The organism is Caballeronia sp. NCF2 (genome assembly GCF_023631205.1).
In the GTDB taxonomy this organism is placed as follows: domain Bacteria; phylum Pseudomonadota; class Gammaproteobacteria; order Burkholderiales; family Burkholderiaceae; genus Caballeronia; species Caballeronia zhejiangensis.
In genome coordinates this window covers 1-163,227 of the sequence record NZ_JALQDN010000018.1, presented here as the reverse complement: position 1 = coordinate 163,227, position 163,227 = coordinate 1, and the positions used below count along the sequence as shown (strand labels likewise).

Sequence of the window (163,227 nt, the reverse complement as noted above, 5' to 3'; positions counted from 1 at the left end):
GGACCGTGAAACGACTCCACGCCGATGATAGTGCGGATACCCGTGTGAAAGTAGGTAATCGTCAGGCTCCTCATGCTCCAAACAAAAACCCCACCCCAAAGGTGGGGTTTTTGCGTTTGAAGCGCGGTATCCGTGAATCCGGATAACCCGCGCTGCGACTCGCCTCGCGCCCCATCGGCGCATCCTTCTATCCGCCAGCTGTTTACCCTCGCCCGCAAAAATACTGTATAAATATACAGTAAACCGGAGGCCCACCGAGCGCTTGCGCCATGAGCAGGCCCCTGTATTCGCGTCGGACGGGGAAAACTCATGGGTGCAGCACTTTCATTGCTCGACATCGGGCTGACATCGCATCTGCAGCGTCAGGTCTGGCAGGGCAGTCCGGTCAACGATCCCGATTCGAACATCATCTCGAGCGGCTTTCGAGCGCTCGACTTGGCCTTGCCCGGCGCAGGCTGGATGCCCGGCTCAGTCACCGAGTTGCTGATCGAAGAGAGTGGCGTAGGCGAAATCAGACTGCTCGCGCACTCGATCCGCGAACTGACAGCAAGCAAAGGCCGCTCCGTCATCTTCGTCGCGCCACCGTGGAAGCCCAATCTGGCCGCGCTTCGGACGATGAACATCGCGGTGAACAAGCTGGTCTGGGTCAAAGCGGCCGAGGATCAGGTGCTCTGGGCCGCGGAGCAGTCGTTGAAGCAGGAAGGCATCGGCGCAGTGCTGATCTGGCTACCACAAGTCGATGCCAAAGCCTTGCGAAGACTGCAGGTGGCGGCTCAGGAAGCGCAGTCGCTGGCATTTCTGTTCCGCCCGCTCAAAGCGGCGAAGCAATCCTCCGCTGCGCCGCTGCGCATGGTCTGCAAGCCGATACTTCCCGCCAACGCGCAGACGATGAACCGTCGCGAATGGATGCAGGCCGTCATGCTCGAAATCGACATCATCAAGCGGCGCGGCCCATTGCTCGGCAAGCCCTTGCAGTTGAATTTGCCGCTGCAGATGCCTGCGCTGCCCGAACATATTCGTCAGGCGCATCAGGCAAGGAAAGCACGAGAGGTCAAACATGTTGTGGATAGCGGTGACATTGCCGCTTTTATCGCTCGAAGCCGTCAGGCCGCCTTCGATGCCCTCAGCGCCGGCGAACTCGACATCGCCTGGAGCGAGCTCGACGGCGAATGACAATATCGATCAGTCATGCTTCGCGCTAGCCGATCACGCGCGCGTCCTGATGCCCGATCTCGTCGCGTTTCGGCTCGGCGTGCGGCCCGGCAGCACGCGCTCGCATGCGTTCGCGCTCGCGCCCCAACTGACGTTGCTTGCCGTCGACATTCGCGAGGAGCAGAACGCGCTCGAAGCCGTTGCGCTGGCGCTGCTCGCGTTCACGCCCAAAGTCGTGCTCGCGCATGCGAATACGGTACTGCTCGAAGTCGGCGCCAGCATGCGGCTCTTCGGCGGATTGCGCGCGTTGCTGTCCAGCGTGACATCGACGGTTAAAGGATGTGGCTTCACGTCCCGCATGGGCTGCGCGCCGACAGCGTGGGGCGCGTGGCTGCTGGCGCACGCGCGCACGCGCCGGGTCGCGCGGCGCGTACGCATCGTGAAAGAGACGACGCTCGTGCACGTACTCGATGAGTTGCCCGTATCGCTCATCCCATCGGCGCATTCGCACGGCAACGTGTTCGAGCAGATCGGTTGCGCGACGCTCGCCGATTTGCGTCGTCTGCCGCGCAAGGGCGTCGCGCGCCGCTTCGGGCAAGGCGTTGTGCAATGGCTCGCGCAAGCGTACGGACAGGCGCCCGACCCGCGTGAGGCATTTTGTGCGCCGGCGTCGTTCGAAGCGCGGCTCGAATTGCAGGCGCGCGTGGAAAGCGCCGAGGCGCTGCTGTTCGCCGCGCGCCGGCTCGTGCTGCAACTCGCCGGCTGGCTCTCTGCGCATCATGCGGCGGTCAGCGAATTTTCGCTCTTGCTCGAACACGAACTGGCCGCCCGTCACGCGCCGAAAACGTCGACATTCAAGGTGGCGTGGGCCGTGCCGACGCGCGACGCCGACCACATCCTGTGGCTCTTGCGCGAGAAGCTGAATCAGACGACGCTCGCCGCGCCCGTCATCGAGATGAAACTCCTGGCCGACAAGGTCAGCGAGTATGCGCCGCCGCCCGACACCTTGTTTCCGATGCCTGGTTCCGACAGCGAATCGATGGCGCAACTGCTCGAACGCCTGAGCGCGCGGCTGGGCGCGGAGAACGTGGTGCAACTGGTCGCGCGCGACGATCATCGGCCCGAGGCGGCGATGACCGTCGAACCTTATAAGCCCGCAAGCGAAACGAAATCCAAGCGCGGAAAAAAGTCGCCGAAGACGCAAACGGCAAGGGCAGAAGCAGAACCCGAAGTGCAAACGGAGTCAGACGAACCGCTCGAACTTCCCGATCTCGCCGTGCCTCAGCAGCCGCGTCCGTCGTGGATACTCGAAACGCCGCAAAAGCTGATGCTGCGCAACGAGCGGCCGTTCTATCGGCGTCCGTTGAAGCTGATCAGCCGGACCGAGCGTATCGAGGCGGGATGGTGGGACGGCAACGGCGTCCAGCGCGATTACTACGTCGCCGCCGACGATCGCGGGCGCATGTTCTGGCTCTATCGCGAACGTCTTACGGGCGACTGGTTCCTGCACGGTTTTTTCGGATGATGCGCGATGGATGATCTGAACGACATCATCGGTCTGGATGGAGACAACGCGTTTCCCGGCTCGATGTCGGCGTCGGCGTTGTTGCCCGGTTATGCCGAACTGCATTGCCTGAGTAACTTTTCGTTTCTGCGCGGCGCATCGCATCCGCAGGAACTGGCGGCGGCCGCGCTCGAACACGGCTACACCGCGCTCGCGATTACGGATGAATGCTCGCTCGCGGGCGTCGTGCGCGCGCATGCCGCGATCAAGGACATCGAGGCGAAGGCGCAAGCCGACGCCGAAGCCGCGCGGCTTGCCGGCGAGCCGCCGCCCAAGAGGCAGGATCTGAAGCTGATCATCGGCAGCGAACTGCATCTCACGGACGCCGATGGCGAGCCGTTCTGCACGCTTATCGCGCTCGCGACAAATCGGGCGGGCTACGGCAACCTGTCCGAGCTGATTTCGCACGCGCGCGCGCGTTCGCCGAAGGGCAGCTATCGGATCGGTCCGGAAGACTTCACCGATCCCGCCGCTTCATCCGATACATCGGACTTGCGCGGCGATATCGCGCATCTGAAGCACTTGCCCGATTGCCTGCTGATTCTCGTGCCGCAGCGCGCAGCGACGCTCGCCGATACGCTCGATCGCGCGCACTGGCTGGCCGGTTTCGCCGCGGGCCGCGCGTGGCTCGCGCTGGAGCTCTGGCAGGACGGCAGCGACGACGAGCGTCTCGCTTCGTGCCGCGTGATCGCGCAGGCGAGCGGATTGCCGCTCATCGCGGCAAGCGGTGCGCTGATGCACGCGCGCTCGCGCAAGCCCTTGCAGGACACGCTCACCGCGATTCGCCTGAACCGGCCGCTCGCCGAATGCGGCTATGCGCTCGAAGCGAACGCGGAGCGGCATCTGCGCACGCGGTTGCGCATCGGCGCGCTTTATCCGAAAGAGGCGATCCGGGAAACGTTGAAGGTGGCCGCGCGCTGCACCTTCTCGCTCGACGAACTCAAGTACGAATATCCAGAGGAACTGGTGCCGCCCGGCGAGACGCCCGCGAGCTATCTGCGCAAGCGGGTGATGGCGGGCGCGCTGCAGCGCTGGCCGAACGGCATGGACGCCGAGACGATCGGTCTCATCGACAAGGAACTGGCGCTCGTCGCGAAGCTGGAATACGAGAAGTACTTTCTGACGGTCTACGACATCGTCGCGTTCGCGCGCAGCAAAGGGATTTTGTGTCAGGGACGCGGCTCGGCGGCGAATTCGATCATTTGTTATTGCCTCTTCATCACCGAGCTCGATCCGGTGCGGATGGGTCTTCTGATCGAGCGCTTCATCTCGCAAGCGCGCAACGAGCCGCCCGACATCGATGTCGATTTCGAGCATCAGCGGCGCGAGGAAGTCATCCAGTACATCTATCAGAAGTACGGGCGGCATCGCGCGTCGCTGGCGGCGTCGCTCATCACGTATCACACGCGCAGCGCGCTGAAGGATGTCGGCAAGGCGCTCGGGCTCGATGCATCGCTGATCGAGCGCATCGGCAAATCGCAGCAATGGTGGGACGGGCCGTCGGCGGTGGCGGGTTATCTCCGGGAAGCCGGCTTCAGCGACGATTCGCACGTCACGAAGCATCTGATCCGGCTCACGCGCGAGTTGCGCGGCTTTCCGCGGCATTTGTCGCAGCATGTCGGCGGCTTCGTGATCGCGCGGGAACGTCTGTCGCGGCTCGTGCCGATCGAAAACGCCGCGATGAAGGACCGCTGCGTGATTCAATGGGACAAGGACGACATCGATCAGCTGAAGCTCCTGAAAGTCGACGTGCTCGCGCTCGGCATGCTTTCGGCGATCCGGCGCGCGCTCGAATTCGTCGCGCTGCGGCGCGGCGTGCCGGGCTTCGGGCTGTCGCATATTCGTCGCGAGGACAAGGCCGTCTACGAAATGTGCTGCCGCGCGGACACCATCGGCGTGTTTCAGATCGAATCGCGTGCGCAGCAGAGCATGCTGCCGCGCTTGCGGCCTCAGAAGTATTACGACCTCGTCATCGAAGTGGCGATCGTGCGGCCCGGCCCGATCCAGGGCGGCATGGTGCATCCGTATTTGCGCCGCAAGCAGGGCCTGGAAGAGGAGGATTATCCGAAAGAGGAACTGCGGCCGGTGCTCGGCCGCACGCTCGGCGTGCCGATCTTTCAGGAGCAGGTGATGAAGCTCGCGATGGTCGCGGCGGGCTACACGGCGGAACAGGCCGATCAGTTGCGCCGCGCGATGGCCGCGTGGCGCCGCGGCAGTCATCTGGAAAAGTATCAAGCCGATCTCATGCAGAAGATGCTCGCGCGCGGCTACGAGCACGATTTCGCCGCGCGCGTGTGCAAGCAGATCGAGGGTTTCGGCGAATACGGCTTTCCTGAGAGTCACTCGGCGAGCTTCGCGCTGCTCGTCTATTTCAGCGCGTGGATCAAGCGTTACGAGCCCGCGGCGTTTCTGGCCGGCCTGCTGAACAGCCAGCCGCTCGGCTTTTATTCGCCGTCGCAACTCGTGCAGGACGCGCGGCGTCACGGCGTGCCGGTGTTCGCGCCCGATGTTTCGCTGAGTGATTGGGAGTCGGTGCTGGAAGCGCGCGCCGGCGATGGCGAGCGCATCGGGTTCGATGCCGGCAAGGAGCGGCGGCGTCAACAGTTTTACGGCGCGGCAGAGTCGGATCGCGTGTTCCGGAAGACCGTGCAGCGAGCGGCGCGCAGGCTCAGAAAGCGCGTCGAGCTGGATGGACGGCAATACGGCGCGAAAGGGCCAGGCGTGCGGATCGGCCTGCAACTGATCAAAGGTCTGCCGCAAGCGGCGGCCGAGCGGATCATGGCCGCGCGCGCAGAAGCGCCGTTCATCGATGTCGACGATCTCACGCGCCGTGCCGCGTTGTCGCGCCGCGAACTCGAAGCGCTCGCGGCGGGCAATGCGCTCGCGAGCATTGCAGGACACCGGCGTCAGGCGTGGTGGGCGGTCACCGCACAGCAGCGCGCGCCGGAATTGCTGCGCGACGCGCCGATGAGCGAGGCGCCGCTGCTGCTGCCGGAAGCATCGGAAGGTCGCGAAATCGTCGACGATTACGCGAGTCTCGGGCTCACGCTCAATCGGCATCCGCTCGCGCTTTTGCGCGCGAAGCTCGCGCGTATGCGCTTCAAGACCGCGGCCGAACTCGCGGATATCAGAAACGGGCGCTTCGTGCGGGCGTGCGGCATCGTGACGGTGCGGCAGCGGCCGGGCACGGCCAACGGCACGATTTTCGTATCGATCGAGGACGAAACGGGCGCAATCAACGTGATCGTCTGGCCGGGGCTCGTCGAGAAACAGCGCAAGGTGCTGCTAGGCGCGTCGCTGCTCGGCGTGCACGGCGTCTGGCAAATGGAAGGCGAGGTGCGCCATCTGGTGGCGCAGCGGCTCGAAGACCATAGTGCTTTGCTCGGCCGCCTGGCCGCGCCGAGCCGCGATTTTCACTGAGATGAGACGTCCGGATACTTCGCGAGCAGTCTGCCGATCGCGATGTCGAACGGCGTGCGCCGGCCGATGCCCAGCGCTTCCAGCCGGCCGGAATCGAGATGACAGTCGCGCGGGCGCGGCGTCGCGTCCGCGGGCGTGCGCTGCGCAACGAGCTTCGCGTCCACTTTCAGTGCTCGCGCGATGCGTTCGGCGATATCGAACTTCGTCATCGGCTCGTCGCCGGACCATTGCGTGATCCCGGAGATCGTCGCGCCTTTCGCGTGATGTTCGAGCATGCCGCGAATCACCACGGCGACATCGGGCGTGTATGTCGGATAACGCGTCGCCCAGGCGTCCATCGAGGCGGGCGCGCCGGCCGCCTCGGACGATTTCACGATCGCGGGCGTGAGGCTCGTCACCGCAGATTCGCTCCAGTCGGTGAACGGCCCGTAAAGCAGCGGCAGACGCAGCACGCAGGACATCGGATCGCTCGCGAGCAGCGCGCGTTCGCCGTCGAGCTTGCTCTGGCCGTAGGCGTTGAGCGGCGCGGGCGCGTCGTCGGGCAAATAGGGCGGCGACGCGCCGTCGAAGACGTAGTCGGTCGAAATCGACAATACCCATGTGCCGAGCGCGCGCGCTTCGGTGGCGATCACGCTCAACGCCTCGACATTCAACGCGCGCGCGAGCGCCGGATCGTTTTCGCAGATGTCCGGACGCCGCTCCGCTGCCGCGACCACGATCGCATCCGGCGCGAGATCGCGCACGAACGCGCGTACCGCGTCATGGTCGAGCAGGTCGAGCTTCACGCTCGCGGCGTCGGCGCGCCGGTGAGCCGTATGCACGACGCGCCACGTCTGCGTGCTGGCCGCGCTCGCCAGTTCCGTGGCAACCGCCCGGCCCAGCAACCCCGACGCCCCGATCAGCGCGACGGTAAAGCGCTCGTTTTGCCTCATGCCGAAGCGACGCCGACGACCGTATAGCCGGCCTCGTCGATGGCTTCCTTGAGCGCATCGTTCGATTTTGCGGATTCGACGGCGACCTTGCCTCGCTCCAGATCGACGCGAACTTGCGCTTGCGGATCGATTTCCTGAATCGAGCGCGTCACAGCGGCGACGCAGTGCTGGCAACTCATGCCCTGAACTTCGAATTCGGTCATTGCTGTTTCCCCTTGAAAAAGTCCGGATCAACGACATCGTATACCTTGCCATCATGGGAAGGTGTAGAGTCGGAATGACATTTTTCAGGAGCAGACGATGAATATCGGCGAAGCGGCCCGCGCCTCGGGCGTGACCGCGAAAATGATCCGCTACTACGAGAGCGTCGGATTGCTCAATCCGGTCGGACGGACGTCATCGGGATATCGCGTGTATGGCGATCACGAGGTCCACGCGCTGCGTTTTGTGCGGCAGGCACGCCGGCTCGGCTTTCTCGTCGACGATATCCGCAAGCTGCTCGCCTTGTGGCAGGACCGGTCGCGGGCGAGCGCGGAGGTGAAGTCGATTGCGCTGGAACACGTTGCGGAACTTGACCGGCGGATCGCCGAATTAACCGAGATGCGCGACACGCTGTCGCATCTGGCTAACCATTGTCACGGCGACGCGCGGCCGGATTGCCCAATATTGGACAAGCTGGCGCAGTAATGCACGAAAATGGTGCGTGTGCAACGAACCAGTTGTTGACAATGAGCGAATTGATACGAGAAATCAGTGGTTTAAGCAAGAATGCGGCCTGCACCATTCCGAATCCGAATGCACACTATTCAAGCATTTCACTACCCCGGCACGGACGTTCTCCCCTATAATCCGGGTATTCCCTAACGCGGGTAATCCCTGACCCGAACCGCCAGGGATCTTTCGAAGACCTTGGAGAACACCATGTTTGCATTCCTCATCGAAAAACTGAGCATCTGGTTTGAAGCCGCCGAGCAGCGCCGCCGCGAAGCCTATCTTGCGCAATCGACGGACATCGTCCAGCTTGAACAGCGCATCCGCTCGCTGGAAACGAACGGCTACAACGCTTAAGCGTTTCGTTCCTGGCGTCGAACACGCCCGATGTGAAAGCAAAAGCCCCGCAATTGCGGGGCTTTTGCTTTTTGCTCGTCACGTGAGCGGAGCGTTTTACTGCTTGCGCGGATGCTGCTCCAGCCACTGTTTCATGAATGCGATTTCCTTGTTCTGCGCGGCGATGATGTCCTTCGCCAGCTTGCGCAGCTTGGCGTCCTTGCCGTACTTCAGTTCGACCTTCGCCATTTCCACCGCGCCCTGATGATGCGGAATCATGTGCGCGACGAAATCCCGGTCGGCGTCCCCCGTGTACTCGATGCTCGACATGCCCGACATCATTTTCTGATCGGCGGCCTGGAACGCGGCGGTGGACGAGACGTCCGTCGGCTTCGGCGCGCGCTGTTCCATGTTCATGCCTGGCATTGCATCGCTCGCCGGCGCGGCGATCTGGGCATTCACGCTTGCGCTGCAGAGGATGGTGAAGATGGCAAGTGCGATTCTTGTTGATTTCATCGTATCTCCTGTGGAAGGGGCGGTTGCAAGGCTGCTTATGTGTCGAACCACCTAGCCTAAAGCTTGCCACCGGGGTAAGGTAAAGCGGTTTCGTCTACACAAAAGAGCGCGCGATGCCAGGCCATATCAATGACACGACGAATATCGGGTTCCGCCATCGAATCACGAAAGTCACGCAGGTTTGCATCGCGCTCGCCGCAGTCTTGCCCGGCTCGCAACCGGCGCTCGCCAAGCCGGGCGGCGAACCGCTCGTACTCGATACGCAAACCGGTATCCACAGCGGCGTGAGCGGCACGGTGCTCCAGAGCGGCCCGCTCGGCGGCCCGGGCATGGTGCCGATGGCGACATTGCCCGGCATCCCGCAGGAGGCTCAACCGCCCATCGTCGTTTCACCATACGTCGAATATTCAAGCGGACAGAACACGGTGCCCGTTCAGCCTGGCGGCGGCGTGCGCCCCAGAACTCCGCGCGCGCCTCATCCCTGACCGCGAAACCGTGCTCAGTCGGCGCGATGTTCAAGCTTGAACGAAGCGTTGCCGTCCTCGCCGAGCGCGTCGACGAGGTAGGGCAGTGATTCCTTCAGTTCCTTCGCCAGCGTGTAGGGCGGGTTGATTACGAACATGCCGCTGCCGAACAACCCGAAGCCGTCCGTCGGCGGTTTCCTCACCGTGAGGGCCGCATGCAGCCAGCCGTTCGGCTGGATGGCCTTCAGCTGATCGGCGAAACGCTGCGACTCCTGGCGCGTGACGATGGGGTACCAGACCGCATACGTTCCGGTCGAGAAGCGCTTGATACTTTCTTCGAGGCACGTAATCGTGCGGGCGTAGTCGCGCTTGTCCTCGTACGACGGATCGATCAGCACGAGCGCACGCCTCGGCGGCGGCGGAAGAATCGCCTTGATGCCGTCGAAGCCGTCGCCTTCGTAGATCATCGCGCGCCGGCCGGCATCGCGGAAATTGTGGCGCAGCACGTCGATTTCCGTGCTGTGCAACTCGAAAAGCCGCATGCGATCCTGCTCGCGCATCGTGCGCCAGGCCAGATAGGGCGAGCCGGGATAGAAACGCAGACCGCCATCGGGATTCAACGCCTTCACTTCGTCGACATAGTCGGCGAGCAGCGCAGGCAGGTCGCCGCGATCCCAAAGCTTGCCGATGCCCGTCTCGAACTCGGCGTTCTTCGTCGCGAAGCCTTCGGTGAGCGAATACACTCCGGCGCCGGCGTGCGTGTCGACATACCAATACGATTTGTCCTTCTGGCCGAGATAGCGAAGCATCTGAATGACGATCGCGTGTTTCAGCACATCGGCGTGGTTGCCCGCATGAAAGGCGTGACGGTAACTGAGCATGACAGGAGGCCCGCGTCGGGCGCGAGAAGCAAAATGAAAAGGTGCGGCGGAAGGGCGCCTATTCTAGCCGACCCCGTGCGCTGCATGACTCACGACGCCCAGCGCGTGCTGCGGCGCATTGCGTCCTTCATGCACAATAACCGCTCCCGGACTTTCATGAACAGTCGGCCGAATGGCCTAAGCGTTCTGAGTTTCGCCCGACTTTTCCTATGCCGAACGGCCAGCTTGATAGCCGTGCCGACGGATGTTGTCATACACCCGATGTCTTCCCACTGGATAGGAGGTTCGCATGTCATCAAACGGTAAGCTCGACGGCAAGACCGCGATCGTGACGGGCGCGGCGAGCGGTATCGGCAAGGCTATCGCGTCCACGCTCGCCGGCGCGGGCGCGGCGGTCGCCATCGCCGATCTGAATCAGGCGGGCGCGGACGCGGTCGCCGAAGAGATCCGCGGCAAGGGCGGCAAGGCTATCGGCATCGCGATGGACGTGACGAACGAAGACGCCGTCAATCAGGGCATCGATCGCGTCGCTGCGGAACTGGGCTTTGTGGACATCCTCGTGTCGAACGCGGGCATTCAGATCGTCAATCCCATCGAAAACTACGCGTACGCCGACTGGAAGAAGATGATGGCGATCCACGTCGACGGCGCGTTTCTCACCACCAAAGCCGCGCTCAAGCATATGTACAAGGACGATCGCGGCGGGGTAGTGATCTATATGGGTTCGGTGCATTCGCACGAGGCGTCGCCGCTGAAGTCCGCCTATGTGACAGCGAAACACGGCCTGCTCGGCCTCGCGCGCGTGCTGGCGAAGGAAGGCGCGAAGCACAACGTGCGCTCGCACGTCGTCTGTCCGGGCTTCGTGCGTACGCCGCTCGTCGATAAGCAAATTCCCGAGCAGGCCAAGGAGTTGAAAATCAGCGAGGAAGAAGTCGTCAGGCGCGTGATGCTCGGTGGCACGGTCGATGGCGTATTCACGACCGTCGAGGACGTCGCTCAGACCGTGCTCTTCCTTTCCGCGTTCGAAACGGCGGCGCTGACGGGGCAATCGTTCGTCGTGAGTCACGGCTGGTTCATGCAATAAGGAGAACGCGCGGGATGTCGGAAATCGAGAACGAAGAAGTCATAGGACGGGAAAGCGCGCGGACTCGGGCGTCCGCCGGGCAGCAAACCCGCGTGCACCTGCCGCCCTACGAGACGATCGCGCTCATGCTCCAGGGCGGGGGCGCGCTCGGCGCCTATCAGGCGGGCGTCTATCAAGGGTTGCACGAGGCGGACATCCATCCGAACTGGATCGCCGGCATCTCGATCGGCGCGCTCAACACGGCGATCATCGCGGGCAACGCGCCCGAGCATCGCGTGACGCGTCTGCTTGAATTCTGGCAGACGATCTGCCGGCCCGCGTTCGGTTTCCCGTTGCCCGCGTTCCTCGAGCGCGCGCTATTCGATTCCGCCGACGAAATTCGCAAGGCGTTCACCGCGATGCAGGCTTTCGGCGCGATCGTCGAAGGGCAGAAGGGATTTTTCATCCCGCGCTTTCCGCCGCCGTCGCCGATCGCGTCGAGCTCGCCGCAGACCGCGAGCTATTACGACACCACGCCGCTCAAGGCCACGCTCGAGCGGCTTTGCGATTTCGACCGCATCAATTCCGGCGAAACGCGCGTGTCGGTAGGCGCGGTGAACGTCGCGACCGGCAACTTCGCGTATTTCGACAACACGCAGATCCGCTTGCGCGCCGAGCATTTCATTGCCTCGGGCGCCTTGCCGCCGGGCTTCGCCGCAGTCGAGATCGACGGCCAGTTCTATTGGGACGGCGGTCTCATGTCGAACACGCCGCTCTACGAAATCGCGCAGGCGACGCCGCGCCGCGACACGCTCGCCTTCCAGGTCGATCTGTGGAGCGCGCGCGGGCCGGTGCCCGACAGCATCGTCGACGTGATGGGGCGCGTGAAGGACGTGCAGTATTCGAGCCGCACGCGTCTCGTCACGGATCAGATGCAGCGCGCGCAGCGCTACCGTAACGTGTTGCAGCACGTTCTCGATCTCGTGCCCGAAGACGTCCGCGAGGGCGACGAATGGTGCAGGCTCGCCGCCGAACTGGCATGTTCGAAGCGTTACAACATCATCCACCTGATATACCGGCAAAAAGAGTACGAGGGGCATTTCAAGGACTACCAGTTCGGCTTTTCGACAATGCGCGAACACTGGGAAAGCGGTCTCTCCGATATGCGCCGCACGCTTGCGCATCGCGACTGGCTCGACATGCCCAACGGCGAGTCGCGCTTCATCACGCATGACATCCATCGGGACGAGCGATGAAAGCGTTGCGCAAGATGGAATGAGCCGTGTGGGCGAGAATTTGTGCCCCTTTGTATAATTCGGGACGCATTCCGGTGCTGTTTCTATCGACGCCGGACATCACGACTTTTCCCGGCTTTAGATGAACTCGATCGCGGTCTGCTTCGTCTGTCTCGGCAATATCTGCCGCTCGCCCAGCGCGGAAGCGGTGATGCGCGATCTCGTCGAGCGCGCGAAACTGGCTGAGCGCATCGTGATCGATTCGGCGGGCACCGGCGACTGGCACATCGGCGAGCCGCCGGACGAACGCGCGCAAAAGGCAGCGAAGAAGCGCGGCTACGATCTGTCGAACTTGCGCGGCCGTCAGGTCGCCGCGGCCGATTTCGCGCGCTTCGATCTGTTCATCGTCATGGACGACGCCAACGCCGCCGCCTTGGCGGAAGTCTGCCCGTCCGAGCACCGCGACAAGATTCGCCTGCTGATGGAGTTCGCGACGCGCGACGACAGCCGCGTGGTGGTCGATCCCTATTTCGGTGGCGAAGAGGGCTTCGAAAAAGTGCTCGACCAATGCGAGGACGCATGTGAAGGCTTGCTGAAAGCCTTACGCGCTCAGTTGACTGCCTGAGCGGCGGCGCGGCCGCGCGATCCAAAAAAACGCGTTAAAAGACTACTTATCTCGCCCCGGATACTTGACTAAAAACGTGGGCTATTTATACTTGACGAAAACCATCGAGTATTAGCGTTAGCCCCCAATTATGAGACTCACCACGAAAGGCCGTTTCGCCGTCACGGCGATGATCGACCTGGCGCTGCGCCAGGAGCAGGGCCCGGTGACGCTGGCAGGCATCAGTCAGCGCCAGCGCATCTCGCTTTCCTACCTCGAACAGCTCTTCGGCAAGCTGCGGCGGCATGAGATCGTCGAATCGGTTCGCGGACCGGGCGGCGGCTACAACCTCGCGCGCCGCGCGGAGAACGTCACGGTTGCCGACATCATCATCGCGGTCGACGAGCCGATCGACGCCACGCAGTGCGGCGGCAAGGGCACGTGCGAAGGCACGAAGCAGCACGACGGCCACTGCATGACGCACGAGCTCTGGGCGACACTGAACCAGAAGATGGTCGAGTATCTCGATTCCGTCTCGTTGAAGGATCTGGTCGACCAGCAGCGTGCGCGCGAAGGTTCGTCGGCGGTGCTGCGCGACCGGCGCGCGGAATCGGCTGGCGTCGAGGCCGCGCGTGTCGTGCCCAAGGGGCCGAATTCCATTTTCAATCTGGCCGGATGACATAAACCGCGCCGGCGCGAGCCGCGCGCGCAGACGAAAGCGTCCCAGCCAAGAGCTTTGACCGATTTTCCCGGAGCGACTGATGAACAACGATATTCCCCACCTGCCCATTTACATGGACTACAGCGCGACGACCCCCGTCGATCCGCGCGTGGTGGACAAGATGATTCCGTATCTTCGCGAGCAGTTCGGCAATCCCGCCTCGCGCAGCCACCAGTACGGCTGGGATGCGGAGCGTGCGGTCGAGGAAGCGCGCGAGAACGTCGCGGCGCTCGTGAATTGCGATCCGCGCGAGATCATCTGGACGTCGGGTGCGACGGAATCGGACAACCTCGCCATCAAGGGCGCGGCGCACTTCTACAAGAGCAAGGGCAAGCACATCATCACCGTGAAGACCGAGCACAAGGCCGTGCTCGACACCACGCGTGAGCTGGAGCGCGAAGGCTACGAAGTCACGTATCTCGACGTGAAGGACGACGGTCTCATCGATCTGGAAAAGTTCAAGGCGGCGATCCGTCCGGACACGATCCTCGTCTCCGTGATGAGCGTGAACAACGAAATCGGCGTGATTCAGGACATCGAGGCGATCGGCCAGATCACGCGCGAGAAGGGCATCATTTTCCACGTCGATGCGGCGCAAGCCACCGGCAAGATCGAAATCGATCTGCAAAAGCTCAAGGTCGATCTGATGTCGTTTTCGGCTCACAAGACGTACGGTCCGAAGGGCATCGGCGCGCTGTACGTGCGTCGCAAGCCGCGCGTGCGCATCGAAGCGCAGATGCACGGCGGCGGTCACGAGCGCGGCATGCGTTCGGGCACGCTCGCGACGCATCAGATCGTCGGCATGGGCGAAGCGTTCCGCATCGCGCGTGAGGAAATGGCGACGGAGAACGAGCGCATCCGCATGCTGCGCGACCGTCTGCTGAAGGGGCTGCAGGACATCGAAGAGGTGTACGTCAACGGCGACATGGAACGCCGCGTGCCGCACAACCTCAACATCAGCTTCAACTTCGTCGAAGGCGAATCGCTGATCATGGCGGTGAAGGACGTCGCGGTGTCGTCGGGTTCGGCGTGCACGTCGGCGTCGCTCGAGCCCTCTTATGTGCTGCGCGCGCTCGGCCGTAACGACGAACTCGCGCACAGCTCGATCCGCTTCACGGTCGGCCGCTTCACCACCGAGCAGGACGTCGACTATGTGATCAACCTGCTGAAGAACAAGATCGCGAAACTGCGCGATCTGTCGCCGCTCTGGGAAATGCACAAGGACGGCATCGACATCTCGACCATCCAGTGGGCTGCGCACTAAGCGACCACTGAGCGCCACGCGACACCGAATATTAGGAGAGTTTGAATCATGGCTTATAGCGACAAGGTTCTGGACCACTACGAAAACCCGCGTAACGTCGGCTCGTTCTCGAAGGACGACGACACCGTCGGCACCGGCATGGTCGGCGCGCCGGCGTGCGGCGACGTGATGAAGCTGCAGATCCGCGTGGGCGCGGATGGCGTGATCGAGGACGCGAAGTTCAAGACCTACGGCTGCGGCTCGGCGATCGCATCGAGCTCGCTCGTCACCGAATGGGTGAAGGGCAAGACGCTGGATCAGGCGCTCACCATCAAGAACACGCAGATCGCCGAAGAACTGGCGCTGCCGCCGGTGAAGATCCACTGCTCGATCCTCGCGGAAGACGCGATCAAGGCGGCGGTTGCGGACTACAAGCAGCGTCATGGCGTCGCGGCGCCGGAAGCGGCAGCGGCTGAATCGAAGCAGGCAGCGGCGTAATTGTGACGACGGGCGTCCGGGGCGGCGCCCCGAAGAGAGAAGCGAAGACTATGGCAATCACGTTGACGGATAAAGCGGCACAACACGTGCAGAAGTATCTGACGCGGCGCGGCAAGGGCGTCGGCTTGCGGCTGGGCGTGCGGACGACGGGCTGTTCGGGCCTCGCGTACAAGCTCGAGTATGTCGACGAGCTCGCACCGGAAGACACCGTGTTCGAGTCGTCGGGCGTGAAGATCGTGATCGATCCGAAGAGTCTTCCGTATCTCGACGGCACCGAGCTGGACTTCGCCCGCGAAGGCCTGAACGAAGGCTTCAAGTTCAACAATCCGAACGCGAAGGACGAATGCGGCTGCGGCGAATCGTTCCGCGTCTGACGGGAATGACGCCGGCGGTATCGGCAAAAGAGGCGGCGCGTGCCGCCTTTTTCATTCGCGCACTGAATTCACAGACATAGCATGGCCACGCTCACCGACAGTCACTTCGATCTCTTCGATCTGCCGCAGACCTTCGCCGTCGACCAGCAGAAGCTCGACGACGCTTATCGCACCGTGCAGGCGCAAGTGCATCCGGACCGTTTCGCCGCGGCCGGCGATGCGCAGAAGCGTCTCGCGATGCAGTGGGCCACGCACGCGAACGAGGCGTATCAGACGCTGCGCGATCCGCTGAAGCGCGCGCGCTATATGCTCGCGCAGCGCGGCATCGACGTCGGCGCGGAGAACAACACCGCGATGGAGCCGGCGTTCCTGATGCAGCAGATGGAATGGCGCGAAAATATCGAGGATGCGGCGAACGCGAAGAACATCGGTGCGCTCGAAGCGCTGCTCGACGAACTGCGCGACGAAGAGCGCATTCGCTTCACCAAGCTCGAGGCGCTGATCGACAGCAAGTCGGATCAGGCGGCGGGCGAGGCCGTGCGTCAGTTGATGTTCATCGAACGCGTGGCGCATGAAATCGGCGCGCAGATCGAACGGCTCGAACACTAAAGGCAAACGCGCCGCATACAACCTCATAAGACCAACGATGGCTTTACTGCAAATCTCAGAACCCGGCATGGCGCCGGCGCCGCATCAAAGGCGCGTGGCGGTCGGCATCGATCTCGGCACGACGAACTCGCTCGTCGCGGCCGTGCGCAGCAGCGTGCCCGAAGCGCTGCCCGACGAGGACGGCCACGTGCTGCTGCCGTCGGTCGTGCGCTATCTGGAGAACGGCGGACGGCGCATCGGCCGCGCCGCGAAGGAAGAAGCGGTCATCGATCCGCGCAATACGATCGTCTCGGTCAAGCGTTTCATGGGCCGCGGCAAGAGCGAGGTCGAGGGCGCGGAGAACGCGCCGTACGATTTCATCGACGCGCCGGGCATGGTGCAGATTCGCACCGTCGACGGCGTGAAAAGCCCGGTCGAAGTATCGGCGGAAATTCTCGCGACGCTGCGTTATCGCGCGGAAGACACGCTCGGCGAGGATCTCGTCGGCGCGGTGATCACGGTGCCCGCCTATTTCGACGAAGCCCAGCGTCAGGCGACGAAGGACGCGGCGAAGCTCGCCGGCCTGAACGTGCTGCGCCTGCTCAACGAGCCGACCGCAGCCGCGATCGCTTACGGTCTCGATAACGGCGCGGAAGGCCTCTACGCCGTCTACGACCTCGGCGGCGGCACATTCGATCTGTCGATTCTCAAGCTCACGAAAGGCGTCTTCGAAGTGCTCGCGGCGGGCGGCGATTCCGCGCTCGGCGGCGACGATTTCGATCACGCGCTGTATCGGCACGTCTTGACGGCGGCGGGCGTGTCGGTCGATGCGCCGGAAGACGTGCGCCTGCTGCTCGATCTCGTTCGCAACGCGAAGGAAGCGCTGTCGTCGACGAACGAAACGCGCGTCCAGGCGACGCTCTCGACCGGCCAGCAGATCGATGTCGCCGTGACCGAAGCCGAGTTCGCCGCGCTGACCGAGGCGCTCGTCGCGCGCACGCTCACGCCGACGAAAAAGGCGCTGCGCGATGCGAAGGTCGCCGCGAAGGACATCAAGGGCGTCGTACTGGTTGGCGGCGCCACGCGCATGCCGGTGATCCGCCGCGCGGTCGAAACGTTCTTCGGCCAGCCGCCGCTCATCAATCTCGATCCAGATCAGGTCGTCGCGCTGGGCGCTGCGATTCAGGCCGATCTGCTCGCGGGCAACCGTCGCGGCGAAGGCGACGACTGGCTGCTGCTCGACGTGATTCCGCTGTCGCTCGGCGTCGAAACGATGGGCGGCCTCACCGAGAAAATCATCCCACGCAATTCGACGATCCCGACCGCGCGCGCGCAGGATTTCACGACCTTCAAGGACGGCCAGACCGCGATGGCGATCCACGTCGTTCAGGGCGAGCGTGAACTCGTGTCCGATTGCCGGTCGCTCGCGCGCTTCGAGTTGCGCGGCATTCCGCCGATGGCGGCGGGCGCGGCGCGCATTCGTGTGACCTATCAGGTCGACGCGGACGGTCTCTTGTCCGTGTTCGCGCGCGAGCAGATGTCGGGCGTGGAGGCGTCGGTGGTCGTGAAGCCGTCGTACGGACTCGCCGACGACGAAGTCGCCCGCATGCTCGAAGAGAGCTTCAAGACCGCCGAGACGGACATGCGCGCGCGTGCGTTGCGCGAGGCGCAGGTGGAAGCGGAGCGTCTCATCGAAGCGACGCACGTTGCGCTCGAAACCGACGGCGAACTGCTCGACGACGATGAACGCGCGCAAATCGTCGCGCTCGTGACCGAACTGGCGGCGCTCGCGAACGGCGATTCGGTCGAGAAGATCGAAGATGCGACGAAGACGCTCGCCACCGGCACCGATGAATTCGCCGCGCGCCGCATGAACAAGAGCATCCGCCGCGCGCTCGCGGGCCGCAAGCTCGACGACGTCTAAATCATCCTATTCGAGAAATACGAAACATGCCTCAAATCGTTGTGCTGCCTCACGTGGAGCTTTGCCCGGACGGCGCGGTGATCGACGCCGACACCGGCAAGAGCATCTGCGACAATCTGCTGGATCACGGCATCGAGATCGAGCACGCCTGCGAGAAATCGTGCGCGTGCACGACGTGCCACGTCATCATTCGCGAGGGCTTCAACGCGCTCGAGCCGTCCGAGGAAGACGAGGACGATCTGCTCGATAAAGCGTGGGGTCTCGAACCGACATCGCGGTTATCATGTCAGGCAATGGTGCCTGCCGACGAGGATCTGGTGGTCGAGATCCCGCGGTACTCCATCAATCACGCCAAAGAAAATCACTGACAGGAGGCTCGCCCATGAAGTGGACAGATACCCAGGAGATCGCGATGGCACTCACCGACGCGCATCAGGATGTCGATCCCCAATATGTGCGTTTCACTGACCTGCATCGCTGGATCACCGAACTCGACGGTTTCGACGACGATCCCGAAAAGTCCAACGAGAAGATTCTCGAGGCAATCCAGGCGGCCTGGATCGAGGACGCGGACTACTGACCGGTTCTAATTCGCCATGACGGCGGCTTCGTGAGAAGCCGCCGTTTTGTTTTGCGGGCATTCTTTTGCGCCGATGCTTCGCATTGCAGAAGTTCAGACCTTCGCGCCGCGCTCCGCGAGCTGTCGCTGCAACGTCGGCCACATCTTGGCGACGGCTTCCTCGCCCGCGAGAATCGATGCATTGCGCTGGCTGAAATCGCTGCTGCTCATCGCGTTGAGGTTGGGGCGGACGACCGCGTTCGCGTATTTGTCGAGCTCGTAGGCCTTGATGGTCTGGCCCATGATCGTGAAGGTCTGCATCAGCACGTCGAACGAGCTCGATGTCAGCCCGCTTTCCGGCCGCGCCGAAATATCGACGGCGATCACGAAATCCGCGCCCATCTTGTGCGCGAACGCCGCTGGCACCGGACTCACGAGCCCGCCGTCGACATACTCGCGATCGCCGATCTTCACCGGCTCGAAAATCGACGGCACGCTGCACGACGCCCGCACAGCGACGCCCGTGTTGCCGCGCTGAAAGAGAATCGGCTGGCCGCTCTTCAGATCCGTGGCGACGATGCCGAGCGGCTTCGCCATCTTTTCGATCGGACGGTTGTCGAGCGTCCTGTTCAGGTAGTTCTGCAGCGCGACGCCTTGCAGGATGCCGCGCGCGCGAAAGGGCATCGCCCAGTCGCTGATCGAGGCTTCGTCCATCGTGAGGGCGAGCTTGTTGATCGCGATGCCGCTCATCCCCGATGCGTACAGCGCCGCGATGACCGAGCCGGCGCTCGTGCCCGCGACGAGATCCACGCGCACGTTGCGCGCCTCGAGCGCCTTGATCACGCCGATATGCGCGAAGCCTCGCGCGGCGCCGCCGCCGAGCGCGAGCCCGATACGCATCGGTTGTTGCGGTTCTGCCTTCGGCGGCGCCGGCGGCGTGACGATCGCCGTTTCGCCTGAATTGCCGCCGCTCGTGGTAGTGCAGGCGGCGAGAACGGACGACGCGGCCGCGAGCGAAAACGCGCGGCGCGAAAGACGGGGTGACGATGAACTCAAAGTGTGCTCCAGCGGTGCGGCGGGTTCCGGCAGGCCCGTCGATGCGGGCGTTCGGGGAGATCTTGAAAAGCGCGCACATCATAAAACAAAAGGCGCGCGGACCGGCGCGAAGCGGGCGGCGAGTATAATTTCGTCTCATTTTGCGCGGCATTTCAGCGCCTGGCGCACTGCCATTCATCGAGTACACAGCAATGACCACCCAAGTCCGCACACGCTTCGCTCCGAGTCCGACCGGCTTCATCCATCTCGGCAACATCCGCTCCGCGCTCTATCCGTGGGCGTTCGCGCGCAAGATGAAGGGCACTTTCGTGCTGCGCATCGAGGACACCGATCTCGAGCGCTCCACCGATGCGTCGGTCGATGCGATTCTCGAAGGCATGGCGTGGCTCGGGCTCGATTTCGACGAAGGCCCGTTCTATCAGATGCAGCGCATGGACCGTTATCGCGAGGTCATCGCGCAGATGATGGAAAAGGGGCTCGCGTATCACTGCTACATGTCGACGGAAGAGCTCGACGCGCTGCGCGAGCGTCAGCGCGCCGCGGGCGAGAAGCCGCGCTACGACGGTACGTGGCGCCCCGAGCCGGGCAAGGTGCTGCCGCCGGTTCCGGAAGGCGTGAAGCCTGTCGTGCGCTTTCGCAATCCGCTCTCGGGCACGGTCGCATGGGACGACGCGGTGAAAGGCCACATCGAAATTTCGAACGAGGAACTCGACGACCTCGTGATCGCGCGCCCCGACGGCACGCCGACGTATAACTTCTGCGTGGTCGTCGACGATCTCGACATGAAGATCACGCATGTGATTCGCGGCGACGATCACGTCAACAACACGCCGCGCCAGATCAACATTCTGCGCGCGCTCGGCGGCGAGGTGCCGGTGTACGCGCATCTGCCGACCGTGCTGAACGAGCAGGGCGAGAAGATGAGCAAGCGCCACGGCGCGATGAGCGTGACGGGCTATCGCGACAATGGCTATCTGCCGGAAGCGGTGGTCAACTATCTGGCGCGCCTCGGCTGGTCGCATGGCGATGCGGAGATTTTCTCGCGCGAGCAGTTCGTCGAATGGTTCGATCTCGAGCATCTCGGCAAGTCGCCCGCGCAGTACGACCACGACAAGCTGAACTGGCTCAACGCGCACTACATCAAGGAAGCGGACAACGCGCGTCTCGCCGAGCTGACGAAGCCGTTCCTGCTGCAGGCCGGTATCGATGCCGCGGCGATCGACGGCGGCGCGCCGCTCGATCAGGTGATCGGGCTCTTGAAGGACCGCGCATCGACGGTGAAGGAAATCGCCGATAACGCCGCCATGTTCTATCGTGAGCCGGTGATCGATGCGGACGCCTTCGCGCAGCACGTCACCGATGCGGTGCGTCCGGCTATCGCGGACCTGCGTGCGGCGCTCGCGAACGTCGAGTGGACCAAGGAAGCGATCGCGGCCGCGCTCAAGGCGACGCTCGCCGCGCACAAGCTGAAAATGCCGCAACTCGCGATGCCGGTGCGCCTGCTGGTCGCGGGCACGACCCACACGCCGTCGATCGATGCCGTCCTGATGCTCTTCGGACGCGATGTCGTGTTGGCGCGTCTGGAAAAGGCGGCGGGTTGAGGTCCGCGCAATGGTTCGCGGGGCGTGATCCATTGCGCGCATCGGCGTCTGTCGAGGCAAAAAAGTTTCACTGAAGTCGTCAGAGGGTATTTACAACTTCGAAAACGCCCTATACAATCTCGTTTCTGTTCTGCAAGGGGGTATAGCTCAGCTGGGAGAGCGCTTGCATGGCATGCAAGAGGTCAGCGGTTCGATCCCGCTTACCTCCACCAAGAACAGCAGAAAGCAGTTGAAGTAGTGCGAAGCTTGTTCTCCGGAAACGGAAGTCGCAAAAAATACTTCACAAGTAACACGAAGTTGTATAGAATTTCGGTCTTCGCTGATCGGCGGCAAGTAGATCAGCGGAGCAGTAGTAAAGACAGAATCACAAGTTTCTGTCCCCTTCGTCTAGAGGCCTAGGACATCACCCTTTCACGGTGAGTACAGGGGTTCGAATCCCCTAGGGGACGCCAGAACATCGGTGGCTGCTAGTAGAAAGCGCTGCAAGTTCGCAGGTGACACTGTGAACGGATGAAAAGAAGTGGAGCGGTAGTTCAGTTGGTTAGAATACCGGCCTGTCACGCCGGGGGTCGCGGGTTCGAGCCCCGTCCGCTCCGCCAACACTTGCGAGCAGAAACACTCCGGCTAATGAGAGCCGGTTTTTTTTCGCCGCAGGGTGTGCAGAAGTTGAAGTCCCCTTCGTCTAGAGGCCTAGGACATCACCCTTTCACGGTGAGTACAGGGGTTCGAATCCCCTAGGGGACGCCAGAACATCGGCGGCTGCTAGTCAAAAGCGCTGCAAGTTCACAAGTGACACTGTGAACGATGAAAAGAAGTGGAGCGGTAGTTCAGTTGGTTAGAATACCGGCCTGTCACGCCGGGGGTCGCGGGTTCGAGCCCCGTCCGCTCCGCCAAGTTGTTTTAAGGAAATCCAGCCTTCGGGCTGGATTTTTTTTGCCCGCTTTCCGCCGCTCGCCATATCCGATTCCCTTTCGTACGCGTTCCCTGCGCATTCGACCGTGATAATGGCCATTGCCAGCCCGCGCACACTGTCTTAGTGTTTAGGCACCTGTTTCTCGTGCCCGTGCGATGCTCGACCCGACCGAAGACCTCTCGCTCTATCAACTGCGCCAGGCGAACATGGCGGACTTCGCCTTCGCCGAAGCGCTCACGCACGACAACATGGTGGGCTACTATCGGCGTCACAATCTCGTGTGGCGCGGCGATCTTTTCCTTTCCAGCTGGCGCGAGTCCGAAAATTTCATCCTGCAGGCAGATGGCGTTCCCATTGGCGTCATGCGTGTCACCGAGGAAGACAATTCGCTGCATATTCGCGACGTGCAGATCGCGAAGGGCTATCGTGGACACGGCGCCGGGACCTTTCTGCTTAACACGGCGCATCGATGGGCGAGGGCGCGCGGGCTCGCCGAATGTCAGTTGCGCGTGTTCGTCGATAACCCCGCGGCGCGTCTTTACATTCGGCTCGGATACCGGCCGGCTGGACCGCGGCTCGCGCAGCTCGGCGCAATCCGGCACATGGTGCGGCGCGTCTGAAGAGAGCGCGCACACGCGCTAAGAGCCGTCGATGTCGCGCTCGTCGCGGCCATCGCGGGCGAAAAATGCGCGCGGGCTTTCGCCGAACGCACGGCGAAACATCGCGGAGAATGCGCTCTGGCTCTGATAGCCCAGTTCACGCGCAACTTGCGCGAGCGGACGGCCCTGGCTGAGCAGCGGAATGGCGCGCGCAAGAACGGCCTGCTGACGCCACTGGGAAAAACTCACGCCGAGTTCGCGTCTGAAAAGCCGCGCGATGGTGCGCGAACTCGCGCCGGCCTCCGATGACCACCGCTCCAGATCGGAATGCGACGGATCGGCGAGCACGGCGTTGCACAGGGCGCGCAGGCGCTTCTCGTTCGGCATCGGCACGGAGAGCGGCAGCGGCTGCGAGCGGATGATTTCATCGAGCGCGAGCGTGCCCAGCAGTCGCTCGCGCTGACGCGAGATCGGTTCTTCATCGAGCGCCGCGATGACTTCGCGCAAAAGCGGCGACACCTCGACGACCCGACACGCGCCGAGACCCGCCGGCACGACGCTCGCGTCGACGTAAAGCGTCCGCAGATAAGCGTCCTCGACGATCACGACCTCGTGCGTGACATTGGGCGGCACCCAGATCGCGCGCGAAGGCGGCACCATCCAAGTCGAATCCGCTGTCGCGACACGCAAGACCCCGCGCGACGTATAGGCGACCTGCGCCCACGGATGCGTATGCAGCGCGATCCGCACGCCGTAGGGAACGGGCCGCGAGCGCACGCGAATCGGATGATCGAGCGTCGGCGAATGCTCGACGGGAATGTCGAGATGCTCGACTTCTTCGCCCGACGAGTTCGATTCGACAAAGGTGGCCATGTTCGCTCGAGTTGATGGTTGCAGGCGGCCGGATTCATCGACCGCCACGCGCCGATGGTAGCCGAAAGCGCTCGCCCCGGCGCACCGCGAATATTGCCCGGCGCATAATGCCCGTCGTCACCTTTTGCGACAACAGGAGCGTTTTTCCCAATGCAATACGTTTTTGTCTACGGCACGCTGCGCGCGGGCGAGGCCAACGATATCAACCACGCAGCCGCGCGAAACGGCATCGCTACGCCCGAATGGATCGGTGCCGCCCACGTTCGGGGTCAGCTTTTCGACTTCGGCAACTATCCGGGCCTCGTGATCGATGAGAAGGGCGCGCCGATTCGCGGCGATGTCTACCGGATCGAGGACGCGCTCGTGCCCGTGCTCGACGAGATCGAACATGTGTATCCGGGCGTGGAAGGCTTATTCCGCTCGCATCGCCTGCATGTGGAGGTGGAAATCGAGGGGAGAAAGGATCGGGTCGATTGCCTGATCTATCCCGTCGGGGCTGCGTCCGCTGCCGGGCAGCCGTGCATCGAAGGCGGCGACTGGGTGACGCATCGCGCCGAACGCGCCTGAATGCGCGAAGCAGGGAAACTGATTTTGCTCGCGCCGCGGTGAGCCGATGCGTCGACTCACCGCGGCGTGAATGGCCCCGCGCCTTGCAGCGGGAACCGGCTTACTGGCTCGGGGCCGCCGGCTTGCTGTGCGATTTCTTGTGATGCATCGACTTGTGCGAAGAAGGCGTCTGCTCGGTCATCTTTTGGCTTTCCTGACGCGACTGCAGAGCCTGCGCGCGCGACTCGACATCAGCAATTTTGGCGGGATCGGTGCTCATGGTCACGCCTTGATCGCTCTGGGCATACGCGGCCGATGCGACCGCGCTGAGGGACAACAGAACAGCCAGGGACACTTTCTTCATTGTTACCTCCGAGTGGCAGTTGGAACCTGGGAATCGTCTGTCCGATCCGTTGGAACGACACTTGTGTCTGAGCAAAAATCGCTCCCGCTGTGCGGGAAGTCAGCCGCTAACCTCGCGCGTCTGACCATCAGACAACCTGAATCATAAGCCTTGAATCGGGCAAGGGTGTGTCGTGCGTCTGTCCGAAAAGCGGACGCGCATGATCGAGCACAAGCGTCGAATTATTTTCCAGTGCTTATCAATGCCTTCGCTCCCGAATCACGAGGCGCTAATAGAGATGCAGCCAGCGATACACGTCGAAGCGCGCGAGCCCGACGAGTTCGTGCATCGCGAGCTCGCTGTTCGTGAAGCCCCGCACACGGGGAAAGAACGTCGGGCGAGTGGGCCATACATCCGACACGTACGGCACCGGCGCATAGCCGAAAGCCTCGAAAGCACGCAACGCGCGGCGCATGTGATACGCGGATGTGACGACGATCAAACGGTTGTCATGTGCGTGGCCGAGAATACCGGCCACGTTTCGCGCGTTCTGGTAAGTATTGAGGCTTTGATTCTCGCGCACGAGGTCGTCCGCAGCGACGCCTTGCGCAAGCACGTATGGCGCGTAATTGTCGGCTTCGGCCTGCCCGTGATGTTCCGGATCGCCGCCGCTCAGAATAACCTTGCACGACGCGCCGGTTTCGCGGCATTCGCGATACAGCGTTGCCACGGCGTCGATGCGCCGCACCGCGTTGGACTTCGGAACGAGCCCCGCTTCGCTGCGATGCGTGCCGCCGCCCATCAGCACGATCGTCGTCTTCGGTGCGAACGAAGGCACGTCCGTGTGACGATAGCCGTGCTGGGCGAGATCGAGCAAAGGCGTTGCGAACCATCCCGCGCCGATCGCCCACGCGAGCGCCGCCACGATGATCGCAATCTGGATGCGGCGGCGTCGCCATAGTGCGAATAACGCAAAAAAAAGCAGCAATAAAGTGAATAGAACCAATTTGATTGGGGTAACGTATTGGTTTAAGGGCAATTCGTTCCGTCATCGCGTGCTTCGGAACGCATCGGCGGATGTCGCAGCAGAGCGCGTGATTAGCGCGCTGTCAACGGGGGCTTGTAATAGAAAGCAGCACCTAACGCAAGCGGTGGCCAAACATTCGGCTGCGAGTCGTTCGTCGCAATCGGAATTCGGCGCGCCGCGTTTAGTCGACGTCGCGGACCGTCTTGCGACCGTCACGAGCGTCGTCATGGCTGCACAGGAAGAAACAACGAGATGACCACGTATTCCAACGAAGTTGTACTCGAAGCACTTCGCCGCGCGCAGTATCGTCAGGTTCCTTGGGCGAAACGCCCCAACGTTTTCGATCTCTTGCGCGCGCTCGGTTTGCTCGAACTCGCCCGGCAGCGCACCGTGGCGCCCGCGCCCGGATTTCACGCACCGGTCGATATCGCGGTCGTGACCGAACGCGGCAAGCACGAATTCACGCGTCTTTCGCGCGACGAACGTGGCAGCGACTGGGACTTGCGCCGCATGGAACCTTATACGTTCGGTGGTCAGGAAGCGGTCCTGGAGGCGCGAGTCTAGCACTGCCGGACACGTCGGCAGCGAGGCCGGCAGCGGTCGACAGTCGACGCATGGGTCGAGGGAGCGTTGTCGTCGGATGAAAGAGCCGACAATCTGCCTGCAGCCAACGGCAATACCCCAAAAAAGTGCCCGTATCGCGAACGACACGGGCATACCGGATCTCACTGTCGCCATGCTGTGCTCATGGCACGAGGTGTGACTGCCGCGCGCCGGAGTGGTTCCGTCAAACGCGCATCGTTCAGACGAACTCAATGATGTTGTGAACGCGCATCGCGTTCGGTATCGGGACGCGCGCGCACGTTGCTCGCGATATCGCCGCGCAGGTCGCCGCGTGGCGCGGGCGGCGTCGCATCGCGATTGCGGCCGGCATTCTGCGGCGCGGCCATCGAAGCCTTCGTGCTGACGTGAAAGTCGGATGCGGGAGGTGGCGGCTGCGCCTGGCTCATCGCCGCAGTGCTCGTCAGCGCGACGAAGGCGCCATGAGCGAGCAGAGTCGATGCCTTCATGGTGAAATCCTCGAAGCCTTCGTGGGGCTTGTTCGATTAATCACCAAGCTATGCTGCGATCCGCCGGGGCGCTGTAAGGAATCGTAAAGAGTTGTTTCGTCGACGACGCAGTGCGCGCGACTGTGCTACGACATCCGAATGCGGCAACGCAAAGGAGAGAAAGATTCGCGCAGGCCGCGGCCCGCGCGAGAGGTGAAATGTCTGGGTGAAGCCAGCGAGCGCCGGCTTCGGTCGATGCAAAGAACCGTTCAGGCCATCTTGGCCGGAGCGCGCCACGATTCCGGGTTCGTCCAGAACGCGCCACGCAGGCGATCGCGGCTCGGCGGCGCGGGCGGTTTGGCGGCGCTGGAACCGATGCGTCCGCGCAGCGACACTTCACGGCCGTTGCTGGACAGGCGCTTCACGATCTCGGCCAGCGTGCCGTCTGCCTGCCACTCGTCGAAGCGGCGGCGGCAGGTCGGCGGGGACGGGTAGCGTCCGGGCAGCTTCGACCAGCCTTCGCCCGTCGACAGCACCCACAAAACCGCGTTGACCACGGCCCGCGCTTCGACGCGCGGACGGCCGCGCCGTTCGCTGCGCGCCGGCTCCGAACAGAACAACGCCTCAACCAGCGCCCACTCGTTATCTCTCAAATCGTCGAACAGCACCATATCTCACCTCAGCGAAGCTAACCCCGGTGCGCTGCCCCGCGCCGCGCACTCTGGTCGGAATCCGATGAACGAATACCTGGGAAGGCCAGAGCGATTGCGGCGGACGATGTTCGATGTAACCGCGAATGGCTCCAACCTCTGTGCGCAATGAAATGCGAGAACCGTGCCATGCATGTTGCTAAATCCGGGAAACCCGCATGGCAGTAGGCTGACGCGATGCCAGCATGGCCCGTATCAGACCCGAAACACACTGATTAAGAAATCGGGACAATCACCAATCAAGTGCAATAGGCCCATCCGGCGTGCGTCGTGAGGATTTGCTGCACCGCAGCGAAACGCGCGTTCGGGCATGAGTTCAGACCAATGCTCGCTATAATCCGTGCATGAATTGTGGATATTGATGAGCATTCTGAATGAACGCGCCATTGAACGTGACGTTGCGGCAACTGCGCGTCTTCATCGAAGTATCGAGGCTGCGCAGCTTCAGCCGCGCAGGCGATGAAATCGGCCTCACGCAGTCGGCGGTCAGCCGGTGCGTGCGCGAGCTGGAAGGGGAGATTGGTCTCAAGCTGATCGACCGGACGACGCGCGAAGTTCAGCTGACCGATGTCGGCGTGAATCTCGTCGGCACGGTGTCGCGCCTGCTGGCCGACCTGGACGAAGCGCTGCGCGAGGTCCGCGATCTCGGCCAGCAGCGCCGCGGACGCGTGATCGTCGCGGCGAGTCCGACGGTCGCCTGCCGGCTGATGCCGCGCGTGATCGCGTCGTGCTTGCGGCAGTTTCCGCTCATCACGCTGAGTCTGCGCGACGACGTCCAGTCCGATGTCCTGCGCAAGGTGAAGTCGGGCGAGGTCGATTTCGGCGTGGTGATCGGCCCGTTTTCCTCCGACGAACTCCATGGCGAACCCGTGATGACCGATTCGTTCTGTCTCGTCGCGCGGCGCGATCATCCGCTCGGGCGCGAGACGGCGGTGCCGTGGGAAGCGCTCGCGGGCGAGCGGCTCGTGATGCTCGACTACGCGTCGGGCAGCCGGCCGATCATCGATGCCGTCATGCAGGAGCACGGCGTCGAGGCGCAAGTGGTGCAGGAACTCGGACACTCGGCGACGGTGTTCGGGCTCGTGGAAGCGGGCGTCGGCGTGAGCGTGCTGCCGTGGCTCGCGCTGCCGCTGCCGGCGGATTCGTCGCTGGTCGCGTTGCCGCTCGAACCGCGCGCCGAACGGACCGTGGAGCTCGTGCGGCGGCGCGATCGCTCGCTGTCGCCCGCGGCGGAATCGGTGTGGTCGCTGATCGCCTCGCTGCCGCCGCGTGCGGAAGACCTCGGATAAGCCTCCGTTCATCGCGAAAATCACGGCGCGCGCGTTAGACTTCTTTTTTAAGACAAGACGACGGGGCGAGCGATGAGTGAATCGGAAGGCGCGGTGGTCAGCGAACTGAGTCAATTGGCGGGCGCGCACGCATCGGGTGCGCCGAATGCGCGCGACGCCGTGCGGGCGTTGAGGCCGTCGCAGATCCGCGAGGTCGCAAACGCGGGTTTCGGCGTCGCCGATGTGCTGCCGTTCTGGTTCGGCGAATCGGATCGCGTGACGCCGCAATTCATCCGCGATGCCGCAAGCCGCGCGCTTGCCGATGGCGCCACGTTCTACACGCACAATCTCGGCATCGCCCCGCTGCGCGAATCGCTCAGCCGCTACGTGAGCGCGCTGCACGGCGCGACGACGCCGGCGCACATCGCCGTGACGAGCGCCGGCGTGAACGCGCTGATGCTCGCGGCGCAACTCGTGGTCGGTGCGGGCGATCGCGTCGTCGCCGTGACGCCGCTATGGCCGAATCTCGTCGAGATTCCGAAAATCCTCGGCGCGAGCGTCGATACCGTTTCGCTGACTTACGGCCCGCGTGGCTGGACGCTCGATCTCGACCGCCTGCTCGCGGCGCTCACGCCCAACACGCGCATGCTGATGATCAACTCGCCGAACAACCCGACCGGCTGGACGATGACGCGCGATCAGCAGCGCGCCGTGCTCGCGCATTGCCGCCGTCACGGAATCTGGATCGTCGCGGACGAAGTCTACGAACGCCTGTACTACGGCGATGACGCTCGCGTCGCGCCGTCCTTTCTCGATCTCGCCGCGCGCGACGAGCGCGTGATCGCGGTGAATTCGTTTTCGAAGGCGTGGCTGATGACCGGCTGGCGCCTCGGCTGGCTCGTCGCCCCGACGCAACTGATGGACGATCTCGGCAAGCTGGTCGAGTACAACACGTCGTGCGCGCCGTCGTTCGTGCAGCAGGCGGGCGTCGTCGCGGTGGAAGAGGGCGAGCGCTTTACTCAGGCGCTCGTCGCGGATCTGCGTGCAAGCCGCGATCATCTCGTGCAGGCGCTTCAGGCGATCGAGGGCGTCGACGTGCGCACGCCCGACGGCGCGATGTACCTGTTTTTCTCGCTACCGGGCGCGCAAAACAGCCTCGAACTGTGCAAATCGCTGGTGCGCGAAGCCCGTCTCGGACTTGCGCCGGGCAGCGCGTTTGGCCCGGAAGGCGAAGGCTTCGTGCGCTGGTGCTACGCGTGCGATCCCGCACGGCTGGACGCGGGCGTCGAACGCCTGCAGCGATTCCTGACGGCGCGCGGCGTCGCCTGAGCCGTGCCGATCGACGTCGGCCGCGCACGACCGGCGTCGAGTGAGTCCGGGCGCCGATCAATCGATCACCTTTACGCCCCGGTTGTTTTTGCGTAATATGGCGCTCAGTCACGCGCTTTCGCCTAGGAAAGCGCCACCTCGTCCGGCTGGATGGCCCGGCGTTCGCTCACCGATCGCCCTTTACGCCTCTCCCCGGTGCGTGCTCCCAATCAATATGACCGATTACAATCGGGCGAGCGCGTCTTGAAACTCCGCGTCCAGCTTTATCGTTCGCACCATTTTGGTGGCGTTCGGTCCTGCGCAAGCTCGATTTGAATTGAATCATTGACCATATAGGGTTGACCCAAGCTGCATGAATACCCAAGAGGCGAAGATCGTCCTCGAGACTGCTTTGATTTGCGCGCAGGAACCGCTGAGGCTGAATGAATTGCGCAAGCTGTTCGCCGACGACATTTCGGCGGATACCGTTCGCACGTTGCTCGAAGCGCTCAAGGCCGACTGGTCGGGACGCGGCGTGGAACTGGTCGCGCTTGCCTCGGGCTGGCGTTTTCAGAGCAAGCCCGCGATGCGGGCCTATCTCGACAGGCTGCACCCGGAAAAGCCGCCCAAGTATTCGCGGGCCGTACTCGAAACGCTGGCGATCATTGCCTATCGGCAACCAGTGACGCGGGGCGATATCGAAGAGATCCGCGGCGTGACGGTGAACACGCAGGTCGTGAAGCAACTGGAGGACCGTGGCTGGATCGAGGTGATCGGTCATCGCGACGTGCCGGGCCGCCCGGCGCTGTACGCGACGACCAAGCAGTTTCTCGACGATCTCGGCCTGACCGCGCTCGACGAGTTGCCCGCGCTGGACAATCCGTCGGCGCAGCTCGAAGCATCGCTGCTCGCGCAGCATTCGATCGAATTTCCCGACAGCATCGCCGGGAATGCGCCGCCGGCGGGCATCGAGCCGCCGGCCACGCCACAAGCGTCGAATGACGGGGAACCTGACGCCCCGGCGCAGGTCTTCGCCGTTGAAGCGCTGGAATCGGCGGAATCCGCCGATCCCGCCGAACCCGACGCTTCCGCCGATGAGCGCGCGGCCGCCGGGCCGGCGGAGCAAGAACAGACAGAAGAACAGCAGGAAAGACTCGGAACGGAACGTGCGGATGCGCTGGACGAGCGCGCCGCGTCGACAGCCGGGATTCACGCACAGCCTTTGGGCACCGCGCACGATGCGCCCGTTCCGATGCCGCGTGAAGACGAAAGAGATGCGAGTCCATCGAACGAAGCCGAACTGGACGACGACTCCGAAGAACCGAAGGCGCGCCGCGCCTGACGCAATTTGCATGGCCCCTGATCTGGCAATCCGGCTCTCCATAAAGATTATTTCGAGACGACCAGCCGGACCGGTCAGCGGATTTTTTGACGCGCCCGCGACGGGCGCGCGATTCGACATTTGAGGTTGTTTTGACACACTCCCACGACAGCGATTCGCCTGAATCCGCGCGCCCCGTGCACGCCGCGGACGCACCTGAGTCGGCCGATGCCGGCGACAGCACGCGCACCGACCGCGCCGATGAAGGCGGCGAGGGCGATGACCGTCCGCGCCGCGGATTGCGCCGCGGGCCGCGTAGCCTGATCGCACGGCGTCGCGCTGTCGCGAAGACCAAGGGCGCGGACGCTGCGCCAGGCGCGCCGGGCGCCGTCAACGAGACGCCGCCCGACGGCGTCGTGGCGGCACAAGTGCGTACCCCGCGCAAGGATCCGGGCGCGAAGCTGCGCAAGGGCGAAGGGGCGAGTCCGCGCGGCCGCAAGAGCGCGCGCGCGGAAGCGGGCGAAACCGGCGTCGAAGCAGCGGACGAGGCCGGCGTACAGGCCGCCGCGCCCGCGCCGCGCGAAGGCGGCCGGCGCAAGCATCCGCCGCAGCAAAAGCGCGGCAAGCGCAGCGACGCGGGACCGGCGACCGTCGAGAGCGCGGCTGCTGCAGCCGTCGACGACGTGTTCGCCTACGTGACCTCGCCGGCCTTCGACGCCGACAACGGTTCGGCCGGCGTGCGCGCCCCGATGCTGCGACGCGGCCGCAATGCACCGCAAAAGCGCGTGCTGGAACCGGACGAAGACGCGCCGAAGCTGCACAAGGTGCTCGCGGATGCGGGCATGGGTTCGCGGCGCGACATGGAAGAGTTGATCATCGCCGGGCGCGTATCGGTGAACGGCGAGCCGGCGCATATCGGCCAGCGCATCATGCCGACCGATCAGGTGCGCATCAACGGCAAGCCGCTCAAGCGCAAGCTCGCGAGCAAGCCGCCGCGCATCCTGCTGTATCACAAGCCGACGGGCGAGATCGTCAGCCATGCCGACCCGGAAGGGCGTCCGTCCGTGTTCGACAAGCTGCCGTCGATGAAAACCGCCAAATGGCTCGCGGTCGGGCGTCTCGACTTCAATACGGAAGGCCTGCTGTTGCTCACGACGTCCGGCGATCTGGCGAACCGCTTCATGCATCCGCGCTACAGCGTCGAGCGTGAGTACGCGGTGCGCGTGGTCGGACAACTGTCCGAGGCGATGAAGCAGAAGCTGCTGAAAGGCGTCGAGCTCGACGACGGTCCCGCCAACTTCTTGCGCATCCAGGACGGCGGCGGCGAAGGCACGAATCACTGGTATCACGTCGCGCTGGCGGAAGGCCGGAATCGCGAAGTGCGTCGTATGTTCGAGGCGGCCGGCTTGATGGTGAGCCGCCTGATCCGCACGCGTCATGGTCCGATCGCGCTGCCGCGCGGCCTGAAGCGCGGCCGCTGGGAAGAGCTCGAGGACAATCAGGTGCGCAGCCTGATGGCGTCGGTCGGGCTGAAATTGCCGACGGCCGAGAAGGGCGGACGCAGCGCCGCGCCGCGTGTGCAACCCGATCCGATGCAGACGTCGATGGGCTTCATCACGCGCGAGCCGGTGCTGAGCTCGCACTCGCGCATGACGCAGCAGCAGACGCCGGGACGCGGCGGCCGGCGCGGCCAGCCGGGCGGTGTGTCGGGCAGCTTCGGGCTCGGCGGCATGGGCGGATTCGGCGGCAACACGGGCAATGCAGGCAACGGGGGCGGCATGGGCCGTCGCGGCGGCGGGGAGCCGAACGGCAACCGCATCGCAAACGAGCCCAACGGCAATCGCGCAACCGCCCCACGGCCGGGTCCGCGCGGCGCGCGTCCGCAAGGCGGCGGTCCGCAGGGCGCGGGCGGCGCCGGCAAGCGTGCCGCCGGTGGCAACGCACCGCGGGGCAATCGCCAGGGCGGCGGACAGCAGGGCGCTGGCCAGAACAAAGCCGGCGGCGCGGGCCGGGGCGCGCGTAATCGCTCGCGCGGCCGCTGAGCGCGATACGTAAAAAATCGCAAAGACGTCGCCGGGGGAAGTCCAAAAGCGGGATGCGAAGCATCGGTCCGCCCCCGGCGACGAAAATCTCGCGTTTCGCTCGTTCTGATCGTTAGGACAAACCGGCGTGAAACCGGGTCCAACAGGGGCGAAAGTGCGCGTTACGTTTGCGTTTATCCTGAAAAATGGCTAAAATCATGAAGTCGCTGGGCACGTAGTTTTCTTTCGCTGCCCTGAGTGCGACCTCGGTTGAAAAATGTGGGCGTTGCGCCCATTTTTTTTTGGCTATTCGGTTCGGCATCTCGGGAGCAGGGGTGCGCGCCCGCATGAAGGCGCTCGCCCGCAGGTGTTTCGGCGTGGAGCGCGCGAACACCTTGGAGTTACTGTGCAACTGACGGAATTGATTGAAACCACGGTCTCGAGCCTTGGCTACGAGCTTGTCGATCTCGAGCGTTCGGGAGGCGGCATGCTGCGTGTCTACATCGACCAGCCGGCTGGTATCGCGATCGAAGACTGCGAGAAGGTCACCCGTCAGCTCCAATATTTGTTTGAAGTCGAGAACATCGACTACGACCGGCTCGAAGTATCGTCGCCGGGGCTCGACCGCCCGCTCAAGAAACTGGCGGATTTCGAGCGCTTCGCGGGGAGCGAAGTCGCCATTACATTGAAGAAGCCGCTGGACGGGCGCAAGTCGTTCCGCGGCATCCTGCACGCCCCTGACGGCGAAACGATCGGATTGGAATTTGAAGGGAAGGACGGCGCTGCGATGCTCGATTTCACGCTCGCGGACCTCGATAAGGCACGTCTCGTCCCCAAGGTTGACTTTAGGAGCCGCAAACAATGAGTCGCGAAGTATTGATGCTGGCGGATGCGCTGGCACGCGAAAAGAACGTCAACAAGGACGTCGTGTACGCAGCGCTGGAAGCTGCGCTTGCTTCGGCAACGAAGAAGCTCTTCGAGGAAGACGTGGATATTCGTGTCGCCATCGACCGTGAGAGCGGCGAACACGAGACTTTCCGCCGCTGGCGCGTCGTGCCGGACGAGGCCGGCCTGCAAGAGCCGGATCAGGAAATCCTGCTGTTCGAAGCGAAGGAGCAAAAGCCCGACGCGCAGGTGGACGAATTCATCGAGGAGCCGATTCCGTCGATCGAATTCGGCCGTATCGGCGCGCAGGCCGCCAAGCAGGTGATCCTGCAGAAGGTGCGCGACGCCGAGCGCGAACAGATTCTGAACGACTTCCTCGAGCGCGGCGAAAAGATCATGACCGGCTCGGTGAAGCGCCTGGACAAGGGTAATTTCATTGTCGAGTCGGGCCGTGTCGAAGCGCTGCTGCGCCGCGACCAGCTGATTCCGAAGGAAAACCTGCGCGTGGGCGACCGCGTGCGCGCGTACATCGCGAAGGTCGATCGCACCGCGCGCGGCCCGCAGATCGAACTCTCGCGCACCGCGCCCGAGTTCCTGATGAAGCTGTTCGAACTCGAAGTGCCGGAAATCGAGCAAGGTCTGCTGGAAATCAAGGCCGCCGCGCGCGATCCCGGCGTGCGTGCGAAAATCGGCGTGATCGCCTACGACAAGCGGATCGATCCTATCGGCACTTGCGTCGGCATCCGCGGTTCGCGCGTGCAGGCCGTGCGTAACGAGCTCGGTGGCGAGAACGTCGACATCGTGCTATGGTCGGAAGATCCCGCGCAGTTCGTGATCGGCGCTCTCGCGCCGGCAGCCGTCCAGTCGATCGTCGTCGATGAAGAAAAGCATTCGATGGACGTCGTGGTGGACGAAAACGAGCTCGCCGTCGCCATCGGCCGCGCCGGCCAGAACGTGAGGCTCGCAAGCGAACTCACCGGCTGGCAAATCAATATCATGACGCCGGACGAGTCCGCGCTGAAGCAGAACGAAGAGCGTGGCAAGTTGCGCGACCTCTTCATGGCGCGTCTGGATGTGGACGAGGAAGTCGCCGACATCCTGATCGACGAAGGCTTCACGAGTCTCGAAGAAATCGCCTACGTGCCGCTCAACGAAATGCTCGAAATCGAAGCGTTCGACGAAGACACCGTGCACGAGCTGCGCAATCGCTCGCGCGACGCGCTCCTCACGATGGCGATCGCCAACGAAGAGAAGGTGGAAGGTGTCGCCCTCGATTTGAAGAGCCTCGACGGCATGGACAACGAGCTTCTCGCAAAGCTCGCCGAGCACCAGATTCAGACCCGCGACGATCTCGCGGAGCTGGCAGTAGATGAACTGGTCGAAATGACCGGAATGCAAGAGGATGCCGCTAAGGCGTTGATCATGAAAGCACGTGAACACTGGTTCCAGTGAGAAATGACCATGGCGCACTGATATTTGGCGGCCTGTCTGGCCGCGTGACCCCGATCTAACCGCAAGGATTGGTCCTTGCATCAAGAGGAATGAATGGCGAGTAACAACGTAGCCCAATTTGCCGCGGAACTCAAAATGCCTGCGGGCGTCCTGCTCGAGCAGTTGCAGGCGGCTGGCGTCCAGAAAGCGAGCGCGAACGACGACCTGTCCGAGACGGACAAGGCGCGTCTGCTCGATCATTTGCGCAAGTCGCACGGTTCCGCCGACGCCGACAAGCGCAAGATCACTTTGACCCGCCGGCATACGTCGGAAATCAAGCAATCCGACGCAACGGGTAAAGCTCGCACCATTCAGGTCGAGGTGCGCAAGAAGCGTGTTTTCGTGAAACGCGACGAAACCGGTGTGGAGCAGGCCGAGGCCGCGCCGAATCACGTCGAAGAGCCGGAAGTCGACGAAGCCGAACTGCAGCGTCGCGAGGAAGAAGCGCGCCGTGCCGCCGAGCAGCTCGAGCGCGAAGAGCGCGAGCTGAAGGAACAGCAGGCGAAGCTGGAGCGCGAAGAAGCCGAGCGCCGCGCTCGCGAGGAAGCGGCGGAAGCCGAGCGCAAGAAGCAGGAAGAGGAAGCGGCGCGCCGCGCGGCGGCTGCGGCTCAGGCTGCCGAAATCTCGCGTGCGGCGCAGGCTGCGCGTCAGGAAGCGCGCACGCAACCGGCCGTCGAAGCGAAGCCGGAACCGAAGCAGGACGACACCGCGCAGCGCGAAGCCGCCGAAAAGGCAGCGGAAGAGAAGGCTGCGAGCGAGCGTGCCGCGCAGCGTGAAGCCGCGAAGAAGGCGGAAGAAGACGCGAAGGCGAAGGCCGAAAAGGCTCGCCTCGAGCAGGAAGCCATCGCGAAGCGCCGTGCGGCGGCGGAAGCCGAAGCCCGCGCGATCCGCGAAATGATGAACACCCCGCGCAAGGCGCAAGTAAAGGCGCCGGAACCCGCGCCCGCACCGAAGCCCGCCGAAGCGGCGAAGGCCGCCGAAGCGAAGGGCACGCTGCACAAGCCCGCGAAGCCGGAAGGCGCGCAGGCGGCACGTCCCGCAGCGGCGAAGAAGCCGGCTGCAGGCGCGCCGGCACCCGCATCGACGGCTCCCGCAGGCGCCGGCGACAAGAAGAAGGCTGGCAAGGGCGGCTGGCAGCAGGACGACGCATCGAAGCGTCGCGGCATGAAGACGCGTGGCGATTCGAGCGGTGGTGTCGATCGCGGCTGGCGCGGCGGTCCGAAGGGTCGCGGCAAGCATCAGGAACAGACGTCATTCCAGGCGCCGACCGAGCCGATCGTCCGTGAAGTGCACGTGCCGGAAACCATTTCCGTCGCGGACCTCGCGCACAAGATGTCGGTGAAGGCTTCGGAAGTCATCAAGGTGATGATGAAGCTCGGCCAGATGGTCACGATCAACCAGGTGCTGGACCAGGAAACGGCGATGATCGTCGTCGAGGAACTGGGCCATCGCGCGGTCGCGGCGAAGCTGGACGACCCGGAAGCGTTGCTGATCGAAGGCGAAACCACCGAGGAAACGGCAGAGAAGCTGCCGCGTCCGCCGGTTGTCACCGTCATGGGTCACGTCGACCACGGCAAGACCTCGCTGCTGGACTACATCCGTCGCGCGAAAGTGGCGGCGGGCGAAGCGGGCGGCATCACGCAGCATATCGGCGCATATCACGTCGATACGCCGCGCGGCGTCATCACCTTCCTCGACACGCCGGGTCACGAGGCCTTCACGGCCATGCGTGCGCGCGGCGCGAAAGCGACCGACATCGTCATTCTGGTGGTCGCAGCCGACGACGGCGTGATGCCGCAGACGAAGGAAGCGATCGCTCACGCGAAGGCGGGCGGCGTGCCGATCGTCGTTGCGATCAACAAGATCGACAAGCCGGAAGCGAACCCCGACCGCGTGAAGCAGGAACTCGTCGCGGAAGGCGTGGTGCCGGAAGAGTACGGCGGCGATTCGCCGTTCATCGAAGTGTCGGCGAAGACCGGCCGGGGCATCGACGATCTGCTCGAAAACGTGTCGCTGCAAGCCGAAGTGCTGGAACTCACCGCGCCGGTGGAAGCCGCTGCGAAGGGTCTCGTCATCGAAGCGAAGCTGGACAAGGGCAAGGGCCCGGTCGCGACCATTCTGGTGCAGTCGGGCACGCTGAACCGCGGCGACGTGGTTCTCGCGGGCAGCGCCTACGGTCGCGTGCGAGCCATGCTCGACGAAACCGGCAAGCCGACGAAGACGGCGGGTCCGTCGATCCCGGTGGAAATCCAGGGTCTGTCGGAAGTGCCGGCGGCGGGCGAGGAAGTCATCGTGCTGCCGGACGAGCGCAAGGCGCGCGAAATCGCGCTGTTCCGTCAGGGCAAGTTCCGCGACGTCAAGCTTGCGAAGCAACAGGCCGCCAAGCTCGAGAACATGCTCGAGCAGATGGGCGAAGGCGAAGTGCAGAACCTGCCGCTCATCGTCAAGGCGGACGTGCAGGGCTCACAGGAAGCGCTGGTCCAGTCGCTGCAGAAGCTGTCGACCAACGAGGTGCGCGTGCAGATCGTGCACAGCGCGGTCGGCGCGATCAGCGAATCGGACGTCAACCTGGCGACGGCATCGAAGGCGGTCATCATCGGCTTCAACACGCGTGCGGATGCTCAGGCGCGCAAGGTGGCCGAGGCGAACGGCATCGACATCCGCTACTACAACATCATCTATGACGCAGTGGATGAGGTGAAGGCGGCGATGTCCGGCATGCTCGCGCCGGAGAAGCGCGAAACGGTGACGGGCATGGTCGAGGTGCGCCAGGTCATCCGCGTGCCGAAGGTCGGCCTGATCGCGGGTTGTATGGTCACGGACGGCGTGGTCAAGCGTTCCTCGTCGGTGCGCGTGATCCGCAACAACGTCGTGATTCACACCGGCGAGCTCGATTCGCTCAAGCGCTTCAAGGACGACGTCAAGGAAGTGCGTCAGGGCTTCGAGTGCGGTATGTCGATCAAGAACTTCAGCGATATCGTCGAAGGCGATCAGTTCGAAGTCTTCGAAGTGACGGAAGTGGCTCGCACGCTGTAATGCGCTAGCCGCTGAAAAAAGGGCGGGGTGAGCCTTGCGGCTCGCTCCGCCCTTTTTGCTTCAGGCGGCGCGACAAGAATACGGAAACGAAATCATGGCTAAAAAACGGACATCCGCGAACCGCAACGTGCAGATTGCGGATCAGATCCAGCGCGATCTTTCGGAACTGATGCGCGAGGTGAAAGACCCGCGCGTCGGACTCGTGACGATTCAGAGCGTCGAGCTCACGCCTGACTACGCGCACGCGAAGGTCTACTTCACGACGCTGACGGGCGATCCGAAGCAGACGCAGGAAGGGCTCAATCATGCGGCGGGACATCTGCACAATATGCTGTTCAAGCGCCTGCACATCCACACGGTGCCGACGCTGCATTTCCACTATGACCAGACGATCGAGAAGGCCGTCGAGATGTCGCGCCTGATCGACGAGGCAAACGCGACGCGCGCAAAAGATGACGAAGAAGGTGCGTGAGTGAAGGGCGGTCCGAAGATTCCCCGCCGCGCGCTCGACGGCGTGCTCTTGCTGGACAAGCCGCTCGGGCTGTCGAGCAACGATGCGCTCATCAAGGCAAAGCGGATTTATCTGGCGAAGAAGGCGGGCCACACGGGTACGCTCGATCCGCTCGCAACCGGTCTGCTGCCGTTGTGCTTCGGCGAAGCGACGAAGTTCTCGCAAGACCTGCTCGATGCCGACAAGACCTACGAAGCGACGATGCGCCTCGGTATCCGCACGACGACCGGCGATGCCGAAGGCGAGGCGGTGGATACCCGCGACGTGACGTGCGACGAAGCTGCCGTCGTCGAAGCGATGACGCGGTTCATCGGCGAAATCGTGCAAGTCCCGCCGATGTACTCGGCGCTCAAGCGCGACGGCAAGCCGCTCTACGAATACGCGCGCGCCGGTCAGACGGTCGAGCGTGAGGGCAGGCAAGTGACGATTCACGCGCTGCAGTTGATCGCGTGCGCGCTGCCCCTCGTGACGTTTCGCGTGACGTGCAGCAAGGGCACTTACGTACGGACGCTGGCCGAGGACATCGGCGAAGTGCTCGGCTGCGGCGCGCATCTGACGGCGTTGCGGCGCACCGGTGTCGGCGCGCTGACGCTCGAACACGCGGTCACGCTCGATCAGCTCGCGAGCCTGAGCGAAGCGGAGCGCGACGAGCGGCTTCAGCCCGTCGATGCACTGCTATCCACGTTTCCCGCGGTTCAGTTGAACGACGAAGCGACGCAGCGCTTCCTGCACGGCCAACGTCTGAAGCTCGCGGACGTCGTGAAAACGCGTCTCGAAGCAGGCCGCGTGCGCGTTTATGCGCAAGAAGGCGGCCGTCTGCTGGGCGTGGCGCGCGCGGGCGAGGGTGTGCTCGCGCCGGAACGGCTCATCGTCACGGCGCAATGAAAAAGAGCCCGGTCGATGTCGACCGGGCTCTGTTCTTTTGGGAGCAGTCAGGCGATCAGTGCGCCGCCGATGCCGCCGCCGCCGAATCTCCACCGCCCGAACGCTCGGGCCGCGTGATCCAGATCAGCACGATCAGCGCGACGAAAATCCCCGCCGAAATATAGAACATGTCGTTCACGCCGAGCTGCGCGGCCTGCTGCGTCGCCATGCTGTTATAGAGGCCGACGGTCTGCTCGTGCGTCAGGCCGAGCGCGCCCATCTGCTGCATCGAATTCGCGAACACCGGGTTGTACGAATTGGCGCTTTCGACGAGTTGCGCGTGATGCACGATCGAACGATGCTCCCACGCCGTCGAGAAGATCGACGTGCCGATGCCGCCGCACATGATCCGCACGAAGTTCGACAGCCCCGACGCCGCCGGAATTCGATGTCCCGGCAAGCCCGACAGCGTGATCGACACGAGCGGAATGAAGAAGCCCGCCATGCCGATGCCCTGAATCAGCGTCGGTATCGTGAGCGCCCAAGTGTCGACGCCGGTCGTGTAGCGTGAACGCATCCAGAAACACAGCGCGAAGACGAGGAACGCGGCGGTCGCGATGTAACGCGGATCGGTGCGCGGCAGGAATTTGCCGGTGATCGGAGAAAGCAGGATCGCGAACACGCCGACGGGCGCCATCACGAGACCGGCGTTCGTCGCCGTGTAGCCGATATCCGTCTGCAGCCACAGCGGGAGCAGAACGAGATTGCCGAAGTAGAGCCCGTATCCGATCGACAGCGCGATCGTTCCGCCGGTGAAGTTGCGCAGCTCGAAGAGCGACAAATCCACGACCGGATGCTCCGCCGTCAGCTCCCACACGATGAAGAACGCGAACGCGATCACGGCGATGAGCGCGAGCACGACGATCGTCGTCGAGTTGAACCAGTCGAGATCCTTGCCTTTGTCGAGCATGATCTGCAGCGAGCCGACCCAGACGACGAGCAGCCCGAGCCCGACCGTGTCGATCGGCGCCTTGCGGATCGCGGAATCGCGGTCGCGGAAGATCGCGAACGTAGCGAGCGCCGCCGCGATGCCGACCGGAATGTTCACATAGAAGATCCACGGCCACGAGATGTTGTCCGAGATCCATCCGCCGAGGACCGGCCCCGCGACCGGCGCGATCAGCGTGGTCATCGACCACATCGATAGCGCCATCGGCGCTTTTTCGCGCGGATAGCTCGCGAGCAGCAGCGTTTGCGACAGCGGGATCATCGGGCCGGCGACCGCGCCCTGGAATACGCGCGCGGCGAGCAGGAAGGGGAGCGTCGGCGCGAGACCGCAGAGCCACGACGCGATCACGAACAGGATGATCGAGCCGAGAAAGAGCCGCACCTGCCCGAGACGCTGCGTGAGCCAGCCGGTCAACGGCACCGAGATCGCGTTGGCGACCGCGAACGACGTGATGACCCACGTGCCCTGATCCGACGACACGCCGAGATCGCCGGAGATCGACGGAATCGAGACGTTCGCGATCGACGTGTCGAGCACGTTCATGAACACCGCGAGCGATACGGCGATCGTGCCGATGACGAGCTTTCCGCCCGACAGCGGCGGATGTACGACGTTTTGCGAAGACATGTGGCGAGTCCGCTTACATCAGCTTGGCGGCCGACGCCGACTTCGTCGCGCGCCCGTGCGCCGGCGACGCGCTCTGCGCCGACGACCCTGCGCCCGCACCCGTACCCGCGTTCTGCTGGATGATGCGCGCGATTTCCTGATCGGCCTGCGCGCCGTAGTTGTCGAACACATTCGTCTGGTAGACCGTGTTCTGCGCGTTGCCGAGCTGGCCGCCTTGCTCGTCCTTGATGGTGACGTCGACGTTCATCGACAGGCCGATACGCAGCGGATGCGCGTCCAGTTCCTTCGGATCGAGCTGGATGCGCACCGGCAGGCGCTGCACGACCTTGATCCAGTTGCCGGTCGCATTCTGCGCGGGCAGCAGCGAGAAAGCCGAGCCCGTGCCGGCCGAGAAACCGACCACCTTGCCGTGATACACGACGCCCGAACCGTACAGATCGGCCGTCAGCTCGACCGGCTGGCCGATCCGCATGTGCTTGAGCTGCACTTCCTTGAAGTTCGCATCGACCCATACGGCGTTGAGCGGCACGATCGCCATCAGCGGATTGCCCGGCGACACGCGCTGGCCGACTTGCACCGAGCGCTTGGCGACATAGCCCGTGACCGGCGCGGGCAGCGTGTTGCGCGCGTAGTTGATGTAGGAATCGCGGACCTTCGCGGCGGCGGCGAGCACGTTCGGGTGATCGGCGATCGTCGTGTTGGCCGTGAGCGAGCGGTTCGACGCGAGCTCCTGCTCGGCGGCGTCGAGCGCGGCCTGCGCGCTGCGTACCGCGTCGCGGGCGTGCGAGATTTCTTCCTGCGACACCGCACCCGTCTGCGCGACCTGCATGCGGCGCTTCAAATCGTCCTGCGCGCGCGACAGATCGGACCGGCGCAACGCGATCTGCGCTTCGTACTGGTTGTTGTTGACGAAGAACGTGCGTACCTGGCGCACCGTCTGCGCGAGATTTGCCTCGGCCTGATCGAGCGCGACCTTGGAGTCGGCCGGATCGAGCGCGACGAGCGGATCGCCGATCTTCACGGTCTGCGTGTCGTCGGCGTTCACCGAGATCACCGTGCCCACGACCTGCGGCGTGATCTGCACGACGTTGCCATTCACGTAGGCGTCGTCGGTGGCTTCGTGGAAGCGCGCGACGAGGAAGTAGTACAGCCCGTACGCGATAGCCGCGATGATGATGACGAGCACGATCAGCGTCATCAGCGCTCGGCGTTTGCCGTTGCTCTGTTTCGGCGCGGGCGCGGCGGCCGCGGCTGCGTTTTGTTGAGGGTCGCTCATGAAAGACTCCGAAAATTCCGTTTTTGGTCCGATGCGTGTTCTTGTGGGCGCTTAGTTCGACGGCGTGGCCTGATTGGCCGCCTGCGTCGTCGTCTGACTTTGTCCGCTGCCGCCGATCGCGAGATTGCTGCTCGTCGCGTCGAATCCGCCGCCGAGCGACTTGATCAGCGCGATCTGCAGATCGGTGCGCTTCAGGCGCAGATTCGTCACGGTCTGCTCGTTGGCGAGGCGGTTTTCGTCGGCGTTGAGCACCTGCAATTGCGGCGACAGGCCGGCCTTGTAGCGGATCACGGCGAGCTGATACGCGCTCGACGCCGCCGCGAGCGCGCGCTGGGCGTCGGCCATTTGCTTGTCGAGCGAGCGGATTGCGGAGATGTTGGTCGCGACATCGTTCATCGCGTTGATGAGCGTCTGGTTGTAGTTCGCGACGTCGCCTTCGAAGTCCGCGTAACGGCCCTTCAACTGCGCGCGCAAGGCGCCGGCGTCGAAGATCGGCAGATGGATCGCCGGACCGGCCTGGATCTGGCGGCTGCTCGCCTGCAGGAAGCGGCTCCAGCCGAACGCGTCGAAACCGAAGGCCGCCGCGAGGTTGATGTCCGGGAAGAACTCGGCCTTCGCTTCCTTGATGTTGTGGGTCGCGGCTTCGACCTGCCAGCGCGCGGCGACGATATCCGGGCGGCGCGCGACGAGATCGGCGGGCACGTTGTCGGGCAGCGTCACGTTGACGTTCGGGTCGATCACGGGTTTCGCGATCTTGAGGCCGCGATCCGGGCCTTTGCCGAGCAGCGCCGCGAGCTGATAGCGGACGGTTTCGATCTGGCCGTCGAGTTCCGTCGAGTTCGTCTGGCTCGTCGCGACGTTGCCTTCCGCCGTTCGGCGCTCGACGTTGGTGTCGAGCCCGGCCGCGACGCGCCCGTTCGTGATGCGTCCGACGTCCTGACGGTTCGCGATTTCGCGTTGCGCCACGTCACGCAGCGCGTAGAGCAGCGCGAGCTGGTTGTACGTGCGCGCGACCGACGCCGCAAGCGTCACGCGCGCCTGCTGCATGTCGGCTTCGGCGGCTTTCTGCTGCGATACTGCCATGTTGAGGCGCGAGCGGTTCTTGCCCCACAGATCCAGTTCCCACGACGCGCTCGCGAGCACGTTGTTCTCGCTGAACCACGTCCCGCCATAAGGCGGCGGGAAGAGGGCGTTGGCGGAATAGAGTTCGCGCGTCCACGAATAAGAGCCGGTGACCTTCGGATAAAGCGCCGAGCGCGACGTCTCGATATACGACGACGCCTTCGCGATGCGCGCTTGCGCCTGCGCGATGCTCGGATTGTCGGCGAGCGCTTCGTCGATCAGTTGCGGCAGTTGCGGATCGCCGAACTGCTTCGCCCAGTCGAGCGTGGGCCATTGGCCGCCTTGGCCCGGCACGCTTTGCGTGGCCTCGAAGTTTTCCGGCGCGGCGATCTGCTTGTCGCTCGAAATGCCCGAATAGTTCGCGCAGCCGGCGAGCGCAAGCGCGGCCACCGCGGCGGCGACGGCGCGCTTCGCACGGCTTTCGCCGCGCATAGCGGACAGGAAGTGCTGGTTCATATCTCGTCTCTCGAGATGCAAATTAAAGGTGGACGTTGCAATCTTTTTGTAGGGTTGCGATGACGAATTTGCTTGTCATCGCAATGACGTACCAGGCTTATCGTTGCCGCCCAGCAGTGGTGCGACGGATGGATCGCACGAGTTCGCGAGAATCCGCCGCAGCATGCTTTTCAGGAAGCCGACTTCCTCCGGCGTGAAACCGGCAAGCAGGTTGTCCAGTACGCGCGTGAAGATGGCGGGTATCTTTTCCGCGGTCGCGTGACCTTCGTCCGTCAGCGCGAGGCGCACGACGCGCCGGTCTTCCTCGCTGCGCACGCGCGAAAGCAGGCCGCGCTTTTCCAGTCTGTCGATGAGACGCGTGACCGCGCTCGCATCGATGCCGTATTCGCGGGCAATATCCGCCGCCGTCAGGCATTTGCCGACCGCCAGCATGAACAGGATGCTTGCCTGCGTGCTCGTGATGCCCAGTTCGGACGTCGTGTGTTGCGTGACCATGTTCCACATGGTCGAGCGGACCCGGCTGATCAGATAGCCGACGCTCTCGGCGAGCACGTAGTCGCCGATCGCCGCGGATTTCGGAGCGTCGCTCATAGAATATTTGTGCGATTGCAATAGTTGACTAGGCAGGATTATAGGGAGGCGTTTCGCACCGTGCAAGGATCTTTTCTGAATATGCTTAACAATCCGCCCACGCCCGGCCTGCGGTTCGTCGCGACCCGACGCCGCGGACATGCTGCGGTTGCTGGCCCGATTTACGGGTTGAGTCCTATTGCCAGGTTTAGACATCCGTGCGTGCTATACTCTTCGGTTCTCACCGCGCCGGGCCCGCGTAGTCATGCTTGCATGACGCTTTCCAGAGGGGGCTTGCCGAGCCACGGAGTCTCGCAACAGAAGGGACTCGCTCTTACGGCGCACAACCAAGACACTTTCTATGACTCGCGCCCTCCGCAATATCGCCATCATTGCCCACGTCGACCACGGCAAGACCACGCTCGTCGACCAGTTGCTCCGCCAGTCGGGCACCTTCCGGGAAAACCAACAGGTCGCCGAGCGGGTCATGGACTCGAACGACATCGAAAAGGAACGTGGCATCACGATCCTGGCGAAGAACTGCGCCGTCGAATACGAAGGCACGCACATCAACATCGTCGATACGCCGGGACACGCGGACTTCGGCGGTGAAGTGGAGCGCGTGCTGTCGATGGTCGATTCCGTGCTGCTGCTCGTCGACGCCGTCGAAGGCCCGATGCCGCAAACGCGCTTCGTCACGAAGAAGGCGCTCGCGCTCGGCCTGAAGCCGATCGTCGTCGTCAACAAGGTGGACCGTCCGGGCGCGCGTATCGACTGGGTGATCAACCAGACCTTCGATCTGTTCGACAAGCTCGGCGCGACCGAAGAGCAGCTCGACTTCCCGATCGTCTACGCGTCGGGTCTCAACGGCTTCGCCGGCCTCGAACCCGATGTCCGCGAAGGCACGATGCGCCCGCTGTTCGAAGCCATTCTCGAACACGTTCCCGTGCGTCCGGCCGATCCGGACGGTCCTTTGCAGCTTCAGATCACGTCGCTCGACTACAACTCGTACGTCGGCCGTATCGGCGTGGGCCGTGTCGCGCGTGGCCGTATCCGCCCGGGCATGCAGGTGGCCGTGCGCTCGGGTCCGGACGGCGCGATCCTGAATCGCAAGATCAATCAGGTGCTGTCGTTCCACGGCCTCGAGCGCGTGCAGGTGGAAGAGGCGCAGGCCGGCGATATCGTGCTCATCAACGGTATCGAGGAAATCGGCATCGGCGTGACCATCTGCTCGCCGGACAATCCCGAAGCGCTGCCGATGATCACCGTTGACGAGCCGACGCTCACGATGAACTTCCTCGTGAACTCGTCGCCGCTCGCAGGCAAGGAAGGCAAGTTCGTGACGAGCCGCCAGATCCGCGATCGTCTGACGAAGGAACTGAATCACAACGTCGCGCTGCGCGTGAAAGACACCGGCGACGAAACGACGTTCGAAGTGTCGGGCCGCGGCGAACTGCATCTGACGATTCTCGTCGAGAACATGCGCCGTGAAGGTTACGAGTTGGCCGTGTCGCGTCCGCGCGTGGTGCTGCAGGAAATCGACGGCGTGAAGTGCGAGCCGTATGAAAACCTGACGGTCGATATCGAAGACCAGCATCAGGGCGGCGTGATGGAAGAGCTCGGCCGCCGCAAGGGGGAAATGCTCGACATGACCTCGGATGGCCGTGGCCGCACGCGTCTCGAGTACAAGATTTCGGCGCGCGGGCTGATCGGCTTCCAGAGCGAGTTCCTGACGCTCACGCGCGGCACGGGCCTGATGAGCCACACCTTCGATTCGTACGCGCCGGTGAAGGAAGGTTCGGTCGGCGAGCGCCGTAACGGCGTGCTGATCTCGCAGGACGATGGCGCTGCCGTCGCCTATGCGCTGTGGAAGCTGCAGGATCGCGGCCGCATGTTCGTGTCGCCGGGCGATGCGCTCTATGAAGGCATGATCATCGGCATTCACAGCCGCGACAACGACCTCGTCGTGAATCCGATCAAAGGCAAGCAGCTGACCAACGTGCGCGCATCGGGCACTGACGAAGCCGTGCGTCTTGTTCCGCCGATCCAGCTTTCGCTCGAATACGCGGTCGAGTTCATCGACGACGATGAGCTCGTCGAAGTCACGCCGCAGTCGATTCGTCTGCGCAAGCGTCATCTGAAAGAACACGAGCGTCGCCGCGCAAGCCGCGAAGCCAACGCCGAATAAGCTGCGCATGCATCTGTGAGCAACGTCGGAACAAAAGCCGCCTTCGGGCGGCTTTTGTCATTCTTCGATGCCTCGCAACGCACCCTTGCTTATCTCAGAAACGCCCGCACATCCTTGTTGCGTAAAGGATGGCGAGGCGACGACGAGGCGAGGGCACATGCGGCGATACGTCATATGACTATTCGTTCTGTGCTATGCTTCTCGGATTAGCTGTCGCTTTTTAGGTCCTTCCAAGCAGACTTGATTCGCGCAATCCGCTAAACGGTCAGGCCGTGGCGCGGAAGGTTTCGTAACCCGCACTTCCTCGAGAAACTCGAAGAAAGGTGAGCGTAAAATGATGAAGCAATTCCAGTCGAACTCTTATCTGTTCGGCGGTAATGCTCCGTACGTCGAAGAGTTGTACGAGCAATATCTCGATAATCCCGCGTCAGTGCCCGAGACCTGGCGCGCCTACTTCGACGCGTTGCAGAACGTGCCCGCTTCGGACGGCACGGCTCACAACGACGTGGCTCACGGCCCCATCGTCGAATCTTTCGCTCAGCGCGCGAAGGCCAACGCCTTTCTGCCGCGCGAAAGCACCGGTGATCTGACCACCGCGCGAAAGCAAGTCTACGTCCAATCGCTGATCGGCGCGTATCGCTTCCTTGGCACGCAATGGGCCAATCTCGATCCGCTCAAGCGCCGCGAGCGTCCCCCCATTCCCGAACTCGAACCCGGCTTCTACGATTTCACCGAAGCCGACATGGATCAGGTGTTCAACGCGAACAACCTGTACTTCGGTTTCGAGCAGGCATCGCTGCGCGACATCGTCAAGGCGCTGCGCGACACGTACTGCGGCACGATCGGCGCCGAGTTCATGTACATCAGCGATCCGGAACAGAAGCGCTGGTGGAAGGAGCAGCTCGAGTCGATTCGCTCGACGCCGAATTTCTCGAACGACAAGAAGAAGCACATCCTGAATCGCCTGACGGCTGCCGAAGGCCTCGAGCGTTTCCTGCACACCAAGTATGTCGGCCAGAAGCGCTTCTCACTGGAAGGCGGCGAGAGCTTCATCGCGTCGATGGACGAAGTCGTGCGTCACGCGGGCAAGAACGGCGTGCAGGAAATCGTCATCGGCATGGCGCACCGCGGGCGTCTAAACGTGCTGGTCAATACGCTCGGCAAGATGCCGGCGGACCTTTTCGCCGAATTCGAAGGCAAGCACGTCGATGACCTGCCGGCCGGCGACGTGAAGTACCACAAGGGCTTCTCGTCGGACGTCGCCACGGAAGGCGGCCCGGTTCACCTGTCGCTCGCATTCAACCCGTCGCACCTCGAAATCGTGAATCCGGTGGTCGAAGGCTCGGCCAAGGCGCGTATGGATCGTCGCGGCGACGAAGAAGGCCTGCAAGTGCTGCCGGTGCAAGTGCACGGCGACGCGGCCTTCGCGGGCCAGGGCGTCGTGATGGAAACGCTGAACCTCGCGCAGACGCGCGGTTACGGCACGCACGGCACGCTGCACATCGTCATCAACAACCAGATCGGCTTCACGACGTCGGATCCGCGCGATGCGCGCTCGACGCTGTATTGCTCGGACGTCGTCAAGATGATCGAGGCGCCGGTGCTGCACGTGAACGGCGACGATCCCGAAGCCGTCGTGCTGGCGACGCAGCTCGCCATCGACTTCCGCATGAAGTTCCACAAGGACGTGGTCGTCGACATCATCTGCTTCCGCAAGCTCGGTCACAACGAGCAGGACACGCCGGCGGTCACGCAGCCGCTGATGTACAAGACGATTGCGAAGCATCCGGGCACGCGCGCCGTCTACGCCGAAAAGCTGGTGCAACAGGGCGTCATCACGGCCGAGGAAGCGGACAACTTCGTCAAGGAATATCGTCAGGCGATGGACGAAGGCCATCACACGATCGATCCGGTGCTCTCGAACTACAAGAGCAAGTACGCGGTCGACTGGGTGCCGTTCCTGAACCGCAAGTGGACCGATGCGGCCGACACGGCGGTGCCGCTCGCGGAACTCAAGCGTCTGGCCGAGCGCATCACGACCATTCCGGAAAACTTCAAGGTTCACCCGCTCGTCGAGCGCGTCATCAACGACCGCCGCGCGATGGGTCTCGGCGAAGCCAAGCTCGACTGGGGCATGGGCGAGCACCTCGCGTTCGCATCGCTGGTCGCATCGGGCTATGCCGTGCGTCTGACGGGCCAGGACTCGGGCCGCGGCACGTTCACGCACCGCCACGCCGTTCTGCACGATCAGAACCGCGAGCGCTGGAACGACGGCACGTACATTCCGCTGCAGAACATCGCGGAAGGCCAGGCCAAGTTCACGGTGATCGACTCGGTGCTGTCGGAAGAAGCGGTGCTCGGTTTCGAGTACGGTTATTCGACCGCTGAACCGAACACGTTCGTCGCGTGGGAAGCGCAGTTCGGCGACTTCGTGAACGGCGCGCAGGTCGTGATCGACCAGTTCATCTCGTCGGGCGAAGTGAAGTGGGGCCGTGTCTCCGGTCTCACGATGTTGCTCCCGCACGGCTACGAAGGTCAGGGTCCGGAGCACTCGTCGGCGCGTATCGAGCGTTTCCTGCAACTGTGCGCGGATCACAACATGCAAGTGGTCCAGCCGACGACGCCGGCGCAGGTTTTCCACCTGCTGCGCCGTCAGATGATCCGCCTGTTCCGCAAGCCGCTCATCATCTTCACGCCGAAGTCGCTGCTGCGTCACAAGGAAGCCGTGTCCGATCTGTCGGAACTGGCGAAGGGCTCGTTCCAGCCGGTCATCGGCGAAACGGACGAAGCCATCGAGGCGAAGAAGGTCAAGCGCGTGATCGTGTGCTCGGGCCGTGTCTATTACGACCTCATCGCGCATCGCCGCGAAGCGAAGAGCAACGATGTCGCGATCGTGCGTATCGAGCAGCTGTACCCGTTCGCGCACAAGCAGTTCGACGCGGAACTCAAGAAGTACGAGAACGCGACCGAAGTCGTGTGGGTGCAGGACGAGCCGCAGAACCAGGGCGCCTGGTTCTACGTCGAGCACCATCTGCGCGAAGGCATGCGCGAAGGCATGAAGCTGGCCTACAGCGGCCGTCCTGCATCGGCATCGCCGGCGGTCGGCTACTACGCGAAGCACTACGAGCAGCAGAAGGTGCTCGTGGAAGGCGCGTTCGGCCGCCTCAAGGGCGCGCAGGTCATCGCCAAGTAAGCATTGCTTGATCGAAACCGGGCGAACGGACGTTCCCCGGTTTCGCTGCTCGTACACACAGACACGCATCAGGAAAATACAGAAATGGCTATCGTAGAAGTCAAGGTTCCCCAGCTTTCCGAGTCGGTCTCGGAAGCGACCATGCTGCAGTGGAAGAAGAAGCCGGGTGAGGCTGTCGCCCAGGACGAAATCCTCATCGAAATCGAGACCGACAAGGTCGTGCTCGAAGTGCCGGCTCCGTCGGCCGGCGTGCTGGCGCAAGTCATCAAGCACGACGGCGATATCGTCACCGCCGACGAACTCATCGCCAAGATCGACACCGAAGCGAAAGCGGGCGAAGCGCCTGCCGCCGTCGCCGCTGCCGGCGACGCCGAAGTGAAGCCCGCGCCGGTCGCGGAAACCGCCGCTGCCACGTCGGCTCCGGCTGCTGCGCAAGCATCGACGGGTGGCGCCGCATCGCCGGCCGCGACGAAGATCTTGGCCGAGAAGGGCGTGTCGGCGGATCAGGTGTCGGGCTCGGGCCGCGACGGCCGCATCACGAAGGGCGACGCGCTCGCCGCTCAAGCCGGCGCACCGGCTGCCGCACCGGCCAAGCCCGCCGCCGCACCGGCTCCGGCCGCCGCGCGCGCCGCGAAGCCGTCGCTGCCGCAAGTCAACACACCGGCATCGGCCGATCAGTGGCTGAAGGACCGCCCGGAACAGCGCGTGCCGATGTCGCGTCTGCGTGCGCGTATCGCCGAACGTCTGCTCGAATCGCAGCAAACCAACGCCATCCTGACGACGTTCAACGAAGTCAACATGGCGCCGGTCATGGATCTGCGCAACAAGTACAAGGACCGCTTCGAGAAGGAACACGGCGTGAAGCTCGGCTTCATGTCGTTCTTCGTGAAGGCCGCCGTCCACGCGCTGAAGAAGTTCCCGCTCGTGAACGCATCGATCGACGGTAACGACATCGTCTATCACGGCTACTTCGACATCGGTATCGCGGTCGGTTCGCCGCGCGGTCTCGTCGTGCCGATCCTGCGCAATGCGGATCAGATGAGCCTCGCCGACATCGAGAAGAAGATCGCCGAATTCGGCCAGAAGGCGAAGGACGGCAAGCTGTCGATCGAAGAAATGACCGGCGGCACGTTCTCGATCTCGAACGGCGGCGTGTTCGGCTCGATGCTCTCGACGCCGATCATCAACCCGCCGCAATCCGCGATTCTCGGCGTGCACGCGACGAAGGAACGCGCGGTCGTCGAAAACGGCCAGATCGTGATCCGTCCGATGAACTACCTCGCGCTGTCGTACGACCACCGCATCATCGACGGCCGCGAAGCCGTGCTGTCGCTGGGCGCGATGAAGGACGCGCTGGAAGATCCGGCTCGTCTGCTGCTGGACCTGTAATACAAGCTTAGTTGCCTCGATGCGCGCGATAGGCTCGCGCGCATCGCAAGAGGCTGCTCCGCAAAAGCGGAGACACACCAAGGAAAGTCATGTCCAAAGAATTTGATGTCGTCGTGATCGGCGCGGGCCCTGGCGGCTATATCGCGGCGATTCGCGCAGCGCAGCTCGGCAAGTCGGTTGCGTGTATCGAGAAGTGGAAGAACCCGGCAGGCGCATTGAAGCTCGGCGGCACGTGCCTGAATGTAGGCTGCATTCCGTCGAAGGCGCTGCTGGCGTCGTCGGAAGAATTCGAGAATGCGTCGAAGCATCTGGCCGATCACGGCATCAGCGTGTCGGACGTGAAGCTCGATGTGTCGAAGATGCTCGCGCGCAAAGACGGCATCGTCGAAAAGATGACGAAGGGCATCGAGTTCCTGTTCCGCAAGAACAAGATCACGTGGCTCAAGGGTCATGGCAAGTTCACCGGGAAGAACGCGGCCGGCGTGCAGATCGAAGTGTCGGGCGAAGGCGAGACGGAAGTCGTCACGGCGAAGAACGTGATCATCGCGACGGGTTCGAAGGCGCGCCATCTGCCGAACATTCCGGTCGACAACAAGCTGATCGCCGACAACGAAGGCGCGCTGTCGTTCGATTCCGTGCCGAAGAAGCTCGCCGTGATCGGCGCGGGCGTGATCGGTCTGGAGCTCGGCTCGGTGTGGCGTCGTCTCGGCGCGGAAGTGACCGTGCTCGAAGCGCTGCCGCAATTCCTCGGCGCGGCGGACGAGTCGCTCGCGAAGGAAGCCGCGAAGCAGTTCAAGAAGCAGGGTCTCGACATTCACCTCGGCGTGAAGATCGGCGAAGTGAAGACGAGCGCCAACGGCGTTTCGATCGCTTACACGGACAACGCAGGCAACGCGCAGACGCTGGAAGCGGATCGTTTGATCGTGTCGATCGGCCGCGTGCCGAACACCGATAACCTCGGTCTGGAAAGCATCGGCCTGAAGGCGAACGAGCGCGGTTTCATCGACGTGGACGATCATTGCGCGACGAGCGTGCCGGGCGTGTACGCGATCGGCGACGTGGTGCGCGGCCCGATGCTCGCGCACAAGGCGGAAGACGAAGGCGTGGCGGTGGCGGAGATCATCGACGGTCAGAAGCCGCACATCGATTACAACTGCGTGCCGTGGGTCATCTACACGGAACCGGAAATCGCGTGGGTCGGCAAGACCGAGCAGCAGCTCAAGGCCGAAGGCCGCGAGATCAAGACCGGCCAGTTCCCGATGATGGCCAACGGCCGCGCGCTCGGCATCGGCCGTGCCGAAGGCTTCGTCAAGATGATCGCGGACGCGAAGACCGACGAAATCCTCGGCGTGCACGTCATTGCTGCGGACGCGTCGGATCTGATCGCGGAAGCGGTCGTGGCAATGGAGTTCAAGGCGGCGTCGGAAGATATCGGCCGCATCTGCCATCCGCATCCGTCGCTGTCTGAAGTGATGCGCGAAGCGGCGCTCGCCGTCGACAAGCGCGCGTTGAACATGTAATACCGTTTGCCTTGGCAGTAAGGCAGCACAACAAAGGCGAGCGGGTTGATCCGCTCGCCTTTGTCACATCGAACGGCCGAAGATGAACGTCACCGAATACTACGAAAACGAACTGCGCACGCGGGGTTATCAATCGGACGAGGCGCAGCTCGCGGCGGTCGCGCGTCTTCAACAGTGCTATGAAGAGTGGGTCGCGTACAAGGCGCGCCGCTCGAACGCGCTCAAGAAGTTTCTCGTGCGTCCCGAGTTGCCGCGCGGCGTCTACATGTGGGGCGGCGTCGGGCGCGGCAAGAGCTTCCTGATGGACAGCTTCTATGCGGTCGTGCCGGTGCAGCGCAAGACGCGTCTGCATTTTCACGAATTCATGCGCGAGGTGCATCGCGAGCTGGAGGAACTGAAAGGGCAGTCGGATCCGCTGGACGAACTCGCCAAACGCATCGCGAAGCGTTATCGGCTGATCTGTTTCGACGAGTTTCACGTCTCCGATATCGCCGACGCGATGATCCTGTATCGCCTGCTCGACCGTCTTTTCAAGGCCGGCGTGCAGTTCGTGATGACGTCCAATTACCAGCCCGACACGCTGTATCCGGAAGGGCTGCATCGCGATCGTCTTCTGCCCGCGATCGAGCTCATCAAAGAGCATCTCGACGTGCTCAACGTCGATGCCGGCACCGATTACCGCAGGCAAACGCTCTCGACGGTGAAGGCGTATCACACGCCGCTTGGTGCGTCGGCGAGCGAGGCGTTGCGTGCGGATTTCGCGAAACTCGCGGCCGTGCCCGACGAAAGCCCGATCCTGCACATCGAGAAGCGCGAGATCAAGGCATTGCGCAAAGCCGACGGTGTCGTTTGGTTCGACTTTGCGACGCTATGCGGCGGCCCGCGCTCGCAGAACGACTATCTCGAACTGGCGAACCGCTTTCACGCGGTCATCTTGTCGGACGTGCCGCAAATGACGCCGCGCATGGCATCGGAAGCGCGCCGCTTCACCTGGCTCATCGACGTGTTCTACGACCACAAGGTCAAGCTGCTGATGTCGGCGGCCGTGCCCGCGGAAGAACTGTACGTCGAAGGGCCGATGGCCAACGAGTTCACGCGCACGGTGTCGCGTATCGTCGAGATGCAGTCGAAGGAATATCTGGAGGCGCCGCGCCGCGTCACCGATATTTCGCTGACCTAATACGAGTATCAAAAATCTGCGGTAGGCCAATCGGCATAAGGTTTTGCGAGCAATTTCAAGATTCGGACCACTCCGATTTGCTGGCTTTCAGGTACTCGGTATCGTCGATACCGGTTATCAGTCAGTAAATTGGAGAAACTACCGTGAAGCCCTATCGCGACATGTCCGACGAAGAATGGCAGATGGTTGCACCGCTGCTTCCCGAACTGCGTCCGCGTTCGGAGTTGCGGGGCCGGCCGCTCGCCAATACCCGCGCCGTGCTCAACGGTGTGCTCTGGGTCATGTACAGCGGGGCGTCATGGTCCACGCTGCCGCGCAAATATCCGTCGTATCAGACGTGCCATCGGCGCTTCAAGGCGTGGCACGAATCGGGCGTCCTGCTGCGCGTCATGACGCAGTTGTTCGGGCCGGCCGGCGAATCGCTCTATGCGTTGATGACATCGCGCATGCGTGTGCCGGGGGAATTCAAGCCGGAAGAGCCGAACCTGCCCGCCGAAGCACAAGCGGAAGAGGCGCAACATCGTCACGCCGCATGATTGCTCGAAGCGTGCTCGCGAGATGAGCAAAGCCGGTCGAAGATCGACGTCTTCGACCGGCTTTGTCTTTGTATAAAGCTATTGCTGGCGCACCCAGGTTTGCGAGCGCCCCAGCAGCGAAACGCCGATATACCCGCGCACGACGAGCTTCTTGCCACCGTCTTCAAGTTTCATCTTGCACTTGTAGAGCTTGCCGCTGTCCGGGTCGAGAATCTGGCCGCCTTGCCACTCGTCGCCGTCCTGACGCATGCCGGTGATGATCGTCATGCCCTTGATCAACTGATCCTTGCGTTCGTCCGTGCAGGCCGTGCAGCGCCGTTCCGGATGATCGAATTCGCCGATGCCACGCGCGACCTTGCCCGACAACTGCCCGTTGCCGTCGTCGGCGATCTGGATGATCGCTTTCGCTTTGCCGGTCTGATCGTCGATGGTCTGCCAGGTGCCGACGGGCGTCGCCTGCGCGAAAACGCTCGCGGCGAAAGTGGCGCACAGCGCGCCGAGCGTCACGCGTGCACCGCGCGAGCCGATGAAACGGGTCATGTCGTCTCCTTGTCGTGAACGGCCGAGCATACGAGAAAGCGACCGTTCCCGTCTGAGAAGAATCGTTCTAGACGCGCGCGGACCGAAAACTCAGACGGCGCGTTCAAGACCCGCTTCGAGCGTGGCGAACGTGCGCTCGTCGGTGCGATCGAAATGGAGCGGCGTGACCGACACGCTGCCTGCCGCCACCACCGCCGTTTCGCTATCGGGCGAATTCGGGCGCGGGCCACGCTGAAAGCGCTGCCAGTGATAGTCGATGCCGCGCGGATCGACGAGCGGCAACACGTCGATGCCTTCCACGAGCCCGATGCCTTGCCGCGTCACGGTGAGCGGACCCGCGGCAGACGCGTCGCAATCGGGGAAGTTGACGTTCAGGCACGTCGGCGCCTCGTGGGAAATCGAGAGCAATTGGCGGATCACGCCCGGCGCCAGCGCGCGCGCCGTGTCCCAGCGCACGTTCTCGCGGTCCGTGAAAGCCTGACTGAGCGCGATCGACGGCAAGCCGAGCAAGAGGCCCGTCATCGCCGCGCCGACGGTGCCGGAGAACATCGTTTCGACGCCGAGATTCGCCCCGCGGTTGATGCCGGACAGGACAAGTGTGGGCGGCGCGTCTTTCATGATGTGGCGCACGCCCATCACGACGCAGTCGCCTGGCGTGCCCTGTACGCCGAAGCGCCGTTCGCCCTGACGCGAGATGCGCAGCGGCGAATGCAGGCTGATGGAATGCGAAGTGCCGCTCTGATCGTGCTCGGGCGCGATGACCCAAACTTCGTGCGCGAGTTCGGCGGCGACCGCTTCGAGCACGGCGAGGCCGGGCGCGTCGATGCCGTCGTCGTTGGTGATGAGCACACGCTGCACGATGGGTGAGAGGGCGGACATCGCGAATCACTCCTTGGTCGGTGATGAAAAAGTATCGACCGATTATTACAGAGTTCGCGTTCCCGGGCGTCCGCGGCCCGTATCGAAATGAAGCCTTACTTGACGCCGAGTCCGCGCAGCACGGCGTTGCCGTCTTCGGTCAGGCGCACTTTCGGGGTGCCGGCGTCCGGCGACACGATCTCGACATAGCCGTATTCCTGCAGCGAGGCGACATCGGGCGTGGCGGCCATCACATCGATCGGCGCGTGCATCAGCAGGAGCAGCGTGGCGATTTCGTGATGGCTCAGAAGCTTTTTGATGGCTCGCACGGGTGCGGAAGCCGGACGGCGGAGGTTCATGAACGATGTCCTCAGGTTTGCATGACGATGTGCGGCGCTTTCGGCTTGACGCTTCGCGCGGACCTTGATGTCGATGGAGTGCGGGCAGGTTATCGGCCGACTCTTAGGCGAAACTTAAAACGCGCGCCGCGCGGTGCGACGAGTTGTTACACGGGATGTCACGAAGTCAGCGCGCGCTTCAAATCAGAAGGAAATCAGAAGCGATAGTCGGGATTTTTCGGGTCGAACGTCAGGTCGTCGAAGGGTTTCGTCTCGATGCGCTCGAACACGACGCTTTCGAAAATCTCGCCGTCGTTGTCGTACGACTCCAGCGTGCGGAAAAGCGGCCGTTCGAGGTCGAGTCCGAGCACTTCCTTTTTCGCATAGAAGGTGGGTTGGCCTTCGACCGTTTCGTAGGTGAGCGCGATCACGCGCAGTCCGTCGACGTTCTTCACTTCGATGTTCGTTGGTTTCGTGATGCCCGCTTCGGCGAACTTGCGCCCTTCGTCGATGAAGCGTTGCGTGATCGCGTCGATGCCGAGCTCGCGGATCGAATGATTCGACTGCGCGCGGGCGAGCGCGCCGTTCACCGATGCCCACATCGGCACGACGCCCAGAAAGCCGCCGAGATGACCGTAAAGCTGATCGGGACGCTTCGAATCGTCGTAGATGACTTCCTGGCCCGCGTGCCCGCCATCCGGCAGCCATTTCGCATAGATGCGCAGCGGCTCGCGCGTGACGCGCACGAGCATGTGATCCGCGCGCTTCGGCCATTTGCCTTTGATGCGCTCGCGGCGGCGCATCGTGAACTCGCACGAATCGAAATCGCGTAAGCCGTCTTGCAGATAGCGCGGCAGCGTGCGCGCGTCGAGCGAGCGGAAGAGGGCGACGAGTTGCGCATCGTCGAGACTGGCGAGCGCGCCGCTTCCCGCCGATCGCGACAGCCATTGCACCTGCTGCTCGACGCCGAGATCGCCGATGCGCGCAACGTCATCGGATGGATCGGCGCGTGCCGCGAAAGACGCGAGCGCGAGACACAACAGGCTCGCGCAAGCGAACCGCAAGCCGGAAGCCGAGCGCGGCATGGGTATCTCCGTGAGGGCTAGCCCTGCGATGTGGATCCGGCGTCGCGCAGTTCGCGCCTGAGCACCTTGCCGATCGGCGTGAGCGGCAGCGCGTCGCGGAACTCGACATAAGCAGGCACCTTGTAGCCGGTCAGGTGTAAACGGGCGAACTTCAGCAGTTCTTCCACCGTGAGCGTGTCGTCGCGACGCACGACGAATGCCTTCACGCGCTCGCCCGTCACCGGATCGGGCACGCCGACGGCCGCGACCGCGCGCACTTTCGGATGCGCCGCGAGCACGTCCTCGATTTCGTTCGGATACACGTTGAAGCCCGACACGATCATCATGTCCTTCTTGCGGTCGATGAGCCGGATGATGCCGCGCGCATCCATCACGCCGATGTCCCCGGTCGCGAGCCAGCCGTTCGCGTCGATGGCTTTCGCCGTGTCTTCCGGACGGTTCCAGTAGCCCTTCATCACTTGCGGACCCTGGACGCAAAGCTCGCCCGGTTCGCCGACGTTCGCCCACGCGCCATCTTCGCGGCGCAGGCGCACGAGCGTGGACGGCACCGGCACGCCGATGGTTCCATCGAAAGCGCTGTCGCCGTGCGTATCGAGCGGCGTCGCGGCGACGAGCGGCGAACACTCGGTCAGGCCGTAACCTTCGACGAGCGTTTTGCCCGTCAGCGCCCTGAAGCGCTCGGCGATCACCCGCTGGGTCGCCATGCCGCCCGCCATCGCGAGCTTGAGCGACGAGAAGTCGCGCTGACGGAAGGCTTCGTTGTCCATCAGCGCGCTGTAAAGCGTGTTGAGCGCGGTGATCGCCGTGAAATTCTCGTGACGCAGCGCGCGCACGAGGCTGCCGATATCGCGCGGATTGACGATCAGCACGTTGCGCGCGCCGATCGCAAGAAACGCGAGCGCATTCACCGTGAGCGAATAGATGTGATACAGCGGCAACGGCGTGACGACGGTCTCTTCGCCCTCGACGAGCCGCGCGCCCGCCCATGCAAGCGCCTGCATCAGATTGGCGATCACGTTGCGATGCGTGAGCATCGCGCCCTTGGCGATGCCTGTGGTGCCGCCGGTGTACTGAATGAACGCGATATCGCCGTGACCGACGCGCACCGGCTCGAACTTGCGCCGCGCGCCGAGCGCGAGCGCTTGCGGCAGGCGCACGGCATCGGGCAGCGCGTAGGCGGGCACCTGCTTTTTCACATAGCGCAGGATCAGATCGATCGCGCGGCCTTTCACGTTGAGACCGCTGCCGAGCAGATCGCCGAGCCCGGTCACGACGATGTTCCTTACGCGCGATCCCGGCCGCGCGTCCTGCACGGTCTTGGCGAAGTTCTCGAATACGACGATCGTCTGCGCGCCGCTGTCCTTCAACTGAAGGCCGAGCTCGCGCACCGTATAGAGCGGATTCACGTTGACGACGATCGCGCCCGCGAGCAGCGTGCCGAAGAGCGTCACCGGATAGACGAGCGTGTTCGGCATCATCAGCGCGACGCGATCGCCGGGCTTCACGCCGATGCCCTGCAGATACGCCGCGAACGCATGCGCCTTCTCGCCGAGCGTCGCGAACTTCAGTTCCGAGCCGAGGCTCACGAACGCGACATGACCGGCAAAACGCGCGACGCATTCGTCGAAGAAATGCGCGAGCGAGCGATAGCGCGAAGGATCGATCTCATGCGCGACATCCGGCGGATACGACGCATACCAGATGCCGTCCGTCGCGTGCGGCTCGGAAGTCCCGCGCGGCGCTGCCTGTCCCGGGCTCATGTGGTGTCTCCGTCGGCTTGTATTTTTTTGGCCGATATTTCCGGCTACCGCTCCAGTATCGCGACGACGCCTTGTCCGCCCGCCGCGCAGATCGAGATCAGTCCGCGCAACGGCTTGCCGTCGCTGCGCGCGGGCGCGTTCGCGAGCATCTTTGCCAGCGTGCCGATCATGCGCCCGCCCGTCGCCGCGAACGGATGCCCCGTCGCGAGCGAGCTGCCGTTCACGTTCAGACGCGCGCGGTCGATCGAACCGGGCGGCGCGTCGAGTCCGAGCGCGGTGCGGCAGTATTCGTCGTCTTCCCACGCGGCGAGCGTGCACAGCACCTGCGCCGCGAATGCTTCGTGGATCTCGTAGAAATCGAAGTCCTGCAATGCGATTCCGGCGCGCGCGAGCATCGGCGGGACCGCGTAGACGGGCGCCATCAGGAGGCCTTCGCGCTTGTCGAAGAAATCGACGGCGGCGGTCGCGGAAAACGTCAAGAACGCCTGCACCGGCAAGCCACGCTCGGCGGCCCATTGCTCGGACGCGAGCAGCACCGCCGATGCGCCGTCGGTGAGCGGCGTCGAGTTGCCCGCGGTGAGCGTGCCCGCGTCGCGATCGAAGACGGGCTTGAGCGCCGACAACTGATCGAGCGATACGTCGGGCCGCAGCGTGTTGTCGCGCGCGAGGCCTTTGTACGGCGTCATCAGATCGTTGAAAAAGCCGCGCCCGTACGCCGCCGCGAGCTTGCGATGACTCTCCTGCGCGAGCGCATCCTGCGCCTCGCGCGAAATCTTCCAGCGCTTGGCCATCAGTTCGCAGTGCTCGCCCATCGAAAGGCCCGTGCGCGGTTCCGCATTGCGCGGCAGGAGCGGCCTGAAGAACATGCCGGGCCGCAGTTTAGCGAGCGCGCCCACGCGCTGTCTCGCCGAGCGCGAGCGATTCGCTTCGAGCAGGATTCTGCGCATGCGCTCGTTCACCGCGATGGGCGCGTCCGACGCCGTATCGACGCCGCCCGCGATGCCCACGTCGATCTGTCCGAGCGCGATCTTGTTCGCGACCAGAATCGCCGTTTCAAGGCCGGTGCCGCAGGCTTGCTGCACGTCGTAGGCGGGCGTTTCCTTCGCGAGCGTCGTCGACAATGCGGCTTCGCGCGTCAGATTGAAATCGCGCGAATGCTTGACGACCGCGCCCGCCGCCACTTCGCCGAGGCGCATGCCGTGCAGGTCGAAGCGATCGACGAGTCCTTGCAGCGTGAAGCTCAGCATGTCCTGATTCGACGCGCTCGCGTACGCCGTGTTCGAGCGCGCGAACGGAATGCGATTGCTGCCGATTACCGCGACACGACGCGCTTCGCTCATGGCAGCTCCCATTCGAAATGGCCACGCAGATGCGGCCGGTCGCCGGCGAGATCGCGCACTTCGAAATCGCGCGCGACGGGCGAGGGCGCGGCGGTCCACAGCGTCGCATCGCCGGGAATGTATAGCGGCGTCTTGAAATCGCCGTGCGCGTAACCGGAAGCCAGCGCCTTGACCGGATGCAACGCGGCGAGCGTGCGCGCGAGCGTCCACATGCCATGCGCGATGGCGCGTGGAAAACCGAACGCTTTCGCGCTCAGCATGTGCAGATGGATCGGATTGAAGTCGCCCGACGCCTTCGCGTAGTCGCGTCCGAGTTGCGGCGGAAGCTGCCAGCGCGCTTCGCGCGCGAGCAGCGGCACGCGTACGTCGGCGGCATCGGCGATCTCGATCGACGGCGCCGCGCGCTCGCTGCGCGCGCCGCGCTTCAGATACACGCTGTCGCCGTCCCACACCGCCTCGCCGCGCCGATAGATGCGCGTATGCAGCGTGAACGCCTGGCCCTTCTGATGCGGCACGAGCGGCCCGCATTCCACTTCGATGCGCAACGCCTGACCGGCCGCGAGCGGACGCCGCAGCCGCACGCTGTTCGACAGATGCACGACGCCGAGCGCGGACCACGGAAACGACGGATCGGTGAGCATCATCAGATGCAAGGGAAAAGCGAGAACGTGCGGAAACGTGAGCGGCACGCCGTGCTCCGGAATGAAGCCGCACACGCGCGCGTATCGGCCGACCTGTTCGGCGTCGATCCTCACATTCGGGCGCACGAGCCGCAACGCGGGCAGCTCCGGCGCACGCGCGCGCCGGAAAAGCGCGGGCAGCGCGCGGCCGTAGAGCTTCGCGGGCGGCGGCAGCGTTTCGACGACGACGGTGCGGGCGCGCGGCATGGTCGGTGCGTGCATCGCGTTCTGCCTCCTCACGCGCCGATCAGGCTCTGGCCGCACACGCGCACCACGTTGCCCGTGATGCCCGCGCTGCCCGGACTCGCGAGCCACGCGACGGTCTCGGCGACATCGACGGGCAAGCCGCCTTGTCCCATCGAATTGAGGCGTCTGCCGGCCTCGCGCACGCCAAAGGGCATACGCGCGGTCATATGCGTTTCGATGAAGCCCGGCGCGACCGCGTTGATCGTGATGCCGCGCTCGCGCAGCAACGGCGCCATCGCGTGCACGCGGCCGATCACGCCGGCTTTCGACGTCGCGTAATTGGTCTGCCCGCGATTGCCCGCGATGCCGCTGATCGACGACACCGCGACGATGCGCCCGCCCGCGCGCAACACGTTCTGCGCGAGCAGCACGTCGTCGATGCGTTCCTGCGCGAGCAGATTGATGTCGATGACGCTGTCCCACATGTCGGCGGTCATGCGCGCGATGGTCTTGTCGCGCGTGATGCCCGCGTTATGCACGACGATATCGATGCCGCCCGACGCAGCCAGCGCCGCCGCGATTTCGGCGGGCGCTTCGGGCGCGGCGATATCCGCGACGAGCGCCGCGTGCGCGCCCGATGCCGGCGACGCGTCTTCGATCGCGAGCATGGTCTGATCGAGCGCATCGCGGGCGGCGTCGATATCGAGCCCGGTGACGATCGCGCCGTGCTCGGCCAGCACCGCCGCGATCGACGCGCCGATGCCGCGCGCCGCGCCCGTCACGAGCGCGCGTTTGCCGGCGAGCGGCTTGGCCCAGCTTGGCGGCGCGTCGGCGGGCGCATCGATGGTCACGACTTGGCCCGAGACATACGCCGAGCGTGGCGAAAGGAAAAAGCGCAGCGCCGACTCGACATCCGCGCCATCGGCTGCGCGCAGCAGATTCGACGTAATGCCGTTGCGCGCTTCCTTGCCGAGCGAGCGGACCATGCCTTCGAGCGCATGCTGCGCGGTCGCGGCGCGGACGCTCGAGCGCGTGGCGTGCGGACGCCCGAGCACGACGATGCGCCCGTTCTTCGCGAGCGAACGCAGCGCATCGTGGAAGAACGCGTAGAGCGAATGGAGTTGCGCGCTGTCGCCGATGCCGGTCGCATCGAAAATCAGCGCCTCGACGCGGTCGGTCGCGGAAGCGTCGCGCGAGCGCGGCTCGAAGCGGCCGCTCATCGCGCCGTGCCGCGCGGCGACCGGCAGCCAGCCGGACGCGCTTTCGTGCGCGATGCCCGTCATGCCGATCGCCGACAGCACGGCCATCAGATCGTCGAAGAGCGCGGGCGACGGCCCCGCGCCGATGGCGGCCATGCCGCCGAATTCGGCCTGATCCGCGCGATGGCGGCGCAAAACCTCGGGACGCGGAAGGCCGAGCGAGCGTGCAATGCTCGTGCCGAAGGGCGAATTGACGAAGTCGAGATAGCGGTCTTTCATCGATTGTCGATCGGTCGTCGGGCGCGCGGGGCGGTGCCTTTGGTCCTGAATGCTTCAGGCAATGGCTTCGGGCAAGTGCCGCTCGAGCGCCGCGCTGCGCTTTTGCAATGCTTCGAGGATACCGAAGTCTGCGGAAAAATCATCGACTTTCACCGCTTCCTTCGCATGAGCGGCCCATTCGGCGAGCAGCGCGCGTTCGTTTTCGTCGATGAGACCGCGCGCCGCCGCCGTCTGCGACCAGGCTTCGATGTCGTGCGGGCTTTGCGGCAGCGGGGCGGCGGCGCCCGCCTTGACGGCGTCGCGCAGACGCGCCTCTAGCGCCGCGACGGCAGGCGTGAGCGCGAGCAGCTTTTCGCCGCGCGCGATCGGATCGTCTTCGAGCGCCGAAACGTGCGAGCCTGCGACGAGGCGCTCGCGCGCGTCGCCGGGTGCTTGCATCAGCATCGCGATGTCGTTGCCGAGCGCATCGACGCTAGGGGCGTGCGGCAAGCCGAACGGGAACGCGACGATGCGCAGAAACGCCGCCGCCGCGCGGTTCGGATAGTTCGCGAGCAAGCCCTCGAACGCGGCGCGCGCCTGATAAAGCGCGTCTTCGGCGCCCCAGCGCACGAGCGGCAGATCGCTTTCAGGGCGGCCATCGTCCTCGAAACGCTTGAGCGTCGCGGAGAGCAGATACAACTGCGAGAGGATGTCGCCGAGACGCGCCGAAAGACGTTCGCGGCGTTTCAGCTCGCCGCCGAGCGTGAGCATCGACACATCGGCGAACAACGCGAACGCGCTCGACAGACGCGTGGCCGCGCGATAGTACGGCACGAGACGCGCATCGGCGCGCGCGGGCTTCGCGACGGACACGCCGCCGCCGCATGCGTACACGAAGGCGCGCATCGCGTTCGATGCCAGAAACGCCGCGTGTCCGAAGAACGCGGCGTCGAACGCGCGCAGATCGTTGTCGCGCGTCGCTGCCATTTCCTTCAGCACGTAGGGGTGACACCGGATCGCGCCCTGTCCGAAGATGATGAGACAGCGCGTCAGGATATTCGCGCCTTCGACGGTGATCGAGATCGGCATCTGCTGATACGCCCGCGCCAGAAAATTCGACGGTCCCATGCAGATGCCCTTGCCCGCGACGACATCCATGCCGTCGTTGATGACCTTGCGCGCGCGTTCGGTGATGTGATACTTCGCGATCGCCGAGATGACGGACGGCTTCTCGCCGAGATCGACGGCCTGCGCGGAAAGACGCCGCGCCGCGTCCATCACATAGAGATTGCCGCCCATGCGCCCGAGCGCTTCCTGTATGCCTTCGAAGCGGCCGATCGGCGTGCGGAACTGACGGCGCGCGGCGGCATACGCGCCGGTGCCGCGCACCGCGAGCTTCGCCATGCCGACGTTCGACGAAGGCAGCGAGATCGCGCGGCCGGCGGCGAGGCATTCCATCAGCATGCGCCAGCCGTTACCCACTTGCGCGCGTCCGCCGATGACCCAGTCCATCGGGATGAACACGTCCTTACCCCAGTTCGGGCCGTTCTGGAACACGGCGTTGAGCGGCCAGTGCCGCCGTCCGATGTTCACGCCGGGATGGTTCGTCGGAATGAGCGCGCAGGTGATGCCGGGCGCGTCGTCGTCGCCGAGCAGGTGATCGGGATCGAGCGCGCGAAAGGCGAGGCCGAGCACGGTCGCGATCGGACCGAGCGTGATGTAGCGCTTTTCCCACGTGACGCGAAATCCGAGCGTCTCGCGGCCCTCATGCACGCCGCGACACACGATGCCGATATCCGGGATCGCCGCGGCATCCGATCCGGCGTATGGGCTGGTCAGCGCGAAGCACGGAATTTCATCGCCGCGCGCGAGCCGCGGCAGATAGTGATCTTTTTGTTCCTCGGTGCCGTAGTGCAGAAGCAGCTCGGCGGGACCGAGCGAATTGGGCACCATCACCGATACGGCCGCCGCCGACGAATGCGTCGCGAGCTTCATGATGACCTGCGAGTGCGCGTACGCGGAGAAAGCCTTTCCGCCATAGCGCTTCGGAATGATCATGCCCAGAAAGCCCTGTTCCTTGAGGTAAGCCCACGCTTCTGGCGACAAGTCTTGCCAGATGGCGGTCGTATCCCAGTCGTTCGACAGGTCGCACAGACGCGCGCATTCGTTGTCGATGAAGCTTTGCTCTTCCTGCGTGAGCTTCGGCGTGCCGTGTACGAGCAGGCGGTCCCATCGCGGGCGGCCCGAGAAAAGCTCGGCGTCCCACCAGACCGTGCCGGCTTCGATGGCGTCACGCTCCGTCGACGACATCTCCGGCAGGATCTTGCGAAACACGGCGATTACACGGCGGCTGACGAGCGCGCGACGCAGCGGTGTCAGCGTGAGCGCGAGCGCGGGAAGCACGAAGACGATCGCGAGCAGCGTCGCGCCGAGCGGGCCCGTCAAACCGGTCAGCGCGCCGGCGGCGACCCAGACCGCGAACCCGGCGAGCCATGCGAGCGCCGGCGCTTGCAGGAAGGCGAGCGTGCCGGCGAGCAGGAGGAAAGCGATGACATACAGGGCAGGCATCACGAATCTCCGGTATTTGAACACTCGGAGCACACACCATGCCACAGAATAAACAAGAGCATAACGACCGATTAGAACTCTAATTCGGAAGTCTCATTCTTTAGGATGTGTCCACTTCAAGGATTCGAGACTCGGGCGTTATGCTTTTGTTTCGCATTAGCACCGACAAAATCGAATGATTAGTTCGATTTACTAAACAAAATTAAAGCGATTGGATTCTTGACACCCCGCAGTACGCGGGGCGTCAAAGGGGCTGTGGGTCGTTCTTCGCGGGATGCGCCACAGCAGGTCACATCGGAGGGCTTCTAGTGTGACCACCTGCCACGCGTACGGTGGCCATAGGAGCATATTTGGAAATGGAGACGAGAGATCACTTAGTCAGGCTAAGCATGGGCGCCGTTCCTGATGACATCGGTGTTTCTGACTGGATGCTGCTTACGGGGGATGTGCTGTATTTGCTGGCCCGTTGCAGTGGCGAGGTCAGTTATCTGCGTGTGCCGCTGGATCTGGAACTGCTCAATAACGTGCGGAAGTCGACCATGCGAAAGGGAGATGGCGTGTATCGGAATAGTCGAGGTGAGCCGACACTGCTTGCCACGTATCTGGCCTTCGTTTTTCTGCAGCGGGACGTGCCGATTCAGGCTATCAGGCGCGAACTCGGTCTGTCCGAAGCAATGATGAATCTATTGCTCGTTGTCTGGCATTTTGCCGTCGGCGTCATCGATTGCGGTAGCCGATTGCAACTGATTCCCCCGCTGCCGTTCGAGGGAAACGGAGATGTCTAGCTCGTGGGAACGTCGGCAGCGCCAATTCGGAAACATCTGGTGGGGATGGCGGTGAAACGAGCTAAAAATATCGAGAACTCGCACCGCGATTGCCCTGGTCGAGGGGTGCGAGCGAGTATCGGTCCTGACTCCGCTCAGGCGAAGCCAGGACGCGTAGGAATGCCGTGATCGGGTTTGCAGACCCGCGCACGACGATCGCAAACTACAGTCGTCTCCTGTAGGCAGCAATCACCTGCCGTTAACAATCGGCAACAGGAGAGTAAGTGTTCCTAAATAAATGTGTTTACCGAGTCGAGCTAAAAATAAACTCGCTGTACAGAGAGACCGCGCCGATCGATCGGAGCTACGTTTTCGACAGCAAGCTCTATCTCTTCAGCAACGGCACGGACGGCTATAGCTATCGGTCCATATCGCTGGACTGCTCTGCGCCCAGGAAATTGCGCAAGGAGTTTCGGGTCGTCGAGGCGTCGCCGGGCGGCGGCGTCCGAGGACGCGTCGACTTCAAGAGGAAATTCCAGGCGCTGGCATTGCTGCACGATGGCGCGCCGGTCGTCGAGGTTTCGCGCGAGGTCAACTTGTCGGTGACGACGGCTTATCGCTATCGCAGGGAACTGCACGGCCTCGTCGCATTGCGCCCGCAGAACACGAATTCGCTGCTGCGGATGCTTGCCTTTCGGGGCGACGAAGCGCGATAAGCGAGGCGCGTCGGACGCGAGCCGGGTGGCGGAGAAGCGCAGCTATCCGTCGCGCCGGCTTCTTGCGCAAAGCGGGTCATATCGACGCCCCTGCGCTCGCGGCTGAAGAAAGTGAACGCCGCGAGCACTGGCGCGTCGCAGTGTTCGCACGAATATGAATCGGCGAACGCAGATTCGTTTCGATTTCAATTCGACATCCGGGGACCGAATCGGAAACGGAATTGCGAACGGAAAGTGAAGGCGGAAAGCGAAGGCGGAAAACAAAAAACCCCGCGACGATGCGCGGGGTTTTTGCGTGCGATGCGCTCGAACGAGCGTCTCGCGAAAGAGGGACCTTGGTGCCCAGGAGAGGACTCGAACCTCCACGGTGTTGCCACCGCTAGGACCTGAACCTAGTGCGTCTACCAATTCCGCCACCTGGGCCAAGGGGTACAGCAAGCCCGCTATTCTAGCGGGAACGGGCGCCGTGTCAATCGAAAAGTCATACGACTCGTCTACGACAAAAACACGGTCTCCGCATAAAAAGAAAAAGCCACCCGAAGGTGGCTTTTTCAAACATCTGGTGCCCAAGAGAGGACTCGAACCTCCACGGTGTTGCCACCGCTAGGACCTGAACCTAGTGCGTCTACCAATTCCGCCACCTGGGCAAGGGTGCGTGTTACTTCAAATCTGCTGCGCTTTACTGATCGTTCGACTGATTGTTCGAATGAGTGTTCAGCAGCAGAGAACGCAATTATAGCGAGCCTGACGCATCTGTCAAGCGTTTCGATGCGATGCCTGTAACGAGCCGCGAAGCGCGCCGCGTCGGCGTCTCGCGCCCGTGGCGCTTAGAAGACGGGTGTTAGAATGACCCGCAACGATGACCGCATTATTGGTTGCAAAGCACCGCAAAAGTCCCGTCCAACGAGAAAAAACACGACTACGCCCTTGAGCAAATATCCGTATCCGATTCCGAGCCGCGAAGAAATTCTCGGCGTGCTGCGCACGAGCGAGACACCGCATGCCGCGAACGACATCGCCGAAGCGTTGTCGATCAAGCGCCAGGAGCGCGAAGGATTTTTCAAGCGACTGGCGGCCATGGAACGCGACGGGCAAATCCGCCTCGACAAGCGCGGCCACTATCAACTCACGCATCCGTCGAATTTTGTTGCGGGGCGCGTGCAGGGGCATCGCGACGGCTTCGGCTTTCTGATCCGCGATGACGGCCAGGACGATCTCTTCCTCCCCAATGGCGAAATGCAGAAGGTCATGCACAACGATCGCGTGCTCGCGCGCATCGTCGGTTATGACCGGCGCGGACGGCCGGAAGGGCACATCGTCGAGGTCACGGATCGCGCCAACAAGCGCGTCATCGGGCGCCTCGTCAACGAGAACGGCGCGCTGATTCTCGTGCCCGAAGACAAGCGCATCGGGCATGACATCCTCATCACGCAAAATCCGAAGAAGGCGAAGGTCGGGCAGGTCGTGTCCGTCGATCTGACGGATTTCCCGAGCCGCCATTCGCAGCCGCTCGGACGCGTGGTCGAAGTGATCGGCGATATCGACGATCCCGGCATGGAAATCGAAATCGCGGTGCGCAAGTACGGCGTGCCGCACGAATTCAGCGACGCCGCGCTCGCCGCCGCCGCCAAGCTGCCCGACGAAGTGCGCGCGGCGGATATCCGTCATCGCGTCGATCTGCGCGACGTGCCGCTCGTCACCATCGACGGCGAAGATGCGCGCGATTTCGACGACGCCGTGTATTGCGAGCCGGTCGCCGTCGGACGTGGTCAGGGTTTTCGTCTGCTGGTCGCGATCGCGGACGTATCGCATTACGTGCGTCCGAACGAAGCGCTCGATATCGATGCGCTCGATCGCAGCACGTCGGTGTATTTCCCGCGCCGCGTGATTCCGATGCTGCCGGAGAAGCTGTCGAACGGCCTGTGCTCGCTAAACCCCGATGTCGATCGCTGCGTGCTCGTGTGCGACATGGTCATTACCGCGCGCGGCGAGATCAAGGCGTATCAGTTTTATCCCGGCGTGATGCACTCGGCGGCGCGCCTGACATACACCGAAGTCGCGGCCGTGCTCACCAACACGAAGGGTCCGGAAGCGGCGAAGCGCGCCGATATCCTGCCGCAGCTGCAGAACCTCTACGGCGTCTACAAGTCGCTGCATGCCGCGCGCCAGAAGCGCGGCGCCATCGACTTCGATACGACCGAGACGTATATCGTCGTGAACTCGCAGGGCAAGATCGAGCAGATCGTGCCGCGTCATCGCAACGACGCGCATCGGCTGATCGAGGAATGCATGCTGGCCGCGAACGTCTGCGCGGCCGACTTTCTGAAGCGCAACAAGCATCCCGGTTTGTATCGCGTGCACGCGGGGCCGACGGAAGAGAAGCTCGAAAACCTGCGCGCGTTCCTGCGCGGCGTCGGCTTGACGCTCACCGGCGGCGACAAGCCGCACGCGAGCGATTACGCCGCCCTCATCGCGCAGATTCGCGACCGGCCCGACGCGCAGATGCTGCAATCGATGGTGCTGCGTTCGATGCAGCAGGCCGTCTATAGCCCGGACAACATCGGCCATTTCGGCCTCGCTTATGAGGCGTACGCGCACTTCACGAGTCCGATCCGGCGCTATCCCGACTTGCTCACGCATCGCGCGATCTACGCGATCTTGCAGGGCAAGAAGTATCTGCCGGACGTCGGTCACGATGTTTTCCTGAGCACGGGCCTCACGAAAGCCGCGCGCGAACTGCAGAAGGCCGACGACTCCGCGCGTGGCCGCGCTCGCAACAGCGTCGCGATCTGGGAAGAGCTCGGGCTGCATTGCTCGTCGAACGAGCGTCGCGCCGACGAAGCCTCGCGCGACGTCGAAGCGTGGCTCAAGTGCTACTTCATGCGCGACAAGCTCGGCGAGGAATACGGCGGCATGGTGAACGGCGTGACGTCGTTCGGCATTTTCGTGCAACTGGATTCGCTCTTCATCGAAGGACTCGTGCATGTGACCGAGCTCGGCTCGGACTATTTCCAGTACGACGAGATCAAGAACGAACTGCGCGGCGAGCGCACGGGCATTCGCTACCGGATGTCCGATCGCGTGCGCGTGCAGGTGAGCCGCGTCGATCTCGATGCGCGCAAGATCGATTTCCGGCTGGTTCGCGATACGCCGGTGAAGCCGCCGTCGCCGCGTCCGTCGACCGGTGCGAGCGATGCAGCGGCTGCCGGCATCGGCGCGGGACCGCGTATCCGTCCGTTCGGCGACGACGACGCCCCGAGCACGCGCGCGCGCGGCGGCACGAAGAAGGGCGCGTCGCTTGCGGCGAGTCCGCGCGGCGGCGCGGCGAAGAAGCGCGGAGCGGCGTCAAAGTCGGCATCGCAGGGACGGCCGGCGCGCAAGAAACGTTAGGGCGGCGCGTCAATACAGCCGCCATCGAATACGCGCGGTCCGATGCTTCGTGCTTCGGACCGCGTCGTGCTTTTCAAGTTTTCACCGAAGGTTCGGATCAGTCATGTCACGTCTCAAGGTTCTATACGGATTTCACGCAGTGACCGCACGTTTGCGCGCGGATGCATCGTCGATCGAGGAGGTGCTGTACGACCCCACGCGCAAGGATCGGCGCATGCAGGACTTTCTGCGGACCGCGAAGGAAGCGGGCGTGCGGCTGATCGCGGCCGATGAAGCGCGTCTCTGGGGGCTGTCGGGCAACGTCCAGCATCAGGGCGTGGTGGCGCGCGCGCACGATCTGCCGCTCGCGCAGAATCTGGCCGAACTGCTCGATGGCATTTCGGGCACGCCTTTGCTGCTGGTGCTCGACGGCGTCACCGATCCGCATAATCTCGGCGCGTGTCTGCGCGTCGCGGATGCGGCCGGCGCGCATGCGGTGATCGCGCCGCGCGATCGCTCGGCGGGCCTGAACGCGACGGCGGCGAAGGTGGCGAGCGGCGCGGCGGAGAGCGTGCCGTATATCACCGTGACGAATCTGGCGCGCGCGCTGCGCGAACTCAAGGAGGCGGGCGTCTGGGTGATCGGCACGGCGGGCGAGGCGACGGCATCGCTTTACGAGACCAAGCTGGATGGTCCGGTGGCGATCGTCGTCGGTGCGGAGGGCGAGGGCATGCGTCGCCTGACCCGCGAGACGTGCGACGAAATCATGAATATCCCGATGGCGGGGACGGTCGAGAGTTTGAATGTGTCGGTGGCGTCGGGGGTTTGTTTGTTTGAGGCGGTGAGGCAGCGGGCGGTGAAGAAGTAAGGGTCAGCGTCCAACGTCATTCATGGCTTTGAAGCGACTTAGTGATCTGATCGCGGTCGGAAGCGTGTACACCCGCGAGCAGTTGAAGGGCATCCTCGATACGCAGGACGCGACGATCAACACAGGCGTATTTCGTCCTGCAGGCTTCGATTCGGTTCTGCTGTTCGTCACGGGATCCAAAACGCCGGACCGAGTTCAATATGTCGATGCACTCGAGGGCGACATCTTGCACTGGCAAGGACAGAACGCCGGGCGCACCGACGCTTTGATCGCTGAACATCGAGCGCGCGATTTGGAACTGCTGGTGTTCTATCGCACAAAAAAGTACGAGTTCGCGGGCGCCGGGTTCAAATTCGAAGGCTTGTTCGACTACGTCTCGCATGAGGGCGCGTTGCCGGCGAGTTTCACGCTTCGACGCGCGGACCGAACTCAGGTTCAAGCCGAACTGGAAGCCGAATCCGAAGCGGAAGCGCGACTCGAAGCAAGCGGTGTTTTCGATCCCGCGAGCATCGAAGATGCGCGCAAGAAGACGTTCGCCGCCATTGTCATGCGCCAGGGCCAACCTGCGTTCCGTAGGAGACTGCTTGAAGCATATGAACGCCGTTGTGTACTGAGCGGCTGTCCGGTCGAGGAAGTTCTCGAGGCCGCCCACATCTGCCGCTATATGGGCGAAGACACGAACGTCGTGGAAAACGGGCTGCTGCTGCGCGCCGATCTGCACACGCTCTATGACCGTGCGCTGATCGCGATCCATCCCGCGACTCATGCCGTGTCAGTTGCACCGGAACTCGCGGATAGCGAGTATGGCTGGTTGGCGGGACGTGTGCTTCGCCTGCCGAAGGATCCCAAACACCGGCCGAGTAGCGAAGCGCTTCACACGCACTGGATGTTAGTGCGCTCCCTATGGGAAAAGCGATCATGACGAGCACGAAGTTTTTGGGCATGGTCGCAGCAATCTCCGCATGCCTGCTCACCGCCTGCACCGCGATGCAAGACCGCACCACCTACATCGCCGACACGCAGTACCACGCGAAGAACGCCGATTCCCGCATCCGTTTCCTCGTGATGCACTACACGGAGATCGACGAAGCGGGATCGCTCGCCGTCCTGACCGGCGATGAAGTCAGCGTGCACTACGTCGTCCCCGACGCCCCGCGCATCGAGAAAGGCGAGCCGGTCGTCTATCAACTGGTGCCGGAAGACAAGCGCGCCTGGCACGCCGGCGTGAGCTCGTGGCAGGGCGCGACGGAGCTGAACGCGTCGTCTATCGGCATCGAGAACGTGAATCTGGGTCCGATCGGCCCGCTGAGCGATGGAAAATGGCAGCCGTATCCGCCCGCGCAAGTCGATGCGCTCATCAAGCTCTCCCGCGATATCGTCGCGCGCTACCACATGCCGCCGACGCGCGTCGTCGGCCATAGCGACATCGCGCCGCAACGCAAGGTCGATCCGGGTCCGCTTTTCCCGTGGCATGCGCTATACGACGCCGGCGTGGGCGCATGGCCCGACGACGCGGCTGTTGCCACGCATCTCGCGGGCCGCGATCCGAAGGCGCCATCGGACGTGCGCGCGCTGCAGGAAAAGCTGAAGCGCTACGGCTACGAAGTCGCGACCGACGGCGTGCTCGACGCCAAAACCCGCCGCGTCTTCAGCGCGTTTCAGATGCACTTTCGCCCGTCGGATCACGCGGGCAACGCGGATGCAGAAAGCGACGCGATCGCCCAGGCCCTGCTCGATAAATACTTCCCACAATGAACGACTGGTTTCCGACACTGCGCGCGATCCACATGACATGCGCCGGCCTTTCCATCGCCGGATTCGTGCTGCGCTGGATCTGGATGCTGACGAATTCGCGCCTCCTCGCCGCGCGCGCGACGAAAATCCTGCCGCATATCGTCGATACGCTTTTGCTCGCGAGCGCCATCGCGCTGGTCGCGATCATCGGCTTTTCGGCGAACGCTGCGTGGCTCGGCGCGAAAATCGCGGGGCTCGTCGTCTATATCGTGCTCGGCACGTTCGCGCTCAAGCGCGGCCGCACGAAGGGCGCGCGCGCCGTTTATGGCGTGCTGGCGATCGTCGCGTTCGCGTTCATCGCGTCGGTGGCGCGCACGCACGATCCGCTCGGCTTCCTGCACGCGTTGGCATGATCCGCGAGGCCGTCGCCCGCGCTCCGATAAAATCTCAGTTTTCACCGATACAGCAGCACCGCTCCCATGACTCAAGACGAACTCAAGCAACTGGTCGGTCAGGCCGCCGCCGACTACGTGAACGCGAACGTGCCGGAAGGCGCGATCATCGGCGTCGGCACCGGATCGACGGCGAACTGCTTCATCGACGCCATCGCGAAGTCCAAGGCGCGTTATCGCGGCGCGGTGTCGAGTTCGCTCGCGACCACGGCGCGGCTCGAATCGCACGGTTTCAAGGTGTTCGATCTGAACGACATCGAGACGCTCTCCATTTACGTCGACGGCGCCGATGAAATCGACGCGAGCGGCGCGATGATCAAGGGCGGCGGCGGCGCGCTCACGCGCGAGAAAATCGTCGCGTCGGTGGCGGACGTGTTCGTGTGCATCGCCGACGCGAGCAAGCGCGTCCCGGTGATGGGCACGTTCCCGCTGCCCGTCGAAGTCGTGCCGATGGCGCGCACGGCGATCGGCCGCAAGCTCGCGGCGCTCGGCGGCGTGCCGATCGTGCGCGTGACGAAGGACGGCTCGCCGTTCATCACGGACAACGGCAACGAAATCCTCGACGTGAAGGGCCTGTCGATCACCGATCCGCGTGCGCTCGAAGCGCAGATCAACGCCTGGCCGGGCGTCGTGACGGTCGGTCTGTTCGCGGCGCGCGGCGCGAATATCTGTCTGCTCGGCACGGAGAACGGCGTCGAGCGCATCGACTACAAGTAAGTCACGCGCGCACCAAGCGAAAGGCCCGGCGATCCGAAAATCGCCGGGCCTTTCGCGTTTTTACGCCGTTCAATACGCGTTGCGTCCGATGAATCCCTTGAACATCGTCATCGCGACGATCTTGATGTCGAACCAGAACGACCAGTTGTGAATGTAGAAGAGGTCGAACTTCACGCGGCTTTGCATCTTCTCGACCTTTTCCGTCGCGCCGCGATAGCCGTTCACCTGCGCCCAGCCGGTAATGCCGGGCTTGATGCGGTAGCGGAACATGTAGCCGTAGACGAGATCCTTGTACAGATCGTCGTGCTCGATCGCGTGCGGGCGCGGACCGACCACCGACATATGCCCGAACAGCACGTTCAGGAACTGCGGCAGCTCGTCGAGGCTCGTGCGCCGCAGGAACGCGCCGACCTTCGTCACGCGCGGATCGTTGCGCGTCGCCTGCGTCACTCGACCGTGCTCGCGATGCACGCCCATCGAACGGAACTTGTAGATGCGAAACGGCCGTCCGTCCGCGCCCTTGCGATGCTGTGTGAAGAACACCGGACCCTTCGAGGTCGTCTTCACGGCGATCGCGATCGCGATCATCAGCGGCGAGAGCGCGAGCAGCGCGGCCGCCGCGAACAGTCGGTCGAAGAGCATCTTCGGCCACATCTGCAGCGTGCTGATCGGAGACGTCGTCAGGTTGATGGTCGCGAGCCCGGCGACATCCGTCATCGAATGATTGAAGAGCGAAATGCTGCGCGTGTCCGGAATCAGCCGCAGATTCACGAAATCGTGCCGCAGCGCATGCACGAAGCGGTAGATCGTGTGCTCCTGCGACAGCGGCAGCGCGAGCCACACTTCGTTGATTTCCTCGGCGCGCACCTTTTCGACGAGTTCGTCGAAATCGTTCAGCACCGGCAAACGATTGCCGCCCATGCCGATCGCGGTCGTCGGCGTGGGCATGCCGCTGATGCCGCTCGCGTGCAGTTCCTCGTCGCCGGTCGTATCGAGAATGCACACCGGAGTAAAGCCCTGTTCGGGCGTGCTGCACAGGTGCGCGAGCAAGGTCCGCGAGAAACCCTGCGCGCCGACGATCGCCACGGTGCGCTGATTCAGGCCGCGGCCGCGCATCAGGCGCAAGGCCGAGTACACGATCAGCTTCGAAGCGATGATGAGCGCGCCGGAAATGAGCGTCGAATACGCGAACCAGAGTCGCGACACCGTATCCATGCGATGTAGCGTGAAGGCGAGCAGCAGGGCGCCCGCGACGACCGCCATCCACGCCAAAGTGACGCGCGCCAGCATCATGGCGAACGGCTTGCCGCGCCAGGTTTCATACACGCCGAAAGCAGGGAAGAGCAGGAGGGCGAGTGCGGAGTTGAACGCGATCAGAAGCCTTTCGATATCGCTGACGAAATCCAGCGACGAAAAGCGTACGTCATGCGCGATCAATCCGCCCGCGATGATGAGACAGACATCCAGAACACGCGCCAGCCATGAGAACAGATCGAGGTTTTTTTCTTGCATTAATCCTAGCCGTTAGACACTTGAGGCCGATATCGCCTCGGTTGCACGAAGACGCGGAAGTAGTCGGTCGAACTCCCGCTTGACGAGCCCGTAGCACTCGCATGCGCGTGCTTCCAGACCCTCGCGATCCACGACCTTGATGCAGCCGCGGCTGTGATGAATGAGACCCGCGTCGTGAAGCTTGCCCGCCGCTTCGGTCACGCCTTCGCGGCGCACGCCCAGCATGTCCGCGATCAGTTGCTGCGTGACCTGCAATTCGTTCGACGCCGTGCGATCGATTTCGATCAGCAGCCAGCGGCAAAGTTGCTTGTTCAGCGAGTGATGCCGGTTGCATGCCGCCGTCTGCGCGACCTGCGTGAGCAGCGCCTGCATATAGAGCAGCATCAGGCGGCGCAGGAAGTCCGAGCGGCCGAACTGCTCGCGCAACGCTTGCGCGCTCATGCGATACGCGAAGCCCGGGCATTGCACCTGCACGCGGGTCGGCATCGTTTCGCCGCCGGTCAGAACCGGCACGCCAGTCATGCCTTCGCGTCCCACCGCGGCAATCTCGACCGAACCGCCGTCTTCCATCGTGTGCAGCAGCGAGATGATCGCCGTCGTCGGGAAGTAGACGTGGTGAATCCGTTGGCCGGAGTCGCACAGCAGTTGCTCGGTGCGCAATTGCACGAGTTCGAGATGCGGCGTGAGCGCCTGCCATTCGTGCGCAGGAAGCGCGCCAAGCAGATGATTGCCGTGCAGGTCGGACTGGAGGGTCAGCATGATTGTTCTCTCTCGTAACTTTCGCGCGTTGCGCTTCAATTTTTATTTACTGATGTGACCGTTTTCGAAGATTGCCGCTTGCGCCGGTTCCTCGAGGAAGGATGACATCAGCCCCGTAGCCGCCCGTTTCGTACTTGAATTGCTTTTGGTTGATCGCACTGGTCTGGGTTGCGTGCTTCTATTAGCGAGGACTGTGCCAATGCGGGCAATCGCAATGCTGGCGGGGCCTCATAACTCGTGCACTTTTTGTGATGCAGCGCAGCGCTGCGTTTTTGTTTCAGTCTTGAACATCGGTGGTCTTAGGAATACGTGCGTGCCCCGATGAGTTTCATCAGCGCATACCCCTCGAATGGCGGTTGAGGATTTTTTGACCACGGTGCGACAGGCCTCACGGGTCGACATCCCTTCGACATACCACCTTCTTTCGTAGGGACAATCGAAAATGATTCATCCGTGTTCCATCGGCTCCGTGGGCTGGCGAACGCGTGTTTATCCGAGCGCTGCTTGATTCCCCACGAAGCCTTGGCGGATAAGGCTTTGCCGGCATCGGGAAAAGTCTTCCGCGCGGCGTTGCGTGAAGCGGAAACGTTGCGCCCGTTGCACGAAGTGAAATCTGCGTGTGCGATTCCTCGCGCATAAGCGCCTCTGTAGCGCGGCTTTCGGCGAGGAGTAGCCCACATAGGCCTTGTAGCGGCCCTCTCGCGAGTTCGGCACGCGACTAGCCGTCGTGAAACGTTTGCGCGTCATTTATCGGATTCATGGTCGGGCGCAGCGCATTTCAGTCGTGCACGCGATGCCCTGAAATGTTTCATCGAGGACAATCTCATGCGGAACTCATTAACGCGGAGAAACCGGTGCGAAGAAATTCTCGCGGCGACATCACGAGGTCATAAAAACCCGCATAAGACGCGAACGTAAGCGAGTGAAAAAACCCTTGAAACAAGGGTTGAAATGTGTCCTTTTAAACAGTCCCTGCCGAGATGAAAGCGCGTGCGAATCGCGGTTCGACATCAACGTTCAGCACACGATGTCCGCAAGCGGAGGAATCACGCGTTCGTACGCATCCTCGATCACGTCGAACGATGTCTCGCAAAGCTCTCGTCGTCCGCGCGAAAGGGCGCGCGCGAGGCGGCACTGCATCACCATGGTTTCGCTCGCGATCTTGCGCGCGCCCGCATACGTCTGCACGGGAATGTCGAAGCCTTGTTCGCGCATCCACTGCAGATAATGCGCGAGCAATTCGAAGTTCGCGCCGAGTTGCCTCATCACGTTGAAGGCGTAATGACGCGCATACGATTCGCCGCGCGCAATCATCGTATCGAGATGCTCGGGAAACGCCGCGCGCCAACGCGTGATCGGATTGTGCATCGGACGCCGCAACAGATGCGCGCACAGCAGATCCGCCGATACTTCCGCGAGCGGCGTGCCCGACAGCGGCTCGCGCACGCGCTTGACAAACTCGACGTGCGGAAAAAGCGCCGGCTCGGGCGTCGCATTCGAGCGCAGCACGCCGTCGTAGTCTTCGCCGTCGAGAAGGTGATAACCCGTGTGATGAAAGTAGCCGAGACGCCGCGCATCGCGATCGATCACATCGATGCCGATGGTCGTCTTCGCATGTTCGCGGCGATACGAAGCAGTGCGCGTGTCCGGCAGATAGAACGCATCGACTTCGACGAGGACGATATTCGCGCGGCGCGTCTGCACGAGCGCGCGCTCTTCGAGCGAATCGAACACGGAAAGCTCCTGCACTTGCAGGCCGTAGAGTTTTTCGATGTCTTCGAACGGCAGCTTGCCGAGCGTGAACTGATCGGCTTCGAAGTCCTGAGCGACGGCGAACGCGAGCGCAGCGCGCGGTTCGAGCCCGTCGCCGTGCAGAATTTCGATCCACAGATCGACGGGCGCGACCGCTTCACGCCAGATGCGCTCGCCGCGATGCAGCGCGTGCGCGTGATGCCGCCGCGCACGCATGCGCAAGGGATCGAGTGACACGACGCGGGAACGACTTGCTCCTGAATCCGTCACACCGCTCGTATGGAACGCGCTCATGCCGTGACCTCGGGCCGGAAAGGCCGGCGTTCGATACCGCGTGCGCAATGGAGCGAATGTGCTTTTAATCGTGCGTCTCTATCGCGTTCGATGGCGGTATGCATTGTGATTTTCCCATGAAGGTGCCGTATTACGCGAGTGCTATCGACGCCATGCGACGCGCGCGCGGCAGCCCGCAACCCGGGCTGTAGCGCGGTCGCATTGATCGTCGGAAAGGCGTCTTTTTTCCCCGGGACGCCTTTGTGCGTGTGGTCGAGCTTATTTGAAAGGCGCGCGCGTCATGGGTCGGTGCGATGGCGCACTGAATTCAGGCGGGTCGGCACGTAACGTTCAATCGTCGCAACGCCGGTAATTGCCGGTAAAGCATGGAGATAATCGATGAACTGGAAAACGCTGGATTTCGAACAACTCACTGCGCGGGAGCTTTATCTGATTTTGCGCGCGCGCAGTGCGGTGTTCGTCGTCGAACAGTCGCATGTCCATCTCGACCCGGATGGTCGCGATGAAACCGGCACGCACGTATTCGCCGCCGAGGACATGAGCCGTTCGATGCCCGTGCTCGCCTATGCACGCATCAACGAGGGCGACGCGGATGATCCGGAAGTCGTGGTGGACAAGATCTTGACGAGCCCGCTGCGTCGCGGCGACGGCACCGCGCACGCACTGATCGAACGCGTGCTCGCGGTGACCGCCGAGCGTTGGCCCGGCCGCCGCGTGCGGCTGACCGCGCCGGTGAGCCTGCGCGGTTTCTACGAGGCGTTCGGCTTTCGCAAGACCGAAGGGCCGTTTCTCGAGCACGGCATGCCGTACATCGGTCTGACGAGAAAGGGCCGGCAATCGCGCGAAGCATCGGGCGCGAGCAAGGCTCCGTTCGCCGCGAGCGACAACGCCACGACGTACGAGTTGCTGTAAGCGCCACCAGAGACGCGCAGCGTGCGCCGCAACCGCGCGCGCGGCGAAAGAACCAACGCGGCAGTCAGCAGCATCGAAGGCGTGGACCGTCCGGGCATCGAGGCAATAACAAAGCGATAACAACGCGATAACAACGCGATCGGCGCGGCGCAGGCCGCTTCGAGACGCGTCCTCGAAACAATAAGATCGACGCCGCCGGCATGGGCCGGCGAGCGCACAAACAGCCTATCTCATGCGAATAGTCCATCTCGCCAATCACGCGCAGACGATCGGCAACGGCACCGTCAACATGATGGTCGATCTCGCCTGCATGCAGGCGCGCATGGGGCAGGACGTCGTGGTCGCATCGTCGGGCGGCGGCTTCGAGCCGCTTTTGCGTCGCCACGGCATCACGCATGTTTCGCTGCAGCAGTCGCGGCAACCGTGGCGCGTGCCGTCGATGATCGCGGGATTCAATCGTCTCATCGATCGTTTCGATCCCGACATCGTGCACGCGCACATGATGACCGGCGCGCTCATTTCGCGTTTCGGCAGCATGCGGCGGCGCTTCGCGCTCGTCACCACGGTGCATCACGAACTGCAGAAAAGCGCGGCGCTGGTGCGCGCGGGCGATCGCATGGTGGCCGTGAGCCGCGCGCTGGCGCTCGATCTGGAGGCGCGCGGCATCGGGCCGGCGCGGTTGTCGACCGTGCTCAACGGCGCCGTCGGCGCGCCGCGGCTCATCACGCGGCCGCCCGCGAAGCCGGTGCGGCTCAAGCATCCGAATATCGTCTGCGTGGCGGGGATGTATCGCAGGAAAGGGATTGCGGATCTTCTGCAGGCGTTCGCGCAGGTGCGCGAGCAGTCCGCGAGCGAGCGCGAATTCATGGCGGAGCCGCATCTGTATCTCGTCGGCGAAGGCCCCGATCGCGGATCGATGGAAGCGCTGGCAGCCGAGCTCGGCATCGCGGAGAACGCGCACTTCACGGGTTTCGTCGCCGATACGCGGCCGTATTTCGCGAGCGCCGATGTATTCGCGCTGCTCTCGCGCCAGGACCCGAGTCCGCTCGTGATCGCGGAGGCGCGCGAGGCCGGCTGCGCGATCGTCGCGACGCGCGTGGGCGGTATCCCCGAAATGCTCGACGACGGCGCTGCGGGTCTGCTCGTGCCCGCCGGCGACATCGGGCAGGCAGCGGCAAAACTGCGCTGGCTTCTGCTCGACCGGCAGGCGCGTGGGCAACTGGCGGCGCGCGCGCGTCACGGCCTGCACCAGCTTTCCGTCGAAAGAGTCTGCGACGAGTACCTCGCGGTGTATCAGCAAGCGCTTACGGAGCGCGAAGCATTGAAGCGCCGGCAGATCGATCTCGACGCGCGCACACCCCGAACGACAGATGGCGCGATTTAAGCATAGGGCTGACAAATCGCCCCGCTTGCACCGCGCCACGGTACTTTCGTCCAAACCATCCGATCATACAAAAGGCAAAAGCGAGCCGGCTTCCGTTCGCGTTCGCACAGAAAGCCTACGAGATGCTTGCTCAAATGGGTGCATGATCGGTCCGATGGCAACAGCGGGCCGCGAAAGAACGCACACGCCGCGACGCGACGCAGCCATTCTTCAGTTTCCCTGATGAATGCCTGCGCGCGCGCGGCGCGAGCGCAAGAGATGCACGTGAAGCGGTAAGAAGTAAAAAACGAAACAGTGACGTCGAAGCCAGAGGGATTACCCTGTCAGGAAATTCCCAACTGGCATTCGAAGCAACGAAGACGCAACGTATCAAGCACGACGAATGGACCTGTCGGGAACCCGTCGTGCCTTTCGCAGCCCGGGAAGCGAAAGCGATGCGCTCATACACACGGCTACGGAACAGGCGAGAAGGGGAGAAGCGAGATGGATGACAACAAAGAGCGATCGCTGGTGGCGAAGGTCATGGACGGACTCGTCTCAGGGATCGTCGAGCAAAAATATGGCGCGATACTGCCACCGCAGGACATCCTCTCGAAGGAGTTCGACGTGAGCCGCACCGTCATGCGCGAGGCGCTCTCGATGCTGCTCGCGCGGCACATGCTGGACGTGCGGCCGAAAACCGGCACGCGCATTCGTCCGATGAGCGACTGGCGTCTCATCGACGAGGACGTGGTGAGCTGGCGTTTTCGCGCCAAGCCGGATCAGACGTTTTTACGCGATGTAATCGAATTCCGCATGCTGATCGAGCCGCGCGCCGCAGCGCTCGCCGCCGCGCGCGCGACGCCCGACGAAATCGCCGGGATTCGCGATGCATTCGACACGCTGTCGCGTCTGCAGGTCGGCGAGCCGGAATATCAGGCGGCTGACGAAGTGCTGCATACGCGCATCGTCGCGGCGAGCGGCAACCAGTTCTTTCGTCAGATGACGGCGATCGTGCGCGGCGCGCTGGTGACGGTCAATCCGATCGTCGACGGCATCGAGTCCGTGCGCGAAGCGACGCTCGCGGCGCAGAAGAGCGTCGTCGAGGCGATCGAGGCGAAAGATCCCGCCGCCGCCGAAGCCGCGACGCGCGCGCTCGTCGACCTGGCCGCGGAAGAAGTCGGGCGCGCGTTCTCGCTGGAGCGCGTGAACAGTCAGCCTGCGTCGCCGAACGTGAACGCGTCCGCGGGTGCGTAGCGCGTCCTCGAACGCATCGGACGATCGAATGTATGGAGCCGGGACATGTCCCGGCTTTTTGCCGTCTGAGCCCGCCGCGCGCAGTCGTCATGCGACGCAATCAGGCACAATGCGTCGCACGACGAATCTGGCGCACGGAGGCAGGCTTGAGCAATACGAATATCGATGAAAAGACGATCCGCTGGGGCATCGTCGGCGCGGGACGCATCGCGCGGCGCTTCGCCGACAGTCTCACGCACGTCGAAGGCGCGCGGCTCGCGGGCGCGTGGTCGCGCCGCGAAGAACCGGCGCGCGCATTGGCCGATGCATTCGATGCCCGCGCATTCACCGATTTCGACGCGCTGCTCGCCAACATCGACGCGCTCTACATCGCGACCTTGCAGGACAGCCATCCGGCGTACGCGTTGCGCGCGTTCGCGGCGGGCAAGCCCGTGTTGTGCGAAAAGCCCGCAGCCGTGAATGCGCGCGAGCTGCAACGCATGATCGACGCGGCGCGCGCGGCGAACGTGTTGTTCATGGAAGCGATGAAGCCGCCGTTCTATCCGCTGTATCGCCGCTTGCGCGAGCATTTGCAAAGCGATCCGATCGGTGAAATCGGTCTCGTTCGGGCCGGCTGCTCGATGGCGAACGTGCCGCTCGATCATCCGTCGTTCTCGCTGGACGCGGGCGGCGGCGCGCTGCTCGATATCGGCATTTACGAGGCGTTTCTCGCGGTCGACTGGCTCGGCGAGGCGCTCGACGTGCAGACCATCGGACGGCTCGGCGCGACCGGCGTCGACGTCTTCGCGAGCCTGAACGTGCGCCACGAACGCGGCATCGCGCAACTGTTCTGCGGACTCGATCTGCAAGGCCGCGGCGATGCGCTCATCGGCGGCACGCTCGGCACGGTGACGATCCACGAGAACTGGTGGAATCCATCGCGCGCGACGATCGCTTATACGGACGGAAGAAAGGCCGAACTCGACGAGCCGTTCTCGGGCGGCGGCCTCAACTACGAAACCGCGCATTTCTGCGAGCTGCTGCGCGCCGGCGAAACCGAGAGCCCGGTCATGCCGCACGCAACGTCGATGCGGATGATCGCGATCATCGACGCCGCGCGGCGCGATTTGAATCTCAGGTTTCCGTTCGAAACCGACTAATGCGAAAAAGCCGCTTTTCAGCGGCCTGTTTGCGATCAGTGCCGCCCCGGCAGCGCGAGACGCCGCTCGAAAATCCGCTGCACGAATTCGAGCACGCTGCAAAGAATCCAGTAGACGAACGCCGCCGCGAGATAAAGCGGCAACGGCTGATAGGTCGCCGCGATCACTTCCTGCGCGCTGCGCAACAGTTCGGTCACCGTGATGACCGACACGAGCGATGTGTCCTTGATCAGACTGATGAGACTGTTCGACAGGCTCGGCACCGCGATGCGCAGTGCCTGCGGCCCGATCACGTAACGCAGCGTCTGCGCGCGCGACAGTCCGAGGCTATAAGACGCGAGCCACTGCCCGGCGTGGATGCCGAGAATCGCGCCGCGCATGCTTTCCGAGAGATACGCGGCCACGTTCGCCGACAGCGCGATCACGCCCGCGGGCGTCGGTTCGAGGGAGATGCCGAGGCTCGGCAGGCCGTAGTAGATGACGAAGATCTGCACGAGCAGCGGCGTGCCGCGCATCACGCTGACATAGCAGCGTCCGATCGCGACGAGCGCGCGGTTCTGGCTGATGCCCATCAACGCCAGTACGACGGCCGCGATGAGGCCGAAGAACATCGAGTAGAGCGCGAACTTGATCGTCAGCAGCGCGCCTTGCGCCAGCACGGGCGCCGATTGAACGAGCAGGGATGTCGTGGACATTTAAGAGACGCGTTGACTGAAACGGTGCTGAAGTGAAACAAACCGGCACATATTAAACCGAGCCGGCAAAAGAGAAGGGCGGCACCGTTACGATGCCGCCCTCGCGACGCCGGAAACGGCGCGTCTTATTTCGCCGGCTTCGTCACGTCGATGCCGAACCACTTGTCCGAAATCTTCGAGAACGTGCCATCGGCTTCGAGCTGGGTCATGGCGTCGTCGATCGCCTTGGCGAACTTCGGATTGCCCTTCTTGAACGGAATGCCGGACGGATTGCCCGCGCCGACATTCGCGCCGGTGCGCAGCGGCAATTGCGAATTCTTCAGCAAGTACGCGAGCATCAGGCGGTCGTTGAGCGCGGCGTCCAGACGCCCGGCGGCGAGATCACGCAGATACTCGGGCGCGCCCGGATACGTCTTCACGTCGATGCCCGGCACCGACTTCGCCATGTCCATATAGTTCGTGCCGAGGCCGACGCCGAGCTTCTTGCCCTTCAGTTCTTCGAGCGACTTGAACTCGCGCTTGTCGTCGCTGCGCTGGATCAGTTGCGCGTTCGAGTACGTGTAGGCGGGCGAGAAATCGAGCGTCTGCTTGCGCGCATCGGTGATGCCGACCTGGTTGACGATCACGTCGAACTTGCCCGCCTGCAGGCCCGCGATGATGCCGCTCCATTCGGTCGTGACGAACTCGGGCTTCACGCCGAGCTTGGCGGCGACGGCCTTGGCGATATCGACGTCGAAGCCGACGAGTTCACCGTTCGGCGCTTTCGAGTTGAACGGCGGGAAGGTGCCTTCGAGACCGACGCGCAGCGTGCCGCGCTGCTTGACCTGATCGAGCAGATCTTCGGCGTGGGCGGCGGTCGTGACGGCCGTGAATGCCGCGCCGATCAGGCTGGCGGCGACGAGCTTCTTGAGCGTGGACAGTTTCATCGTGTTGTTTTCCTCTTGATGGGCACAGCGTCTTTTTTCGATGCGGCGATCATAGTGAAAACGCAATCGCTGCGTAATATCGTTTGCTTATGTCTATATGCCGGATTGGGGCGTCACGCGAGCGCTTCGACGCACTCTTTCACGAGCGCGGGACCGCGATAGATCAGCCCTGTATAAATCTGCACCAGCGACGCGCCCGCCGCGAGCTTCGCGCGCGCGTCGTCGCCCGAGAAAATTCCGCCTACGCCGATGATCGGCACGTCGGTCCCGACCTCCGCGTGCAGCTTGCGGATGACCTCGTTCGACGCGTCGAAGACCGGACGCCCGGACAGGCCGCCCGCTTCGTCGCCGTGCTTCATGCCGGTCACGGCGGTGCGGGAAAGCGTGGTGTTGGTCGCGATCACGCCGTCGATCTTGTGAGCCAGCAACGTGCCCGCGATCGACTTGATCTGCTCGTCGTCGAGATCGGGTGCAATCTTCAGCGCGAGCGGCACGAGCTTGCCATGCAGATCGGACAGCCGCGCCTGCTTTTCCTTGAGCGCGCCGAGCAGCGAATCGAGTTCGCCCGCGCCCTGGAGCTGCCGCAGATTCTTCGTGTTCGGCGACGAAATGTTGATCGTCACATAGCTCGCGAACGGATAGACGCGCTCGAGGCAATACAGATAGTCCTCGGCGGCGCGTTCGATCGGCGTATCAGCGTTCTTGCCGATGTTCAGTCCCAGCACGCCGCGATAATGCGCGGCCTTGACGTTCGCGACGAACTGATCGACGCCGCGATTGTTGAAGCCCATCCGGTTGATGAGCGCGTTCGCCTCGGGCAGCCGGAAGATGCGCGGGCGCGGATTGCCCGGTTGCGCGCGCGGCGTCACGGTGCCCACTTCGATGAAGCCGAAGCCGAGCGCCGCGAGCCCGTCGATGCACGCGCCGTCTTTGTCGAGCCCCGCCGCGAGTCCGACCGGATTGCGGAACGTGATGCCCATGACGGTGCGGGGCGAATCGGGGCCGCGCTTGGCGAGCATGCCGGCGAGCCCGGTGCGGCCAGCCGCGCCGAGCATGCGCAGCGTCAGATGATGAGCGTCTTCCGCATCCATCTTGAAGAGATGCGAACGCGCGATCGGGTAGAGGGAACTGAACACGAAATGAAAGCCGGCGACGGCGAATTTTTTTAAGACCGCTATTTTAGCCGTTTCGGACGGCGTGCCGGTCCGGGCGCGCGGGAGGGACTTCGGCGGCTATTTCGGCTGGCTCGGGCCGTTGATGCGCCCGGGCATCGGCAGCGCGCCCGCGGAGTGAGTGTTCGCGGGATCGAGCAGCGTCCAGCGGCCGTCGATCAGACCTTCCAGCGGCCGGAAATTGGCCTTGTACGCCATTTTTTCGCTTTCGCGGATCCAGTAGCCGAGGTAGACGTGCGGCAAGTCGAGACTCTTTGCCTGCTCGATCTGCCAGAGGATGTTGAAGGTGCCGTAGCTCGTCTTCGGCAGATCGGGTTCGAAGAACGTGTACACGGACGACAAGCCGTCGCCGAGTATGTCGATCATGCTGATCATGCGCAGTTCGCCGGGCTCGTCCGGATGTCCCGGATGCGCGGGTTCGCGAAACTCGACGAGCCGCGAATTGATCCGGCTTTGCAGCAGGAACTGCTCGTACTGATCGCGGCTGTCGCGGTCCATGCCGCCGCCCGCGTGACGCGCCGACTGATAGCGCATGTAAAGCGCGTAATGCTCTTCGTCGTAATGCAGCGGCGCGACGCTCGCGATCAGATTGCCGTGCAGCTTCCAGACGCGCCGCTGCGCCCGGTTCGGCACGAAGCGCGCGACCGGCACGCGCACCGGCACGCAGGCGCGGCAGCCGTCGCAATACGGTCGATACGTGAAGACGCCCGAGCGCCGGAAGCCGGCCTTGACGAGTTCGGTGTAGACGTCGGAGTTGATCAGATGGCTCGGCGTGGCCACCTGCGAGCGCGCAACACGCCCTTCCAGATAACTGCAAGGGTAGGGCGCTGTTGCATAGAATTGCAGCGCGGAAAGCGGTGACAGCGGCAGCTCGTTCGGATGTGTCACGTTGGCGGCTCTCGCAGGCGTCGTCTCGTCGTTGCCGGCCGGCGCGCGAGATCGTTTTCAGGCGCGCGGCGGCTGCATTGCATGTGTCGCTCGGGCATCACGCGTGTAGCGTTTAGCGTGCCAGCACGTCGAGAAGGACGGATTTGTCGAAGCGCCAGCCGATCGCCGGTTCCGCCGTCGCCCGTCTCAGATGCGCGACGAACGCGCGGCGCGCGATCTCGCGGCCGCCCAGCGACGCCAGATGCGACGTGTTCTGCTGGCAGTCTATCATCTCAATTTGATTGCGGCGCAAGTGTCCGACGAGCGCCGCAAGCGCGATTTTCGACGCGTCGGTCTTGTGCGCGAACATCGACTCGCCGAAGAACATGCGCCCGAACGACACGCCGTAGAGTCCGCCCACGCGCACGCCGTCGAACCACGTCTCGACGCTGTGCGCGTTGCCTGCGCGATGCAAGGTCGTGTAGGCATCCACGATATCCGACGTGATCCACGTTCCGCGCTGGCCGTCGCGTGGCGTGTCGGCGCAGGCGCGCATCACGGCGGGAAAATCGTCGTCGACGCGGATCTCCCAGACCGGATCGCGCACCACGCGCTTCAAGGTCTTGCGCAGCGAATCCGACACCTTGAACTCGGCCGGAAACAGCACCATGCGCGGATCGGGACTCCACCACAGCACGGGCTGGCCGTCGGAATACCACGGGAAGATGCCGCGCCCGTAAGCATCGATGAGCCGCGACGGCAGAAGATCGGCGCTCGCGGCGAGCAGGCCCGGCGCGCCGCTCGCCGCGCCGAGCGCGCGCTCGACGGGCGGGAAGGGATCGTCGTCGGCGAGCCAGGGAACCATGTTCTCGGGAGGGCGGCGTTCAGTGAGATTCGTCGGACAGCGGCGGAATCAGCCGTCGCGCAGCGTGCGGAAGATGTCGCCCGTATGCAGCGTGAAGTTGCCGGCGGCGCGATCGGCGAAGAAGAATCGCAGCGTCTGTCCGACCGTCGGAAAGGCGATCTCGTCCCACGGAATCTCGCTTTCCTCGAAGAGCTTCACTTCCAGACTCTCTTCGCCGGGATCGACTTCGATATCGAGCAGCCGCGCCAGATAGAACAGATGCACCTGATGCACGTGCGGCACGTTGAGCAGCGTGAAGAGACTCTGAATCTCCACGCGCGCGCCCGCTTCCTCGAGCGTCTCGCGCGCGGCGCCTTCGCTCGTCGTTTCCTGCATTTCCATGAAGCCCGCGGGCAGCGTCCAGTAGCCGTAACGCGGCTCGATCGCGCGACGGCACAGCAGCACCTTGTCGTCCCACACCGGCACGGTGCCCACGACATTGCGCGGATTCTGATAGTGAACGGTGCCGCAGTTGTTGCAGACGAAGCGCTCGCGGTTGTCGCCGGGCGGAATGGCGAGACCGACCTCGTGGCCGCAGAGGGAACAGAATTTCATGGAAATGGACGTGGGAAGTGTGCTGCGAGTGTATCACCGCACCGCCGCGGCTTTGAGGCGCGCGAATGGATTGCGGTATCGGTCGCGGCGCATGTCCGGCGTGCCCGAGGGCGAAGGTGCGACGCCTGCCTTCTCGCTACAATAGTTGACCGGAATTGCAATGTCCCTTTCACGATCAGGCCGCCGCGCGCGTCCCAACCGAACGCCATGTCATCCACGCCAGCCGCTTCAAGCCGTCCTCCGATGCTCGCCACCGCCGACGCGCTCGGCCGTCTGCTCGACGCCGCGCGTCAGGTCGACGCCCGCGAGCGCGTCGACACGCTCGATGCGCTGAACCGCGTGCTCGCCGCCGACGTGACCTCGCCGCTCGACGTCCCGCCGATGCACACCAGTTCGATGGATGGCTACGCGGTTCGCATCGCCGATCTCGCTGGCGCGAGCGAAGGCGCGCCGGTCACGTTGCGGGTGTCGCAGCGCATCCCGGCGGGGCACGCGGCCGAGCCGCTCGCGGCGGGTACGGCCGCGCGCATCTTCACCGGCGCGACGGTGCCGCCCGGCGCGGATGCCGTCGTCATGCAGGAAATGGCCCAAGCGTCGGACGACGGGCGCGTCGCGTTCGGGCAGGCGCCCACGGCGGGCGAGTGGATCACGCAACAAGGCGCGGATATCCGGCGCGGCTCGGTGATCCTGCCCGCGGGCACGCGCCTGACGCCGCAGGCGCTCGGGCTCGCGGCGTCGGTCGGATGTGCGCAGCTCGAGGTCGTGCGGCGCGTGCGCGTCGCGATCTTCTTCACCGGCGACGAACTGCGCATGCCGGGCGAGCCGCTCGAACCCGGCGCGATCTACAACTCGAACCGCTTCACGCTGCGCGCGCTGCTCGCGAAGCTCGGCTGCGAGGTGACGGATCTCGGCATCGTGCCGGACCGGCTCGATGCGACGCGCGAAACCTTGCGGCGCGCGGCGGCGGATCACGATCTCATCCTGACGTGCGGCGGCGTGTCGGTCGGCGAGGAAGATCACGTGAAGCCGGCGGTCGAGGCCGAAGGACGCATTTCGATGTGGCAGATCGCGATGAAGCCGGGCAAGCCGCTCGCGTTCGGCGCGGTGCGGCGCGGCGGCGCGGTTCGCGATGAGGCGTTTTTCATCGGCTTGCCGGGCAATCCGGTTTCGAGTTTCTGCACGTTCCTGCTGTTCGTGCGGCCGTTTCTGCTGCGGCTCGCGGGCGTGACGAACGTCGCGCCGCGCGTCTATTCGATGCGCGCCGACTTCAGCCAGAAAAAAGGCGATCGCCGCAACGAATTCCTGCGCGCGCGCGTGAACGCGTCGGGCGGCCTCGATCTCTTCGAGAATCAGAGCTCGGCCGTGCTGACATCGACCGTCTGGGGCGATGGTCTCATCGACAATCCGCCGAATCATGCGATCGGCGCGGGCGAGATCGTGCGCTTCATCCCATTTTCAGAACTGACGCGGTAGAGAAATGAAGATCGATTTGAGATTTTTTGCGAGCGTGCGCGAGGCGCTGGGCGTCGCGAACGAGACGGTCAGCGTGCCGGACACGGTGGTCAATGTCGGCGACGTGCGCGCGTGGCTGCGCATGCGCGGCGGCGTGTGGGAAGAGACGCTCGCGGAAGGCCGTGCATTGCGCATGGCCTGCAATCACGTGATGACGAATTCGTCACAGCGCATCACCGAGGGTTGCGAAGTGGCGTTCTTTCCGCCTGTGACGGGTGGCTGAGATGAACACGCGTTCGAAAATCCGCGTGCAGGAAGCCGATTTCGACATCAGCGCGGAAGTGGCCGCGTTGCGCGCCGACAATCCGAAAGTGGGCGCGGTCGCGTGTTTCGTCGGCACGGTGCGCGATCTGAACGAAGGCAGCGCCGTCGAGACGATGGAACTCGAGCATTACCCCGGCATGACCGAAAAATCGCTCGAAACGATCGCCGATCAGGCGCGCGAGCGCTGGCGCGGCTCGGACGTGCTGATCGTGCATCGCGTGGGCAAACTCAAGCCGCTCGATCAGATCGTGCTCGTCGCGACGACGGCGATGCATCGCGCGGAGGCGTTCGAATCCTGCGCCTTCGTGATGGACTATCTCAAGACGCAGGCGCCGTTCTGGAAGAAGGAGAAGACCGAAGCGGGCGAACGCTGGGTCGACGCGCGCGAGTCCGACGATACGGCGCTCGCGCGCTGGCAGACCTGACCGGCGTCATTTTTCGTCGGCCGATTTGCCGATGAACTTCGCGGGAAACGGCGCGGCGTCGGGACGCTCGGGGAAGCGCGGCTCGGGCGCGCCGCCCGTGCGCTGCCGCTTCAGCGCCGCGAGGAGTTCCTGCTGCTCGACGGGAATCTCGTAGTCCCAGCCGAACTTGCTCAACTGCAAGCTCTGCGCGATGCGCAGCGCGGGTTCCATGAACTGCACGGCCGCGGCCGGCTCATAGCGCGACTCGACCGTGTTGAGAAACAGCGACAGCCAGCGCGCGAAGTGTTGCGGCTCGATATCGTCGATCGGGCGATGCGCTTCCTGCACGTTGCCGCGATATTGCTTCGATCCGAGCACGAGACTCGACCAGAAGGTGGTCATTTTGGCGAGATGCTCGTCCCAACGGCCGGCGAGCGCGCGCGAAAAGATCGGCCCGAGGAGCGCATCGTCATCGACGCGCCGATAGAAGGCTTCGACCAGCGCGCGGACATTGGCTTCGCTGGGTGCGCGTTCGCGCGGGGCATCGGCGGAAAGGTGTTCGGTGTTCGTCATCTTTGAAACAGTGAAGGCGGATCAGATATTTTCCGGCGAAGAATGTAAAGATGCCGCAAAATGGCGCATCCATGCGGCCGATTCGTCGACGCGCGTCTCAAGCCGTACGAAAAGCACGCTTGTACGGATTCCGTGCATTTTGGTACGACGCGGGCGAGCGGTGCGCCGATGGTAAGTCAGCCACGTCCGCTCGTGTCATCGTCCCTCGTCTTGACGCGGACTCCTTGACGATACGCGCGTTTCGTCGAAATCCCGAGGCGCTTTTGCATCCACTTTCTCCGCGCGAGATCATGCGACTCACCGATTACACCGATTATTCGCTGCGCGTCCTGCTCTATCTCTCGGTTCGACCTTCCGGCCTTTCGACGATTCAGGAAATCTCGGATGCATATGGCATTTCGAAGAACCATCTGATGAAAATCGTCCAGCAGCTTGGCGAACTCGGGTGGGTCGAGACCGTGCGCGGCCGCAACGGCGGACTGAGACTTTCATCGCGGACGAACGACCTCACGATCGGCGACATCGTGCGCAGAACCGAAAGCGATTTCGCGCTCGTGGGCTGCCTCGTGAATCAGCCGGCGGATCGGCAAGCCTCGTCGCACGCGCGCTGCGTCATTCAGCCGGCCTGCCGGTTGCGCGGCGTGCTGGCAACCGCGCGCGACGCCTTTCTCGCCGAACTCGACAAGCACACGGTCGGCGAGCTCGCTCAACCCGCGAACGATCTGGCGGCTCTGCTCGGCATCGTCAGCATCGCGCCGATTGCGGTGGGTGCGCCCGGGGCGCTTCGCGCGCCTTCGTGATTCCAGCCGGCACGCGTTGAACGAAACCCGGACGCCGTAGGTCAATTCAGAGCCTGGGCGGTTGGCTGCCGCCATTGTCGAAGAGCAAAAAGAGCACTTTCCGGCCCAAACGATGCTTGAAAGTGACAAAAAGCGCCTCATTTTGGTCGTATTCAGAATCGGAGCTTTTAAAAAATGAGAATCGACAAACTCACCACCAAATTTCAGGAAGCGCTGTCCGACGCGCAGAGCCTCGCGGTCGGGCGCGACAACCAGTACATCGAACCGGTGCATTTGCTGGCCGCGCTCATCGCGCAGCAGGACGGCTCCGCGCGCTCGCTGCTGTCGCACGCGGGCGTGCAGGTTCAGGCGCTGCAAACGGCGCTCAACGAAGCGATCAACCGTCTGCCGCAAGTCCAGGGCACCGACGGCAATGTTCAAGTCAGCCGCGAACTCGCGGGCCTGCTCAACGCCGCCGACAAGGAAGCGCAGAAGCTCAACGACACGTACATCGCGAGCGAGATGTTCCTGATCGCCGTCGCGGACGACCGTGGCGAAGCCGGCCGTCTCGCGAAGCAGCACGGCCTGACGCGCCGTGCGCTCGAAGCCGCGATCAACGCCGTGCGCGGCGGCGCGCAGGTCAATAGCCAGGACGCGGAAAGCCAGCGCGAGGCGCTCAAGAAATACACCGTCGATCTGACCGAACGCGCCCGCGCGGGCAAGCTCGATCCGGTCATCGGCCGGGACGATGAAATTCGCCGCTCGATCCAGATTCTCCAGCGCCGCACGAAGAACAATCCGGTGCTGATCGGCGAGCCGGGCGTCGGCAAGACGGCGATCGTCGAAGGACTCGCGCAGCGCATCGTCAATGGCGAAGTGCCGGAAACGCTCAAGGGCAAGCGCGTGCTCTCGCTCGACATGGCCGCGCTGCTCGCGGGCGCGAAGTATCGCGGCGAGTTCGAGGAGCGCCTGAAGGCCGTGCTGCACGACATCGCGAAGGACGAAGGGCAAACCATCGTCTTCATCGACGAGATTCACACGATGGTCGGCGCGGGCAAGGCCGAAGGCGCGATGGACGCCGGCAACATGCTCAAGCCGGCGCTCTCGCGCGGCGAGCTGCATTGCATCGGCGCGACGACGCTCGACGAATACCGCAAGTACATCGAAAAGGACGCGGCGCTCGAGCGGCGTTTCCAGAAAGTGCTCGTCGATGAACCGTCGGTCGAGGCGACCATCGCGATTCTGCGCGGCTTGCAGGAAAAGTACGAACTGCATCACGGCGTCGAGATCACCGATCCGGCTATCGTCGCGGCGGCGGAGTTGTCGCATCGCTATATCACGGACCGCTTTTTGCCCGACAAGGCCATCGATCTGATCGACGAAGCCGCGTCGCGCATCAAGATGGAAATCGATTCGAAGCCCGAAGAGATGGACAAGCTGGATCGTCGTCTCATTCAGCTGAAAATCGAGCGCGAGGCCGTGAAGAAGGAGAAGGACGAGGCGTCGCAGAAGCGTCTGCAACTCATCGAAGAGGAAATCGACCGGCTCAATCGCGAGTATTCCGATCTCGAGGAAATCTGGACTGCCGAGAAAGCGGCGGTGCAGGGCAGCGCGCAACTGAAGGAAGAAATCGAGAAAGTGCGCGCGGATATCACGCGTCTGCAGCGCGAAGGCAAGCTGGAGAAGGTCGCCGAGTTGCAGTACGGCAAGCTGCCGGAACTCGAAGCGCGTCTGAAGCAGGTGACGCAGGCCGAATCGCAGGAGCAGAACAACCCGACGCGTCCGCGTCTTCTGCGCACGCAGGTCGGCGCCGAGGAAATCGCGGAAGTCGTGTCGCGTTCCACCGGCATTCCCGTTTCGCGGATGATGCAGGGCGAGCGCGAGAAGCTGCTGCAGATCGAAGCGAAGCTGCATGAGCGCGTGATCGGCCAGGACGAAGCGATCGGCGCCGTCGCGGACGCGATTCGCCGCTCGCGTGCGGGTCTGTCGGATCCGAATCGTCCGTATGGCTCGTTCCTGTTCCTCGGGCCGACGGGCGTCGGCAAGACGGAACTGTGCAAGGCGCTCGCGGCGTTCCTGTTCGACTCGGAAGATCATCTGATCCGCATCGACATGAGCGAGTTCATGGAGAAGCACAGCGTCGCGCGTCTGATCGGCGCGCCGCCGGGATACGTCGGTTATGAGGAAGGCGGCTATTTGACCGAGGCCGTGCGCCGCAAGCCGTACAGCGTGATTCTGCTCGATGAAATCGAGAAGGCGCATCCGGACGTGTTCAACGTGCTGCTGCAAGTGCTCGACGACGGGCGCATGACGGACGGTCAAGGCCGCACCGTGGACTTCAAGAACACGGTGATCGTGATGACGTCGAACCTCGGCTCGCAGGTCATTCAGGGCATGGTCGGCGAGCCGCAGGAAAGGGTGAAGGACGCCGTATGGGAAGAAGTGAAGCTGCACTTCCGGCCGGAATTCCTGAACCGTATCGACGATGTCGTCGTGTTCCATGCGCTCGATCGCACGAACATCGAGTCCATCGCGAAGATTCAGCTGGCGCGTCTGCACGAGCGGCTCGCCAAGCTCGATATGGACCTCGACGTCTCGGATGCGGCGCTCGCGCAGATCGGCAAGGTCGGGTACGACCCGCTGTTCGGCGCGCGTCCGCTGAAGCGCGCGATCCAGCAGGAGATCGAGAATCCGGTCGCCAAGCTGATTCTCGCGGGCCGGTTCGGGCCGAAGGACGTCATTCCCGTCGATGTGCGGGAAGGCCAGTTCGTGTTCGATCGCGTGGTGCATTGAGGGCGGTTCGGTCGTCGCGGTAGCGCGGCGGCCGTCGGGCGAAAAAGGCAACGGAGCGATTCGTTGCCTTTTTTGTTTCTATAATCTGTGCGATCGCACGGATTCCCGCGCGGAGCACGTGCGATGAATGAAAATCCATTCGATTGCATGGATTATCGTGATCTCATACAATGATTCGGTTTTATCCCTGCGATCGCACGGATTCAAATCATGGAAATCGATATTCGAACGGCGAGCGAAATCGGCGTCGCAGTGCGTGCGGCGCGCAAAGCGCAACGGCTTCGCCAGGACGATGCGGCCGGCAGCATCGGCGTCAGCGAGAGCTTTCTCGGCAAGGTCGAGAAGGGCGCTGAGAGCGTGCATTGGGGCAAGCTGTTCCAAGTGCTCGAAGGCTTGGGCGTGCGCGTGACGGTCGATATCCCGGACGAAGCGGGTGAGCTTTTCGCGGGAGAGGCGGTCAAGCGTTACGTCCGCGTCGAGCGCGCCGAGAAACGTCGTCGCGCACGAGAGGACGCGGATGAGTCCTGAGACCATCGCGACGCTCGAAGGCCGCCGCAATCTGATCGCGAGCATCAACGACGTCGAAGTGGGCGTGCTCAACGCCGACGACGACATCTGGTCTTTCTCCTATCTGCCGGCGTGGCGCGACAGCGTGGACGGTTATCCGCTGAGTCCGGCGCTGCCGCTGCAACCGAACGCGTTGCGCGACGGCAGCACGCGCCGCTCGGTGCAGTGGTACTTCGACAACCTCCTTCCGGAAGAAGGCCAACGCACGCTGCTCGCGCGCGACGCGGCCATTCGCAACGAAGCCGATGCCTTCGCGCTGCTCGCGCACTACGGTGCCGAATCGGCGGGTTCGGTGACGCTGCGTCCACCCGGTGCAAGCGACGAGCAACCGCCCGCCGAGCGCTTGCTGCCCGACGAAGCGTTGCAGGCGCGGATCGACGCGTTGCCCCGCCTGCCGCTCACGCACGACGCACTCAAACGCATGTCGCTCGCCGGCGCGCAGCACAAGCTGGCGGTGGTGTTGCGCGACGACGCGTTGTTCGAGCCGGCAGGCCGCACACCGTCGACGCATATCCTCAAGCCGAATCATCAGGACACCGATGACTATCCGCACTCGGTCATCAACGAATGGTTCGTGATGAAGCTCGCCGACAAGCTGCGCCTCGGCGTTCCGGGCGTGCATCGGCGCTACGTGCCTTCTCCCGTGTATCTCGTGGATCGCTTCGACCGCGAGTCGCGGGCGGGACAATGGCGCCGGCTGCATAGCATCGACGCTTGCCAGTTGCTCGACCTCGCGCGTACGTTCAAGTACGAGCAGGGCAGCGTCGAGCAACTCGCGACACTGGCCGCGCGTTGCCGGAATCAGGCGTCCGCACGCACGCGGCTCTTTTCGTGGCTCGTGTTCAATGTGCTGGTGGGCAATTCGGACGCGCATCTGAAAAACCTGAGTTTCCTCGTCTCGCGCCAAGGTATTCAGCTTGCGCCGTTCTACGACCTGCTGAGCGTAGCCGCATACGCGACGCCGTCGTATCAAAAGGACGCATGGCCGAAGCGGGCATCGTTCGCGTGGGACATCCTCGGCGCGCGCTACTACGACGACTTCGATCGCGCGTTGATGCTGCGGGCGGGCGAAGTGCTCGGTATCGCCAGGACGACGGCCGAACGGCTGCTGGATGCGCTCGCAGGTTCGATCGTGCGCGCGGCCGCCGATCTGTACGCGCGCGTCGAAGAGAAAAACGCGGCGTTGCTCGCCGAGCGGCCGGGACTGGCTGCGACGCTCGGCGGCGAGCTGATGTGTCTGCGTGTGATCCGCTACACGATCATCGAGGACATGACACGCAAGCTTGCAGCCGCCTGAAACACAAAAGCCCCGCTCGGTTCAACGCCGGCGGGGCTTTCGATTCAATGCGTGAAAGCGCGTTCAGCCTTGCTTGGGCTCTTCGCTCTTGCCAAAAAGACCTGCGAGGCCGCCAAGCGAGCCCAGAACGCCGGTCAGATCGAGCTGGCCTTCGGGCGGCACCTCACCGTTCGGCGTTGCGCGATCGACGATATGCGGCAGCACCGCCGCGAGCATGCCGGACAGTTGGTCGCCCGAGACGCCTGCTTTCTGCGCGAGCGCGCCGACGTTGTCCTGCCCGAGCACGTTCGTGAGCGTGTCGGGGCTGATGGGCTTGTTCTCGCCCGTGCCGATCCACGACTGGACCACGTCGCCCGCGCCGTGTTGCTGGAAGCGCTGGATCAGGCCCATGAGGCCGCCGGGCTGGCTGTTGACGAAAGCGAGCGCCGCTGCGATCAGCGCGGCCTGGCCGGACTGAGCCGGTTGGCCGCCCGGTTGTTGCGACGAATTGCCGAGGGTGGAGGCGAGGATATCGAGTAGGCTCATGACGGTCTCACTACGAGAGGTTGCGGGGTGGGTTCGCCTGTGCCGCCGCATTCGGCTCGGAACCGGTCGCGGCGGCGCGGGCATCGGCCGCGAGCGGCCGTTCGACGATGGTGATACGAAGGCAAGTTTCCTTCGACAAGGTTCCCCGAAGAATCACTGACTGGCAGCCGCGTCGCTGGCGGCCTTATCTTTCTTGCTGCGTTTCGATTTTGCGGGCTTCGCTTCGCTCGCGGCGGAAGGGCTCGACGCACTCGCTGCTGCCGACGCTGCGCTGTCCTTTTTCGATTTTTTCGACGCCTTCGTTCCCGATGCGGGCGTGGCAGGCGTCGTGGCCGGCGTCTGCGCCGTCGTGGCTGCGGGCGAGGTCGCGCCGGTGGCCGCGGTCGACGACTTGACCGTCGAGTTCGGCGCGGCGCTGCCGCCTTGCGTCGACGGCGTCGCGGGCTTCGACGGTTTGCCTGTCGGCGGCAGCGACGAGCCGCCGATCGTCAGCCCATTCTGTTCCAGATTCGTCACGGATTTGGCGCCGAGACCCTTGACGCGAGTCGCGAGATCGTCGGCGTCCTTGAAGGGGCCGTTCTTCGTGCGCTCGTCGATGATCGCCTTCGACTTCACCGGCCCCAGACCCTTCACCGATTCCAGCGCGGCTTGATCGGCGGTATTGACATCGACCGCGGCGAACGCCGCTCCCATCGACAGCACGAACGCAAAGCACAGCATCAGCAGCTTTTTCAGCATGACGGCACTCCAGGCTTGAGAGAAAGGATGAATCGATAAGTTCGGGCCAATCGGGAAGATGCCGTTAAGGATAGGGCAAAAAACCGTCCCGAACGATGGCGCCCGCATTGTGCACGACCCCGCCGCGCGCACCGCGCCCGCGCACAATCTTTAACGTTGCAAAACGCTGCACGGATGACGTCGCTGTTTTAGCGGGCGTGCGCGCATCACTTCGATGTGCGCGCGGACGTCTTCGCGAAAGCGCCGCGGACCTCGAAGCCGACTTTATCGACGACTTCGCCTTTTGCATCGACCAGTTCGAGCACATGTCGGCCCGGCCACGGCAGCCATGCCGCTCGGGCGTCGTGACCGTAGGGTTTGCCGTCGAGCCGCCACGCGAGGCGCGCGCTGCCGTCCACGCGGGTGAACCACACGCGCTGACGCGCCGGCGGAATGTCAGGGTCGAGCGCGAAGATCGTGCCGTCCGTCGGTGCGCCGATGCGTGCGGCCCGCGCGTCGGCGTTCGCGCCGCGTGCCGCCTGCGCCGCGTTCGCCGTGAGGCCGATGGCGCTCATCTGCGTGCCGCGCACGAACCACTCGCTGCGCGCCGGTTCGATGTCGTTCTGATACGTGACGCGCGTCGTCACGACGCCCGATGGCGCTTGCGGCGCGCGGCTATCCGATCGCCGGTTCAGATAGTTGACGATCGCGTTCCACGCCGGCGCCGCGCCCGTCACGCCCGAAACGTCCCACATCGGCGCGCCGTCGGCATTGCCGACCCAGACGCCCACGGTGTAGCGCGATGTGAAACCGATCGCCCAGTTGTCGCGCATGTCCTTGCTGGTGCCGGTTTTCACGGCGCTGAAGGTGCGCGTGGCGAGCACGCTGTCGAAGCCGAACGTGCGCGTGCGTGCGTTGTTGTCCGCGAGGATGTCGGTGACGATGAAGCTCGCTTCCGGGCTGAAGACGCGCGTGCCCGCCTGCGCCGGCCGATGGTCCGCGAGATCGAAGAAGGGCTGTGCGACGCCGCCGTTCGCGAACGTGCGATACGCGTTGGCGAGCGTCGCCAGCGTCACGTCCGCGCTGCCGAGCGCGAGGGAAAAGCCATAGTAATCGCCTGCTTGCGACAAAGGCAGCCCGAGCGCGACGAGCGTCTTCGCGAAGCGATGCGGCGTGACCATCACGAGCGTACGCACCGCCGGCACGTTGAGCGACGAGCCGAGCGCGGTTCGCACGCTTACCCAGCCCTTGAAGTCGTGATCGTAGTTTTGCGGAATGTAGAGGCCGCCGCCGGTCGCGAGATCGAGCGGCGCGTCGTCGAGCAGCGTGGCGGCGGTGACGCGCTTTTCGTCGATCGCCTGCGCATACAGAAAGGGCTTGAGCGTCGAGCCGGCCTGACGTGCCGCGAGTACGGCGTCGACTTCCGGCGCGTTCGACAGGCCGCCCGCCGAGCCGACCCACGCGAGCACGTCGCCCGAACGATTGTCGATGACGATGGCCGCCGCGTCGTGCACATTGCGCGGATGCGCGCGCGCGTTCAGTTCGGCGAGCGTGCGGGCGAGCGTATCGCGGGCGAAGCGTTGCAGGCGCGCGTCGAGCGTGGAGCGCACGCGCGCGCCGGCCTTCGGATGCACTTCGCCCGCGATGCGTCGCGCGAGATGCGGCGCGAGTGCGTCGTCGCCCTGAGCGAAGGCGGGCGCGGACGCGGTGCGGGTCAACGTGAGCTGCACGTAGCTGTCGAGATTGATGCACGGATCGACGCTCTGCGCGACGCCGTGCAGCGTCTGCATGTCGCGCAGAATCACGCACGCGCGCGCGGCGACCTTCGCAAAGGGCGCGTTCGGCGCGCGCACCAGCGCGGCGGCGAGCGCCGACTCGCGTTCGTCGAGACCGGAAGGGGCCTTGCCGAACAGCGTCTGCGATAGCGCCGACAACCCGACGATCTCGCCGCGAAACGGCACGAGATTCAGATACGCCTCGAGAATCTGATCCTTGCGCCAGGTGCGTTCGAGCCACAGCGCGCCGATTGTCTGCCCGGCCTTTTCGCCGATCGAACGGCGGCCGGCGCGCTTGCCGTCATCGTCGATGAGACCGGTGAGCTGCATCGTCACCGTCGATGCACCGCGCGTACGCGTGTTCCACAAATTGCCCCACGCGGCTGCCGCGGCGCCGCGCCAGTCGACGCCCGCGTGCTCGTAGAAACGCCTGTCCTCCGATACGACGATCGCTTCGCGCAAGGCGGGCGACACGTCGGACAACGCGATCCAGTCGCCGCGCCGCGCGCTCTTGTCGACGCGCGTGCGCGCGAGCGGCTCGCCGTCGCGCGAGAGCAGCACCCAGTCGGAGCTGCGCCAGTTCGCGCGCACTTCGTCGAAGCCCGGCTGCGCCTGCGCCGGCATCGATAGCGCGCATGCGATCAGAAGGCAGGCGGCGCGTTTCATCGGATCACTTCGCGGCGAGCGGCTTGACGACCACCGGCGCATTCGGCAGCGCGCCGAACGCCGACGGCGCGTAGAGCGCTTCGACGCGCGTCGGCGGCAGGCCGAACGTGCCCGGATTGTTCAGGCGCATCGTGTATTCGACGCTCAGCTTGCCCTTCGGCAGATAGTCGTAATACGCGCGATAACCATCGAAGCCACGCTCGACGAACGCGGGCCACGCGCCGTCATCCCGCTTCTCGCCTTCGGTCGCCGCAGCGGAATCGCGTCCGAGACCGGAGCCGAGGATCGTCGCGCCCGCGGGAATCGGATCGTTGACGACGACCCACGTCATGTCGCTTTGCGCGTCGATGTCGAGATGCACGCGGACGATATCGCCGCGCGACAGCACGCCTTTCACGGCGGGATCGATCGGCGTGACGGTTTTCGCGATGCGATAGCCCGCCGCGAACGGCGCCTTCAACGCGACAGCCGCGAGACTTTCGATCGTCGCCCACGGCTTGCCCGTGCCGTCCTGCGAGAGCGTGAGCGAACCGCTGCTCCACGGCAGCATCACGCTGCGCGCGTTCGCGTTCTTCGTCGCGGGCGTGGCCGAGGCGGGCGCGGGCGTGGACATGACAGCGGCGCTCCAATTCACGCTTTGCGCCGATGCGCCCAGCTGGATCGACGCGTGACCCGTCACCGGCGTGCTCTCGAAGAGTTGCGAGAATCGGCCGACGGCGAGCGCGCCCCACAGATTGGCGGTCGTCGTTTGCCACGCGCCGTGCTTCTGCAACGCGAGCAGGCCCGCGACGACGCGCGGCATTTCGTCCTTCCAGCCGGGCGCATCCGCGAAGATGAGCGCGGTGCGCGCGGCGTTGGTTTCCATGCCGGTCATGAGCCACCAGAGATCGTCGTCGCGCTCGGTCGAGAACGTGAGTCGCGTGCCCTGATACGTCAGACGCGCGCGAATGATCTGCTCCGCCTGCGCACGCTTCTCGTCGCGATTCGGAATGCCGTCGACGCGCGACAGGATTGCGTAGTAGTCCAGCACCGCGGATGTCGGCCACTGATCCGGCGCGACCGTGATCGAGCCGAGCATGCGCGGCTGTGCAAGGCCATAGCGCGAGAGCGCTTCGATCGCGGCGAGCTTCCTATCGTCGAGATCGTTGCGCGGCGCCCAGAACTTGCGCTCGAGCTTGCCGTCGACGAAATTCGCGAGGCCCGCCGCCATCTGATTGCGCAAATCGTCGGGCAGCGCGAAACGGCGATCCTGTTTCGCGGCTTCATCGGTGACGGCGAGCAGATAGGCCGTGAGGGCGGGGCTGCCGGTCGGGCGCTCGTCGTCGGCGGGCGGGAAGTAGTTCGCGAGGCCGTCGCGATCGAGATACGACGGCATCCGCGCGAGCACGCCTTGCCAAAGCGCTGCGTCCATCAGGCCGAGCGCGCGCGAAGTCTGCTGTTCGAGGCAACTGTACGGATAGCGCTCGAACCAGCGACGCACGCCGGGCAGTCCTTCGGCGAGCTTCGATTGCAACGACACCGCGATGCCGCCGCGCACGGCGCCGTCGCTCGACTTGATTGCATCGGCGGGCGGCGCGACGGGCAGCGTGAGCGTGCCGTCGACTTGCGCGAGGGTCGCCTGCTGGACATTGACGGGAATCGCCGCGACGACTTTCTGCGTCAGTTTGACGGCATCGCTCGCCCTGGGTCCGGCCTGTTCGGACGCGGTCACGTTCCATTCCAACGCTGCGGATGAATTCGCGCCGAGCACATCGGGCGTCGTGACCTCCCACGCGACTTCCTGCGACGATTCCGGCGCAAGCTCGACCGTGCGCGCATCGAGCGCCAGCGCGCCGGCATGCGGCGTGATGACGACGCGCATCGTCCGCGCGGTCGTGTTGCGCAGCGTGAACTGCGCGCGGAACGAATCGCCGACACGCACGAGCGGCGGCAATCCCGATATCAGTTGCAAGTCCTGCGTGCTCTGAATCGATGCGCTGCCGGTGCCGAACTGTCCCGCGCCGACCGCCGCCACCGCGACGATGCGAAAGCGCGTGAGCGCGTCGTTCAGCGGAACGTCGATGGTCGCTTCGCCTTTGGCATCGAGCGTGACGCGCGGATTCCACAGCAGCAGCGTGTCGAACAGTTCGCGCGTCGCGCTGTGTCCGCCGCCGCCGCCCGCAGGCACCGCCTTGCGCCCGAAGTGCCGCCGCCCGACGATCTCCATCTGCGCGGTCGCCGTCTGGACGCCGTACGCGCGCCGTTCGAGCATCGCGTCGAGCACGTCCCAGCTTCGATTCGGCATCAGTTCGAGCAAGGCTTCATCGACGGCCGCGACGGCGATCTGCGTGCCCGCGGGCGCGGGCTTGCCATCGGGCAGCGCGACTTTCACCTTGACGTGCGCCTTGCCTCGCACGGTGTACGACTTCGCATCCGGGCTCACGCTGACCGCGAGCCTGTGCGCCGCCGTGCCGACCTTGATCGACGCCAGCCCGTACCGGAACGCGGGCTTGCTCAAATCGACGAGCGGCGTCGGCGCCTGATACTGACGGCCTTCGTACCAGAACGCGCGCGCCCATTCGACCGGCGCCTTCCATCCCCAAGTGAAGAAGGAATACCACGGCACTTCGCGGATGCGTCCGCGCAACGCGAGCACCGACACGTACACGTTCGGCGCCCACGACGCTTCGATTTTCAGCTCGACGCTCGGATCGGTGCCGTTCAGTTCGACGACGCGCGTCTCGACGATGCCCTCGCGCTCGACGGCGACGAGCGCCGTCGCGGAGCGGAACGGCATGCGGACCTGGAAGCGCGCGGTTTCGCCGGGCTCGTAACTCGTCTTTTCCGGCAGCACGTCGATGCGGTCGGTGTTCTCGCCGCCGAACCACAGCTCGTCCGCGCGCGTGACCCACACGGACGTACTCGCGTTGGCCGCGCGGCCGTCGCCGTCTTTCGCGATCGCGATGACATCGACGTTGCCGGCATCCTTCAGCTTCGCATCGCACGAGACGATGCCGTGATCGTCGCTCTTGCCGCTGCACAGCGTGCCGAGATCCTTGATTTCCGTGTGGTTGTCGTAAGCGTAGAAGCCGCCGACCATGCGCTTTCTCGAGCTCGACATCACGCGAGCGACGGCCTTGATCTCCACCGACACGCCCGCGCGCGGCTTGCCCTGCAGATCTAGCGCGATCGCCTGCACCGGCAGCGCGCCGCCGACCGATACCCAATGTCCCGCTTTCACGCCGACCGCGACGTCGGCGGGCCACAGCGTCGTGCCGCCGCTGATCGTCTGAATCTCGCCGTTCGGATCGGCGAAGCTCGCTTCGAGCGTGAGACGCTTCGGCGATTCGAGCGCCGGCAGCGGCTTGATCGTGACCTTGCCGGCGCCTTCGCGATCGAGCGTGACGCGCAGCTTGTCGGCGACGAGCTTCGTCGTCGCGTGGTCTTCCTGCTCGCTGTCTTCGTCTTCGTCTTCGGCCGGCGCGCTCGCGCCGTCGTCCGTCGGCTTGCGGTAAGGCGCGAAAGTGAACGCTTCGTATTGCGAAGCGAAGGGCGGCGCGGCATCGCGCACGAGCGCGGAAACCTGCACCGGCAGATTCGATGCCGGTCCGCCCTGCACGTATTCGAGCCGCACCGCGACCGGCGCTTCCTGCGCCGCGACGAGACCGGACGCTTTGGCCTCGCCGGCCGTGATCGAGCCTTTGAACACCGGCAGGCGGAATTCCTCCACGCGGAAGCTGCCGGCTCCGTACGACTGCGTCACCGGGTTGTCGTTGTCGTTGGCGTTGCCGCTATCGTCGTCGGATGAAGCTGTGCCGTTGTCGAGCGACACGCTGTATTCGCCGAGCTTCGCGGCGGCGGGCACGGCGAAGGTCGAATCGGCGCTGTGATCGGCGGCCCATTTGAGCGGCAAATGCCACGTCTGTCCGCTGCCGACGTGCCGGATCGTCACGCGCGTTGGATAGCTCTTCGGAAACGCGAAGCCGCCGAGCGTTTGCACGCGCAGCAGGTGCTTCATGGATACGGTTTCGCCCGCGCGCAGCAGCGTGCGGTCGAACACCGTATGCGCGCGCGTCGTGCGCGCCGCGCTCATGTCGGTCGGCACGTTGAAGCGCCACGATTCGATGCCGCGATCCCAGTCCGATGTCACGAACGCCATGTCCGGACCGCTCACGGGATCGTTCACGCGCGCGGACACGAAAAAGCCGCCCCACGCGAGACTGCGCTCGTTGCATCGGCGCACGGACGCGAGCGGCTTGCCGATTTTCGCGATGCCTTGCGCATCGGTTTTCGCGGTGGCGATTTCATCGCCGTTGCAGTCGGTGACGCGCACGTCGGCGTTCGCGACGGGCTTGCCCTTGTCGAGCGTCGTGACCCAGACGACGCTGTTCTCGCGTCCCTCTTTGAAATGCACGCCGAGATTGGTGACGAGCACCGACGTTCGCACGTACATCGCCTGATTCTTGTCGAGCAGCGATGCGCCGAGCGCCGGCGAACTCAGTTCGACGACATAGAAGCCCGGCTTTGTCAGCGGAATGCCGACGACTTCGAACGGACGCAGCGCTTTCGGATCGGCGGCGGGCAAGGCGAGGGTTTCGATGCCGCGCTGTTTCGCGAGCATCGACAGCGAACGAATGTCGATTTGCGGATCGTTCGACACCGAGCCGTCGCTGTTCGGGATGATGACCGGCTCGATACCGTTGTTCAGCATCGCGGGCATGAGCTTTTCGATGGACGAGCGCGACATCGAGACGCCGTCGAACATGTCGACGGCGCGCATCCACTCGCGGATGTCCGTGTCGGCGTCGAGCTTGAGCTTCGTGATCTGCGACGTGCCCGAATGGAGCCCTTGCACATGCAGGTCCGCTTCGACATGACGCAGCGTGACCGGCAGCATCGCGGGCATGCCGGGTTCCGCGAATCGCTCGATGATGCCGAACGTGCCCGACGAGAATTTCGCGAGCGGCGGCATCGCGGCGGTCGCGGTCTTGAGCGGGAAAAGGTCGGCGTTGGCGAGCGTGCGGCCGCTCACGTCTTTCAGATTCGCGGGCGCCTCGATGGTGAGACTGGCGCGCTCGGGCAGCGGCGCGGCGAACTCGATGCCGCTCACTTCCGCATCCTTGTCGCTAGGATCGAAGTGAGGCGCGGCGCTTCCTTTCGGACCGCGCAGTGCGAACTTCTGCGCATCGGCGCGGCTGATCGGCGCGGAGAACGTGAGGCGCATCGGCCGCAGCGGCGTGCACGGTGCGTTGGCGTTTTCGCGCTCGCAGGAGAAACCGGCGGTGAAGGGCTTGCGCACGTCGAAGTTGAAGCGCTTCTCGACGTCATTGGCGATGCCGCTCGGTCCCGTCACGCCCGTGCCGTACACGAGCTGCATTTTCGTCGCGGACGGCAACGTTTGCTGGCACGCGAGCGTCAGTACGCGATCGCTCTCTTTCTCCAGGCGGAAGTGTTTGAGCAGCGCGGCGCGCGTGGCGTCGTCGACGGCGCGGACCGGAATGCGATTGCCGAGCGCGCTCGATTCGCACCAGACATGCTGCAGCACGGACGCCTGCGTCGCCGGGCCGTTCAGACGCAGCACGAAGGCCTGATTTTCTTCGATGTCGCCGTAGCCCGGCATGATGCGTGTGACGAACGGTCCGCCCGTCTGGAACGCGAAGTGGCGCGGGCCGGAAAGCGCGTTGCCGGCCGTGGATTTGAGGGTGTCCGAGAGATCGAGCGCGCAGCGCACGCCGGGCGGCAGATCGTGCTCGAAGTCGAAGGCCCAGGTCTTGGCGTCGATCCAGCGGCCCGAGCCCGCGGTAGCCGATGCGCCCGCGCCGCTACAGGCGATCTTGCCGGGCGCGGCGGCGGCCGCATTGCCGAAGGCGGTCATCGGTTCGTCGAACTTGGCGACGACCTGCCGCACTTGCGCGACCTTGCCTTGCGGCGACACGCTCGTGATGCGCGCGGCATCGGCCCGATGAAGCGCGGCGCTTGATCCCAACGCGGCGATCAGCGTGGTTGCGGCCAGAATCCATTTTTTTTGTGACGTTGTTATGCGGCTCATCCACTCGCTCCGAGTTTTCCTCGACGCGAAATTCTACTGGAGCCTTACGTCGATCTTTCGTCGGCTGCGCTCGGGCGACGCTTTTTAACGGAAGATCAATCTGCGTGCACGTTCGGCAGATGCCGCGAACTCACGCGCCGCCAATACACGAACAAGCCGACGCCCGCGACGCCGAGGCTCGCCGAATTCGCGATCCAGAAGCCGCGCGCGCCCTGCAGCCATTCGGGCACGCCGCCGCCGACATCGAAGCCGAGGAGATAACCGCCGCCAAGCCCGATGCCCCATAGCGCGATCGCGTAGATCACGGTCGGCACGAGCGTCACCTTGTACGCGCGCAGGATGAACGCGGTGGTGATCTGCAGCGCATCGCAGAAGTGATAGAAGAAGATGATGAGCACGAGCGGCATCGCGGCCGCGATCACGTTCGCATCGGGTGTGTACGCCGCGATCACGAGCGGACGCGCCGCCAGCAGGAGCACGCCGTACACGAGCGCGAGCACGCACGCCATGCCGATGCCGTGACGCGAGATGGAGCGGGCGTCGTCGTAGCGTTGCGCGCCGAGCGCCTGCGACACGAGCGTCGACGACGCGATGCCGATCGCGAGCGGCGTCATGTACAGCACCGCGCCGAGATTGCCCGCGATCTGATGACCGGCGAGCGTCGTCGTGCCGAAGCGCGAGATAAAGAGCGCCATGAACGTGTACGACGTGACTTCGATCAGATACGAGAGGCCCATCGGAATGCCGAGCCGCAGAAGCGCGAGCTGACGCCGCCAGACCGGCCAGCAGAAGTGCGAGAAGATGGCGAACGGGCGGAAGAACTCGACCTTGAGGAGCACCGTCATGCCGACCGCCGCCAGCACCCAGTTGATGAGCGTGCTCGCGAGCGCGCAACCCGGACCGCCCAGCGCCGGCACGCCGAATCCGCCGAAGATGAACCACGTGTTGAGTGGAAACTTGAGCAGCAGGCCGCCGACCTGCAGGAACATCACGAGGCGCGGCTTGCCGACCGCGTTCGTGAGCGAGCTGTAGACGCGAAACGCGAGGCTCGCGGGCAGGCCGAACGACAGAATGCGCAGATAGTCGACGGTGCGGTCGTGCAGCGCGGGCGGCGTCTTGGCGAGCGACAGAAGCGGCTCGGGATGGAACAGCAGCACGAAGCCGATCACGGCGAGCGCGGCGGCGAGCCAGAACGCCTGACGCGTCTCTTCGCCGATTTCGCTTTCGCGGCCCGCGCCGAAGAGCTGGCCGGCGATCGGCTGCAGTGCGACGAGAATGCCCGTCAGGCCGATATACACCGAGATATAGACGGAACCGCCGAGACCGAGCGCGGCGAGATCGGTGGCGGAGAAGCGGCCGACCATCGCGGTGTCGATCACGCCGAACGCGATCACCGCGAGCTGGCCGATCAGCACCGGCCAGGCGAGCGCGGCGATCTTGCGCACATCGCTCAGCATGCCGGTCGTACTCGCGGAAGTCGGTATCGCGCGCATCGTATTACTGCGCGCGGCGCAGGCTCTTCGGGCGCAGCGGTTTCTTCGCCGGCGGCACGGGACGCTCGATGCGCACGTAGAGACGGAACCGCTCGTCGCGGTCGGCGACGCGCCGGCCTTCCCAGACGAGCTTCCACTGGAACGCCGACATCGACGACGGCTCGCCGTAATCGGCCGGATCCTGGCGCAGGATCACATCGCAATCCTCATCGAACGCGAAATGCATGCCGCCGAAATACGCGAAGGTGGCGATCTGCGCGTCGCCGAGGCGTACGGGCGAGATGCAGGTGTAGTCGGGCGGCAGATGATCGGCAATTTGCTCGGCCACGTCGCGATACGTCCGGCTGTAGTTCACGACCGGCAGCCACAGCGTCATGAGCAGGACCCACATGAGCGTGGTGCCCGCACTCGACAGCACGACGCTGCGCCACAGCACCTTCGGATGACGGGCGAGCCGCCAGCGCGCGAGCAGGAACCAGCAGACGGTCACGGCCACCGCGCACACAAAGGAAATCAGCTTGAACTCGGGATGGAAACCCGGAGCGAGACGCGCGAGATTGCGGGCCATCGCCGAGGGGAAGCCGAACATGCCGGCGGTCCACACGAGCCACACCAGCGAGCCGATGATCGTGAAACTCAGCATCGCGAACCAGTCGATCGCGTTGATCGCGCCGCGCTTGAGGGTAGGCAGCGCGAACGTCGCGAGCACCGAAAGCGGCGGCAGAAGCAGCATGAAGAGCCGGTTGGTCTCGTGCGCCTGCAGCACGACCAGCACGAGCAGCGGCCCGATGATCGACAGCGGCACGCCGACGTGCGGCGAGCGGCGCAGTCCGCCCCAACTGACGAACGCCCACACCGCGAGCGGCCACGCGGGCCACGTGAAGAGCGGCAGGTTCTTGATCGCGTAGCCGAATATCGAACCGGGCGTGCCGGAGAAGAACGAGAAGCTGTTGCGCCACCATTGGCGCAGCCACCATTCGCCGTCATCCGGGAAGTAATGCAGTGTCGGCAGCACCCATGCGCCGATCAGCAGGATCGCGACCGGCAGCCCGAAGATCAGGAGCGGCGCGGAGCGGATTTGTTTGACGACGATCGTCATCGCGAGCGTGCAGAGCAACAGCGCGAAGACGAGCACCGGCGAGCTCGACAGGCCGACTACGCCAAGCGCCGCGCCCCACACGAGACCGCCGTGGATCGGCTTGTCGAGGCTGCGCACGAGGCCGTAGAGGAGCATCGCGGTGCCGGCGAACTGCGCAAGCTGCGGCGTGGTCTCGTGGCCGCGCTCGGCGAGTCCGAAGCACGCGAGCAGAATCAGCAGTGCGCCATCGGCGAGCGTGCGGCCGTAGTCGCGCGGCTCCGGTTCGCCGCCGAACGCGTATTTGAAGGGCTGGGCCTCGTCGCGCCGTCCGAGCAGATAGGCCGAATACCAGACGAACGCGCAGGCGAGACAGAAGAGCAGGCCGGTGACCACGCGCGATGCGTTGCTCGCATCGACCCACGGACTCAAAAGCCGAATCGCCGATGCGCCGAGCCAGTACATCAGCGGGCCGTCGGCGGTCGGCGCCTTGCCGACCAGGTTCGGCAGCAGCCAGTCGCGCGCGTCGCCATTGGCCATCGTCCACATGACGCCGAAGCCGCCCGCATCTTCGTTCTTCCACGGATCGCGGCCGAACAGCCCGAACGACGCATAGGTGATGCAGATGGCGAGCAGAAGCCAGCGCGGCAGGGCGCTGGTGGCGGAGGCGGTCAGACGAACGACAGATCGCATGCGTGAAGGCTTGATGGAGAGCGGCCCGCTGATTCGCGCTGGATGCGCGACGGGGCCAAAGCAACCGGCATTGTAGTCGCGCGGCGGCGTAAAGGGCGGTTCATCGAAGCTCGCCGTAACCCGCGCAACAATGCATGCCGGATGCAGCAAGGGCGGTGCGGTGGCATGCGCCAAGCTGCCGGCGACAAAAAAGGGCAGCCGAAGCTGCCCTTTTCGCTGAAGCCGAAGCCCGACTTACTTCTTGGTGGAGAAGCGCGCGAACTTGTTGTTGAACTTCTCGACGCGGCCCGCCGTGTCCATGATCTTTTGCTGACCGGTGTAGAACGGGTGCGATTCCGACGACACTTCGATTTTCGCGAGCGGGTAGGTCTTGCCGTTGAATTCGGCGGTTTCGCGCGTCTGGATGGTCGAGCGGGTCACGAACTTGAAGTCGTTCGACATGTCGACGAACAGGACTTCGCGGTAATCCGGGTGAATGCCTTCTTTCATGGTCTTTCCTGGTATCTGGCGGTAGCCAACCCGTTGCACTCGTTTTTTAGTGCCGCGCGAGTCACTTGCCTAGGGTCGAAAAACAGCGATTATGCCAGAAAATCAGTCGGTTGACATCTTTTTCGGAGGCCGCGGCGCAACTCATGCAGCCGGCGCGACGAGCGCCCCAACGCCCGCCGGGTCTTGCCGGTAATAGCGCGCGAGCAGCCGGTAAAGCTCGGGATATTCGGCTTCGAACAGCTTCGGCGTCACGAAAAGCGCCTCGCTGCACACCGCGAAGAATTCCGACGGATGATCGGTCGCGTAAGGATCGATCAGCGAGTCGCGTTCGAACCGCGCCCAGCGGCGCTCCGGCACGGCATCGACGCGTGCGCAGAACTGGTCATAGGCGTTGTCGAAAATGTCGGACCACGCGGTCGAATCGAGCGGCGCGTGCCAGCGCCGGTAAAGCGGCGGATGACCGTCGGCCTCGCCCGTCACCATGTCGATCTTGTGCGCGAATTCGTGGATGACGACGTTGTAGGCGTCCGATCCGTCGGCCATCTGCGCGTCTTCCCACGACAGGACGACCGGGCCGCCTTCCCACGCTTCGCCGCTCGCATCGTGCTCGACTTCGTGCACGACGCCGTCTTCGTCCTCCACGGTTTTGCGGATGATGAACTCGCCCGGATACACGATCACACCGACCCAGCCGCGATACAAATCGAGATCGAGATTGAGCACCGGCAGACAGGCCTGCGCGGCGATCGATACGATCATCTGATCCGTCAGTTCGAGATCGTGCGCCGTCGAGAATTCCTTCTGCGCGATGAAAAGGCTCGCGGTTTCGCGCAGACGCGCGAGGTCGCTGGCGTCCAGATGGCCGAAGCACGGATACGTGTCGAGCGTGCGTTGCCAGAGCGCGTCGTCGATCGCGTATTTGCGCAGCGCGCGCTCGCGGCGTTGCGCGCCGAACCAGCGGGAGAAGAGGTTGGCCATGCGTTGAATCGGAAGACTGGACTAGTTGCGGATTGTACGCACGGCCCCAATAAAAAACCGCCTGACGATGCAGGCGGTTTTCTGTTCCGAAGCAGCGAAGCGGGACGGGGATCAGCCTCCGCCGCGGCGCATCATGTCGAAGAACTCGGCGTTGTTCTTCGTCTGACGGATCTTGTCGAGCAGGAATTCCATCGCTTCGACTTCGTCCATGTCGTGAATGAACTTGCGCAGCACCCAAACCTTCTGCAGCAGATCGGGCTTGATGAGCAATTCCTCGCGACGCGTGCCCGACTTGTTCAGATTGATCGACGGATAGACGCGCTTTTCCGCGAGACGGCGCTCGAGGTGCACTTCCATGTTGCCGGTGCCCTTGAACTCTTCGTAGATCACGTCGTCCATGCGGCTGCCCGTTTCGATGAGCGCCGTGCCGATGATCGTGAGCGAGCCGCCTTCCTCGATGTTGCGCGCGGCGCCGAAGAAGCGCTTCGGACGCTGCAGCGCGTTGGCGTCGACACCGCCCGTCAGCACCTTGCCCGATGCCGGCACGACCGTGTTGTAGGCGCGCGCGAGACGCGTGATCGAGTCGAGCAGAATCACGACGTCATGCTTCATTTCGACGAGACGCTTCGCCTTCTCGATGACCATTTCGGCCACTTGAACGTGACGCGCGGCCGGTTCGTCGAATGTCGATGCGATGACTTCGCCGCGCACCGAGCGCTGCATTTCAGTGACTTCTTCCGGGCGTTCGTCGATGAGCAGCACGAACAGGATGACGTCCGGATGATTCGCCTTCACCGCATGCGCGATGTGCTGCAGCATCACGGTTTTACCCGACTTCGGCGATGCGACGAGCAGGCCGCGCTGGCCCTTGCCGATCGGCGAGATCATGTCGATGATCCGGCCCGTGACGTTTTCCTCGCCGCGCATTTCGCGTTCGAGCGGCAGCGGCTTGTTCGGATGCAGCGGCGTGAGGTTCTCGAACATGATCTTGTGTTTCGAGGCCTCGGGCGGCTGCCCGTTGACTTTGTCCACCTTCACGAGCGCGAAATAGCGCTCGCCGTCCTTCGGCGTGCGGACTTCGCCTTCGATCGTGTCGCCGGTGTGCAGATTGAAGCGGCGGATTTGCGACGGGCTGATATAGATGTCGTCCGTGCTCGCGAGATACGACGTCTCGGGCGAGCGCAGAAAGCCGAAGCCGTCGGGCAGCACTTCGAGCGTGCCGTCGCCGAAAATCGTGTCGCCGCCCTTGGCGCGCTTTTTAAGAATCGCGAACATCAATTCCTGCTTGCGCAGGCGGTTCGCATTTTCGATTTCGAGGCCGTTGGCCATCTCGATCAGTGCGGAGACGTGCTGAGACTTGAGCTCGGATAAATGCATACGGATTTCCCGCCGGGGAGAGAGGTGCGACAGAAAGATTTGGGAGAAGAGGTGAGCGGAACCGCTCGAGACTTAATACTTCTTGAACTCTTGTGATTCTAGCATAGCACACGCCACAGCGGCCTCGGGTGGGCTTTGGGCGGGGCTTGTCGGCCGATGTTGTCGCGTGACAACATCGGCTGCATCGGCACCACGCCCTGGCGTGTCGTCGATGCAGACGCGAGCGACGGGAGATGCCGCCGCTCGCCGGTGATGCCGTTACAGGTTGCTGTCGAGGAACGCGGTCAGTTGCGACTTGGACAATGCGCCGACTTTCTGCGCGGCCACTGCGCCGTTCTTGAAGAGAATCAGCGTGGGAATGCCGCGCACGCCGAACTTCACGGGCGTCGACTGATGTTCGTCCACGTTGATCTTCGCGATCTGCAGGCGATCGCCGTAATCCTTCGCGACTTCGTCGAGGATCGGGGCAATCATCTTGCACGGACCGCACCACTCAGCCCAGAAATCGAGCAGGACAGGTTTATCCGACTTGACGACATCCTGTTCGAAAGAAGCGTCGCTGATGTGCTTGATTGATTCGCTCATTGTCTGAATACCTCTATTGAATCGAGGCCCGCGTTTGAATGCTCGCCACGATACACCAAAACCGAAAAAATTTTCGTCACCAACGGGCCGGACTTCGGCCCGCGCGCCGTGCGCCAGAATGAACCGCGAACGGCGGCGAATGATCCGCGGAAGGGCGAAAGGCACCACTTCCAAGTAATTCACGTGTCATCTTAGCCTAATTCGCTATCCGTTGCCGGATGCTGATAGGGCGCATCTGAGGCCGAAAATACGAAGCACAAGAGGGGCTCGGAAGGGCGTGGGTTTCGCCGACGCCTTCCGGCTGCGCCCGACCCCGTGGTACAATTCAACGTGACGGGCCTCCTCGCATGGTGGCGCGGTCAACCTGGTCAGGTCGGGAACGAAGCAGCCACAGCCGCTTTCCACCAGTGCCGAGGGTCGGGCTCGTCACCTTCCGCTTTTCTTCCGTAGGTCTCCCTGCTGGTTTTCCTGGCTTATTCGTGTTCCGCACGCCATGGCGCGTGGCGCGTTCGTGCGCCCGATCACCCCGCTGGAGCGGCGTTTGCGCAAGGTCGTTGCTGATACAATTTCGCGCATGACCTATCAAGTTCTCGCACGCAAATGGCGGCCGAAATCATTCGAGTCGCTCGTCGGCCAGGAGCACGTCGTCCGTGCGCTCACGCACGCGCTCGACGGCGGCCGCCTGCATCACGCGTATCTTTTCACGGGCACGCGCGGCGTCGGCAAGACGACGCTCTCGCGCATCTTCGCGAAGGCGCTCAATTGTGAAACCGGCGTGACCTCGAAGCCGTGCGGCGTGTGCCGTGCGTGCCGGGAAATCGATGAAGGCCGCTTCGTCGATTACGTCGAGATGGATGCGGCGAGCAATCGCGGCGTCGACGAAATGGCGGCGCTGCTGGAGCGCGCCGTGTACGCACCCGTCGATGCCCGCTTCAAGGTCTACATGATCGACGAAGTGCACATGCTCACGAACCACGCCTTCAACGCAATGCTGAAGACGCTGGAAGAGCCGCCGCCGCACGTGAAGTTCATTCTCGCGACGACCGATCCGCAGAAGATTCCGGTCACCGTGCTCTCGCGTTGCCTCCAGTTCAATCTGAAGCAGATGCCGGCGGGGCACATCGTCTCGCATCTGGAGAACATTCTTCAGCAGGAGAACATCCCGTTCGAGCCGCAGGCACTGCGTCTCTTGTCGCGCGCGGCGGACGGCTCCATGCGCGACGCGCTTTCGCTGACCGATCAGGCCATCGCGTATTCGGCGAACGAAGTCAACGAGGATGCCGTGCGCGGCATGCTCGGCGCGCTCGATCAAAGCTACCTGATCCGTCTCATCGACGCGCTCGCCGGCGGCGACGGCCCCGGCGTGCTCGCGATCGCCGACGAAATGGCGCTGCGCAGCCTGTCGTTCTCGACGGCGCTGCAGGATCTGGCGAGTCTTCTGCATCGGATCGGGTGGGCGCAGTTCGCACCGACGTCGGTGCTGGACGAATGGCCTGAAGCCGCGGACATCCGCCGCTTCGCCGAGATGCTGTCGGCCGAGCAGGTTCAGCTTTTCTATCAGATCGCCACGGTCGGGCGCAGCGAGCTCGGTCTCGCGCCGGACGAGTACGCCGGCTTCACGATGACGCTCCTGCGCATGCTCGCGTTCGAGCCGGCGGGCGGATCGGGCGGCGGCGTCGCCGTGGGTGCGCCTTCGGGCGCGAAGCCCGCGCGCAGCGCCGCGCTCGTGGGTGCGATGGCCGAGCGCGCCGTCGCGCCTGCGCCTGCGTCGGCGTCGGCGTCGGTTGCTAAAGCGCCGGCGCCCGCCGTCGAGACGGTGGTCGTGAAGGCGGTCGAAGAACCCGTCGTCGAAAAGAGCGAGCCCGTGCCGGTAAAAGCCGCGCCGATGCCGAGCGCCGCGCGACAGGCCGTCGATGAAGCCGCGCCTGCCGCGCCGAGCACGTCCGACGAAGCCGCGACATCGCGCGCGGTAAGCGGCGCGAGCGCGGCGCTTGAAGTCTTGCGCAGCGCGGGCATGCGCCTGTCGTCCGATCGGGGCGCGCGTGGCGCGTCTGCGCAGACGGCGGCTCCCGCTGCGCCCAAGCCCGTCGCGAAACCGGCCGCGCAAGTTCCGGTGCCGACGCCGCGCCGCGCTCGGGCTGCCGCATCCGCCGCGCCCGAGCCGAAGCCCGCGGCCGGCAACGCGAGCAAGTCGAACGTCGTGCCGCCGTGGGAAGAGATGCCGCCCGACGACTACGCGCCGGCCGGATCCGAAGACGCTTATTTCATGCCGCCCGACGACGGCTTCGTGCCAGCCTTCGACAGCGGCCCGGACGACATGCGCTTCAACGCCGAGCCCGCCGCGAAACCGGCGCCCGTCATCGACACGGCGCCGTTGCCGCCCGCCGTGCCGCTCGATGCGCTCGGCGTGTCGATCGAATGGGCGGCGCTCGCCGTCGATCTTCCGCTGAAGGGCGTTGCGTATCAGCTTGCGTTCAACAGCGAGCTCACCGCCTGCGATGCGAATTCCGTGACGCTTGCGGTTCCGGTCCAGATGTACACCGACGCCACGCATGTCGGCAAGCTCAAGGCCGCGCTCGCCGAAAAGCTCGGCCGCGCGATCGAGGTCAGCGTGAACGTCGCGCCCGCGCGGCGCACCGCCGCCGCGCTCGACGCCGCCGAACGCGCCCGCCGTCAGCAGGAAGCCGAGCAGGAGATCAAGCAGGATCCGTTCGTGCAATCGCTGATCCGCGATTTCGGCGCGAGCATCGTGCAGGGTTCGATCAAGCCGATTGCCGCATCGGGCGCGAATCCATCGTGAACTGAAGCGCGCGGCGCGGTTTTCGACTTCGCGCCGCCGCACCGAATATCGGGCGCGCGCATCGCGCGTGCTTTTGCCACACGTTTTCCAGTAAGGAGCCGAACCATGATGAAGAACCAACTCGCCGGGCTGATGAAACAGGCTCAGCAGATGCAGGAAAACATGAAGAAGATGCAGGATCAGCTCGCGCAGATCGAGGTCGAGGGCCAGTCGGGCGCCGGTCTCGTGAAGGTGACGATGACCTGCAAGAACGACGTTCGCCGCGTGCAGATCGACCCGAGCCTGCTCGCCGACGACAAGGACATGCTGGAAGACCTCGTCGCCGCTGCGTTCAACGACGCCGTGCGCAAGGCGGAAGCCACCACGCAAGAGAAGATGAGCGGCATGACCGCCGGCATGCCGATGCCGCCGGGTTTCAAGCTGCCGTTCTGATCGCGCGCGCCGGAGCGGATTCGGCGCGCTTCGATGTCAAATGAAGGACACATGAAACAACCTTCCGCCCTGTCGGCGCTCGTCGAAGCGCTGCGCGCGCTGCCCGGCGTCGGACCGAAGTCGGCGCAGCGCATGGCGTATCACCTGATGCAGCACGATCGCAAAGGCGCCGAAAAGCTCGGCAATTCGCTGCTGTTCGCCACCGAGAATCTGAAGCACTGCGAGAAGTGCAACACGTTCACGGAAAGCGATATCTGCGAAGTCTGCAGCGACGAAGAGCGCGATCCGGCTTTGCTGTGCGTCGTCGAGACGCCTGCCGACCAGATCATGCTCGAACAGACGCTCACGTATCGCGGGCTCTATTTCGTACTGATGGGACGGCTCAGCCCGCTCGACGGCATCGGTCCGAAGGAGATTCACTTCGAGCGGCTCATCAGTCGCGCGCTCGACGGCGTTGTGCGGGAAGTGGTGCTCGCCACCAACTTCACCAACGAAGGCGAAGCGACCGCGCACTATCTCGCGCAAACGCTCAAGAGCAAAGGGCTCAAGGTGACGCGGCTCGCGCGCGGCGTGCCGGTCGGCGGCGAGCTCGAATATGTCGATGCCGGCACGATCGCGCGCGCGATGCTCGATCGCCGTTCCGTATGAAAGGACTCCAATCGATGACAGAAACCGAAGCGCTCGCGCTCGCGACGCATCGTCACTACAAGGGCGGGCTGTATCGCGTGATCGGCGTCGCGCGGCACTCGGAAACCGAGGAAGCGATGATCGTCTACGAGCATCTGTGGCCGCATGAACGCGGCTTGTGGGTGCGCCCCGCGGCGATGTTCAGCGAGACGCTCGCCGACGGCACGCCGCGCTTCAAGCCGCTCGATATTCCGCTCTGAGAAAACACACAAAGGAGACACGACCATGAGCGCAACGACGGGACCACTCGCGGGCGTGAAGGTACTGGAACTGGGCACGCTCATCGCCGGCCCGTTCGCCGCGCGCTTCATGGGCGAGTTCGGCGCCGACGTCATCAAGATCGAGGATCCGAACGGCGGCGACCCGCTGCGCAAGTGGCGCAAGCTCTATCCGGAAGTGGGCGGCACGTCGCTCTGGTGGGCCGTGCAGGCGCGCAACAAAAAATCCGTGACGATCAATCTCAAGGCCGACGAGGGCAAGGAGATCGTGCGGCGGCTCGCGAAGGAAGCCGATATCGTCGTCGAGAATTTCCGGCCCGGCTTGCTGGAGAAACTCGGGCTCGGTTACGAGGTGCTGTCCGCCGACAATCCCGGTCTCGTGATGGTGCGCCTTTCCGGTTACGGTCAAACCGGTCCGTATCGCGATCGTCCGGGCTTCGGCGCAATCGCGGAATCGATGGGCGGTTTGCGTCATATCACCGGTTATCCGGATTTGCCGCCGCCGCGCATCGGCATTTCGATCGGCGATTCGATCGCCGCGCTGCACGGCGTGATCGGCGCGCTGATGGCGCTGCATCATCGCCAAGTGAACGGCGGCAAAGGCCAGGTCGTCGACGTCGCGCTCTATGAAGCCGTCTTCAACATGATGGAAAGCGTCGTGCCGGAATACGGCGTGTACGGCATGGTGCGCGAGCGCACGGGCGCGTCGCTGCCGGGCATCGTGCCGTCGAACACGTATCCGTGCCGCGATGGCAGCATCGTGATCGGCGGCAACAGCGATCCGATCTTCAAGCGCCTGATGAACGCGATCGATCGCGCGGATCTCGCGGACGATCCCGCGCTCGCGTCGAACGACGGACGCGTGCCGCGCACGCAGGAAATCGACGACGCTATCGCCGCTTGGCTCTCGACGCGCAGCATCGACGAGGCGCTCGCTGTGTTGAACGCCGCCGACGTGCCGGCCGGGCGCATCTACAGCGTCGCCGACATGTTCACCGATCCGCAATACCTCGCGCGTCAGATGCTGCAGCGTTTCCCGTGGCAGGACGGCCGCGAGATCACGCTGCCGAACGTGACGCCGAAGCTCTCCGAAACGCCGGGGGAAACGCGCTGGCTCGGGCCGCAACTCGGTGAACACACGGATGAAGTACTTCAAACGCTCGGGTATGATGCCGACGATATTGCGCGGCTGCGCGCGGCCAAGGTGATCTGAGCCTCGAGCCGAACAGCGCCGACAACGATAAAACCAGGAGACAGACAACGATGAAACGCAGAACGTTCATCGCGAGCGGCGCCGCGCTCGCGGGCGGGGCAATCTCGGGCATGCCGCTCGCATTCGCACAGAACAAGCTGGAGCAGAGCAAGGTATCGGTCGCGGTCGGCGGCAAGAATCTCTTCTACTATCTGCCGCTCACGATCGCCGAGCGTCGCAACTACTTCAAGGACGAAGGGCTCGACGTCGAAATCGCCGATTTCGCGGGCGGCGCGAAGGCGCTTCAGGCGGCGGTCGGCGGCAGCGCGGATGTCGTATCCGGCGCGTTCGAGCACACGTTGCTGCTGCAGGCGAAGAATCAGTACTTCCGCGAATTCGTGCTGCAAGGGCGCGCGCCGCAGATCGTGCTCGCCGTGTCCAAGAAGGCGATGCCGAACTACAAGTCCGTCGCCGATTTGAAGGGCAAGAAAATCGGCGTGACGGCGCCGGGCTCGTCGACGGCGATCATGGCGAGCTTCGTGCTCGCGCAAGCGGGGCTGAAGGCGACCGACGTGTCGTTCATCGGCGTCGGCGCGGGCGCGGGCGCGATCGCCGCGCTGCAATCCGGCCAGATCGACGCCATCGCCAACCTCGATCCGGTGATGACCAAGCTCGATCGCGCGGGCGATATCCGCATCGTGTCGGACACGCGCACGCTCGCGGACACCGTGAAGGTGTTCGGCGGCAACATGCCGGCGGGTTGCCTGTACGCGTCGCAGAGCTTCATCACGAAGAATCCGAACACGACGCAGGCGCTCACCAACGCGATGGTACGCGCGCTGAAGTGGCTGCAGACGGCCTCGGGCAAGGATCTCATCTCGACGGTGCCGGAAAGCTATCTGCTCGGCGATCGCGCGCTGTATCTCGATTCGTGGCAGCACGTGAAGGAAGCGCTGTCGCCGGACGGCCTGATGCCCGCCGACGGTCCCGCGACCTCGCTCAAGACGCTGCAAGCCTTCGACGAAACCGTGAAGGGCAAGCCGATCGACCTGTCGAAGACCTGGACCAACGATTTCGTCAAGAAGGCGCTCGCGAGCGTCAAGGTCTGACCGATGTCGTCGCCATCGAACCATGCGCTCGCGCTCGAGGACGTCACCTGCACGTTCGCGTCGCGCGAGAGTCGCCGTGATCGCTACACGGCGGTCCGCGATACGAGCCTCGCGATCGCGCCAGGAGAATTCGTGTCCGTCGTCGGGCCGACCGGCTGCGGAAAATCGACATTGCTCAACGTGTCGGCGGGATTGCTGGAGCCTTCGTCGGGCACCGTGAGCGTGTTCGGCGAAAAGCTGAAGGGCATCAACCGGCGCGCGGGCTACATGTTCCAGGCCGATGCGCTGATGCCGTGGCGCTCCGCGCTCGACAACGTCACGGCCGGCCTCGCGTTTCAGGGCGTGCCGAAGGCCGAAGCCGACAAGCGCGGCGAGGAATGGCTGAAGCGCGTGGGCCTCGGCGGTTTCGGCGACCGTTATCCGCATCAGTTGTCGGGCGGCATGCGTAAGCGCGTCGCGATGGCGCAGACGCTCATCCTCGATCCCGACATCATCCTCATGGACGAGCCGTTCTCCGCGCTCGACATCCAGACGCGCCAGCTCATGGAAAACGAGTTGCTCGATCTGTGGGCCGCGAAACGCAAGGCCGTGCTTTTCATCACGCACGATCTGGACGAGGCGATCTCGATGTCCGATCGCGTCGTCGTGCTGGCGGCGGGGCCGGGCACGCATCCGATCGGCGAATTCGCGATCGATCTGCCGCGCCCGCGCGATGTCGCCGAGATCCGCTCGCATCCGCGCTTCGTCGAACTGCACGCGCAGATCTGGGGCGTGCTGCGCGAAGAAGTGCTGAAGGGTTATCAGCAGCAGCTGAAGCCCGCCGCCGCCGAATAAGACGATACGACCATGTGGAACAAGCTGCGCCCGAATCGGGCGAATCTCATCGTGTGGCAGTGGCTGTTGCTGCTCGCGTGCTTCGTGCTGTGGTACATGCTGACGAGCCCGACGCTCTTGCCGCCTTTCTATTTCGACGACGCGAACAAGGCCGCCTTTTTCTTCGGCGAGCCGCAGAAGGTGCTCATACGCATCTGGGAATGGTTCACGAGCGGCGAGATTTACATCCATCTGTGGGTGACGCTGATCGAAACGGTGCTGGCGTTCGTCATCGGCACGGTGACGGGACTCGGCGTCGGTCTCTGGCTCGCGCTCGCGCCGATGACGAGCGCGCTTCTCGATCCCTACATCAAGGCCGCCAATTCGATGCCGCGCGTGATCCTGGCGCCGATCTTCGCGGTGTGGTTCGGTCTCGGCATCTGGTCGAAGGTCGCGCTTGGCGTGACGCTCGTATTCTTCATCGTGTTCTTCAACGTGTATCAGGGCGTGAAGGAAGTGAGCCCGGTCGTGCTCGCGAATGCGCGCATGCTCGGCGCGAATCGCAAGCAGTTGCTGCGGTATGTCTATCTGCCGAGCGCGACCAGCTGGGTGTTTTCGAGCCTGCACACGTCGGTGGGGCTCGCGTTCGTCGGCTCGGTGGTCGGCGAATATCTCGGCTCGGCGCGCGGTGTCGGTTATCTGATCCTGCAGGCCGAAGGCACCTTCGACATCAACACGGTGTTCGCGGGGATTCTCGTGCTGACCGCGTTCGCGCTGGTGCTCGACGGTCTCGTCGCGCTGGTCGAGCGCCGGCTCATGAAATGGCAGCCGAAGAGCGGAGAAACCGAGAAGCTTTGACGCCCCGGTTGTGCGCGTGCCAACACGCCGTCAACGAAGCCGACCGTTTTCGGAATGCCCGTCATGGCACGACACGGTCGACATCGCTATCATGCTGTCCTGGACAGGCCGTTGCACGACGTCCGTCGTGCGATCCCGCGGGACCAACAATGAAACTGCGAACTGACGGTTCGATTGCGGTGGTATTGCCATCGCCGATCGGCGACAGCCTCATCGGGCTCGTTCTCGTCGACAATCTCATCCGCAACGGATATCGCCCCGTCGTGTTCGGCTGGGTCGTGGAGCAACTCGCCGACTGGTTTCCCCATGTGACGGTAGGGCGTCGCGACGCCTGGCAGGGCGCGTTCGACACCGTGATCGAGCTTCGCCCGACCGACTACGCATCGACGTTGAGCCGCTCGGGCCAGACCATCTGTCTCGCCACGCTGCCGGAATACGGCGGCTCGAAGCACATGGTCGACCGCATCGTCGATATCGCGAAGAACGTGCTCGGTCTCGCCGACGTGACGCGCGCGAACGGTCTCGTCGTGCCGTCCGGCGTCATGCGCGGGCGCTTCGCGAATCGCGTCGTCATTCATCCGACCGGCAGTCATCCTGAAAAGATGTGGGGCCGCGAGAAGTTTCTTGCGCTCTCGCGTGCGCTGACGCGGCGGAGATTGCGCCCGAGCTTTCTCGTCGCGCCTGCGGAGTTCGGCGTCTGGGGCGATATCGCTGAAGAAGGGTGCGAGGTCAATGCGCTGCCGCAACTGGGCGAAGTCGCGGCATGGATCGCCGAATCGTCGTGGTTCATCGGCAACGATTCGGGGCTCGGGCATCTCGCGTCCTGCATCGGCGTGCCGACGCTCTCTCTCTTTATGCGCCAGGGCCTTGCGCGCTCGTGGCGTCCGGGCTGGGGCCCGGGCGCGGTCGTGGTGCCGCCGTCCTTTCTGCCTTTCGGCGGGCTTCGCGAACGCTTGTGGCAACGCCTGCTCACCGTGCGTCGCGTGACATCCGCGTTCAGGACGTTGCACGGCAACCATGCGCGCGCGGCGCAACACTACGCGATGGCCGATTTCGCCGACGCCAAAGCGGCTCAGCCGACCCAAGCAACGCGCATCGGCATGCTGCCGCGCGCGCAATCGCGACGCCTATAAGCGGACGCCTTCACGCCGCGAAGCGCGAATAGACGCGCCAGCAGCGAAGCGCGCGCCACACTTCGCTCGCATTGGTCGCGCCCTTCAGCATCGCGCGAACATACCCCGACTGCAGAAACTGCCGCGCGAAAGGCTTGCGCAGTTCGTCGTCGGTCAGGCGCTTTCTGAGCACATGCAGGAGATGACCGCTTTCGCGGTTGGCTTGGCGTAGCAGAATCCGGCTGAGACTTCGGTCGGTTTGCGGATCGAGCGCGGCGGTCACGAGCGCGTCGATCACGCGCAGATAACCCGCCGCGCGGCGCGCGACAGCGGCCGGCGAGGGCGAGTTCGTGATCGATTCCGGATTGCGTCGATAGCCGTACAACGGTTCGCGCACGAAACCGACGCGCTGTGCGTGAAGCCCGAGCTGCAACGCCCAGATGATGTCCTCGTGCACCACGCCTTCCTCGAAACGCAGGCCGTGTCTCACGACGAGATCGCGCCGCACGCATTGCAGCCACACGCAGACGACCCAGTCGTTGTTCGGCACGGTCCGTTTGAGCCACGCCGTGCCGTCGCAGATGTCGCCCCACGGCTGGCCTTCGTACATCGGTCGAGGATCGGCGGGCGGCGGCAAGTCCTCGAAGCTGAATCCGTTGCCGATCACGACATCGAGCCGATGCTGGCGGCCGTGTTCGATCCACCTGCGCAACGCGCCGGGCTTCATCCAGTCGTCGCCGTCCGCGAACGCGATCCACTCGCCGCGCGCGAGCGTCAGCCCGACATTGCGCGACGCCGATACGCCGCGATTTTCCTGCGCTACCACACGGATGCGTGCATCGGCCGCCGCCATCGTTTCGAGCATGGCGAGACTGTCGTCTGTCGCGCCGTCACAGATCGCGATGACTTCGAGATCGACGCCTTGCTGATCGAGCACCGAGCGCAGCAGCGCTTCGAGCCAGGCTTCGCAGTTGTAGACCGGCACGATGACGCTGACATTGGGGCATAGACTCGCCATGGCTCTTCGCGGAGTGCGTGAAAGCGCGCAATGGTAGCAGTGCGCGCGTTATGGCTCGATCACGATCTTGCCCGTCACGCGCCGGTTCATCATGTCGTCCAGCGCTTGCGGCGTTTCGTCGAGCGAGTAGCGCTTCGTGACGACAGGGCGCAGCTTGCCCGCTTTGATCCACTCGACCATCGTCGCGAATTCCCGATCGGCGAGCGCGTGTTCGCGCTGCATGTGACCGCCCCAGAACACGCCGACGATGCTCGCGCCTTTCAGCAGCGCCAGATTGAACGGCAGCTTCGGAATCTCGCCGTTCGCGAAGCCGACGACGAGATACCGTCCGCGCCAGCCGATGCTGCGAAACGCGGGTTCGGCATACGTTCCGCCGACCGGATCGAAGATCACATCCGGCCCGTTGCCGTCCGTCAGCGCCTTGATACGTTCGCGCAAGTCTTCGTGCGCGTAATCGATGACCTCGTCCGCGCCATGTTCGCGACAGAACGCGAGCTTCTCCGCGCTCGATGCCGCCGCGATCACGCGCGCACCGACGATCTTGCCGATCTGGATCGCCGCGATGCCGACGCCGCCGGCCGCGCCCAGCACGAGCAGCGTGTCGCCGGCCTTGAGCTCGCCGCGATCGACGAGCGCGTGATACGACGTGCCATAGGCGAGCGAGAATGCGGCGGCCTCGGCGAGATCGACGTCATCGGGCAAGACGATGCAATCGGCGGCTTTCGCGCGCGCCTGTTCGGCGAACGCGCCTTGCGCGGTGTAGGCGGCCACGCGCATGCCGGGCGCGAGATGCGTGACGCCCGCGCCGGCTTCGCGCACGATGCCCGCGAACTCCGCGCCGGGCGTGAACGGCAGCGGCGGCTTGAACTGGTATTTGTTCTGGATGATGAGCACGTCGGGAAAGTTCACGCTCGCCGCTTTCACGTCAATGACGACTTCGCCTGCTTCCGGATGCAGGTCGGGCAGCGTTTCGATCGAAAGCGTGTGGGGCAATCCGTGTTCGTTGCATCGTACGGCGCGCATGTTTTCTCCTGGTTGAACTGGGCTCAGTGTATGGCAGTTCGAGTCGTCGTCGCGCCACTTTCCTCGGTTACAATCGTCGGATGCGAATCCTACTCAGCAACGACGACGGTTATCTGGCGCGCGGCATCAATGTGCTGCACGATGTCCTGCAGCCGCTCGGCGAAGTGACGGTGATGGCGCCGGAGCAGAACTGCAGCGGCTCGTCCAACTCGCTTACGCTGTCGCGGCCCTTGAGCGTTCATCAGGCGCCGAACGGTTTCAACTTCGTGAACGGTACGCCGACCGATTCCGTGCACATCGCGCTCACGGGCATGCTCGACGAGCAGCCTGATCTCGTCGTGTCGGGCATCAACAACGGGCAGAACGTCGGCGAGGACACGCTGTACTCGGGCACCGTGGCGGCCGCCACCGAAGGCTTCATGTTCGGCATTCCGGCGATCGCATTCTCGCTCGTCGGCCGCGACTGGCTTCATCTCGACGACGCCGCGCGCGTGGCGGCCGAGATCGTCGCTCATTTCCTCGAACATCCGATGCCGGGTCATCCGTTGCTGAACGTGAACATTCCGAGCCTGCCTTACGATCAGTTGCGCGAATGGAAAGTGACGCGCCTCGGCAAGCGTCATCCTTCGCAGCCGGTGATCCGCCAGAGCGATCCGCGCGGCAACCCCATCTACTGGATCGGCCCGTCAGGCGATGCGCTCGACGCGAGCGAAGGCACCGATTTCCACGCGGTCGCGAACGGCTTCGTGTCGATCACGCCGCTGCAACTCGATCTCACTCATACGAAGCTCATGGCGGAGACGCGCGAATGGGCGCGCGCCGGGAGCGCTCGCACATGAGCGACGAGCGCGCCAAGCGCTTTCCGCTGGCGCTCGCGGATCTCGTTCGCGAGCCGCGCAAACCCGTGGCCCGTCCGCAAGATTCGCGCGGCAAGCCAGCCGCCGCTTCCGCGCTGAAGCCGACGCCGACGCCGACGCAGCCGACAAGGCCTGGACAATCGCGCGCGGCGAACGCGACGATGAAAAATCCCGCGACGGCAGCGGCGTCCGCGAAGCCGGCCACGTCCGTTTTTCCCGTGCGTTCGGGCGCGAAGACCGCAATTGGCGGGGCGAAACCGGTTCCGTCGGCGAGCAAGAGCGCGGCGCAGACGCATCATTCGGCTCATCCGGCGCGCGCGAATTCACTGCGTCCGGCGCCGCGGCCCGGCGAGCGCGACCTGAACGCCGCCGCGATCGCGACGAAAAAAGGCGCGCCCAATGTTGCGCTGGCAAGCACGCAGACACTCACATCGGAACGGGTGCGCGAGCGCATGGTCGAACGCCTGCGCTCGAACGGCGTGACCGATCCGCGCGTGCTCAATGCGATGTCGGTCGTGCCGCGCCACATGTTCGTCGATCCGGGACTCGCGGCGCAGGCTTACGAAGACGCCGCGCTGCCGATCGGCCATCACCAGACCATCTCGAAGCCGTCGGTCGTCGCGCGCATGATCGAACTGGTCGCGACCGGGCGCGCGTTGAACAAGGTGCTGGAGATCGGCACCGGTTGCGGTTATCAGGCGGCCGTGCTGTCGCAAGTCGCCACTGAGGTTTATTCGATCGAACGCGTGCGTCCGTTGTCGGAGCGCGCGAAGCTCAATCTTCGGCCGTTGCGCGTGCCGAATATCCGGCTGCATTACGGCGATGGCCGCCTCGGCTTGCCCGCGGCCGCGCCGTTCGACGCGATCGTCATCGCGTGCGCCGGCCTCGACGTGCCGCAGGCCTTGCTCGATCAACTGGCGGTCGGCGGCAAGCTCGTCGCGCCGGTCGGATCGCAGGCCGCGCAGTCGCAGGTGCTGACGCTCGTCACGCGCGTGTCGGCAAGCCAATGGCGGGAAGAGCAGCTCGATCGCGTTTTCTTTGTACCCTTAAAATCCGGAGTGATTTGACACCGATGAGTATCCTGCGTGCTTTGCGAGAAGGAAGTGCGGACCAAGCCTTAAGCGCGGCGCAGCGCGGCGTGTGCGTGCTGGCGTTGTCCGCGCTGGCGGCGTGTTCGACGCGCATGGACATGGCGCCGGTCGTCGACAGAACGGGCGCGCCCATCGGCACGACGGCAGCGCAGACGCCGGACAACGGCCCGCCGCCGCCGGGCTATTACCGTGTGAAGCCGGGCGACACCCTATATCGGATCGCACTGGAAAACGGTCAGAATTATCACGACATCGCAGCGTGGAACAACCTGACCAACCCGAACCAGATCGAAGTCGGCCAGCTGATGCGCGTGGCGCCTCCGGGCGCGAATGTCGCGGCGGCGACGCCCGGTGTGGCGACCGCGCCGATCGTGGGCGGCGGCGTGCAGACGCAGCCGTTGAATGGCGCGAACGCGTACGCGAGCCCGCAGCCGGGTGCGACCGCGCAGCCGCCGTATTACGGCGCCAACTCGGGTATGGGCGCGGCGCCGGGAACGGCCGGCGCGGCGGCGGGCATGGCATCGGCGCCTGGCGTGCCGGGCGCGGATGCGAACGCGGCGGCGCCAGCGGCCCAGCCGGCGTTCATCTGGCCGGCGCGCGGTCCGATTCTCGGCACATTCAACGAAGCGAGCAACAAAGGTTTGAACATTGGCGGTGCGGCGGGAGATCCGGTCAACGCGTCGGCGGATGGCCGAGTGGTTTACTCCGGAAATGGGCTGCGCGGCTACGGCAATCTCATTATCATCAAACACGACGCAACTTTTCTGACAGCGTACGCACATAACCGTGCTTTGATGGTAAAAGAGGGAGACGCGGTAACTAAAGGGCAGAAGATCGCTGAGATGGGGAACAGCGATTCGGACCGCGTGATGTTGCATTTCGAAGTTCGCCGGCAGGGAAAACCTGTTGACCCACTGAAGTATTTGCCGCCGCAATAAAGCGAAACCATCATGCCAAAAACGAAGCGCCGCCTGCCGCAAGCCGAGACTGAGACGATCAGCCGACCTTTGCAAGTGTCGGTGGAAGACGGTGCTTCGACTCAAGACGAGGACATCGACAATGTCGATGTCGACGTCGATTCGGACGAAGAAGGCAACAGCCGCGGAAAAAGCAGCGACGAAGCAGCGGAAGGCGCAAACGATTCCGCGCCCGACGCCGACGATTTCCGCTCGCTTTTGCAGGCCGAGCTCACCGCCGACACGATCCAGCATTACCTGAACCGCATCAGCGTGAAGCCGCTCCTGACCGTCGAGGAAGAGCAGCGCTATTCGCGACTCGCGAAAGCCGGCGAATTCGACGCGCGCCAGGTGATGATCGAGCGCAATCTGCGGCTCGTCGTCAGTATCGCGAAGGGATATCTCAATCGCGGCGTGCCGTTGCTCGACCTGATCGAGGAAGGCAATCTCGGCCTCATGCACGCAATCGAGAAATTCGATCCGACGCGCGGTTTCCGGTTTTCGACCTATGCCACTTGGTGGATCCGCCAGAGCATCGAGCGCGCGATCATGAACCAGGCGCGCACGGTGCGTCTGCCGGTTCACGTCATCCGCGAGTTGAACCAGGTGCTGCGCGCGAAGCGCCATCTGGAAAAAAATTCCGCCAATTCGAATGACAGCGTCGCGCCCGAACGCCGCGACGCGAGCATCGACGATATTGCGTATCTCACCGGCAAGACGCCCGAGGAAGTCACCGATATCCTCGCGCTCAACGAACACACGGCTTCGCTCGACGCGCCGCTCGACCTCGATCCGGGCAGCAGCCTGCTCGATCTCCTTTCCGACGATCAGAGCCAGTCGCCGGACGCGGAAGTGCAGCATCGCGAACTCGAATCGCTCACGCGGTTGTGGCTCTCGCGTCTGTCCGACAAACACCGGCACGTGATCGAACGGCGTTTCGGGCTGAACCACATCGAGCCCGCGACGCTCGAAGAACTCGCCGACGAAATGGGCCTCACGCGCGAGCGTGTGCGCCAGATCCAGCAAGAGGCGCTCGTGCGTCTCAAGCGCTTTTTCGCATCCAACGGCGTTCGCAAGGACGCCGTGCTTTAACGCTTCGGCGACGCCCTTCGGCTTGGGGCGTCGCGCTCCAGGATTCAATGACACCGATTCTCGTTTTCGACATCGAGACAATCCCCGATGTCGACGGCATTCGCCGTCTCGAAGATTTGCCCGACGATCTCTCCGACCGCGAGGTCGCCGAACATGCGTTCGAAGCGCGCCGCGAGCGCGTCGGCAATGATTTCTTGCCGCATCATCTGCAGCGTGTCGCGGCGATTTCGTGCGTGTTTCGCGACAACAACGGCTTTCGCGTGCGCTCGCTCGGCACGACGGCCGACGGCGAGGCCGCGCTCATCCAGTCGTTCTATCGCGTGATCGAGAAATACACGCCTCAGCTCGTGTCGTGGAACGGCGGCGGCTTCGATCTGCCCGTGCTCCACTACCGCGCGCTCGTGCACGGCATCGCCGCGCCGCGCTACTGGGATCTCGGTCAGGACGACCGCGAGTTCAAGTTCAACAACTACATCAGCCGCTATCACATGCGGCACATCGACCTGATGGACGTGCTCGCGATGTATCAGGCGCGCGCCAATGCGCCGCTCGATGCGCTCGCGAAGCTATGCGGCTTTCCCGGCAAGCTCGGCATGGACGGCGGCAAGGTCTGGGAAGCGTATTGCGACGGCCATATCGACGAAATCCGCAACTATTGCGAGACCGACGTCGTCAACACGTATCTGATGTACTGTCGTTTTCAGATGATGCGCGGCGGCTTCACGCCCGATGAGTACGCGGACGAAATCAACTTCGTCAAGAATGCGCTCGCGCAGGAGACTTCGCCGCACTGGGCGGAGTATCTGGCGGCGTTCGTCGAATGAGAGCGTGACGTTCGTCTACAATCTCGCCTTTGCCCCACGATAAGTCAGGAAGTACGCAGGTGTCCGAAGCCGCTCGAAAAACCCAGCATCGCCGCCGCGCCGCGCCGGCGAAATCCGTCACGCCCGATCCGAACTTCGTCGCGCCCGAAATCGAAATCGAGTCGCTCGACATGGAAGCGCGCGGCGTCGGTCGCACGGTCAACGAGGACGGAGAGCCGGGCAAGGTCATCTTCGTCGAAGGCGCGTTGCCGGGCGAACGTGTCAGCTATTCGAGCTACCGCAAAAAGCCGAGCTTCGAGCAGGCGCAAGTGGTGAGCGTGCTGCGCGAGAGCGTGATTCGCGCGAAGCCGAAGTGCCAGTTTTTCGGCATTTGCGGCGGCTGCTCGATGCAGCATCTGGATGTTCGCGCGCAAATCGCCGTGAAGCAGCGCGTGCTCGAAGACAACCTGCAACATCTGTCCAAACTGCGCGCCGAAACCATGTTCCGGCCGATTCACGGGCCGTCGTGGGGATATCGCTATCGCGCGCGCCTGACCGTGCGGCACGTCGAAAAGAAGGGCGGCGTGCTGGTCGGCTTTCACGAGCGCAAGAGCAGTTACGTCGCCGACATGACGAGCTGCGAAGTGCTGCCGCCGCATGTTTCCGCGATGCTCGTGCCGCTGCGCCATCTGGTGGCGGGCCTGTCGATTCGCGATCGCATGCCGCAGATCGAGCTCGCGGTCGGATCGGACGTCACGGCGCTCGTGCTGCGCATTCTGGAGCCGCTGACCGAAGCCGACGAAGGGCTGCTGCGCACTTTCGCCGATGCGCACGGCGTGCAATGGTGGCTCCAGCCGAAAGGACCGGACACGGTTTATCAGTTCTATCCGCTCGATAGCGAGCTCGCTTACACGCTGCCGGAATTCGATATCCGCATGCCGTTCAAGCCGACCGACTTCACGCAGGTGAATCACCAGATCAATCGCGTGCTGGTGAGCCGGGCGCTCAGCCTGCTTGCTCCGGAGAAGTCCGATCGCGTGCTCGACCTTTTCTGCGGCATCGGCAATTTCACGCTGCCGCTCGCGCGGGTGTCGCGTGAGGTTGTCGGGATCGAAGGCAGCGAAGCGCTGACGACCCGGGCGTTGGAGAACGCGAAGGCGAATGGCGTCGATGGCCACACGTCGTTCGCGTGCCGAAATCTCTTCGAAGTGACCGCCGACGACCTGCGCGCGCTTGGCCGCTTCGACAAGTTTCTCATCGATCCGCCGCGCGAAGGCGCGCTCGCCGTGTCGAAGGCGCTCGCGGACATCGCCCAGAGCGGCGATGGACCGTTGCCCGAGCGCATCGTCTATGTGTCGTGCAATCCGGCGACGCTCGCGCGCGACGCCGGCCTGCTCGTGCACGAAGCGGGTTATCGGATGAAGGGCGCGGGCGTCGTGAACATGTTCCCGCACACGTCGCACGTCGAATCGATTGCGTTGTTCGAGCGCGACTGATCCGGCTGCGGCGCTTCGCAGGCACAAAAAAACCGGCCCGAAGGCCGGTTTTTCGTTTCTGCCGCGTTTGGCGCGCTTAGTTGCGGTTGCCGCCGAAGATGCCGAGCAGCGCCAGCAGGTTCGTGAACACGTTATACAGGTCGAGATAGATCGCGAGCGTCGCGCTGATGTAGTTCGTCTCGCCGCCGTTCACCACGCGCTGCACGTCGAAAAGCATGTACGCCGAGAAGATCACGATGGCGAGCACGGAGATCGTCATCATGAGCGCGGGCAACTGCAGGAAGATGTTCGCGAACGCCGCCAGCAGAATGACGATCACGCCCATGAACAGGAACTTGCCGAGGCCCGAGAAATCGCGCTTGCTGACGGTCGCGATGGTCGCCATGGCCGCGAAGATCACGCCCGTGCCACCGAAGGCCATCATGATAAGTTGCGGTCCGTTCGAGAACCCGAGAATGAAGCTCAGGAGACGCGAGAGCATCAGGCCCATGAAGAACGTGAAGCCGAGCAGGACGACCACGCCCATGCCGCTGTTCTTGGTTTTCTCGATGGCGAACATGAAGCCGAACGCGATCGCGAGGAACGCGATGAAGCTCATTGCCGGGCTGGTAGCCGCGAACAGCGAGAAGCCCGTCGCGACGCCGACCCATGCGCCGAGCACCGTCGGCACCATCGAGAGCGCGAGCAGCCAGTAGGTGTTGCGCAGCACGCGGTTGCGCACCTCGACCGAGGTGACGCTGCCATTACGGCCAAAGCTGTAGGGTGATTCGTTCATGGTTTCTCCTTGCTCCAATTGTCTGTCGTTCGGTCTTCCCGCGACTTCGTCATATACGAATGATAAGGTGCGCGGACTTAAGCCAATATTAGAACCGCTTGGTGCCCGCGCCGCGCTGCGTGCTTCCGGTTGCAATGCAGCGTTTTGTTCCAATATGGCCCCGGCGCGCGCCGAATTCAATAGCCCGAAAGGCCAGTTCGGCCGTCCGGACAGCCAAGTCCTCGCAGGGTTTGATCCTTACGATGCCGTAAGGTTTCAATCGCAATCATACATTGCTTCGTGCTACAATTGTCGATTCGTTTTAATCCGTAAACCGTTCATTTTTTGGAGTTTTTATGGCGATCGAGCGCACCCTGTCGATTATCAAGCCGGACGCAGTGGCAAAGAACGTTATCGGCCAGATCTACAGCCGTTTCGAGAACGCAGGTCTGAAGATCATTGCGTCGCGCATGGTTCATCTGTCGCGCGCCGACGCCGAGAAGTTCTACGCCGTGCACGCCGCACGTCCGTTCTTCAAGGATCTGGTCGAATTCATGATCTCGGGTCCGGTGATGATTCAAGTCTTGGAAGGCGAGAACGCCATCCTGAAGAATCGCGACCTGATGGGCGCGACCGACCCGAAGAAGGCGGACAAGGGCACGATCCGCGCCGACTTCGCCGACAGCATCGACGCGAACGCGGTTCACGGGTCGGACGCGCCGGAAACGGCAGCGCAAGAAGTTGCGTTCTTCTTCCCGCAAGTGAACGTCTACTCGCGTTAATTTTCGCGTTGAAAGCCGCGATGGCTGTTCGGTCATCGCGGGCATCGCGCCTCGACGCAATAAAAGCGGTACGAAAAGAAGCAGAAATTGGCGCGAACGTCCCGGGAAGATACCGGGCTTCGCAATCTGAAATGGCAGAACTTGACATGACGAGCAGCACCACCGTCAATCTCCTCGATCTCGACGCCGCCGGGCTCACCGCGTACTGCGCGAGCCTGGGCGAAAAGCCGTTTCGCGCCAAGCAATTGCAGCGCTGGATCCACCAATATGGTGCCGAAGACTTCGACGGCATGACGGATCTCGCGAAATCGCTGCGCGAAAAACTCAAGGGCCGCGCCAACATGGCGATGCCCGACATCATCAGCGACCACGTTTCCGCCGACGGCACCCGCAAATGGCTGGTCGACGTCGGCAACGGCAACGCGGTCGAAACCGTGTTCATCCCCGAAGAGACGCGCGGCACGCTGTGCGTGTCGTCGCAGGCGGGTTGCGCGGTGAACTGCCGGTTCTGTTCCACCGGCAAGCAGGGTTTTTCCCGAAACCTGACGACGGGCGAGATCATCGGCCAGTTGCGCATGGCGGAGTTCGCGCTGCGCAAGTCGCTCGGGCGCGAAGTCGGCGGGCCGGGCAAGGGCGAGCGCGTCGTCACGAACGTCGTGATGATGGGCATGGGCGAGCCGATGCTCAATTACGACGCCGTCGTGCCGGCCATGCGCCTGATGCTCGACGACAACGCCTATGGCTTGTCGCGCCGTCGCGTGACCTTGTCGACCTCCGGCGTCGTGCCGATGATGGACCGCCTCGCGGCCGACCTGCCGGTGGCGCTCGCGGTATCGCTGCACGCGCCGAACGATCCGCTGCGCGACATGCTGGTCCCGCTGAACAAGAAGTACCCGCTGCGTGAATTGATGGCCGCGTGTCAGCGTTATCTGAAGGTCGCGCCGCGCGACTTCATCACGTTCGAATATTGCATGCTCGACGGCGTCAACGACACCGAAGCGCACGCGCGCGAATTGCTTGCCGTGACGCGCGACGTGCCGTGCAAGTTCAATCTGATCCCGTTCAATCCGTTTCCGGAGTCGGGGTTGACGCGCTCGAAGAACGAGCAGATCAAGCGGTTCGCGCAGGTGTTGATCGATGCGGGCGTCGTAACGACCGTGCGCAAGACGCGCGGCGACGATATCGACGCTGCGTGCGGTCAACTCGCGGGCGCGGTGCAGGACCGCACGCGTCTTGCCGAACGCATGGGCCGTGCAGGCAGCAAGACGATCGAGGTGCGGGCGGTCTGACCGGGCGTCCGCATCGAAAAAAGCCGCAGCGGAGGGCGCAGCAAGCGTCTGGATGCGGCGCTAAAGCCGAACATTTTGTTATAAAGCGGTCTGCAATGGCGCTGCGGTTGTATCGTGCACGGGGTTTTTGGAACCGAACGACGCAACAGCGCTATATAGAAGAATCGATGCGAGGAATTTGGCATGAGTGAGCCGCAGCACCCGACGCCTTTCGGCAGTCATTCCGGCAACAACCGGTCCGGCAGTCAGTACGACGGCCCGGGCGACGCGGAAAGGGCGGCATCGAATGCGAGCCAGGCGGGGAATCTGGACTCGATACAGGCGGTCGGCGCGCGTCTCGCGCAACTTCGCCAGGCGAAAGCATGGTCGATCGACGACGTTTCCGCGCGTCTCAAGGTGTCGCCGCCGAAACTGCTCGCGCTCGAAGCGGGCGATATCAGCCAGTTGCCCGATCGCACGTTCGCGGCGGGCATCGTGCGCAGTTACGCGAAGATTCTCGGCGCCGATCCGGCGCCGTTCACGCAGGCGTTCCGGCGCAGCGGCGATGACATCGCGCAGAATCTGAAGGTGCCGGCGTCGGCGGGCGCGGGTCTGCCGCGCGGACGCGTGTCGGTGCCGCTCGGCAATTCGTCGGGCCGCAAGCGCTCGTGGATGTGGGGCGTGCTCGCCATCATCGTCGTGCTGGCCGTGCTCGTGATGTGGCACACCGGCGGCGATTCGAACAACTGGCTCGCGCGCCTCAAGGCGACGACGGGCATCGGTCTGTCGTCGACGTCCGCGCCTGCTTCGGCATCGAACGAAGCGTCGGGCACGACATCCGCGCCGACGCCCGACGAGGCCGCGGCCGCCAACACCGGCGAAGCGTCGCTGCCCGAAGTGGCGGCCGGCCCGGGCGAGCAGCCGATGCCGCGTCCGCTCGGCACGAATGCGCTGCCGGCTTCGTCGTCGACGCTGTCCGCGGTGCAGGGCGCGAGCGCGCCGGCTGCGGCGGCGCCCGCATCGGCCGCGAAGCCTGCTTCGGCTGTTGCGATGGCGGCGTCGGCTCCGGCCGTCGCGGGCAGCGGTTCGAGCGCGATCGAATTGAAAGTGAAGGAAGATAGCTGGTTCAGCGTGCGCGGCAAGGACGGCAAGGAACTGTATTCCGGACTCGTGCGCGCGGGCAACACCCAGCGCGTGGAAGGCGAGGCGCCGTTCAAGGTGACCGTCGGCAACGTGAAGGGCGTCGAGTCGCTGTCGGTCGATGACGAGCCCGTCGACGCCAAACGCTATTCGTCCGCACGCGGAAACGTCGCGCGTCTCTCGCTGCCTTGAGCTTGCGAGATCGATCTGTCCAGCGCGGCGGACAAGTCGAGGGCGTCACGGTGCAAGCCGTGACGCCCGTTTGAGGTTCCACACACGCGACCGGCGCCGTATCGGCGGCAAGGTTGCCAAAGGGTTTTTCGATGCAATCCGAAGCTCAATCCCTGATCAACAGCAAGATTTGTTCGACCGAGCCGGTCTTCGGCGGTCCGTTGACGCGCCGGTCATCGCATGCCGTCGACGTGCGCTGGGGTGGCCAGCTCGTGACGATCGGCGGCGATTCGCCGGTGCGCGTGCAGTCGATGACCAACACCGACACGGCGGACGCGATTGGCACGGCCATCCAGATCAAGGAACTGGCGCAGGCGGGCTCCGAGCTCGTCCGCATTACGGTGAATACGCCGGAAGCGGCGGCGGCCGTGCCGCATATTCGCGAGCAACTCGATCGCATGGGCGTGACGGTGCCGCTCGTCGGCGATTTCCACTACAACGGCCATCTGCTGCTGCGCGATCATCCCGCGTGCGCCGAGACGCTGTCGAAATACCGGATCAATCCGGGCAACGTCGGCCAGGGCGCGAAGCGCGACACGCAATTCGCGCAGATGATCGAAGCCGCGATCAAATACGACAAGCCGGTGCGTATCGGCGTGAACTGGGGCAGTCTCGATCAGGATCTGCTCGCGCGCATGATGGACGAAAACGCCGCGCGTTCGAATCCGTGGGAACTGCAAAGCGTGATGTACGAGGCGCTGATTCAATCCGCGGTCGGCTCGGCGGAGCGCGCCGTCGAACTGGGTCTCGGCCGCGACAAGATCATCCTGTCGTGCAAGGTCAGCGGCGTGCAGGATCTGATCGCCGTGTATCGCGAACTCGCGAAGCGTTGCAGCTTCGCGCTCCATCTCGGCCTGACCGAAGCGGGCATGGGCTCCAAGGGCATCGTTGCATCGACGGCGGCGCTTTCGGTTCTGCTGCAGGAAGGCATCGGCGACACCATTCGCATTTCGCTCACGCCGGAGCCGGGCGGCGCGCGCACCGGCGAAGTCGTCGTGGGCCAGGAAATCCTGCAGACGATGGGCCTGCGCTCCTTCACGCCGATGGTCATCGCGTGTCCCGGCTGCGGCCGCACGACGAGCACGCTGTTCCAGGAGTTGGCGTCGCAGATTCAAAGCTACTTGCGCAACTCGATGCCCACGTGGCGCGATCAGTACCCCGGCGTCGAGAAGATGCACGTCGCGGTGATGGGCTGCATCGTCAACGGGCCGGGCGAATCGAAGCACGCCAATATCGGCATCAGCTTGCCGGGTTCGGGCGAGAATCCGGCGGCGCCCGTGTTCATCGACGGCGTGAAGGTGAAGACGCTGCGCGGCGAGCGCATCGCCGAGGAATTCCAGCAAATCGTCAGCGACTATGTCGAGCGTACCTATGGGCAGCGCGTCGAGACGTCCGCGGCATCACTCTAAAGACAGATGACTGAACAGAAGAAACGGCTCGAGAAACTGAGCGGCGTGAAGGGCATGAACGACATCCTCCCGCAGGATGCCGCGTTGTGGGATTTCTTCGAAACCACCGTCAAGTCGATGCTGCGCGCATACGGCTATCAGAACATCCGCACGCCGATCGTCGAGCACACGCAGTTGTTCACGCGCGGCATCGGCGAAGTGACCGACATCGTCGAGAAGGAGATGTACAGCTTCACCGACGCGCTCAACGGCGAGCATCTGACGATGCGCCCGGAGAACACCGCGGCGGTCGTGCGCGCGACCATCGAGCACAACCTGTTGTACGACGGCCCGAAGCGTCTGTGGTACGTCGGTCCGATGTTCCGTCATGAGCGTCCGCAGCGCGGGCGTTATCGCCAGTTCCATCAGGTCGGCGTGGAGGCGCTTGGCTTCGCCGGGCCGGACACCGACGCCGAAATCATCATGATGTGCCAGCGTCTGTGGGACGACCTCGGACTCACCGGCATCCGCCTCGAACTGAATTCGCTCGGTCAGGCCGAAGAGCGCGCGGCGCATCGCAAGGAACTGATCGCGTATCTGGAAAAACACGTCGATTCCCTCGACGAGGAAGCGAAGCGCCGGCTCTACACGAACCCGCTGCGCGTGCTCGACACGAAGAATCCGGCGATGCAGGAGATCGCGCAGAATGCACCGAAGCTCGTCGACTTTCTCGGCGACGCATCGCGCAAGCACTTCGAGGGCGTGCAGCGGCTTTTGAAGGCGAACAACATTCCCTTTACGATCAACCCGCGTCTCGTGCGCGGTCTCGACTACTACAACCTGACCGTGTTCGAGTGGGTCACCGACAAGCTCGGCGCGCAGGGCACGGTCGCGGGCGGCGGTCGCTATGATCCGCTGATCGAACAGCTCGGCGGCAAGCCGACGGCCGCGTGCGGCTGGGCCATGGGCGTCGAGCGCATCCTCGAATTGCTGAAGGAAGAGCAGCTCGTGCCGGAAGCCGAAGGCACGGACGTCTATGTCGTGCATCAGGGCGAAGCGGCGGCGGAGCAGGCGTTCATCGTCGCCGAGCGGCTGCGCGACACGGGTCTCGACGTCATTCTGCATTGCAGCCCGGACGGCGCGTCCGCGAGCTTCAAGTCGCAGATGAAAAAGGCCGACGCGAGCGGCGCGGCGTTCGCCGTAGTGCTCGGAGAGGACGAACTCGCGCAAGGTATGATCGGCGTCAAGCCGCTGCGCCGCTCGATCGACGAAACGTCCGGCGGACAAAAGAACGAGCAAGTGAACGTTCGGGCGGAAGACTTGACCGAATACCTAATCAATGCGATGGTTGCAACCGCCGATGACGAGGGTGCCTGAGATTCAGGCGCATTGCCGCGCGCGTGGGCCTGATCGGGGCGATCCGGCATCGTGCGCGGAACTCGTTGAGGGAATTGAAACGCAGGAAGGAATAGCTGGACGATGAGCTATCACGACGAACAAGAATCACTTGAAAGCGTAAAGGCCTGGTGGGCCAAATGGGGTAACACCACGACGTGGGTTGTGCTCGTGGCGCTCGTCATTGCGGCCGGGTACAACGGATGGAATTTCTGGCAGCGCCGTCAGGCCGCCGAGGCGTCGGTGCTTTACGACCATCTGCAGCAGGCAGTGGACGGAAACAATCAGGCGTTGGTCCAGCGCGTCGCGACGGACATGGAAGACAAGTTCGGCGGCACCGGCTACGCGCAGATGACCGCGCTCGCGGCCGCGAAATCGCTCTACATGGCGGGCAACACGGCTGGCGCGAAGGCGCAACTGCAATGGGCCATCGACCATGCGAAGGACGAAGAGTACAAGCAGATCGCGAAGCTGCGTCTGGCGCTCGTGCTGCTCGACGAGAAGAACTACGACGCGGGCCTGAAACTGCTCGCCGAGCAGCCTCTCGAAGCGTTCAAAGGCGTGATCGCGGACCGCCGTGGCGACCTGCTCGCAGCTCAAGGCAAACGCGACGACGCGCGCGCGGCCTACAAGGTCGCGCTGACGGCGCTGCCCGAGAACGACACGTCCGCCCGTCAGCTGATTCAGTTCAAGCTCGACGCGCTCGGCGGCTGATCCGGCTGGTTTCCAATCGGTTCGTCTTCGATCCCTGCCATCAGTCAATCAAGCCGCCCGCCACGGTGTCGCCATGAAGCGACGCGGCGGGCAGCGCCGATCAACCCAATTCACCAATTCATGTTGCGTCCACCGATGACATTTTTGAAACGCTACGCCGTGCCGCTCGCTTGCGCGATGACCGTCTTGTTGACCGCTTGCTCGTCGACCAAGGATGAACGCCGCGTGCCGGTACCGCTCGCGGAGTTCAAGCCGGTGCTGAACGTCAACCAGGCGTGGAAGGCAAGCGTCGGCAAGGCTGGCCGTTATCTGTTCTCGCCGGTCGCGGTCGGCGACTACGTTTATGCCGCGGGCGCGAACGGCTCCGTCGCTAAAATCGACGCGAAGACCGGTCAGGACGTCTGGCGCGTCAAACTGAAGGACGATCTGTCCGCGGGCGTCGGCAGCGACGGCAATCTCACGGCCGTAGGCGGTCTGAAGGGGCAGGTCGACGTGCTCGGCCCCGATGGCAAGCTGCTGTGGACAGCAACCGCGCCGGGCGAGATCGTTTCGCCGCCGCTGGTCGGCAACGATCTCGTGATCGTGCGTACGATCGACGGCAAGGTCATCGCGTTCAACGCGCAGACCGGCGAGCAGAAGTGGATCTTCCAGTTGCGCGCGGTGCCACTGAATCTGCGCGTCGCGGCCGGCATGACGTTCGCGGCCAATCAGGCTGTGCTCGCGGGCTTCCCCGGCGGCACGTTCGCGGCGATCAACCTGCAATCGGGCGATGCCTTCTGGCAAGCGCCGGTGTCGTATCCGAAGGGCGTGACCGAAGTCGAGCGCATCAACGACGTGACCGGCGCGCCGGGACTCGTCGGCGCGCAGACTTGCGCGGTGACGTTCCAGGGCCGTATCGGCTGCTTCGATGCAAATTCGGGCCGCCCGGTTTGGGAAAAGAACTTTTCGAGCGACAGCGGCCTGGCTCAGGACGAGCAGATCGTGGCCGCCGGCGACGACTGGTCGGTCGTCAATGCGTTCCGCGCGTCGGATGGCACGCCGCTCTGGAAGACGGACGTGCTGAAGAACCGCAGTGTCAGCGTGCCGTACATTCTCGGCCGCGCGGTCGTCGTGGGCGATTACAAGGGCTTCGTGCACTTCCTGAACGTGGAAAACGGCGAACTGATCGGCCGCGCGCCGACCGATGGCAGCGCGATCACCGCTGCGCCCGTGATGGCGGGCAACACGCTCGTCGTGCAGACGCATGACGGCGATCTCTACGGTTTCCGTCCGAGCAACTGATCGCAGCCGGACCGCGAGCGAGTCAGGCTTGCTCGCGGTCCTGAATAGCAAGCGCGCCGTCGATGTTGCGCGGCGCGGCAGGCTCGCCACGGCGAGCCGCACGAGAAAGAAGCGCTGCGTCATGCGCGCATCGCGATAAAACCCGCATGCAAAAGCAGGGTCGCAAGAACGAAGCGCGACGCGCGAAGGCGTCGTGCAAGAAGAGCCTCGAACGAGGCGGAACCGGCGAACGACCGCCGACGATCCGGCCGACCAGCGCGCCTCGCGTGCGGCAGGCCGAATCCATGCTAATTTTCGACAAGCGCAGCCATTGCGCGGCGTAGCGGAACGCAACGAGACGGTTGTACCGCCCGTTCCGCGTTCGCCTTGCGTTCAACCTTGAACAAAATCAGATGAAACCCGTGATTGCCCTCGTCGGGCGCCCCAATGTTGGGAAATCGACTCTTTTCAACCGGCTGACGCGCTCGCGCGACGCGCTCGTCGCGGATTTGCCGGGCCTGACGCGCGACCGTCATTACGGCGAAGGCCGTGTGGGCGGCGAACGCCCGTATCTCGTGGTGGACACGGGCGGCTTTGAGCCGGTGGCGAAGGACGGCATTCTGCACGAGATGGCGCGGCAGACGCGCCAGGCGGTGGAAGAGGCCGATATCGTCGTGTTCATCGTCGATGGACGCAATGGGCTCGCGCCGCAGGACAAGGCGATCGCCGACTATCTGCGCAAGACGGGCCGGCCGCTCTTTCTCGTCGTCAACAAGGCCGAAGGCATGAAGTACTCGGCGGTCGCGGCGGATTTCTACGAGCTCGGTCTCGGCGATCCGCGCGCGATCTCGGCGGCGCACGGCGACGGCGTCGTCGAAATGATCAACGACGCGCTGGATATCGCGTACAAGGATCAGCCGGAAGAGTCGGAAGACGAGAAGGCGAAACATGGCGTCAAGATTGCGATCGTCGGGCGTCCGAACGTCGGCAAGTCGACGCTCGTGAACACGCTGATCGGCGAAGAGCGGGTGATCGCGTTCGACATGCCGGGCACCACGCGCGATTCGATTTATGTTGATTTCGAGCGACAAGGCCGCAAATACACATTGATCGACACGGCCGGCCTGCGTCGGCGCGGCAAGGTGTTCGAAGCGATCGAAAAGTTTTCGGTCGTGAAGACGCTGCAGTCGATCGCGGATGCCAACGTCGTCATTCTTCTCCTCGATGCGCAGCAGGACATCTCGGAACAGGACGCGCATATCGCCGGTTTCGTGGTCGAGCAGGGCCGTGCGCTCGTGGTGGGCGTGAACAAGTGGGACGGTCTCGATTCGCATGTGCGTGAGCGCACGAAGTCGGACCTGACGCGCAAGCTCAAGTTTTTGGACTTTGCTAAATTCCACTACGTTTCGGCGCTGGAGAAGACGGGCATCGGCGCGTTGATGAAATCGGTCGACGACGCCTACGCCGCCGCGATGGCCAAGCTGCCGACGCCGAAGCTGACGCGCGCGCTCATCGAGGCGGTGGAATTCCAGCAGCCGCGCCGGCGTGGCCCGGTGCGTCCGAAGCTGCGCTACGCGCATCAGGGCGGGCAAAATCCGCCGATCATCGTCGTGCACGGCAACGCGCTCGACGCGATCACGGACACGTACAAGCGATATCTGGAAGGGCGCTTTCGCGAAACTTTTGGGCTCGCCGGCACTCCACTTCGCATAGAGTTTCGATCGAGTCGAAACCCTTACGCGGACAAGGAGTAAGAGCCGCGTGAAGCCTTACGCTTCGGTGCCGCTGGCCATTTGGCCGATCCGGCTACTGAAACGTAAAACAGCGAAAATCAGCTATAGTGTAGCGATTGTCGGCGGATCTCTTTTTCTTCGTCCACAATACTTCCAACCTGCAAAAAAACACGGAGTTTGCTATGAGCAACAAAGGGCAATTGTTACAAGACCCGTTTTTGAACGCACTGCGTAAAGAGCACGTGCCGGTCTCGATCTATCTGGTCAACGGCATCAAGCTCCAAGGGAACATTGAATCGTTCGACCAGTACGTCGTGTTGCTCCGAAATACGGTCACCCAGATGGTCTATAAGCACGCCATTTCGACGGTCGTGCCCGCTCGCCCGGTGAACTTCCACCCGGACGCTGAACCGTCCTAAACCTCGTCGCGGCCGGCGCGAAATTGCCACTTCTAATGCGAACATTAAGCAACTCGCCGGTCGCTTCAAATACTTAAACATATTAATTTGATTAACGCAGCGCTCGTCGGCATCGACTTCGGCAAGATCGATTTCGAAGCCAGTCTCGAAGAACTCAGTCTGCTCGCACAAAGTGCGGGCGCCCATCCCGCCGTCACGCTCACCGGCCGCCGTCAGAGTCCCGATGCCAAGATGTTCATCGGCAGCGGCAAGGTCGAGGAGCTGCGTCTGCAGTGCGAAGCGAACGACGTCGAGCTCGTCATCTTCAATCACGCGCTCGCGCCCGCGCAGCAGCGCAATCTCGAAGTCGCGCTGAATCGCCGCGTGGTCGATCGCACGAGCCTCATTCTCGATATCTTCGCGCAGCGCGCCCGCAGTCACGAAGGCAAGCTGCAGGTCGAACTCGCGCAACTGCAATATCTGTCGACGCGCCTCATTCGCGCGTGGACTCACCTCGAACGGCAGAAGGGCGGTATCGGCCTGCGCGGTCCGGGCGAAACGCAGCTCGAAACCGACCGGCGTCTGATCGGCGAGCGCATCAAGGCGCTCAAGTCGCGTCTCGAGAAACTGCGCCGCCAGCACGGCACGCAGCGACGTCAGCGCGCGCGCAATCGCACGATGTCCGTGTCGCTCGTCGGCTATACGAACGCGGGCAAGTCCACCTTGTTCAACGCGCTCACGAAAGCGCAGGCGTACGCGGCGGACCAGCTCTTCGCCACCCTCGATACGACTTCGCGCCGCGTGTTCCTCGGCGAGGAAGCGGGCCATGTCGTCGTGTCGGATACCGTCGGGTTCATCCGCGAATTGCCGCACCAACTGGTCGCCGCATTCCGCGCCACGCTCGAAGAAACCATTCATGCGGACGTGCTGCTGCACGTCGTCGATGCATCGAGCGCGGTGCGCCTCGATCAGATCGATCAGGTGAACGAGGTGTTGCGCGGCATCGGCGCGGACAACATTCGACAGATTCTCGTCTTCAACAAGATCGATGCGGTGCCCGAGCTCGCGGCCCGTGGCGAAGCGGTTGAAAGGGACGAGTATGGTAATATTTCGCGCGTTTTCTTGAGCGCACGCACGGGTCAGGGGCTCGATGCGCTGCGCGCTGCCATCGCCGAAATAGCCACGGCGGAATCCGAAGAAACCGATGCGGGCCTACCCAGCGTGCTCGCCGAATTTCCGGGGCCGCACGAGGCGTCCGAAGCAACGCAATCCACGCAGTCCGGGTCAAACGCCATACACGACACGAACGCGCAGCCGGATGACCATCGGCCGGCCGTCGAGCGTGACAATCAAAAGGTTCCCGAGCACGGACACTGAGTGCCTTCGGAATTGCATCGACCCGGCGTCGACCCCGGCTGTCTAATGGTGAATCACCGAGTGAACGACTACAAAGAGCGGACTAACCGGCAAGCTGAGCCTGCCGTCTTTTCGATCAACGATCCGCGCTGGGGGCGGGGCGACGGCAATGGCGTGAAGAACGACTCGAAGCGTCCGCAGGACGGCAAGCGTCCGAACGGCAAGGACGAAGGTCCGCCCGATCTCGACGAGATGTGGCGCGAATTCAACCGCCGCATCGCGGGCGTGTTCGGCCGGAAGCCCGGCAACGGCGCGCCGCGCGAGAATGGCCGCGGCACGAAGATCGGGCTCGGCATCGTTATCGGCGTGCTTATCGCCATCTATCTCGGCAGCGGTGTGTTCGTCGTGCAGGACGGCCATGTCGGCGTCGTCTCCCAGTTCGGACAATATCGTCAGACGGTCGCGCAAGGCATCCACTGGCGTCTGCCGTATCCGTTCCAGTCGAGCGAAATCGTCGATACGTCGCAGATCCGCTCCGTCGAAGTCGGGCGCGGCACCGCGCTGTCGCAAGGCAACGTGCGCGACGCGTCGCTGCTGACGAACGACGCGGATATCGTCGACGTGCGCTTCGCCGTTCAATACCAGATCAAGTCGCCCACCGATTTCCTGTTCCGCAGCATCAACGCCGACGACAGCGTCACGCAAGCGGCGCAGTCGGCGATCCGCGAGATCGCCGGCAGTCTTTCGACGGACGACATGCTCTACAAGGATCGCGAAGCGCTCCGCGCGCGCCTCATCGAAACGATCCAGCGCTCGCTCGATACCTATCGCACCGGTCTGCAAGTGACGGGCGTCGCCGTGCAAAGCGTGCAGGTGCCGCAACAGGTGCAGTCGGCGTTCGAGGAAGCGGCGCGCGTGCGTCAGGACAACGAGCGCGCCCGCGATACGGCGCAAGCCTACGCGGATCAATTGTTGCCGCGCGCGAAGGCCGATGCCGCCAAGCTGATCGACGAGGCGAGGGCGTACAGCAATCGCGAAGTCACGCAGGCGCAGGGCGACGCGGAGCGCTTCAAAGAGGTGTACGCGGAATATTCGAAGGCGCCCGCGGTCATTCGTCAACGCATGTACCTGGACACGATGCAGCAGATCTACTCGCGCACGACGAAGGTGTTCGTCGATAGCAAGGCCGGCAATAACGTGGTGTATCTGCCGCTCGACAAGCTCGTCGAGGCCAATCGACAGCAGGTGAAGGAATCGGCGGATGCCGCCAGCGGCGCGGTGGCGTCGGGCGCGTCGGAAGCGCCTCAGGCGCGCGCGCAGGGCGCGGCGAGCGCATCGGCGCCGGCCGCGGTTGCGCCGGCCAGCGCGGCCAGCGGCGCGAGCGCCAATGCCGGCGGCGATCCGCTGCGTTCGCGCGATGCGTTCCGCTCCCGCAGTCGTCAAGACGACCTGCAATAAGGAGCGCCACATGAATCGAATTTTTGCGCTCATCGTCGCTGTCGTGATCGTGCTTTTCATCGGATCGTCGATGATCTTCACCGTCGACGAACGGCATGCCGCCGTCGTCGCCGCGCATGGCGAAGGCAATCCGCGTCTCGAAGGCCCGGGGCTGCATTTCAAGCTGCCGCCGCCGTTCCAGACGCTCACGCTCATCGACACGCGTACGCTCACCATCGACGAATCGGGCGCCGATCGTTTCTCGACATCGGACAAGAACGAAGTGCTGGTGAACACGGTGATCAAGTATCGCGTCGCCGATCCCTTGAAGCTCTTCGAAAGCAACGAGAAGAACACGCAGACGGCCGAGGAACGCATCACCGCGCTCACGCGCACCGCGCTCGCGAGCGGCTTCGCGAAGCGCTCGCTGACGGACGCGCTCGGCAATCAGCAGGCCATCGAAACCGACGCGCAAAAGAGCGTGGAAGGCGCGGCCGCGGCATTCGGCGTGCAAATGGTCGATTTGCAGATGACGCGCATCGACTTCCCGCCGGCCGTAGCGGATGCGGTCTATAAGCGCATGATCGCGGCGCGCCAGCAGGCGGCGGCGAACGAGCGCGCGAAGGGCACGGCGGAGGCGGACAAGATCAAGGCCGACGCCGAGCGCACGCAGCAGGCGATTCTCGCCGACGCGTACAGCCAGGCGCAGTCGATCAAGGGCGAAGGAGACAGCAAGGCGGCGGCCATAGCGGCCGATGCGTACGGACGCGATCCGCAGTTCTACCAGTTCTATCAGAGCCTCGAAGCGTATAAGAAGACGTTCAAGCCGGGCGACGTCATCGTCGTCGATCCGAGCAGCGATTTCTTCCGCTTCATGAAGAGCCCGACCGGCGGCGCGGCTGACACGCCGGCTCCGGCCACGGTGAAGCGCTGATCCCGTGCGCGCGCCGCGCGGCCAGCCTGTGCTGGCTGCGTGGCCTATAAAAATCCCTTGGACATGGCCGAGACGTTACTGCTCGCTCTTGCGTTGATGCTGATCATCGAAGGTATGTTTCCCTTCGTTTTTCCGACCGCGTGGCGCGACACTTTTCGCCGCATCGCGGAGCGGCCGACGCACCACATCCGCATCGGCGGGCTGGTCGCGATGGTGCTCGGCCTGATCCTGCTCCTGATCGCGACGTGAGCCGCGCCCGGCAGCATCGCACCGTTTCGCCTATCTTGTTTCTATCTTTTCGTCCCTGACCGACGAGCGCCACGCACGAAGCGTCGAGCCTCGCGTCCCGTAGGAATCGCATCGATGTCCACCTGGTTACTTCCCGAGAATATCGCCGACGTTCTGCCGTCGGAAGCCCGCAAGATCGAAGAGTTGCGCCGCCGTCTGCTCGACCGTTTCCGGTCCTACGGCTACGAACTCGTCATGCCGCCGATGCTCGAGTATCTCGAATCGCTGCTGACGAGCGGCGGAAGCGACCTGAATCTGCGCACCTTCAAGCTCGTCGATCAGCTGTCCGGGCGCACGCTCGGCCTGCGCGCGGACATCACGCCGCAGGTGTCGCGCATCGACGCGCATCTGCTGAATCGTCAGGGTGTGACGCGTCTGTGCTACGCGGGCGTCGTGCTGCATACGCGTCCGCGCGGGCTGCACGCCACGCGCGAGCAGATTCAGATCGGCGCGGAAATCTACGGGCACGCGGGACTGGAAGCGGATCTCGAGATCCAGCAATTGATGCTCGACTCGCTGCATCTCGCTGGTCTGACGAAAGTGCGTCTCGATCTGTGTCACGCGGGTGTGCTTGCCGCGTTGCTGGAACTCGAGCCGGCCGCGGCGTCGCTCGGCGAGGCGCTCTACGACGCGCTCGCGAGCAAGGACGTGCCGCGCCTCCACGAACTGACCGCGCATCTCGGACAGGTACCGCGCGAGGCGCTGCGCGCGCTGCCGTCGCTGTACGGCGATGCGTCGGTGCTGCAGATCGCGCGTGGCCGTCTGCCGAATCTGCCGGTGGTCGCGCGCGCGCTCGACGATCTCGCGTTTCTCGCGGGGCAAGTCGAAGGCGCGGAACTGATGATCGATCTCGCGGACTTGCGCGGTTATGCGTATCACAGCGGCGTGATGTTCTCGGCTTACGTCGATGGCGTGCCGAACGCGGTCGCGCGCGGCGGCCGGTACGACGACGTCGGTCTGGCCTACGGCCGTGCGCGGCCCGCGACGGGCTTTTCGCTCGATCTGCGCGAAGTGGCGCGCATTTCCCCGGTCGACGCGCGCGGCAGCGCGATCCTCGCACCGTGGAAGCACGACGAGCCGCTGCGCGCGGCGATTCTCGCGCTCCGCGACGCGGGCGAAGTGGTGATCCAGGCGCTGCCCGGCCATGAACACGATCTGGACGAATTCGCGTTCGATCGCGTGCTCGTCGAACGTGACGGCAAGTGGACGGTCGAAACCCGCCCCTGAAGCGGCCAGCGCATACAGTCGCTTGATCGGCAAGGGATTTTGCTTAGCCGATTCCAATCGCGCGAGCGTGACGAAATCGCGAAACGCGTCCCGAAAAACTCGGAACCTTTCGCGAACATAGGTAAAATACGTTTTTAACCAGCTAACGAATCAACATGTCTGCCAGTGCAGTGAATGTGAACCCGGGGCGCAACGTCGTCGTGGTGGGCACCCAGTGGGGTGATGAGGGCAAGGGCAAGATCGTCGACTGGCTGACGGACCACGCCCAAGGCGTCGTGCGCTTCCAGGGCGGTCACAACGCCGGCCATACGCTCATCATCGGCGGCAAGAAGACCATTCTGCGCCTCATTCCGTCGGGCATCATGCGCGCGGGCACGGCCTGTTACATCGGCAATGGCGTCGTGTTGTCGCCGGAAGCGCTGTTCAAGGAAATCGACGAACTGGAAGCGGCTGGCATCGACGTCCAGAAGCGCCTTTTCATTTCCGAAGCCGCCACGCTCGTTCTGCCGTACCACGTTGCCATCGACCAGGCGCGCGAAGCCAAGCGCGGCGCCGGCAAGATCGGCACGACCGGCCGCGGCATCGGCCCGGCGTACGAAGACAAGGTCGCGCGTCGCGGCTTGCGCGTGCAGGATCTCTTCGACCGTGCGGTGTTCGAGGAACGCCTGCGCGAAGCGCTCGACTTCCACAACTTCGTGCTGACGCAATACCTCGGCGCGAAAGCCGTCGATTTCCAGGAAACGCTCGACACGATGCTCGGCTATGCCGACCGTCTCGCGCCCATGGTCACGGACGTCTCCCGCCGCCTCTACGACGCGAACCACACCGGCAGCAATCTGCTGTTCGAAGGCGCGCAAGGCACGCTGCTCGATATCGACCACGGCACGTATCCGTTCGTCACGTCGAGCAACTGCGTCGCGGGCGCGGCAACGGCCGGCGCGGGCATCGGGCCGCAGCGTCTGAACTACATTCTCGGCATCACGAAGGCGTATTGCACGCGCGTCGGCTCGGGCCCGTTCCCGAGCGAGCTGTATGATGCCGACAATCCGCAACGCCAGGAAAAGGTCGGCCTGGATCTCGCGACCGTCGGCAAGGAATTCGGTTCGGTCACGGGCCGTCCGCGCCGCACCGGCTGGCTCGACGCCGCCGCGCTGCGCCGTGCGATCCAGATCAACGGCGTCTCGGGCTTGTGCATCACGAAGCTCGACGTGCTCGACGGCCTCGATGAAGTGAAGCTCTGCACCGGCTACACGCTCGACGGCAAGCCGGTCGATATCCTGCCGCGCGGCGCATCGGAAGTCGCGCGTTGCGAGCCGGTATACGAAACGTTCGGCGGCTGGAAGGAAAGCACCATCGGCATCACGCAATGGGACGGCCTGCCGGAGAACGCGCGCGCCTATCTCACGCGTGTGCAGGAAGTCGCGGGCGTGCCGATCGACATGGTGTCGACCGGTCCGGACCGTGACGAAACCATCCTGCTCCGTCATCCGTTCAAGGTCTGAGCGCGACAAGCGCCTCGACCGCAACCGGACGCTGTAAAGAATGTGGCCGCATCTGCGGCCACATTTCGTATATAACCTAAGCATTTGAAAGAGCCTCACCATGATCGCGATGACGGACCCGCGCAACGACGACAAGAACCTCTGGGTCGGCTGGGATGAATACCACCGGCTGATCGAACTGCTCGCACTGAAGGTGCACGAGTCGGGCTGGAAGTTCGACAAGATCCTATGCCTCGCGCGCGGCGGCCTGCGCGTGGGCGACCAGCTCTCGCGCATCTACGACCTGCCGCTCGCCATTCTCGCAACGAGCTCGTACCGCGAGGCGGCGGGCACGGAGCAGGGCGATCTCGACATCGCGCAATACATCACGATGACGCGCGGCGATCTGTCCGGCAACGTGCTGCTCGTCGACGATCTGGTCGATTCGGGCGTCACGCTCGCACGCGTGCAGGAGCATCTGAAGGAACGTTATCCGGCGATCACGGCCGTGCGCTCCGCGGTGCTCTGGTACAAGGCATGCTCCAAGGTCAAGCCCGACTATCACGTTCAGCATCTTGAAACGAATCCGTGGATTCATCAGCCGTTCGAGGAGTGGGACACGGTCCGTCCGCACAACCTCGGCGCATGGATCAAGCGCGGCACGCAAAACGGCCGCGGCTGAGCGCCACGGCCTGACCGTTCGCGCCGATAACGCCGTTCGCCTGGCACCAAGCCGGGCGCAACGGCGTTTTTCATTGGCTGCAGCGAACAGCGAAGCGCGAAGGATTGTGTCCGACGCGCTTGCCGACGCGTGCGAGGCGCGATGCTACACTCTCAATCGCGTCTCTCGTGGCGCTGCAGCAACACGAGAGACGGCATCTTGGCGTGCGACGTTAGATAGAATGGCGTTCGTTTCTTTCCGCTCTGGACGGATATCTCGCTTTTATGACTAACACGACTCACGCGCACGAGCATAAACAACCATTGCCCTCGCTTGCGCTCGCGGCCATCGGCGTCGTTTTCGGCGACATCGGCACGAGTCCTCTCTACTCATTGAAGGAAGCCTTTAGCCCGTCGCACGGCATCGGCCTGTCCGAGGCGTCGATTCTCGGCGTCATCTCATTGCTCTTCTGGGCGATCGTCATGGTCGTCGCCGTCAAGTACGTGCTCTTCGTCATGCGCGCCGACAACAACGGCGAAGGCGGCGTGTTCGCAATGACGACGCTCGCGCTGCGCAGCGTGAAAGAGGCCGGCAAGGTCTCCGGCGTGCTCATGATGCTCGGCATCTTCGGCGCATGCATGTTCTATGGCGATGCGGTCATCACGCCCGCGATGTCGGTGCTCTCGGCAGTCGAAGGTCTGGAGATCGCGGCGCCCAAGCTCACGCCCTACGTGCTGCCGATCACGATCGTCATCCTGATCCTGCTCTTCTGGATTCAGCGCCACGGCACGGCGGTGGTCGGCAAGCTCTTCGGCCCGATCATGGTCGTGTGGTTCGCGACGCTCGCTGTGCTCGGCGCCGCGCATATCGTGATCGAGCCGCGCATCATCGTCGCGCTCAATCCGTACTACGCGATTTCCTTCATGGCGCAGCACGTATTGCAGGCGTATATCGTGCTCGGCTCCGTCGTGCTCGTGCTGACCGGCGCGGAAGCGCTGTACGCAGACATGGGTCACTTCGGCGTGAAGCCGATCCGTTACGGCTGGTATGGCTTCGTGATGCCGTCGCTGCTGCTGAACTATTTCGGCCAGGGCGCGTTGCTGATGCACGATCCGAAGGCAATAGAGAATCCGTTCTTCCTGCTCGCGCCCGACTGGGCTTTGCTGCCGCTCGTGATCCTGTCGACGGTCGCGACGGTGATCGCATCGCAGGCGGTCATTTCCGGCGCGTATTCGCTGACGAGCCAGGCGATCCAGCTCGGCTACGTGCCGCGCATGAAGATCCTGCATACCTCGGAGCTCGCGATCGGCCAGATCTACATTCCGCTCGTCAACTGGATGCTGCTTTTCATCATCCTGTGCATCGTCATCGGCTTCAAAAGCTCGGAGAATCTTGCCGCCGCGTACGGTCTGGCCGTCACCGCGACGATGTTGACGACCACGATCCTCGTGTCGGTCGTGATGGTGAATCTGTGGGGCTGGAACCGCTGGCTCGTCGGCGGGATGATCACCGTGTTCCTGATGATCGACATCGGCTTTTTCGGCGCGAGCCTGCTGAAAGTCGAGCAGGGCGGCTGGCTGCCGCTGTGCATCGGCGGGGCGCTCTTCTTCCTGCTGATGACCTGGTACAAGGGCCGCATGATCGTAAAGGACCGCACGGCCGCGGACGGCATTCCGCTGATGCCGTTTCTGCAGGGCCTGCTCGCGCATCCGCCGCATCGCGTGTCGGGCACGGCGATCTATCTCACCGGCAGCGATTCGCTCGTGCCCGTGAGCCTGCTGCACAATCTCAAGCACAACAAGGTGCTGCACGAGCGCACCATTTTCATGAACTTCACGACGCGTGACATTCCTTATGTCGACGACGCGCATCGTCTCGAAGTGAAGGACATCGGCGGCGGGCTGTTCCTCGTGAAGGCGGCGTACGGTTTCAACGAGACGCCGGACGTGAAGGCCGTGCTCGAACAGATCACGCGCACCCACGCAATGACCTTCGAGCTGATGGACACGTCGTTCTTCATGGCGCGCGAGACAGTCGTGCCGACGGAACTGCCGGGCATGTCGGTGTGGCGCGAGCGCGTGTTCGCGTGGATGCATCAGAACGCGGCGAAGCCCACCGATTTCTTTAGCATTCCCGCAAATCGCGTGGTGGAGCTGGGCACGAAGATCGAAATCTGACGCTGCATCGTTGCGAAGCGCAAAAAGAAAACCCCACGTCGCAAGACGTGGGGTTTTTTGCTGACGCCGTGAGGCTTTATCGTTTCAGTTTTGCGAACGCCGCTGCCATCGCGCCGGCCGGTTCCGGCTCGCGACGCTGTTGCGGACGCTGACCCGACCGACGATCCTGACCGCCGCCGCGCTGCGAACCCGCGCCGCCGCCCGCGCCCGATGAAGCCGGAGCGAAGTCGTCGTCCAGACGCATGGTGAGGGCGATGCGCTGGCGCTTCACGTCTACCTCCAGCACTTTCACCTTCACGACCTGACCGGCCTTCACGACTTCGTGCGGATCCTTGATGAACTTCGTTGACATCGCCGAGACGTGCACGAGGCCGTCCTGATGCACGCCGATATCCACGAACGCGCCGAACGCCGCCACGTTCGTCACTACGCCTTCGAGGATCATGCCCGGCACGAGATCCGAAATCTTCTCGATGCCTTCCTTGAACGTCGCCGTCTTGAACTCGGGGCGCGGATCGCGGCCCGGCTTTTCAAGCTCGGCGAGAATGTCGCGCACGGTCGGCAGGCCGAAACGATCGTCGACGAATTCGGTCGGCGAGAGACCGGTCAACGCTTCGCGCTTGCCGAGCACATCGCCGATATGCTTCTTGATCTTCGCGAGAATGCGCTCGACGACGGGATACGCTTCCGGGTGCACCGACGAGCGATCGAGCGGATTCTCGCCGTTGTTGATGCGCAGAAAACCGGCTGCCTGCTCGAAGGTCTTGTCGCCCAAACGCGGCACCTTCTTCAGATGCTCGCGCGACGGGAACGGCCCGTTGGCATCGCGAAAATCGACGATATTGCGCGCGAGCGTCGCGTTCAGTCCCGACACGCGCGCGAGCAGCGCGACGGAGGCCGTGTTCGCGTCGACGCCGACCGCGTTCACGCAATCCTCGACGACAGCATCGAGCGAACGCGCGAGTTCGCGCTGATTCACGTCGTGCTGATACTGGCCGACGCCGATCGCCTTGGGTTCGATCTTGACGAGCTCCGCGAGCGGATCCTGCAGACGCCGCGCGATGGAAACCGCGCCGCGCAACGAGACGTCGAGTTCCGGAAACTCCTTCGCGGCGAGTTCGGACGCCGAATACACCGACGCGCCCGCTTCCGACACGACGATCTTCTGCAGCTTCAGTTCCGGATGCTTCGCGATGAGTTCGCTCGCGAGCTTGTCGGTTTCGCGCGAGGCGGTGCCGTTACCGATCGAGATGAGTTCCGCTTGCGTGGCTTGCGCGATGCGCGCGAGCTTCGCGAGGGAGCCGTCCCAGTCGCGGCGCGGCTCGTGCGGATAGATGGTGTCGGTCGCGAGCAGCTTGCCGGTGCGATCGACGACCGCCACCTTCACACCCGTACGCAGGCCCGGATCGAGGCCGATCACGGCCTTCGGACCCGCGGGCGCGGCGAGCAGCAAGTCCTTCAGGTTGCGCGCGAACACGCGAATGGCTTCGTGCTCGGCTTCTTCGCGCAATTGCGTGAGCAGTTCGGTTTCGATATGCGGCTGAACCTTCACGCGCCAGCACCAGCGGCAGACGTCGGCGAGCCATTTGTCGGCAGCGCGTGAGCGGTTCACGATGCCGAAGTGGCCCGCGATCATCGCTTCGCACGGATGCGGAATCTGCGCGTCGAGTTCTTCGCCCAAGCCCAGCTTGACGCTCAGCACGCCTGCGTTGCGGCCACGGAACAGCGCGAGCGCGCGGTGCGACGGCACGGTGCGGATCGTTTCGCTATAGTCGTAGTAGTCGCGGAATTTTTCGCCTTCCTCGCCTTCCTTGCCGTCCACCACCTTCGACATGACGAGTCCCTGATTGAACAGATGCTCGCGCAGCTTGCCGAGGATCTCGGCGGTTTCGCCGAACTGCTCGGAGAGGATGTCGCGCGCGCCGTCGAGCGCGGCTTTAATATCGGCGACGCCTTTTTCCGCATCGACGAGTTTCGCGGCTTCCGTTTGAGGATCGAGCGTGGGATCGGCGAGGAGCGCCTGCGCGAGCGGCTCGAGACCGGCTTCGCGGGCGATTTGCGCGCGCGTGCGCCGCTTGGGCTTGTACGGCAGATAGAGGTCTTCCAGCACCTGCTTGCTGTCGGCGCTTTCGATGGCGCCGCGCAGTTCGTCGGTGAGCTTGCCTTGCTCGTCGATGCTTTGCAGGATGGCCGCGCGGCGATCTTCGAGTTCGCGCAAGTAGAGCAGGCGCTCTTCGAGCGTGCGCAGTTGCGTGTCGTCGAGATTGCCGGTGACTTCCTTGCGATACCGGGCGATGAACGGGACAGTCGAGCCTTCGTCGAGAAGCTGCACGGCGGCGGCGACCTGGCGCGGCTGCACGGTGAGTTCGGTGGCAATGCGCTGTACGATCTTGAGTGCTACGGTTTCCGTCATGATTCTGCGCTGTCTGCGGCTCGCCGGCGAGATCCGCGCCGTGTGCGCGGCTTCGCGAAAGCGAGGCGCCGCGGGCGGGTGACGCTGTGACGAGCCAGGTTCGGACCGGGTTGCTGAAGCGGGGGATTTTGCCATAAATGGCGAAGCGCTCCGGCGTGCGGTGATAGAATTTGGGCATCGCACGAGCCGTTTTGCGCCTGATTCTTTATCACGTTGCCGTCCATCCATTTGCCCAACTTTCGCCTTCCAAACGTGCCGGTTGCCGCGGCGGTTTTGCTGCTTTGCGCAGCGGGCGCATTCGCGCCGCAGCGCGCGCTCGCTCAAGCCGCCAAGCCCGTCGATCCGGACACGTCCGTGAGTGCTCGTGCCCCGGACGCAGCGGCTCAGCCAAGCGCCGATGATTCCCTCCAAGCCGATTTCGCCCAGCGCCAGAAGGTGCTCGACCGGCGCACCGAGGAAAACAACTACCGCTACGGCGTGAAAGAGCACGACTGCTATAGCAAGTTCTTCGTGAATCATTGTCTGGACAACGCGCGCAACGAGATGCGCGAGACGCGCCAGCAGATCCGCCAGGAACAGCTCGCGCTCGACGACGAGCAGCGCGCCGAGCGGGCGAAGCAACGCGATCAGCAGAAGGCGATCAAGCGGGCGCAATACGAGGCCGAAGCGCCGCAGCGCGCGGCGAACGAGAAAGCGAGCCAGCAGGCCTACGAGGACAGGCAACGTCAGAACGCGCTGGCCGCCGCCCAGCGCGAAGCCGAAGCGCCGCAACGCGCGGCCAACCAGGCGGCGTACGACCGCAAGCAGGCGGACTACCAGAAGCAACTCGACGAAGCGCGCGCGCGCGGCGTGCAGGACGCGCAGGACCGCGAGCAAAAGGCGCAGCGCTACGAGCAGAAGCAGCAGGAAGCCGCGCAGCATCGCGCGGAAGTCGAAGCGCGTCAGAAAGAAGCCGCGAGAAAAGCGCAGGAAAAGGCGCAGCAGCAAGAGCAGCAGCGCCAGGAGCAATTGAAACTGCAGCAGCAGCAACAACAGCAGCAAGGTAAATAGGGCAGTCGGGCTCGTCGAACGGGCCCGCGCCAAGTGGATGAAAGGAGGCGAGCATGCAGCAGCGCTTTAGTGAATCCCCGCGCGCACCCCGACAACCCGCCATGGATGCCGCCCTGCTGCGCGATCGCATCGCGCAGTTGCAGGACGAGCATCACAGTCTGGACACGCTGATCGACAAGATGTCCGGCATCGACGACCTCGAGCTGAGGCGCCTGAAAAAGCGCAAGCTCAAGGTGAAAGACACCATACTCCTGCTGCAATTGCAGCTTGACTCGGACGCGCACTGAACGCCGCGTGCCCGCCGCGAGCGCGTGCTGCGACGGCGCCTCGCGTGCGCGGCCGCGTCGAAACCCGCAGGATTTAGCACGCCTTGAACTCACCCGCACAACCCAGTGATGACGCGAACGCGCCGCTCGCGCTGACCGATAAACGCGGCGTCGAGCTGGACGCCATCTTTTCCGCGCAAGGTCTGCTCGCACGCGCGATCGACGGTTATCGGCCGCGTGCATCGCAGATCGAAATGGCGCGTTCCGTCGCCGCCGCGATGGAAGCGTCCGGCCGCGCAATGCCCGAGCCCGCGATGTTCGAGGCGCAGCGCCGCCCGGCGCGCAAGCTCGGCCCGTCCGACAAACCCTATGCGCCCGACGAGCAGCCGGCCGATGACATCGGCATCGCGACGGCGAAGGCAGCTATCGACGGCGGCGAGAACACGCTCATCGTCGAGGCGGGCACGGGCACCGGCAAGACCTACGCGTATCTCGTGCCGGCGATGCTGTGGGGCGGCAAGGTCATCGTGTCGACGGGCACGAAGCATCTGCAGGATCAGCTTTTTCAGCGCGACATTCCGACCGTGCGCGACGCGCTCGCCGTCCCGGTTTCGGTCGCGATGCTCAAAGGCCGCGCCAACTATCTGTGTCACTACTATCTGGAGCGCACCGCGGACAACGGCCGTCTGCCGACGCGCCAGGACACGTCGCATCTGCAGGAGATCGTCCGTTTCGCGAAGATCACGCGCACCGGCGACAAGGCCGAACTCGCGAGCGTGCCGGAGAATTCACCCGTCTGGCCGATGGTCACGTCCACGCGCGACAACTGTCTCGGCCAGGAATGCCCGCACTACAAGGAATGCTTCGTGATGCAGGCGCGCAAGGAGGCGCAGCAGGCGGACATCGTCGTGGTGAATCACCATCTGTTCTTCGCCGATGTGATGCTGCGCGACACCGGCATGGCCGAGCTTCTGCCGACGGCGAACACGATCATCTTCGACGAAGCGCATCAGTTGCCCGAAACCGCGACACTCTTCTTCGGCGAGACGCTTTCGACGACGCAACTGCTCGAACTCGCCCGCGATACCGTCGCCGAAGGTCTGTCGCACGCGCGTGACGCCGCCGACTGGACCAAGCTCGGCGCGGCGCTGGAGCGCGCCGCGCGCGACGTGCGGCTCGCGTTCAAGGAAGATTCGGTGCGTCTGTCGCTCGGCCAGTTGCCGGACGACCATCCGATCTTCGAGGCGCTCGACACGCTCGAGACGCATCTTTCGGCGCTTGCCGCGGCGCTGTCCTCGCATGCGGAACGTGCCGAATCGTTGCAGGCGCTGGTGCGCCGCGCGCGCGAGTTGCAGGATCTGCTCGCGGGCTGGACGACGCCGCCGACATCGCTCGAACGCGCCGTCGTCGCGGATGAGGACGTCGCGAAAGAGGCCGCGAAGGAAGAGCCGAACGAAATGGTGCGCTGGATCGAGGTGTTTTCGCACACGGTGCAGTTGCACGAAACGCCGCTTTCGGTCGCGCCGATCTTCGCGAAGCAGCGCGCAGGCGTGCCGCGCGCGTGGATTTTCACGTCCGCGACGCTCTCGGTGCGCGGCGACTTCACGCATTACGCGGCGCAGATGGGCCTCAACGCGCGCCGTTCGATGACGCTGCCGAGCCCGTTCGATTATCCGTCGCAAGGGCTTTTGTACGTGCCGCGCAATCTGCCGCAACCGTCGTCGCCGCAATTCACCGATGCCGTCTTCGATGCCGCGCTGCCGGTGATCGAATCGGCGGGCGGCGGCGTGTTCGTGCTGTGCACGACGCTGCGCGCGGTCGACCGCATCGCCAATCGCATGCGCGATGTGATCGAGCGGCGCGGCTGGGACAATCCGCTGCTCGTGCAGGGCGATGCGAGCCGCACCGAACTGCTCGACCGTTTCCGCGCCTATGGCAACGCGATCCTAGTGGGCAGCCAGAGCTTCTGGGAAGGCGTCGATGTGCGCGGCGATGCGTTGTCGCTCGTCGTCATCGACAAGCTGCCGTTCGCGCCGCCCGACGATCCGGTGCTGGCCGCGCGCCTCGACGCGCTGACGAAGAAAGGTTTGAGCCCGTTCGCCGTGCATCAGTTGCCGCAGGCGGTCATCACGCTCAAGCAGGGCGCGGGGCGGCTGATTCGCGCGGAGACGGATCGCGGCGTGCTGATGATCTGCGACACGCGGCTCGTCGACAAGCCTTACGGCCGGCGCATCTGGCAAAGCCTGCCGCCGTTCAAGCGCACGCGCGAGCTGGACGTGGTGCGCGAGTTTTTCAGCGATGCCGCGAAGTGGAAGACGGAACTGGCCGAATAAGCATCGGGTTCGCAATTCTCGTCGACATGAAAAAACGGCCGGTGATCAACCGGCCGTTTCGCTTTTTGCTTTCTGGACTACCAGATCTGATACCACGGCTTGTCAGCGCCCGCGCGCCGCTTGCCGGTGACATACGGGCTGTCCGGGAACGTCGCTGCGAGCACGCGCTTGGTGTCGTCGGCGAGTTGCGGCTGATCGAGACGCTCGTACGACAGCATCATGATGTGCAGCGCGTCTTCGGTTGCCGGCGCGTTCTTGTACTCGCGAATGGCGAGCTGCGCGCGATTGATCGCGGCCACATACGCGCCACGGCGATAGTAATAATCGGCGGCGTGCACTTCATGCGATGCGAGCGCGTTCACGATATAGCGCATGCGCTGCGCGGCATCGGGCGCGTACTTGCTTTGCGGATACTTGTCGACGACGACCTTGAACGCGTCGTAGGACTCGCGCAGCGACTTCGGATCGCGCTCGCTCATGTCCTGACCCGAGAAGCGGCCGAAGAGGCCCAAGTCGTCGTTGAAGTGGATCATGCCCTTGAGATAGTACGCATACGCGATTTCGGGATGATCCGGGTGCAGCTTGATGAAACGGTCGATGGCCTGGTCGGCGTTGGCGGTTTCGCCGTCCTTCCAGTTGCAGTACGCGACGTTGATCTGCGCCTGCTGTGCGAAATGGCCGAACGGATCGCGGCCTTCGAGCCCTTCGAAATACTTCGCGCACTTGCCCCAGTCGCTGCCGGACAGCGCGTCCTGGGCCTCCGTATATAATTTGTTGTTATTCCATGTTGCCGTTTCGTCGGTCTTCTCGGGCAGGCCGTGACAGGCCGTGACGATGGCGACGCTCGCGGCCAGCGCCAGATACTTGATCGATTGACGCATCGAGAGATGAATGGTGTTGAAGGCTCGCATCAGTGCTTGCTGTTCCTGGCTGAATCTAGTTGATTCTTCGCTGTTCTAGCTGTTTTTCCGGCGCGGCTGTTCTTCCATGCCGCCGAATCTCGTTCAAATGACCCGCTCAAGTACTCGTCGTACCAAAGACCAACTCAAAGATTATAGCCCATGCGCTACCCCCGACGACGCAGCGCAGGCCGATTCGGGCGGCGGCGCGGCTCGCGAAGCGCCCCGCACGGCCCGCGTGCCCGACGAGCTCGCTGGCGACCGGCTCGACAAGGTGCTCGCGAAAATCTTCCCCGAGTTCTCGCGCAGCCGGTTGCAGGGCTGGATCGAGGAAGGGCGCGTGCTGGTCGACGGCGCGGGCGCGAAAGTGCGCCAGCCCGTCCCGCTCGGCGCGACGATCACGCTCGTCCCCGACCTTCTGCCCGAGCAGCTCGCGTTCGCGCCGGAGCCGGTGCCGCTGCATATCGTCTATGAGGACGAGGCGCTCGTCGTCATCAACAAGCCCGCGGGCATGGTCGTGCATCCGGCCGCGGGCAACTGGAGCGGCACGCTGCTCAACGGCCTGCTGCATCGTTACGGCGATGCCGCCGCCGGGCTGCCGCGCGCGGGCATCGTGCATCGGCTGGACAAGGAAACGTCCGGGCTGATGGTCGTCGCGCGCACGCTCGAGGCGCAAACCGACCTCGTGCGGCAGTTGCAGGCGCGCACGGTGAAACGCCGCTACGTCGCGTTCGTGTGGGGCAACATGCCCGACGAAGGCACGATCGACGCGCCCATCGGCCGCGATCCGCGCGAGCGCACGCGCATGGCGGTGGTAAAGACCGCGTCGGGAAAGCCCGCGCGCACGCATTTCCGCACCATCGACCGCACGACGTGGCACGGCCAGCCCGTCAGCGCCATCCATTGCGATCTGGAAACCGGCCGGACGCATCAGATTCGCGTGCATTGCGCGCATATCCAGCATCCGCTGCTGGGCGACCCGGTGTACGGGCACGCGCGCGGCAAGCGGTCGGTCAAGCCGCTGCCCAACGAATTCGCGCGACAGGCGCTGCACGCGTGGCGCCTCGGCTTGATCCATCCCGCGACGGGCAAGGAAGTGCACTGGCGCGCGGACGTTCCAGAAGACATCGCGACGCTCGCCGCGGAGCTCGGCTTCGGACAGGACGAAGAAGTCGAGTTCGATGAGGACGACGATTTCGCCGAAGTCTATGAAATGGGCGAAGGCGAAGAAGGCGACTGGGACGACGAAGATTACGAGGACGACGAAGCATGACGCGCGACGCTGCGAATTTGCCATCGAAAGACTGTCTCTGGCCGCAATGGAACGTGTCGCCGCGCGTGCGGGCATTCGTCACGACGCGTAATGGCGGCGTGAGCGATGCGCCTTATGGCGGCGGCGAGCCCGGCGCGGGTGGCCTCAATCTCGGTTTTTCCACGGGCGATGCGCCTGACGCGGTGAAGGAAAATCGCCGCCGCGCGCTCGCGTTGACGGGTTCGCGCGAAGCCGCGTGGCTCGAGCAGATCCACGGCACGGAAGTCGTGGAGGCGGGCGCCGTCATCGAGCGCCTCGCGCAGGGCGAGCGCACGCGCGCCGACGCCAGCGTGACGGATCGCGCGGGCGTTGTGTGCGTCGTGATGACGGCCGATTGTCTCCCGGTGCTGTTTTGCGACAACGACGGCCGCGCGGTCGGCGCCGCGCACGCGGGTTGGCGCGGTCTCGCGGGCGGCATCATCGAAAAGACGGGCGAGCGCGTCGCGTCGCTCGCGGGCGTGCCGGCCTCGTCGCTCAACGCGTTTCTCGGGCCGGCCATCGGGCCGCAGGCGTTCGAAGTGGGCGAAGACGTGCTCGACGCCTTCATCGCAGCGTCGCAAGAGGATCGCCGCGACGCGACGCGCGCCGCGTTCCGTCCCGTCGGCGGCGCACCGGCCAAGTATTTCGCCGATATCTACGCGCTCGCGCGTATGCGTCTTGCCGATCTAGGCATCGATGCCGCGCGCGTTCACGGCGGCACGCATTGCACCGTCACGGAAAAAGAGCGCTTTTATTCATATCGACGCGATCGCGTGACGGGCCGCATGGCCGCAATGATCTGGCTCAATGAATGACCATTGTCATTAGTGTTGGAACATACCCAACTATCGTTTCTTGCCTATGACGAAACCCCTTGCGAACGCAACATTTCGCATGGGGGAAAACGATAATTAAAAAAATATCGCACTGCGGCAAAATCGGGACGAAGCATTGACATGCCTGACATCCTAGAGCAAGAATGTTCCTGGAATTCAATCAATCGGGCACGGCGTAGCAAGGCTCAGACTTGCCACGCGCATAAGGCGCACCAACACTTGCGCGCTGGTCGAGGAAAGCCCGGCGATGCCTGCATCAGCAATCCAAGTCTTCCGAGACTCACAGGTCAATAGCGGGTATGGCTTCCAAATCTACTTCCTCATCTTCCCGCTCCCGTACCGCCGACAGCACCTCGGCAGAAGCATCCGCCGAAACGACAGGCGTACAGCAGGCGTTCGATCAATGGCTGAACGCGTGGCGCAGCGTCGCCGATCCCGCGCAGTGGTCGAAATTCACTCAGCAGACGAATAGCGCGAATGATGCGGCCGCGGCGGCGGCATCGCCGTTCGCTGCTTTCAGTGCATTCGCCAACGGATTTCCGAACGGATTTCCGTCGACGGCATTCCCGTCGTTTCCGATGTCCGGCGCCATGCCGCAGATGCCCGATTTCACAAAGATGAACGGCATGGCGGAATTCGCCAAGCTCGCGAGCAGCATGCCGGGCTTCGGCGCGGCGATGCAGGGGTTGCCCACGTTGCCGAAGATTCCGACCGCCGCGATCGCGCCCGAGCGTCTGCACGAGTTGCAGAGCAACTATTCGCGCGATGCCGCCGAGTTGCTCAAGCAGGCGGGCGCGCAGAGCATCGATCCGTCGGCGCTGAAGGATCGTCGCTTCACCGACACCGCATGGCAATCCACGCCGGCATATGCGTTCACCGCCGCGTGGTATCTGCTGAACGCGCGCTATCTGCAGGAGCTCGCCGACGCCGTGCAGAGCGATCCGAAGACGCGCGAGCGCATCCGCTTCACGGTGCAGCAGTGGGCGGCCGCGGCCGCGCCGAGCAACTTCCTCGCGCTCAATCCCGACGCGCAGAAGACGCTCATCGAAAGCAAGGGCGAGAGCCTGCGCCAGGGCATGTTGAACCTGCTCGCCGACATGCAGCGCGGCAAGATTTCGCAGTCGGACGAATCGCGCTTTCTCGTCGGCAAGAACATCGCATCGACGGAAGGCTCGGTCGTGTACGAGAACGAACTCGTGCAACTGATCCAGTACAAGCCGCTCGCGCCGAAGGTGTATGCGCGCCCGCTTCTGATCGTGCCGCCTTGCATCAACAAGTTCTACATTCTCGATCTGTCGCCGGAAAGCTCGCTCGTGCGCTATGCGCTCGAAGAAGGGCATCAGGTGTTCATCCTGTCGTGGCGCAACGCGGATCAGTCGATCGCGCACAAGACGTGGGACGACTACGTCGAACAAGGCGTGCTGGAGACGATCGGCGTCGTGCAGGAGATCACGGGCGAAGACAAGATCAACACGCTCGGTTTCTGCATCGGCGGGACGCTTCTCGCGACCGCGCTCGCGGTGGCGGCGGCGCGCGGCGAGGAACCGGCCGCATCGATGACATTGCTCACCTCGATGCTCGACTTCTCGGATACCGGCGTGCTCGACGTGTTCGTCGACGAGGCGCACGTGCAGATGCGCGAGCAGGCGATCGGCGGCAAGAACGGCGCGCCAGCCGGTCTCATGCGCGGCATCGAGTTCGCGAATACGTTCTCGTATCTGCGACCGAACGATCTGGTGTGGAATTACGTCGTCGATAACTATCTCAAGGGCCGCACGCCGCAAGCGTTCGATCTGCTCTTCTGGAACAGCGATTCGACGAACCTGCCCGGCCCGATGTGCGTCTGGTATCTGCGCAACACGTATCTCGAGAACAAGCTGAAGACGCCGAATGCGCTGAAGGTGTGCGGCGAGCCGGTCGACCTGTCGCGTCTCACGGTGCCGACCTTCATCTACGGCTCGCGCGAAGATCACATCGTGCCGTGGAAATCGGCCTATGCGTCCGCGCCGATTCTCTCCGGACCGCAGACCTTCGTGCTCGGCGCGTCGGGGCATATCGCGGGCGTGATCAATCCGCCGTCGAAGAACAAGCGCAGCTTCTGGATGATCGACAGCAACGACGGGCATCTGCCCGAGAACCCCGACGCGTGGTTCGATGCCGCCGCCGAGCATCCCGGAAGCTGGTGGCCGACCTGGTCGAAGTGGCTCGCCGCGAACGCGGGCGAGCAGGTCAAGGCGGGCGCGGCGCAGGGATCGAAGACTTACCCGGTGATCGAGGCCGCACCCGGCCGTTACGTGCTGGAACGCGACTTCTGAGCGGCGCGTGACCGTGCGCGCGAGCGCATGGAACCGTTCGTAGCCGCATTAACATTCGATGCCAAGAGGAAACTGAAATGACTGACGTAGTGATCGTATCGGCCGCGCGTACGGCGGTAGGCAAATTCGGCGGCTCGCTCGCGAAAATCGCAGCGCCGGAACTCGGCGCGACGGTCATCAAGGCCGTGCTGGAGCGCGCGGGCGTGAAGCCGGATCAGGTGAGCGAAGTGATCCTGGGCCA

General features: G+C 63.9%; 144 protein-coding genes, 7 tRNA genes and 1 other RNA gene. 101 read left to right on the top strand and 51 right to left on the bottom strand.

The features are described from left to right. Positions 1 to 309: 309 nt before the first annotated feature. From imuA to NCS02_RS08860, 3 genes are read left to right on the top strand one after another with little or no spacing between them, the layout of a single operon-like run. A complete protein-coding gene (gene imuA / locus NCS02_RS08870) occupies positions 310 to 1,173 on the top strand; it encodes a translesion DNA synthesis-associated protein ImuA (RefSeq protein ID WP_502800869.1) in 864 nt (287 codons plus the stop codon). After that, positions 1,118 to 2,677 carry a Y-family DNA polymerase gene (locus NCS02_RS08865; protein WP_502800868.1) on the top strand — a complete coding sequence of 520 codons (1,560 nt, stop codon included), beginning with the start codon at positions 1,118 to 1,120 and terminating at the stop codon, positions 2,675 to 2,677. Before imuA ends, NCS02_RS08865 begins: the two co-directional genes overlap by 56 nt. Positions 2,678 to 2,683: 6 nt before the next feature. Beyond that, on the top strand, positions 2,684 to 6,136 hold the full coding sequence (locus NCS02_RS08860) for an error-prone DNA polymerase (RefSeq protein WP_409017169.1): 3,453 nt from the start codon (positions 2,684 to 2,686) through the stop codon (positions 6,134 to 6,136). Here NCS02_RS08860 and NCS02_RS08855 read toward each other — a convergent pair. Both NCS02_RS08855 and NCS02_RS08850 read right to left on the bottom strand, forming a co-directional pair. After that, positions 6,130 to 7,068: a dTDP-4-dehydrorhamnose reductase family protein gene (locus NCS02_RS08855; protein WP_008349192.1), complete on the bottom strand. Its 939-nt coding sequence runs from the start codon at positions 7,066 to 7,068 to the stop codon at positions 6,130 to 6,132. The genes NCS02_RS08860 and NCS02_RS08855 overlap by 7 nt on opposite strands. Further along, a complete protein-coding gene (locus NCS02_RS08850) occupies positions 7,065 to 7,271 on the bottom strand; it encodes a heavy-metal-associated domain-containing protein (RefSeq protein ID WP_008349193.1) in 207 nt (68 codons plus the stop codon). Before NCS02_RS08850 ends, NCS02_RS08855 begins: the two co-directional genes overlap by 4 nt. 97 nt (positions 7,272 to 7,368) lie before the next feature. On the opposite strand from NCS02_RS08850, the gene cueR reads away from it, so the two are divergent. Then, the gene (cueR, locus tag NCS02_RS08845) at positions 7,369 to 7,755 is read left to right on the top strand and encodes a Cu(I)-responsive transcriptional regulator (protein ID WP_008349194.1); all 387 of its coding nucleotides are present in this window, start codon (positions 7,369 to 7,371) and stop codon (positions 7,753 to 7,755) included. A gap of 234 nt (positions 7,756 to 7,989) precedes the next feature. Further along, a complete protein-coding gene (locus NCS02_RS08840; RefSeq protein WP_008349196.1) occupies positions 7,990 to 8,136 on the top strand; it encodes a DUF3563 family protein in 147 nt (48 codons plus the stop codon). Positions 8,137 to 8,232: 96 nt separating this feature from the next. On the opposite strand, the gene copM is transcribed toward NCS02_RS08840, so the two are convergent. Further along, positions 8,233 to 8,631 (bottom strand): CopM family metallochaperone, encoded by a 399-nt coding sequence (copM, locus tag NCS02_RS08835; protein ID WP_250522982.1) that lies wholly within the window; start codon positions 8,629 to 8,631, stop codon positions 8,233 to 8,235. 113 nt (positions 8,632 to 8,744) lie between these two features. On the opposite strand from copM, the gene NCS02_RS08830 reads away from it, so the two are divergent. Beyond that, positions 8,745 to 9,116: a hypothetical protein gene (locus NCS02_RS08830; RefSeq protein WP_008349199.1), complete on the top strand. Its 372-nt coding sequence runs from the start codon at positions 8,745 to 8,747 to the stop codon at positions 9,114 to 9,116. Between the two features lie 14 nt (positions 9,117 to 9,130). Here the strand turns inward: NCS02_RS08830 and NCS02_RS08825 are convergent, their stop codons facing one another. Beyond that, positions 9,131 to 9,976 (bottom strand): 23S rRNA (adenine(2030)-N(6))-methyltransferase RlmJ, encoded by an 846-nt coding sequence (locus NCS02_RS08825; protein ID WP_008349200.1) that lies wholly within the window; start codon positions 9,974 to 9,976, stop codon positions 9,131 to 9,133. A gap of 289 nt (positions 9,977 to 10,265) precedes the next feature. On the opposite strand from NCS02_RS08825, the gene NCS02_RS08820 reads away from it, so the two are divergent. The 11 genes from NCS02_RS08820 (at position 10,266) to iscX (ending at position 18,806) form a co-directional block, all read left to right on the top strand. After that, positions 10,266 to 11,060 (top strand): 3-hydroxybutyrate dehydrogenase, encoded by a 795-nt coding sequence (locus NCS02_RS08820; protein WP_250522981.1) that lies wholly within the window; start codon positions 10,266 to 10,268, stop codon positions 11,058 to 11,060. 14 nt (positions 11,061 to 11,074) lie between these two features. Further along, entirely contained in the window at positions 11,075 to 12,295 is a 1,221-nt protein-coding gene (locus NCS02_RS08815; RefSeq protein ID WP_250522980.1) for a DUF3734 domain-containing protein, read from the top strand. A 121-nt stretch (positions 12,296 to 12,416) separates the two neighbouring features. Further along, positions 12,417 to 12,899 carry a low molecular weight protein-tyrosine-phosphatase gene (locus tag NCS02_RS08810; RefSeq protein ID WP_175982303.1) on the top strand — a complete coding sequence of 161 codons (483 nt, stop codon included), beginning with the start codon at positions 12,417 to 12,419 and terminating at the stop codon, positions 12,897 to 12,899. A gap of 130 nt (positions 12,900 to 13,029) precedes the next feature. Then, positions 13,030 to 13,557, top strand: a complete 528-nt coding sequence (gene iscR, locus NCS02_RS08805; RefSeq protein ID WP_008349204.1) for a Fe-S cluster assembly transcriptional regulator IscR — start codon at positions 13,030 to 13,032, stop codon at positions 13,555 to 13,557. Between the two features lie 82 nt (positions 13,558 to 13,639). Continuing rightward, complete coding sequence (locus tag NCS02_RS08800) at positions 13,640 to 14,863, top strand: IscS subfamily cysteine desulfurase (RefSeq protein WP_250519571.1); 1,224 nt, start codon at positions 13,640 to 13,642, stop codon at positions 14,861 to 14,863. Positions 14,864 to 14,911: 48 nt separating this feature from the next. After that, a complete protein-coding gene (gene iscU, locus NCS02_RS08795; RefSeq protein ID WP_008349206.1) occupies positions 14,912 to 15,340 on the top strand; it encodes a Fe-S cluster assembly scaffold IscU in 429 nt (142 codons plus the stop codon). A 50-nt stretch (positions 15,341 to 15,390) separates the two neighbouring features. Beyond that, the gene (gene iscA, locus NCS02_RS08790) at positions 15,391 to 15,714 is read left to right on the top strand and encodes an iron-sulfur cluster assembly protein IscA (RefSeq protein WP_008349207.1); all 324 of its coding nucleotides are present in this window, start codon (positions 15,391 to 15,393) and stop codon (positions 15,712 to 15,714) included. Between the two features lie 81 nt (positions 15,715 to 15,795). Beyond that, positions 15,796 to 16,323 (top strand): Fe-S protein assembly co-chaperone HscB, encoded by a 528-nt coding sequence (gene hscB / locus NCS02_RS08785; protein ID WP_175982302.1) that lies wholly within the window; start codon positions 15,796 to 15,798, stop codon positions 16,321 to 16,323. A gap of 37 nt (positions 16,324 to 16,360) precedes the next feature. Next, entirely contained in the window at positions 16,361 to 18,226 is a 1,866-nt protein-coding gene (gene hscA / locus NCS02_RS08780; protein WP_250434865.1) for a Fe-S protein assembly chaperone HscA, read from the top strand. A 26-nt stretch (positions 18,227 to 18,252) separates the two neighbouring features. After that, positions 18,253 to 18,594 carry an ISC system 2Fe-2S type ferredoxin gene (gene fdx, locus NCS02_RS08775; RefSeq protein ID WP_250434862.1) on the top strand — a complete coding sequence of 114 codons (342 nt, stop codon included), beginning with the start codon at positions 18,253 to 18,255 and terminating at the stop codon, positions 18,592 to 18,594. Between the two features lie 14 nt (positions 18,595 to 18,608). Beyond that, entirely contained in the window at positions 18,609 to 18,806 is a 198-nt protein-coding gene (iscX, locus tag NCS02_RS08770; protein WP_008349212.1) for a Fe-S cluster assembly protein IscX, read from the top strand. 93 nt (positions 18,807 to 18,899) lie between these two features. On the opposite strand, the gene NCS02_RS08765 is transcribed toward iscX, so the two are convergent. Next, on the bottom strand, positions 18,900 to 19,874 hold the full coding sequence (locus NCS02_RS08765) for a patatin-like phospholipase family protein (RefSeq protein ID WP_250439922.1): 975 nt from the start codon (positions 19,872 to 19,874) through the stop codon (positions 18,900 to 18,902). Positions 19,875 to 20,032: 158 nt separating this feature from the next. Here NCS02_RS08765 and gltX point away from each other — a divergent pair, with 158 nt between their 5' ends. The 7 genes from gltX to NCS02_RS08730 all read left to right on the top strand — a co-directional run bounded on the left by gltX (position 20,033) and on the right by NCS02_RS08730 (position 22,975). Beyond that, on the top strand, positions 20,033 to 21,442 hold the full coding sequence (gene gltX, locus NCS02_RS08760; RefSeq protein WP_244807395.1) for a glutamate--tRNA ligase: 1,410 nt from the start codon (positions 20,033 to 20,035) through the stop codon (positions 21,440 to 21,442). A 136-nt stretch (positions 21,443 to 21,578) separates the two neighbouring features. Continuing rightward, positions 21,579 to 21,654 (top strand) — tRNA-Ala (locus NCS02_RS08755). 164 nt (positions 21,655 to 21,818) lie between these two features. After that, positions 21,819 to 21,894, top strand: a tRNA-Glu gene (locus NCS02_RS08750). A 70-nt stretch (positions 21,895 to 21,964) separates the two neighbouring features. Next, positions 21,965 to 22,041, top strand: a tRNA-Asp gene (locus NCS02_RS08745). Between the two features lie 72 nt (positions 22,042 to 22,113). Then, positions 22,114 to 22,189: transfer RNA gene (locus NCS02_RS08740), tRNA-Glu, on the top strand. Between the two features lie 69 nt (positions 22,190 to 22,258). After that, a tRNA-Asp gene (locus NCS02_RS08735) sits at positions 22,259 to 22,335 on the top strand. Positions 22,336 to 22,510: 175 nt separating this feature from the next. After that, complete coding sequence (locus NCS02_RS08730; protein ID WP_008349215.1) at positions 22,511 to 22,975, top strand: GNAT family N-acetyltransferase; 465 nt, start codon at positions 22,511 to 22,513, stop codon at positions 22,973 to 22,975. 18 nt (positions 22,976 to 22,993) lie between these two features. On the opposite strand, the gene NCS02_RS08725 is transcribed toward NCS02_RS08730, so the two are convergent. Further along, complete coding sequence (locus NCS02_RS08725) at positions 22,994 to 23,827, bottom strand: AraC family transcriptional regulator (protein WP_008349217.1); 834 nt, start codon at positions 23,825 to 23,827, stop codon at positions 22,994 to 22,996. Positions 23,828 to 23,977: 150 nt separating this feature from the next. On the opposite strand from NCS02_RS08725, the gene NCS02_RS08720 reads away from it, so the two are divergent. After that, positions 23,978 to 24,394 carry a gamma-glutamylcyclotransferase family protein gene (locus NCS02_RS08720; RefSeq protein ID WP_250522979.1) on the top strand — a complete coding sequence of 139 codons (417 nt, stop codon included), beginning with the start codon at positions 23,978 to 23,980 and terminating at the stop codon, positions 24,392 to 24,394. Positions 24,395 to 24,494: 100 nt separating this feature from the next. Here NCS02_RS08720 and NCS02_RS08715 read toward each other — a convergent pair whose 3' ends face one another. Further along, positions 24,495 to 24,737, bottom strand: a complete 243-nt coding sequence (locus NCS02_RS08715) for a hypothetical protein (RefSeq protein WP_008349220.1) — start codon at positions 24,735 to 24,737, stop codon at positions 24,495 to 24,497. 268 nt (positions 24,738 to 25,005) lie between these two features. Continuing rightward, a complete protein-coding gene (locus NCS02_RS08710) occupies positions 25,006 to 25,641 on the bottom strand; it encodes a YdcF family protein (protein ID WP_235366243.1) in 636 nt (211 codons plus the stop codon). A 1-nt stretch (position 25,642) separates the two neighbouring features. Here NCS02_RS08710 and NCS02_RS08705 point away from each other — a divergent pair, with 1 nt between their 5' ends. Both NCS02_RS08705 and NCS02_RS08700 read left to right on the top strand, forming a co-directional pair. Beyond that, positions 25,643 to 25,999, top strand: coding sequence for a hypothetical protein (locus NCS02_RS08705; protein WP_162483413.1), 357 nt, complete (start codon positions 25,643 to 25,645; stop codon positions 25,997 to 25,999). Then, positions 25,996 to 26,307 (top strand): hypothetical protein, encoded by a 312-nt coding sequence (locus NCS02_RS08700; protein WP_008349222.1) that lies wholly within the window; start codon positions 25,996 to 25,998, stop codon positions 26,305 to 26,307. The genes NCS02_RS08705 and NCS02_RS08700 overlap by 4 nt, the downstream gene beginning before the upstream one ends. A 248-nt stretch (positions 26,308 to 26,555) precedes the next feature. Here the strand turns inward: NCS02_RS08700 and NCS02_RS08695 are convergent, their stop codons facing one another. Together NCS02_RS08695 and NCS02_RS08690 are read right to left on the bottom strand one after the other, a co-directional pair. Continuing rightward, positions 26,556 to 26,813 (bottom strand): hypothetical protein, encoded by a 258-nt coding sequence (locus tag NCS02_RS08695; RefSeq protein WP_008349223.1) that lies wholly within the window; start codon positions 26,811 to 26,813, stop codon positions 26,556 to 26,558. A gap of 248 nt (positions 26,814 to 27,061) precedes the next feature. Next, on the bottom strand, positions 27,062 to 27,463 hold the full coding sequence (locus NCS02_RS08690) for a transposase (RefSeq protein WP_008349224.1): 402 nt from the start codon (positions 27,461 to 27,463) through the stop codon (positions 27,062 to 27,064). A gap of 425 nt (positions 27,464 to 27,888) precedes the next feature. Between NCS02_RS08690 and NCS02_RS08685 the strand changes: the two genes are divergently transcribed. From NCS02_RS08685 to truB, 9 genes are all read left to right on the top strand, one after another. Then, positions 27,889 to 28,791 carry a LysR family transcriptional regulator gene (locus NCS02_RS08685; protein ID WP_008349225.1) on the top strand — a complete coding sequence of 301 codons (903 nt, stop codon included), beginning with the start codon at positions 27,889 to 27,891 and terminating at the stop codon, positions 28,789 to 28,791. 72 nt (positions 28,792 to 28,863) lie between these two features. Beyond that, a complete protein-coding gene (locus NCS02_RS08680) occupies positions 28,864 to 30,099 on the top strand; it encodes a pyridoxal phosphate-dependent aminotransferase (protein WP_034473209.1) in 1,236 nt (411 codons plus the stop codon). Between the two features lie 352 nt (positions 30,100 to 30,451). Beyond that, positions 30,452 to 31,420, top strand: coding sequence for an SMC-Scp complex subunit ScpB (gene scpB / locus NCS02_RS08675; protein WP_250439905.1), 969 nt, complete (start codon positions 30,452 to 30,454; stop codon positions 31,418 to 31,420). Positions 31,421 to 31,551: 131 nt separating this feature from the next. Continuing rightward, positions 31,552 to 33,441 carry a 23S rRNA pseudouridine(2605) synthase RluB gene (gene rluB, locus NCS02_RS08670; protein ID WP_250522978.1) on the top strand — a complete coding sequence of 630 codons (1,890 nt, stop codon included), beginning with the start codon at positions 31,552 to 31,554 and terminating at the stop codon, positions 33,439 to 33,441. A gap of 385 nt (positions 33,442 to 33,826) precedes the next feature. Continuing rightward, positions 33,827 to 34,285, top strand: coding sequence for a ribosome maturation factor RimP (gene rimP / locus NCS02_RS08665; protein ID WP_008349230.1), 459 nt, complete (start codon positions 33,827 to 33,829; stop codon positions 34,283 to 34,285). Further along, positions 34,282 to 35,757 carry a transcription termination factor NusA gene (gene nusA, locus NCS02_RS08660; RefSeq protein ID WP_008349231.1) on the top strand — a complete coding sequence of 492 codons (1,476 nt, stop codon included), beginning with the start codon at positions 34,282 to 34,284 and terminating at the stop codon, positions 35,755 to 35,757. Before rimP ends, nusA begins: the two co-directional genes overlap by 4 nt. A gap of 93 nt (positions 35,758 to 35,850) precedes the next feature. After that, a complete protein-coding gene (gene infB, locus NCS02_RS08655) occupies positions 35,851 to 38,832 on the top strand; it encodes a translation initiation factor IF-2 (protein ID WP_033536385.1) in 2,982 nt (993 codons plus the stop codon). Positions 38,833 to 38,926: 94 nt separating this feature from the next. Then, positions 38,927 to 39,304 carry a 30S ribosome-binding factor RbfA gene (rbfA, locus tag NCS02_RS08650; protein ID WP_008349233.1) on the top strand — a complete coding sequence of 126 codons (378 nt, stop codon included), beginning with the start codon at positions 38,927 to 38,929 and terminating at the stop codon, positions 39,302 to 39,304. Next, entirely contained in the window at positions 39,305 to 40,228 is a 924-nt protein-coding gene (gene truB, locus NCS02_RS08645; protein WP_250519569.1) for a tRNA pseudouridine(55) synthase TruB, read from the top strand. A gap of 55 nt (positions 40,229 to 40,283) precedes the next feature. On the opposite strand, the gene NCS02_RS08640 is transcribed toward truB, so the two are convergent. From NCS02_RS08640 to NCS02_RS08625, 4 genes are all read right to left on the bottom strand, one after another. Beyond that, positions 40,284 to 41,843 (bottom strand): DHA2 family efflux MFS transporter permease subunit, encoded by a 1,560-nt coding sequence (locus tag NCS02_RS08640; protein ID WP_034473204.1) that lies wholly within the window; start codon positions 41,841 to 41,843, stop codon positions 40,284 to 40,286. A gap of 13 nt (positions 41,844 to 41,856) precedes the next feature. Beyond that, positions 41,857 to 43,119 carry an HlyD family secretion protein gene (locus NCS02_RS08635; RefSeq protein WP_250522977.1) on the bottom strand — a complete coding sequence of 421 codons (1,263 nt, stop codon included), beginning with the start codon at positions 43,117 to 43,119 and terminating at the stop codon, positions 41,857 to 41,859. Positions 43,120 to 43,170: 51 nt separating this feature from the next. After that, positions 43,171 to 44,697, bottom strand: a complete 1,527-nt coding sequence (locus NCS02_RS08630) for an efflux transporter outer membrane subunit (protein WP_175982296.1) — start codon at positions 44,695 to 44,697, stop codon at positions 43,171 to 43,173. Positions 44,698 to 44,772: 75 nt separating this feature from the next. Further along, positions 44,773 to 45,288: a MarR family winged helix-turn-helix transcriptional regulator gene (locus NCS02_RS08625; protein WP_008349239.1), complete on the bottom strand. Its 516-nt coding sequence runs from the start codon at positions 45,286 to 45,288 to the stop codon at positions 44,773 to 44,775. A gap of 340 nt (positions 45,289 to 45,628) precedes the next feature. On the opposite strand from NCS02_RS08625, the gene typA reads away from it, so the two are divergent. The 6 genes from typA to NCS02_RS08595 all read left to right on the top strand — a co-directional run bounded on the left by typA (position 45,629) and on the right by NCS02_RS08595 (position 55,273). Beyond that, the gene (gene typA / locus NCS02_RS08620; RefSeq protein ID WP_008349240.1) at positions 45,629 to 47,455 is read left to right on the top strand and encodes a translational GTPase TypA; all 1,827 of its coding nucleotides are present in this window, start codon (positions 45,629 to 45,631) and stop codon (positions 47,453 to 47,455) included. 334 nt (positions 47,456 to 47,789) lie between these two features. Further along, on the top strand, positions 47,790 to 50,648 hold the full coding sequence (locus NCS02_RS08615; protein WP_250522976.1) for a 2-oxoglutarate dehydrogenase E1 component: 2,859 nt from the start codon (positions 47,790 to 47,792) through the stop codon (positions 50,646 to 50,648). Positions 50,649 to 50,732: 84 nt separating this feature from the next. Further along, on the top strand, positions 50,733 to 52,037 hold the full coding sequence (gene odhB, locus NCS02_RS08610) for a 2-oxoglutarate dehydrogenase complex dihydrolipoyllysine-residue succinyltransferase (protein WP_250522975.1): 1,305 nt from the start codon (positions 50,733 to 50,735) through the stop codon (positions 52,035 to 52,037). A gap of 89 nt (positions 52,038 to 52,126) precedes the next feature. Further along, positions 52,127 to 53,557 carry a dihydrolipoyl dehydrogenase gene (gene lpdA / locus NCS02_RS08605; protein WP_008349243.1) on the top strand — a complete coding sequence of 477 codons (1,431 nt, stop codon included), beginning with the start codon at positions 52,127 to 52,129 and terminating at the stop codon, positions 53,555 to 53,557. Between the two features lie 82 nt (positions 53,558 to 53,639). Continuing rightward, positions 53,640 to 54,737: a cell division protein ZapE gene (zapE, locus tag NCS02_RS08600; RefSeq protein ID WP_034473201.1), complete on the top strand. Its 1,098-nt coding sequence runs from the start codon at positions 53,640 to 53,642 to the stop codon at positions 54,735 to 54,737. Positions 54,738 to 54,880: 143 nt separating this feature from the next. After that, on the top strand, positions 54,881 to 55,273 hold the full coding sequence (locus NCS02_RS08595) for a transposase (protein WP_008349245.1): 393 nt from the start codon (positions 54,881 to 54,883) through the stop codon (positions 55,271 to 55,273). 78 nt (positions 55,274 to 55,351) lie between these two features. Here the strand turns inward: NCS02_RS08595 and NCS02_RS08590 are convergent, their stop codons facing one another. The 9 genes from NCS02_RS08590 to NCS02_RS08550 all read right to left on the bottom strand — a co-directional run bounded on the left by NCS02_RS08590 (position 55,352) and on the right by NCS02_RS08550 (position 66,085). Then, positions 55,352 to 55,813, bottom strand: a complete 462-nt coding sequence (locus NCS02_RS08590; protein WP_250522974.1) for a DUF2147 domain-containing protein — start codon at positions 55,811 to 55,813, stop codon at positions 55,352 to 55,354. Positions 55,814 to 55,903: 90 nt separating this feature from the next. Next, complete coding sequence (surE, locus tag NCS02_RS08585) at positions 55,904 to 56,692, bottom strand: 5'/3'-nucleotidase SurE (RefSeq protein ID WP_250519566.1); 789 nt, start codon at positions 56,690 to 56,692, stop codon at positions 55,904 to 55,906. 95 nt (positions 56,693 to 56,787) lie between these two features. Beyond that, positions 56,788 to 57,030, bottom strand: coding sequence for a hypothetical protein (locus tag NCS02_RS08580; RefSeq protein ID WP_008349248.1), 243 nt, complete (start codon positions 57,028 to 57,030; stop codon positions 56,788 to 56,790). A 194-nt stretch (positions 57,031 to 57,224) separates the two neighbouring features. After that, complete coding sequence (locus NCS02_RS08575) at positions 57,225 to 58,094, bottom strand: DUF1571 domain-containing protein (protein WP_250434854.1); 870 nt, start codon at positions 58,092 to 58,094, stop codon at positions 57,225 to 57,227. A 17-nt stretch (positions 58,095 to 58,111) separates the two neighbouring features. Next, positions 58,112 to 59,854: an AMP-binding protein gene (locus tag NCS02_RS08570; RefSeq protein ID WP_250502199.1), complete on the bottom strand. Its 1,743-nt coding sequence runs from the start codon at positions 59,852 to 59,854 to the stop codon at positions 58,112 to 58,114. Between the two features lie 44 nt (positions 59,855 to 59,898). After that, positions 59,899 to 61,194 (bottom strand): acetyl-CoA C-acetyltransferase, encoded by a 1,296-nt coding sequence (locus tag NCS02_RS08565; protein ID WP_250519565.1) that lies wholly within the window; start codon positions 61,192 to 61,194, stop codon positions 59,899 to 59,901. Next, complete coding sequence (locus NCS02_RS08560) at positions 61,191 to 62,096, bottom strand: MaoC/PaaZ C-terminal domain-containing protein (protein ID WP_008349253.1); 906 nt, start codon at positions 62,094 to 62,096, stop codon at positions 61,191 to 61,193. The genes NCS02_RS08565 and NCS02_RS08560 overlap by 4 nt, the downstream gene beginning before the upstream one ends. Positions 62,097 to 62,110: 14 nt before the next feature. Continuing rightward, positions 62,111 to 63,538: a 3-oxoacyl-ACP reductase gene (locus NCS02_RS08555; protein ID WP_250519564.1), complete on the bottom strand. Its 1,428-nt coding sequence runs from the start codon at positions 63,536 to 63,538 to the stop codon at positions 62,111 to 62,113. Positions 63,539 to 63,592: 54 nt separating this feature from the next. After that, a complete protein-coding gene (locus tag NCS02_RS08550; protein WP_250519563.1) occupies positions 63,593 to 66,085 on the bottom strand; it encodes an acyl-CoA dehydrogenase in 2,493 nt (830 codons plus the stop codon). Positions 66,086 to 66,441: 356 nt separating this feature from the next. On the opposite strand from NCS02_RS08550, the gene NCS02_RS08545 reads away from it, so the two are divergent. Both NCS02_RS08545 and NCS02_RS36445 read left to right on the top strand, forming a co-directional pair. Next, on the top strand, positions 66,442 to 66,870 hold the full coding sequence (locus tag NCS02_RS08545; RefSeq protein ID WP_250434848.1) for a hypothetical protein: 429 nt from the start codon (positions 66,442 to 66,444) through the stop codon (positions 66,868 to 66,870). Between the two features lie 263 nt (positions 66,871 to 67,133). Next, positions 67,134 to 67,565, top strand: coding sequence for a helix-turn-helix domain-containing protein (locus NCS02_RS36445; RefSeq protein WP_144403701.1), 432 nt, complete (start codon positions 67,134 to 67,136; stop codon positions 67,563 to 67,565). 336 nt (positions 67,566 to 67,901) lie between these two features. On the opposite strand, the gene NCS02_RS08535 is transcribed toward NCS02_RS36445, so the two are convergent. Together NCS02_RS08535 and NCS02_RS08530 are read right to left on the bottom strand one after the other, a co-directional pair. Then, positions 67,902 to 67,988: transfer RNA gene (locus NCS02_RS08535), tRNA-Leu, on the bottom strand. Between the two features lie 137 nt (positions 67,989 to 68,125). After that, positions 68,126 to 68,212: transfer RNA gene (locus tag NCS02_RS08530), tRNA-Leu, on the bottom strand. Positions 68,213 to 68,492: 280 nt separating this feature from the next. On the opposite strand from NCS02_RS08530, the gene rnr reads away from it, so the two are divergent. From rnr to rpiA, 6 genes are all read left to right on the top strand, one after another. Next, on the top strand, positions 68,493 to 70,955 hold the full coding sequence (gene rnr, locus NCS02_RS08525) for a ribonuclease R (protein WP_008349262.1): 2,463 nt from the start codon (positions 68,493 to 68,495) through the stop codon (positions 70,953 to 70,955). A 103-nt stretch (positions 70,956 to 71,058) separates the two neighbouring features. Continuing rightward, the gene (rlmB, locus tag NCS02_RS08520) at positions 71,059 to 71,802 is read left to right on the top strand and encodes a 23S rRNA (guanosine(2251)-2'-O)-methyltransferase RlmB (protein ID WP_008349264.1); all 744 of its coding nucleotides are present in this window, start codon (positions 71,059 to 71,061) and stop codon (positions 71,800 to 71,802) included. Between the two features lie 22 nt (positions 71,803 to 71,824). Next, positions 71,825 to 72,724: an HNH endonuclease gene (locus tag NCS02_RS08515; protein ID WP_250519561.1), complete on the top strand. Its 900-nt coding sequence runs from the start codon at positions 71,825 to 71,827 to the stop codon at positions 72,722 to 72,724. Then, positions 72,721 to 73,557 (top strand): N-acetylmuramoyl-L-alanine amidase, encoded by an 837-nt coding sequence (locus NCS02_RS08510; RefSeq protein WP_250522973.1) that lies wholly within the window; start codon positions 72,721 to 72,723, stop codon positions 73,555 to 73,557. Before NCS02_RS08515 ends, NCS02_RS08510 begins: the two co-directional genes overlap by 4 nt. Continuing rightward, complete coding sequence (locus tag NCS02_RS08505) at positions 73,554 to 73,949, top strand: SirB2 family protein (protein WP_250519559.1); 396 nt, start codon at positions 73,554 to 73,556, stop codon at positions 73,947 to 73,949. Before NCS02_RS08510 ends, NCS02_RS08505 begins: the two co-directional genes overlap by 4 nt. A 66-nt stretch (positions 73,950 to 74,015) precedes the next feature. Next, on the top strand, positions 74,016 to 74,705 hold the full coding sequence (rpiA, locus tag NCS02_RS08500; RefSeq protein WP_008349271.1) for a ribose-5-phosphate isomerase RpiA: 690 nt from the start codon (positions 74,016 to 74,018) through the stop codon (positions 74,703 to 74,705). Between the two features lie 69 nt (positions 74,706 to 74,774). Here rpiA and NCS02_RS08495 read toward each other — a convergent pair whose 3' ends face one another. From NCS02_RS08495 to NCS02_RS08485, 3 genes are all read right to left on the bottom strand, one after another. Continuing rightward, positions 74,775 to 76,196, bottom strand: a complete 1,422-nt coding sequence (locus tag NCS02_RS08495; RefSeq protein ID WP_033536392.1) for an undecaprenyl-phosphate glucose phosphotransferase — start codon at positions 76,194 to 76,196, stop codon at positions 74,775 to 74,777. Between the two features lie 33 nt (positions 76,197 to 76,229). Continuing rightward, positions 76,230 to 76,976, bottom strand: coding sequence for a Crp/Fnr family transcriptional regulator (locus NCS02_RS08490; protein ID WP_008349275.1), 747 nt, complete (start codon positions 76,974 to 76,976; stop codon positions 76,230 to 76,232). Positions 76,977 to 77,993: 1,017 nt separating this feature from the next. Beyond that, positions 77,994 to 79,022 carry a DUF1839 family protein gene (locus NCS02_RS08485; protein WP_502800867.1) on the bottom strand — a complete coding sequence of 343 codons (1,029 nt, stop codon included), beginning with the start codon at positions 79,020 to 79,022 and terminating at the stop codon, positions 77,994 to 77,996. Between the two features lie 378 nt (positions 79,023 to 79,400). Here NCS02_RS08485 and NCS02_RS08480 point away from each other — a divergent pair, with 378 nt between their 5' ends. From NCS02_RS08480 to NCS02_RS08465, 4 genes are all read left to right on the top strand, one after another. Beyond that, the gene (locus NCS02_RS08480; protein WP_008349278.1) at positions 79,401 to 79,934 is read left to right on the top strand and encodes a GNAT family N-acetyltransferase; all 534 of its coding nucleotides are present in this window, start codon (positions 79,401 to 79,403) and stop codon (positions 79,932 to 79,934) included. A gap of 232 nt (positions 79,935 to 80,166) precedes the next feature. Then, positions 80,167 to 81,318, top strand: coding sequence for a glycosyltransferase family 4 protein (locus tag NCS02_RS08475; RefSeq protein WP_008349279.1), 1,152 nt, complete (start codon positions 80,167 to 80,169; stop codon positions 81,316 to 81,318). Positions 81,319 to 81,801: 483 nt separating this feature from the next. Further along, on the top strand, positions 81,802 to 82,554 hold the full coding sequence (locus NCS02_RS08470; protein WP_008349281.1) for a FadR/GntR family transcriptional regulator: 753 nt from the start codon (positions 81,802 to 81,804) through the stop codon (positions 82,552 to 82,554). 146 nt (positions 82,555 to 82,700) lie between these two features. Next, entirely contained in the window at positions 82,701 to 83,693 is a 993-nt protein-coding gene (locus tag NCS02_RS08465; protein ID WP_250519558.1) for a Gfo/Idh/MocA family protein, read from the top strand. 35 nt (positions 83,694 to 83,728) lie between these two features. Here the strand turns inward: NCS02_RS08465 and NCS02_RS08460 are convergent, their stop codons facing one another. The 6 genes from NCS02_RS08460 to NCS02_RS08435 form a co-directional block, all read right to left on the bottom strand. Then, a complete protein-coding gene (locus tag NCS02_RS08460; RefSeq protein WP_034473185.1) occupies positions 83,729 to 84,388 on the bottom strand; it encodes an amino acid ABC transporter permease in 660 nt (219 codons plus the stop codon). A gap of 125 nt (positions 84,389 to 84,513) precedes the next feature. Beyond that, positions 84,514 to 85,314: a cystine ABC transporter substrate-binding protein gene (locus NCS02_RS08455; protein WP_008349288.1), complete on the bottom strand. Its 801-nt coding sequence runs from the start codon at positions 85,312 to 85,314 to the stop codon at positions 84,514 to 84,516. 113 nt (positions 85,315 to 85,427) lie between these two features. Next, a complete protein-coding gene (locus tag NCS02_RS08450) occupies positions 85,428 to 86,450 on the bottom strand; it encodes a quinone-dependent dihydroorotate dehydrogenase (protein ID WP_250434843.1) in 1,023 nt (340 codons plus the stop codon). A 96-nt stretch (positions 86,451 to 86,546) separates the two neighbouring features. Further along, the gene (locus NCS02_RS08445; RefSeq protein ID WP_033536383.1) at positions 86,547 to 87,374 is read right to left on the bottom strand and encodes an arginyltransferase; all 828 of its coding nucleotides are present in this window, start codon (positions 87,372 to 87,374) and stop codon (positions 86,547 to 86,549) included. 112 nt (positions 87,375 to 87,486) lie between these two features. Further along, positions 87,487 to 88,218 carry a leucyl/phenylalanyl-tRNA--protein transferase gene (aat, locus tag NCS02_RS08440; protein ID WP_008349292.1) on the bottom strand — a complete coding sequence of 244 codons (732 nt, stop codon included), beginning with the start codon at positions 88,216 to 88,218 and terminating at the stop codon, positions 87,487 to 87,489. A 48-nt stretch (positions 88,219 to 88,266) separates the two neighbouring features. Further along, a complete protein-coding gene (locus tag NCS02_RS08435) occupies positions 88,267 to 88,812 on the bottom strand; it encodes an NUDIX hydrolase (RefSeq protein ID WP_008349294.1) in 546 nt (181 codons plus the stop codon). Between the two features lie 243 nt (positions 88,813 to 89,055). Between NCS02_RS08435 and NCS02_RS08430 the strand changes: the two genes are divergently transcribed. From NCS02_RS08430 to moaE, 3 genes are read left to right on the top strand one after another with little or no spacing between them, the layout of a single operon-like run. Beyond that, positions 89,056 to 90,285, top strand: a complete 1,230-nt coding sequence (locus tag NCS02_RS08430) for a molybdopterin molybdotransferase MoeA (protein ID WP_350029883.1) — start codon at positions 89,056 to 89,058, stop codon at positions 90,283 to 90,285. Positions 90,286 to 90,289: 4 nt separating this feature from the next. Beyond that, on the top strand, positions 90,290 to 90,547 hold the full coding sequence (gene moaD, locus NCS02_RS08425) for a molybdopterin converting factor subunit 1 (protein WP_175982277.1): 258 nt from the start codon (positions 90,290 to 90,292) through the stop codon (positions 90,545 to 90,547). A 1-nt stretch (position 90,548) separates the two neighbouring features. Continuing rightward, complete coding sequence (gene moaE, locus NCS02_RS08420; protein WP_008349299.1) at positions 90,549 to 91,013, top strand: molybdopterin synthase catalytic subunit MoaE; 465 nt, start codon at positions 90,549 to 90,551, stop codon at positions 91,011 to 91,013. A 6-nt stretch (positions 91,014 to 91,019) separates the two neighbouring features. On the opposite strand, the gene NCS02_RS08415 is transcribed toward moaE, so the two are convergent. Further along, entirely contained in the window at positions 91,020 to 91,565 is a 546-nt protein-coding gene (locus NCS02_RS08415; RefSeq protein ID WP_250434840.1) for a group III truncated hemoglobin, read from the bottom strand. 290 nt (positions 91,566 to 91,855) lie between these two features. On the opposite strand from NCS02_RS08415, the gene NCS02_RS08410 reads away from it, so the two are divergent. From NCS02_RS08410 to NCS02_RS08395, 4 genes are all read left to right on the top strand, one after another. Next, positions 91,856 to 92,365 (top strand): Rrf2 family transcriptional regulator, encoded by a 510-nt coding sequence (locus NCS02_RS08410; RefSeq protein ID WP_008349304.1) that lies wholly within the window; start codon positions 91,856 to 91,858, stop codon positions 92,363 to 92,365. A gap of 174 nt (positions 92,366 to 92,539) precedes the next feature. Beyond that, positions 92,540 to 95,137 (top strand): ATP-dependent chaperone ClpB, encoded by a 2,598-nt coding sequence (gene clpB, locus NCS02_RS08405; protein WP_008349306.1) that lies wholly within the window; start codon positions 92,540 to 92,542, stop codon positions 95,135 to 95,137. 210 nt (positions 95,138 to 95,347) lie between these two features. Next, positions 95,348 to 95,665, top strand: coding sequence for a helix-turn-helix domain-containing protein (locus tag NCS02_RS08400; protein WP_008349308.1), 318 nt, complete (start codon positions 95,348 to 95,350; stop codon positions 95,663 to 95,665). Next, positions 95,655 to 97,001, top strand: a complete 1,347-nt coding sequence (locus NCS02_RS08395) for a HipA domain-containing protein (protein WP_008349309.1) — start codon at positions 95,655 to 95,657, stop codon at positions 96,999 to 97,001. Before NCS02_RS08400 ends, NCS02_RS08395 begins: the two co-directional genes overlap by 11 nt. A gap of 63 nt (positions 97,002 to 97,064) precedes the next feature. Here NCS02_RS08395 and NCS02_RS08390 read toward each other — a convergent pair whose 3' ends face one another. The 10 genes from NCS02_RS08390 to trxA form a co-directional block, all read right to left on the bottom strand. Further along, on the bottom strand, positions 97,065 to 97,526 hold the full coding sequence (locus NCS02_RS08390; protein WP_008349311.1) for a YidB family protein: 462 nt from the start codon (positions 97,524 to 97,526) through the stop codon (positions 97,065 to 97,067). 153 nt (positions 97,527 to 97,679) lie between these two features. Next, positions 97,680 to 98,264, bottom strand: coding sequence for a ComEA family DNA-binding protein (locus tag NCS02_RS08385; protein WP_250519556.1), 585 nt, complete (start codon positions 98,262 to 98,264; stop codon positions 97,680 to 97,682). 206 nt (positions 98,265 to 98,470) lie between these two features. Then, complete coding sequence (gene pbpC, locus NCS02_RS08380) at positions 98,471 to 100,684, bottom strand: penicillin-binding protein 1C (protein ID WP_250519555.1); 2,214 nt, start codon at positions 100,682 to 100,684, stop codon at positions 98,471 to 98,473. A 4-nt stretch (positions 100,685 to 100,688) separates the two neighbouring features. Beyond that, positions 100,689 to 106,712: an Ig-like domain-containing alpha-2-macroglobulin family protein gene (locus NCS02_RS08375; RefSeq protein WP_250519554.1), complete on the bottom strand. Its 6,024-nt coding sequence runs from the start codon at positions 106,710 to 106,712 to the stop codon at positions 100,689 to 100,691. A 95-nt stretch (positions 106,713 to 106,807) separates the two neighbouring features. After that, a complete protein-coding gene (locus NCS02_RS08370; protein ID WP_033536390.1) occupies positions 106,808 to 108,169 on the bottom strand; it encodes an MATE family efflux transporter in 1,362 nt (453 codons plus the stop codon). 40 nt (positions 108,170 to 108,209) lie between these two features. After that, entirely contained in the window at positions 108,210 to 109,973 is a 1,764-nt protein-coding gene (locus NCS02_RS08365; protein WP_008349322.1) for an ArnT family glycosyltransferase, read from the bottom strand. 234 nt (positions 109,974 to 110,207) lie between these two features. Next, complete coding sequence (locus tag NCS02_RS08360; RefSeq protein ID WP_008349325.1) at positions 110,208 to 110,462, bottom strand: type B 50S ribosomal protein L31; 255 nt, start codon at positions 110,460 to 110,462, stop codon at positions 110,208 to 110,210. A 141-nt stretch (positions 110,463 to 110,603) separates the two neighbouring features. Next, on the bottom strand, positions 110,604 to 111,440 hold the full coding sequence (locus tag NCS02_RS08355) for a M90 family metallopeptidase (protein WP_250457748.1): 837 nt from the start codon (positions 111,438 to 111,440) through the stop codon (positions 110,604 to 110,606). Positions 111,441 to 111,551: 111 nt separating this feature from the next. Next, complete coding sequence (rho, locus tag NCS02_RS08350) at positions 111,552 to 112,817, bottom strand: transcription termination factor Rho (protein WP_008349328.1); 1,266 nt, start codon at positions 112,815 to 112,817, stop codon at positions 111,552 to 111,554. Positions 112,818 to 113,075: 258 nt separating this feature from the next. Continuing rightward, a complete protein-coding gene (gene trxA, locus NCS02_RS08345) occupies positions 113,076 to 113,402 on the bottom strand; it encodes a thioredoxin TrxA (protein WP_008349330.1) in 327 nt (108 codons plus the stop codon). A gap of 332 nt (positions 113,403 to 113,734) precedes the next feature. Between trxA and ffs the strand changes: the two genes are divergently transcribed. The 10 genes from ffs (at position 113,735) to NCS02_RS08295 (ending at position 122,644) form a co-directional block, all read left to right on the top strand. Continuing rightward, positions 113,735 to 113,833, top strand: an RNA gene (gene ffs / locus NCS02_RS08340) — signal recognition particle sRNA small type. A 143-nt stretch (positions 113,834 to 113,976) separates the two neighbouring features. Then, the gene (locus tag NCS02_RS08335) at positions 113,977 to 116,202 is read left to right on the top strand and encodes a DNA polymerase III subunit gamma/tau (RefSeq protein ID WP_250519553.1); all 2,226 of its coding nucleotides are present in this window, start codon (positions 113,977 to 113,979) and stop codon (positions 116,200 to 116,202) included. Positions 116,203 to 116,307: 105 nt separating this feature from the next. Then, complete coding sequence (locus NCS02_RS08330) at positions 116,308 to 116,634, top strand: YbaB/EbfC family nucleoid-associated protein (RefSeq protein ID WP_008349334.1); 327 nt, start codon at positions 116,308 to 116,310, stop codon at positions 116,632 to 116,634. Positions 116,635 to 116,685: 51 nt separating this feature from the next. Continuing rightward, positions 116,686 to 117,282, top strand: coding sequence for a recombination mediator RecR (recR, locus tag NCS02_RS08325; protein ID WP_008349337.1), 597 nt, complete (start codon positions 116,686 to 116,688; stop codon positions 117,280 to 117,282). A 14-nt stretch (positions 117,283 to 117,296) separates the two neighbouring features. Then, a complete protein-coding gene (locus NCS02_RS08320) occupies positions 117,297 to 117,521 on the top strand; it encodes a DUF1653 domain-containing protein (protein ID WP_008349339.1) in 225 nt (74 codons plus the stop codon). A gap of 25 nt (positions 117,522 to 117,546) precedes the next feature. Continuing rightward, positions 117,547 to 118,752 (top strand): CaiB/BaiF CoA transferase family protein, encoded by a 1,206-nt coding sequence (locus NCS02_RS08315; RefSeq protein WP_008349341.1) that lies wholly within the window; start codon positions 117,547 to 117,549, stop codon positions 118,750 to 118,752. A 50-nt stretch (positions 118,753 to 118,802) separates the two neighbouring features. Beyond that, the gene (locus NCS02_RS08310) at positions 118,803 to 119,840 is read left to right on the top strand and encodes an ABC transporter substrate-binding protein (RefSeq protein ID WP_250434830.1); all 1,038 of its coding nucleotides are present in this window, start codon (positions 118,803 to 118,805) and stop codon (positions 119,838 to 119,840) included. A 3-nt stretch (positions 119,841 to 119,843) separates the two neighbouring features. Continuing rightward, the gene (locus NCS02_RS08305; protein ID WP_008349347.1) at positions 119,844 to 120,674 is read left to right on the top strand and encodes an ABC transporter ATP-binding protein; all 831 of its coding nucleotides are present in this window, start codon (positions 119,844 to 119,846) and stop codon (positions 120,672 to 120,674) included. Between the two features lie 12 nt (positions 120,675 to 120,686). After that, positions 120,687 to 121,511 (top strand): ABC transporter permease, encoded by an 825-nt coding sequence (locus NCS02_RS08300; RefSeq protein WP_034473729.1) that lies wholly within the window; start codon positions 120,687 to 120,689, stop codon positions 121,509 to 121,511. A 149-nt stretch (positions 121,512 to 121,660) separates the two neighbouring features. Next, complete coding sequence (locus NCS02_RS08295) at positions 121,661 to 122,644, top strand: glycosyltransferase family 9 protein (protein WP_008349351.1); 984 nt, start codon at positions 121,661 to 121,663, stop codon at positions 122,642 to 122,644. Between the two features lie 10 nt (positions 122,645 to 122,654). On the opposite strand, the gene NCS02_RS08290 is transcribed toward NCS02_RS08295, so the two are convergent. Together NCS02_RS08290 and NCS02_RS08285 are read right to left on the bottom strand one after the other, a co-directional pair. Continuing rightward, positions 122,655 to 123,641, bottom strand: a complete 987-nt coding sequence (locus NCS02_RS08290; RefSeq protein ID WP_250519552.1) for a glycosyltransferase — start codon at positions 123,639 to 123,641, stop codon at positions 122,655 to 122,657. A 48-nt stretch (positions 123,642 to 123,689) separates the two neighbouring features. Next, a complete protein-coding gene (locus NCS02_RS08285) occupies positions 123,690 to 124,664 on the bottom strand; it encodes an NADPH:quinone oxidoreductase family protein (protein ID WP_008349355.1) in 975 nt (324 codons plus the stop codon). 80 nt (positions 124,665 to 124,744) lie between these two features. Between NCS02_RS08285 and surE (NCS02_RS08280) the strand changes: the two genes are divergently transcribed. From surE (NCS02_RS08280) to rlmD, 6 genes are read left to right on the top strand one after another with little or no spacing between them, the layout of a single operon-like run. Further along, on the top strand, positions 124,745 to 125,503 hold the full coding sequence (gene surE / locus NCS02_RS08280; protein ID WP_250519551.1) for a 5'/3'-nucleotidase SurE: 759 nt from the start codon (positions 124,745 to 124,747) through the stop codon (positions 125,501 to 125,503). Beyond that, positions 125,500 to 126,588 (top strand): protein-L-isoaspartate(D-aspartate) O-methyltransferase, encoded by a 1,089-nt coding sequence (locus NCS02_RS08275; RefSeq protein ID WP_250519550.1) that lies wholly within the window; start codon positions 125,500 to 125,502, stop codon positions 126,586 to 126,588. Before surE (NCS02_RS08280) ends, NCS02_RS08275 begins: the two co-directional genes overlap by 4 nt. A gap of 5 nt (positions 126,589 to 126,593) precedes the next feature. Beyond that, on the top strand, positions 126,594 to 127,550 hold the full coding sequence (locus NCS02_RS08270) for a peptidoglycan DD-metalloendopeptidase family protein (RefSeq protein WP_034473731.1): 957 nt from the start codon (positions 126,594 to 126,596) through the stop codon (positions 127,548 to 127,550). 12 nt (positions 127,551 to 127,562) lie between these two features. Then, a complete protein-coding gene (gene rpoS / locus NCS02_RS08265; protein ID WP_008349362.1) occupies positions 127,563 to 128,660 on the top strand; it encodes an RNA polymerase sigma factor RpoS in 1,098 nt (365 codons plus the stop codon). Between the two features lie 47 nt (positions 128,661 to 128,707). Then, the gene (locus NCS02_RS08260; RefSeq protein WP_008349363.1) at positions 128,708 to 129,484 is read left to right on the top strand and encodes a 3'-5' exonuclease; all 777 of its coding nucleotides are present in this window, start codon (positions 128,708 to 128,710) and stop codon (positions 129,482 to 129,484) included. Between the two features lie 59 nt (positions 129,485 to 129,543). Continuing rightward, positions 129,544 to 130,959 (top strand): 23S rRNA (uracil(1939)-C(5))-methyltransferase RlmD, encoded by a 1,416-nt coding sequence (rlmD, locus tag NCS02_RS08255; protein WP_502800866.1) that lies wholly within the window; start codon positions 129,544 to 129,546, stop codon positions 130,957 to 130,959. A gap of 76 nt (positions 130,960 to 131,035) precedes the next feature. Here rlmD and NCS02_RS08250 read toward each other — a convergent pair whose 3' ends face one another. Further along, the gene (locus NCS02_RS08250) at positions 131,036 to 131,734 is read right to left on the bottom strand and encodes a Bax inhibitor-1/YccA family protein (protein ID WP_008349366.1); all 699 of its coding nucleotides are present in this window, start codon (positions 131,732 to 131,734) and stop codon (positions 131,036 to 131,038) included. Positions 131,735 to 132,069: 335 nt separating this feature from the next. Here NCS02_RS08250 and ndk point away from each other — a divergent pair, with 335 nt between their 5' ends. The 17 genes from ndk (at position 132,070) to NCS02_RS08165 (ending at position 151,583) form a co-directional block, all read left to right on the top strand. Further along, positions 132,070 to 132,495, top strand: coding sequence for a nucleoside-diphosphate kinase (gene ndk / locus NCS02_RS08245; RefSeq protein WP_008349368.1), 426 nt, complete (start codon positions 132,070 to 132,072; stop codon positions 132,493 to 132,495). 146 nt (positions 132,496 to 132,641) lie between these two features. Beyond that, positions 132,642 to 133,784, top strand: coding sequence for a dual-specificity RNA methyltransferase RlmN (gene rlmN, locus NCS02_RS08240; protein ID WP_008349370.1), 1,143 nt, complete (start codon positions 132,642 to 132,644; stop codon positions 133,782 to 133,784). A gap of 183 nt (positions 133,785 to 133,967) precedes the next feature. Next, the gene (locus tag NCS02_RS08235) at positions 133,968 to 135,095 is read left to right on the top strand and encodes a helix-turn-helix domain-containing protein (protein ID WP_250519549.1); all 1,128 of its coding nucleotides are present in this window, start codon (positions 133,968 to 133,970) and stop codon (positions 135,093 to 135,095) included. 131 nt (positions 135,096 to 135,226) lie between these two features. Continuing rightward, on the top strand, positions 135,227 to 136,543 hold the full coding sequence (gene ispG / locus NCS02_RS08230; RefSeq protein WP_008349373.1) for a flavodoxin-dependent (E)-4-hydroxy-3-methylbut-2-enyl-diphosphate synthase: 1,317 nt from the start codon (positions 135,227 to 135,229) through the stop codon (positions 136,541 to 136,543). A gap of 6 nt (positions 136,544 to 136,549) precedes the next feature. Then, entirely contained in the window at positions 136,550 to 137,899 is a 1,350-nt protein-coding gene (gene hisS, locus NCS02_RS08225) for a histidine--tRNA ligase (protein ID WP_008349374.1), read from the top strand. A 102-nt stretch (positions 137,900 to 138,001) separates the two neighbouring features. Then, on the top strand, positions 138,002 to 138,631 hold the full coding sequence (locus NCS02_RS08220; protein WP_008349377.1) for a tetratricopeptide repeat protein: 630 nt from the start codon (positions 138,002 to 138,004) through the stop codon (positions 138,629 to 138,631). A 135-nt stretch (positions 138,632 to 138,766) separates the two neighbouring features. Next, positions 138,767 to 139,912 (top strand): outer membrane protein assembly factor BamB, encoded by a 1,146-nt coding sequence (gene bamB, locus NCS02_RS08215; RefSeq protein WP_008349379.1) that lies wholly within the window; start codon positions 138,767 to 138,769, stop codon positions 139,910 to 139,912. Positions 139,913 to 140,304: 392 nt separating this feature from the next. Next, on the top strand, positions 140,305 to 141,645 hold the full coding sequence (der, locus tag NCS02_RS08210) for a ribosome biogenesis GTPase Der (RefSeq protein WP_008349381.1): 1,341 nt from the start codon (positions 140,305 to 140,307) through the stop codon (positions 141,643 to 141,645). A 161-nt stretch (positions 141,646 to 141,806) separates the two neighbouring features. Continuing rightward, on the top strand, positions 141,807 to 142,043 hold the full coding sequence (gene hfq / locus NCS02_RS08205) for an RNA chaperone Hfq (RefSeq protein ID WP_008349383.1): 237 nt from the start codon (positions 141,807 to 141,809) through the stop codon (positions 142,041 to 142,043). 87 nt (positions 142,044 to 142,130) lie between these two features. Next, positions 142,131 to 143,399 (top strand): GTPase HflX, encoded by a 1,269-nt coding sequence (gene hflX / locus NCS02_RS08200; RefSeq protein WP_008349385.1) that lies wholly within the window; start codon positions 142,131 to 142,133, stop codon positions 143,397 to 143,399. A 60-nt stretch (positions 143,400 to 143,459) separates the two neighbouring features. After that, positions 143,460 to 144,836 (top strand): FtsH protease activity modulator HflK, encoded by a 1,377-nt coding sequence (gene hflK / locus NCS02_RS08195; protein WP_008349387.1) that lies wholly within the window; start codon positions 143,460 to 143,462, stop codon positions 144,834 to 144,836. Between the two features lie 10 nt (positions 144,837 to 144,846). Continuing rightward, complete coding sequence (hflC, locus tag NCS02_RS08190) at positions 144,847 to 145,749, top strand: protease modulator HflC (RefSeq protein WP_008349390.1); 903 nt, start codon at positions 144,847 to 144,849, stop codon at positions 145,747 to 145,749. A gap of 57 nt (positions 145,750 to 145,806) precedes the next feature. Then, the gene (locus tag NCS02_RS08185; RefSeq protein ID WP_033536382.1) at positions 145,807 to 145,998 is read left to right on the top strand and encodes a DUF2065 domain-containing protein; all 192 of its coding nucleotides are present in this window, start codon (positions 145,807 to 145,809) and stop codon (positions 145,996 to 145,998) included. Positions 145,999 to 146,112: 114 nt separating this feature from the next. Further along, on the top strand, positions 146,113 to 147,264 hold the full coding sequence (locus NCS02_RS08180) for an ATP phosphoribosyltransferase regulatory subunit (RefSeq protein WP_250519548.1): 1,152 nt from the start codon (positions 146,113 to 146,115) through the stop codon (positions 147,262 to 147,264). A gap of 155 nt (positions 147,265 to 147,419) precedes the next feature. Next, a complete protein-coding gene (locus tag NCS02_RS08175) occupies positions 147,420 to 148,766 on the top strand; it encodes an adenylosuccinate synthase (protein WP_008349396.1) in 1,347 nt (448 codons plus the stop codon). Positions 148,767 to 148,866: 100 nt separating this feature from the next. Continuing rightward, positions 148,867 to 149,427 carry a phosphoribosyltransferase gene (locus tag NCS02_RS08170; RefSeq protein ID WP_008349397.1) on the top strand — a complete coding sequence of 187 codons (561 nt, stop codon included), beginning with the start codon at positions 148,867 to 148,869 and terminating at the stop codon, positions 149,425 to 149,427. A 263-nt stretch (positions 149,428 to 149,690) separates the two neighbouring features. Beyond that, a complete protein-coding gene (locus NCS02_RS08165) occupies positions 149,691 to 151,583 on the top strand; it encodes a potassium transporter Kup (protein ID WP_250434818.1) in 1,893 nt (630 codons plus the stop codon). 76 nt (positions 151,584 to 151,659) lie between these two features. Here the strand turns inward: NCS02_RS08165 and NCS02_RS08160 are convergent, their stop codons facing one another. Next, positions 151,660 to 153,996 carry a Tex family protein gene (locus NCS02_RS08160; RefSeq protein WP_250519547.1) on the bottom strand — a complete coding sequence of 779 codons (2,337 nt, stop codon included), beginning with the start codon at positions 153,994 to 153,996 and terminating at the stop codon, positions 151,660 to 151,662. 213 nt (positions 153,997 to 154,209) lie between these two features. Here NCS02_RS08160 and NCS02_RS08155 point away from each other — a divergent pair, with 213 nt between their 5' ends. The 3 genes from NCS02_RS08155 (at position 154,210) to yoaA (ending at position 157,645) form a co-directional block, all read left to right on the top strand. Next, a complete protein-coding gene (locus NCS02_RS08155) occupies positions 154,210 to 155,046 on the top strand; it encodes a flotillin family protein (RefSeq protein WP_051996708.1) in 837 nt (278 codons plus the stop codon). Positions 155,047 to 155,147: 101 nt separating this feature from the next. Next, positions 155,148 to 155,333, top strand: coding sequence for a DUF465 domain-containing protein (locus tag NCS02_RS08150; protein ID WP_008349403.1), 186 nt, complete (start codon positions 155,148 to 155,150; stop codon positions 155,331 to 155,333). Between the two features lie 83 nt (positions 155,334 to 155,416). Then, positions 155,417 to 157,645 (top strand): DNA repair helicase YoaA, encoded by a 2,229-nt coding sequence (gene yoaA, locus NCS02_RS08145; RefSeq protein ID WP_008349405.1) that lies wholly within the window; start codon positions 155,417 to 155,419, stop codon positions 157,643 to 157,645. 77 nt (positions 157,646 to 157,722) lie between these two features. On the opposite strand, the gene NCS02_RS08140 is transcribed toward yoaA, so the two are convergent. Beyond that, positions 157,723 to 158,556: an outer membrane protein assembly factor BamD gene (locus NCS02_RS08140; RefSeq protein WP_008349407.1), complete on the bottom strand. Its 834-nt coding sequence runs from the start codon at positions 158,554 to 158,556 to the stop codon at positions 157,723 to 157,725. Positions 158,557 to 158,653: 97 nt separating this feature from the next. Here NCS02_RS08140 and NCS02_RS08135 point away from each other — a divergent pair, with 97 nt between their 5' ends. After that, positions 158,654 to 159,817, top strand: a complete 1,164-nt coding sequence (locus tag NCS02_RS08135; RefSeq protein WP_081851903.1) for an RluA family pseudouridine synthase — start codon at positions 158,654 to 158,656, stop codon at positions 159,815 to 159,817. Beyond that, on the top strand, positions 159,814 to 160,650 hold the full coding sequence (pgeF, locus tag NCS02_RS08130) for a peptidoglycan editing factor PgeF (protein WP_250519546.1): 837 nt from the start codon (positions 159,814 to 159,816) through the stop codon (positions 160,648 to 160,650). Before NCS02_RS08135 ends, pgeF begins: the two co-directional genes overlap by 4 nt. A 478-nt stretch (positions 160,651 to 161,128) precedes the next feature. Here pgeF and NCS02_RS36440 read toward each other — a convergent pair whose 3' ends face one another. Further along, positions 161,129 to 161,329: a hypothetical protein gene (locus tag NCS02_RS36440; RefSeq protein WP_350029928.1), complete on the bottom strand. Its 201-nt coding sequence runs from the start codon at positions 161,327 to 161,329 to the stop codon at positions 161,129 to 161,131. On the opposite strand from NCS02_RS36440, the gene phaC reads away from it, so the two are divergent. Together phaC and NCS02_RS08120 are read left to right on the top strand one after the other, a co-directional pair. Next, the gene (phaC, locus tag NCS02_RS08125; protein ID WP_239295303.1) at positions 161,298 to 162,986 is read left to right on the top strand and encodes a class I poly(R)-hydroxyalkanoic acid synthase; all 1,689 of its coding nucleotides are present in this window, start codon (positions 161,298 to 161,300) and stop codon (positions 162,984 to 162,986) included. The two genes, NCS02_RS36440 and phaC, sit on opposite strands and share 32 nt — an antisense overlap. Before the next feature lie 77 nt (positions 162,987 to 163,063). Further along, on the top strand, positions 163,064 to 163,227 hold a 164-nt coding region (locus NCS02_RS08120; RefSeq protein ID WP_502800870.1), incomplete at its 3' end, for a thiolase family protein.

Coding starts and splice junctions, on each gene's coding strand:
- imuA (WP_502800869.1), top strand. CDS start 310: ATGGGTGCAGCACTTTCATTGCTCGACATCGGGCTGACATCGCATCTG.
- NCS02_RS08865 (WP_502800868.1), top strand. CDS start 1,118: ATGCCCTCAGCGCCGGCGAACTCGACATCGCCTGGAGCGAGCTCGACG.
- NCS02_RS08860 (WP_409017169.1), top strand. CDS start 2,684: ATGGATGATCTGAACGACATCATCGGTCTGGATGGAGACAACGCGTTT.
- NCS02_RS08855 (WP_008349192.1), bottom strand. CDS start 7,068: ATGAGGCAAAACGAGCGCTTTACCGTCGCGCTGATCGGGGCGTCGGGG.
- NCS02_RS08850 (WP_008349193.1), bottom strand. CDS start 7,271: ATGACCGAATTCGAAGTTCAGGGCATGAGTTGCCAGCACTGCGTCGCC.
- cueR (WP_008349194.1), top strand. CDS start 7,369: ATGAATATCGGCGAAGCGGCCCGCGCCTCGGGCGTGACCGCGAAAATG.
- NCS02_RS08840 (WP_008349196.1), top strand. CDS start 7,990: ATGTTTGCATTCCTCATCGAAAAACTGAGCATCTGGTTTGAAGCCGCC.
- copM (WP_250522982.1), bottom strand. CDS start 8,631: ATGAAATCAACAAGAATCGCACTTGCCATCTTCACCATCCTCTGCAGC.
- NCS02_RS08830 (WP_008349199.1), top strand. CDS start 8,745: ATGCCAGGCCATATCAATGACACGACGAATATCGGGTTCCGCCATCGA.
- NCS02_RS08825 (WP_008349200.1), bottom strand. CDS start 9,976: ATGCTCAGTTACCGTCACGCCTTTCATGCGGGCAACCACGCCGATGTG.
- NCS02_RS08820 (WP_250522981.1), top strand. CDS start 10,266: ATGTCATCAAACGGTAAGCTCGACGGCAAGACCGCGATCGTGACGGGC.
- NCS02_RS08815 (WP_250522980.1), top strand. CDS start 11,075: ATGTCGGAAATCGAGAACGAAGAAGTCATAGGACGGGAAAGCGCGCGG.
- NCS02_RS08810 (WP_175982303.1), top strand. CDS start 12,417: ATGAACTCGATCGCGGTCTGCTTCGTCTGTCTCGGCAATATCTGCCGC.
- iscR (WP_008349204.1), top strand. CDS start 13,030: ATGAGACTCACCACGAAAGGCCGTTTCGCCGTCACGGCGATGATCGAC.
- NCS02_RS08800 (WP_250519571.1), top strand. CDS start 13,640: ATGAACAACGATATTCCCCACCTGCCCATTTACATGGACTACAGCGCG.
- iscU (WP_008349206.1), top strand. CDS start 14,912: ATGGCTTATAGCGACAAGGTTCTGGACCACTACGAAAACCCGCGTAAC.
- iscA (WP_008349207.1), top strand. CDS start 15,391: ATGGCAATCACGTTGACGGATAAAGCGGCACAACACGTGCAGAAGTAT.
- hscB (WP_175982302.1), top strand. CDS start 15,796: ATGGCCACGCTCACCGACAGTCACTTCGATCTCTTCGATCTGCCGCAG.
- hscA (WP_250434865.1), top strand. CDS start 16,361: ATGGCTTTACTGCAAATCTCAGAACCCGGCATGGCGCCGGCGCCGCAT.
- fdx (WP_250434862.1), top strand. CDS start 18,253: ATGCCTCAAATCGTTGTGCTGCCTCACGTGGAGCTTTGCCCGGACGGC.
- iscX (WP_008349212.1), top strand. CDS start 18,609: ATGAAGTGGACAGATACCCAGGAGATCGCGATGGCACTCACCGACGCG.
- gltX (WP_244807395.1), top strand. CDS start 20,033: ATGACCACCCAAGTCCGCACACGCTTCGCTCCGAGTCCGACCGGCTTC.
- NCS02_RS08730 (WP_008349215.1), top strand. CDS start 22,511: ATGCTCGACCCGACCGAAGACCTCTCGCTCTATCAACTGCGCCAGGCG.
- NCS02_RS08725 (WP_008349217.1), bottom strand. CDS start 23,827: ATGGCCACCTTTGTCGAATCGAACTCGTCGGGCGAAGAAGTCGAGCAT.
- NCS02_RS08720 (WP_250522979.1), top strand. CDS start 23,978: ATGCAATACGTTTTTGTCTACGGCACGCTGCGCGCGGGCGAGGCCAAC.
- NCS02_RS08715 (WP_008349220.1), bottom strand. CDS start 24,737: ATGAAGAAAGTGTCCCTGGCTGTTCTGTTGTCCCTCAGCGCGGTCGCA.
- NCS02_RS08705 (WP_162483413.1), top strand. CDS start 25,643: ATGATCGCAATCTGGATGCGGCGGCGTCGCCATAGTGCGAATAACGCA.
- NCS02_RS08700 (WP_008349222.1), top strand. CDS start 25,996: ATGACCACGTATTCCAACGAAGTTGTACTCGAAGCACTTCGCCGCGCG.
- NCS02_RS08695 (WP_008349223.1), bottom strand. CDS start 26,813: ATGAAGGCATCGACTCTGCTCGCTCATGGCGCCTTCGTCGCGCTGACG.
- NCS02_RS08690 (WP_008349224.1), bottom strand. CDS start 27,463: ATGGTGCTGTTCGACGATTTGAGAGATAACGAGTGGGCGCTGGTTGAG.
- NCS02_RS08680 (WP_034473209.1), top strand. CDS start 28,864: ATGAGTGAATCGGAAGGCGCGGTGGTCAGCGAACTGAGTCAATTGGCG.
- scpB (WP_250439905.1), top strand. CDS start 30,452: ATGAATACCCAAGAGGCGAAGATCGTCCTCGAGACTGCTTTGATTTGC.
- nusA (WP_008349231.1), top strand. CDS start 34,282: ATGAGTCGCGAAGTATTGATGCTGGCGGATGCGCTGGCACGCGAAAAG.
- infB (WP_033536385.1), top strand. CDS start 35,851: ATGGCGAGTAACAACGTAGCCCAATTTGCCGCGGAACTCAAAATGCCT.
- rbfA (WP_008349233.1), top strand. CDS start 38,927: ATGGCTAAAAAACGGACATCCGCGAACCGCAACGTGCAGATTGCGGAT.
- NCS02_RS08640 (WP_034473204.1), bottom strand. CDS start 41,843: ATGTCTTCGCAAAACGTCGTACATCCGCCGCTGTCGGGCGGAAAGCTC.
- NCS02_RS08635 (WP_250522977.1), bottom strand. CDS start 43,119: ATGAGCGACCCTCAACAAAACGCAGCCGCGGCCGCCGCGCCCGCGCCG.
- NCS02_RS08630 (WP_175982296.1), bottom strand. CDS start 44,697: ATGAACCAGCACTTCCTGTCCGCTATGCGCGGCGAAAGCCGTGCGAAG.
- NCS02_RS08625 (WP_008349239.1), bottom strand. CDS start 45,288: ATGAGCGACGCTCCGAAATCCGCGGCGATCGGCGACTACGTGCTCGCC.
- typA (WP_008349240.1), top strand. CDS start 45,629: ATGACTCGCGCCCTCCGCAATATCGCCATCATTGCCCACGTCGACCAC.
- NCS02_RS08615 (WP_250522976.1), top strand. CDS start 47,790: ATGATGAAGCAATTCCAGTCGAACTCTTATCTGTTCGGCGGTAATGCT.
- odhB (WP_250522975.1), top strand. CDS start 50,733: ATGGCTATCGTAGAAGTCAAGGTTCCCCAGCTTTCCGAGTCGGTCTCG.
- lpdA (WP_008349243.1), top strand. CDS start 52,127: ATGTCCAAAGAATTTGATGTCGTCGTGATCGGCGCGGGCCCTGGCGGC.
- zapE (WP_034473201.1), top strand. CDS start 53,640: ATGAACGTCACCGAATACTACGAAAACGAACTGCGCACGCGGGGTTAT.
- NCS02_RS08590 (WP_250522974.1), bottom strand. CDS start 55,813: ATGACCCGTTTCATCGGCTCGCGCGGTGCACGCGTGACGCTCGGCGCG.
- surE (WP_250519566.1), bottom strand. CDS start 56,692: ATGTCCGCCCTCTCACCCATCGTGCAGCGTGTGCTCATCACCAACGAC.
- NCS02_RS08580 (WP_008349248.1), bottom strand. CDS start 57,030: ATGAACCTCCGCCGTCCGGCTTCCGCACCCGTGCGAGCCATCAAAAAG.
- NCS02_RS08575 (WP_250434854.1), bottom strand. CDS start 58,094: ATGCCGCGCTCGGCTTCCGGCTTGCGGTTCGCTTGCGCGAGCCTGTTG.
- NCS02_RS08570 (WP_250502199.1), bottom strand. CDS start 59,854: ATGAGCCCGGGACAGGCAGCGCCGCGCGGGACTTCCGAGCCGCACGCG.
- NCS02_RS08565 (WP_250519565.1), bottom strand. CDS start 61,194: ATGAGCGAAGCGCGTCGTGTCGCGGTAATCGGCAGCAATCGCATTCCG.
- NCS02_RS08560 (WP_008349253.1), bottom strand. CDS start 62,096: ATGCACGCACCGACCATGCCGCGCGCCCGCACCGTCGTCGTCGAAACG.
- NCS02_RS08555 (WP_250519564.1), bottom strand. CDS start 63,538: ATGAAAGACCGCTATCTCGACTTCGTCAATTCGCCCTTCGGCACGAGC.
- NCS02_RS08550 (WP_250519563.1), bottom strand. CDS start 66,085: ATGCCTGCCCTGTATGTCATCGCTTTCCTCCTGCTCGCCGGCACGCTC.
- NCS02_RS08545 (WP_250434848.1), top strand. CDS start 66,442: ATGGAGACGAGAGATCACTTAGTCAGGCTAAGCATGGGCGCCGTTCCT.
- rlmB (WP_008349264.1), top strand. CDS start 71,059: ATGTCACGTCTCAAGGTTCTATACGGATTTCACGCAGTGACCGCACGT.
- NCS02_RS08515 (WP_250519561.1), top strand. CDS start 71,825: ATGGCTTTGAAGCGACTTAGTGATCTGATCGCGGTCGGAAGCGTGTAC.
- NCS02_RS08510 (WP_250522973.1), top strand. CDS start 72,721: ATGACGAGCACGAAGTTTTTGGGCATGGTCGCAGCAATCTCCGCATGC.
- NCS02_RS08505 (WP_250519559.1), top strand. CDS start 73,554: ATGAACGACTGGTTTCCGACACTGCGCGCGATCCACATGACATGCGCC.
- rpiA (WP_008349271.1), top strand. CDS start 74,016: ATGACTCAAGACGAACTCAAGCAACTGGTCGGTCAGGCCGCCGCCGAC.
- NCS02_RS08490 (WP_008349275.1), bottom strand. CDS start 76,976: ATGCTGACCCTCCAGTCCGACCTGCACGGCAATCATCTGCTTGGCGCG.
- NCS02_RS08485 (WP_502800867.1), bottom strand. CDS start 79,022: ATGAGCGCGTTCCATACGAGCGGTGTGACGGATTCAGGAGCAAGTCGT.
- NCS02_RS08480 (WP_008349278.1), top strand. CDS start 79,401: ATGAACTGGAAAACGCTGGATTTCGAACAACTCACTGCGCGGGAGCTT.
- NCS02_RS08475 (WP_008349279.1), top strand. CDS start 80,167: ATGCGAATAGTCCATCTCGCCAATCACGCGCAGACGATCGGCAACGGC.
- NCS02_RS08470 (WP_008349281.1), top strand. CDS start 81,802: ATGGATGACAACAAAGAGCGATCGCTGGTGGCGAAGGTCATGGACGGA.
- NCS02_RS08460 (WP_034473185.1), bottom strand. CDS start 84,388: ATGTCCACGACATCCCTGCTCGTTCAATCGGCGCCCGTGCTGGCGCAA.
- NCS02_RS08455 (WP_008349288.1), bottom strand. CDS start 85,314: ATGAAACTGTCCACGCTCAAGAAGCTCGTCGCCGCCAGCCTGATCGGC.
- aat (WP_008349292.1), bottom strand. CDS start 88,218: ATGGTTCCCTGGCTCGCCGACGACGATCCCTTCCCGCCCGTCGAGCGC.
- NCS02_RS08435 (WP_008349294.1), bottom strand. CDS start 88,812: ATGAAATTCTGTTCCCTCTGCGGCCACGAGGTCGGTCTCGCCATTCCG.
- NCS02_RS08430 (WP_350029883.1), top strand. CDS start 89,056: ATGCTCGCCACCGCCGACGCGCTCGGCCGTCTGCTCGACGCCGCGCGT.
- moaD (WP_175982277.1), top strand. CDS start 90,290: ATGAAGATCGATTTGAGATTTTTTGCGAGCGTGCGCGAGGCGCTGGGC.
- moaE (WP_008349299.1), top strand. CDS start 90,549: ATGAACACGCGTTCGAAAATCCGCGTGCAGGAAGCCGATTTCGACATC.
- NCS02_RS08415 (WP_250434840.1), bottom strand. CDS start 91,565: ATGACGAACACCGAACACCTTTCCGCCGATGCCCCGCGCGAACGCGCA.
- NCS02_RS08410 (WP_008349304.1), top strand. CDS start 91,856: ATGCGACTCACCGATTACACCGATTATTCGCTGCGCGTCCTGCTCTAT.
- clpB (WP_008349306.1), top strand. CDS start 92,540: ATGAGAATCGACAAACTCACCACCAAATTTCAGGAAGCGCTGTCCGAC.
- NCS02_RS08400 (WP_008349308.1), top strand. CDS start 95,348: ATGGAAATCGATATTCGAACGGCGAGCGAAATCGGCGTCGCAGTGCGT.
- NCS02_RS08395 (WP_008349309.1), top strand. CDS start 95,655: ATGAGTCCTGAGACCATCGCGACGCTCGAAGGCCGCCGCAATCTGATC.
- NCS02_RS08390 (WP_008349311.1), bottom strand. CDS start 97,526: ATGAGCCTACTCGATATCCTCGCCTCCACCCTCGGCAATTCGTCGCAA.
- NCS02_RS08385 (WP_250519556.1), bottom strand. CDS start 98,264: ATGCTGAAAAAGCTGCTGATGCTGTGCTTTGCGTTCGTGCTGTCGATG.
- pbpC (WP_250519555.1), bottom strand. CDS start 100,684: ATGAAACGCGCCGCCTGCCTTCTGATCGCATGCGCGCTATCGATGCCG.
- NCS02_RS08375 (WP_250519554.1), bottom strand. CDS start 106,712: ATGAGCCGCATAACAACGTCACAAAAAAAATGGATTCTGGCCGCAACC.
- NCS02_RS08370 (WP_033536390.1), bottom strand. CDS start 108,169: ATGCTGAGCGATGTGCGCAAGATCGCCGCGCTCGCCTGGCCGGTGCTG.
- NCS02_RS08365 (WP_008349322.1), bottom strand. CDS start 109,973: ATGCGATCTGTCGTTCGTCTGACCGCCTCCGCCACCAGCGCCCTGCCG.
- NCS02_RS08360 (WP_008349325.1), bottom strand. CDS start 110,462: ATGAAAGAAGGCATTCACCCGGATTACCGCGAAGTCCTGTTCGTCGAC.
- NCS02_RS08355 (WP_250457748.1), bottom strand. CDS start 111,440: ATGGCCAACCTCTTCTCCCGCTGGTTCGGCGCGCAACGCCGCGAGCGC.
- rho (WP_008349328.1), bottom strand. CDS start 112,817: ATGCATTTATCCGAGCTCAAGTCTCAGCACGTCTCCGCACTGATCGAG.
- trxA (WP_008349330.1), bottom strand. CDS start 113,402: ATGAGCGAATCAATCAAGCACATCAGCGACGCTTCTTTCGAACAGGAT.
- NCS02_RS08335 (WP_250519553.1), top strand. CDS start 113,977: ATGACCTATCAAGTTCTCGCACGCAAATGGCGGCCGAAATCATTCGAG.
- NCS02_RS08330 (WP_008349334.1), top strand. CDS start 116,308: ATGATGAAGAACCAACTCGCCGGGCTGATGAAACAGGCTCAGCAGATG.
- recR (WP_008349337.1), top strand. CDS start 116,686: ATGAAACAACCTTCCGCCCTGTCGGCGCTCGTCGAAGCGCTGCGCGCG.
- NCS02_RS08320 (WP_008349339.1), top strand. CDS start 117,297: ATGACAGAAACCGAAGCGCTCGCGCTCGCGACGCATCGTCACTACAAG.
- NCS02_RS08315 (WP_008349341.1), top strand. CDS start 117,547: ATGAGCGCAACGACGGGACCACTCGCGGGCGTGAAGGTACTGGAACTG.
- NCS02_RS08310 (WP_250434830.1), top strand. CDS start 118,803: ATGAAACGCAGAACGTTCATCGCGAGCGGCGCCGCGCTCGCGGGCGGG.
- NCS02_RS08305 (WP_008349347.1), top strand. CDS start 119,844: ATGTCGTCGCCATCGAACCATGCGCTCGCGCTCGAGGACGTCACCTGC.
- NCS02_RS08300 (WP_034473729.1), top strand. CDS start 120,687: ATGTGGAACAAGCTGCGCCCGAATCGGGCGAATCTCATCGTGTGGCAG.
- NCS02_RS08295 (WP_008349351.1), top strand. CDS start 121,661: ATGAAACTGCGAACTGACGGTTCGATTGCGGTGGTATTGCCATCGCCG.
- NCS02_RS08290 (WP_250519552.1), bottom strand. CDS start 123,641: ATGGCGAGTCTATGCCCCAATGTCAGCGTCATCGTGCCGGTCTACAAC.
- NCS02_RS08285 (WP_008349355.1), bottom strand. CDS start 124,664: ATGCGCGCCGTACGATGCAACGAACACGGATTGCCCCACACGCTTTCG.
- surE (WP_250519551.1), top strand. CDS start 124,745: ATGCGAATCCTACTCAGCAACGACGACGGTTATCTGGCGCGCGGCATC.
- NCS02_RS08275 (WP_250519550.1), top strand. CDS start 125,500: ATGAGCGACGAGCGCGCCAAGCGCTTTCCGCTGGCGCTCGCGGATCTC.
- NCS02_RS08270 (WP_034473731.1), top strand. CDS start 126,594: ATGAGTATCCTGCGTGCTTTGCGAGAAGGAAGTGCGGACCAAGCCTTA.
- rpoS (WP_008349362.1), top strand. CDS start 127,563: ATGCCAAAAACGAAGCGCCGCCTGCCGCAAGCCGAGACTGAGACGATC.
- NCS02_RS08260 (WP_008349363.1), top strand. CDS start 128,708: ATGACACCGATTCTCGTTTTCGACATCGAGACAATCCCCGATGTCGAC.
- NCS02_RS08250 (WP_008349366.1), bottom strand. CDS start 131,734: ATGAACGAATCACCCTACAGCTTTGGCCGTAATGGCAGCGTCACCTCG.
- ndk (WP_008349368.1), top strand. CDS start 132,070: ATGGCGATCGAGCGCACCCTGTCGATTATCAAGCCGGACGCAGTGGCA.
- rlmN (WP_008349370.1), top strand. CDS start 132,642: ATGACGAGCAGCACCACCGTCAATCTCCTCGATCTCGACGCCGCCGGG.
- NCS02_RS08235 (WP_250519549.1), top strand. CDS start 133,968: ATGAGTGAGCCGCAGCACCCGACGCCTTTCGGCAGTCATTCCGGCAAC.
- ispG (WP_008349373.1), top strand. CDS start 135,227: ATGCAATCCGAAGCTCAATCCCTGATCAACAGCAAGATTTGTTCGACC.
- hisS (WP_008349374.1), top strand. CDS start 136,550: ATGACTGAACAGAAGAAACGGCTCGAGAAACTGAGCGGCGTGAAGGGC.
- NCS02_RS08220 (WP_008349377.1), top strand. CDS start 138,002: ATGAGCTATCACGACGAACAAGAATCACTTGAAAGCGTAAAGGCCTGG.
- bamB (WP_008349379.1), top strand. CDS start 138,767: ATGACATTTTTGAAACGCTACGCCGTGCCGCTCGCTTGCGCGATGACC.
- der (WP_008349381.1), top strand. CDS start 140,305: ATGAAACCCGTGATTGCCCTCGTCGGGCGCCCCAATGTTGGGAAATCG.
- hfq (WP_008349383.1), top strand. CDS start 141,807: ATGAGCAACAAAGGGCAATTGTTACAAGACCCGTTTTTGAACGCACTG.
- hflC (WP_008349390.1), top strand. CDS start 144,847: ATGAATCGAATTTTTGCGCTCATCGTCGCTGTCGTGATCGTGCTTTTC.
- NCS02_RS08180 (WP_250519548.1), top strand. CDS start 146,113: ATGTCCACCTGGTTACTTCCCGAGAATATCGCCGACGTTCTGCCGTCG.
- NCS02_RS08175 (WP_008349396.1), top strand. CDS start 147,420: ATGTCTGCCAGTGCAGTGAATGTGAACCCGGGGCGCAACGTCGTCGTG.
- NCS02_RS08170 (WP_008349397.1), top strand. CDS start 148,867: ATGATCGCGATGACGGACCCGCGCAACGACGACAAGAACCTCTGGGTC.
- NCS02_RS08165 (WP_250434818.1), top strand. CDS start 149,691: ATGACTAACACGACTCACGCGCACGAGCATAAACAACCATTGCCCTCG.
- NCS02_RS08160 (WP_250519547.1), bottom strand. CDS start 153,996: ATGACGGAAACCGTAGCACTCAAGATCGTACAGCGCATTGCCACCGAA.
- NCS02_RS08150 (WP_008349403.1), top strand. CDS start 155,148: ATGGATGCCGCCCTGCTGCGCGATCGCATCGCGCAGTTGCAGGACGAG.
- NCS02_RS08140 (WP_008349407.1), bottom strand. CDS start 158,556: ATGCGAGCCTTCAACACCATTCATCTCTCGATGCGTCAATCGATCAAG.
- NCS02_RS08135 (WP_081851903.1), top strand. CDS start 158,654: ATGACCCGCTCAAGTACTCGTCGTACCAAAGACCAACTCAAAGATTAT.
- pgeF (WP_250519546.1), top strand. CDS start 159,814: ATGACGCGCGACGCTGCGAATTTGCCATCGAAAGACTGTCTCTGGCCG.
- phaC (WP_239295303.1), top strand. CDS start 161,298: ATGGCGGAATTCGCCAAGCTCGCGAGCAGCATGCCGGGCTTCGGCGCG.
- NCS02_RS36440 (WP_350029928.1), bottom strand. CDS start 161,329: ATGCTGCTCGCGAGCTTGGCGAATTCCGCCATGCCGTTCATCTTTGTG.